A 222,072-nucleotide genomic window follows, 5' to 3' on the forward strand; every position below is an offset into this window, starting at 1 on the left:
CCATCATCGCCTCCTACGCATCGCCGACGAAGTGAATCAAATCCGCCGATCAAACGCCAGAGTTTTTCGAGGTGTCCAGCTTCCTCATTCCCGGGCCGGACCTTTCCCCAAAGGTCCGGCCTTTTTCTTTTGCGCTCTTGTATTCTATGTTTTGCGAACTCAAAGCGCCCTGATATGCCCGCACAATGAACAACGACATTCAACTACAGTGGAACGCAATTAAGGCTGCTCCGATTATATATCTAGCAGCCATAATAGTCGTTGCATGTGTCATCTGGCTTGTAGTTACCCATTTGAAATCTAATACAATAGAGTCATTAGAAGCACGGCTTAAGTTGCGAGATGATGAGATTTTGGATTATCGCCGCCAACTCGATGGAGCATCTCCAGATGAAGCTAAAGCACGAATAGAATTGCTCGAAGCCAAGATCGAAGAATTAATGCCTCGCCGCATTCTGGCAGACCAACGAACCAAGATCCAAACTGCCCTTGCGGGGACGAAGTGCTCGATAAGTATAGGTTCGGACATGGCCTGCGCTGATGCCCCAGCGTTGAACTCCGGAATCAGTGCCGCCTTTCGCAATGCAGGATGGCAAGTCCAGAATCCGTCGTTCATGGGGTTAAGCAATGCGCCCCTCAGTGGTATTGGCGTACGATGCCTCGATCCAACCAATCCGACAGATTGTGAGACTGCCGTAATAAATGCATTAAGGGCCGCCGATATAAAGTTTGACGTTCAAACCGGGCGCGACAGATCTCCGCACGAAGGGATGCCGAAAATCGACGTGGAAATAGTTATCACGCCACGAGTGTGTGATTAGCAACCTTTTCACTTCCAACTCACCACCATACCCACCATTGTGAATCCTGCGCCGCCCCGCTAAAGGCGCGCACATGTCCAGCACCGCTCCCCACATCACCCCGGAAATCGTCGCCGAACATGGCCTCAGCCCGGAAGAATATGACCGCGTCCTGAAAGCGATCGGCCGCGAACCGAACCTCACGGAACTGGGCATATTCTCGGTCATGTGGTCGGAACATTGCAGCTATAAAAGCTCCAAGATCCACCTGATGAAGCTGCCGACCACTGGCCCGCAGGTCATTTGCGGCCCCGGCGAGAATGCAGGCGTGGTCGATATTGGCGATGGTCAGGCGGCGATCTTCAAGATGGAGAGCCACAACCATCCCAGCTATATTGAACCCTATCAGGGTGCAGCGACCGGCGTTGGCGGCATTTTGCGCGACGTGTTCACCATGGGCGCGCGCCCGGTCGCCAATATGAACGCGCTGCGCTTCGGTCGGCCCGATCATCCCAAGATGCGCCACCTGATCAGCGGCGTCGTGCGCGGCATTGGCGGCTATGGCAATTGCGTCGGCGTGCCCACCGTGGGCGGCGAAGTCAATTTCCACCCCGCCTATGACGGCAATATCCTGGTCAACGCCATGACCGTGGGCATCGCGGACACCGACAAGATTTTCTATTCGGCAGCATCCGGCGTTGGCAACTCCATCGTCTATGTCGGCTCCAAGACCGGCCGCGACGGCATCCATGGCGCGACCATGGCCAGCGCCGATTTCGGCGACGATGCCGACGCCAAGCGCCCGACCGTGCAGGTCGGCGATCCCTTCACCGAAAAGCTGCTGATCGAAGCCTGCCTTGAACTGATGGCGTCCGACGCGATCGTCGCTATTCAGGATATGGGCGCGGCGGGCCTCACCTCCTCCAGCGTCGAAATGGCGTCGAAGGGCGGCGTCGGCCTGCTCCTCAACATGGATGCCGTGCCGCAGCGCGAAACCGGCATGACTGCCTATGAAATGATGCTCTCCGAAAGCCAGGAGCGCATGTTGATGGTCTTGAAGCCGGGCCGCGAAGCCTTTGCAGAGGCCATTTTCCACAAATGGGAGCTGGATTTCGCGGTGATCGGCGAAGTCACCGACACGGGTCGCATGGTCCTGGTCCATCATGGCGAAACCGTGTGCGACATTCCGCTGGCTCCGCTGGCGGACGACGCCCCGCTCTATGATCGCCCCTCCATGCCGGTGGACGACTATAAGGCCTGGTCGGGCGTCCAGCCGCTCGGCGACATCCCCGAATCCACCGACATCGGCGCGGACCTCATCACGCTGATGGGCAGCCCCGACATCGCCAGCCGCCGCTGGATCTGGGAACAATATGACCATATGGTCGGCGCGGACACAGTCCAGCGCCCCGGCGGCGATGCGGCCGTGGTTCGCGTCCACGGCTCCAGCAAAGGCATTGCGATCAGCACCGATTGCACCCCGCGCTATTGCTATGCAGACCCCTATGAAGGCGGCAAGCAGGCGATTGCCGAATGCTATCGCAACCTGAGCGCGGTCGGCGCAAAGCCGCTGGCCGTGACCAACTGCCTCAACTTCGCCAACCCCCAGCGCCCCGAAATCATGGCACAGCTGACCGGCTGCCTTGACGGGATGGGCGACGCCTGCCGCGCATTGGACTTCCCGATCGTGAGCGGCAACGTGTCGCTCTATAACGAAAGCAAGGCGACCGGCGGCGGCAGCGCGATTCTGCCTACGCCCGCAATTGGCGGGATCGGCTTGCTGGCGGACGTCGATGTGATGGCGACGGTCGCGTTCAAGAATGAAGGCGACGCCATCTGGCTGATCGGGGGGCCAGAAGGCGCTTTGGGCACGCATCTGGGCCAGTCGATCTGGCTGCGCGAAATCGCCGGTCGTGAAGCGGGTGAAGCACCCAAGGTCGATCTGGCTGCCGAGCGCGCCAATGCCGACATGATCCGCACCCTGGTCGCATCGGGTTCGGTCAATGCCGTTCATGATATTGCCGATGGCGGCCTGATCGTCACGATCGCCGAAATGGCGCTGGCGGGCAAAATCGGCGCGCAGCTCGACGACACGCTCTCCACCGCCGCCGCCTTTGGCGAAGATCAGGGCCGCTATGTCGTCACCGCATCACCAGGCATCGACATTCCGGGCGCAATCCGTATCGGCACCACCGGCGGATCGACCGTTGCCGGCGTCCCCCTCACCGACCTGCGCGCCGCGCATGAAGGCTTCTTCCCCAAGCTGATGGACAGCGAACTTTAATCCCAAACCCCCGTCGTCCCCGCGGACGCGGGGACCCAACGCCCGTTACGCACCTGGATACAATCGGCGCGCAACGCGCCCGCCCGTAGCGTACCCCCGCGCCTACCGTTCGGTGCAACATGGGTTCCCACTTCCGTGGGAACGACGGCTATTGTTAAAATCACGCCATGCGAATCCGCCAGCCTTGCGTCTATATCCTGGCCAGCCAACGCAACGGCACCCTCTATATCGGCGTTACATCAGACCTCATCGCCCGCCTCCACCAGCATCGCACCAGTGCAGTCCCCGGCTTCACCCGTGATTACGGCGTAAACCGCCTCATGTGGTTCGAGCAGCACGGCACGATGGATGAAGCTATCCTCCGCGAGAAACGCTTGAAAAAATGGAACCGCGCCTGGAAAATCAGCATGATTGAGGAATTGAACCCGCACTGGGACGATCTCGCTATCGGATTAGGTTTTGAACGCCTGCCGGATCACGCCACGCCTCGCGTCACCCGTCCAAACAGAACCTGATAGCTATCATTGCTGCCTTCAGCCTCGAATGCGGCCATCACCCGCCGCAAATCGCCCGGCGATAGCGGCGCGCGCCCTTCGCCCGGCACCACCGCGCCAATCCCGCGCAAATGGGCGATCAGCCCCCGCGCGCCGCCGCAATCCAGCGCATACTCCTCGTCAAAGGCGAAGGCGTCGCCAAAGCGCGCCAGCATAGCGCGCAAGTCGTCCAGCGTCGGATAATCCGGCACGCCAGCCACCAGTCCGCACCGCGCGTGCGCGGCCCGCCAGCGGGCAAAGCTGCCCTGCCCCATGGTCGAGAAAATCAGGCTCCCGCCCGGCCGCAACAGCTCCGCCAGCCGCGCAATGCCGCTCGCCAGATCATCGAACCATTGGAACGCCAGGCTGGACACGATCAGGTCGAACCATGGCCCGTCGAAGATCGGCGCTTCCCCGTCCATCGTCAGGAACCGCCCCGCGACATGGCCTGCGGACGCGGCCTGTTCCAGCATCCCTGGCGACAGGTCGGTCACGACCATCTCTGCGCCCGGCCAGCGCGCCTGAATGTCGCGCGTCAGGAACCCGGTGCCGCAACCAATTTCCAATATCCGCGTGATCCCATCGGGCTTTTGCCGCTGGGCCAACTCTGCCACCAGCGCCGCCGCCAGCCGCTGCGGCCCGGCATGGTCATCATAATGCGCCGCCGCCGCGCCGAAGGCGTCGCTGATCCGTTGCTTGCGCCATTGCCTGGAGCCATCAATCATGGCTACGCGCCTTGGCAGAGGCTTGCGCCGCTGACCAGTCCCCTTCAAGGAAGCGTCATGACATCCCCCCGTATCCCCGCCATGGACGTGCTGCGCGGTTGCGCGGTGATGGGCATCCTGTGGATGAACATCACGGCCTTCGCCCAGCCCCAATCCGCCTATTTCAACCCGGCGGCATCGGGGCCGCTCGGCATTGGCGACATCGCTTTCTGGATGAGCAGCCTGATTCTGTTCGACGGCAAGATGCGCGCGCTGTTCGCCATGCTGTTCGGCGCGTCGATGCTGTTGCTGATCGACCGGGAGGAAATGGCCGGGCGTGACGGCCGCCGCAGCCAGATGATCCGCGCAGGCTGGCTGTTCGTCATAGGCATGGCCCATTATCTGCTGCTCTGGTGGGGGACATATTGGCGATCTATGCGGTCGTCAGTCTGGTGGCGCTCGGCTTCGTGCGACAGGAACCCATGGCGCTCGTCAAAAGCGCTTTCCTGATCTTCCTTTTTCACTTCCTGATCTGTGCCGCCTTTCTCGCCACCCTCTATGCCTGGGGCCATGCCGCCGCCTTGCCCGGCGCGGGAACGGCCACGCGCAACGGCTTTGCGACCTTCATGGCATCGCTGGCGGACCCGGCCAGCCCCGGCGTCCGCGCGGACATCGCCACCTATCGCAGCGGCTTCGGTACGATCCTGTCGCACAAGCTCGCTTCTTTCCCCGGCGAATGGTTCTGGGGTTTCATGTTCACCGCCCTGGACGTGCTGGGCTTCATGCTGCTGGGCATGGCGATGCTCAAGGGCGGCTTTCTCACGGGCCGCTGGCCTGCCGATCAATATTGGCGCACCGCGCGCCATTGCTTTCTCATCGGCCTGCCACCGATGATCGGCCTTGCCATCTGGATCATCGCCAGTGGCTTTGCCCCGTTACCTGCTTTCGGCACCGTCCTGCTCTGGTCCTTCCCCTTCCGCATACCGCTTGCCGTGGGCTGGGCCGCGCTCATCCTGTGGCTGCTTGCCCGTCATCGCAATCACCCGCTGGTCGCCCGCCTGGCTGCCACCGGGCGAATGACGCTCAGCAATTATCTGGGATCCACCCTGCTCATGACCTCGCTCTTCTATGGCTGGGGGCTGGGCTTGTTCGGCCATGTCCGCCCCGCCCTGCTCCTGCCCTTCGTGCTGGGCGCCTGGGCGTTGATGCTGCTCTGGTCGCCGCTTTGGCTGTCGCGATTCGCCGTTGGCCCGGTGGAATGGCTCTGGCGCAGCCTGATCCGCGGCCAACCGCAAAAGATTCGCAAGAGCAGCTGATTACTATTGCGACCTATTATCATCTGCGCTATCTCTCTCCCTATCAGGAGAGTGTCTCGATGGTCGTCTGTGTTTGCAATGCCATTCGTGAAAAGGACTTGAAGGAAGCTGTGCGCGATGGCGCCGACACGCCCTGCAGCGCCTATGCGCGCTTTGGCCGTCGCCCCAAATGCGGCCAGTGCGTTCCCTTCGCCCGCACGATCATCGCCGCGGAACGCGCCTCGGCCTGATAGCATTGCAAATCATCCGCACTTGCCGATCGCGAAGCCGGCGCAATAGCGGACGATAAAATGGCGGAATATCAAGGTTTTTTGGCTTAACAGCAACGAACCCGACGCCTATAGTCCGGCCTTAATCCCCCCCAAGCCGGAGTATCCGCCATGAAAGGCGACCCGAAGGTCATCGACTATCTGAACGAGGTCCTCAAAAATGAGCTGACCGCGATCAATCAATATTTCCTGCACTATCGCATCCTCAATCACTGGGGCGTCGAAAAGCTCGCCAAGTTTGAATATGAGGAATCGATCGACGAGATGAAGCACGCCGACAAGCTGGCGGAGCGCATCCTCTTCCTCGACGGTCTGCCCAATTTTCAGCTGCTTGGCCGCCTCAAGATCGGCGAAACGGTCGAGGAAATATTGAAGGCCGACCTGGCGCTGGAATATGAAGCGCTGCCCCCGCTCAAGGATGGGATCGCCTATTGCGAATCGATTCGCGATTATGTGACCCGCGACCTGTTCCAATATATCCTCGAAAGCGAGGAGGAGCATATCGATACGCTGGAAACCCAGTTCGAAATGATCGAGCGCATGGGCATCCAGAATTACGTCCAGCTACAGAGCAAGCCGGCCGAGGGCTGACTTATGTCGCCGGGAGGGGGCGCCGTCCCCTCCCCCTTAGAGCAAAGCCTCCAATATCCCGATCAGCGGCAGGTCGGCGGGTGGCATATCCAGTCCGTACATCTGCGCGGGGCGCACCCATTGCAGCGCGGTGGCATGGCGCGCCTGCGCCACACCTTCCCATTTCCGGCAGACATAGAGCAGCAGCAGCAAATGCCTGTCGCCCAGCGGCTCGCTCGCAAAGGTTGCGGGCGCCAGGCAACTGGCATGGGTGCGGATACCCAGTTCCTCCTCCAACTCGCGGATCAGCGCCGCTTCGGGCGTTTCACCGGGTTCCAGCTTGCCGCCGGGAAACTCCCATAGCCCTGCCATCGCCCGACCAGGCGGTCTTTGCTGCACAAGAACGCGGCCGTCCGCGTCGATCAGGGCGGCGGCCACCACCCATAAAGGCGAAAAACTGTCCATAAAGGTCCGATGAAAGGGCTTTGTTAACCGCGCGTCTTTTACAGGTCTATGCGGGACTGTCTGTAGCGAACTGGAAGCCATATGCGCGGGTTCATCGAAATCATCGCCCGCTTGGGGCTCATACGATGCGAACGTGGGGCGACCGCGGTCGAATATGGCCTGATTATCGCCATGGTTGTGCTCGCCATGATCACTGCTCTGACGAACGTCGCAAATAAGACGACAGGCATGTGGAACAACGTGGCCCATGAAGTAACGTCCCGTTAACCATCAATATCTGACAGCCGTTCGATCCCCATTAACCGTTTTTCAACTGACCTTCTCTAATTCATTCCTTGCTGACCACATCAATTTGAGCGGGGCGGCCGGGTAGTTAAACGCAGTTTCAAGACAAGGAGACATCACATGCAGTTCATCCGTAAGATGCTGAAGAACGAAAAGGGCGCGACCGCCATTGAATATGGCCTGATCGCGGCTCTGATCGCCGTCGCTGCCATTGGCGCGATGACCAGCCTGGGCACGAAGCTCAGCGGCACCTTCAACAACGTTTCGGGCAACCTGAAGTAAGCCCGACACATTGTCGAAACAGGGGGCGGCGAAGGCAACTTCGCCGCCCCTTTTCGTTTGACTTTACCAGGTGACGATCTTCACGCGCTGCCCTGGTCGCAGCGATGCATTCGCTGCCAGCGCGTTGATCGTCAGAAAACGCTCCAGCTGATAATCGCTATAGGCCATGCGCCGGCTGAGCGACTGGACAGTATCGCCCGCCTTGACCGTCAAGACATCGACCCGGCGGGGCTTGATGGCAGCAGCTTCCTGCGGTGACAGGCGCTGGACCGACTGGACCATGGTGTTGAACGGGCCGATGCCCTGTCCCGCTGCTGTCAACAACAGAAAGTGGTAGGCCTTCCCATCGCCAAAATCATAAGCGAAAACAGTCGCATCGACTGCACCCGACTGGCTGTTGGCACGCACGGTGCGCCACGCGGCAGGCAGACCGTTGATCGTCGTGCGGCGCGCCTCACCTTCCGGCACGCTGCCATTGGCGCCGCCCAGTTTCGCAAAGACATTGTCGATATAGGCCGCCAGATTGCCGGAATAGGGCGCCGCGCCAAATTGCGCTTGCCCGCCAGATCCCGTCACCGAAACCGCATCCGCGCTATTTTCCATGCCAAATCCGGTCGGCGCGGTGAAGCTCAGGCGGAGGTCGGGATGGCGAAAGCGGTTACCCTCTATCACGCCCTGCCGGGGATCATCGCCATAGAGCAGGCCGTCAAGCGCATTGAGGAAGGCTTCCCGGTTACGCACCACGCTCTTCGATCCGCTGTTCGCTGCGCCTTTGGACGCGCGCGCGACGCGCGATGCGGGGTCGGGATGGGTGCTCGCCCATTCCGGCATGGTCCGCGCACTGCCCGTAACCCGCGCATCCAGATTGCTCTGCGCCGCCAGTGACGCCAGCATCCCCGATAAAGCGCGCGGATCATAGCCGCCCGACGCCAGGTAACGAATGCCCAGATCGTCGGCCTCATATTCCTGCGTGCGTGAAAATCGCAGCGTCAGCAACTGGCTGCCCGTGCCGATCCCTTTCTGAATCAGCCCGGCAAAGCCCGAATCGCCCAGCAACGCACCAGTCAGAACGCCCAGCAAGGCGCCGCCGATCGCATTGCGCTGCGCCGCCTGTTGCCGCCGCTGGCCATGGCGGGCCGCGACATGGCCGACTTCATGCCCCAGCACCCCGGCCAGTTCCGCCTCATCATTCATCAGCGCCATCAACTGGCGCGTGACATAGACATAGCCGCCAGGAATCGCGAAGGCGTTGTTGACCGGCGAATTGAGCAGCGTGACGGTAAAATCGCTCTGCGCGTTGGACAGGCCGGATTGCACCGCGATGCGACGCCCCACGCTCTCGACATAGCGCGCCTGCGGCCCTGCATAGGCGCCGCCAAATTCCTTGAGCAGTTCAGGATGCTGCTTGGCCCCGCTCGCCTTATCCTGCGCGCTGATCGACGACGTGGTGCGTATGGCACGCTGCTGGCCCACGACGGCAGGCGCAGCCGCCAGCGCGGCCATGCCCACTCCGGCGCATGCCAGAGACAACTTCCAGTTCATCCCCTGAATTCCTCCTCAATTACCGCATCGTAACGAGAAGAAAGGCCGGAGCGTTCCCCGTCAAGCGTCGTTCAAGCGCCGATGGCGAGAAATTTGTTCGCCCTGTCGGTGCGCAGCGCCGACGCATCCATCCCGTCGAGCGCCGCCAGTTCCGCCTCGATCGCCGCGCCCAGGCTGGCAATCGCCTCGACCGGATCGCGATGCGCGCCGCCCACTGGTTCGGGCACGATCGTGTCGATCACGCCCAGATTTTTCAGATGCTGCGCCGTCACCTGCATCGCCGTGGCCGCGTCGCTCGCCTTGTCGGCGGTGCGCCACAGGATCGACGCGCAGCCTTCGGGGGAAATCACGGAATAGACGGCATGTTCGAACATCAGCACGCGATTGGCCGCCGCCAGCGCGATCGCGCCGCCAGAACCGCCTTCGCCCACCACGGCCGACACCATCGGCACCCCCAGCTTCAGGCACGCCTCGGTCGACCGCGCAATCGCTTCGGCCTGCCCGCGCTCTTCCGCCTGCACGCCGGGGAAAGCGCCCGACGTATCCACCAGCGTGACCACCGGCAGGCCGAACCGATCCGCCAGTTCCATCAGGCGGATCGCCTTGCGATAGCCTTCGGGCTTGGCCATGCCGAAATTGTGCCGCACCCGGCTGGCGGTATCGTCGCCCTTCTCATGGCCGATCACCATCACCCGCCGCTCGCCCAGCGTGGCAAAGCCGCCCAGTATCGCCTGATCGTCGGCAAAGGCGCGATCGCCCGCCAACGGCAGGAAATTGTCGAACATGCCCGCGACATAATCCTTGAAATGCGGACGTTCGGGATGACGCGCCACCTGCGTCTTCTGCCAGGGCGTCAATTTGGCATAGGTATCGGCCAGCATTTTGGCCGCGCGCTGCTCCAGCGTCGCGATTTCGCCGTCGATATTGATGTCGCCGACGCTGGCAGTGGCGCGCAGTTCGACAATGCGCGCTTCCAGTTGGGCAACGGGCTTTTCAAATTCCAGAAAGCTGACCATGGCGCATGGCGTTAGGGCGATGAAGCGTCGTCGTCAACGCGCGGCTGCGGCATTTTCGGCACCATCTGCCCCAATGGGTGGCGGCTGTTGACCAGTTCGACGAGGCGGCGGCTGTCCACATGGGTATAGATTTGCGTCGTGCCGATGTCCGCATGGCCCAGCATCGACTGGAGCGCGCGCAAATCCGCCCCGCCCTCCAGCAAATGGGTGGCGAAAGCGTGGCGCAGCACATGCGGGCTGACCCGTTCGGGCGCTATCCCCGCCGCCGCCGCCAGCGCCTTGACGATCTGGTACAGGCGGATACGGCTCAAATAGCTTTTCCCCGACGGAAACAGCCAGGCGCTTTCGGACGGCACATGCGTCAGCCAGCTTGCAACCGCGGCCCGCGCCCGGTCGGAAATCGGCACCAGCCGCTCGCGCCCGCCCTTCCCCTTCAAAATCAGGAAGGGTCGATCCGCCGCCAGCGCCCGGCGCGACAGGGAGACGAGCTCGGTCGCGCGCAGCCCCGACCCGTACAGCAGCTCGATCAATGCCGACAGCCGCAGATCGCCCGGCGCCGGATGTGCCACCGCCAGCCGCTCGGCGATCAGCGCGAACAGCATATCGACTTCGGCCCCCGACAAAATCTTGGGCAATGGACGCCGCATCACCGGGCGCGGCAGCGCGCTGGCGGGATTATCCGCGCGCAGCCCTTCTTCTTCCAGAAACCCGTAAAAGGCCCGCAGCGCGGATGCCTTGCGCGCCACGGACGATGCCGCCAGCGTCGCCCATTCGCCCGCCAGCCTGCCCAGCGCCTCCTTGCTTGCCCCGGCCAGGCCGCCAATCAGTGCACCCGCGCCGTTCAGGTCGGCGCGATAGGCCAGCAAGGTGTTGCGCGACGCGCCCCGCTCCGCCGCCATCATTTCCAGAAAACGGTCGATCAGGGCATCATCGTCACCCATCAAAGCCGCGTGATCGCCTCCGCCGCGATCATCCGCGCTTCAGGGTCCAGCCCGACGCGATGAAGCGCGGCGACGATATGATAGAGATGCTCCGGCGACAGGCGGTTCCAGTCGCTCCCCTGCATCCCCACCGCCGCCAACAGCGCGACCGTACCCTTTTCGCCGCGCTGGGCCGCCGCGCCAATCGCGCGCGCCCAGCGGCTGTTGGCGGCCAGATTGACGCCATTATCACGCGCCAGGCTCGCCATGTCATTGGCCGACAGCCGCGCCAGACCCGCCAGCGCCGCGATCAGCATCCGGCCCTTCTGCGGCCCCGCTTCGCCAATATAGCCGGTTATCCGGCCTTCGTTGATGTCGACCACCGGGCTTGGCGCACCAACGGCGAGCAGCCCCCAGAATTGCGCCGCGCCATCGCCATTGATTTGGCCCAGCGCCCGCGCCCAGCGCGCCGCATTGCGATCATAGCCGGCGGTCATCATCGCCGCGACCAGATTGGCGGCATCGCGCGCGTCGGCCTGCGCGACCGGCAGGGCCGCCGCTGCCCGCGCCGTCGCGATCAGCCCGACATAGTCAGGCCGTGCGCCATCCTGCCACCAAGTCTGCATCGCGCCGATCCGCGCGCCCACCGTCGCACCGGTATAGGCGGTGCGCAGCGCGTCGATCCGGTCGGCAATCTCCGTCGGCGCATCGCCATCGGCCGCCAACTGACTGTAGAAATCAACCAGCGCCGCGTTGGAAAACACGCCAAGCCGCGCCGCGATGTCGACCGCCGGCTGGCGCTGCACCGGCGCCAGCGCGGGCGCACGCGCTTCCCACGCCCGCACATGCGTTCCGACCGTGCCATATAGCGCGTCGGGAATCTCGACATTCAGCGCAGTCGCCAGACCAAAGCGCCAGGCGGTCAGCCGATCGACCCCGTCCCATTCTATCTTCACCGAACGGCGCGCATTGAAGCCGGTGCCGACCAGCTTTTCCGCCAGCCGATAGTCGACGCCGCGCACCACGCCGCGCCGCTGCGCCTGGTTGAGCGCACCGCTGGCTGACCCCTGATCGCCCGACAAGGCCGGGCAGATCGCCCGCGTCATGTCCCAGCCCGGCTCCTTGCTGAAACGCAGCGCCCCTTCCGACAGCGGGCATAGACCGGCCGGGTCCGCGCTGGCCAGATAGGTCTGCATCGCGATGGCATAGAGGCGCGGGGAATAGCGGTCGGGATCGACGCTCTGCACCAACAGCCGGGCGCTGTCCGCCTCCCCCATGCGCAGCAGCAGCCAGGCGCGCTCGGCCACCCAGTCCGCCCCGTCAATATCGCGCGGCGTATCCACCGCCGACAACAGCGCCCGCCGCAGCAGGATCGCGGCCCAGCGCGACATGATCGGCGCATGGGTCTGCTGCATCAGCGTGGCGAGGAATTTGCCCGACTGGTTGCCAAAGGCGTTCGGCTCCATCCCGCGCGTCGCGGGCGTCAGCGGGCCGATGCGGTCCAGCGAGCGGCGCGCCGTTTCGGGCAGGTCATATTTGGCCTTCTGCGCCGCCAGTTCTTCCGGCGTCAGTTCCTCTTCGGCGGCATTGGCCGCCTCATCCGGCAGCAGCGCCAGGTCGGGCGGGGTCGCGGGATTGAGCGCGGGGGCTGGCACGCCGCCGGGCGTTGGCGCGGGCGCGGGGCGCGCGGGGGCTGGCGCTGGTGTTTCGGGCGCGTCGCCAAAACCGGGCGGCAACAGCGATTCGGGCGCCTGCTGCGCCACGACGGGCAGCGCCAATGCCAGCGCAAAGCTGCCGAACGCCCATTTCGCCTTACCCCCGGACCTGCGCATGGGCGTTACTGGCCCAGCTTCTCGGCGGGGATGACTTTCTCGACACGCTGCTGCGGCTGCTCGCCACCGCGCGACCACAGGAAGGCCAGCAGCGCGACGACCAGCACCACCAGGATGATGGGCAGGATCGGCAGGCGCGTACCACGACGGCGGCCAGCGCCCTCAAAACTGCTCAAATTGCGGTTGTTCTTCATGAGTCCTTGCTACGGCTGGTCCCGCCATCATGCGAAACGACAGGGAAAGATGCGATTTGCCTCTGTGACGGCTGGCTGTATAGCCCCGGTCGCCATGCAGCGAAACAGCAAATTCCCCGCTACTCACGCCAAGCGCGGTCCCATCGTCCTGGTAGGCATGATGGGCGTGGGCAAATCCACCGTCGGACGGCGGCTTGCCGCGCGGCTTGGCGTCGCTTTCGTCGATGCCGATGAAGAGATTGAAAAAGCCGCCGGGCTTTCCATTACGGAGATTTTCGCCCGCTATGGCGAACCCCATTTCCGCGACGGCGAACGCCGTGTGATAGCCCGGCTGATGGACGGCGCGCCCAAGGTGATCGCGACCGGCGGCGGCGCTTTCATGCAGGATGACACGCGCGCGCTGATCCTGGATCAGGCGACCGCGATATGGCTGGACGCCGACATCGACGTGCTGGTCGATCGCGTGTCGCGCCGCGAAGGCCGCCCCCTGCTCAAGGATCGCGATCCCCGCACGGTGCTGACGGATCTGGCAGCGGTCCGCAATCCGGTTTACGCGCTCGCCCCCATTCATGTGAAGAGTATCGCGGCACCCCACGACATCACGGTCGACCGCATCATGGAGCATCTGACGGCATGGCAATAGTCCCGGTCGCGCTCGGCGCGCGCAGCTATGACATCATCGTGGAACAGGGCGCGCTCGACCGCGCTGGCGCCATCCTGGCCCCTTATGCGCGCAAGGGGCGGATCGTCGTCGTCACTGACGCCCATGTCGCCGCCGCCCAGCTTCCCCGGCTTGACGCCAGCCTGCGCGCCGCAAATGTGACGCTGGAACCGATCATCCTGCCGCCGGGCGAACAGACGAAAAGCTGGCGGCATCTGGAACAATTGCTCGACGCGCTGCTGGCGCTGGAGATTGAGCGCGGCGATCATGTCGTGGCGCTTGGCGGCGGCGTGATCGGCGATCTCGTGGGCTTTGCCGCCTCCATCCTCAAGCGCGGCTGCCACTTCATCCAGGTGCCCACCACGCTGCTGGCTCAGGTCGATTCGTCGGTCGGCGGCAAGACCGCGATCAACACGGCGGCAGGCAAGAATCTGATCGGCAGCTTCTACCAGCCCGCCCTCGTCCTGATCGACCCGTCGACGCTCGACAGCCTGCCCCAACGCGAAACCCGCGCGGGCTATGCCGAAGTCGTCAAATATGGCCTGATCGACGATCCCGATTTCTTCGGCTGGTGCGAAGCCAATGCGCAGGCGCTGCTGGCCGGAGATCCCGAAGCCCGCACCATCGCGATCGAACGCAGCGTCCGCGCCAAAGCGGCGATCGTCGCCGATGACGAGCGCGAGACGTCTGGCCGCCGCGCCCTGCTCAACCTTGGCCACACATTCGGTCACGCGCTGGAGGCCGACACAGGCTTTTGCGACACGCTGCTGCATGGTGAGGGCGTAGCGGCCGGCATGGCGCTCGCCTTCCGCTATTCCGCGCATCTCGGCCTTTGCCCCCAATCCGATGCCGATCGCGTCACCGCGCATCTCAAAGCCGTCGGCCTGCCCCACAATCTCGCCACCGCCCACGTCACCGCCAACGGCGCGGCGCTGGTCGGCCATATGCTCCACGACAAGAAAATGGCGGCCGGCACCCTCCCCTTCCTCCTCGCCCGCGGCATCGGCCAGACCTTCCTGTCAAAAGATGTCGTGCTGGACGACGTGGCGGCGTTTCTGGACGCGGATCGATCAGCCTGAAAAAGCCGCGCTCTTAGAGGGCGCAGAGCGGATGGACAGGAGGCGACCAGAAGCGCCCGCACATTCCTCCCCTGCAAGGGGAGGGGGACCACGAAGTGGTGGAGGGGTGTCACCCTATCGAGAGGCGGATACCCCTCCGTCTGGCCTACGGCCATCCACCTCCCCTTGCAGGGGGGGATGATCGGGAGCGACCAGAAATTGCCGCCGGAATATGCTGCGCCGTGACTTGGAATCGGCCATTTCCTTGATCGTCACCCCAGCGAAGGCTGGGGTCTCAGGCGTCAGAAGATAACGTCTGACATATCACGCCAATCTGGATTGGCTTCTTCCTCAAAGCGGAGCCAGTGTCGTTTCGATTATATTCGGCGCGCGCTGCGTTGGCGGCTGGGAGGCCGATAGAGATAACGCCCTTGGCTTATTGCGTAGCCGCCCCGCGCCCTATCCGACTGTGGCGCATCTACGCCTGAGACCCCAGCCTTCGCTGGGGTGACGGTGAGATTCATGCCTCCTATACGGTGCTTGCACCTGTAAAGCCGCCCGTCCCCAACCCACCCATCTCCGCCACCAACAAAAAGGGCGCCTCGCGGGCGCCCTTTTCATTCCTGCCTTTGTAAGGCCGATTACTTCTTCAGCGTCAGGCCGCCAAAGCGCTTGTTGAAGCGCGCCACCTGGCCGCCCTGATCCAGCTGACGCTGGCCACCGATCCATGCCGGATGCGACTTGGGGTCGATGTCGAGCGCCATCTTGTCGCCTTCCTTGCCCCAGGTCGAACGGGTCTGGAACGTCGTACCGTCGGTCATCTGGACGGTGATCATGTGGTAGTCGGGGTGAATATCGGCCTTCATGGCGTCGTGCTCCGTAATGTGCCGGTTCCGACCGGCTGTGGATGCGGGAAAAGTGCGAAGGCGCGCCGTTAGCGGGTTTGACGCCTTGTGGCAATAGTCCGTCATCCCGGCGAAGCCGGGATCTCACTTTTCTTCGCATGCAACAGAGGAAGCGAGACCCCAGCTTTCGCTGGGGTGACAGGAATAGTTCAATCCTTGGGCGGGTCGCTGATCATCGCGACGAACTGTGCTTCTGCGGCCAGCTTGTCGCCCAGCATCGCCTTGCCCGCAAACTTGCAGATCGCGCCGCGATTCTGGGTCACTTCGACATGCAGGTCGAGCAGACAGCCCGGCTCCACCGGCGACCGGAATTTCGCGCCGTCGATGCTCATGAAATAGACGAGCTTGCCCGAATCGGCCAGGTTCATCGATTCCACCGCCAGCACGCCCGCCGCCTGCGCCATCGCTTCGACGATCAGCACGCCCGGCATGATCGGCCGGGTCGGGAAATGGCCCTGAAAAAAGGGTTCGTTCACCGACACCGCCTTGATCGCGTGGATCGACTGGTTGGGCACCAGCGACACCACGCGGTCGATCAGCAGCATCGGGTAACGATGCGGCAGCGCGGCCATGACCCGACGGACATCCATCGGGCCACGCGCGCTGATCGTTTCAACCTCTCCCGCCATTATCTATCAGCGCGACTTGGGGGCCTGCGCCGGGTTGGCAGGCGCGGCAGCCGGGGCTGCGGCCTGACCCTGACGGCCCGGCTGCCAGCCGGCCGGCGGCGTGATCGACACGCTGGGCACCAGCGCGTTGATTTCGGTCACGACGGCATCGGTAATGTCGACGGTCGGCTGATAGGACACGGTCGCATCGGGGGCCAGCACCAGATCGACCTTCGCCTTCGCCATCGCAGCCTTCAGCGCGTCGGACAGCTTGGCCGTGATCTGTTCTTCGACATAGGCATTGGCCAGCGCGATCGGCTGGCCCATGCGCTGCAGTTCGGCCTGGGCGCTCTGCTGCGACTGCTGGAACGCCTGATACTGGGTTTCGATCGCCGGGGTCGGCTTGTTGCCCGCTGCGGTCAGCGCCTTCTGGATCGCGTCGCCCTTCGTCTTGAGGTCGGCGTCGATCGCAGTCTTGCGCGCGTTGAACGCATCGATCTGCGGCTTGTAGGTCGTCTGCATCTGGGTGCGGGCGACGGTATAGGCGGCGCTGGTGCCGACCGCGCGCTGCAGGTCAGCGACGGCAATGCCCATCTTGGACTGGGCTGCGGCCGGAACGGCGGTCAGCGCAATGGCGGTCATCGGCGCGAAAACGAGCGCCGCAGCCTTGATAATGGTCTTCATCAGAATTGAGTCCCTACGTTGAAGGTGATGAGCTTGGTGTCGTCCCCTGGTTCTTTCAGCAGCGCCTTGGCGATGTCGATACGGAACGGGCCGAAGGGCGAGTTCCAGTTGACGCCAAAGCCGACCGACAGGCGCGGCTTGAGCGTGTCGCCGAGATATTCTTCCTCGAAATTGCCGCCCGAGAAGGTGAAATTGGTGCCGCAGACCGGCGACCGCGCCGTGCCGGTGGCGCGCACCCGCGTCGATCCGGTGGGTGCGCTGTCCGTTGGGTCGCAATAGCCGGCGAAGCTGCCATTGCCGTTGATCAGCACCGGATCCTTGATGCCGGCCACCGCGCCTGCGTCGACAAAGATCGACGGCCGCAGCCCCATTTCACGCGCGCCCGATCCCAGCGGTATCTCCACTTCGGCCCGCGCCTGGTAATAGATGCGACCTCCCAGCGCGTCGTCGGTGATGTTGTTCCGGCCAGTGACCCGGTCATAGCCGGTGATGTTGTTGTTCTCATCGGTCGTGGCCTGGAGGAAGTAACGCTTCACCCGCGGACCCACGCCGCGGATGTTGAAGCCGCGGAACTGTGGTTCGCCAAGGAAGAACCGATCAACCAGCCGGATGCGCTCGGTCGGGTTGCCGTCCGGGTCGAGCCGCTCACCTTCCAGCGAATGAATGTAGCCGCCCTCACCCGACAGGGAGAAGATGAAACCCGCACCCAGCGGCCAGAATTTGGAGGCGTTGACGCGCGTGCGAACATATTTCACGCTGCCGCCCAGGCCCGCGAAATCCTGGCTTAGCACCACGTTGTTGCCCCGCGTCGGGCGGATGCGGTTGTCGCGCGTGTCATAAATCAGCGAGTAGCCCAGCGACGATGTCGTGCGCTTGCCAATCGCATCGCACAGATAGCGACCGGCGAGCAGCGGATCGCAACGCTCCGCCAGCGGACCCGCGCCATCGGGATCGGAATAATAGGTCGCCCTGTCGAGCGTCACATCGTCGAAATTGAGGCTGTAACGCAGCGCCAGCGACATATATTCGGTGATCGGTACGCCGGCCCGGATCTGAAAGCCGGTGGTCGTCTGTTCATAGGTCGTATCGCGACTGTTGGTCCCGTTGCCCAGGAACCGGAAGCTGTTGAGATCGCGGCGATAGATGTCGCCGCCCAGCGCGATATTCTTGTCCATGAAATAGGGTTCGGTGAACCCGACTTCGACCGACTTGCTATAGGCCGAATAATTGACGGACGTGCGCAGTTCCTGGCCCTTGCCGCGGAAATTGCGCTGGGTGATCGATGCGGACACGATGAAGCGTTCCAGCGACGAGAAACCGGCCGACAGCGACAATTCGCCGGTCGATTTTTCCTGCACATTGGTTTCCAGGATGATCCGGTCAGGCGCGGAACCGGGCTTCTGCTCCACGTCCAGCTTCTCCTGGAAGAAGCCGAGCGAGTTGATCCGGTCCTTCGACCGCTTGACCAGGAAGCTGTTGAAGGCGTCCCCTTCGGCCAGACGGAATTCGCGGCGTACCACCTTGTCCTGCGTCAACGTATTACCGTTGATGTCGACCCGCTCGACATAGACGCGCGGCGCATTGGCGATGCGGAAATTGATCCCCATCGTCAGCGTATCCTTGTCGCGCTGGAAATCGGGCGACACATCGGCAAAGGCATAGCCGAACAGGCCGGCAGTCTCGCTTAGCGTATCGACCGTATCCTCGACCAGCTTGGCGTTATACCAGTCGCCCTTCTTCATCGGCAGGCGCTTGGTCAGCCCATCGCCCGACAGGTCGCGAATGTCGGATTCGACCTTCACATCGCCAAATTTGTAGCGATCACCTTCTTCCACCACATAGGTGATGATGAAGTCCTGCTTGTCCGGCGTCAGTTCCGCAACGGCCGAAATCACCCGGAAATCGGCATAGCCTTCGGTCAGGTAGAATTGGCGCAGCTTCTGCTGGTCATAGGCCAGGCGATCGGGATCATAGCTGGTGCCCGACGAAAAGATGCGGAACCAGCGTGACTGCTTGGTCACCATCTGGCTGCGCAGTTCGCCGTCCTTGAACTTGTCATTGCCGATGATGTTGATCTGGCGGACCTTGGACTTTGGCCCTTCGGTAATTTCAAAGACAATGTCGACGCGATTCTGGTCGAGCTGCACCATCTTGGGTTCGACGCTGGCGGCAAAGCGGCCCTGACGACGATAAAGTTCGATGATGCGGGCCACATCGGCGCGGACCTTGGAACGGGTATAGATCTGGCGCGGGGCCAGCTTGATTTCGGGCCGGATCTTGTCGTCCTTCAGCCGCTTGTTGCCTTCCAGCACGATGCGGTTGATGACCGGGTTTTCCTTCACCTCGACCGTCAGCGTGCCATTGTCGTTGCGGATCTGGACGTCGGCGAACAGTTCGGTCTCGTACAGGTCACGCAGACCCTGATCGAGCGTTTCCTGGGTGAAGGGCTGGCCGACGCGCAGCTTGGTGTAGGACAGGATCGTGTCCGGCTCCAGCCGCTGGGTGCCGGTGACATTGATTGCGCGGATCGTACCCACCGGTGCCGGGGCAACGGGCGGCGCCAGCGTCGGTGCGCCGGCCGGAGGAGCAGCCTGCTGCGCCTTTGCCGGAACCGCTGTCAGCCCGGCGATCATCGTCGTCGCCAACAGGGCCGTGACGACCGGGCGCTGCCTCTTGCTGCTCATCATCGCTGTCACCCGCATCACCTCAAACAGTATAAAATTGTTTCCGCCGACACAGACGACGCCAAACCGCGCCTCCCTGCCCCATGCGCGTCAGCCGATCAAGCCGGACAGGCTTTTCCAAAGCCCGAAAGACGACAAATCGTTGAAAGTCACCAGCACCATCATGGTCAGCAGCGCCGCCAGGCCAGATTTATAGGCCCATTCCTGCACCCGTTCGCTGACCGGCCGCCGCTGCACCGCCTCTATCCCGTAAAACAGCAGATGCCCGCCATCCAGCATCGGGATTGGCAACAAGTTGATGAACCCCAAGTTAATCGAGATAAGCGCGACGAAGAAGATGAAGCTTTCCAGCCCCATCGTCGCCGCCTGCCCGGAAACCTGCGCGATCTTCAACGGGCCGCCCAGTTCCTTGACCGATCGGCCACCGCTGATGATCTGCCCCATCGTCTCGACCATGGTGCGGACGATCTGCCCTGTCCGCTCCACCGCGACCACCGGTGCACGCAACAGGCTTACCGGCTCGACCACCGGATCGCCGGGGGCCAGCCCCAACCGGCCGATCTGGAACTTGTTCCCGAAGCCGTCATCCTCGGTCACGCTGCCGATCTTGCCGTCCTTGGCGAACGTCCTGCCATCGCGCTCGATCACCATGGCGACCGCTTCGCCGGGACGGATCTGGGCGTAGAGGCGAATATCGTCGAAGGTCGTCATCTCGCGCCCACCCAGCGACACGATCCGGTCGCCCGGCAATATTCCCGCCGCCGCCGCCGCGCTGCCCGGCTGCACCTGTCCCGCAACCGCCGGAGTCCGGCTTTCGCCATGCACGAAGGCGAACGTCGCCAATATCAGGATGGCGAACAGGAAATTGATCGCCGGTCCCGCCGCCACGATCGCCGCGCGCTGCCACAGCGGCTTGGCCGGAAAGCTCTGCGCCCGCTCGGCGGCGGGCAGTTCCAGCCAGGCCGGATCGGTCATGCTGGCCGCGTTCATGTCGCCCTTGAAGCGGACATAGCCGCCCAGCGGCAGAGCCGCGACGCGCCAGCGCGTGCCGCGCTTGTCGACCCAGGCAAACAGTTCCGGCCCGAAGCCGATCGAAAACGCCTCCGCCTTCACCCCGCACCAGCGCCCGACCAGATAATGGCCCAGTTCATGCACGAAAACGAGCGGCCCGATGACCGCCACAAATGCCAGAACAGTCAGCAGAAAACCGGGATTGTGGATCAAACCGTCAATCTTTCCATCACATCGCCCGCCACGGCACGCGCACCGGCGTCCGCCGCCAGCACGTCTTCAATCGTGGAGGGCGTCGGCGCGCTATAGCGGTTCAATACTTCCTCCACAATCATGGCGATATCAAGGAAGCCGATCCTGCCGCCCAGAAACGCCGCAACCGCCGCCTCATTGGCTGCGTTCAGGATCGCGGGCATCGCCCCGCCAGCCGCCGCCGCTTCGCGCGTCAGGCGCAAAGCGGGGAAGCGATCCTGATCGGGCGCTTCGAAATCCAGCCGGCCGATCCGGGCCAGGTCGAGCGGCTGGCACGGCGTCGCGATCCGCTGGGGCCAGGCGAGCGCATGGGCGATCGGTATCCGCATATCGGGCGATCCCAGCTGCGCCAGCGTCGATCGGTCGCGATATTCGACCATCGAATGGATCACCGATTGCGGGTGGACCAATATCTCGATCCGGTCGAGACCGACGGGGAACAGATGCGCCGCCTCGATCAGCTCCAGCCCCTTGTTCATCATCGTCGCGCTATCGACGCTGATCTTGGCGCCCATCGACCAGTTGGGATGCGCCACCGCCTGCGCGGGGGTGATGTCGGCCATCTCCGCCCGGCTGCGGGTGCGGAACGGCCCGCCGCTGGCGGTCAGCGTAATGCGCGCGACATCTTCTAAAGAACTACCGGCAAGGCATTGGAAAATCGCATTATGCTCACTGTCCACGGGCAATAATGTCGTGCCCGAAACGCCAGCCGCCGCCATCATCAACCCGCCCGCCGACACCAGCGATTCCTTGTTGGCCAGCGCCACCGTACCGCCCGCCTTCAGCGCCGCCATGGTCGGCCGCAACCCTGCGCACCCCACGATCGCCGCCATCGTCCAGTCCGCCCCGGCCCCAGCGGCATCGACCAGCGCCTGCTCGCCCGCCGCCGCCTCGATCCCCGTCCCGGCCAGCGCCTCCTTCAGCGCGCCGTACAGCCGCTCCTGACCGATGACAGCCACCTTGGCTCCCGCCTCCCGCGCCAGCGCCGCCAGACTGTCCAGGTCACTGTTCGCCGTCAGCGCCACCACGTCATAGGCGTCGCGATCCCGCCGGATCAGGTCCAGAGTCGATTGGCCCACCGACCCGGTCGCCCCGAAAATCGAAACCTTCCGCGTCATCGCAGCACCAGCATCAGATAGAGCAGGGCGGCCAGCGGCGCGGCGGTCACCACCCCGTCCAGCCGGTCCAGCACGCCGCCATGACCCGGCAGCAGCGATCCGCTATCCTTGACCCCCGCCCGCCGCTTCATCGCGCTTTCCAGCAGGTCGCCCGCCTGTGCCGCCACCGCCAGCAGGCCACTTGCCGCCGCCAGTTCGATCGGCAGCCCGGCAAAACGGTGCAACAGAAACCCGATCAGCAACGCCGCCACTACGCCGCCACCCAGCCCCGACCAGGTCTTGGACGGGCTGATCCGCGGCGCCAGCTTTGGCCCGCCAATCGACCGACCCGCAAAATAGGCGCCAATATCCGTCGCCCACACCAGGGCCAGCGCCCACAGCGCCAGCGTCAGGCCAAAGATGTTCGGCCCCTGCCCGCGCAGGAACAGCAGCGCCATGACCGGCAGGCAGACATACAGCACACCCAGCGCCAGCCGGACGGATCGGGTCGCCCCGATCACGAACAGGAAAGCCGCAACCAGCAGGCCGATCGCAAACCAGGACAGGCCAGCGGCCAGCGGGCATAATATCGCCAGCGGCACCGAAACGGCGTACATCGACAATTTCTTGTGATCGGCCGATGCGCCGCTCAAATCGGCCCATTCGGCCTGCATCAGCACGCCCGCCACCGACAGCAGCGCCCAGAACAGCAGTCCGCCAGACAGCAACGCACCCAGCGCCACCGCAATCAGCACGACGCCCACGACGGCGCGGGTGCGCAATTCACTGCCCATGCCGCTCACAGCCCGCCGAAACGGCGGTCCCTCAAACGGAAAGCATCCAGCGCCTGCGCCAGCGCCTGGGCGTCGAAATCGGGCCACAGCATGTCAGTGAAATACAACTCGGCATAGGCCGCCTGCCACAGCATGAAATTGCTCAGGCGCTGCTCACCCGACGTGCGGATCAGCAGGTCGAGCGGCGGCAGATCAGCCGTGTCGAGCGCCGCATCAATATCGCCCACGCCAATCGCGTCGGCGGCAATCTCGCCCGCCGAGACCCGCTGCGCCATAGTTTGGACCGCACGCACCATCTCATCCTGCGCGCCATAGTTGAGCGCGATCGCGATGATCGGCCCGCTATTGCCCGCGGTGCGCGCCACCGCCTCATCGATCAGCGCGACCAGCGAAGGCTCCAGCACCTTGTAATTGCCGATGATCCGCAACCGCACGCCATTGGCATGAAATTCGTCCAGATCCGCCTTGATGAAATGGCGCAGCAGCCCCATCAGGTCCGCGACTTCGCTGGCGGGCCGCTTCCAGTTTTCCGACGAGAAAGCGTAGAGCGTCAGACACTCCAGTCCCATCTCCCGCGCGGCGCGCGACACGCGCCGCACCGCTTCCACCCCGGCACGATGACCGGCGATCCGCGGCAGCAGCCGCTTCTTCGCCCAGCGACCATTGCCGTCCATGATGATGGCGACATGGCGCGCGCCATGGGCGGGCGCGGCCTGGGACAGATCGGGCCGGACTTGCGTCGCCATCAGTCGGTGGGGGTTGCGCGGATCATGGGCGGAACATCCCGGCTTACTGGCCGAGAATTTCCTTTTCCTTGGCCGCGAAGGTCGCATCCAGCTCGGCAATCACGCCGTCGGTCAGCTTCTGGACTTCAGCTTCCTTGCGCTTGCGTTCGTCCTCGCTGATTTCGCCCTTCTTCTCGTCGGCCTTCAGGCTGTCCATGCCGTCGCGCCGCACGTTGCGCACCGCGATGCGCGCGGCTTCGGCATATTTGCTCGCCAGCTTGGCCAGTTCCTTGCGGCGTTCCTCGGTCAGGTCGGGGATCGGCAGGCGCAGCGTCTGTCCATCGACGATGGGGTTCAGGCCCAGCCCCGCAGACCGGATCGCCTTGTCCACCGGCCCCACATTGGTCTTGTCCCACACCTGCACCGACAACATGCGCGGTTCGGGCGCGGATACGGTCGCCACCTGATTGAGCGGCATCGATGCGCCATAGACGGTGACGGTCACCGGATCGAGCAGCATCACGTTGGCACGCCCGGTGCGCAGGCCCGAAAGATCACCCTTGAGCGATTCGACCGCGCCGGCCATGCGGCGTTCCAGGTCCGATTTGTCATATTGCGCCATGTGATCAGCTCTCCTGATTTTGTACGATCGTCGCCACACCCTGCCCGGCCAGCACAGTCGCCAGATTGCCGGTTTCGCGGATGTTGAACACGACGATGGGAATATGATTGTCACGGCACAGCGCAATCGCGCTGGCGTCCATGACCTTGAGATTGTCGTTCAGCACCCGGTCGAAACTGATTTCGTCATATCGGGTGGCACTGGGCACCTTCTTGGGATCGGCATTATAGACGCCATCGACACTGGTGCCCTTGAAGATCGCGTCGCAATTCATTTCGGCCGCGCGCAGGGCGGCGGTCGTGTCGGTGGTGAAGAAGGGGTTGCCCGTGCCAGCCGCGAAGATGACGATCCGGCCCTTTTCCATATGCCGCACCGCCTTGCGCCGGATATAGGGTTCGCACACCGACGCCATCGGAATTGCCGACTGGACGCGCGTGTCGCACCCCATCTTCTCCAGGGCATTCTGTACCGCCAGCGCGTTCATGACGGTTGCCAGCATGCCCATATAGTCGGCGCTGGTGCGATCAAAGCCCTTGGCCGCTCCGGCAAGACCACGGAAGATATTGCCGCCGCCCACCACGACGCACAGCTCGAACCCGGCTTCCTTGGCCGCGGCGATCTCCCCTGCGACCCGATCGACGGTTTCGGGGTCTATCCCGAACTGGCCCGACCCCATCAGCACCTCGCCAGACAATTTCAGCAATATGCGCTTGAAGGATGGCCGGGTCATGCGGGGCAAATTCCATCTGGTCGGGGCCCAACTCTGGGCAAGGAAATGGCGCGCACCTTAGCAGTGCGCGCCAGTATGTGAAGCGGGGTTTTGGCGATTCACGCCACCCCCTTGTCCGTTCGCTGCGCGTCTGTCGAGCGAAGTTTCCCGACCGACGCGCCAAAGCGAACCGACTATGCGTCAGGCAACGCCAGCCGCTGCCGCGACTTCGGCGGCAAAGTCGCTGACTTCCTTCTCGATGCCTTCGCCCAGCTGGAAGCGGACATAGCTCGTCAGGGTGATCGACGCGCCCGCTTCCTTGGCGGCCTTGGCCACCACGTCGGCGATCGGGGTCTTGTTGTCCATCACGAACAGCTGCGACAGAAGCGCATTTTCCTTGGCATATTTGGCCACCGCGCCATCGACCATCTTGGCGATGATCTCGGCGGGCTTGCCCGATTCGGCGGCCTTCTCGGTCGCGATGGCGCGCTCACGCTCCAACTGGACAGGATCGATGTCGGCAGCCGACAGCGCCAGCGGGAAGGCAGCGGCGATGTGCATCGCGATCTGCTTGCCCAGCGTTTCCATCGTGTCGGCAGGCGCGTCGCCTTCCAGCGCGACGAGCACGCCGATCTTGCCCAGGCCCGGTGCGGCGGCGTTGTGAACATAGGGAACGACGACGCCCTGGTTCACCGACACATGCGCGACGCGACGGACATTCTGGTTTTCGCCGATGGTCGCGATGTTGGCGACCAGCTTTTCGGACACGGTGCCGCCCGACGGATAGGATGCCGCCAGCAGCGCTTCAGCATCGCTCACGCCGCTTTCCAGCGCGATGGTCGACACGGTGCGGACGAAATCCTGGAACTGCTCGTTCTTGGCGACGAAATCGGTTTCGCTGTTCACTTCGACGGCAACGCCCTTCGTCCCGGCAACGGCGACGCCGACCAGGCCTTCGGCCGCGGTGCGGCTCGACTTCTTCTGCGCAGCGGCCAGGCCCTTGGCGCGCAGCCAGTCGGTCGCTGCTTCGATGTCGCCGTTGGTTTCGGTCAGCGCCTTCTTGCAATCCATCATGCCGGCGCCCGAACGGTCGCGCAGTTCCTTGACGGTGGCGGCGGTAATATCGGCCATGTTTCGGCTCCTAATATATTTGTGGTTCAAACAAGCGGGTCTTGAACAAGCACTAGGGCGCGTCTCCAAAGAGCGCGCCCTAGCCTGTCAGTCTTACGGTTGTGCGACGCCTTCAGGCTTCGGCGACAACCTCTTCAGCCATCGGCTCGTCCATCGCGCCCAGGTCGACACCCGAAGCCTGCTGCGCACCACGGTTGCCCTTGGTGGCGGCGGCGGCAATGGCCTCGCAATACAGGCGGATGGCGCGGCTGGCGTCGTCGTTCGCGGGAACCGGGAAAGCGATGCCGTCGGGCGAAACGTTGGAATCGAGGATCGCAACGACCGGGATACCCAGCGTATTGGCTTCCTTGATCGCCAGTTCTTCCTTGTTGGCGTCGATCACGAACATGACGTCGGGAATGCCGTTCATGTCACGGATGCCGCCCAGCGACAGTTCCAGCTTCTCGCGCTCGCGAGTCATCTGGAGCACTTCCTTCTTGGTGAAGCCATGGGTGTCGCCCGACAGCTTTTCCTCAAGGGTCTTGAGACGCTTGATCGAACCCGAAATCGTCTTCCAGTTGGTGAGCATGCCGCCCAGCCAGCGATGGTTGACGAAATGCTGGCCGGACTTGCGCGCAGCGTCGGCGATCGGGTCCTGCGCCTGGCGCTTGGTGCCCACGAACAGCACCTTGCCGCCAGCAGCGACGGTCGACGACACGAAGTCGAGCGCACGGCCGAACAAAGGCACGGTCTGCGACAGGTCAAGAATGTGGATGCCGTTGCGCTCGCCGAAGATGTACGGCTTCATGCGCGGGTTCCAGCGATGCGTCTGGTGGCCGAAATGCGCGCCAGCGTCGATCAATTGGTGCATGGTGACGACAGGTGCCGCCATAAGATATTCTCCTTCCGGTTGTGCCTCTGGGAATCAGGAACCGGGAAGGAGCCTCAAAGACCCCGCCGGCACCGGATATGTCGATTCCCATGTGGAATAGGGCGCGCCTTTAACGGCAGGCGAAACATTGCGCAAGGGGTTGACTTGCCCCAAAGATAGGAACATAACGTGAACAAGCGGAACAAATAGGCTTAACCGCCGTTTGGACCGTCATTGTGGGACAAGCCGTGCAAATGGCAAGATAGAAAGTGATCTCCATGTTCACATTCGTTGCAGTGACCCTGTTTACCCTGGCCTTCATGATGGCCATCGGCACGATCGCGTGGATGCTGCTCCACTATCATGACAAAATGGTGGCGGCCTTGCTGTTCCAGCCCATTCCGCAGGACGCGCCCGTCTATCATGTCCGTATCCGCCGCCCGCGCGTCATCCCCTCCGCGCGCAGCGCCAACCGCGCCCTGCCAAACGGCATGCTCGCCGCTTGACGATATTCAGGCTGGGCCGGGATTGGCCTCGCGCTGACGGCGGACCTTGGCGTAGGACAGGATGCCGAACGGGATCAGCGCCACATATATGCCGCAGATCAGCAGCAGCGTCAGCCAGGGATCGGTCACCAGCGAGGCGGCCAGCAATCCGGCCAGGGCAATCGTTTCCAGCCTGATCCGCTTGCGCAACCGCAAGGCCGACCAGCTATAGGTCGCAATGTTGGAAATCATCAGGAAGGCGATGAACGCGGTCCAGGGCGCCACGACATACCAGGCCTGGAAAATCGGTTCCCCCGTCACGAGCCACAGATAGAGCGGCACGAAGGTCAACCCTGCGCCAGCGGGCGCAGGCACGCCGGTCAGGAAGCCAGCCGACTTGTGCGGCTGCACATCGACATCGATATTGGCGTTGAACCGCGCCAGCCGCAGGGCGCAGGACAGCGCATGGGCCAGAGCGAAAATCCAGCCGAATTTGGGCATCGCATAAAGCGACCATAGATACAGGATCAGCGAAGGCGCCACGCCGAACGCAATCGAATCGGACAGCGAATCCAGTTCCGCGCCAAAGCGGCTCTCGCCACGCAGCAACCGGGCGATTCGCCCGTCCAGGCCGTCCAGCACGCCTGCGAACAGGATGGACAGGACCGCCCGCTCCCATTCACCCGATATGCCATACCGCACGCCGGTCAGGCCAAAGCACAGCGCCATTGCCGTCACCGCATTGGGCGCAACCATCCGCAGGGTGATTCCCCGGCGCAACCCCCGTGGCACGGCGCGGCGCTGCCTCACTGTTGGATGCCCGCAATGACGCGGCGGTCGCCGACCTGACCCAATATGGTCTCGCCCGCCACCGTTCGTTGCCCCAATATCACGCGCGGCGCCGTCCCGGCGGGCAGGTAGACATCCACCCGGCTGCCAAAGCGGATCAGGCCGATGCGCTGCCCCGCCGCCACCATGTCGCCGGGTTTGACGAACGGCATGATCCGCCGCGCGACCAGACCCGCAATCTGAGTGAAGCCGATCCGCAGCCCGTCGTGCCGCTCGACCAATATATGCTGGCGTTCATTATCCTCGCTCGCCTTGTCCAGGTCAGCGTTCAGGAACTTGCCCGAAATATAGACCACCGACTTGATCGTCCCGCCGATCGGCGTGCGATTGATATGGACGTCGAACACGCTCATGAAGATGGACACGCGGATCAACGGCTGATCGCCAAGACCCGCCGCCCCGGCCATCTCGCGCGGCGGCGGCACTTTCTGGATCAGCGTCACCAGACCATCGGCGGGCGCAATGATCGCGCCTTCATCCTGCGGCACCGCCCGCACCGGATCGCGGAAGAAGGCCAGCACCCACATCGTCACGATCAGCATCAGCCAGCCGACCACTTCCCAACCCATCAGAAAGAAAACGCCCGTGATAGCCGCAGCGATCAGGCCGAATTTCACGCCTTCCGGATGAACCTGGGGAAGCGCCATTTTACATTGCCGCCGGCGGCAATCGTGATCTCGTTATTTTCCATAGCCACCGTCTTTAGGGAGAGACCCTCGCCCTGACAACGACCGATGCCGCGCTATGTATCCTTGCCTGCCCGGAACGCCAGAATCCCCGCCAGAACGGTTGAACATTGGCCGCGCTTTGCCTAGGGCGTTTTGCAAATCCACCCAGAATGAAGAAGGCGAACAGGCGCATGGCGAAGATCAAGGTGAAAAACCCGGTCGTGGAAATTGACGGCGACGAAATGACCAGGATCATCTGGCAATGGATTCGCGAACGCCTGATCCTCCCCTATCTCGACATCGACCTGAAATATTACGACCTGAGCGTCGAAAAGCGCGACGAGACCAATGATCAGATTACGGTCGATGCCGCCAATGCCATCAAGGAATATGGCGTCGGCGTGAAGTGCGCCACCATCACCCCTGACGAACAGCGGGTCGAGGAATTCAACCTCAAGCAGATGTGGAAGTCGCCCAACGGCACCATCCGCAACATCCTGGGCGGCGTCGTGTTCCGCGAACCCATCGTCATCAAGAATGTCCCCCGCCTCGTTCCCGGCTGGACCGACCCGATCGTCATCGGCCGTCACGCCTTTGGCGACCAGTATAAGGCGACCGACTTCCTGGTCCCCAGCGCCGGCAAGCTGACCATGGTGTGGGACGGCGACAATGGCGAAAAGATCGAAAAGGAAGTGTTCAACTTCCCGGCCGCCGGCGTTGCCATGGGCATGTATAATCTCGACCAGTCGATCATCGACTTTGCCAAGGCGAGCATGAACTACGCGCTCGACCGCAAATGGCCGCTCTACCTGTCGACCAAGAACACCATCCTGAAGGCCTATGACGGCCGCTTCAAGGATCTGTTCCAGCAGGTGTTCGACGAAGAATTTGCCGATCGGTTCAAGGCGGCGGGCATCGTGTACGAACATCGCCTGATCGACGACATGGTCGCCTCCGCGCTCAAGTGGAGCGGCAAGTTCGTCTGGGCCTGCAAAAATTATGACGGCGACGTCCAGTCGGACACGGTTGCGCAGGGCTTCGGCTCGCTCGGCCTGATGACCTCCGTGCTCCTCTCGCCCGATGGCAAGACGGTCGAGGCCGAAGCCGCCCACGGCACCGTCACCCGCCACTATCGCCAGCACCAGCAGGGCAAGGCGACCTCGACCAACCCGATCGCCTCGATCTTCGCCTGGACCCAGGGACTTGCTTTCCGCGGCAAGTTCGACGGCACGCCCGACGTCACCAAATTCGCCGAAACGCTGGAGCGCGTCTGCGTCAAGACTGTCGAGGATGGCGCGATGACCAAGGATCTGGCGCTGCTGATCGGCCCGGAACAGGCATGGATGACCACGGAACAGTTTTTCGAAACGATCCGCGTCAATCTGGAAGCCGAAATGGCGACATGGAACTGATAGCTGCTTGAGGCTTTCAATTCGCAAACGGAACGAGGCGGCGCCGTGCAACGGAGCCGCCTTTTTCACGACTGGCCAACCGACCGGAAGGAAACCTCTCTCCGTTCGGGACTGACCTTACAGGAGACGCGCAGATGACAACGACAGCCCGCAAACGCCTGGAAGTCCGCACCGCCGTGCCGTCCGACGTGCGCGCCATCCTGCGGCTGATAGCCCGCGTCTATCCGGGCCTGCCCAATTATTCCCCCGCGACAGTCCGGGGCCAGATCAACAATTTCCCCGATGGCTGTTTCGTCGCGCTCTACGACAATAAGGTCGTGGGCTATTGCGCGACCATGCGGGTCAGCAAGTCGATGGCCTTCTCCCCCCATGACTGGGACGAAATCACCGCCAACGGCTTTGGCACCCGCCACAGCGCGGCGGGCGAATGGCTCTATGGCTACGAAATGGCGGTTGATCCCAAGCTGCGCGGCCTGCGCATTGGCCAGCGCATCTATGACGAGCGCAAGGAACTGGTTGAACAACTCGACCTGCACGGCATCGTCATCGCCGGTCGCATGCCCGGCTATCTGCGCACCAAGCGCAAGGTGGACGGACCGAAAGATTATCTCGACAAGGTCGTGCAGGGCAAGATCCGCGACCAGGTGGTCAGCTTCCAGCTTAAAAACGGCTTCGAACCGCTCGGCGTCCTCGAAAATTACCTGCCGGAGGACAAGCAGTCGGACGGCCATGCTGCGCATCTGGTGTGGCGCAATCCCTATGTCGACCCGGACGAAGCGCCCGAAATGCGCGTCCCGCGCGGCGTCGAAAGCGTCCGCCTCGCCACTTGCCAGCTACAGGCGCGCGCCGTGCAGGATTTTGACGAGTTTATCCGCAACATCGAATATTTCGTCGATGTCGCCGCCGATTACCGCTCGGACTTCATCGTCTTTCCCGAACTCTTCACCCTGCCCCTCCTGTCGTTCGAGACGAAAAAGCTCAACCCGATGGAAGCGATCGACAAACTCACCAACTATACGCCCCGCCTGACCAAGGAATTGGGCCGCATGGCGCTGGAATATAATATCAACATCATCGGCGGTTCCCACCCGACCCGCGCCGATGATGGCGACATCCAGAATATCGCCTATGTCGCGCTCCGCGACGGATCGCTTCACACCCAGGAAAAAATCCACCCGACCCCCAACGAAGCCTTCTGGTGGAATATCAAGGGCGGTGACGCGCTGGACGTGATCCAGACCGACTGCGGGCCGATCGGCGTCCTCATCTGCTACGACAGCGAATTTCCCGAACTCGCCCGCCGCCTGGTGGATCAGGGCGCGCGCATCATCTTCGTCCCCTTTTGCACCGATTCCCGCGCCGGCTATATGCGCGTGCGCTATTGCGCGCAGGCCCGTGCGATCGAAAATCAATGCTATGTCGTCATGTCGGGCAATGTCGGCAACCTGCCCAATGTCGACAATATGGACATCCAATATGCCCAGAGCGCCATCCTGACTCCCTGCGACCTGCCCTTCGCGCGGGACGGGATTGCGGCGGAATCATCCGAAAATGTCGAAACCCTGACCATGGCCGACGTCAACCTGGCTGACCTCAGCTGGGCCCGCGCCGAAGGCACCGTCCGCAACCTGCGCGACCGGCGCTTCGATCTCTATCATATCGAATGGGACAACAACCCCGACCACGCCCACGCCCAAAGCGGCGGGCCGGTCCCAGCGGGCGGCCATAATTCGCCTGGGGGTGGGTGAGAAGGCACTATAAGGGTGGGTGGCGGCCTGTCGGCTTTCGGAGCATAAAGGAGGCGATTGGGCACGAGGAACCAACTCGATAATGTTCTGGGAATCAAACCCATGGAGGTCGGGCTTTTTGCGATCTCATTCCATGAAGAAGGGGTTTCGCGAACGCGCAAGCTGGCCGCTTGCTTGGCGGCGCGCGGGCTTAAACGACTGGCCCGCGGTATCTGCACTCGGAGACGACCACGATTGGGCGCGAAAGATGGGAATGGAGTTCGTTGCCGAATTCAGCAATGAAGTTTTGTTTTTGATTGATCGGGATTGGTTCGGCTGGCCTGATCCGCCCCGATGGGGACTGGCATCGTTTGATCCGGCCAATGGAAAGTGGAACCTGTGGGGCAACTTTTCAGATTTGCCTTCTGCGTGGACTGTTCCTGCCGCCCTAGATGGACCGGAACGAAACCCTACTTAGTCCGGCTCTGGGCCAGATTTATTTGCAATTGATTGACCGGCTTTTGGTCGTTCCCGGTCATCCTCCCCTGTAAGGGGAGGTGGATGGCCGTAGGCCAGACGGAGGGGTGCCCCCCTCGCGATAGGGTGAGACCCCTCCACCACTTCGTGGTCCCCCTCCCCTTGCAGGGGAGGAATTTGCGGGCGCTTCTGGGCAATTTCCACCCCCGCAACCCCGTTCGCCCTGAGCCTGTCGAAGGGCCGCACTTTCTCCGTGCATTCTTACCCACTGCAAGAAAGAACAGGGCTTCGACAAGCTCAGCCCGAACGCTAGTGGGTGGCACTCCCGATCGTAAACTGACCCGGACCCGCATCCCCCGCTCACTCCACCGTAACACTCTTCGCCAGATTCCGGGGCTGATCCACATCCGTCCCCTTGGCCACCGCGACATGATAGGCGAGCAATTGCACCGGCACCGCATAGACCAGCGGCGCGATCAGCGGGTGGACGTTGGGCATCTCGATCGTCGCCATGCAGCCCTCGCCTGCCAGTGCGATCCCTTCCGCGTCCGAAATCAGCACCACCTTGCCGCCGCGCGCCTGCACTTCCTGCATATTGCTCACGGTTTTCTCGAACAGCGGGCCTGACGGCGCGATCACGATCACCGGCACCGCTTCGTCGATCAGGGCGATCGGGCCATGCTTCATCTCGCCCGCCGCATAGCCCTCGGCATGGATATAGCTGATTTCCTTGAGCTTGAGCGCCCCTTCCAGCGCCATCGGATAATCCGGCCCGCGCCCCAGATACAGCACGTCACGCGCCGGGGCGATCAGGTGCGCCATCGCCTCTATGTCGCCATCATGGCCCAGCGCCTCGTTCATTGCGGCAGGGGCTTCGGACAGGTGCCAGACGATCTCGGCTTCTTCTGCCGGGGTCAGCAGCCCCTTGGCCCGCGCCAGATTGGCGGCCAGCGCAGCCAGCACCGCCAGCTGGCAGGTAAAGGCCTTTGTCGACGCCACGCCGATTTCCGGCCCGGCATGGGTCGGCAGCAACAGGTCAGCCTCGCGCGCCATCGAACTGGTCGGGACGTTCACCACCACAGCGATGATCTGGTCCGCCGCCCTGGCGTGGCGCAGCGCCGCCAGCGTATCGGCCGTCTCGCCCGACTGGCTGATGAACAGCGCCAGGCCGCCGGGTTCCAGCACCGGGTCGCGATAGCGGAACTCGCTCGCGACATCGATGTCGACAGGCACGCGGGCAAATTTCTCGAACCAATATTTGGCGACCATCCCGGCATAGAAGCTGGTGCCGCAGGCGACGATGGTGATGCGCTTCACCGCCCCCAGATCGAAATCCATGTCCGGCATGGCGACCTCATTCTCCATCCGGCGCAGATAGGCGCGCAGCGTCTGGGCGACGACGACCGGCTGCTCGTAAATCTCCTTCTGCATGAAGTGGCGATGATTGCCCTTGTCGATCATCGCCCCCGACACGCCGGAGACCGTCACGGCCCGCTCGACCGGCACATCATCCTTGTCGAAAATCTCGGCGCCATTTTTCGTGATGACGACCCAGTCGCCCTCTTCCAGATAGGCGATCTTCTGCGTCAGCGGCGCCAGCGCCAAGGCATCCGACCCCAGATAGGTCTCACCATCGCCATAGCCGACCACCAGAGGCGATCCCAGCCGCGCGCCGATCAGCATGTCGGGATGGCTGCGGAACAATATCGCCAACGCGAACGCCCCGTGCAGGCGCGGCAGCACCTGGGCCACGGCTTCCTTGGGCGACGCTCCCTGCTCCACCAGTTCGCTCACCAGATGGGCGACCACCTCGGTATCGGTCTGGCTGTCGAAGATGCGGCCCCGCGCCATCAGTTCCGCGCGCAGCGGCTTGAAATTCTCGATAATGCCATTGTGGACCAGCGCCACTTCGCGCGTCGCATGGGGGTGTGCGTTGCTGGTCGTCGGCGCGCCGTGCGTGGCCCATCGTGTATGCGCGATGCCGGTCGTGCCGGGCAGCGGCTCGTCGCGTAACTCGGTCACCAGATTGGCGAGCTTCCCCTCCGCCCGTCGCCGCTCGATCGCTCCGTCATGAATGGTGGCGACCCCCGCGCTGTCATAACCGCGATATTCCAGCCGCTTTAGCCCATCGACCAGCCGCTCCGCCACGTCGCTGTTGCTGATGATGCCAATGATGCCGCACATGAGCCGGGGGAGCCTTTCAGAGTTGATAAGGGACGCGGATGCCCGGCGTCTGTGCCGGATAATCGTTAGTATTGCGTGTCACGGCAATGGCCACTCCCGTCAAGGTGGGGGGCGTTCAGTTTAATATGTTCAGTTCGGTGTCGGCTTTATCGTGATCAGCCAGATGTCGGGCGGGGCGAGCAACCGGAACGGCAATCCGCTGGTGCCGATCCCGGCCGCGACGATCATCGTCTTGGCCCCGTCGCGATACAGGCCGCAGCCATAGCGCGTCCCATATTTCGACGGCACATAGACGATCCCGGCAAAGGGCAAAGCCACCTGCCCGCAATGGGTGTGCCCCACCAGTGTCAACGACGGCGTGTTCGGCAGAGCGGGAAACACATCCGGCCCGTGCGACAGGATCAGCCGCGCGCCACCCATTCGCGCCATCGCTGTCATCGTATCGGGCAGGTCGGGCTTTCGCGTATAAATATCCTTCAGCCCGCCGATCACCAGCGGCCCGCGCCGCACCACGCCATCCTGCAACAGGGTGATGCCGATCCGCGAGAAAGCCACCACCCAGTCCCGACTGCTCAACGCAACGCGGTTCAATGCGCTGCGGCTGTCATGATTGCCCAGCACCGCCACCACGCCCAGCGGCGCGCGCAGCCCGGCGAGTGGCGCGATGCTTGCCCGCGCGTCATAGGTCGCCCCGCCTTTGTCATCGCCAATATAGTCACCGCCCAGCAGGATAAGATCCGGGCGCAGCGCGTTGATCTGCGCCACGATCCGCGCCATCCGCGCCGGGCTGTTGTCCGGCCCGGACATATGCGTATCGGTCAGCAGCGCGACGGTAACAGGATCGCGCGCCGCGTCGGCCGGGAAGGGCAGCGCAATCTCGGCCAGCCGAACCTGTGGCATGGCGCTGGCGTTCCGGATCAGCCAGCTAGCCCCTGCCAGAATCAGGATCAGCGTACAGACCAGTCCCGCCAACCGGGGATGCCGCTGGACCAGCTTCATCCCACAACGTGCTCCCGCGCAGGCGGGAGCCCAGTCCCACGCTCCGATCTAGGCTCCCGCCTGCGCGGGAGCACGCAGCCTTTTCTCACTTCGCCGCCTTCTTTGCCATCATCCGCGCACGAAACCGCTTGGCCCAGCCCGGCTTTGCCTCCTGCGCGGGTCGGACCAGACACAGCGCGTCGGCCTCCACATTCCGCGTCACCACGCTTCCCGCCGCCACGATCGCGCCATCGCCGATCGTCACCGGCGCGACCAGCGCGCTGTTCGACCCGACAAAGGCGCCCGCGCCGATCTCGGTCTTATATTTGAAGAACCCATCATAGTTGCAGGTGATCGTCCCCGCGCCGATATTGGCCCCCGCACCCACGCTGGCATCGCCAATATAGGACAGGTGATTGACCTTGGCTCCTTCGCCCAGCACGGCCTTCTTGATCTCGACGAAATTGCCGACCTTGGCCTTGACGCCGATCTGCGCACCGGGCCGCAGCCGTGCATAGGGTCCGACAACCGCGCCGCTTTCAATGCTGGCCCCTTCCAGATGGGAAAAAGCGTGGATGACCACCCCGTCCGCCACCCGCACGCCCGGCCCGAACACGACGTTCGGTTCCACCACCACGTCGCGGCCCAATATCGTGTCATGGGCGAAGAACACTGTCTCCGGCGCCACCAGCGTCGCTCCTTCGCGCATCGCCTCTACCCGGCGGCGCGCCTGCCACATCGCCTCCACGCCCGCCAGTTCGACCCGGCTGTTGACGCCCGCCACTTCCCACGCGTCCGTCTCGATCACCGCACTGGGCGCACCGGGCAGCATGATGATGTCGGGCAGATAATATTCGCCAGCGGCATTATCGTTACCGATCTGGTCCAGCAGGACGAAGAGATCGGTCGATCGCACCGCCATCAGCCCGCTATTGCACAAAGTGACTGCCCGTTCGGCCTCACTGGCGTCCTTATATTCCACCATCTTCCCGATGATACCCTGCCCATCGGCAATGATCCGGCCATAGGCGGCAGCGTCGTCCGGTCGGAACCCCAGCACGACCGCGCGCGGATCGTCCCCCCGGTTCAACCGATCGAGCATCGCCCGCATCGTCGCTCCGCTCACGAGCGGTACGTCGCCATAGAGGATCAACACATCGCCCGCGAATCCGGCCAGCGCATCATGCGCCTGTGCAACGGCATGGCCGGTGCCCAGCTGCTGGTCCTGCACCGCAATCACCGCGCCGGTGCCCGCCACCGCTGCCTCGACCTGCTCCCGACCAGCGCCGACCACCACGACCTGCCGCTCCGGCTCCAGCGCCGCGACGCTCGCCAGCAGGTGCAGCAGCATCGGGCGTCCCGCAACCGGGTGCAACACCTTGTGCAACGACGATTTCATGCGTGTGCCCTGCCCGGCGGCCAGGATGATGACGGCCAATGGGCGGGCGACTGGACGGCTGGCGGTCACGATATCTCTGTCCCTCGAAAATGGGTCTGTGGCCTTCGGCTCTGCCATGTTTGGCTTGCCTTTGCCACCGCGCTCGCGGCATGGCGCGGCCATGGCAAACATAAATTTCGATATTGTTGGTTTCGACCTGGACGGCACGTTGATCGACACGAGCGGCGACCTTGCCGCCGCCGTCAACCACGCCATCGCGACGATCGACCGACCGCCTTTCCCGGTGGAGGCCATCCGCCCCTTTGTCGGCAAGGGCGCGAAGGTCATGCTCGAACGCGCGCTCGACGCTTCGGGCGGCTATGACGACGCGACGCTCGCCCGGCTGCTGCCCGTCCTGCTCGACTATTATCAGGATAATCTCAGCGCCCGTTCCGTCCCCTATCCCGGCCTGATCGCCGCGATGGACGCGCTGGCCGCGGCAGGCGTCAAGCTGGCCATCTGCACCAACAAGGCAGAGCGCTTCACCATCCCGTTGATCGATCAGCTTGGCCTGACGCCGCGTTTCGCCAGCATCGTGGGCGGCGACACGGTGGGCGTCGCCAAGCCCGATCCCGCCCCCATCCGCGCCATGATCGAGCGCGCGGGTGGTGGCCGGACAATCTTCATCGGCGACACGATCAACGACATAGCGGGCGCGCGCAATGCGGGCATCCCCAGCGTCGCGGTCAGCTTCGGTTTCCTCGACGGCCCGGTCGAGGATCTGGCGGCCGACGCCGTCATCGACCATTTCGACGATCTCGTTCCCCTCCTGCAAAGCTGGCCCACATGAGCTTGCGGCTGGAGCGGGACGGGACCATCGCCCGCCTGCTGATTGACCGCCCGGCGCGTCGTAACGCCATGACGCAGGCGATGTGGGAAGAGCTGCCCGTGCTGGTGGCGCAGGCGATGGCCGACGACGCCGTCCGCGTCCTGATCCTCGGCTCCGCCACGCCCGGCATTTTCTGCGCCGGGGCGGACATCGGCGAATTTGCCCGGCACAGCATCGACGAAGCCTGGCGCATAGCCAATCAGGCCGCCATCCGCGCCAGCCAATATGCGCTCGCCCATGCGCCAAAGCCGGTGATCGCGGCCATTGACGGCGATTGTGTTGGCGGCGGTTGTGGCCTCGCCATCGCCTGCGACCTGCGCATCGCCGCCCCTACCGCCCGGCTGGGCATCACGCCCGCGAAACTCGGCATCGTCTATTCGCTGTTCGACACCAAATTGCTGGTCGATCTGGTGGGACCGGCGCGTGCCAGACGCATCCTTTTCACCGGCGCGCTGCACGGCGCGAACGATGCCCTCGCCATCGGCCTGATCGACGAGATCGCCGTCGATCCCTTGGCCGCCGCAACGGCTTTGGCCCGCACCATCGCCGCCAATGCGCAGCACAGCGTGCGCGCGTCCAAGGCGATTATCCGTCGCATATTGGACGGTCAGGCCGATGATGACGAGGTGACGCTGGCGATGTTCCGCGACGCCTTCACCCTGCCCGATTTTGCCGAGGGCGTGGCTGCGTTTCAGGCGAAGAAGCGACCTGATTTCTGACCACGGCCGTCAAACATAAAATCCTCCCCTGCTAGGGGAGGTGGATGGCCGTAGGCCAGACGGAGGGGTGTCGCCCTCTCGATAGCATGACACCCCTCCACCGGCTTCGCCGGTCCCCCTCCCCTTAAAGGGGAGGATTTGGGTAGCGAGTTTGCAATGGGCATAATCACCAACAAAAAAGGCCCCCGAAACCGGAGGCCCTTCTTTGTCCTGATCTGCTGTGCAATCACATATGGATCGGCTTGCCGGTCACCGCCATCGCCGCTTCCTTGATCGCCTCGCTATGCGTCGGATGGGCGTGGCAGGTATAGGCGATATCCTCGCTCGATGCGCCAAATTCCATCGCCTGCACGACCTGCGCGATCATGGTGCCTGCCGGTACGGCGATGATCCACACGCCGAGCACCTTATCGGTCTCAGCGTCGGCAATGACCTTCACGAAGCCGTCCGGTTCATGATTGGTCTTGGCGCGGCTGTTGGCCATCATCGGGAATTTGCCGACCTTGATCGGGCCCTTTTCCTTGGCCTGTTCCTCGGTCAAGCCGACGCCTGCAATTTCAGGCTTGGTGTACACGACACCGGGGATCAGGTCATGGTTCACGATGCCGGTCAGGCCCGCGATATTCTCGGCAACGGCAATGCCCTCATCCTCGGCCTTGTGGGCCAGCATGGGGCCGGGGATCACGTCGCCGATCGCCCAGACGCCGGGCACCTTGGTGGCGAATTCATGATCGGTTTCGATCTGGCCGCGCTTGTTCAGTTCCAGCCCGATCTTGTCGAGGCCCAGTCCATCCGTATTGGGGCGACGGCCGATCGACACCAGAACCACATCCGCCTCGATCGTTTCGGCCGCGCCGCCCGCAGCAGGCTCGACGGTCAGGGTCACGCCCTTCTTGCCCGCCTTCGCGCCGGTCACCTTGGTGCCGAGCCGATATTCGAAGCCCTGCTTCTTGAAGATCTTGTTGGCTTCCTTGCGGATTTCGCCGTCCATGCCGGGCAGGATCTGGTCCAGATATTCCACGACCGTGACCTTGGACCCCAGCCGACGCCACACGCTGCCCAGTTCCAGGCCGATGACGCCGCCGCCGACAACGACCAGATGCCCCGGCACCTTGTCCAGTTCCAGCGCACCGGTCGAATCGACGATCTGGCCGCCGGCATTGTCCACCTCGACACCCGGCAGCGGCATGACCGACGATCCGGTGGCGATAACGATATTCTTCGCCGTCACCGTTTCGCCGCCCACTGTAACCGTGTTTGCGCCGGTGAAGCTCGCCAGCCCCTTGAGCCAGGTCACCTTGTTCTTCTTGAACAGAAATTCGATGCCGCCGGTCAGACCCTTGACCGCGTCGACCCGCTGCCCCTGCATGGTCGACAGGTCGAGGCTCATCTTGTCGATCTTGACGCCCAGCTTGGCGAGCGTGCCGTTGGCCGCTTCGTCATAGAGTTCCGACGCATGAAGCAATGCCTTGGACGGGATGCAGCCCACATTAAGGCAGGTGCCGCCCAGCGTCTCACGGCTTTCCGCGCACGCGACCTTCAGGCCCAGCTGCGCCGCCCGGATCGCGGCCACATAGCCGCCTGGGCCAGCGCCGATCACCAGAACGTCATAATCATACTCGGCCATCGTTCTTCTTCCTCATAGTGTTCCTGCGAACGCAGGAACCCAGGGCGTCGTCAGAACAGCGTCTCGAACAAATCCCGCCACTGCGGATTTTCCCGTTCGATCAACTCGATCTTCCAGGCGCGCTTCCATTTCTTCATCTGCAGTTCGCGAAGCCTCGCTTCCTGCAACTCATCATATGCCTCAAACCACACCAACATGGTGCAGCCATGTCGCTTCGTAAAGCCTTCAACCAAAGCGTTTCGATGCTGATATGCCCGGCCAGCCAAATCGCTTGTAACACCCAGATAGAGGGTGCCATTGCGTCGGCCGGCCATCAGATAGACATATCCCGCTTTCGTTGCATTTCTCCGCCCTGGGCTCCTGCGTTCGCAGGAGCACGTGGGAAATAAGCCTTACAGGTCGATCAGCAGACGGGTCGGATCTTCAATCGCATTCTTTACCGCGACCAGGAAGGTCACCGCCTCGCGACCGTCGATCAGACGATGGTCATAGGACAGCGCCAGATACATCATCGGACGCACCACGACCTGACCATCGCGCACCACTGGACGATCCTCGATGCGGTGGAGGCCAAGCACTGCCGACTGGGGCGGGTTGATGATCGGGGTGGACATCAGGCTGCCGAACACGCCGCCATTGGAGATGGTGAAGGTGCCGCCCTTCATATCTTCCATAGTCAGCTTGCCTTCCTTCGCCTTGCGGCCAAAGTCGCCAATCGTCTTTTCGATCGTCGCCACGCTCATGCTTTCGGCGTTGCGGATGACCGGAACGACCAGACCGGTCGGCGCCGACACCGCGACCGAAATGTCGCAGAAATCGTTATAGACGATCTCGTCGCCCTCGATCTGCGCGTTGACGCCCGGAATGTCCTTCAGCGCCATGCAGACGGCCTTGGTGAAGAAGCCCATGAAGCCCAGACGGACGCCATGCTTCTTTTCGAACAGGTCCTTATACTTGGCCCGCGCCTCGATCACCGCACTCATGTCGACATCGTTGAAAGTGGTCAGCAGCGCGGCATTATTCTGCGCTTCCTTCAGGCGCTTGGCGACGGTCTGGCGCAGGCGGGTCATCTTGACCCGTTCCTGCGCGCGACCGGGACCGGACGCCGGTGCCGCAGCCGCAGGGGCCGAATCCGCCGCCGTCGCGGCCGCCGCCTTCGCCGTGCCAGCCGCTACAGCCGCCGTCACATCATCCTTGGTCAGGCGGCCATCCTTGCCGGTGCCCTTGATCTTGCTGGGGTCCAGCCCATGCTCCAGCACCAGACGGCGCACGGCGGGCGACAGGGTCAGATTGCCGCCCTCCTCATCGTCCGATGCAGCAGGTGCAGGGGCCGAAGCGGCCGGTGCAGGCGCGGCGGCCTCCGCCTTGGCGGCGGGCGCAGCGGCAGGCGCGGCAGCAGCAGCCGCGCCTTCATTGATCAGCGCCAGCAATGCGCCGACATTCACCGTCTCGCCTTCCTTGGCGATGATGTCGCCCAGAGTGCCTGCGACCGGCGCGGGCACGTCGACCGCGACCTTGTCGGTTTCCAGGCTGACGATAGGCTCATCGAGCGCGACGGCTTCACCGGGCTTTTTGAGCCACTGGCCCACGGTTGCTTCGGTAACGGATTCGCCCAGAGTAGGGACTTTGACTTCGGTGGCCATGAGCTTGTTCAGCCTTTCTTCTGGCGACGGATTTCTTCACGAACGCTGTGACCCAGCGCATCGGCGACGAGGGCGCCCTGTTCGGCGACATGGCGCTTGGCGAGGCCCGTGGCGGGCGACGCCGATGCCTTGCGACCGGCATAGCGGGCGCGCATCGGCGCCTTGCCGGCACTCGCCAGCGCTTCCTCGATATAAGGCTCCACATGGAACCATGCACCATTGTTGCGCGGTTCTTCCTGGCACCAGATCACTTCCGTCAGATTGGTCATCCGCTTGATACGGATGGCCAGCGCATCGGTCGGGAAGGGATAGAGCTGTTCGATACGCACGATCTGGGTATTCTTGTCACCCGCCGCATCGCGCGCCTCAATCAGGTCATAGGCGACCTTGCCCGAACACAGGACCAGACGCTCCGTTTCCGCGTCCGGCGCCGGGTTGGTATCCGAAAGGATGCGCATGAAGTGCGTATCGCCCTGGAAGTCCTGCGCCTGACTTACCGCCAGCTTGTGCCGCAGCAGCGACTTGGGCGTCATGATGATCAACGGCTTGCGGAACGGGCGCAACATCTGGCGACGCAGGACATGGAAATAATTGGCTGGCGTCGTGATGTTGGCGACCTGGATATTGCCTTCCGCACACAGTTGCAGGAAGCGCTCCAGACGCGCCGAACTATGTTCCGGCCCCTGCCCTTCATAGCCATGCGGCAACAGGCAGACGAGCCCGTTGGAGCGCAGCCATTTGGTTTCCGACGATGCGATATACTGGTCGAAGATGATCTGCGCGCCATTGGCGAAGTCGCCAAACTGCGCTTCCCACAGCACCAGGCTCTTGGGGTCGGCCAGCGCATAGCCATATTCAAAGCCCAGCACGCCATATTCGGACAAGGGGCTATCCAGCACCTCGAACCGGCCATGGGGCACGGTCGACAGCGGGATATATTTCTTCTCGGTATTCTGGTCGACCCAGACCGAGTGGCGCTGGCTGAACGTGCCACGACCGGAATCCTGTCCCGACAATCGCACGCCATAGCCTTCCGACAGGAGCGAGCCGAAGGCCAGCGCCTCGCCCGTCGCCCAGTCGAAATTCGCGCCTGACTTGAACATCTCCGCCTTGGCATCCAGCACGCGCTGAAGCGTCTTGTGGACGGTGTGGCCCTGCGGCACGGTGGTCAGCGTCTTGCCCAGGCTGTCGAACAGCTTGGGGCTGATCGCCGATTCAACGCTCTGGCGCGCGGTTTCAGCATCGGCTGGCTTGTGCAGTCCCGACCAGCGACCCGCAAACCAGTCGGCCTTGTTGGCCTTATAGCTTTTGGACGCCTCGAACTCGTCTTCCAGATGGTTGACGAAGTCGCCCGTCGTCTTGGTGACATAATCATCGTCGACCACGCCCTGCGCCTTCAGGCGAGTGGCGTAGACTTCACTGACCGGCGGATGCTGGCGGATCTTCGCATACATCAGCGGCTGGGTGAACGAGGGTTCGTCGCCTTCATTATGGCCGAAGCGGCGATAGCACCACATGTCGATCACGATGTCGCGATGGAAGGTCTGGCGATATTCGACCGCCAGCTTGCAGGCGAAAGTCACCGCTTCGGGATCGTCGCCATTCACATGCAGGATCGGCGCCTGCACACCCTTCGCCACGTCGGACGGATAGGGCGAGCCGCGCGAAAATTGCGGGCTGGTGGTGAAACCGACCTGATTGTTGACGATGAAATGGATGCAGCCGCCGGTATTGTAACCCGCAACCCCGGAAAAGCCGAGACATTCCCAGACGATACCCTGACCCGCAAAGGCCGCGTCGCCATGGATGAGCACCGGCAAAACCTGCTCATGCTTGGCCAGATCGTCGCGGAACGTCTGCTGCGCACGCACCTTGCCGAGCACCACCGGATCGACGGTTTCCAGGTGCGAGGGGTTGGGGACCAGCGACATGTGGACCTTGACCCCGTCAAATTCGCGGTCGGTCGATGTGCCCAGATGATATTTGACGTCGCCCGAACCACCGACATCTTCCGGGTTCGCGGTGCCACCGGAAAATTCGTGGAAGATAACGCGAAAGCCCTTGGCCATCACATTGGCCAGCACGTTCAGGCGGCCACGATGGGCCATTCCATAGACGATTTCACGGATGCCCGACTGGCCGCCATATTTGATGACCGCTTCGAGCGCGGGAATCATCGATTCGCCGCCGTCCAGACCAAAGCGCTTGGTCCCGACATATTTGCGGCCCAGGAACTTTTCATATTGTTCGCCCTGGATGACCTTGGCCAGGATCGCCTTCTTGCCCTCTGGCGTGAAGATGATTTCCTTGTCCTTGCCTTCCATCCGCTCCTGAAGGAAACGGCGTTCCTCCACATCGGCGATGTGCATATATTCCAGGCCGACATTGCCGCAATAATTGGCGCGCAGGATCGCGACGATTTCGGTCACGGTCGCAAATTGCAGGCCCAGCGTGCCGCCCAGGAATATCTTTTTCGCCGGATCGGTCAGGCCATGATATTCCGGCGTCAGATCGGCCGGCAAGTCGCGCTGGGTCAGCCCAAGCGGATCGAGATTGGCGGCGAGATGACCGCGCACGCGATAGGTGCGGATCAACATCTGCGCGCGAATGGCGTCCTCTGCCGCCTGCGCTATGTCGGCGTCCGACACAGACTTGCCCGCAGACTTGGCGGCGGCCTTTACGGCCACCTGCATCTGGGTCGGGTCCATCGCCCCAGTCAGGTCGTCCGTATCCGCCAGCGGCCAGTTGGGTCGCGCCCAGCTTGGACCTTGCTCGACTTCAAAATCCTGGTTTTCGTAACCCATCATCATATCCCATCCGTGCCGCGTGCAGTCGCGGTCGGGCAAAGGACGGCCGGGGTGCAGCCCGACCGCCTTACAGGCCTGATCAGCCCTTCAGCACTTCCAGCAGGGTCGTGCCCAGTTCGGACGGGCTGGCCGCAACCTTGATGCCCGCCGCTTCCATCGCGGCGATCTTGCTTTCCGCGTCGCCCTTGCCACCCGACACGATCGCGCCAGCGTGGCCCATGCGACGGCCCGGAGGGGCCGTGCGACCGGCGATGAAGCCAGCCATCGGCTTCTTGCGGCCCTTCTTGGCTTCGTCGATCAGGAACTGCGCCGCCTGCTCTTCCGCGTCACCGCCGATTTCACCGATCATGATGATCGATTCGGTGGCGCCGTCGGCCAGGAACAGTTCCAGCACGTCGATGAAGTTGGTGCCATTGACCGGATCGCCGCCAATGCCGACCGCCGTGGTCTGACCCAGGCCAGCGTTCGACGTCTGGAACACCGCTTCATAGGTCAAGGTGCCCGAACGCGACACGACGCCGACGCTGCCCGCCTTGAAAATGCTGCCGGGCATGATGCCGATCTTGCATTCATTGGGGGTCAGCACGCCGGGGCAGTTCGGGCCGATCAGGCGCGACTTGCTGCCCGACAGTGCGCGCTTCACGCGGACCATGTCGAGGACGGGGATGCCTTCGGTGATGCAGATGATCAGCGGAATTTCCGCGTCGATCGCTTCCAGGATCGAATCGGCCGCAAATGGCGGCGGCACGTAAACGACCGACGCATCCGCGCCGGTCTTGGTCTTGGCTTCCAGCACCGTGTCGAACATGGGCAGGCCGATATGGGTCGAACCACCTTTGCCCGGCGTGACCCCGGCAACCATCTGGGTGCCATAGGCGAGCGCCTGTTCGGTGTGGAAGGTGCCGGTGGCACCGGTCATCCCCTGGGTGATGACCTTGGTGTTCTTGTTCACCAGAATGGACATGCGTGTCCCTTTACATTCTGTGGACGTGGCACTTGGTCGAATGCATCCCGTTCCAGGCTGCGCACTTACCTGAAACGGGATGGTGCAGCTCTGAAGTGTCAGGCGAGCGAGGGATCAATACCCTTGCACGCTTCCAGCAGTTCCTTGACGGCGTCGACCGAAACCTGAAGATTGGCTTTGGCTTCGTCGTTGAGTTCGATTTCGATGACCTGCTCGACACCATCCTTGCCGATGATGACAGGCACGCCGACATAGAGATTGTCGACGCCATATTGGCCGGTCAGGTTGGCCGCGCAGGGCAGCAGGCGCTTCTTGTCGCCCAGATAGGATTCCGCCATCGCGATCGCGCTGGTGGCGGGCGCGTAGAAGGCAGAGCCGGTCTTGAGCAGCGCGACGATTTCGCCGCCGCCCGAACGGGTGCGCTGAACGATGGCGTCGATACGCTCCTGGGTGGAGCGGCCCTGCTTGATGAGGTCAGGCACGGGGATGCCCGCAACGGTCGAATATTCGATCACCGGCACCATGGTATCGCCATGGCCGCCCAGCACGAAGCTGGTGACGTCCTTGGCCGACACGTTGAATTCTTCGGCCAGGAAGTGGTTGAAGCGCGAGCTGTCCAGCACGCCGGCCATGCCGACGACCTTGTTGTGCGGCAGGCCCGAAAATTCGCGCAGCGCCCAAACCATCGCGTCGAGCGGGTTGGTGATGCAGATGACGAAGGCGTCGGGCGCGTTGGCGGCAATGCCTTCGCCCACCGCCTTCATGACTTTCAGGTTGATGCCCAGCAGGTCGTCGCGGCTCATGCCCGGCTTGCGCGCGACACCGGCGGTCACGATGATGACATCGGCGCCAGCAATATCGGCATAATCGTTGCTGCCGGTGATCTTGGCGTCGAAGCCTTCGACCGATGCGCACTGGGACAGGTCGAGCGCCTTGCCCTGGGGCACGCCTTCCACGACGTCGAACAGGACGATATCGCCCAGCCCCTTCAGGGCCGCGAGATGCGCGAGCGTGCCGCCAATGTTACCAGCGCCGATGAGCGCGATCTTGTTACGGGCCATATGTCTGTCATCCTCCAAGACGTAAACTCTGGAATTGATGGCCCGCTTAAGCCGATAATGCAGGGGTTTCAACTAACAAAGGCCGTAAGCGCAAATTATCTTTGCAACTCATTCGCAATTGCGATAAGAGCAGCAACACCCTGTCGCTCCCGGCTCCCACCCTGGCCGTCGAGCTGTCCCTGCAGCGGTATCCTGCCGGATGCTTTCCCGACGGAGAGCATCCGGTCTGTTTTTCCCCGTTTTCAGCAAGAAGATTGCGTCATGATGACGGCAGCACACGGCGGGCCGTGCCCGCTGCGGTACCTATTTGGGACCGTGGCCCAGCGCCAGATAATCGTCCGACTGCATTTCCATCAGTCGCGATACCGTCCGTTCAAATTCGAACGCGCCGTCTCCCTCCGGGTAGAGCCGCGCCGGTTCCGCGTCCGCCGACGCCAGCAACTTCACCTTATACTCGTAGAGCGAGTCGATCAGCGTCACGAAGCGCGCGGCCTCATTGCGCTTCTCCGGCCCCAGGACCGGGATGCCGACGATGATCACCGTATGATATTTCCGGGCGATCGCCAGATAGTCGGGCGCGCCGCGCGCCTCCGCGCACAACCGCTTGAACGAAAAGACCGCCACGCCCTTCAGGCTCTTTGGCACATGGAGCGTCCGCCCGCCCTGCACCTTTATGTCCTCCGAGGGCACATGGGCGCGGTCTGACGGGGGATAATCGGTCAGGCGGAAAAATGCTGTGCTGAGCGCGACCGTCGCCGCATCGCCATTGGGGCAGTGCCATAAGGTCGCGTCGCCCAGCCGGTCGCGGCGATAGTCGGTCGGGCCGTTCAGCGTCAGGACGTCCAGACGATCCTTGATCAGGTCGATGAAGGGCAGGAAAAGCTGACGGTTAAGTCCATTTTTGTAAAGTTCATCGGGTTCGCGGTTGGACGTCGTGACGATCGTCACCCGCTTTTCCAGCAGTCCGGTAAACAGACGGGACATGATCGCGGCATCAGCCATATTATTGACGACCATTTCGTCAAAGCAGAGCAAGCGCGCTTCATCGGCCAGCGACTCCACGACCGGCGGGATCGGATCGCCCTTCTCCGACTTGCGGGCTTCCGCCAGCCGCGCATGGACGTCGAGCATGAATTCATGGAAATGCGCGCGCTTCTTGCGCTGGATCTTCACCGTGTCGAAGAACAGGTCCATCAGCATCGACTTGCCGCGACCGACCCCACCCCACATGTAGAGGCCGCGCGGCGGCTCAGGCATTTTGCGCAGCAGCTTCCACAGCGTCGAACCGCGTGCGGGAACCGCCTCCAATTGCTGCTGCAAAGTGTCGAGTCGCAACGCCGCCGCGCGCTGATCGGGATCGGCGCGCAATTCGCCAGCCGCGATCAGCGCCTCATATCGGGTAACCACACCTGTCACTTGGCCACAATGACCTTGCGCAATGTAGCGGTAGAGGCCGCGATCAGGCCATCGCCCTGCGCGATCGTCATGCGCAGGAACAGCATCTTGCCCGTTTCCTTGAGCAGTTCGACATCGGCGATCATCGTCAGACCGCGCTTGCCCAGGCCCAGATATTGCATCGACAGGTCAATGGTGAGCGCAGCCATCTGATCCTCACGCCCCATCGCCCAGAGCGCGATGAAATAGGCGTGATCGGCAAAGCCTGCGGCAAAACCGCCGTGCATATTGCCAAAGCGGTTCATGTGCTGCGGTCGCACCTCCAGCGCGACCCGCGCCTTGCCCGGCGCGTCGCTGCGCGCATAACCGCTGCCGATGACCGAGGGGAAATCGACGCTGTCCGAATCGCCCCAGCGCCGCCAACCGCTCCAATCCTCCGCCGGTGCGGCGGCAACCATCGCCTCGGTCTTACTCACGACAATCAGAGCTGCCGCTCGACCATCATCTTCTTGGTTTCGGCGATCGCCTTGGCCGGAGACAGACCCTTGGGGCAGACATTCGCGCAGTTCATGATGGTGTGGCAGCGATACAGGCGGAAGGGATCTTCCAGTTCGTCGAGACGATCGCCGGTATATTCATCGCGGCTGTCCGCCAGCCAGCGATAGGCCTGCAACAGGATGGCCGGGCCGAGGAACTTGTCCGAATTCCACCAGTAGGATGGGCAGCTGGTCGAGCAGCAGGCGCACAGGATGCATTCGTAAAGGCCGTCCAGCTTCTCGCGATCGGCGGGCGACTGGAGCCGCTCCTTGCCCGATGGCGGCGGCGACACGGTCTTGAGCCAGGGCTGGATCGAATTATACTGCGCGTAGAAATGGGTGAAATCAGGAACCAGATCCTTGATCACATCCATATGCGGCAGCGGCGTGATCCGCACGTCCTTGCCCGAACATTCCTCGATCGCGGTGGTGCAGGCCAGCCCGTTCTTGCCGTTCATGTTCATCGAACAGGAACCGCAAATCCCTTCACGGCAGGACCGGCGAAAGGTCAGCGTCGGATCATATTCATTCTTGATCTTGATCAGCGCGTCCAGAACCATCGGGCCGCAATTGTCGAGATCAATCTCATAGGTGTCGTAACGCGGGTTCTGCCCGGAGTCGGGATCGTAGCGATACACCTTGAAGCTGCGCACCTTCGTCGCGCCTGCGGGTGCGGGGTGGGTCACACCCTTGCCGCTGATCTTGCTGTTCTTGGGCAACGCAAATTCGGCCATCTGAATAAGTCCTGCTATCCCGTTTCCACGCCCCTGAACAATATAGGGACCGCTTAGTCAAGCTGCACCATTGTGTTTGCGCACGAGTTCGCACGCCAGGTTCGCTTGCATCTGGTCAATCCAGGCCGCCCGTGGCAAGAGGGCGCCACCCCCTGATACGGCCATTCATGCGCGTCCTTTTCCTGTTCATTGGCGAACCCCATCACCTGTTTCATGCCCTGCCGATTGCAGCAGAAATGGCAGCCGCGGGTCATCGCCCGACCATCGCGCTGGCCAGCGAAGCGCATGTGCGCGTCATGCAACGCCTGGCCGATATTTACCCGGCGTTCGCGCCGGATGTGCATTTGCTGGGTCGGGGCCGGATCACCCGTTTGCTGCGCGCGATCGGCATCGGCCGTCATTCGCGCTTGCTCACCCTGCTGAGCGCGCTTCCCTTTCTGCGCGGGTTCGATGCGATTGTCGTGCCGGAACGTACCACCACCTTGATCCGCCACCTGCTGCCGCGCCACACCAGCCTGATCTTCACGCCCCATGGCGCAGGCGACCGGGCCATCATGCTGGACCCGCGCGACCGGCATTTCGATTTCGTGCTGGTGTGCGGGGAAAAGAGCGAGCAGCGGTTGCTGGAGGCTGGGACGATCCGCCCCGGCCATTATGCGACCAACGGCTATGTCAAACTGGACCTGATGGCGCAGATGCAGCGACGGCGGGTGCCGCTGTTCGACAATGATCGACCAACTGTGGTCTACGCCCCGCATTTCCGTCGCTCCCTATCCTCCTGGGATCGGTTCGGGCAGGATGTCATCGCCTGGTTCAGCGCGCAGGATCGCTACAATCTGGTTGTCGCGCCGCATGTCCGCCTGTTTGCCGATGCGCCGCAATCGGCAAGGGACGCCATCACCGCGCTCGCTATCCCTGGCAAGGTCATGATCGATCTCGATTCGGATCGCCTGTTCGACATGAGCTATATGATCGGAGCGGACATTTATCTGGGTGACGTCAGCAGTCAGGTGTATGAATTTCTGGCCATACCGCGCCCCTGCCTGTTCCTGAATGCCCATGGCGTGCAGTGGCAGGGCGATGCGGATTATCTGTTTTGGACGCTGGGCGACGTGCTGGACGATCTGTCAGACCTGCAACAGGCGCTGGACCGGGCGGCAACGCGGCACCCCCACTATATCGATGCACAGCGCCAGCGCCTCGCGGAATCGGTTGGGGGCGATCCAACCGGTGCGGCACGACGCGGTGCAGACGCCATCGCCGCCTTCCTTGAAAATGACGGCCCAGCCGGTAAGAGCGAAATATGACCACCCCCCTTGCATCGTCGCCCCCCAGCCTGTCGCTGATCGGCGCCAATCCTGCCCTGTTGTGGGGTATGACCAATGCCGAACGGCTGGCAAGACTGGCGCGCGCAGAGGGCATGACGGCTGATCCCGAAGCGACCGACGCGCGCCTTCATGTCAATCTGGACTATGTGTTCGATCCGGTTTGGCTGCGCCATGTTCTGGCTTCGCCGGGGATGGTCGTCATGGACGGCGACGCGCTTGTCATGGCGCACCTCCACCGGTCGATTGCGCCATCCGCCGATCAGATCGCCGTGCACCGGGCCACGCTGACCATCATCGATTATCGGGACGGCCCGCTGATCTACAACCGTCAACTGCGCAAACTCGACTGCCCCTTCATCCAGCGGCTGACCCCGGCAACCCGGCGCGAGATTGAGCGGCGCAGCTATTTCGGCGCCTATAAGGGCGTGACCGACCTGCTGACCAAATATCTCTGGCCCGAACTGGCGCTGGTGCTGACCCGGATCGCGGCGCAGCTGCGCATGACCCCGAATATGGTTTCGGTCATCGGCGTGACCCTGTGCCTGCTTGCGACATGGTTGTTCGCGCAGGGCATGTACTGGACCGGCTTCCTGTCCGGCTCCATCTTCATGGTGCTAGACACGGTGGACGGCAAGCTTGCCCGCTGCACCATCACCTCGTCCAAATGGGGCAATGTGATCGACCATGGCGTCGATCTGGTCCACCCGCCCTTCTGGTGGTATTTCTGGGGGACGGGGCTGGCCTATTGGGGGCTGGCGCTGTCGACCCAGACCTTCGCGCTGGTGATGGCGGCGGTGATCGCAGGCTATGTGCTGCAACGGCTGATCGAGGGGATGTTCCTCAAGGATTTCGGCATGGACATCCATGTCTGGCAGCGCTTCGACAGCCAGTTCCGCCTCATCACCGCGCGGCGCAACCCCAATATGGTCATCCTGTTCGTGTCGCTGCTGTTCGGGCGGCCCGACATCGGCCTGATCGCACTGGCCTGGTGGACGGTCATTTCCCTGATCGTCCATGCCGTGCGGCTGGCGCAAGCCTATGCCGTCAAGCGGTCCGGGCAGCCAATTGTCAGCTGGATGGAGCAAGCCCGGCCATGAACCCCACGATCGAGAAATTCGGCTGGCCCGCCACGCTGATCGCGGAGTTCACCCACTGGGTCGTGCTGCTCCGCCCGGCCCAGCCGACGCTGGGGTCGCTGATCCTGGCGGCCAAAAGCGACGCGACGGCCTTTGGCGACCTGCCTGACGACACCCATGCCGAACTCAAGACCGTCACCGTAGCGATCGAGGCGGCGCTGACCAAGGCGGTGGGCTATGCGAAGATCAACTATCTGATGCTGATGATGGTTGACCCCCACGTCCATTTCCACGTCATCCCCCGCTATGAAGGGACACGCAGCGCGGCGGGTGTGCGTGTGGCGGATTCAGGCTGGCCGGGACAGCCGGACCTTGGGTCTGCGGTCAAGCTCGACAGTGAGCTGGACAAGGTAAAAACGTGGCTGCAAATTCATTTCGATACCGAAATGAAGTAACCGGCAGCCTCTTTGACGACTGCCGCTTCTATCGCCCGTAGCGCCCCTCGGCGACCCATTTCGCGGTCAATGCCGTCGCCGCCTCGACATCCTGATGGAAGTCGACCTCCTGCCATTCCAGCCCCTCGATCGAGACGGTGCCGACCCGGTTGCCCTTGGCGATGATGTCGATCGCGCGCAGATACCAGCGCTCGACGCCTTCGGGGGTACGCATCATCTGGTCGATCTGGTTGCGGAAGATTGCCGGGCCTTCGCCGGTGAAGGCCAGCATACCGATCGACTCGGCGTTGGTGTCGGGCGGCAGCAGCCGCTTGCCGATATGGTGCAGCCGACCACTCTCGTCGCGATTCACCTTCATATCGTCATCGTCATAGTCGGGCTTCACATCGACTGTCACGGTGATCGCATCCTGCGTCCCGGCTATGAGCTTCGCGACGATCTCGTCCGACACGATAGTATCGCCGTTCAGGATGATGAAGTCCCGGTCCATCTCCTCCCGCACGATCCAGCAGGTGCCAAGGTTATCGGCCACCTGAAAGAAGGGGTTGAACACGCAGCGGATGCGCGCGCCGGTCTCGCGATACAATTGCAGCGCATGATCCTCGACCCGTTCCGTGCGGAACCCCGTCACCACCACGATGTCGGTCACGCCATTGGCGACCAGCGCGGCGATCTGCCAGCTGATCAGGGTGCGGCCGTTAAAGTCGATCATGCATTTGGGCACGTCGCGGGTCAGCGGCAACAGGCGCGATCCTTGCCCGGCGGACAGGATGATGGCTTTGGTGATGGTCATGGGGCGGGTCTTTAGAAGGGAAATTGGCCGAAAAAAAGGCGGCGTTTGCACTCGGTTCAGTGGGCGCTTAAAGCGCAGCGTGCTCCTGCGCAGGCAGGAGCCCAGATCGGAGCGAGGAACTGGGCTCCTGCCTGCGCAGGAGCACGTCGCGGTCAGTTTGAAGGACCTGGTTGGTTGATGTTCAAGCCCGGCGCAGCACAGGACGGCTTTTCCCGCATATTGGCCAATACCGGCTGGCTGCTGGGGGGCAAGGGCGTGGGCGCGGTCTTGAGCCTGGCCTATCTCGCCATCGTCACTCGCACGCTGGGCGTGGCCGATTTCGGGCAGTTCGCGCTGGTGCTGAGTGCGGCCACCGTCATCAAGACGATCATCAGTTTCGACAGCTGGCAGATCGTCGTGCGCTATGGCCAGACCCATCTGGCAGCGGACAATGGCGACGCGCTCAACCGGGTGCTGCGTTTCTGCATTATGATCGACCTTGCCTCCGCCGCGGTCGGCGGGGCGATTGCCGCCGTCATCATCCTGGCCTTTGGCGGCCTGCTGGAACTGCCGCCGGGCATGGGGTGGCAGGCATGGCTGTTCTGCATGGTGATGATGATCACGATCCGGTCCAGCCCCACCGGCATATTGCGCCTGTTCGACCGGTTCGATTCCGCCGCGCTCGCCGAAACCATGATCCCGGTCGGACGGATGATCGGCGCCGTCGCCGCGCTTTGGCTGATGCCGACGATCACCGGCTTTCTGATCGCCTGGGGCGCGGCGGAACTATTATGTGCGCTCGCCTATTGGTGGCTCGCTTTGCGCGAAGGGCGCGGGCGGATCGGCGCGTGGCGCGCGGGACGGGCGCTGGATGCGCGGGTGGAGAATCCCGGCATTGTCGGCTTCCTGACCGCCACCAACCTCCAGACCAGCCTGTCGTCCATGGGACAGCAGGTCGCAGTGCTGGTGGTCGGGCTGTTCGTCGGGCCAGTCGGCGCGGGCCTGTATCGCCTCGCCAACCAGCTTGCCAATTCGCTGACGAAGATTTCCAGCCTGCTGTCGCGCAGCATCTTCGTCGAGCTGTCACGCAGCGGCAGTCAGGGGGGCGAGGCGCTGGGCGCGCTGTTCCGCCGTACCAACCGGCTGGCGCTGGTCGCTGGCGCGGTGATCATCGCGCTGATCCTGACCATCGGCCATCCGCTGCTGGGGCTGATCGCCGGGCGGGAATTTCTGCCCGCCTATCCGCTGCTGCTGCTGTTGGGCATCGCCGCCTGCATCGACCTGATCGGGGTCAGCTATCGCCCGCTGCTGATGGCGACCGACCGGGCGGGCCTGTCGCTGCGCATCACCTTCATCTCGACCGCGCTGTTGCTGGGGATGCAGGCCGCGCTGTTGCCGCTTTACGGCACGATGGGCGCAGCCAGCGCCAATATCGTCGCGGCCATCGCCGGCTTCGTGATGATGGGCCTGGCCAGCCGCAAGGCTGTTCGCGCGCAGGGGTGAGCGGGCGGCTGGGCGTAGCTTCACCTTCCGCCGTTCGTTTGGAGTGCAGTCGAGAAACGTGGCCCGCGGTTTCTCGACTGCGCTCGAAACGAACGGCGGGGGGAAGATGACACCCCGCTCCTGTTCCGTCCCCCCCGCTCACGACGCCCAACAAAAAAGGGGCCGGAAATCCGGCCCCTTCTCGATCGTCTGACAGTAGCTGAAACGCTTAGCGCTTCGAGAACTGGAAGCTCTTGCGGGCCTTCGCCTTGCCGTACTTCTTACGTTCGACAACGCGGCTGTCGCGAGTCAGGAAGCCTTCGGCCTTGACCGCGCTGCGCAGCGCCGGTTCGTACTTGGTCAGCGCCTGGGCGATGCCATGCTTGACCGCGCCGGCCTGACCCGAAAGGCCACCACCCTTGACGGTGCAGATCACGTCATACTGACCAGTGCGGTCGGTGACGCCGAACGGCTGGTTGATCACCAAACGCAGGGTCGGACGGGCGAAATAGATTTCCTGATCGCGGCCATTGACCGTGATCTTGCCGGTGCCGGGCTTTACCCAGACGCGGGCAACGGCGTCCTTACGACGGCCAGTCGCATAGGCGCGGCCAAGATTGTCGATTTCCTGCTGGCGCAGCGGCATGGTCGACACAGGCGGCGCGATGGGCGCGTCGGCGGCAACGTCCGCAGCAGGCGCTTGCGCAGCGGCAGGCGCGGCAGCCGGAGCCGCGGCGGCTTCGGCAGCGATCTGTGCGAGATCGGACAGGGACTGGCGGTTATCGGACATTATGCACCCACCTTGTTCTTGCGGTTGCGCGACGCGAAGTCGAGCACTTCGGGGTTCTGGGCTTCATGCGGATGCTCGGCGCCGCCGAACACGCGCAGGTTGCGCATCTGCTGGCGACCCAGCGGGCCACGCGGGATCATGCGTTCGATCGCCTTTTCCAGCACGCGCTCAGGGAAACGACCTTCCAGAATCTTGGCCGGGGTGGTTTCCTTGATGCCGCCGGCATAGCCGGTGTGCTTGTAATAAACCTTGTCGGTCAGCTTCTTGCCGGTGAACTTCACCTTGCCAGCATTGATGATGATGACATTGTCACCACAATCGACATGGGGCGTGAAGCTGGGCTTGTGCTTGCCGCGCAGGATATTCGCCACGGTCGAAGCGAGACGGCCGACCACAAGGCCTTCCGCGTCGATCAGGACCCATTTTTTTTCGACCGTCGCCGGCGTCGCCGACTTGGTGGTCTTCATCAGCGCCTTCATGGTGCCAATTCTCCAGAATGAAAAAGGAAACCGGACGCCGTTGCCGACGCCCGGAAGTGGGGCGCTAATGACGGGTGGCAGGCTGTAAGTCAAGAGATTCGGCGGCTTTGCTGACGGGTAAAATAATACCCGTTGCTAATCGGCAGGCGTTAAATCCCGCTTTTCGGTCACCGCGCGCGTTCCCAGCGCCAGATTGCGTTGCTGCTGCTCGATCAGGCCGGTGCGCCGCGACAGGTGGTAAGTAACGCCGACAACGATCCCCTGCCCAGCCAATTGTTCATCCAGATCGAGCGCGGCATCCGACCGCGCCGTCACCCGCAGCACGCCTTCGACCGGGACCGGACGGCCAAGCGGCGCGCCAGCGACCGTCCGCACGCCGCGCCCCGCGCCATCCTCCACCGTGTCGCCAGCAAACAGGAAGATCGGTCGCAACTCGCCCGCCAGCAACGCCAGCCGCCCTTCCGGCGACAGGCCCGACAGCAAGGCCTGTACGGACAGCACGGCCTTGTGCCGCGGGGTGTCTGGCGCAAAGCTCGCCTGCATCTTTGCCAACCCGGCCTCTACCGCGCCCCAGACCGCATCCATATTGTCGAGCGCTGTAATCTGTCCCCTGGCATCGACATGAAAGCGATGCTCCACCCCGATCAGCGGCGTCAGCGCGGCGGCATAGGGTTCAGCGCCCGAAGCAGGCGCATCGCTGTCGATAGTGCGCAAGGTGGCGTGGAGGATATAGCCGTCCGCAACCTTGTCGAACCGCAGGTCGCGGGTCGCGGTGAACCGGCTGACCTTGCCTTCGACGGGGCGGTGTTGCTCGATCCGATAGGTGAGATTGCGATCGACCGGCGGCGCGAAGGGGATGGCAATCGCTTCGGCCTGCGCCACCCCTGGCACCAGCAGCGCCAGCGAGAGCGCCGCTGCACGCATCGCCATCATATGCGTCGGGTGCCAATGGCATGCGCGCCCCAGGCTGCCGACGCCACGACCAGAGCGCCGACCGCCTGGTGCAGCACGGCGAGCGGCAGGGCGATGCCGCTCAGCACGGTCGCGATGCCCAGCACGATCTGCGTACCGACCGCCGCATTGATCGCGATCGAGGGTGCGCGCTGTCCGGCGCGCCTGGCCTGCCGGGCCAGCAGGATGAGCGCAACGGCAGCGCCCCAGGCCCACCAGCGATGGAGAAAATGGACGAGATAGGGATCACTGGAGACGGTGGCCCAAAGCGAACCCATCCAGCTGATCCCTTCCGGCACCAGATGATCGTTCATCAGCGGCCAAGTGCTGGATACATAGCCCGCATCCAGACCGGCCGTGAAAGCGCCCAACATGAGTTGCACGAACAGCGCCAGCAGCGCGACGAGCGCCAGCGGCCGCAATCGTGCCGGACGGGCGCCGCTGTTGCGCGACAATGCCAGCAGATCGAGCGCGGTCCAGATCAATCCGCCGATGATGAAAAGCGCCGTCAGCAAATGTACCGCCAGCCGGTAATGGCTGACATCGGTGCGCAACGTCAGGCCCGACTTGACCATCCACCAACCAATTGCCCCCTGCAATCCGCCGAGCGCCAGGAGCGCCACCAGCCGGGGGCCGTAACCCGCCGGAATGGCGCGTTTCCACGCAAACCATGCCAGCGGCAAGGCGAAGGCGATCCCGATCAGCCGCCCCAGCAGCCGGTGCAGCCATTCCCAGAAGAAGATGAACTGGAAATCGGACAGGCTCATGCCCCGGTTGATCTGCTGATATTCGGGGATTTGCTGATAGAGGCGGAAGGCCTCCATCCACTGGTCATGGGTCAGCGGCGGTATGGCGCCGGTGATCGGCTTCCACTGGGTGATCGACAGGCCCGATTCGGTCAGGCGGGTGATGCCGCCGACCACGACCATGAAGAACACCAGCGCAGCGACGAACAGCAACCAGCGGGCGATCGCCACCGGGCGGGGAGAGGGATTGGCCATAGCCGGTCCATGCCCCCAAGCCGATGGCGTTTCAAGCCGGACGATCGGGACAGATTGTCCCAGACGTCAAAGACAGGCTTTCCAGGCCGCGACCAGATCGCGCCCGCGCGCGCGAACCAGCGCCGCATCGTCGCCGGGGCGGTAGAGCGCACCACCCACGCCGATCCCTTCGCAGCCGCCCGTCAGCCACTCGCCGATCGTGTCCGCGCCGGTGCCGCCCACGGCCCAGACGCCGATATGTTTGGGGAGCACATCCTTGATCGCCTTCACATAGGCCGGGCCGAGCCGGGCGGCGGGGAAGAGTTTGATCCGGCGCGCGCCCGCGGCGATCGCGGCAAAGGCTTCGCTGGGGGTCATGAAGCCGGGCAGCAGGTCAAGGCCCAGTTCTGCACCGCGCGCAATGACGGCGGGGTTGGTGTTGGGCGTCACCATGATGCGCCCGCCCACACCATGCAGTTGTTCCAGCGCCTCGACGCTCAGCACCGTGCCCCCGCCAATGATCGCGCGGTCGCCAAAGGCCTGTTGCATTGCGCCGATGCTGACGAGGGGGTCGGGCGAGTTGAACGGGACTTCAAGGATGCGGATGCCCGCCTCCACCAGCGCCGCGGCTACGTCCAGCGCCTCGTCCGGGCGGATGCCGCGCAGGATGGCGGCGATCGGCGGGGCGCCATCGGCCAACAGATCGTCCATCGTCATACCAACATATCTCCAGCATAACCCAGTCCGGCCAGCGCGCAGGCGTCGCCATCCAGACGGTGCGATTCCACGCCCTGCACGGCCAGCGCGCGGGCATAGCGATCCGACAGGCGCGCATCGCCGATCAGCGTCACGCCATGGTCCGCGCGCAGCAATGCACGCGCTTCGGCTATTTCGCCCCCGATCAGCAGGCCCGACAAATAGCCCAGCGCCCAATCGGCGGATCGCCCGGCACGCAGCCGCATCGCCCGCGCGGCGAACAGTCCGGCCAGCACAGCCCCCTCCCCCGCCCGCGCCAGCCCTTCGGCAAAGCCCGCAGCCTCTTCGGCGGCATCGCCGACGCTATCCTTTGGCCCCAAAGTCGATCCGTCCCGCAGCAAGGCGAACAGTTCGCCGGTGGGCACGGTGCGGAACGCCAGCACCCGGCCATCCTCTACCAAGGCCCATTTGCTGTGGGTGCCCGGCAGCACGATCAGGCGACGGCCCTGCGCCAGTGCCGGATCACGCACGCAGGCGCCGAAAATCTGCGCTTCCTCGCCACGCATGACGTCGGGGACGCCATCCGCGCCGGTACAGGCCAGTCCCGCCATGATCGCGATCGGCACGCCACGCCAGTCAAAGCCTGTGGCGGCTGCGCGCCAGGCTTCCACATCGGACGGGCAATCAGCATAGGGAGCCTCTACCCAGCCATCGCGCGCGCCAACCATGCCGCACAGGGTGACGGAAAGCGGCATGGCATCGGCCAGCCAGGGGGCGACCGTATCGACAAAGGCGGCTTCCGCATTCCGCCCGGCGACAGCGATGCCCGGCCCGTCGCGGCGCGCGACGATCCGTCCGTCCTCGACCCGGAACAGGCGCAGATTGCTCGTTCCCCAATCGCCGATGACCCGATACGCGCTCATCGCGGACCGGCTTTCGTAAAAATCTCGATCCGCCTCACTTGTTCTCGACACAGCTTCTTGAATTCCTATTTGTCTGAGTATATCAGGAGGCCAAGCGCGTCAACGTGCCATAGTCCATCAAGTGTCAGGATGCCCAATGAGTGATTCGTCCAAGCCAGCCTTCAAATTGCGCAGTCGCGCCTGGTTCGACAACCCCGACAATATCGACATGACAGCGCTCTATCTGGAACGCTATCTGAATTTCGGGCTGAGCCTGGAGGAATTGCGCAGCGGCAAGCCGATCATCGGCATTGCCCAGACCGGCAGCGACCTTTCGCCCTGCAACCGCCATCATATGGTGCTGGCCGAACGCATGCGCGACGGTATTCGCGAAATGGGCGGGATCGCGCTGGAATTTCCGGTCCACCCGATTCAGGAAACCGGCAAGCGCCCGACGGCGGGCCTGGACCGCAACCTTGCCTATCTGGGGCTGGTCGAAGCGATGTACGGCTATCCGCTCGACGGGGTGATCCTGACCACCGGCTGCGACAAGACCACGCCTGCGCTGCTGATGGCGGCTGCGACCGTCAACATTCCCGCCATCGCCCTGTCCGTCGGCCCGATGCTGAATGGCTGGCACAAGGGCGAGCGCACCGGGTCCGGCACCATCGTATGGAAAGCGCGGCAATTGCTGGCGGCGGGCAAGATCGACGATGAAGGCTTTATCAAGCTCGTCGCGTCGTCCGCGCCATCGACCGGCTATTGCAACACCATGGGGACGGCATCGACCATGAACTCGCTTGCCGAGGCGCTGGGCATGATGCTGCCGGGTTCGGCCGCTATTCCCGCCCCTTATCGCGATCGCCAGGAAGCCGCCTATCTGACCGGCAAGCGCATCGTCGAGATGGTGCATGAGGATCTCAAGCCATCCGACATTCTGACCAGAGATGCGTTCCACAACGCCATCATGGTCAACAGCGCCATCGGCGGATCGACCAACGCGCCCATTCATCTGGCGGCGATTGCCCGCCATATCGGCGTCGACCTGCCGCTCAAGGATTGGGAGAGCGTCGGGCACAAGATTCCCTTGCTGGTCAATCTCCAGCCTGCAGGCGAATATCTGGGCGAGGATTATTATCGCGCCGGGGGCGTTCCCGCTGTGGTGGCGCAGTTGATCGCGCAAGGGCTGATCCATGAAGGCGCGATGACCGTCAACGGCAAGACCATGGGCGACAATTGCCGGGGCGTGGAAATAGAGGATGAGAAGGTCATCCGCCCTTATGACCAGCCGCTGGTCGAGGATGCAGGCTTCCTGGTGCTGTCGGGCAACCTGTTCGACGCAGCCGTCATGAAAACCAGCGTCATCAGCGCCGAATTCCGCGACCGTTATCTGTCCAACCCGGACGATCCCAACGCCTTTGAAGGGCTGGCAGTCGTGTTTGACGGGCCGGAGGATTATCATCGCCGCATCGACGATCCGTCGGTCGGCATCACCGACCAGACATTGTTGTTCATGCGCGGCGCGGGGCCGATCGGCTATCCCGGCGCAGCCGAAGTCGTCAACATGCGCCCGCCTGCCTATCTGATTACCGAGGGCGTATCGGCCCTGCCCTGCATCGGCGATGGGCGCCAGTCCGGCACGTCGGGCAGCCCGTCGATCCTGAACGCATCGCCCGAAGCGGCGGCTATGGGTGGCCTCGCGCTGCTGGAAACGGGGGACCGGGTGCGGATGGACCTGAACGCCGGTACCGTTAACGTGCTGATTTCCGAAGAGGAACTGGAAGCGCGGCGTGCAGCGCTGGTGGCCGCAGGCGGCTATAAATATCCCGCATCGCAAACCCCTTGGCAGGAAATCCAGCGCGCCGTCGTGGGGCAGATGAATACGGGTGCGATCCTTGAAGGGGCGGAGAAATATCAGCGCATTGCCCAGACCATGGGCCTGCCACGCGACAATCACTGACCCCCTATTTCATGAATATGGAGACTATTATGTTCAACGGAGCCATTCTCGTCGGTGCAGGCGAGCGTCAGGGCGGCGATCCATTCCATGCGATCCACCCGGCCACCGGCGAAAAGGGCAGCGTCGCCTTTTCCAGCGCCATGCCGGACGATGTCGCGGAAGCCGCCGCGCTTGCCGACGCGGCGTTTGACAGTTTTTCGACGCTGGCCCCCGACGCCCGCGCCACTTTCCTGGAAACCGTCGCTGACCAGATCGTCGCCATTGGCGACCTGCTGATCGAAACCGCGATGGCCGAATCCGGCCTGCCGCGGGCGCGGCTGGAAGGCGAGCGCGGCCGCACCGTAGGCCAGTTGCGCCTGTTCGCCAGCTATGTGCGGCTGGGTGACTGGCTTGACGCAACGATCGACCCCGCCATGCCCGACCGTGCGCCGCTGCCGCGTGCGGACCTGCGCCGCGTCAACCATTCGGTCGGCCCGGTCGCGGTGTTCGGCGCGTCCAACTTCCCGCTCGCCTTCTCGGTCGCGGGCGGTGACACCGCTTCGGCCTTCGCCGCAGGGTCGCCTGTCATCGTGAAGGGGCATAGCGCCCATCCCGGCACGGGCGAGCTGGTCGCCCGCGCCATCCAGGCGGCGGTCAAGGCGTGCGGCCTGCATGAAGGCGTGTTTTCCTACCTGCCCGGCAACAACCGGGCGCTGGGCGGCGCGCTGGTTGCCGATCCGCGCGTCAAGGCGGTGGGCTTCACCGGATCGCGCGGCGGCGGTGTCGCGCTGATGAAGATCGCGGCCGAACGGGCGGAGCCGATCCCGGTCTATGCCGAAATGTCCTCGATCAATCCCGTCGTCCTGCTGCCCGGTGCGCTGGCCGACCGGGCCGCGGCGATGGGGACGGCCTTTGTCGGGTCGCTGACCATGGGGTCGGGGCAGTTCTGCACCAACCCCGGACTGGTCATCGCGCTGGACGGGCCGGACCTCGACACATTCGTTGCGGCGGCGGCGGAAGCCTTGTCCGGTGCTGCGCCGCAGGTCATGCTGACCCCCGGCATCTACGACGCCTATGAAAAGGGCGTTGCAGCTCTGGAAAGCGCGGAGGGCGTCACCACCATCGCGCGCGGCACGGAAGCGGAAGGCTGCAATCGCGGCAAGGCCGCTTTCTTTGCAACCGATTCGGCGACCTTCGGCGCGAACCCGCTGCTGGCGGAAGAAGTGTTCGGGTCTTCGTCGGTGCTGATCCGGTGCAGCAGCATCGATGAAGTCATCGCCACGATCGCGGGCCTTGAAGGCCAGTTGACCGCAACGCTGCAACTGACGGACGCGGACAGCGCCGACGCAGCCCGGCTCCTGCCCGTGCTGTCGCGCAAGGTTGGGCGTATCCTGACCAATGGCTGGCCCACCGGCGTCGAAGTGACCCATGCCATGGTCCATGGCGGCCCCTTCCCATCGACCGCCGATGGCCGCTCCACATCGGTCGGCACGCTGGCGATGATGCGTTTCCTGCGGCCTGTCTGCTATCAGGACGTGCCGGACGCGCTGCTGCCCGCGGCCTTGCAGGCGTCCAATCCGCTCGGCCTCAATCGCCGGATCGACGGCAAGCTGGTGGTCGCGGCATGACTATCAGGGCAGGTCTGGTGGGGCTGGGCAAAATCGCGCGCGACCAGCACCTGCCCGCAATGGCCAGGACGGCTGGCATCGATCTGGTCGCCATCGCCAGCCGCAACGCGCAAGGGGACGGGGTGCATAATTATCCCGACCTCGGCGCGATGCTGGCGGGCGAGCCGGATCTGGACGCTGTCATCCTGTGCCAGCCGCCCCAGGCCCGCTATCATGCCGCGCGGCAGGCGCTGCTGGCGGGCAAGCATGTGTTTCTGGAAAAGCCACCGGGCGCGACCGTGTCCGAAGTGGAGGCGCTGATCGCGCTGGCCAAGGCGCAGAATGTCACCCTCTATGCCAGTTGGCACAGCCGCTATGCCGCCGCCGTGGCGCAGGCGAAGGCGTGGATAGCGCAGCGCAGGATAGAGCGCATTTCGATCCAGTGGCGCGAAGATGTCCGTCACTGGCATCCCGGCCAACCCTGGATATGGGAGGCCGGCGGCTTCGGCGTGTTCGATCCAAGCATCAATGCGCTGTCGATCCTGACCGAAATCGTGCCCGAACCCGTCACCCTGCTGTCAGCCAGCCTGGAAGTGCCATCCAACAAGGACGCTCCCATCGGCGCGACGCTGGCGATGGCGACCGCATCGGGCGCCCCGATCGACACTGTGTTCGACTGGCGGCAAACCGGGCCGCAGACATGGGACATTGCGGTCGATACCGATAATGGCAGCCTGCTTCTGTCCGAAGGCGGCAATATGCTGCGGTTGGACGGGGAAGTTCAGATGAAAGCCCCGGACGAGGAATATCCCGCCATCGCCGGTTCGTCGATTTGGTCGCCACGCGCACGATTGATGCTGACATCGTGCCGCTGCGGCTGGTAGCTGATGCCTTCCTTTGTGGACGGCATTGTCCTACGGCGATATTCGAGGACTGAAACGGGAGAGAATATAGTGGCTAGCGGGCGCAAGGTCGGATCGGAAGAGAGCGGGCTGCGTATCCACCAGACGATCGCGCGCGATCTGGGCACCGCTATCCTGACTGGCCGCTACCAGCCCGGCGAATTGTTCGAAGGCGAGATTGAGGCGTCCGACCGCCTGGGCGTTTCGCGCACCGCCTATCGCGAGGCGGTCCGCATCCTGATCGCCAAGGGAATGCTGGAAAGCCGCCCCAAGGCCGGTACCCGCGTCCTGCCGCGCAATCGCTGGAATGTGCTGGACCCCGAAATGCTCGCCTGGATGTTCGCGGGCGAACCGGATTCTCGGTTCATCCGCGACCTGTTCGAACTGCGCGGCGTGATCGAACCAGCCGCAGCGGAATTTGCCGCACGCCGCCGCACCGACGAGCAACTGGCGGTGATGGAAACGGCGCTCGACGATATGGGGCGCTATGGCCTTTCCACCCCGGAAGGCCGCGCTGCTGATCAGCGCTTCCACAATATGATCCTGGCCGCGACCCGCAATGACGCGCTGGAGGCGCTGGCCAGTTCCGTAGGCGCAGCGGTGAGCTGGACCACGACCTTCAAGCATCGCAAGAAATTGTTGCCGCGCGATCCCCTGCCCGATCACCGCGCCGTGTTTCAGGCGATCGCCGCGCGCGACACGGCAGCGGCGCGGGCGGGCATGGCCGAATTGCTGCGGCTGGCGCTCGCTGACATGGACATTGCGCTGGTGGAACCGAACGGCGAAGGCTAAGCAGTCCCCCGCCACTCACCATACATTTTGATACAAAATTCTTCCTGCGACTCATTTGCAATTGCGAATCGTTCGCGGTATGCGGTCGACATCCATCCTCGCAGGACCAGTCACCCATCCGATGCACGGAACCGCCCGCCTTAAGCAGCAGCAGAAGAAGAAGTCCGCCAAATCCTTCTGGCTCAAGCAGCTGCATAGCTGGCACTGGATCAGTTCGGCGATCAGCCTGATCGGGCTGCTGCTTTTCGCTTTCACCGGCATCACGCTCAACCATGCCGCCGATGTCGAAGGATCGCCCCAGACGATCGAGAAAAGTGCGACTTTGCCCACCGATCTGCGCAAGCTGATTGCGCCAGATGATGCGCCCGATGCCAAAAAGCCGCTGCCTGCGCCGGTCGCGGCCTGGGTTGAAAAGACGACCGGGCAGCGCGGCGGTGGCGAGGCGGAATGGTCTGCCGACGAAATCTATCTCGCGTTGCCCCGCCCCGGCGGCGATGGATGGGTCTCGATCGACCGGAACGACGGGACGGTGACCAGCGAAGCAACCAGCCGGGGCTGGGTCAGCTATCTCAATGATCTGCACAAGGGCCGCAATACCGGCACGGTGTGGAAATGGTTTATCGACATTTTCTCGGTCGCCTGTTTCCTGTTCGCGCTGACCGGACTGCTGCTGCTCCAGTTGCACGCGAAGAAGCGCCCCAGCACCTGGCCGCTCGTCGCCATCGGCCTGGCCCTGCCGGCAGTGCTGGCCATCATCTTCATCCATTAAGGGGAATTTTCATGCAGATCAGCCATCGCCTGCTGCTGACCGGCACCGCCGCGCTAGGCACGATTGCAGCGCCAGCCACCGCGCAGACGCTGAACCTCTCGGTCGGCATACCGCGCCTGTCGGTGGCTGAATATCACCGCCCCTATGTCGCGATCTGGATCGAAAAACAGGGGGCGACGCCGCGCACCCTGTCGGTCTGGTATGATTATGACATGAAAAAGGGGGAAGGCACCAAATGGCTGCGCGACGTGCGGCAATGGTGGCGCGCTTCGGGGCGGACGATGAGCTTTCCAGCCGATGGCGTGACGGGTGCAACCCGCGCACCCGGCGACAACAAGATCGCTTTTGTCGCGGGCAAGGGTCCGCTCGGCGCGCTCAGCCCCGGCAATTACACGCTGATCGTGGAAGCGGCACGCGAAGTGGGTGGTCGCGAAGTCGTCCGCCTGCCCTTCGCCTGGCCGGCAAAGCCCGGCAGCACCGTCAAGGCGCAGGGCAATGCGGAACTGGGCACCGTCGCCCTGAATTTCGGCAAATAGGGGATAAGATGATGAAAGCCAGACTGATGATCGCGGGCGCCTTGGCCGCCCTTATGCTCCCCGCCGCGGCGCAGGCGCACCGCCAGTGGATGATGCCATCCTCGACCACCCTGTCGGGCAGCGAAAGCTGGGTGACGGTCGATGCTGCCGTGTCCAACGATCTTTTCTATTTCGAGCATGTGCCGATGCGGACCGACGGCATCGTCGTAACCCAGCCGGACGGCAGCATCGGGAAGATCGAAAATGCCGCGACCGGCAAATATCGGTCGACCTTCGACGTGCATCTGACCCAGCCGGGCACCTACCGCATCGGCAGCGTGTCGACCAATATGATGGGCAGCTATAGGCTGAACGGCAAGCAGGAACGGCTGCCGCGCGGCACGACCAAGGACAAGCTGGCCAGTGTCATTCCGGCGGGCGCGACCGACGTGCAGGTCGCTGAAGCGTCCAATCGCAACGAGATTTTCGTGACGCTGGGCGCGCCCACCACCGGGGTGTTCAAGCCGACCGGATCGGGCATCGAACTGGTGCCCGTGACCCATCCCAACGATCTGGTGTCGGGCGAAACCGCCAGCTTCCAGTTTCTGCTCGACGGCAAGCCGGCGGCAGGCCTGAAGGTCACCGTTATCCCCGGCGGCATCCGTTATCGCGATGCGCTGGGCCAGATGGACCTGGTCGCCGATCAGGATGGCAAGGTCGCGATCACATGGCCGCAGCCGGGCATGTACTGGCTGAATGCCAGTGTCGGTGGCGGGCGCGAGGGTGATGGCCCCGGCGGCCCTGGTGCCGGCGCACCGGGCGCATCGCCTGCGCCTGCGCGCCCCGCCGGTCCGCCGCAGCGGCGGGCATCCTATGTCAGCACGCTGGAAGTGCTGGCGCCCTGACCCACGCAGTCCGAACCGCGATCCCGCCCGACCTGTCGCCCGACCAGCTTGCCGGGCGAGCGCGGGCGGGCCGTATCGTGACGTTGGGCGGACCGACCATGGGGACCAGCTGGTCCGCCATGCTGGTCGATCCGCCCGCCAATTGCCAGGCCGCGATCGAGGATGGTCTGGCCCGCATCATCGACCAGATGAGCAATTGGGAGGCAGACTCCGCGATCAGCCGGTTCAACCGAACGCCGGTGGGCGATTGGATGACCCTGCCGCCGGACATGCTGACGGTGCTGCGGGCCGGGCTGGGCATGGCGCGGCTGTCGAACGGCGCCTTCGATCCGGCGATCGGCGCGCTGGTTGATCAATGGGGCTTTGGTCCCGCCGCCCGTCCGCGCCCCGCCCCCTTGATCGATAGCGCGCCATGGCAGGCGATCGAACTGGATGGCGACGAGGCCCGCCGCATCGCCCATGTCGCGCTTGATTTTTCCGGCATTGCCAAGGGTTTTGCGGTCGATGCCATGGCGGCTGGGTTGCGGGCATTGGGGGTCGCCAATTTCCTCATCGAAATCGGCGGCGAGTTGCGCGGCGACGGCGTGAAGCCCGACATGCAGCCCTGGTGGGTCGATGTGGAGCCTCCGCCGGGTCTGGCGATACCCGTGCTGCGCATCGCGCTATGTGGCCTCTCGGTCGCGACATCGGGCGACTATCGCCGCTTCCGCATGGAAGGCGATGCGCGCCTGTCGCACAGTATCGACCCGGCGCGTGGCGCCCCGATCCCCCAGGGGGTGGCATCCGTTACGGTATTGCATGAACATGCGATGCTGGCGGACGCATGGGCCACTACGATCACCGTTATGGGCCCGGCGCAGGGCATGGCGTTGGCCACGCGCCACGCCCTGCCCGCCCGGCTGGTGCTGCGGACAGACGATGGCGCGCAGGAATATATGACCCCCGCGCTCACCAGGATGCTGGAATGAAGGGTGGTGCCTGACGCCAAGGCTGCTATGCGGACGCCCATGCACAATCTTTCCGGAACCGTCTCCGTCGATGGCGACATATATGAATGGGAACTCCGGCGCGAGCCGCAATGGAGCGATGCCGAGGGCTGGAAGGGCATGACCATCGCCCTGTCACAGCAGGATTGCCAGCGCGGCGCGGTGCTGGAATTTCCGCCGCCCAAACGCCTGCTCAAAGGCTTGCAGCGCGGCCGCCTCCAGATCAACGACGCCATTGTCACCAGGGGCATCCGCGCCGCCTTGCTGGCGGGATGGGAGCCTGCATCGCGCGGCAAGCCGATGATATTCACCGTCGACGCGGACGGCAATTAAGCGTCAGCTTTCGGCCCAGCGGCGCAGCAGATTGTGATAAACGCCGGTCAGGCGGATCACCTCCCCATGCTCCTGCCCAAGCGTCCCGCCCAGTTCCTGTACGCTGCGATCCAGATCGAACAGGATTTGCCGCGCGGCATCGTCACGGATCATCGACTGGAGCCAGAAGAAGCTGGCCACGCGCCGCCCGCGCGTGACCGGCTCGACCCGGTGCAGCGACGATGAAGGATAGAGGACGGCGTGGCCCGCAGGCAGCTTGACGCTCTGCACCCCGAAATTGGTTTCGATCGTCAGTTCGCCGCCATCATAGGCGTCCGGCTCTTCCAGAAAGACAGTCATCGACAGGTCGGACCGGACGCGAAAGCCGGTCCCGGCCTGAATGCGCACCGCATTGTCGACATGGACGCCGAACGCCTGCCCGCCCGCATAGCTGTTGAACAAGGGCGGGAAAATCTTGAGCGGCAGCGCGGCAGCTATGAACAGGGGCGATCGGCCCAGCGCATCGAGCACCATCTGCCCGGCCTGCTTGGCGGCGGGCGCGTCTTCCGGCAATTGCAGATTATGCTTGGCCAAAGCGGATTGCGGGCCGGACGTGACGTTACCGTCCACCCATTCCGCGCCGTCGATCAGGGCGCGGATCGCGGCGACACCAGCGGCGTCGATCAGGTCGGGAATGGCAATGAGCATGACTGGGGCCGCGTTTCAGGCTGCTTCGCTGCGCAGGACGAAGGGAATTTCGACCACGCCCTTGACCCGCATCGGTTGACCGTTGCGGACGACCGGCGACCAGCGCCATTTGCGCACCGCGTCGCGCGCCGCTTCGTCCAGCCGGGCAAAGCCGCTGCTCTGCGATATGGCGATGCTGTCGACCGCGCCGTCGATCCCAAGTGTCAGGGTCAGCACGACCGTCCCTTGCTCCCGCTTGCGACGGCTTTCGATGGGATAGCGCGGCGGCTTGCCCGCGATCATCTGGGCGCTCAGGTCACCGCCCTGGATCAGGCTGGGCGGGGCTGGCGAAACGGCAGCCGGTGATGGAGTGGGCACGGCCACGACAGCGCGTTGGGGCGTGGGCACCGGCACCGGATCGGGCGTGGTCTGCACAGTCTGGACCGGCGGCACCGGCGTCTGAACGATCGGCGGCGGCGTCACGATTTCCGGAGTCGACGGCGGCGGTGGCGGTGTTTCGGCGGACGGCGGTGGCGGGGGTGGCGAAAGATTGACCACCGTCAGCTTGGCTTCCTGCATCCGCTGGACATGGCTGCGGACCTGGACCAGCGCGGCGATCAGCAGGACATGGAAGATCAGGATGGCCGCGATGACCGGAATATTGGGGCGCGAGCCTGCGCCATAGCGACCGGGCGCTGGCCGTTCCTCCGGTTGCGATCGGGCAAGGCCGATGGCGGACGGGCGATCAAAATCATGCGACAGGTCGGTCGGGAAATCGTCGGCTGGCCGACTTGCAGCATGGAGCATGGCAGCGCCTTCCTTCCCTTGATCCGATGCCTATCTCGATAACGCGAACCATAATGCGAATCAATTGCGTTATTTACTTATTGGCGGACGGGCGGCGACCCGAGGAGGATGGAGTGTATCGCCGCCCGCCCGCTCGCCCCCGGCAAGGGACAAATGCCGGGGGAACGGAGTTTACAATTTATAACCCAGCGTCAGCACCCACGAACGGCCTTCGCCGGGATTGGCCCAGCCATTGTTGCGGATGCTGGTATAATATTTTTCGTTGGTGAAGTTCTGGACATTGAGCTGCGCGCTCAGCTTTTCCGTGATGGGGTAGGACAACATCGCGCGATGGACCAGATAATCGTCCGACTTGTACATCGTCGCGCCAGTGATGTTCGAGAGATACCAGCTGCCCTGATAGGTCAGGCCATAGCCAAGTTCGAGGCCGAAGGGCAGCGTATAGGTGGTGAACAGGCTGCCCGAATGTTTCGGATTGTTGGTCATCGGATTACCCGCCTGGGTATCCACCACGCCCTGCGATTTCTGATAGTCCGAAATGCTCTGGATCACCTTGGTGTCGAGATAGGTGTAGTTGGCGAAGATCGTCCAGGCGTCGGTGATGTTCCCGGTTGCGCCCAAGGTGATGCCGTTCACCCGGTTGCGGCCGTCGTTGACCGGCAGGTTCCCGATTAGCGGATCGTTGCTGGCGACGCGGTAATTGGTCCGTTCGTTGCGGAACACCGCGGCGGTCAGTTGCAGCTTTGCATCGAACAGGTCGATCTTGCCGCCAACCTCGTAATTGACGGCCTGTTCGGGCTTTGCCTCGCATGGGTCGTTGAACAGGTTGGCCTCCGCCGCCAGCCCGCAGCCAGCACGGACGGTCGTTGCCGTGGGGTTCTTGCTGTTCCCGTAAGCGACGTAAAGGCTGGCATTTTCCGCCGGTTTGTAGACCAGCCCGATACGGTAGGAGAAGAGGTTGTCGGTCGCGTTCTGCGACCGGCCAGTGGTATAGGCGCCACCTGCTGCCGGTGTGGCAATCGTATCCGCACGGAAGCGGGCGCGATTATGTTCGTAGCGGACGCCGCCGTTGATTTCGAGCTGATCGACGATCTTGACCGCGGCGAAAGCATAGGCCGCGATGTTGAACAGGTCGCCATCCTGATGACCGGAACGGATCGCGTTGACAGGGCCGGTATAGATGGCGTTTGGATTGCTGATGCTGATCGGATCGAGCACCGGGTTGGGCAGCGCGCCGCCAGCATTGCGCAGGACGTTGCCGTTATCCAGCGCATAGTCTTCCTGCAGCATCGACGTGCCGAGCACGAGCGAATGGCCGCCGGGAATGGTGAAGGTCAGATCGAGCTGGTTATAGAGCGTGTCGTTGACGGAGTTGCGGAATCCGCCGCGCGGGCCGCTGGGATAATAGGTGCCGGGCACCTGTCCCGCAGCGCAGGCCACGCCGGTCTGGGTCTGGCCGTTGGCAAGGCAATAGGTGCCCTGTGGCGGATTGACGATCAGCTTCTGTTCGACCCGCTGCCAGCGCGACAGGTTGCGAACGGCCAGGAGATCACTGAAACGATGGTCGAAGATGGCGGTCGCCTGATCAATCGTCTGATCCTGACGATCCAGATTCCTGTAGCCATAATAGCCGCTATAGCGCGCGCCGGGGAGGATGCCGTCATAGAGCGCGTTCTTGTAATAAGGCACGCCGTAGAGCGGCGTATTCTTGTCTTCCTGATGCGTGTAGAGCAATGTCAGCGAGGTCGGGCCATCGACGCCAAGCTTGACCGACGGCGCGACGCCCCAGCGCTTGTAGCGATCGACATTGCGGGCCGGCACGTCATTTTCATGATACATGGCGTTCAGGCGCACGGCGATGAAATCGGACGCGCGGACATTGCTGTCGATGGTCGCCCGATAATAGTCGGACGTGCCGACGCCTGCCTGAACCAGCGTTTCGTCATAGCCCTTGGGCCGCTTGGTCACGATGTTGATATTGCCGCCGATCGCACCGGAACCGCCAAATACGGAGTTGGAGCCGTTGGTGACTTCGATCTGTTCGACATTGAAGGGATCGGTGCGGCTATATTGCGCGCTGTCGCGGACGCCATCGATGCTGATGTCGGTATTGGCGCTCTGACCACGCAGGTTGATACTGTCGCCGTAGCCGCCGCCACCTTCGCCGGCGCCAAAGGTGATGCCCGGAATGGTGGACAGAACGTCGCGCAGCGTCAGCAGATTTTGCTTCTGAATTGTCTGGTTGCCGATCACCGTGATCGTCTGGGGCGTGTCTAGCAGCGGGCGGACATATTTGGGTGATTCCGCCTTCTCGACCTTGACCTGGGATTCATCGATCGCCGTGTCGGTGACGGTCATGCCGCCCAGCTTTGGGGCGGGCGCTTCCTGGGCGTGGGCGCCCGTCGCGAAGGCCATGGCGCTGACGCAGCCAAGGGCCAGGAAGGACGAGCGTGACAGTGAGTTGGACATATGCAGCAAATCCCCTTTGAAGTTGGGATGCTGCTATTGCGAACCTTTCTCAGAGTCAACGCTATTGCGAATAATTATTATCTTTGTCGCAAATCGCCCGCGCGAACAGCCAGCAACGGATCGCGCTCGCCAGATTGGGCGGATCAGGCGCGCCCATGCGGGCCAGGTCTATGCGGGCGATAAGGGCGTTGAGCGGTAGGCCGTCGCGCTGCGCATGATCGCGCAAGGCGTCCCAGAATATGGGTTCCAGACTGATCGCGGTCTGGTGCCCGGCAATGGTCACGCTGCGCTTGACCGGCGGGGCAAAGGGCGACGCCAAGGGACCATCATCCGGCCCATCCGAGGCGTCGCCCGTCATCATCAATACATGTGCTGGCCGCCATTGATCGACAGCGTGCTGCCGGTCACAAAGCCGCCATCCTCACTGCAGAAGAAGGCGACGCCGCGCGCGATTTCATGCGCCTGGCCCAGACGTCCGACCGGGATTTTCGCCACGATCTTTTCCAGCACGGCAGGCGGCACCGCGGCAACCATGTCCGTGTCGATATAGCCCGGCGCGATGGCGTTGACGGTCACGCCGACTTTCGCCCCTTCCTGCGCCAGCGCCTTGGTAAAGCCGTGGATGCCCGATTTGGCGGCGGCATAATTGACCTGGCCATATTGGCCCGCCTGCCCGTTGATCGACCCGATATTGACGATCCGGCCCCAGCCGCGCTCACGCATGCCGGCAAAGGTCGCCTTGGCCATGTTGAAGCAACCGCCCAGATTGATGCGCATGACTTCATTCCAGTCGTCAAAGCTCATCTTGGCCAGCACGCCGTCGCGGGTGATGCCTGCATTGTTGACGACGATATCGATCGGCCCAAGTGCATCAGTTACCGCCGCGCAGCCATCCAGGCAGGCCTGATGATCGCCGACGTCCCATTTGAAGGCTGCGATGCCGGTGGCTTCGGTAAAGGCCTGCGCCTTGGCTTCATTGCCGGCATAATTGGCGGCCACAGTATAGCCCATGTCACGCAGCGCCAGGCTGATCGCCTCGCCAATGCCGCGTGTCCCGCCCGTCACGATCGCTACTCTCGACATATGCGCATCCTTCCCTACTTAACCGGCCTGGTTTATCCAGCCCGAAAGCTCACGGCCCAACAGCCTCTGATACAAAGTGATAGCCGGGGCAGACGCGTTTAGACAGGGCAAATAGGCAAAATTTTCACCCCCTACGGACAAAAAAACCTCTTTCGCGCGCAGGGCGATTTCCTCTAGAGTTTCAAGGCAATCCGCCGAAAATCCCGGTGTTGCCACAGCAATGTTTCGGACACCGTCCTGTACCAATTTGGCGAGGGTGGATTCGGTCTCCGGCTCCAGCCATTTGGCCCGCCCGAAACGCGACTGAAAGCTCATATGCACGGGCAGCGAAAGGGCTTCGCGCAGCAGGCGGACGGTCTTGACCGACTGGCAATGATAGGGATCGCCCAGATGCAGGGTGCGTTCGGGCATGCCATGGAAGCTGGCGAGCAAGGCGTCGGGGGAGAAGTCGAGTTTTGCGATGCTGTCTTCGATCGAGATTTTGAGCGCGGCGATATAGGCCGGGTCGTCATGATAGGGCGGCAGGGTGCGGATGGCCGGTTGCCAGCGCATGGCCCGGAGCGCGGCAAAGGCGGCGTCGTTGGCGGTCGCGGTGGTCGCGCCGCTATATTGCGGATAGAGCGGGCCGAGCAGAATGCGATCGCATCCGGCCGATTTCATGGCGGCAAGACGCGAGGCGATCGACGGATTGCCGTAGCGCATCGCCCAGTCGACGACCACGCCCTCACCCATCGCCGCCTGCATCGCATGGGCGGTATCGCGGGTGTGGAAGGCGAGCGGCGATCCCTGATCGGTCCAGACCTGGCTGTAGGCATGGGCGGATTTTTTGGGCCGGGTCGTGAGGATGACGCCGCGCAGGATCGGTTGCCAGATCAAGGGCGGGATTTCCACCACGCGGCGGTCGGACAGGAATTGGGCGAGATAGCGCCGCACCGATTTCGCGTCGGGGGCGTCGGGCGTGCCGAGATTGATGAGGAGGACGCCGACTTTGGGCGCGGGGATGGCGGGATGGTCCGGTGGCAGGGTCATGTCGTTCCCAGTAGCGGCAGGCTGCGCAAACGCTGACCTGTCCATGTGTACAGGGCGTTGGCGATGGCAGGCGCGACCAGCGGCGCGGCAAGATCCGTCACGCCAGCGGGCGGCGCGGTGCTGCGGATCAGTTCCACCGTCACCTCGCCAATGTCGGAAAGGCGCGGCAGGTTCATGCGGCCCAGTATCGCGCGGGTCGGCAGGCCCCGTTCATAGGGGACGGATGCGCCCATGGCATAGGCAAGGCCATAGATCAGCCCGCCTTCTATCTGTTGCCGGGCAATGTCGGGATTGACCTGATCACCGACATCGACGGCGGCGATGATGCGGCCCACGCTCAGCCGGTTGCCGCGCACGGCGGCCTCCACCATCACGGCGGCATAGGCGCCGTTCATCATATGGGTGGCGATCCCCTGCCCGCTGCCCGCGATGCCGCCCTGCCATCCGCCCATGGCCGCAGCGGTGGAAAGGCAATGGGCGAGGCGCGGGTTGCCGCCCAGCATCTGGATGCGGAAGGACATGGCCTCCATCCCCGCCAGATGGGCGAGTTCGTCCACGAAGCTTTCGGTGAAGAAGGCGCTGTGCAGATGTGCGTTGCTGCGGGTGAAGCCGAGCGGAAGGCCGACATCGCAAGGATAATGATCCACCGCCCAGTTGGGGATGGCATAGGGCGGCACCATGCCCGCGACAGCCAGACGGCTGGCCTTGTCCGCCGATGCAGCGGCCGCTTCGTGCGGCGGCGCGCCATCGGCAATGCGCGCCCAAGTCTGCGTCATGGCGCAGGGGGCCGCAACCTTGGCCAGCCAGCCTTCTATCGCGCCGTTGCGGCCAAGCTTTGCCGCCATGCGGGCATGGGCTGGCGCAGCGGGGCGATCCTGAATCACATCTTCCAGCCGCGACCAGAGCAGTTGTACCGGGCGACCCAAATCGCGGGCGATCAGCGCGGCCTGAACCCCGGCGTCCCAATCCATCTTGCGCCCGAAGCTGCCGCCGGCATGGAGCGGATAGAGGGCGACGGCGGTTTCGGGCAGGCCCAGCGCATCGGCGATGGCGGCGCGGGCAAGGCCGGGCGCCTGGGTCGCCAGCCAGACTTCCGCGCCGTCATCGCTAACACGAGCGGTGGCGCAAAGCGGTTCGAGAGCGAGATGCAACCCGGCGTCGACCTGATATTCGCTGGCCAGGATCGTCGCGCCTTCGAACACCGGCAGCAGGTCGCCCTGCGCATAGAGGCGGCGGCCCGATGCGCCGGAAAAGGCGGCCTCCAGCGCGTCGTCGATGGTTGCGCTGCTGACCGGCGTGCCGCGCAGGGTGAATATGGGATCGGCCAGATCCAGCGCCTTGTTCGCCGCCCACCAGTTGGTGGCGACGGCGGCCAGCCAGCGATCCTGACGGATGAGCTTGATAAAGCCGGTGACGCCGCTGGCGGACCGTTCGTCCAGCCCGGCAAGGATCGCGTCGCCGATCGGCCCCTGCCGGATCGAGGCATAGACCATGTCGGGCAGGCGGATGTCGGCGGCGAAATTATGGCTGCCGTCAATCTTTGACGGGGTATCGAGCCGGGGCAGATCCTGTCCCGACAGGCGCCCGTCCTGCCCCTGCCGCAGCGGCAGGATGGCGGGCAGGTCGAAGCCGACCGCCTGTTCGACCACATCGCCGATCTTCATCCGCCGGTCGCCGCCATCGGATATGAGGCCGTTCTGGATGTCGCAGCTTTCCCAGGGGATGTCCCAGTTCGCCGCCGCCGCCTTGCACAACAGGATGCGGGCAGCGGCCCCGGCGTCGCGGCAGGCGTCGTGGAACATCGGGACGGAGGTGCCGCCGCCCGTCAGCATCAGCGCGTTGCGGGTGGCATATTGGCCCAGCGCCCAATCCCCCGCGTCGCCCAGCAACCGGGTCCAGTCATTCGCCAGCCATTCGCGGGCCAGCAGGCTGTTGGCGTAGAGAGGGCTGACCGGCGCGCTTTGCACCGCGACGGTGCGCCAGTCCGCGCCCAGTTCGTCCGCGACGATCTGGGGCAGGAGGGTGGTGACGCCCTGCCCCGTTTCGGTCTGCGGCACGATGACGATGATCTGGCCCGACCGATCGATCTTCAGGAAGGCATTGATGATCGTTTCGCCGGGCGCGGCATTGAGGTTAGGGGCATAGCGGCGCGGCCAGGCAGCCCAGGCGATGAGCAGCCCGGCCGCCGCGCCGCCGCCGACCAGCAGCGTGCGCCGGTCAATGCCCTTGATCGGGCCTGTTTTCTTTCGCGGGAAGCGCGCCATAGCCGCCTGATAGAGAGGGCAGCGCAGGCTGGAAAGCGTTATTCCGCCGCGATCGGCGCGATGCCCAGGCGCGGGATTTCGATCGCCGGGCAATGGTCCATCACGACCTTCAGCCCAGCGGCTTCGGCGCGGGCGGCGGCGGCTTCATTGATGACACCCAACTGCATCCAGACCGCTTTGGCCCCGGCGGCGAAGGCTTCGTCCACGACTTCGCCAGCAGCCGCGCTGTTGCGGAAGATGTCGACCATGTCGATCGGCACGCCAATGTCCGACAGGCGCGCCCAGACAAATTCGCCATGAACATGCTCGCCCGCAATCTGCGGGTTGACCGGCAGGACGCGATAGCCATGGTCCTGAAGGACTTGCATGACATGATTGCTGGCGCGGTCGGGCCGGTCGGATATGCCGACCAGGGCGATGGTGCGGGTTGCGTTGAGCAGGTCGGCAATATCCTGAGGGGCGGTCAGCGGCATGGCTATTCTCCTTTGCGGCTATGACGAAGCAGGCGGCAGGGGCGTTCCCGGGGACGGAGGATTATCGCTTAGCTTCGCATATTTCCCGGCAAATGCGACATAATGTTGCGCGCGCCTGATCCTATCGCAATGCCAGTCCGATCATACAGCCTGGCCCCGCTGTAGGACAGTCAAACCGTGCGGCCGAGCCAGTCGGCCACCCTCTGCGCAATGGTGCGGAAGGCGTCGGCATGAATGCCTTCGCCAGCGGCCGGGGGATCGCCCGCGTCCGACTGGCGGCGGATGTCGATGGCGAGCGGGACGCGGCCCAGAAAGGGCATGTCCATTTCGCTCGCCGCCGCTTCCGCCCCGCCCTGCCCGAACGGGTCGGAAATTTCGCCGCAATGGGGACAGGCATAGCCCGCCATATTTTCGACAAGGCCGATCATCGGCACCCCGACCTGCGCGAACAGGCTGACGGCGCGGGTCGCGTCGATCAGGGCCAGATCCTGCGGCGTGGACACGATGACCGCGCCCGCCGGCTTATGCTTTTGCACCATGGTCAATTGAATGTCGCCAGTGCCGGGCGGCATGTCCACCACCAGCAATTGCGTGTCGCCCCAGTCGGCGTCGATCAGTTGCGACAGGGCATTGCCCACCATCGGCCCGCGCCATGCCAGCGCCTTGCCCGGTTCGACCAGATGCGCCATCGACAGCATCGGAATACCCGCAACGCCGGTGACGGGGATCAGCTTTTTTTCGCGCGCCTGGGGCTTCTGGTCCTCGCTGCCCATCAGACGCGCCTGGGACGGGCCGTAAATGTCGGCGTCGACGAGACCGACCTTGTGGCCCAGCCGATGCAGCGCCACCGCCAGATTGGCCGACAGGGTGGATTTGCCCACCCCGCCCTTGCCCGATGCCACCGCGATGATACGCAGCGGGCGGCGCTCGGCGGTCTGGGCGATGCGGACGTCCGTGACGCCCGGCACGGTCAGCCCGCCCTCGCGGATCGCGGCAAGGATCGCGTCCCGCTGGTCGGGGCCAAGCCCGCCCACGTCGAGCGCAAGGGTCATGACGCCGTCCCTGACGCGCGGGGCGCTGGCGCGGCCATCGGTCAGGGCGGTCAGGCGGGCGGTAAAATCGGCGATATCGGTCATGGCGACGCCCTGTAGGAAATAATCGCAGCCATTGGCACTGTTTTTCGTGGATAAGCCTTCCTATAGAAGGGCCATGAAAAGAATTTTCGGGTGGATGCCCGGCATCATGAGCATGGCTCAAGGGCCTTGGGGCGGTAAGAGCGACGGGCCGGACGGCAATGACGGTAAGGGGTCGGGCGGCGACGGCGGCCCGCGCAACCCATGGACCCAGCCCAATCGACCCACCGGCCAGAAAGGCCCGTCGGCCATCGACGAATTGCTGCGCCGTGGTCGCGAAAGCTTTGGCCAGGGCGGCGGTGGCGGCGGCTTTGGCGGCCTGCCCCCGCGTGCCAATGGCAAGGCGTTGTGGCCCGCCGCGATCGCGCTGCTGGTGATATTATGGCTGGTGCTGACCAGCTTTCATCGCGTCGGCCCGCAGGAACGGGGCGTCGTCACCCTGCTTGGCAAATATAGCCGCACCCTGTCGCCGGGCATCAGCCTGACCCTGCCTGCGCCGTTCGAGACGGTGTCGATCGTGGATGTGGAGGAAATCCGCACCATCGACGTCGGATCGACCAGCGCGGAAAGCGAGAATCTGGTGCTGACGGGCGACCAGAATATCATCGATCTGGCCTATTCCGTGCGCTGGAACATCCGCAACCCCGAACTCTATCTGTTCCAGTTGTCGGACCCGGACGCAGCCGTGCGCGAAGTCGCCGAAAGCGCGATGCGGGCCGTGCTGGCGAGCGTCAGCCTGGACGATGCGCTGGGCGCTGGGCGCACCGCGATCGAGCAGCAGGTCGAGCAGCGGATGCAGGAAATATTGGACGGTTATCGTTCGGGCATCCGCATTCAGGGCGTCGCGATCAAGCAGGCCGATCCGCCAAGCGCGGTGAACGATGCGTTCAAGGCCGTGTCGGCAGCGCAGCAGACCGCGCAAACCTATCTGAACGAAGCGCGCGCCGCCGCCCAGCAGGTGACGGCCAAGGCGCAGGGCGAGGCCGCGTCGTTCGACAAGGTCTATGAACAATATCGCCTGTCGCCCGACGTGACCCGCCGCCGCATGTATTATGAAACCATGGAGGGCGTGTTGTCGAACGTCGACAAGACCATCGTCGAAGGCGGCAATGTGACTCCCTATCTGCCATTGCCTGAAATCAAGCGCCGCGCGCAGGCGACCCCGGCCACCGGCTCTGCCGCCAGCACGGGAGGCCAGTGATGCGGGGCATATTGCGCCAACCCATCGCGATTGCGCTGATCGCGCTGTTCCTGCTGATCCTGGTCGGCAGCACGGTGACGATCGTACCGGAAACCCGGCAGGGCGTGATCGTGCGCTTTGGCGATCCCAAGGACATCATCAACCGCTATCAGCCCAACGAGACGTTCGGGAATACCGGCGCTGGCATTATCTGGCGCTGGCCGTTCATCGACCAGATCGTGTGGATCGACAAGCGGGTGCTTTCGGTCGAGATGGAGCGACAGCAGGTGCTGTCCACCGACCAGCTGCGCTTGCAGGTGGATGCCTTTGCCCGGTATCGCATCGTCGATCCGCTGCGCATGTATATTGCCGCTGGCAATGAGGAACGGGTGTCGGACGCGCTGCGCCCGATCCTGGGTTCCGCGTTGCGCAACGAACTGGGCAAGCGGCCTTTCGCCGCGCTGCTCAGCCCCGAACGCGGCCAGGTGATGCAGAATATCGAGGCCGGGCTGGACCGGGTCGCGCGCCAATATGGGGCCGAGATTGTCGACGTGCGGATCAAGCGCGCCGACCTGCCCGACGGCACGCCGCTGGAAAGCGCCTTTACGCGGATGCGCACCGCGCGCGAGCAGGAAGCGCTGACGATCCGGGCGCAGGGTGCCAAGCAGGCGCAGATCATCCGCGCCGAGGCGGACGCCAATGCCGCGCGCATCTATGCCGAAAGTTTCGGCAAAGACCCGTCCTTCTATGATTTCTATCGGGCGATGCAGAGCTATCGCTATACTTTCTCACCCGACCGGACCGGACAGACCAATATCATCCTGTCGCCCAATAACGAGTTTCTGCAACAGTTTCAGGGACGCAAATAAGGGTTCACCGATGCTGCGGATCATTTCGGAACCAGCATCATTCAATGAGGGTTAAGGCAAGGCGGCGCATGACCGGCTCTCTGTTTGAGAGTCCCGCCTTCCATTTCCTGAAGATCATGAGAGGACCGTCACGAGTGCGTTACGCTTATGCCATTACCGGCGCCCTGTTGCTGGGCGGCACCGCCATTGCCATCACGTCCCCCAATGTCGGGGCGCAGACCGCGCAGAATGAAGGATTGCAGGCTGCTGCCCCGGCGGGCGCGCCCGCGAGCCTGGCTGATATGGTCGAAAAGCTGCAACCGGCGGTCGTCAATATTTCGACCAAGCAGCGGGTCGCGGTGCAAAATCCCTTTGCCGGCACCCCCTTTGGCGACCTGTTCGGCCAGGCGCCGGGCGGACGCCCCCAGACCCGGCAGGCCCAGTCGCTGGGTTCGGGTTTCCTGATTTCGGCTGATGGCTATATCGTCACCAACAACCACGTCGTGTCGGCAGGCGCGGAAGGCGCGACCGTCGATTCGATCACGGTCACGCTGACCAACAAGGAAGAATATACCGCCAAGCTGGTGGGCCGCGATCCCGCGACCGACCTGGCGGTGCTGAAGATCGACGCGAAAAAGCCCCTGCCCTTCGTCAAGTTCGGCGACAGCACCAAGGCGCGGGTCGGCGATTGGGTGGTTGCGATCGGCAACCCCTTCGCCCTGTCGGGCACGGTGACGGCTGGCATCATCTCCGCCGTGCATCGCAGCACGGGAGGCGGTTACGAGAAGTTCATCCAGACCGATGCGTCGATCAACCAGGGCAATAGCGGCGGCCCGATGTTCGACATGCGCGGCAATGTGATCGGCATCAACAGCCAGATCCTGTCGCCGTCGGGCGGCAATGTCGGCATCGGCTTTGCCATTCCGTCCGAACAGGCCGCGCCGATCGTCGCGACCCTGCGCCAGGGCCAGAGCGTCAAGCGCGGCTATCTGGGCGTCCAGATCAGCCCGCTGGGCGAGGATCTGGCCGATTCGCTGGGCCTGGCCAAGAATCGCGGCGAATTCGTCCAGGGCGTCGAGCCGGGCAAGGGCGCAGACAAGGCCGGGATCAAGGCGGGCGACGTCATCGTGTCGGTCAATGGTCAGGAAGTTAACCCGGACCAGAACCTGTCCTCCATCGTCGCCAACCAGCCGATCGGCAGCAAGGTGCCGATCGTCCTGATGCGCAATGGCCAGCGCCAGACGGTGACCGCCGTTGTGGGCGAACGTCCGTCGGAAGAGGAGCTGTCCAGCTTCGCCCCGCAGCAGGATGAGGATTTCAGCCAGCAGGATTCCAATCCGGGCCAGGCAGCGCAGCAGTCGCTGGGCATTTCGGCGATCCCGCTGACGCCCGGCATCATTCGTCAGCTGGGCGTGGCCGCCGATACGCGCGGCGTGGTGATTACTGCCGTTGACGGATCGACCGATGCCGGGGCCAAGGGGCTGCGGCGTGGCGACGTGATCATCAGCGCGAATAATCGCCCGATCACCAGCCAGGCCGAACTGGACGCGCAAGTGAAAGCGGTGGCGGCGCAGAACCGCAACGCCATCCTGCTCCAGGTGTTGCGCCGCGGCCAGCAGCCGATTTTCCTGCCGGTGCGTCTGCGCGATAAATAAGCGCCTTATGAACATTCCTCTTTCCTTGACGGCTGGAGGATAGTGAAAATGTTTCCGTCATTCCCGCGCAGGCGGGAATGACGGCTTTTTTATGGGGAAGGAACGGGGATGAGCGACGGCATTTTCATTGGTCTTGGCGCGCCGGACAAGGATGGCGGCGTCCGCCAGTTGCTCAACCTGCGCCGGGCCAATCGCCATGGCCTGATCGCCGGGGCGACGGGCACTGGCAAGACGGTGACGTTGCAGGGCATTGCCGAGAGTTTTTCCGCGCTGGGCGTGCCGGTGTTCCTGTCCGACGTGAAGGGCGACCTGTCAGGCATCGCCATGGCCGGTTCCCCGACGGCCAAAAATGCCGACAAGCTGGTCGCGCGGGCGGCCGAGATCGGCCTTTCCGATTATAGCTATGCCGACAATCCGGCGATCTTCTGGGATCTGTATGGCGAACAGGGCCATCCGATCCGCACGACCATCAGCGAAATGGGGCCGTTGCTGCTGGCGCGGCTGATGGGCCTTAATGAAACGCAAGAAGGCGTGCTGTCGATCGCGTTCAAATATGCCGACGAGGAAGGGCTGCTGCTGCTGGACCTGGGCGATTTGCAGGCGATGCTCAGCTTTTGCGCGGAAAATGCCGACACGCTGTCGGCGCGTTATGGCAATGTCACCAAGGCCAGCGTCGGCGCGATCCAGCGGCAATTGCTCCAGCTCGAAAGCCAGGGCGGCGCGCATTTCTTTGGCGAACCAGCGCTCGACATCCACGACATGATCAAGGTGGATGAGCAAGGGCGCGGTTATGTGAACATATTGGCCGCCGACAAGCTGATGCAGAGCCCGAAACTCTATGCGACGTTCCTGTTGTGGCTGCTGAGCGAATTGTTCGAGACGCTGCCCGAAGTGGGCGACCCGGACAAGCCGGTGCTGGTCTTCTTCTTCGACGAGGCGCATCTGCTGTTCGACGATGCGCCCAAGGCACTGACCGACAAGATCGAGCAGGTGGTGCGGCTGATCCGGTCCAAGGGCGTGGGCGTCTATTTCGTGACCCAGAACCCGATAGACATACCAGAGGATGTCGCCGGGCAATTGGGCAACCGGGTACAGCACGCGCTGCGCGCCTTCACGCCGCGCGACCAGCGCGCGATCAAGGCGGCGGCAGAGACGTTCCGCATCAATCCCGACCTGAATGTCGAGACGGCGATTACCGAATTGAAGGTCGGCGAGGCGCTGGTGTCGCTGTTGCAGGAGGATGGATCGCCCGGCATCGTTCAGCGCACGCTGATCGCGCCGCCGCGATCGCGGCTTGGCCCGGTAAGCCCCAAGGAGCGGGCGATCATCCAGTCGATTTCCCCGGTTGCGGGCAAATATGACGAGGCGATCGACCGCGAATCGGCGGAGGAGATACTGGCCGCGCGCGGCAATGCCGCCGCTGCCGCCGCCGCCGCGAAGAAGGCGCAGGACGAAGCCGAGCGGACCGCCGCCGTGCAGGCCAAGGCGGAGGCCAAGCAGCGCGAACAGGAGATCAAGGCGCAGGCCCGCGCCGACGCCGCTGCCGCGCGCGAGGCGGCCAAGCCGTCCGCGCTGGACAAGGCGATCCAGTCGGCGACGCGCGCGGCTGGCTCATCGGTCGGGCGGCAGGTCGCCAACGAACTGGGCCGCGCGGTGTTCGGCGGATCGAGCCGCAAATCGTCGAGCGGCGGGATTGCGGGTCGGCTGGTGCGCGGAATTTTGGGCAGCCTGTTCAAGTAAGGTCATTGACATAGCCTGCCAGCCGCCGTTCGGGCTGAGCCTGTCGAAGCCTTGTCCTTTTCAACCCTTCGGCAAGCTCAGGGCGAACGGACGATGGAGGGAGACGGCAAAAGCCATGGCATGGCGCGGCCAAGAAAAGCTGCGCCCATCGCCCCGCGCCATGGTTGCCTGTTTGCCCGCACAGCGGCTAAAGCCGGTGGCATGACAGCCCCCTCCCCGCATCGCCATCCGCTGCATTTCGGCGATTTCCGGGCCTATCTGATCGGTCGGATGACCGCGGTGCTGGCGCAATATAGCATGATGATCGTGCTGGGCTGGCAGGCCTATAATATCGCGCGCGAGACCATGACGACGGCGGGGGCTTCGGCGCAGTTGGGGCTGATCGGCCTGGCGCAATTTTTGCCGCTGTTTTTCCTGACGCCGCTGACCGGATGGGTCGCGGACCATTATGACCGGCGGATGATCACCCGGCTGACGCTGACGATGCTGACCGCAGCGGCCGGATTGCTGGCTTTCGCGACGTTCGAGGGATGGGTCGGGCTGCCGCTGATATTCGGCATCGCCGTCATCGTCGGCATCGCCCGCGCGTTCAACGGCCCGGCCTATGGCGCGCTGGCCCCCAATCTGGTGCCGCGCGAGGTGTTGCCCAACGCCATCGCCATATCGGGCGTGGTGTGGCGGGCCGGGTCGATCGTGGGGCCAGCGCTGGGCGGCTATGCCTATGCAGCGACGCCCTGGGGCGCCTATGCGCTGGCTGCGATACTCTATGGGGTGGCGCTCGGCGCGATGATGCTGATCGGCCCGGTGCCGCAGGCCGCGCGCGACGTCACCCGCCACCCGATCCGCCAGATGATCGACGGGCTGAGCTATGTGCGTTCCAACCGGCTGGTGCTGGCGACCATCACGCTGGACCTGTTCGCGGTGCTGCTGGCGGGGGCGACTGCGCTGTTGCCGGTCTATGCGCGCGACATATTGCATGTGGGATCGGCGGGCCTGGGCCATCTGGCCGCAGCGCCGGGGGTCGGCGCGGGGTTGATGGCGCTGTGGTTTTCGTTCCGGCCATTGAGGAATGAAGTCGGCATCAAGATGCTGGGCGCGGTCATCCTGTTCGGCATCGCCACGATCGCATTTGGCTGCACCGCCTTCCTGCCGCGCAGCATCGCGATGGAATTCGGCATCGGCGCGCTGGTGATATTGGGCGCGGCGGACATGATTTCGGTGTTCGTGCGGCAGTCGCTGGTCCAGCTTCACACGCCGGACGCGATGCGCGGGCGGGTATCGAGCCTGTCGCAACTGACCATTTCCGCCTCCAACGAACTGGGCGAGGCGGAAAGCGGATTTCTGGCCGCGCTGGTCGGGCCGGTTGCCGCTGTCATTGGTGGCGGTATCGGTGCTATCGTCATCACGCTGTTCTGGGCGCGTCTCTTTCCCGAATTGCGCCTTGCACGCACCTTCGACCCACCCGACATAAGGGCGGCGGACCTCAGCCAGGAGAAAGCCCCATGAAAGCTGCCACGATACTCGAAACCATCGGCAACACCCCGCATGTCCGGGTGAACCGGCTGTTTGGCGATGCGCCCGAAGGCACGGAAGTCTGGATCAAGTCGGAACGCTCCAATCCGGGCGGGTCGATCAAGGACCGGATCGCGCTGGCCATGATCGAGGCCGCCGAAGCGTCTGGCGAGTTGCAACCGGGCGGCACCATCATCGAACCGACATCGGGCAATACCGGCGTTGGCCTGGCCATGGTCGCGGCGGTCAAGGGCTACAAGCTGGTGCTCGTCATGCCCGAAAGCATGTCGATCGAGAGGCGGCGGCTGATGCTGGCCTATGGCGCCAGTTTCGACCTGACCCCGCGCGAAAAGGGGATGAAGGGCGCGATCGAGCGCGCGCTGGAACTGGTGGCGCAGACGCCCGGTAGCTGGATGCCGCAGCAGTTTGAAAACCCGGCCAATATCGCGGTCCACGCCCGCACTACGGCGCAGGAGATACTGGCCGATTTCGCCGACGCGCCGATCGACGTGCTGATCACCGGCGTCGGCACAGGCGGGCATATCACCGGCACGGCCGAAGTGCTGAAAAAGGCCTGGCCGGGGATCAAGATCTATGCGGTCGAGCCGACCCTGTCGCATGTCATCAGCGGCGGCCAGCCCGGCCCCCACCCCATTCAGGGCATTGGCGCGGGCTTCATTCCGGCGAACCTGCACACGCAATTGCTGGACGGGGTGATCCAGGTCGATCCCGCCGACGCCAAGGAATATGCGCGGCGGTCGGCCAGCGAGGAAGGCATATTGGTGGGCATTTCTTCGGGCGCGACGCTGGCGGCGATCGCGCAGAAGCTGAAGGATTTGCCAGCGGGCAGCCGGGTGCTGGGCTTCAACTACGACACCGGCGAACGCTATCTGTCGGTGCCCGATTTCCTGCCGGAATGATCATCACGCAATGACGGGTGACTCTGTTTCCAGCGAGCCGCGTCCTTGGATGTGGATCGTCTGGCTGGCGCTGTTCGCTGGCCTGCCTGCCGCTGTGGCGGGGTGGGAAGCGCGCGCGCCGCGCGAGGCGGGCGAAGCGCATTTTGCCCGGAGGGGTCTATCCCACGGGGTGCGGCCACCCAGCCCGCCGCCGCCGGTGGAGCCAGTGGCGGTCTATGCCCTGCCCGCCGACCGCGCGCGGGCGCTCAATGCCGCCATCCCCTTTTCCCGGCTGGCCAACCCGGCGGCGCGGCCATTCCGGTTCGAAGGGTCCGAGACGGATCTGGCCCGCGCCGTGGATTGCCTGGCCGCGGCGCAAATCTATGAAGCGGGCGACGATGCCGTGGGCGAGCGCGCCGTCGCGCAGGTCGTCCTCAATCGCGTGCGCCATCCCGCCTTTCCCAAGACGGTGTGCGGCGTCGTCTTTCAGGGGCAGGAACGCACCACGGGTTGCCAGTTCACCTTCAGCTGCGACGGCGCGCTGGCCCGCACCCCCTCCCCGGCCGCATGGGACAGGGCGCGCGCCATTGCGCGCGGCGCGCTGGCAGGCGACGTGTTCAAGCCGGTGGGCTATGCCACCCATTATCATACCGATTGGGTGGTGCCCTATTGGAGCGGCAGCCTGGACAAGCTGACGCGGGTGGGGACGCATCTTTTTTTCCGGTGGCGCGGCTGGTGGGGGACACCGCCAGCCTTTCGCACGCGCACCATCGATGGCGGTGAGCCGCTGATCGGCCGGATTGCGCGCCTGTCCCCTGCGCACAGCATGGCGACCCCGCTGCTGCCGGGCGCCATCACGCCGATGGCCGACAGCGCCGACGCGATCGCCGCGCAGGCACGGCAGGCGATCGGTCTTGATCAGATCGGCAAGAGCGTGGGCGGCGTCAGGCTGATCGCCCTGGCTGACATGCGGAGTTTCCTGGTGGAGTTACCACGCGGCAGCAAACCCGACAGCTGGCCCGAAAGCGCCCGCACCTTTTGCGCCGGGCGATCCCAATGCCGGATCATGGGGTGGACGGCAAATGACGCGCCGAAGGAGTTGCCGTTGACGCTGGCCAATCTGGCCGCGATGCGGTTTTCCTACATTCACGACACGCAGAGTGGGTTGCAGCGGGCCTTGTGGAATTGCGACCAGACCCCGCGCGCCGACAAGCGTGACTGTATGCGTCGGCGGGTGCCGGTCGCCATGCCTGCACCGCCAGCGCCGACCGGACTGGCCGGGGTGCGGCGCATGGACCGTTTTGAAACGGTGAAGATTGCGCCAGCGCCGGGAACGCCGCCAAGCGACGCCCAGCAACCCTGAAAACCGCCGATTATTTCGTCGCGAACTGACCGGCTTCTGCCCGGAACGCGTCGCGTGCAAAGGCGCGGACGGCGGCGGCAGTCTTGAACTTCTCGTCCTGAAGCAGCGACGAGGTCAGCGGATAGCCTTGCGAATTATAGCGGGTTTCGCGCACGGTGAGGCGGAAATGACCTTCTTCATCCTTGCTGATCAGGAAGGGACGGATTGCTGTACGGCTCATAGGGCCTCCTTTGTGAATGACAGAAAAAAGGGAGCGCCAATCGGCGCTCCCCCGACAATTCCAATATCAGCCCACCATATCCGCAACGATCTGCTTGAGCTGAACCGTGGACAGGGTGCCACCCGGCGTCAGGCCGGGATGAAAGGGCCGCTTCCTGTCGAACATCGAAAGGGTACGGCGTTGAGTCTTGTTTGAATGGGTATGCAAAATGATTCCTTGCGGCCAGTGCCGCGTAACATATGAGTTGGATCGCGCCCGGCACCATGCCGGACCAAGCGATCATATAGGGTGTCGGCCGCGCGAGGGGCGCGACCGGGCCAGGCCGTCACCGCGCGCCTTTACGGCTCTTGCGCGCCTGATAGCGCGCATCGCGCGCGGCCTTGCGCTCTTCGTCGGTCAATACCGGCTTGATCGCAGCAGCGGCAGCTTCCGCCTCCAGACGAGCGCGTTCCGCCTTGGCGGCGCGTTCTTCTTCGCGGGCGAGCTTGGCCTGCTGACGCTTTTCCAGTTCGGCAGCCGCCTTGGCTTGTGCCGCGGCAGCCCGCTGGGCCGCCAGCTCCGGATCAACCGGGGGCTTGGCCCGCAACTTGGCAAGTGCCTTGTCACGCGCCTGTGTGGCGAGTGCCCTGCGTTCCTGAAAATCGGGTTCCTTATATTTCAGCATTCGTTCCAGTCTGTCCTGCATTGCGCATGATTTGAGGGGGACGCGCGATTATTCGCACATCCCGGCTTTGTGAGGCGCGATAGGGGACAAGAGGAGAAGCCTGAAGGCAGTCCGATATCCGTCAAAAGGCGACGTAAGCAGGTTCCATATAGCAGCTGTTGCCGCAAAAGGGAAGGCGCAGGCGAAAATGGCGCCCTGGCGGCAAGGAAGCAGCGGTGCTTACCCCCTTCACAAAGGCGGAGGCCTGCCCTATATGCGACCTTCGAAATCCGGTTCAGGCAGCTTTACGGCACGGCAGGAACCGTCTCCCGAATCGTCCGGGGTACAGGGTCGCATTGCGCACGATCACTGGCAGTATGGGGCGAATTTGGCGGGTTACAAGACGCTGACAGTGCGGTTCGGACAGTCCCGACCCGCACTTTTTTGCGTGGATGCGGAAGGGCGAATCACCCCTTTTCATTCGCGTTCAGGCTGAATTTTCGCTGCGATGCGAAAAATACGCGACGAACGAAGGCAAGGACAACGCATGGCGACCAAGGCTCCCTCCATCAGCAACACCGGCGCGAAGAAGCGCATCAGAAAGGTGTTCGGCGACATCCACGAAGTGGTGCAGATGCCGAACCTGATTGAGGTTCAGCGCGAAAGCTATGAACAATTCCTGCGGTCGGACCCGTCGATCGGCTATGTGTCGGGGCTGGAAAAGACGCTGCGCAGCGTGTTCCCGATCCGCGATTTCGCCGGCACCGCCGAAATGGATTTCGTCCATTACGAGCTGGAAGACCCGAAATACGACACCGAGGAATGCCGTCAGCGCGGCATCACCTATGCAGCGCCGATGCGCGTTACCCTGCGCCTGATCGTGTTCGAAGTGGATCAGGACACCGAAACCCGTTCGGTGCTCGATATCAAGGAGCAGGACGTCTATATGGGCGACATGCCCCTGATGACGGGCAACGGCACCTTCATCGTCAACGGCACCGAGCGCGTCATCGTCAGCCAGATGCACCGGTCGCCGGGCGTGCTGTTCGATCATGACCGGGGCAAGACCCATTCGTCGGGCAAATATCTGTTCGCCGCGCGCGTCATCCCCTATCGCGGTTCGTGGCTGGACTTCGAGTTCGACGCCAAGGACATCGTCAACGTCCGCATCGACCGCAAGCGCAAGCTGCCGGTCACGGCGCTGCTCTATGCGCTGGGCCTGACCGCCGAGGAAATTCTGGGTCACTTCTACAACAAGGTGACCTTCGTGCGCAGCGAAGGCGGCTGGCAGATTCCCTATCTGGCCGAAGCCTGGCGCGGCCTGAAGCCGGCCTTTGACATTGTCGATGGCAATTCGGGCGAAGTCGTGTTCGCCGCCGGTCACAAGATCAGCCCCCGCGCCGCCAACAAGGCGGAAAAGGACGGCCTGACCACGCTGTTGATCCCGACCGAGGAAGTCTATGGCCGCTACAGCGCCTATGACCTGATCAACGAAAGCACCGGCGAAATCTACATCGAGGCCGGTGACGAAGTTACGCCCGAAAATCTGGAAAAGCTGGACAAGGCGGGCGTCGACCGCCTCGAACTGCTCGACATCGACCATGTCAGCACCGGCCCGTGGATCCGCAATACGCTCAAGGCCGACAAGGCCGAGGAACGCGATCAGGCGTTGAGCGACATTTATCGCGTCATGCGCCCCGGCGAGCCGCCGACGAAGGAAACGGCGGAATCGCTGTTCGCCGGCCTGTTCTTCGATCCTGAGCGCTACGACCTGTCGGCGGTCGGCCGCGTCAAGCTGAACATGCGTCTTGACCTGGACGCAGAGGACACCGTCACCACGCTGCGGACCGAGGACATTCTGGCCGTCGTCAAGGAACTGGTGAACCTGAAGGACGGCAAGGGCGAAATCGACGATATCGATAACCTGGGCAACCGTCGTGTCCGTTCGGTCGGCGAATTGCTGGAAAACCAGTATCGCGTCGGGCTGCTGCGCATGGAGCGCGCCGTCAAGGAGCGCATGTCGAGCGTCGACGTATCGACCGTGATGCCCAACGACCTGATCAACGCCAAGCCCGCCGTGGCCGCGGTGCGTGAATTCTTCGGCTCCAGCCAGCTGTCGCAGTTCATGGATCAGACCAATCCGCTGTCGGAAGTCACCCACAAGCGCCGCGTGTCGGCGCTTGGGCCGGGTGGTCTGACGCGCGAGCGTGCGGGCTTTGAAGTCCGCGACGTTCACCCGACCCATTATGGCCGTATCTGCCCGATCGAAACGCCCGAAGGCCCGAACATCGGCCTGATCAACTCGCTGGCGACTTTCAGCCGGGTGAACAAATATGGCTTCATCGAAACGCCTTATCGCAAGGTCATCGACCATAAGGTGACGGACGAGGTCGTGTACCTGTCCGCCATGGAAGAGGCCAAGCACACGATCGCGCAGGCCAACGCCGAAGTCGATGCCGACGGCCATTTCGTCGAGGATCTCATCTCCAGCCGCGAAGCTGGCGAGTTCCTGATGGCCCCACGCGACCATATCACCCTGATGGACGTCAGCCCCAAGCAGCTGGTGTCGGTCGCCGCATCGCTCATTCCGTTCCTGGAAAACGATGACGCCAACCGCGCGCTGATGGGATCGAACATGCAGCGTCAGGCCGTGCCGCTGGTACGGGCCGAAGCGCCGTTCGTAGGCACCGGCATGGAAGGCACGGTCGCCCGTGACTCCGGCGCGGCCGTCGCGTCCAAGCGGGCGGGCATCGTCGATCAGGTCGACGCGACCCGTATCGTCATCCGCGCAACCGGCGACATCGCGCCGGGCCAGTCGGGCGTCGACATCTACACGCTCCAGAAGTTCCAGCGTTCCAACCAGGACACCTGCATCAACCAGCGTCCGCTGGTGAAGGTCGGCGACCTGATCGAGGCTGGCGACGTCATCGCCGACGGTCCCTCGACCGAATTTGGCGAACTGGCGCTGGGCCGCAACACGCTCGTCGCGTTCATGCCCTGGAATGGCTACAACTATGAAGACTCCATCCTGATCTCCGAACGGATCGTGAAGGATGACGTCTTTACCTCGATCCATATCGAGGAGTTTGAGGTCATGGCCCGCGACACCAAGCTGGGGCCGGAAGACATCACCCGCGACATCCCCAATGTCGGCGAGGAAGCGCTGCGCAACCTCGACGAGGCGGGCATCGTCTATATCGGCGCCGAAGTGGAGCCGGGCGACATTCTGGTCGGCAAGATCACCCCCAAGGGTGAATCGCCGATGACCCCGGAAGAAAAGCTGCTCCGCGCGATCTTCGGTGAAAAGGCGTCCGACGTGCGCGACACCTCGCTGCGTCTGCCGCCGGGCGTTGCCGGGACGGTCGTTGAAGTGCGCGTGTTCAACCGCCACGGCATCGACAAGGACGAACGCGCCATGGCGATCGAGCGGGAGGAAATCGACCGCCTCGCCAAGGATCGCGAGGACGAACGGGCCATCCTCAACCGTGCGACCTTCAACCGGCTGCAGGAAATGCTGCTGGGCCAGACCGCCACGGCCGCGCCCAAGGGCGTACGCAAGGGCGTGGAGATCGACGAGGCTCTGCTGGGCGAAGTCGAGCGTCACGAATGGTGGAAGTTCGCGGTCGCGGACGATGTCCGTCAGGCCGGCATCGAAGCGGTCAAGGCGCAATATGACGAAGCAGTAAAGGTCATCGTCGACAAGTTCGAGGACCGGGTCGACAAGTTGCAGCGTGGCGACGAACTGCCGCCGGGCGTGCTGAAGATGGTCAAGGTGTTCGTCGCGGTGAAGCGCAAGCTGCAGCCGGGCGACAAGATGGCCGGCCGTCACGGGAACAAGGGTGTCATTTCGCGCATCCTGCCGATCGAGGACATGCCGTTCCTGGAGGATGGCACCCATGTTGACATCGTGCTCAATCCGTTGGGCGTGCCGTCACGCATGAATGTCGGGCAGATTTTCGAAACGCATCTGGGCTGGGCTGCCCGCGGCCTTGGCCAGCAGCTCAAGCATGCGCTGGAAGAATGGCGCGAGGCCAATCCCAACCCGTCGGCGGGCGAGATGCCCGACGCCGTCAAGGATCGGTTGCTGACCGCCTATGGCCCGCAATATGCCGCCGAGATCGAAGCGCGGACGCCCGAACAGATCGTCGATCTGGCCGAGCATCTGGAACGCGGCGTGCCGATGGCGACGCCGGTGTTCGACGGTGCGCGCGAAGCGGACGTGTCGACCATGCTGGAACTGGCGGGGCTGCATTCGTCGGGTCAGAGCGACCTGTTCGATGGCCGCACCGGCGACAAGTTCGACCGCAAGGTCACGGTCGGCATCATCTACATGCTCAAGCTGCATCACCTTGTCGACGACAAGATCCATGCCCGCTCGATCGGCCCCTACTCGCTCGTTACCCAGCAGCCGCTGGGTGGTAAGGCGCAGTTCGGTGGCCAGCGCTTCGGGGAAATGGAGGTCTGGGCGCTCCAGGCCTATGGCGCCGCCTATACGTTGCAGGAAATGCTGACGGTGAAGTCCGATGACGTGGTCGGCCGCACCAAGGTCTATGAAGCGATCGTCAAGGGCGACGATACGTTTGAAGCGGGCATCCCCGAAAGCTTCAACGTGCTCGTCAAGGAAATGCGCTCGCTGGGCCTCAACGTCGAACTCAATTCGCTGGATGAAATTCCAGAGGATGAAGGCGGCTTCGCGGCAGCGGCGGAATAAGGGATTTGCGGGCGTCGCTGCGATGCGGCGCCCCTGCCCCGTCCCGCACCAGAATTTTGCCCTCATGAGGGAATGAAAAATGAACGAACTGACCAACTTCGCCAACCCGGTCGCCAAGACCGAGACTTTCGACCAGATCCAGATCGGCCTTGCCTCGCCAGAGCGCATCCGCAGCTGGTCCTTCGGCGAGATCAAGAAGCCCGAAACCATCAACTATCGCACGTTCAAGCCCGAACGTGACGGCCTGTTCTGCGCGCGTATCTTTGGCCCGATCAAGGATTATGAATGCCTGTGCGGCAAGTATAAGCGCATGAAGTACAAGGGCATCGTCTGCGAGAAGTGCGGTGTCGAAGTCACGGTGAGCAAGGTGCGCCGCGAGCGCATGGGCCATATCGAACTGGCCGCTCCCGTTGCGCATATCTGGTTCCTGAAATCGCTGCCTTCGCGCATCGGCCTGCTGCTCGACATGCAGTTGAAGCAGCTGGAGCGCGTCCTCTATTTCGAAAGCTATATCGTCATCGAGCCGGGCCTGACCCCGCTGGAGAAATATCAGCTGCTCAATGAGGACGAACTGCTCGACGCGCAGGACGAATATGGCGAGGACGCCTTCTCCGCCGGGATCGGCGCCGAAGCGGTCAAGCAGATGCTGATGGACCTCGACCTGGAAGGCGAAAAGCAGGTTCTGCTGGAAGAGCTGGCGACGACCAAGTCGGAGCTGAAGCCCAAGAAGATCATCAAGCGTTTGAAGGTCGTCGAAAGCTTCATCGATTCGGGCAACCGCCCCGAATGGATGATCCTGGACGTCGTGCCCGTGATCCCGCCAGAACTGCGCCCGCTGGTGCCGCTGGACGGTGGCCGGTTCGCGACGTCGGACCTCAATGACCTGTATCGCCGCGTCATCAACCGCAACAACCGCTTGAAGCGGCTGATGGAACTGCGCGCGCCGGACATCATCGTCCGCAACGAAAAGCGCATGTTGCAGGAAGCGGTCGACGCCCTGTTCGACAATGGCCGTCGTGGCCGCGTCATCACCGGTGCGAACAAGCGTCCATTGAAGTCGCTGTCCGACATGCTCAAGGGCAAGCAGGGCCGCTTCCGCCAGAACCTGCTCGGCAAGCGCGTCGACTATTCGGGCCGTTCGGTCATCGTGACCGGGCCGGAACTCAAGCTGCACCAGTGCGGCCTGCCCAAGAAGATGGCGCTCGAACTGTTCAAGCCGTTCATCTACGCCCGCCTGGATGCCAAGGGTCTGTCCATGACCCTGAAGCAGGCCAAGAAGTGGGTCGAGAAGGAGCGCAAGGAAGTCTGGGACATTCTGGACGAGGTGATCCGCGAGCATCCGGTGATGCTGAACCGCGCACCGACGCTCCATCGCCTCGGCATCCAGGCGTTCGAACCCGTGCTGATCGAGGGCAAGGCGATCCAGCTTCACCCGCTGGTCTGCTCGGCCTTCAACGCCGACTTCGACGGTGACCAGATGGCCGTTCACGTTCCGCTGAGCCTGGAGGCCCAGCTGGAAGCGCGCGTGCTGATGATGTCGACCAACAACATCCTGTCGCCCGCCAACGGCAAGCCGATCATCGTGCCGTCGCAGGACATGGTGCTGGGCATCTATTATCTGTCGATGGAACGCGAAGGCGAGCCGGGCGAAGGCATGTTGCTGAGCGACATGCAGGAAGTGCATCAGGCGCTGTTCACCAAGTCGGTGACGCTGCACAGCAAGATCATCAGCCGCGTGCCGCAGACCGACGAGGCGGGCAACAGCTACCTCAAGCGTTATGAAACGACGCCGGGCCGCATGTTGCTGGGCGAATGCCTGCCCAAGAATCACAAGGTGCCCTTCGACGTCGTCAACCGCCTGCTGACCAAGAAGGACGTCGGCGACGTGATCGACGAGGTCTATCGTCACACCGGCCAGAAGGACACGGTGCTGTTCGCCGACGCCATCATGGCGCTGGGCTTCCGCCACGCGTTCCAGGCCGGCATTTCGTTCGGCAAGGACGACATGGTCATCCCCGACAGCAAGGTGACGTTGGTCGACGAGACCAAGGCGCTGGTTGCGGACTATGAGCAGCAATATCAGGACGGCCTGATCACCCAGCAGGAAAAATACAACAAGGTGATCGACGCCTGGTCGGGTTGCGGCGATCGCGTCGCGAACGCCATGATGGACGAAATCCGCGCCCAGCCCAAGGACCCGCAGACCGGTCGCCTGGCGCAGATCAACTCGATCTACATGATGGCGCATTCCGGTGCGCGTGGTAGCCAGGCGCAGATGAAGCAGCTCGCGGGGATGCGCGGCCTGATGGCCAAGCCTTCGGGCGAGATTATCGAAACGCCGATCATCTCCAACTTCAAGGAAGGCCTGACCGTCCTTGAATATTTCAACTCCACCCACGGCGCCCGCAAGGGTCTGGCCGACACCGCGCTCAAGACGGCGAATTCGGGTTACCTGACCCGCCGTCTGGTCGACGTTAGCCAGGACTGCACGATCGTCGAGGAAGATTGCGGCACCGACCGCGCGCTGGAGATGAAGGCGATCGTCCAGGGCGGTTCGACCATCGCGTCGCTTGGCGAACGTATCCTGGGCCGCACCACGGCGCAGGACATTATCGACAGCAAGGATGGCAGCATCGTCATCCCGATCGGCACGCTGCTGGACGAACCGATGATCGCCAAGATCGAAGCGATCGGCACGCAGTCGGTGAAGATCCGCAGCCCGCTGATCTGCGAAAGCAAGATGGGCGTTTGCGGCAAATGCTATGGTCGTGACCTTGCCCGCGGTACGCCGGTCAATATCGGTGAAGCGGTGGGCGTCATCGCGGCCCAGTCGATCGGTGAGCCTGGCACCCAGCTGACGATGCGGACCTTCCACATCGGCGGCGCGGCCCAGCTCAACGAAACGTCGAACCTGGAAGCGATTGCCGACGGGACGCTGGAACTGCGCGACATGCCGACGATCACGGACAGCCGTGGCCGCCGCCTGTCGCTCGCCCGCAACGGCGAACTGGCGATCATCGACAATGAAGGCCGCGAACGCGCCGTGCATCGCCTGCCTTATGGTGCGACCATCCTGTTCGAGAATAACGCACAGGTTAAGCAGGGCGACCGGATCGCCGAATGGGATCCGTTCACCATGCCGGTGATCACCGAGCGTCCGGGTATCGTCAAATATGTCGACCTGATCGACGGCAAGACGCTGACCGAACAGACCGACGAAGCGACCGGCATCGCCCAGCGCGTCGTCACCGAGCATCGCGGTTCGAGCCGTACCAAGGAGGATCTGCGTCCGCGCCTGACCCTGCTGGACGATGGTTCGGGCGAAGCGGCCCGCTACATGCTGGCCGTGGGTGCGACACTGTCGGTCGAGGATGGACAGACGGTTCAGGCCGGTGACGTGCTGGCGCGTGTCAGCCGCGAAGCCGCCAAGACCCGCGACATCACGGGCGGTCTGCCGCGCGTGGCCGAGCTGTTCGAAGCGCGCAAGCCCAAGGACAATGCCATCATCGCCAAGGTGTCGGGCCGCGTCCAGTTCCTCAAGGACTATAAGGCGAAGCGCAAGATCGCCATCAATCCTGAGGATGGCGGCGAGCCGGTCGAATATCTGATCCCCAAGAGCAAGGTGATCGACGTTCAGGAAGGCGACTATGTCAAGCGCGGCGACAATCTGATCGGCGGTTCGCCCGATCCGCATGACATTCTGGAAGTTCTGGGTATCGAGCCGCTGGCCGAATATCTGGTCGCGGAAATCCAGGAAGTCTATCGCTTGCAGGGCGTGAAGATCAACGACAAGCATATCGAAACGATCGTTCGTCAGATGTTGCAGAAGGTCGAGATCACCGAGTCCGGCGACACCACCTTGCTGGTGGGCGAGCAGGTCGATCGTGAGGAAATGGACGAAATCAACGCCAAGCTAGCGCCGGGCTTCCTGCCTGCTGCTGGCAAGCCGGTGTTGCTGGGCATCACCAAGGCCTCGCTCCAGACCCGCTCCTTCATCTCGGCAGCGTCCTTCCAGGAAACCACCCGCGTCCTCACGGAAGCGGCGGTTCAGGGCAAGAAGGACACGCTCGTCGGTCTGAAGGAAAATGTCATCGTCGGCCGCCTGATCCCGGCGGGTACCGGCGCGGGCATGAATCGTCTGCGCGTCGCCGCCTCCTCGCGGGATGCAGCCATGCGCGCCGCGCTGCGAGCGGCGAGCCAGGTCGACCTGATCGCACCAGCCAGCGCCGCGGCGGAACATGCCGCCGAGCTGCGCCAGGGGCCGGAAGCCGCGATCGGCAACGATCCGCTGGCGACCGTGCAGGGTGATGATTTCACCACGCAGGACATGGACTGACGCTTCGAGGGCGCGGGTGGCTGTTTCCTGTACGGGGAGCGGCCATCCCGCACCTTGCCTTTGACTGGCAACGCAAAAAGCCCGCCGGATGCGTGACGCGCACCGGCGGGCTTTTTTTTTCGCGCTCATATCGTTTTGCACATCCGATATTCGTGTGCGGGAAGAAACCATCCTCCCCTTGCAGGGGAGGTGGCTGGCCGGAGGCCAGACGGAAGGGTGTGGCGCTATCGATAGGGCGACACCCCTCCACCACCGCTACGCGGCGGTCCCCCTCCCCTTGCAGGGGAGGATTATTGCAGTGTTGGGTTTGCAAAGCGCATAGTCGCCTTCACGTTGCTATCCGCGTGAGGCCAAAAACCCTCTTGACCTGTCCCTGGCCGCCGCCTATCTGCGGCCTCCCAAGCGGGTCACGGCCCGCCCATGATGCCCGATCCTCTAATGGTAAGAGAGCGGACTCTGACTCCGTCAATCAAGGTTCGAATCCTTGTCGGGCATCCACTACCGCCCTCATAATGGCTCCTTTTCAGTGGTTTGCGACCGTTCTGTGGCTAACTTTTTAGCGCGGTTAGCCATCACCTTTGCCATTGCCGCATCAGCGCGCAGGCCCAGATTCGCGTCTCCGGCATAGCGCCGGTATTCCTTCACAGTCTTATGACCCGTGATCGCCATGCCTTCGTCGTCGCTGCATCCAGCTTCGCGACAGCGGCGTGCGGCCGATTTGCGCAGGCCGTGGGGTGAGCAATGCGGTAGCCCCGCCTGGATACACGCCCGCTTGAGCATGTTGTAAAATCCCTTGGGCGTGAACGGCTCGCCGGTCCTGTTCTCCAGCAGCGTCACCATGCCCATAGGACCAGCGCCCAGCGCCTCTTGCAGCGGCTCGACCATAGGCACATCGACGGCATTGCTCGTCTTGCTCTGGTCCAGAATGATGCGCCCGCCCTCGATCATGTCGTGGGTCATCAGTCGAACGTCGCCACTCCGCTGCGCTCCATAGAGCAGCAGAGCGAAGGCAAGCCGGGGCTTGGTCCCCAGGGGGTGCTTAGCCTCGAAGGCTGAAAGCTCGTCCTCAGTCCAGCGGTGATAGCCAGTGCTATTCTCGGCCTTTGGGGGGCGCGTGTCCTTCACCGGGTCGAAGCCCGGAGGCACCAGTTTGGCGCGGCGGGCGATGATGAACAGTTGCGTCAGCAGCTTGCGCAGACGTGCGGCCGCGTGGGGCTTATGGCGCATGGCGTTCATTAGACGCGCGATCCGTTCCGCATCAAAATGACGCATGGGGTCGTCGCCAAAAGCGGCGCGGAAACGCTCCAGCACGCCGCGATAGACAACCTTCGTGGCGTCTTTCAGGTCGAGGAATGAATTGTCACTGTAATAGCGCGCGATCACGTCTGAGACGCTGCCGTGCTTTAGACGCTCCGCACCCGCGCGGATCGGCTCAGCTTCCAGACAGGCGGCGTATTCGCGCTCAAAGTCCTTCGTCCCGTGCGGAGCCTTGAAATAATAGGTCGGATATCCCTTACGCCGGAAACGCCAGCGGCGCTTTTGATGGCGGTCAAGGAAGCTCGTCGCATATGGATAGCGGTTTTTCATAGTGCCGCGAACTTGCCCAGACGATCGTCCAAATCGCCAGCGTCATCGTCAGCAGCCTTAGCCGGGGACAGGGAAATGGTTATCGACCCGTCCATAGCCACGCGCCCACGGATCGACACGCCTTCTTCACGCGAGACGCGCGCCCACCGCCGCAGATCGGCTTCACGGATCAAAGCGCGTCGTGCTGTCATCCAGCCGCCACCGTCAGCAATTCGGTGCCCTCGCGCCGCCCAAGCTCTTTCACACCAATGATGTTGTGTGGTCGCCCGTCATAAGAAACGCGGTCGAGCACAGTCACGCCGTCGAGCCAGCGCATACGGAATAGCACCCGCTGTTCGGCCTGGACCGCAGCGGCGGCGAAGAACTCGCGCCCGCCTTCCTGCACAACCTGAGCAGGGACCGTCTGCCAATCGGCCCATGTCTCCACAGAGCTATAGCCGTCATCGACCAGCGTCATGCGCTGGATGGTCACGGTGCGGTCGAGCGTCCCGGCCCTCATAGGTCGAGCACCCGCAGCGACTGGATAAGAGCGCGTTCGCCCTTCCCTGCCTCCAAGCTGTCCCGCTGGTCGAACATGATAGCCACGCGGGTGAGCACCGCCATTTTGAGGCGCGGGGGCGCTTCCCCTATCGCGACATAGGCGTCGGCATATTCCGCGACAGCATCGGACGCCGCAGCGATCATCAAGCCAATGGTCGCGTCATCGCCGTCATGGGTGACGCGCAGGAACTGCTTTGCTTCCGTCAGGGTGACAATATCAGCCATCGGCCTGTTCTCCCTGATTCGAGGGGGCAGGACTACGGACGCCAGCGCCGCGCTTGTTCCAGCCTTCAATCTGGCGAACCTCGTCAGCATCGAGCACGCCCGCGTCGAGCGCGATCTTATGCGCTGCCCAGCGGGTTTCAGGATCGCCCCGAAGGAAGCCAGACAGATCCAGCTCCAGCTCATAGGGGCCATTGGTCGGGAACACAGAGCGAGCAAACTCTGCCTCGATCTTGCGCGCCCAGGGGGCCAGGCAGAAGGTGGCGAACCACCGGCCCGCCGTCTCGCTGTTCGTGAAAGTGTTGTGCGAATAATCCTGCACGATCGGCGGGGGCACCTGAAACAGGCGGCAGATTTCCTCCACGCCAAACTTGCGCGTCTCCAGCAACTCGGCATCCTCAGGGGATATCTGCGCCGCCTTCCACGTCAGCCCGCCATCCAGAATAAGCGTGCTGCCCGCGTTCGCCGCGCCTTGGTGACGGGATGCAAAGGCCGTGCGCAGCTCGGTGCGCTGCACTGGCGTCAAAGCCGCCGCGCTTTCAATGACGCCGCTGGGGGTCGCTGCATTGCCCAGGAAGGCGTTTGCATGGCTGTTCGCCGCCTGGACGCCCGCCACCGTCTCAGCCGCCCGCGACAGGCGCGAGCGCCCGATCAGGCCATCATCGGTGCGGTCGCGCAGGTGCAGCACCTCGCCCTCCAGCAAGCGCCGGGTGTTGCCCCTGCCATCCGACACGTCATAGGCGAGGCGTCCGCTTGTCAGCTCAGCGACCGTCACCATGCCCCAAGGGATATAGCGAAAGCCCATAAGCTGCCCGTTGCCGCTGCGCACGATCTCCGAAAGGCCGTTGCCGGTGAGCAGGGCCGATGCAATCCAGTGCTCCAGCCAATCGGGCCAGATCATGCCGGGATTGACGCCGCCGCGCACGATCTTCCGCAAGGGATGCGCCATCGCCTCCGTGCGGTTGCCGTCGCCGTCGATCCGGTAAACCAGGGCAGGGACATAGGCGAGGGCCGTGGCAATGGCGTTGGTGCAGGCCAGCACCGTGCTAAGATTTTCAGCGCAGCGCGCCGACACGCCAGCCATATAGCCGACGCCGGGCGCGAGAGCGGCCCATGACGGGTCTGCCGCATCATTGCGACGTTCAAAGCCAAAGCGGGAAAGGATGCGGTCAGCCAATGGCACGGGCCACCTCCGCCAGTATGAGAGCGCGGCGACGGCGCAAGGTGTGGCCATCATGGCCACGGCTCCGCAGCGCAATCTCTGTGTCGGGATAGGCAGGCCAGGACGAAACCACGCTGATCTCTTTCAGGTTGATCGTCCGCAGCGTCCGCTTTTCGCCGTGCCAGTCGTCCCCACCGCGCGGCACCTTGAAGCCGAAGGACATGCCGCCCAAGTCGTCGCGCTGCGCCAGCGCCAGCACGTCGCGCCCCGCCGCCGTGTCGGGAAGGTCGAGCGAGAAGGCCAGCCCCCGGCTATCCTCAGTCAACCGCAGCGTTCCCGAACGGGTGCGGCCCAGCACTTGCCCCTCGTTATGGTCGAGCAGCGCCAGCACGTCGCCAGCAAGGGCCGAACGGAAAGCACCAGGCGCGATCGTCTCCACGAAAGAGCCGATACGCGCTTCGCTGCCGAATAGGGCGGCATAGCCTTCCAGCCGACGCCCAGCGGCGCGCAGCTCCGTCACCGCGCGCCGTTCAAGGGATGCCGCCCCGTCCATCAATAGAGCGCCAGCAGGTTGGTAGCGGTCGTGCTAGTCGTGCGAACGTGCGTCACACGCAAAGGCAGGATGCCCACGGGCGCGGCCTTCACCAGCACGTCGGTATCGTCGCCCAGAAGACGGCAGGCAATGTCGCCGCTAACGCCGACATACAGGCCGCGTGTCGCGCCGTCCGCCAGGGGATTGGTGTTGTGGGTCGTAACCGCTTTGGCGCTCCGTGCCGGGGCGCTGGCTGCGTTGACGAAATGTGCATAGGGATCGGTCATGGCTCAGGCTCCTACCGTGATGCCGGTCGCGGCGATGAAGGACGCGGGGCGGCGGATACCAAAGTCAACCGTGGCCATCGCGCGGATAAGCAGGTTGCCCTTGCTGTACGCCGTCTCCGCATAGGGGTTCACCAGAATGTCCAGCTGGCTCCAGACGCCGACAAGGAAGTCCCGCCAGTCGCCATAGATCAGCGTGTGTTCGTCATCGCCCGTTCCCAGGTTCGACGGCGCCTGATTGCTGAACTGCACCGGCTCGCCATGGAACGTGACGCCCACCGCAATAGGGTTGCCGTCTGCATCACGGGTTTTCATCGCGTCCGACTTCACGCCGTTGGTGGCGAGGAAGCCGCGCGCGGTCGATACGTTGGCCAGGTCCGCCGCTCCGATCATGTTGGCGGTCGTCGTGAACAGGTCGGTGTCGAAGGCCAGTGTCGGCACATCGGTATCGTTAAGGATGCCCAGCGGCTCCGCGCCCACGCCGCTGCCATTGATCGCGGCCCGGTCGATCTCCAGCGCGATATTGCGCGCCAGCATGTTGCGCAGGAGCTGTTCCACGTTCGGGCTGGCCTGCATGACCATGTTGCGGCTGATCTCGCTGATAGCGCCGACATGGTGCGGGGAGAGGGTCAGGCTATCGAACGTCGCATTGCCCGTGCTCAGCGCCGCGTTTTCAGCGACCCAGCCCACGGCAGGCGATCCCGTCTCGCGAGGGATTTCCACATTGCCGGTCAGGCCGGTGAGGACGGTCGCGCCCAGCGTCGTGATGACAGCCGAAGCGGTCAGGGCGTTGACGAACAGGTCAGGGCGAAAGTCGGTCGGCAGGATCGCACCGCTGTTGCTGGTCGTCTGCACGGCGCGCGTCTCGAAAATCTCGGTAGGGACATAGAAGCCCTGCGCCGGTTTACCCGCACGCTTGGCAAGCTCGGCCTGCAACTCGATTTCGCGGCCAGCATCGACGCCCAGGCCCGCCTTGTGGGCAATGATCCGGGTGAGCGAGAAATTGCGCAACTCACGGTCCAGATGTTCGTCGGTCGTGCCCGTGAGGGGTTTGCCGGGTTCGGCGCGGTCGGCTGCGTCGATCTTGCGCTGGCGGTCCAGCTTGCCGTCGAGCGCGCGCAATTCGTTCTCCGCAGCTTCAAAACCGCCGTTGTCGTCTGCCTCATGGGCAGCGTTCATGCGGGTGACGATCGCCGCCCGCTGTTCGATCAAGTCACTCGTTTTCATGACATAGCACTTTCAATCTGGCGGGGAGCCGAAGCCCCCCGCGCGGTGAGAGCCGACGCTTCACAACGTGGGCAAAACGTCTCCATGGGGTGCACCCCTTCCGCAATGCCAGACGCGGCGGTGGACGCCTTGGAGAGAGGCGGTCTCGAATCGCTTAACCCAAATGGTTTGATGTAGGACAGCGAATAGGATTTGTGCGGTGACGCCCGATTGTGCCCCATGAAAGCATCAGCAGATGCCGCTCCCCAGGCATCGGGCTTTTCGCTTTTGGCCGCACCGCGTCGGCCGCAGGACTTGGAGAGCTTCCGAAGCATTATTCGTGCGCGTCGTTGATGCCGGTCAGGTCGATCGCGAGCTGGTGGAGGAAGCCCGCCGACAACACGCCCTCTGAGCGGAAAGCGGATGTGCCATACCCAGCGCCGTGCTCAACGAACTCCGGCGCAACAAACTTTTCGATTTGACCGTTGCGATAATGGATGCTGGCGATCGGCAGGTTCCGGCAGATTCGCACTTCCCAAACTTCCCAAGCCCAATCTGGGTTGCCTAAAACGACTTGGAGGGTGGCTAGAAAATCATTGCTGTGGCGAAACGCCGAAGCGGCTCCTACTCCGATCAATTCGGCCAGGCGGGCGAGAGTTTCGGAAGCGCGGGCGGCCACGTCAGATCCGGCGTAGGCAGCGATGATCCAGGCCACTTCATCGGTCGACAGACTGTGAGCGTTCATGCCGCGACCAGCGGTCGACACTTTAAATGATTCACGCAGCTTGCGCGTCACCACGTCCAGGGCAGATGCGTTAGCGCCAAAGACTGATAGGCGGCGTTCGAGTTGCTTCGCGTTCATCATGTTCTCCATTCGTAGAACCTACATAAGGCCATTTGTAGAATCTGCAAATAGAAAATGCCCCCGCCCGCTAATGCGGGGGCAGGGGTCAATGCGCCAGCACTTCGCCACCGGGATCGCTGAGCATACAGCCCGGCCCGCTGGCCCCGTAGGTGAAGCGCACATAGTCGAAGGCGGTATTCACGCCGTCCTCGTCGCACTGGCCTTCGTGGTCGTCCTGTTCTGCCGCGTCGTCGTCCTCGTCGTCCTCGTGCCCAGCAAGGATATTCGGCCCGCGCTTTTGGCTTCCGCGCATGGTGTGCCATTCGACATAGGCACCCGCGTCCTGATCGCTGATCGAGCAGCCGGGGCCGCTTCCGGCATAGTCGGTTGCCATGGCGGACAACGCAAAGTCGTCCTCCAGATCGGTAGCATCTTCGCGGTCAATGTCGCCGTCCACAAGGTCGAGCAAGTCTATTGCGACGGACAGGAACGCCTCCAGCGTTTCGCGATCGTGGCGCGCATAGCGCAACAGCACACGCTGCACGGCAGGCATGGGGGGCAGGCGATTCGGTATGGTGACAAGGGCGGAGTCCGCCCGTAGATCGGTGTTAGCCATGATGATCTCCGTAGGATCGTTTTGGTCAGTGGCGGGCTTGTGTTAGCGCACAGGTCCGTCACGCTTATTAGGGCACAAACAGGGAATTGGGTCAAATGCGGAATGCCGGTTCTTTTGCTATTATGGTCGGCTTGCTGTTCGCGCCGCCAGCTATCGCCCAACATAATCCCAGTTTTTACATAAATGGTCAGAAACTCCATGAATTCTGCGAAAAGAAAACGGCTTCCGATAATGCTTTTTGCATTGGTTACGTCACAGCAATAGCCGATAGTTTTGAACATGGACGAAGCAAAGACTGCATCCCGGATGGTGTGGGTAGCCTTATCGTTCGAGATGTTATTTCGAAGTTTTTAGTTGATCATCCGAACTTGCGACATTTACCGGCTAATACTCTCGCGCGCGCAGCACTGATAGAGGCATATTGTCCCTAAACCCACATAGGGCCGCTGCCTCGATACACCTGCGGCCCTTCGTCCCTGTCCGCCAGCCCGCAAGCCATGATGGCCGTCACGATGCCGTCGATCCGGTCCAGGCTTTTCGATTTCGTCGGCTTGCGGTTTCCAGCCGGGTCCGTTTCCACGATGCAATTGCCCGCCTGCCAGCGCATCAGCGGGTTGCCATTGTGCTGCATCCGGCCTGCCAGCACCGCGCGCTCGAACGCATCGACAGCGGGGGCATAACTTTTGAATCCCGGCACGAACTCGGCCATGGGCAGGTCTATCCCTTCGTCCGATAGCAGCTTGCCCAAGTCCTCGAAGCGCCAGCGATCGAAAGCAATGCCCTTCACGTCATAGGCTTGCCGCACGTCCGCCAGCCGCCGCGCTATCGCCACGCGATCGGTCGCCCGGCCCACGGTGCGCTCCATAAACCCATCATCGGCCCAGCGATCATAGGGCACCCGGTCGCGCTCCACCCGCTCGCCTATCGTGTCGTGCGGCACCCAATGCCAGGTGAGCAGCTTGCCATGATCGGGGAACCATAGCGAGAAGGCGCACAGATCGCGTGTGCTGGACAGGTCAAGTCCGCCATAGCAAGCCTGCCCCTCCAGCTCGATCGGATCGAAAGGATCGCCGTTCGCATCCCAATCCGCCTGTTCGATGAAACGGCCCTCTGCGGCAATCCGCTGGTTGAGGTTGAGCAGCCGGAACGATGGCGCGAAGGATGGCGAGCGCATCGCCCGCGCCGCCGCGTCGGCAAACTGTTCTTCGTTGAGGAACGCCCCCAGCGCCGGGTTCGCAGCCATCCACGCCCCGCGATCGTCCAGCGCGCAATCATCGGGGGCGCTGTGAAGCTGCACATAGGTCGTTGGGTTCGGTTCCGCGTCCAGCATCTCCGAAAAGAAATGCAGATCGTCCGCTGCCTGCGTGCTGATCGTCACGCCCAGCGCCGACGCCCGCTTGCCCATGCCGGTCGCCAGATTGTCCCACAGCTCGCGGGATCGCCATTGCGCCACTTCGTCGGCAATCCAGAATGACGGGGCCAAGCCGTGCGCCTTTCGGGCGTCGGACGTGAGCGCGCGCCAGATGGATTGCGATTCCTCGTCAATGATCTCCTTGTGCCAATCCTTGATATTCACGCGCGCCGCCATCCATGGCACCGCCTCGATATAGGCCCGGCACATGCGGAAAAGGACGCTGGCCTGTTCGCGGTCGAGCGCGGCGGCATAGCACTCGCCATAGGGTTCCTGCATCGGCCCTAGCAGGTGCGCCAGCGACAGGCCCGCCAGGATCGCGGATTTGCCGTTGCCGCGCGCTACGCTCAGCGCCGCCAGTCGCACCCGGCGCTTGCCCAGGTCATCAACGTCGCCATAGATGCCGCGCACGAACTGTTCCTGAAAGTCGAGCAGCTCCATGGTTTCGCCCGCCATCAAGCCCGACACGATCGGCAAGGTCCGCAGGAAGGCAAGCACCTGTTCGGCCTGCGGCATCCCGTCCTGTTCCCAAGGGTGCGATACGATGGCCGGTGCCGCCGCAGCCGCCGCTTTGAGCCTGCCCGCACCGGGACCGCGTTTACCCATTTCGGTTGTCCTTTGAAACTAATTGAGTCTGTGTGTTGGGCGTCGGTCCCTTGGCGTCAGCTCTGAGCGATTTTTTCGGTGTTTTCCAATTAATGCCGCCATGCCATGGATGCGCCGGATCAAGCGGCGTGCCATCCGGGTTGCACCCGCGCCTTGGCTTCGTGCTCTTGATCGCGCCCGCCTCAGTGCCCCGCGCCGTCTTCGCCCCGTGGCAGGGTGCGCAGTAGGAGGCGAGGCCATCATGCCCAGGGAAGGGATGCCCGCCGTCGCTGATAGCGACACGATGGTCCACCGTGTTAGCGAGGGTGAGCCTGCCCATGGCTTCGCATCCCTCGCATTGCGGGTGCATGGACAGGTGCGCTTCCCTCAGCCGCTTCCATGTCGTCGTGTTGTAGGGCCAATTAGCCATTGCCCATCCTTTCCAGTTGTCGGGCCAAGCGGCGCAGCTCGCGCTCGATCTCGTGCCGGTTCTCAAAGTAGCGTTCGGGGTTGCGCCAGTCGGGGGAGAGCCTGCCTATTTCCCTCGCAATCTGGCGTGCCGTGAAAGCGGGTGCGGTCATTGGTCCGCCCCAGGGCAGGGACGCTTGGGACGCTTAGGGACGGATAATCCCTATCTCCCCATACGTGCGCGCACGCGCATGAACGATCATCAGGAAGAAGCGCTTTAAGCGTCCCTATGCGTCCCTTATTCATGGAAGCCGCCTTTCGGCCTGAGTGCCAGGCCGCGATAGGACCGGACGCTGCCCGACTTGCGAAATTGGAAACCGTTCCGCTTTAGCTTGCTACTCATCGCCCTTTGCGTGCCAGGATCATCGCCAGCGGCACGGGCATATTCCGCCCAATCGTTATAGAGCGGTGTGGGCATTTCCCAATTACCGGGGGCACGGTCGCAACGGTCATTGATCCACTGCCCGAACAAGTCCTGATCCTCAAAATAGTCAGCCGTCGCCGCCGTGACGATCTCAGGCCGAACAAGCCCGTTTGCCTGCCAATCTTTGCAGCCAGCTATAGCCCAGGCGAGGATGCGGCCCGCTTCCGCTTTCAGCTTTTCTTCCAGCATCCGATCAGGCTGCACCGGCTTTTGCGTGAACGGCACGATATTGAAGCGCCGCCGCGCCGCATCGTCCACATTAGCCAGCACCGGGGCATGATTGCCCACGATCACAAGTTTGAACTGAGGAACGAACTCGAAAAAATCCTGCCGCATGAACCGCGCGCTGATCTTGTCGCCGCCCGTCAATTGCTTGATCCGGCTTTCGGCCCATGCTCGGCCTTCCTCCGTCTCACTGGCTGATACCATCCGCGCACCATTGAGCATGGCAAGGTCGGTCGGGTGCCGATCGCTCTTGCTGGCCGTGAAGGTGTCCATGCCCGCCGTGGTGGCATAGTCGCCCATGATATGATTAAGGACATTAAGGAATACGCTTTTGCCGTTCCCACCGGGGCCATAGATGAAGAACAGCGCGTGTTCGTTCGTCAGGCCAGTGAGGCAATAGCCCGCCATCTGTTGCAGGAAGCGCATAAGATCGCGGTCGCCCGCCGTGGCCTGGTCGAGAAAGCGAAGCCACAACGTCGGCTCGCCATGCTCAGGTTCAACGCCGGTCTGTTTCGTTATCATGTCGGCAGGTCGCGCCGGGAAATAGTCGCCGGTGCGCAGGTCCACCGTCCCGCCAGGCGTGCCCAGCAAATAGGGGTCACGATCCCACCCGTCCGCTGTTACCGCATGAACAGGATCGGCGCGCGCGAAGCGTTCAACGCCCCCGGCGAAATTCGCCTTGCCAGCCGCCCCGTGCCGCCGCGCCATCTCGCGCGCATAGGTAAAGGCGCGATGGCAATTGTCCGGTCGCCAGCGCGTGCTATCCCATTCAAACCATGATCCGGCATTATGATCGAAGCGCAGGGAATTGCCGTGCAGGGCCGTGAAGGCCAGCGCAATGTCATCCTCTGACGGGTCGAGCTTGGGCTTCTTCCGCCCAGCGGTGAGGCCGCTTGCAAGCGTGTCCCGTGTCTCATCGCCATCTAAGCCCGCATCGTTCGCTGCATCTCCAAGGGCGCGGCGTGCCTCCACGGTGTCGATATGACTTTGTGCCAGGCGGAACGCCGACTTATTCAGTTGAGCATTGCGGGTGCCAGCCGGGGCGTTGCGCACCTTGTCCGCTTCATATTCGACCAGCGTAGGCGTGCGCAGCATATCCGACAGCCAGGCCGGAACGGGAGCAAGGTTGAACAGGCCAGGGGGATTACCCCATTCATAGGTCGAGCCGGACGGGTGCAGGCTTCCGGGCGCGACCACATAGCCGCCGTCGCCGCGAATATCCACGCCGGGACGGATGCCCGCCCGATTGCCGATCGTGCCGCCCGGATGCTGGAAATAGACGTGAACGCCCTTGCCGGTTCGCACGGTGATGGTGTCGGGGATGCCAAGCGCCTCGGCTTGCTTCACCGCGTCGTCGCTGTCCAGGTCCAGCACAAGCAGGCCGGAGACTGCGCCCGTAGCAATCCCGATATTGGCGTCCGACTTCGCCCACTGGCGCACGGTCGCTAGGTCCGCTGGCTCAGTCTGATAGGATTTCCATTTGCCCAGCGGCTTCTTGTCTCCGCGCTGCACTGGAAAGACGGAAAAGCCCAGGTCCAGCAATTGCTGCCAGCGCGGGGGAAGGGCGAACTCGCGTTCGTTCGGCATCACGGTCATTGCGCGGCCCTTCCATCATCGGTAGGGTTCGCAAGCCAATCCGCGTCCATGGAAAGGTCCGCCCTCGATCCGGTTGCCGCCAGATCGGGGGCTTTTTCATGCCCAGGGGGTGCCGAAAGGTTAGCCAGCGCCTTCTTGTCAGCCGCAGAATTGCGTAGCGACAAAGTGCCGGTTAGCCTCCTTTTCCCATTGATATTACGTGATACTTCATGCCCTTGTCGGGCATCCATTTCCAAAAAATCGCGATTTCCAAGGCTGTTGGCCTGGCCGTTGACGTCAGGTGTCGTCGTGCGGGTGATGCTGTTCCATGCGGCGATGAGCTTCGGCCAGTTCGATCTCGCCGATCAGCAGGGCTGCGTCGCCGGTCGTGAAGCCGGTGACGGGATCGATCATGCCGCTGTGGCTGAACCGGCTAATGAAATTCTGGAACCGTTCGAGGGCTATGCGGACGTCGCTGGTCATGACTGTCTCTCCCGATATGCGATTTCGGGTAGAGCATATCGGGTGCGCCGGATTTTGCCAGCCTATCGCATCATTCCCCGCGCAACCGCCTCCGCCACCTTGATGCCGTCGATCGCGGCGGAAAGGATGCCCCCGGCATAGCCTGCGCCCTCGCCAGCGGGGTATAGGCCAGCGACATTGAGGCTCTGGAAATCCTTGCCGCGGGTGATGCGGATGGGCGAGGATGTGCGTGTTTCCACGCCGGTCATGACCGCGTCAGGATGGTCGTAATGGCTGATCTGGCGGCCAAAGGCAGGCAGCGCCTCCCGAATGGCGTCGACCACATAGTCGGGCAGGCAGCGCGCCAGATCGGTGGGGGTAACGCCCGGCTTGTAGGAGGGGACGACCTCTCCCAAGGCGGTGGACGGGCGAGCGGCCATGAAGTCGCCCACGGTCTGACCGGGCGCAAAGTAGGAGGAGCCGCCAGCGACGAAGGCCGCCGATTCCCAGCGACGTTGCAACGCGATGCCCGCCAACGGGCCTTCGGGATAGTCGCGCGCGGGATCGATGCCGACCACCAGTCCTGAATTGGCGTTGAATTCGGCGCGGCTATACTGGCTCATGCCGTTGGTGACGACGCGCCCTTCCTCCGACGTCGCGGCGACGACCCGGCCGCCGGGGCACATGCAGAAACTGTAGACGGTGCGGCCATTGGCGCAGTGATGGGCCAGGCTATAGGAGGCCGCGCCCAGATCCGGGTGGCCCGCGCAATTGCCGTAGCGGGCGCGATCGACCCAGCTTTGCGGATGTTCGATCCGCACCCCGATGGAGAAGGGCTTGGCCTCTATATGGACGCCGCGGCTGTGCAGCATTTCGAAGGTCGGGCGGGCGCTGTGCCCGACTGCGAGGACGACATGGTCGGCTTCGAGGAAACTGCCATCCTGCATATGGAGGCCACGCAGCCTATGGGCGCCCTCGCCCGCTGGCTCCAGCGCGAGATCGTCCACGCGGGTCTGCCAGCGATATTCGCCGCCCAGCGCCTCGATCTGGCGGCGCATGGATTCGACCATGGTGACGAGGCGGAAGGTGCCGATATGGGGATGGGCTTCCCACAATATGTCGTCAGGGGCGCCCGCCGCGACGAACTCCTCCAGCACCTTGCGGCCGAGGAAGCGCGGGTCCTTGACGCGGCAATAGAGTTTGCCGTCGGAGAATGTGCCCGCCCCGCCCTCGCCGAACTGCACGTTGGAATCCGGGTTCAGTTCGGCGCGACGCCACAGGCCCCATGTATCCTTCGTCCGTTCGCGCACTGGCTTGCCGCGATCCAGGATGATCGGGCGGAACCCCATTTGCGCGAGGATCAGGCCAGCGAACAGGCCGCATGGTCCCGCGCCGATGACGACCGGGCGCTGCGCCAGACCGCCTTCGGGGGCGTGGGTCACGAATCTGTAGCGTGTGTCGGGCGCGGGGCGCACATCCTTGTCACCAGCGAAACGGGCGAGGATGGCGGCTTCGTCGCTGGCGGCGATGTCGAATGTATAGACAAGCTGGATCGCGCTGCGGCGGCGCGCGTCATTGCCGCGCCGCACCAGACTGTGGGACAGCAGGTCGGAGGCAGGGATGCCCAGACGGGCGCAGATGGCGGCAGGGATCGCTTCGGCAGGATGGTCGAGCGGGAGTTGGAGGCCGGAGAGACGGATCATGGACGGGCTGTAGATGATGTGGCTGGATAAGAAAACCGTCCGCCTTGGACGGAAGCCTGCCCCCTCATTTAATCCGTTCGCCCTGAGCTTGTCGAAGGGGAGTCCTTTTCTTTCGAGCAGAAGGACGGGGCTTCGACAAGCTCAGCCCGAACGGGATTTAGGCCGTCCGGCGCTGGCCCATGATCCATTCGCCCAGCAAGGCGACGAGCATGCTGAGGCCGGTCAACGGGAACAACAGGCCGATGAACAGCATCAACCCCGCCACCATGCGCCGGGCGGCGGGGGTGGCGGCGGGCGGTGCGCTGAGCCGCCCCTGTTGCCGCCGCTTCCACCACAGGACCGGCGCGGTCAGGCACAGGAGGAGGAGGCACAGGCAAGCCGCGAGCATCAGCAGCCGGTTGACCTCTCCATATTGCTGGCCCTGATGGGTGGCGATGCCCCATTCGACCGCCTTTGCGCCCGGACCGAACATGCGCCAGTCCATATCCTGCACCACCGCGCCCGATGCCGCGTCGATGGTGATGGCGCGCGCGTCCTGCGCCTGGGTGACGATGGAGGCGGCGAGATAGGGCGCGCCGGGACTGGCGGGCAGGATGAGCTGCACGCCGCCCATGCCATGCGCGGTGGCGATGCGCAGAGCCTGATCAACGCCGATGTCGCCTGCATCGCCCGCGATCGCGCCGCCTTCGCGCAGCGTCCATGGCAGCGCATCCCTGGCCGGCGCGCTCCATGGGATGACCGCCATTTTGGGCCGTCCCCAGTCGTTGGCGGCCACGACGGCGCGCAGCCCGCCGCCCCAGACTTCCGTCCATGGCATCCCCGTCACCGCAAGGAAGAGGATGACGCCAGCCGACAGGAAACCCAGCGTGCCGTGCAGGTCGCGCCAGAAGAGGCGACCCGATGTCCTGCCCCGGATCGCCAGCGCGGGCTGGCCGCGCCGGGGCCAGCGCAGATAGAGGCCGGTGATGCAGAGCAGGATCGCCCAGCCCGCGACGACCTCCACCAGCCGGTTGCCGACCGGGCCGGTGAGCGCAAGGCTGTGCAAATCCTTGATGACCTTCATGAAGCCGCCGCCGCGCATCTGACCGAGTATCCGGCCATCGCGCGGATCGACGAAATGGACCGTTGGCGGGCCGCCCTCCACCTTGGTCATCACCCGCCAGTTTTCCGACATGGTGGCGGGACGAACGATTTGCGTTACCTGCGCGCCTGTCGTCCGTTCCACCACAGCGGCCAGGCGCGATGGCGGAAGCAACGCACCGGACGGCGTCGTCGCCATATGGACGGGATAGAGCGTCGCCTCTATCTCCGGCTTGTAGAGATAGAGCGCGCCCGTCACCGCCATGAGTGCCAGCACGGGCAGGACGATCAGGCCGGCATAGAAATGCCAGCGCCACATCGCCCGGTAGAAGCCTGTGTCATCCATCGTCCTGCCCCCCCGGTTCAGAAACGCGCGCGCACGCCGCCATAGATGGCGCGGCGTTCGAGCGGGTAGAAGGCGACGCTGCCTTCGTCGATCGCGGGTGTTCCCGCGTTGTCGGGCGTGTAGCGAACGAGCGCGCTGATGTCGCCGACTGCGCGCTTCTGCGTCAGGTTGCGCGCATCGAGGAACAGGGTGACGCCTTCGCGCACTTGCGCCTGTGCGCCCAGATTGAGCAGGGCATAGTTGCCGACCCGCTTGCTGTTGACATAGTCGACCCACGCCCCCTGCGGCAGCCATTCGACCGAGGGCGAGATGCTGAGCCTGTCGGTCCCCAGTTTGAGTTCGGCGCGGTAGAAATGGCGCGGCACCACCGGCAGGCGATTGTCACCATAGATGGCGTCGTTGCGGAAGCGGAAATCGCTATATTGATAGACCTGGCGGAGCGATGCCCATGGAGTGAAAGCGAGGTCCAGACCGGCCTCGACGCCCTGATGCCGGGTCTTGTCCGCGTTGAAGGTGGCGGCGGGGATGACGCCGGGCACGACATTGAATTGCAGCATCTCACCCTTTATGTCGGCGCGATAGAGGCTGACGTCCCAGGATGCGATGCCGATGCGGCCACGGGTGCCGATTTCCGCGGTCCACGCCTTTTGCGTGCCGACGGGCGTGAAGCCGGGCGCGCCGCCTGCGGGCGTTTGGCTGAGTTCGCTATAGCCGGGCAGTTCGACCGAGCGGTTATAATTGGCGTAGAATTGCAAGGCTTCGTCGGGCTTGTAGAGCAGGCCGATCTTGGGCGAAAAAGCGTCGAAGCTGGCGTCGCCGCTGCGTTGCGGGGCAAAGCGGTTGTCGATCCGCCGTTCGCCATGGGTGTAGAGCCCGCCCGCGATCAGCCACAGGCCGGGCGTGGGGGCGACGCGGACTTCGCCATAGCTGTTGATCGTCTGGGCGCGCTGCTGGACATTGGCGGTGGGCGCGCCGCGCTTGCCCGACAGGTTGATAAACTGGCGCGCGGTAACCTTGCCGAAACGCGCCTGCGTACCAAGCGTCAGTTCGACCGGCAGTCCACCCAGATCGCCCGCCAGATCTAGGCTGGCGAAAGCGCCGCGATCTTCCGATTTCTGGTCGATCACCTGAAAGATGGGATGGTAGAGATCCTTGGCATTGAGGAACAGGCCGAAGGCCAGCTGGCCGCCACCAAGCTGGATGGTCGTGCGGTTTTGCAGGCGGATCGAATCAATGTCGCGCGCCTGATCGCCAACGAAATTGCCCTTGGTCGGGTTGGTCAGCACCGATTTTTCGCTGAGCGAGCCGGACAATTTCTGACGGATGGTCTGGGCGCTGGCGTAGAAGCGGGATTCGATTGTCTCGCTGATCTTCACGCCGACATTGCCGTTGAAGCGATAGGATTTCCGCTTGCCATGATCGCGGTCGCCATCCGACCGATCGCTGGTGATCGCGGCGAAGGCATCGCCCCGGTCATCGGCATAGCCATAGGCGGCCTTGGTGCGGATCGTGTCGAAGCTGCCGCCATCGACGCGCAGTTCAACGCCCGGCGCGCTGCGTCCGGTCGGGGTGACGGCATTGATCGCGCCGCCCAGCGTCGATCCGCCCAGCCGCAGCGCATTGCCGCCACGATAGACCTCCAGATGCTGGAAAACCTGCGGGTCGAATTCCTGAAAGTCGCCATTATCGTCGGCCAGGTTGATCGGAATGCCATCCTGCAACAGGGTCAGGCCGCGCATGTGGAAGCCGCGCGACAGGCCCGAACCACGGATAGAGATGCGAACCTCCTGCCCGAAGCGCGGCTGGGTATAGACGCCGGGCGAGAAGGTGAGCGCGTCGCGCAGGGAGACGGCCAGCTTATTCTCAAAATCGTCGGCGGCCACGACATCGACGCCGCCCGGTGTGCGCTCGACGCGGGCGGCGGCTTCCTGGGCAAGCGCGCTGGCGGTGACGATGATGCGGCTCTGGTCGGGGGCTTCGTCGGCGAAGGCAGTGGTAGTCGACAGGGCAAAGGCGATGGCGCACAGCGAAACGCTGCGCGTGGCGTGGGTGATACGCATGAATTTTAACCTATTGATATAGTGTGGTTTCCTGACTTTCTTGTCAGGATTGGGGCCGGGCAAATTGCATCCTCCCTACAAGGGAAGGTGGCTGGCCAGAGGCCATACGGAGGGGTGTCAAGTTATCGAGAGGGTGACACCCCTCCGTCAGCACTTCGTGCTGCCACCTCCCCCTCAGGGGGAGGATGTCGTTAAGCGGTTGGCGGCCCGGATGAAGGCGGCGGGGGCGCGGCGAGGCGCGCGATCTGACCCGTCTTGAGCGCGAAGGCGATCGGGCCATAGGCCAGTTGCCAGGCAGGCAGCGGCAGGTCTGCAAGCAGCAGCGGCGGCACGGCGGGCTGGACCGAAGCGGCGAAGGCGCAGGGCATATGCCCGGCCATGCCATCGTCGGGCGCATGATCGCCCTTGCCCGGCGCCAAGTCGCGATCGACCCGCACGTTGATTGCGCCCTGCCCGGTACAGAGGGTTATGATGACGCCCCGATCCGTGCGGACAGGCATGAAACCCGACGGCACGAACAACTGGACGGCCAGGACGAGCAGCGCCAATGCGGCAAGGAGGCCGCGCGCGGTGCTGGAATGTCTGATCGCCCCCGTCATGTGGGGGCCGCCATAATGACGAGGCGCTGCCTTGTCACTAGGGCAATAGGTCCAGCGCGCGTTGCCCTGAACTCACCTTGACGTAAACGTAAAGCCGCGTTACATCATGCGTCATGGACAAGCGCAGCAGCATCGCCGGCATCGAGCTACCCGACCATCGGGACCAGCAGAGCTACAGCATTTCCGACCTTTCCGAAGAGTTTGGCGTCACGGCGCGCGCCTTGCGATTCTATGAGGATGAGGGGCTGATCGCGCCCGAACGGCAAGGTCTGGCCCGCATCTATTCGCGGCGCGACCGCGCGCGGCTGGCGTGGATTTTGCGCGGCAAGCGGGTCGGTTTCAGCCTGACCGAAATTCGCGAGATGATCGACCTGTATGACGCCGATGAAGAACATGAAGAGCAGCGCCGCGTCACGGCCGCCAAATGTCAGGCGCGGATCGAACTGCTGACCCGGCAAAAGGACGATATTGACGCGGCCATTGCCGAACTGGCCAATTTCGTTGCGGCCATCGCCAAAGACTGACGCCCTCCCCTACCCGCCCTTTCCCGATAAGAAAAACGCCCGGAGACGATCATGCCCACTTATACCCCCCCGTTCGCGACACACGGTTCGTACTGGATCATGTCGTCGGACTGGAACGCTATGCCAACCTGCCCGGCTTTGAAAATGCGACGCCCGACCTGGTCGAGGCGATCCTGACCGAAGGCGGCAAGATTGCTGCGGAAGTGCTGTTCCCGTTGAACGCGGTGGGCGACAAGGAAGGATGCACCCGTCACCCCGACGGCAGCGTGACCACGCCGACGGGCTTCAAGGACGCTTTCGACCAGTTTGTCGCGGGCGGTTGGACCACGCTGCATTCGCCGGCCGAATTTGGCGGACAGGGTCTGCCGTCCGTCCTGGCGACGGCGGTGGACGAATATGTGCTGTCGGCCAATCAGGCGTTTGAAATGTATCATGGCCTGACCGCCGGTGCGGTCGCGGCGCTGATCGCCAAGGGCAGCGATGAATTGCAGCAGCGCTATATCCCCAAGATGGTGTCGGGCCAGTGGACCGGCACGATGAACCTGACCGAGCCGCATTGCGGCACCGATCTGGGCCTGATCAAGACCAAGGCCGTGCCCAATGCCGATGGCAGCTATGCGATCACCGGGACCAAGATTTTCATTTCGGCGGGCGAGCATGACCTGTCGGAAAATATCATCCATCTGGTGCTGGCCAAGACGCCGGGCGCACCCGACAGCAGCAAGGGCATTTCGCTGTTCGTCGTTCCCAAGATCCTGCTGCACGACGACGGGTCGCTGGGCGAGCGCAACGCCGTGTCCTGTGGTTCGATCGAGCATAAGATGGGCATCCATGGCAACGCCACCTGCGTCATGAACTATGACGGGGCAACCGGATGGATGGTCGGCGAGGAGAATAAGGGGCTGGCCGCGATGTTCATCATGATGAACGCGGCTCGACTGGGCGTTGGCCTCCAGGGTCTGGCCCAGGGCGAAATCGCCCTGCAGAACGCGGTTCATTATGCCCGCGACCGGCGGCAGGGCCGCGCGCTGACCGGGCCGAAGGACCCGGAAGAAAAGGCCGATACGCTGTTCGTTCATCCCGATGTGCGCCGGATGCTGATGGAGGGCAAGGCCATCACCGAAGGGTTGCGCGCGCTGATCCTGTGGGGGGCTTTGCAGGTCGATCTGTCGCATTATGCCGCCACCGAAGAAGAGCGCCAGCAAGCCGACGATCTGATCGGGCTGCTGACCCCGGTCATCAAGGGCTATGGCACCGACAAGGGTTTCGATGTCGCGGTATCCAGCCAGCAGGTGTTTGGCGGCCATGGCTATATCTGGGAAAATGGCGTGGAGCAGTATGTCCGCGACGCGCGCATCGCCCAGATTTATGAAGGCACAAACGGCGTGCAGGCGATGGATCTGGTCGGCCGCAAACTGCCGATGAATGGTGGCCGCGCGTTGCAGGCGTTGCTGAAGATCATCGCGACCGAAGTGGCCGATGCCAAGGCCGAGCCCAAGCTCGGCGCCTTCGCCGAAGCGCTGGAAAAGGCGACCGGCCAGTTGCAGGCCGCGACCATGTGGCTGATGCAGAATGCGATGAAGAACCCCGACAATGCGGGCGCAGGCGCGCATCATTATATGCATATCCTGGGCATCGTTGCGACCGGCCTGATGTGGTTGCGCATGGCCAAGGCCGCGACCGGACTGCTGGCGGCGGGCGAAGGGGACGCGAAGTATCTGGAAGCCAAGCTGGTGACGGCGCGCTTCTTTGCCGAGCGGATCATGCCCGACGCGGGATCGCTGCGCCGCAAGATGGAAGGTGGCGCCGAAGCGCTGATGGCGCTGGACCCGGATATGTTCCTGGCGGCGTAACGCCAATGAAGGCGGGTCTGGCCACATGGGTGGCCAAGGCCCGCCACCCGCGATAGGCTGACCCCTTTCAAGGGGGACGCCAGCCATGACCATCACCGCCAGTCCGGCGCCTGCCCGCACGCTGGGCCTGGCTGCCTGCATCGCGCTGGTGATGGGGAATATGATCGGGTCGGGCGTGTTCCTGCTGCCCGCCGCGCTCGCGCCCTTCGGCTGGGATGCGGTGGCAGGCTGGGGGTTTACGATCGCCGGGTCGCTGGTGCTGGCCTTCGTCATAGCGCGGCTGACGGTGGCACTGCCGGGGACGAGCGCGTCGCAGATGATCGCGCGGGCCTATGGGCCGCTTGCCGGGTTTGCGATTGGCTGGATCTACTGGCTGTCGATCATCATCACCAATGTCACGATTGCAGTCGCGGCGACGGCCAATCTGTCCAGCGTCCTGCCGCTGCTGGCGCGGCCGGGCGTCGGGGCGATAATGTCGATCGGCTTGCTGTGGGCAATGACGGGCATCAACCTGATCGGCGCGCGGGCAGCGGGCATGACGCAGATCGTCACGACGGTCATCAAGCTGATCCCGATCGCGGTGGTGCTGGTCCTCCTGGTCATGACGGTGGGGAATGGCACGGCACAGGTCGCGCCCTTCCCGGCGCAGGGGCTGACGGGCGCGGGGATTACCGCATCGGCGGCACTGACGCTCTGGGCGCTGCTGGGCTTCGAGTCGGCCAGCGTCGCGGCGGACAAGGTGCGTGATCCGGCGCGAACGATCCCGCGCGCGACGCTGATCGGCACGGCGGTAACGGGGCTGATCTATCTGCTGGTCTGTTCAGGAATAGCGCTGACCCTGCCAGCGGCGGAGACGCAGACCGGATCGCCCTTTGGCGCATTTGTCAGCCATTATTGGTCGCCCGGCCCGGCGCGCTTCATCGCCTTGTTCGTGGCGATCAGTTGCCTGGGGGCGCTCAATGGCTGGACGCTGCTGATGGGCGAGGTGCCGCTGGCGATGGCGCGCGCGGGCGAACTGCCGCGCTGGCTGGCGGGAACCAATGCGAGGGGGACGCCGGTGCGCGGACTGATAGTGTCCACGCTGCTCGCCACCCTGTTACTGGTCGCCAATAGTTTGCAGGGGCTGGTGGCGCTGTTTACCGCCATGGCGCTGCTCGCGACATCGGCGACGCTGTGGCTCTATGTCGGTTGCGCGCTGGCGAGCATGCGGTTCAAAGTGGTGGTGCCCGCCGCGGTCGTGGGGCTGGGCTATGCGCTGTGGACGCTATGGGGCGCGGGAATTGTGGCGAGCGGGTCGAGCGTGCTGCTGATGGCGGCGGGGTTGCCCTTTTATTGGTGGGCGCGGCGAGAGCGTGCAGCCTGACGTGACGTACTCCCGCGAAGGCGGGAGTCCAGTTCAGAGGGTAGGACTGGGCTCCCGCCTTCGCGGGAGCACCATGATGCCAGCGATCAATCCCCCCACAAATCCTTGATCTTGCCGAAAAATCCGGTCGAGGCCGGGCATTCTTCGCCGGTTTCGGTTTCGCGGAAGGCTTCGAGCAGTTCCTTCTGCTTGGCCGTCAGCTTCGTGGGCGTTTCGACGTCGATCTGGACGACGAGATCGCCCTGCCCGCGTCCGTTGAGGACCGGCATGCCCGCGCCACGCTGGCGGATCTGCTTGCCCGACTGAATGCCGACCGGGATCTTGATGCTGTGGCGCACGCCGTCCAGACCCGGCACTTCGATCGTACCGCCGAGCGCGGCCGTCGTGAAGCTGACCGGGCAGCGACAGAAGAGCGTCGTGCCATCACGCTCGAACAGCGAGTGACGCTTGACGTGGAGGAAGATGTAGAGGTCGCCCGCAGGCGCGCCACGCGCGCCCGCCTCGCCCTCACCCGACAGACGGATGCGGGTGCCATCGTCCACGCCAGCGGGAACATTGACCGACAGAGTCTTGGGTTTGTCCACCCGGCCTTCGCCCCGGCAGGAGCGGCAGGGGCTTTCAATAACCTTGCCCGCGCCATGGCAGGACGGGCAGGTGCGTTCGACCACGAAAAAGCCCTGCTGCGCGCGGACCTGACCATGGCCCTTGCAAGTCGGGCAGGTCTTGACGCTGGTTCCCGGTTCCGCGCCGGAGCCGTCGCAACTGTCGCAGACGACCGAAACCTCGATCTGAATCTCGGTCTGCTTGCCATGATAGGCTTCGTCGAGGGTGATTTCGAGATCATAGCGCAGGTCCGCGCCGCGCCGCTGCTGCTGGCGACCGCCGCCGCCAAAGCCCCCGCCCTGGCCGAAAATCGTCTCGAATATGTCGCCAAGGTCGGAAAAGCCGCCGGCACCGGCATGGAATCCGCCACCGCCGCCCTGTTGCTGCTGCTTGAAGGCCGCGTGACCGAAACGATCATAGGCTGCGCGCTTTTGCGGGTCTTTCAGAACCTCATAGGCTTCCGACACGGCCTTGAACTTGGCTTCGCTATCGGTGCATCCCCCGGTCTTGTCCGGGTGATATTTCATCGCCATTTTGCGATAGGCGCTTTTCAGCACGCTCGCGTCGGCGGTGCGCTCGACTTCGAGCAATTCATAATAGTCGATTTCGGTCGTCATTCGGACCCCCGCCCGGCTGTCCCGTCACCCCGCCTGGCGGCGGGGTGACGGGTATAGGGCTTCAGCTTCAAGCCTTGTTGTCGTCCACTTCGGAGAATTCGGCGTCGACGACATCGTCGTCCGCCTTGGGTGCTTCAGCGCCCGGCGCAGCGGCCGCAGCCTGCTCCTTCTCGTAAATGGCCTGACCCAGCTTCATCGCGACCGTGGCGAGTTCCTGCGCCTTGGCCTTCATGGCTTCAGCGTCACCACTTTCGATCGCAGACTTGGTGTCGGCAATGGCGGTTTCGATCTCGCCCTTCAGGCTCGCATCGACCTTATCGCCATGTTCGGCCAGCTGCTGCTCGGTCGTGTGGACGAGGCTTTCGGCGTTATTCTTGGCTTCGGCCGCTTCACGACGCTTCTTGTCCTCTTCGGCGAAGCGTTCGGCGTCCTTGACCATCTGGTCGATGTCGGAGTCCGACAGACCGCCCGAAGCCTGGATGCGGATCTGCTGTTCCTTGCCGGTGCCCTTGTCCTTCGCGGACACATTGACCAGACCGTTGGCGTCGATGTCGAACGTCACCTCGATCTGCGGCACGCCACGCGGCGCCGGGGGGATGCCGACCAGGTCGAACTGGCCGAGGATCTTGTTGTCCGCCGCCATTTCGCGCTCGCCCTGGAACACGCGGATCGTCACCGCCTGCTGATTATCGTCGGCGGTCGAATAGACCTGCGACTTTTTCGCCGGGATGGTGGTGTTGCGGTCGATCATGCGGGTGAACACGCCACCCAGCGTTTCGATGCCGAGGCTGAGCGGTGTCACGTCGAGCAGCAGCACGTCCTTGACGTCGCCCTGCAACACGCCCGCCTGGATCGCCGCGCCCATGGCGACGACTTCGTCCGGGTTCACGCCGGTATGCGGTTCCTTGCCGAAAAATTCCTTCACGGCTTCGCGCACCTTGGGCATGCGGGTCATACCGCCGACCAAAACGACTTCGCTGATCTCGCTGGCCGAAACGCCTGCGTCGGCCATCGCCTTCTTGCAGGGTTCCATGGTGCGCTTGATGAGGTCGGCGACCAGACGCTCCAGATCGGCGCGGGTGATCGACTTCACCAGATGCTTGGGACCATTCTGGTCAGCGGTGATGAAGGGCAGGTTGACTTCGGTCGTCTGGGCCGAGGACAGCTCGATCTTGGCCTTTTCAGCCGCTTCCTTCAGACGCTGGAGCGCCAGCTTGTCCTTGGTGAGGTCAATGCCTTCGGACTTCTGGAAGTCGGCGGCCAGGAATTCGACCAGCTTGGCGTCGAAATCTTCGCCGCCCAGGAAAGTGTCGCCATTGGTCGACTTCACTTCGAACACGCCATCGCCGATTTCCAGAATGGAAATGTCGAACGTGCCGCCGCCAAGGTCGTAAACCGCGATCGTCTTGCCGTCCTGCTTGTCGAGACCATAAGCGAGCGCGGCCGCGGTCGGCTCGTTGATGATGCGCAGCACTTCCAGGCCCGCAATCTGGCCGGCATCCTTGGTCGCCTGACGCTGGGCGTCGTTAAAATAGGCAGGCACGGTGATGACCGCCTGGGTGACGGTTTCGCCCAGATAGGATTCGGCGGTTTCCTTCATCTTTTGCAGGATGAAGGCGCTGATCTGCGAGGGGCTGTAATCCTGGCCACCGGCCTTGACCCAGGCGTCGCCATTCGGACCCTTGGCAATCGAATAAGGGACGAGTTCCATGTCCTTCTTGGTCATGGGATCGTCGAAGCGGCGGCCGATCAGGCGCTTGACCGCGAAAATCGTGCTGTCCGGATTGGTGACCGCCTGGCGCTTGGCCGGCTGACCGATCAGGCGCTCGCCATCCTTGGCGAAGGCGACGATGGACGGCGTCGTGCGCGCGCCTTCCGCATTTTCGATTACCTTGGGCTTGCCACCGTCCATGACGGCGACGCAGCTGTTGGTGGTGCCAAGGTCGATACCGATAACTTTTGCCATTGTGTCCTCTTTGAACCCCAAATTCTATTCAGCGGTTGATGGCCCCATACCTCACGAAAGCGCCAAGGCAAGGCCGGTTTGCAAGGGCGATATAGGGGCGCTTTTGCTTGGCACAAGAAGCTGGGGCGATTACCTATGTACGCTGACCGGAAACGAGACAGTCAGGAATGAGTTGATGCGCGCCCCCTTTGCCCTTTTCGCCCTCTTGGCTCCGCTGGCGCTGGCCGCGTGCGGCGACCCGGCACCGACCTATATCGACCAGGCCTGGGTACGGTTGAGCCCCAATAAGGAAACGCCATCGGCCGGCTATTTCGTCGCGCATGGCGGCGATGCGGGCGGGCAGATACGCGGCGTGCTGACCGATTACGCGCTCAAGGTCGAGATGCATGAAAGCGTCGACAAGGACGGCATGATGACGATGGAGCGAATCGACAGTGTCGATATTCCGGCCAAGGGTGAGGTCGCCTTCGCCCCCGGCGGCAAGCATCTGATGCTGTGGGGCGTCAATGATACCGCGATCAGCCGGGGCAAGATGCAGCTGACCTTCCTGATGGCCAATGGCGACCGCTTGCTGGTCGATGCGGTGATCCGCAAGCCGGAGGCGGCGGGCGCAGGCACTGGCTCAGGGGCAGCCAAGCCTGCTGGCGAGCATGAGGGTCATTGAGCAGCCGTAGCCTGACGCCCGATGAAATTGCGCTGGCGCGGGGCGTGTTCGGCGCGGCGATCGATTATGGCCGGGTACGGGTGCATGCGCGCAAATGGTGGCCGTTCCAGCCCAGGGGCGTGACGATGGCGCCCGATGGCGACCTGTGGTTTCACCCGGAGGGCGGGCTGTTCTGCGCGGATTTCTGTGAAAGCCCGCTGCATATACAGGGGCATTTCATCCATGAGATGACCCATGTGTGGCAGGCGCAGCGGTCGGGGCGGTGGTGGTTGCCGCTGATGCGGCATCCCTTCTGCCGCTATGGCTATGATGTCGTGCCGGGCAAGCCGTTCGAGCGCTATGGCATCGAGCAGCAGGCGGAGATCGTGCGGCACCTGTTCCTGATGCGCAGCGGCCTGTCGGTAACAAACAAGCCACCGCTGGACGTTTACGAAGCGCTGGTGCGGTTCAGTTCAACGCCCGTTTGATGCCGTCATGCACCTCGCCAGGCCGTTCCGCTTGTGCGGCAGCAGCCAGCCCGTCCAGGATCGAGAGATGGGATTCGATCGCCGCCGCCATCCCATATTGGCGGGCAATGGCGCGCAGGCATGTCGGTCGTTCGCTATAATCAAGCCCCCGGTCGAGCGCGGCGGCCAGTGCATCGGCATCACCGCGCGGAACGACGGCGCAATGAGGCGCGGCACGCAACAGCAGGGCGGCGCCGTCGAAACAATCCGTCGTGACGACCGGACAATTGGTGGCAAGCGCCTCGATCACGGCGGCTGGCAGGCCTTCATAATGTGATGACAGGGCGAACAGATCAGCCTTGCGCAGCCAGGGGACCACGTCACTCACAAAGCCGGCCAGTTCGACCCGTTTGCTCAATCCCAATTGGGCGATGAGCCTTTCGATCGCGACCCGCTCCGGTCCTTCGCCGACGATGACCAGTCTATCCTGCCGTCGACGCATGCGCGCGAAGGCCGTGATCAAAAGGTCGAGCCGCTTTTGCGGCATCATGCGCGCGAGTGCGACAATGGTGCGAGGCGCATCGCAGGCAGGGGTCTGCGGCGCAAAATCAGCGAGCATGGCGTCACTGACATAGGGATTGAGCACCGTTTGCAGCTTGTGCGCATGCTGCGGATAGAGCGCCGTCAAGGTCCGCTGTTCTGCATGTGTCAGCGGCAAGATGCGATCGAAGCGGCTGAAAATGAAGGCGTAGAGCCTACGCCGATACCAGCGCGCAATTTTGCTGCTGTCGCGCGGGCGGATGACGGGATTGGTGGTCTTGAACGCAAACCGGATGCCGGAACGCGGCACAAGGAAAGTGGCGAGTGCGGTAACAAGGCCGATATTGTTACTTGTCGCCAGAACGACATGCGGACGCTCAGCCCAAATTCGACGGACAATCATTGGCAGGCCTCGCGCCAGTTCCAGCTTGCGAGAGCCCAGGGGCTCTCCCGCCGTCGCGAGCTTCACGGCCGGATTGCACAATGATCCAAGAGCAGCCTCACCCTCCCGGTCCGTCCGCATCCGCGCAATAACAACGTCCTTGCCAGCCTCCGCAAAGCCGCTGGCCAAATGCACGGCGACCCGGTCGGCCCCGCCTTGACCAAATTTATGCATGGTCAACAATAAACGGGCGCGGATCATCGATGCACGCCACGCGCCAGGTGTCGACTATCAGAGCGCATTTGTATCTTGGCCTCACCGTAACAGACAGTATCGGCCAAGGCGGTTGGAGCATCCCGTCACGCCCCCGCCGATACGTGCCATAGACGCCGCGATCACGCCTGTCCCATAGTCGATGAGATCAACCGCGCAGAAAAAAAGGCGAACCCTCAGGTCCGCCTTCTTTTCTACCGTCAGCCAGGAATGGCTGGATCAGTACACCCGTGCCTTGGGCTTCACATATTCCGCTTCGTCGGTCATCGTATAGTCGTGGACCGGACGGTAATCGAGCGTCACCTTGCCGCCCGAACCGCCCCAGCCTTCGAACCAGCTGATGGTGTGCTTCATCCAGTTTTCGTCGTCGCGGTTGGGGAAATCCTCATGCGCGTGGGCGCCGCGCGATTCCTTGCGTGCTTCGGCGCCTTCCATCGTGCAGATGGCCTGGCTCATGAGATTGTCGAGTTCGAGCGTTTCGACAAGGTCGGTGTTCCAGATCAGCGAGCGGTCGCTGACCTTGACGTCCTGAAGCCGCTTGTTGACCGCCTGCATCCGGGTGACGCCTTCGGACAGGAGTGCGCTGTCGCGGAACACGGCGGCGTGCTTCTGCATGGTGCGCTGCATGTCGAGGCGAATGTCCGCCGTCGGCGTGCCGCCCTTGGCATTGCGATAATGGTCGAGGCGACCGAGCGCGAGATCGGCGGCGTCCGACGGCAACGGCTTGTGCGGCGCGTTCGGCTTCAGATTGTCCTTGAGGAACAGGCCGGTAGCGCGACCGAACACGACAAGGTCGATGAGCGAGTTGGAGCCGAGGCGATTCGCGCCATGGACCGACACGCAGGCCGCTTCGCCGACCGCGAACAGGCCGGGCACGACCACTTCGGGATCATCGCCCTTCTTGGTCACGACCTGGCCATGATAGTTACAGGGGATGCCGCCCATATTGTAATGGACAGTCGGCGTCACCGGCAGCGGCTGGCGGGTCAGGTCAACGCCAGCGAAAATCTTGCCGCTTTCGGTAATGCCGGGCAGCCGTTCGGCCAGCACCTTGGGATCGATATGGTCGAGGTGCAGGAAGATATGATCCTTATGCTCGCCAACGCCGCGCCCTTCGCGCATTTCCATCGCCATCGAGCGGGACACGACGTCGCGCGACGCCAGATCCTTGGCCGAGGGCGCATAGCGTTCCATGAAACGCTCGCCTTCGGAGTTGGTGAGATACCCGCCCTCGCCGCGCGCGCCTTCGGTGATCAGCACGCCCGCGCCGTAGATGCCAGTCGGGTGGAACTGCACGAATTCCAGATCCTGGAGCGGAAGCCCTGCGCGCAGCACCATGCCGCCGCCGTCGCCGGTGCAGCTGTGCGCCGACGTGGCGGAGAAATAGGCGCGGCCATAGCCGCCGGTCGCCAGCACGACCGCATGGCTGCGGAAGCGGTGGATCGAGCCATCTTCCATGCACAGGGCGATCACGCCGCGGCATTCGCCATTTTCCATGATCAGGTCGATGGCGAAATATTCGATGTAGAAGTCCGCATCATATTTCAGCGATTGCTGATAGAGCGCGTGGAGCATGGCGTGGCCGGTGCGGTCGGCGGCGGCGCAGGTGCGCTGCACCGGCGGGCCGGCGCCCATATTCTGCATATGGCCGCCAAAGGGACGCTGGTAGATCGTCCCGTCGTCGTTCCGGCTGAACGGCACGCCCGCATGTTCCAGTTCGATGACGGCGGCGGGTGCTTCGCGCACCATATATTCGATCGCGTCCTGATCGCCCAGCCAGTCGGACCCCTTGACGGTGTCGTACATGTGCCAGGTCCAGTGATCGGGCGAGTTGTTGCCAAGGCTGGCGGCGATGCCGCCCTGCGCCGCAACGGTGTGGCTGCGGGTGGGGAACAGCTTGGTGATGCAGGCGGTCTTGAGGCCCGCTTCGGCGCTGCCCATGGTCGCGCGCAGGCCCGAACCGCCAGCGCCGACAACCACGGTGTCATACACATGGTCGATGATCTTATAGGCTTGCGTCATTATTCGACGACCCCCGTGAAGGCGATCTTGGCGATCGCAAAGACGCCCGCGGCCGCGCCGCCAAAGGCATAGAAATTGAGCAGCAGGATGGAGAAGAAGGCCAGTCCCTTGTCATGGACATAATCTTCCAGCATCACCTGCATCCCAAGGCGCAGATGCCAGAAAATGCTGACGATCATCAGCATCATCGGCACCGCGACCAGCGGGTTGGCGATCCACAGCACGACGCTTTCATAGTCGAGGCCAGGCAGGGTCAGGAGGCTGAAGATCAGCCAGAGCACCAGCAGCAGATTGCCGACGGCGGTGTAGCGCTGCGCCAGCCAGTGATGCGCGCCATGCCGCGCCGACCCAAGGCCACGGACGCGGCCTATACCAGTTCCGTTACCCATCAGAAGGCCTTTCCGAAAATATAGAGCCAGACAAGGGCGGTCACGAGCACCGAAGCGACCACCACCGCGATCGACCAGCTCTTGTTGGTGCGCAGTTCATAGCCCGCCCCCATATCCAGAACGAAATGGCGCAGCCCGGAAAAGAGATGCTGGAAAAAGGCCCAGGTAATGCCGATCATCACCAGATAGCCAAAGGGCGAGGTCGCGCATGTGATGAAGGTCGCATAGGCTTCAGGACCAATCGCGGCAGCCATCAGCCACCAGACGAGGCCCAGCGCGCCAACCGTCGCAAGGCCGTTGCCGGTCACGCGGTGCAGGATGGAAATGGCCATCGCGGGGCCCCATTTCCAGATCGTCAAATGCGGCGAGAGCGGCCGGCTGTTGGTTCGCGCCATGTCTACCCTTGTCCCTGAAATGTCCCTATAAGTGCGATCCCCTTAAGAGCGAACGCGCATGAGGGCAAGCGGTGCAAAGCATGGCTGCCCCAACGATCGTATCCCGCGATCATAAGAAGTGATTAACCAAAGCGCGCTAAGGTCGGCCTGCCAAATAGCATTGCACCAACAGGGGCTGTCCCATCATGTCGTCCTTCGCCGCATCACCAGACAATAGCCGGAACGGCACCGTGAGCCCGGAATTGATCTCGAAAATCGACCCGAATGACAAATTTTCCAAGGGTGCGCAGGAGATTGGCCTGCTGATCAAGGACAGCCTGGCGAGCGTGGGGGACGCCTTTTTCACGACCTATATGCAAAAGACCGGGCTGCGCGAGAAACTGAGTTCCGCAGCGATCAGTGCGATCGAGAGAGAAACGCACCGCTATGTCGAGCAGAAGCTATTGCACTTCAAGGATGCGCTCTGGGCCCAGTCGGCTGCGGATTGCGTGCGCAACGCCCGCAAACATGGCGTGTCGGTGCGGTCGGTGCTCACCGCCGTTGCCGCGGCAAACGAAAAGATCATCGCCCTGATATGGGAATATAGTCGCGATGACGCGGAGCGAAGCCAGCGCCTGACGCTCGTCATGCTCCACATCGCCATGATGGACGCAGGCTTGATGACCAATGTCCTGTCGAACGATCAGGCCGATGCGCAACGTGCCGAACGGCAGCGTTTCGGTTCCTTGTTCGAACAGCGAATCGTCGGTGAAATCGACGGCGCGACCCGATTGGGCGAATCGCTGCGCGAACAGGCCAAGGATGCTTCGGCTGCAACGCGCGGGATGCTGGGCAAGGCATCGGAAGTCGCGGCGGCGGCCGAACAATCCGCCCTGGCGATGCGGGAAGCGGCCCGCACGTCGGCCGGGCTGATCCGCGCCATCGAGGACGCCCGTACCGAGGTTGAGGGGGCAGCCGGAGTTGCCCTGCGCGCCGCGAAACAATCGGGCGATGCGGTCACCATGTCCTCCACCCTGTCCGAACATGCCAAATCGATCGAATCGATCCTGGGCCTGATTCGCGACATTGCCGGGCAGACCAATTTGCTGGCGCTCAACGCCACGATCGAGGCGGCGCGCGCAGGCGATGCCGGGCGCGGCTTTGCCGTGGTCGCGCAGGAGGTCAAAAGCCTGGCCAACCAGACGGCGCGCGCGACGGACGAGATTGCGGGCAAGATCGCCGACATCCAGGCATCGACTCGCCTGTCGGTGGAAACCAACGAACGCATCCGCGATACGGTGGGCGAAGTGCAGGCCAGTGCCGAGCGCATCCGTCATGCGATGGACGCGCAGGCGCAGACCGTCACCATGATCACCGCCGCCGTCGATGAAACAGCGCTCGCCGCCGATTCGATGTCGACCACCATTTCGGCCATCCGGCAGGATACCGAGGTCGTCGCGTCGGAAATCGACCAGCTCGAACGCGGCTTCGTCAGCGTCGAAGGCAAGCTTGCCAGCCTGCGTCACGCATCATCCGATTTCGGTCGACAAGTCGCCTGATAGCGGATCGGCCTGTTCCCGCGCAGGCGGGAACAGGCCGATCCAATCCTCCCGCGCTTCCCCTCTCCTCCATGGTCGGCTAAAGGCGGCGGCATGACCGCTGCCCAAAGTCCTGCACAAAGCTGGAAAGTCACCCTGCCCTGCACCCGTATCGAAGCCGAGGCGCTGGACGGGGAAATTGCCGCCTTTGCCCTGATGGAGCGGCCGCCGGTGCTGATGACCAGCGAGGCGGCGCCAGACGACGACAATGCCTGGCAGCTCGACGCCTATTTCGAGGGCAAGCCCAGCGCCGCCGCGATCAAGTTGCTGCGGTCGATGGTTCCCAGCGCCGCCGGAACCAAACCGCTGGTCGAGGCGCTGCCGGACGAGGATTGGGTGACGTTGAGCCAGCAGGGGCTGGAAGCGGTCACTGCCGGACGCTTCCATGTCCGCAACCTTGCCAGCGATCCGGAACAGCCGGGCCAGGTCAATATTCTGATTGCGGCCAGCCGCGCCTTTGGCACTGGCCAGCATGAAACAACGGCCGGATGCCTGACGATGCTGGACCGGATGCGCCAGGTGGGCATGCGGTTCAACAATATGGCCGACATCGGCACCGGCACCGGCCTGCTCGCCTTTGCGGCGATGAACCTGTGGCCGCGCGCCCATGCGATCGCGTCCGACATTGACCCGGTCGCAGTCGAAATCAGCGCGGAAAATGCCGCGACCAATGGCGTGCCGCTAGGGGCCGGGCCTGGACGACTGGCATTGGTGACCGCCGCCGGGGCCAATCATGCAGCGATTATCGGGCGTGCGCCCTATGATCTGCTGATCGCGAACATTTTGGCCGGACCGCTGATCGAACTGGCGCCGTCGCTCTGCGCGCTGGTCGAGGATGGCGGCACGATCCTGCTGGCGGGCCTGCTCGACACGCAGGTCGATGCCGTGCTGGCCGCCTATCGCGCGCAGGGCATGCGCCTGGCTGAACGGACCGACCGGGGCGACTGGCCGACGCTGCGGTTGCGCAAACGCCCCCGCATCGGATGGAAACGGCCCAAACGCCTGAACCCCGCCGCGCGTGGCGAAGCGCCCGGCTTTGGCAGTATCTAAGGGGAACCCCATGACCATTACCCGCAACAGCATCGTCCATGAAGGACCAGGCGGCCTGTTCGAAAGCATGGTCGTGACCGATAGCGCCGCCAGCGCGCCGTTGCCCGGCGTGCTTCTCTTCCCCAATGTGCTGGGGACCAAGGAAGCCGATTTCGCCTATGCCGAAAAGGTCGCGGCGCTGGGCTATGCCGTGCTGGTCGCCGATGTCTATGGCCAGGGCAAGCGCACCACCCGCGCCGATCCCGATGCCGCGCGCTATATGGCGGAACTGAACGCCGACCGCGCCCTGCTGCGCGACCGCCTCCTGGCCTCCCATGCGCTGCTCAAGGGGCTGGACGCGGTGAACGCAGCCCGCACCGCCACGATCGGCTTCTGCTTTGGCGGCAAATGCGTGCTGGATCTGGCGCGCGCTGGTGCGGACATAGCGGGCGGGGTCAGTTTCCATGGCGTCTATGATGCGCCGCCCTTCCCCAATGCCGCCATCCGCGCAAAACTGCTGATTTGCCATGGCTGGGACGATCCGATCGCACCGCCTGCGGCGACCGTGGCGCTGGCGCAGGAACTCACGGCGGCAGGGTGCGACTGGCAACTCCATGCCTATGGCCGCACCGGCCATGCCTTTACCGACGAGAGCGTCAACATGCCTGAAAAGGGGTTGGCGTATAACGCGGATGCCGATCGGCGCAGTTTCCGCGCGATGGTGGGTTTTTTGGAAGAAGCGTTGGGACGTTAAACACAACCGGCGTTCGTCTCGAAAAGATGATCGGATATTTAGGATTGGGTATTCCCGCGCAGGCGGGAACCCAGCCCCGCCGTTGAACTGGGTTCCCGCCTGCGCGGGAACACATGGCACTACCGCGTCGGAATGCGCCGCGCGCTGGCGAGATGATGGGCGTGGGTGATGGCGACGGCGAGCGCGTCCGCGGCGTCAGGCCCGACGATCTTCACGCCGGGCAACAGGCGTGACACCATGGCATGGACCTGATCCTTCGACGCATTGCCGACGCCGACCACGGATTTCTTGATCAGCCGCGCGGCATATTCGCCGACCTCCATGCCGGAGCGCGCGGCGTTGAGCAGGATCACGCCGCGCGCCTGTCCCAGTTTCAGGGTCGATTGCGGATTGACGTTGACGAACACCTCCTCGACCGCCGCGCCATCGGGCCGATGTTCGAGGATGAGGTCGGTCAGGGCAAGATCGAGCGCCAGCAGCCGCGTTGCCAGTGGCATCGCGCTATCCGTCTTGATCTGGCCATTGCCCAGATGCGTGAGGCGGTTGCCGTCAGCGGCGATCAGACCCCAGCCGGTGGTGCCAAGGCCGGGGTCGAGACCAAGGAGGATCATTGGGATTTCCTCGCCCCTTCAGGGGAGAGGATAGCAAGGCTTGCCGACATGTCGGCTAGCCGCGCTTGGAGAGGGGAGCGATAGTCGCGGATGGCAGCGCCCCCTCTCCCAGCTTCGCCCAGGCGGCAAAGCCGCCAAGGCTGCGCAACCCTCTCCCCAAGGGGAGAGGGAAAACACATCAACCCAGCTTCTCCATGACCGCGTCGGGCACTTCATAATTGCCCCACACCGTCTGGACGTCGTCATCATCTTCCAGCGTGTCGACCAGCTTCATCAGCGTGGCAGCGTTGGCCTCATCGACTTCGACGGTGGTCGTGGGTTTCCAGGCGAGCTTCGCGCCATCCGCCGGACCAAGGCTCGCTTCCAGTGCCTTGGCGACTTCGTGGAGCGCGTCCATCGCGGTCCAGATTTCATGCTCGTCCTCGTTGGACGACACGTCCTCCGCCCCCGCTTCGAGCGCGGCCTCGAAGATCGCGTCGGCATCGCCCGCGCTGGCGGGATAGGTGATCAGGCCGACGCGGTCGAAGCCATGGCTCACCGCGCCCGATGCACCCAGATTGCCGCCATTCTTGGAAAAGGCGGTACGAACATTGGTCGCGGTGCGGTTGCGATTGTCGGTCAGCGCTTCGACGATGATGGCGATGCCTGCGGGGCCATAGCCCTCATAGCGCACTTCTTCATAATTCTCGCCACCTGCGGCATTCGCCTTGTCGACGGCGCGCTGGATATTGTCCTTGGGCATGGACTGCGCCTTGGCTGCGTTGATCGCCAGCCGCAGGCGGGGATTCATGTCCGGGTCGGGCATCCCCATCTTGGCCGCGACAGTGATTTCGCGGCTCAGCTTGGAGAACATCGAGGAGCGCTTCTTGTCCTGCGCGCCCTTGCGATGCATGATATTCTTGAATTTGGAATGGCCGGCCACGGCCTTCTCCTGACATTATCTGATGAAACACGAGCGCGCTCTCTAGCGAGCGAGGGGCGCTCGCGCAATGTTACACAAGGATGGCGGTACCAGAGGCCGACACCATCAGCATCGATCCGTTGGAGCCTATCACTTCATAGTCCAGGTCGACGCCGACGACTGCGTTGCCGCCCAACGTTGCCGCGCGCATCCGCATTTCGCCGATCGCCTGTTCGCGCGCCCGCTGAAGCACATCTTCATAAGCGCCCGACCGGCCACCGACGATGTCCCGCACACTGGCGAACAGATCGCGGAACAGATTGGCGCCCACGATCACTTCGCCCGTGACGATGCCCAGATATTCCTTGGCGGGGCGCCCTTCCAGACGGCTGGTGGTGCTGACGATGACTTCGGACATTTCACTCTCCCTCTGATCCCGTTCGGGCCGAGCGCTTAGACCATCTGCCCTGAACGCAGTGAAGGCCCCTTGCTACGCCAGGCGCGAACGGCGGTGGAGTCCTATTCCATGCCCAGCGCGGACAGATAGGTCTGGAGGATCGCTTCCATTTCCTGCCGGTCGTGGGGCTGCATTTTCCGCAGGCGGACGATCTGGCGCATGATCTTGGGGTCATAGCCGGTCGCCTTGGCTTCCAGATAGACGTCCTTGATGTCGTCGCCGATGCCCTTCTTCTCTTCTTCCAGCCGCTCGATCCGTTCGATCAGCAGGCGGAGCTGGTCGGCGGCGACATTGGGTTCGGTCATGGGGGAGTTTCTCCGGTAGATGTGAATCGGTTGGAGGGCGTCCTAGTGGCTGTCGGCGTTCTTCGCCACACTCTCTTTCATTCGCGCGATCTGCTGCGGCGTCGCTTCGCCCTGATAGCGGGATTTCCATTCGGCAAAGGGCATGCCGTGGATGAGTTCGCGCGCCTGATGTTTCGTCAGGCCACCATCCGCCTCCGCCACCCAGTCGGCCAGGCAATTGCGGCAGAAACCCGCCAAACCCATAAGGTCGATATTTTCGACATCGGTGCGGTGCTGCAAATGCGTCACCAGACGGCGGAAGGCGGTTGCGGCGGCGGCGTCTGTGAGTATGGTGTCGCTCATCGGCGGACCCTTTCGCTGATACATCATCCTGTCGTGCAGCACGGATAACCCATAACGACGCGCTGGCAAGACCAAGGGGGGGAAGCCCAACGGTCGGGCCAGCGGCGATCACGACGGTCAGGAGAATATATGTCACGACTACCGCCCCGCTCACGCAAGGTCCGTATTCTTGCGACACTTGGGCCTGCGAGCGATACGCCCGAAATGATCCGGGCGCTGTTCATTGCCGGGGCCGACGCCTTTCGCATCAATATGAGCCACGGCGCGCATGAGGATCATGCCGCGCGCATCGCCACGATCCGCGCGCTGGAAAAGGAATTTCAGCGGCCGACCACGATCCTGGGCGACCTTCAGGGGCCAAAGCTGCGCGTCGGCACGTTCGAGAAGGGGCTGGCGCTGCTGGAAACCGGCGCGCCCTTCATTCTGGACCGCGACGAAACGCCGGGCGATTCGCGCCGCGTGAACCTGCCCCACCCCGAAATCTATGCCGCCCTGGTGCCGGAAACCCGGCTGTTGCTGGACGATGGCAAGATGGTGCTGCGCGTCAAGGCAATCAGCGAGGATCGTATCGATACGATCGTCGAGGTCGGCGGGACGCTGTCCAACCGCAAGGGCGTGAACGTCCCCGATGTCGTGGTGCCGGTGCCTGCGCTGACCGACAAGGACCGCCGCGACCTTAGCTTCGCGATGCAACAGGGGTGCGACTGGATCGCCTTGAGCTTCGTGCAGCGGCCGGAGGATCTGGCCGAAGCGCGCAAGCTGATGGGCGGATATGGATCGTTGATGGCCAAGATCGAAAAGCCGTCAGCCGTGCAGCGGCTGGAGGAGATTATCGAGATGGCCGATGGCGTGATGGTCGCACGCGGCGATCTGGGCGTCGAACTGCCGCCTTATGATGTGCCGCCGCTGCAAAAGCAGATCGTCGCCACGGCGCGCCGCATGGGTCGCCCGGTGGTGGTCGCGACCCAGATGCTGGAATCGATGATCAAGTCCCCCTCCCCCACGCGCGCGGAAGTGTCGGACGTGGCGACGGCGGTCTATGATGGTGCGGACGCCGTCATGCTGTCCGCCGAAACCGCAGCGGGCGACTGGCCGGTCGAGGCGGTCGCGATGATGGATTCGATCGCCCACAGCGTGGAGCGCGATCCGGGCTATCTGGCGCGACTGCATTTTACCGAGACGCTGCCCGATCCGACCACCGCCGACGCGCTGGCCGAGGCCACCGGCAATATCGTGAATGTCGTGGGCGCGAGCGCGATCACCTGCTTCACATCGTCGGGCAGCACGGTGCGGCGCGTGGCGCGCGAACGCCCCTCCGCGCCGATCCTGGCGCTGACGCCGCGCACCGACACGGCGCGCAAGCTGGGCCTGACCTGGGGCGTCCATGCCATCCGCACCAAGGATATCGGCAATTTCGAGGAGATGATCGGCAAGGCCCGGCGCATGGCGCTGCGTCATGACATGGCCGAAAAGGGCGGGAAGATCGTCGTACTGGCCGGCGTCCCGTTCGGCACGCCGGGATCGACCAATGTGCTGCACGTCGCGGCAGTACGGGGGGACGAACTGAAGGGCCGCGATTATTAGATCGCCACCACTTCCGGCAAGATCGCGTCGAGCAGCAGCATGCCGGCCGGCGCGACTTGCAGGCGGGTGCCGGTCAGGCGGATGAGGCCAAGGTCGGTCAACTGGTCGATGGCGCGTTCATCGACCAGATGGCCAAGGCCAACGCCCGACAGCGCCGCGATCCGGGCGAGATCAACCCCCTCGCCCAGCCGCAGCCCCATCAGCAGCGCTTCCCGCGCCCGCTCCTCGCCCGCCAGCGGTTGTTCCACCTGAAGCCCGTGACCATTGCGGCTGACGGCGCCGATCCAGTTTTCCGGCTTCTTGTGACGCTGCGTCGCCATGGCGCCGCGCCGCCCATGCGCGCCGGGACCAATGCCGACATAATCGCCGTAGCGCCAATAGGTAAGGTTGTGGCGGCTCTCCTGCCCGGCGCGGGCATGATTGCTGATTTCATAGGCCGGAATCCCCGCCGCGCCGGTCATCGCGGCGGTCAGTTCATAGAGAGTCGCGCCATGATCCGGGTCGGCGGGCGTCATCCTGCCCTGAGCAACCAAGGTGGCAAAGCGAGTGCCGGGTTCGATCGTCAGTTGATAGAGCGAGAGATGGCCGGTGCCGAACGACAGGGCGCGCGCCAGTTCCGCCTGCCATTGCGCTTCGCTCTGGTCGGGCCGGGCGTAGATCAGGTCGAAGCTCACCCGGTCGAACACCGACTGGGCGGTGTCGAGTGCGGCCAGCCCTTCGGCAACATCATGGGCGCGGCCCAGAAAATGGAGCGCATCGTTATCGAGCGCCTGCAGGCCCAGCGAGACGCGGTTGACCCCGGCGGCGGCGAGATCGGCAAAGCGCGCCGCCTCGACCGAGTTGGGATTGGCCTCCAGCGTGATCTCGACTTGCGGGGTAAAGCCCCAATGCCGCTGCGCCGCGGCAATGAGGTCCGCCACCAGCGCTGGCGGCATCAGCGAGGGCGTGCCGCCGCCAAAGAAGATCGAGGAAAGCGGTCGCCCGCCGGTCAACGCAGCTTCGTGCCCCATGTCAGCGAGCAGAGCGGCGCGCCAGGCATCCACATCTATGCCTTCGCGGACATGACTGTTAAAATCGCAATAGGGACATTTCGATACGCAAAAGGGCCAATGAATATATAAGGCCAGAGCGTCGGCGGGGGCCGGCGCCGATGGGGATGCAGAGTCGGGGGGAATGAGGGCCATGGCTGGGGGCAGCCCTAATCTGTTTTTGCGTGCCGGGCTATGGGCGGCGTTGCTGATTGCGACGGGTGCACAGGCAGCGTCCGACAGCGCGCCGGGGAGCAAGGCGGTGACCGCAGCGCCGGTCAATGTGCCGACCGGCGTAGTCATGCCGGCGGCCTATTATGGGATGGAGGAAGCGCCAAGAGGCGAGCCGCTGCTGCGGGCCGTGATGATCGACGCGCATAATGGCGAACGGGCGCTGGTTGGCGTTCCGCCGCTGGAATGGGACGAGGCGCTGGCCGTGGACGCGGCGCGCTATGCCGCCGACATGGCGCAGAGCGGGGCGTTTCGTCACAGCCCGCGTGGCAGCCGGGCGATACCGAGCGGCGAAAATCTGTGGATGGGACCACGCCGCCTTTATGGCTATGGCGTCATGGTCGGCGCTTTTCTGGATGAGAAAAAACTGTTCCGGACCGAAGGCAAATTGCCGGACCTGAGCACCAGCGGGCGCTGGCAGGATGTCGGCCATTATACGCAGATGATCTGGCGCGGCACGCGCAAGGTGGGCTGCGCGCTGGGCGAAGGGGCGAATTACGAATATCTGGTGTGCCGCTACTTCCCCGCCGGCAATGCGTTCGGGAAAGGCCCGCTGGACGAGGAAGCAGCCCCGGTGGAACTGGCCAGCGGTGGGCAGTGATCCTCCCCGGCGCGGGGAGGAACCGGGTCAGAACACTGCCGCCACCAGCTGTCTGAATGCGTCGGCGCGATGGCTCATGGCGTGCTTGGCGTCCGGGTCCATTTCGCCGAAGCTGATGTCGAAGCCGAGCGGCTGGAACATGGCGTCATAGCCAAAGCCATTGGCCCCACGCGGCGGCCAGACGAGCGTACCGTCGACCCGCCCCTCAAACGCTTCGACATGACCATCGGGCCAGGCAAGGGCCAGGGCGCAGATGAAATGGGCGTCATGCCCGGCGTCCGGGCCTTTGGCCTGCACGCCATCCCATACTTTCTGCATGGCAAGGGCGAAGTCCTTGTCCGGTCCGGCCCAGCGCGCCGAAAACAGCCCCGGATCGCCACCCAGCGCCTCGACGCACAGGCCGCTATCGTCGGCCAGCGCAGGCAGTCCGGACAGGTCGGCGGCCTGCAATGCCTTCAGTTCCGCATTGGCAATGAAGGTCGTGCCGGTTTCTTCCGGTTCGGGCAGGTCGAGCGAGGCGGCGGAGATCGGCTCGATACCATAGGGGCCGAGCAGCGCGGCGATTTCACGCACCTTGCCCGCATTGTGACTGGCGATCACCAGCTTGCCGGGGGCGAGCTTGCGGATTGCCTGTTCCTGTCCGAATTGGTCGGTCATTTTTCCACCTCTTTCCGTTCGTTTCGAGCGCATTCGATAAACGCAAAAGTCACGCCATCGGCTTCTCGACTTCGCTCGAAGCGAACGGATAATTGTGATTACCGCCCCGTCGCGGCGTCCTGCGCGGCGAAGATCTTGGCGCAGCCGATCCGGGCGAGGCGCAGCAGGCGCAGAAGTTCTTCCTCGTCATAGGCCGCGCCTTCGGCGGTCGCCTGCACTTCGGCGAACTTGCCGTCGCCGGTCAGGATCAGGTTCGCGTCCGTCTCGGCATTGCTGTCCTCGGCATAGTCGAGGTCGAGGACCGGCGTGCCTTCATAGATGCCGCAGCTGATGGCAGCGACCTTCTGAATGATCGGGTCTTCCTTGAGCGCGCCGGAGGCCAGCAACTTGTCCACCGCAATGCGCAGCGCGACCCAGGAACCGGAGATCGCCGCCGTGCGAGTGCCGCCATCGGCCTGGATCACGTCGCAATCGACCACGATCTGGCGTTCGCCCAGCTTCTTCATGTCCACGACGGTGCGCAGCGAGCGACCGATGAGGCGCTGGATTTCCTGCGTGCGGCCCGATTGCTTGCCTTTGGCCGCTTCGCGGCTGCCACGGGTATGGGTGGCGCGCGGCAACATGCCATATTCGGCCGTGACCCAGCCCGACCCCTTGCCCCGCAGGAAGGGCGGCACTTTTTCTTCCACCGACGCGGTGCACAGCACGCGGGTGTCGCCGAAACTGATGAGGCAGCTTCCTTCGGCATGGATGGTGAAGCCAGGCTCCATGATGATGTCGCGCATCTGGTCGGGCGCGCGGCCGGAAGGACGCATATTCTTTCTCCAAATCGATCAGGAGACGGCGCTTAGCGTCCGACAGCGTTTCTTGCCAGTGCCATGCGCGCAATTAGGCGATAAGAGGGGCCATGATGACCAGAATGATAATAGCCGCGACGGTGATGCTGCTGGCGGGATGCGCCACCGCCGACACTGAGCTGGACACACCGCGCGCCGCCGGAGACACGATCCGCTTTACCGCCGGGCGCTGCTTTGGTGCCTGCCCCGCCTATAGCGTGCAGGTGACGCCCGATGGATCGGGCCTGCTGGAGCCGGACAAGTTCACGGCCGTGCCGGGGCCGACGCGCTTCACCGTGACCCCGGCGCAATATCGGCAATTGCGCCTGGCGCTGGCCCCGTACAAGCCGCTGGTCGGCACCGAAAGGCGGATCGCCCATGGCGAGAATTGCGCCCGCTTTGCGACCGACATGCCCGGCTATCGCATCGAATGGACGCGCGGCGAGGCCAAGCCGACGCGGCTCGACTATCAGTCGGGATGCCTGGACGCGCGCTATGCGAAGCTGCGTACGACGATTGGCGGCATTCCCAAATTGCTGGGGATCGAACCGATGCTGAAGGCCAAAATTGCCCAATAGGGCTGGCCGCCACGCAGGCGTTGAGCCTGGAGGCAATCCATCCTACATTTTACCGATGACGCCAACGACACCCATTACCGAATTGAACGAGCGCGCCCGCGACGTTTTTCGCCTGGTGGTGGAAAGCTATCTGGGCACTGGCCTGCCAGTCGCATCGCGCACGCTCAGCAAGATCGCATCGCTCAGCCTGTCACCCGCCTCGATCCGCAACGTGATGCAGGATCTGGAGGAACTGGGGCTGCTGGCCGCGCCGCATACGTCGGCGGGGCGGATGCCGACCGAAACGGGGCTGCGATTGTTCGTCGACGGAATGATGCAGGCGGCGTTGCCGTCGGCAGAGGAACGGCGCGCGATCGAGGCGGGGCTGGCCGAGGGCGGGCCGATCGAGGAAGCGCTGTCCGCCGCCACCGCTGCGCTGTCGGGCCTGTCGGCCTGTGCGGGCATCGTCATGGTGCCCAAGCGCGAGCCTGTCTTGCGCCAGTTCGGCTTCGTGCCGCTGAACGACCGGCAGGCGCTGGCGGTGCTGGTCGGGCAGGATGGATCGGTTGAAAATCGCGTGCTGGACCTGCCGCCCGGCGTGTCCCCCTCCATGCTCAACGAAGCGGCCAATTTCATGTCGGCGCGCTTTGCCGGGCTGACGCTGCGGCAGGCGGGCGACAGGCTGGCGCTGGAAATGGAGAGCGAACGCAGCGCGCTCGACGGCGCGGCGCGGGAACTGGTGGAACGCGGCGTCGCCATCTGGTCGCATGACGCCGATGACAGGCCAGTGCTGATCGTGCGGGGGCAGGCCCATCTGATCGACGACGGCACGGCAGCCGACCTGGAAAGGGTGCGGCAATTGCTGGAGCAGCTGGAAGGCAAGCAGGAAATATCCCGCCTGCTGGAAAGCGCATTGGCGAGCAGCGCGACCAAAATCTTCATCGGATCGGAAAACAAGCTCTTTTCCCTGTCGGGTTCTTCGGTCATAGCCGCCCCCTATCGTGGCGCGGACGGCCGGGTGGTCGGCGTGGTCGGCGTGATCGGCCCCACGCGCTTGAACTATGCACGGGTGATCCCCATGGTGGATTTCACCGCACAAACGCTTTCGAGATTGATGAGATGAGCGAAGATAATCTGAACGTCGAAAATACCGAAGTCGTGGACCAGTTGCCGGAGGATGCACCCGTGGCAGATGCCAATGCAGAGCGTATCGCCGCGCTGGAAGCGGAACTGGCGACTGCGAAGCAGGACATTCTCTATGCCCATGCCGATACGCAGAATGTGCGCCGTCGGCTGGAAAAGGAACTGACCGACACCCGCGCCTATGCCGCGACCAATTTTGCCCGCGACATTTTGTCGGTCGCCGACAATCTGAGCCGCGCCCTTGCCGCCATTCCGGCGGAACTGCGCGAGGATGAGAAGTTCAAGGGGCTGGTCGTCGGGCTGGAAGCCACGGGCCGCGAACTGGAAGCGGTGTTCGGCCGCAACGGCATATCCAAGGTCGAGTCGGTCGGCCAGCCGCTCGACCCCAACAAGCATCAGGCGATGATGGAAGTCCCGTCCGCCGATGCCGCGCCCGGCACGATCCTGGTCGAAATGCAGGCGGGCTATATGATCAAGGACAGGCTGTTGCGCCCGGCCATGGTCAGCGTGGCGAAAGCGCCGGACTAAGATATGCACGCCCCTTCCGTTCGCGGGAGGGGCATGAAAAGTGGCCGGGGGGGCACAGACTAAAGGATACCCCGTTGCGCCACGACCTGAACCTCACCACCGATCGTCCCACCTTCGTCACCCATCTGGAATGTTCGCTGACGGGCGAACACTATCCGGCAGACAAGCTGCATGGCCTGTCCGCGGCGGGAAAGCCGCTGCTGGTCCGTTATGATCTGGACGGGGTGCGGGCAGCGCTGACCAAGGATGTCCTGGCGCAGCGGCCGATGGATTTGTGGCGCTGGCGCGAATTGCTGCCGGTGCGCAACACCGCCAACATCGTCAGCCTGGGCGAAAATGCCACGCCCCTGGTCGCCCTGCCGCGCACTGCCGCGCGATTGGGTGGCGCGCATCTGATCGCCAAGGATGAGGGCCGCCTGCCGACTGCATCGTTCAAGGCCCGCGGGCTGGTGATGGCGGTGTCGATGGCCAAGGAACTGGGCGTGACCCAGATCGCGATGCCCACCAACGGCAATGCCGGCGCAGCGCTGGCCGCCTATGCCGCTGTCGCCGGGATGGAAGCGATCATCTTTTGCCCGGATGACACGCCGGAAATCAATGTGCGCGAAATCGCGGCGCAGGGTGCGCGCGTCTATCGCGTCAACGGGCTGATCGACGATTGCGGCGCGATCGTCGGGCAAGGGTCGAAGGAGCGTGGCTGGTTCGATTTTTCGACGCTGAAGGAGCCCTACCGGATCGAGGGCAAGAAAACGATGGGGCTGGAGCTGGCCGAGCAGCTGGGCTGGGAATTGCCCGACGCAATCTTCTATCCCACTGGCGGCGGCACCGGGCTGATCGGCATGTGGAAGGCGTTTGATGAGCTGGAGCAGATTGGCTTTATCGGGTCTAAACGCCCCAAAATGTTCGCGGTGCAAGCGGAAGGCTGTGCGCCAATGGTCCGCGCTTTCGATGCGGGCGTGGAATTTGCCGAACGGTGGGAGGATGCCCACACCATCGCGATGGGCATTCGCGTGCCGCGCGCGGTCGGCGACTTCCTGATCCTGCGGGCCGTACGGGAAAGCGGTGGCGCGGCGCTGGCGGTGTCGGATGCCGCGATCATGGCAGCGGTGCGCGACGTGGCGCGGGACGATGGCCTGCTGCTTTGCCCGGAAGGCGGCGCGACGCTGGCCGCCTACAGCCGCGCATTGGACGAAGGGCTGATCGGACGCGAGGATCGCGCAGTGCTGTTCAATTGCGCCAGCGGGCTTAAATATCCGCTGGAGGATCATTCGCGTCGGCTCGACCGGCATATGGCCATCGACTTCGCTGCTCTCTGACAGTCATCCACAAAAGATATATCTTAACGCTTGACGCCAGATGTTTTTAAGATATATCTTAATGCATCTTGAAACGCACTGAAAGATGAATGATGCATTTTCATTACACATATGACGGCCGGGGCGGTCGTCACCATGAGCATGGCCAGCGCGGCCATCGGCGCTTTGCCGGCCCTGAAGGCTTTGGTCGGGGCGGTTTCGGGCGGGGCGACGGTCCCCGTGGGAGCGGGCCGTTGGGTGGCGGCGGACGCGGCGGTGGTCGGCGGCGCTTGTTCGACAATGACGCGCTCAAGCTGATCCTGCTCAAGCTGATCGCTGACATGCCGCGCCATGGCTATGACCTGATCCGGGAGATTGAAAGCCTGTCGGGCGAGGTCTATGCGCCCAGCCCCGGCGTCGTCTATCCCACGCTGACGCTGCTGGCCGATATGGGCCTGATCGCCGAGCAGCCGGGACAGGGCAGCCGCAAGCTGTTTGCGATTACCGACGAAGGCACGGCCTATCTGGACGAGCATAAGGCCGGGCTGACGCTGGTGATGGAGCGAATCGCGTCGCTGGCGCAAAAAGCCGAACGCACCGACAGCGCCCCCGTCCGCCGGGCGATGCACAATCTGCGCATGGCGATACAGGGTCGGCTGGAAAAGGAAGGGGCGGATGCCCAGACCATGTTCGACGTCGCGTCCCTGATCGACGAAGCCGCCACCAAAATCGAAAGGCTCTGACGCGATGACGCTGACCGCCCATATACCCACGGCCAATGCCAGCCGTTACCTTCAACAATTGTGCAAGCATTGGAGCCACAAGTTCGAGACGGAGTTCGACCCGCAATCGGGCATCATCGCCTTCCCGATGGGGCCGATCCGCATGGCCGCGCAGGACGACGCGCTGGTCGTGACGATTGATCCAACCCCGGACGCAGATGTGGCGGCTTTCAAGAAAGTCGTGGCGGACCATCTCGATCGCTTTGCGTTTCGGGAAGCGCCGCTGACCTTTGACTGGAAATAGGCTGCATGTTCCCGCCTGCGCGGGAACACTTCATTCCTAGATTTCCCCGATCATCTCCGCCAGCACGGCCAGGCAATCCTTGCCCAGTTGCGCGGAACGGGCAGGCGACCAGCCGAAATCGGCGTCGGGCAGGTCGTCATTATCCTTGAACGGCATTTCCAGCGTCATCGCCACCGCGCCAAAGCGTTCGGCAAGCTGATTGGTGGACATGGACAGGTTCGCCCGCCCCTCGCCCGCCACAGGATAGCCAAGCCGCGTCTGGAAATCCGGCGTGCGCGCCGCCAGCGTGTCGCGATAACGATGGTAGAGGGTCAGTTGCCGTTCCGTGATGGAAGGGATGCCTTCAAAGCCGGCGATGAATACGGCCGGGATCGCTTCGTCGCCATGCACGTCCAGGGCGAGGTCGACACCGGTTTGGTCCATCGCCGCGCGGACCAGAAACACCTCCGGGCTACGCTCCATCGACGGTTCGTGCCATTCGCGGTTCAGGTTCACGCCCGCCGCGTTGGTGCGCAAATGGCCGCGGCGGCTGCCGTCCGGGTTCATATTGGGCACCAGATGGATCGTCGCCTGTTGCCTGAGCAAACGCGCAACCGAATCCTCTTCGTCGCACAGCCGTTCCAGCGCGCCTTCCATCCACCATTGCGCCATGGTTTCGCCCGGATGCTGACGGGCATAAAGCCACACCTGTTTGGGACCGTCGCCTATGGTCAGCAGGTCGAGCGGCTGACCATCCAGCGTCAGCCCCAGTTCGCGGTGGGTGACGCCCGGCTGGCTAGCGGCAAAGGCGATCAGATCATGGTGGCGCTCCATCGAATAGGGCGCGAAATAGGCGACCCACAGCGCATTGCTGTCCGGTTCCAGCCGAATCGTGAGCGTGCCGTCGGCATAGCTGGTATCGGCCTGGGTCCAGCTTTCGCGATCTTCGCTGATCCGCGCCCTGTAGCCGGTCCAGCCGTCGGGATAGGCCGACCCGGCACAATTGACGATCGCCAGTTCCACCGATCGCCCGGCGGCGTTGGCGAGCCGAAAATGGAACCATTGATAGAAATCGCTCTGATGGTCGGTCACGATTTCCAGCTCGGCGCGAACATGCTCCGGCGTGTCGGTGATGGAAAGGACGCGGATATTGCCGCTGTCGAATGCGCTGGTGATGGATATGGTCATTTGACGGTTATAGTGCGGCCGGATTCGCCCGGATAGCCCTCGATCAGCGCGGCGCTCAGCTTTTGTGCGGCGAGGCCCGGCTGCGCGGCTGGCGTGCCTTCGCGCGCCTCCGTCAACGCACGCCCTTCCCAGATCATCGTCGAATCGGCGCGGCGGCGAAGCTGAACGTGCAGTTCGGTCGTCACAATATCCTTGGGCTTGCCCGACAGGTTGATGCCGACGCCCACGCCCATGCCGGAAAAGCCGCCGCTGCCGATTCCACCGCCCACGCCGACGCTGACTGGCCTGTCACTGCCACGGTCGACGCCCGACGGGCGAAAGCTGCGGCGGAAAGCGACGCTGGCGACATAGTCGCTGGTCTCCCCTGCCGATACGGGCGTGAAGCCGACACGCTGCCATTCCTGCGACACGGCGGCGGCATAGGTGCGGAATTCCAGGCTGACATCGGGATTGCCGCGCATTTCCTCCACCGCGATCGTGCCGCTGCGTGCGGGATTGCCGATATGGAAGCGCGTGACCTCCACCGGGGGAATCGCCGTGGCACATGCGCTGAGGGACAGGGCAAGGCTGGTGGCGAGGATCAGGCGCTTGGACATGGCATCTACTCCAACGGGGCATATCCGCTAAACGACGCGAACAGCATAATTCCTTCAACGCTCCAAGCCATCAACTTGCTGCATGAAGGATGAACGGGGGCAAAAGTCTTGCCAGTGGACTTGACTTAAGCCCTCTCCGCCCATAGGGGCAGCGCTTCGATTTTCCGCTAAAGCCAGATTCTAAGAAGGCAGACTTCCATGAAGATCCGCAACTCGCTCAAGTCGCTCAAGGACCGTCATCGCGATAACCGCGTGATCCGCCGTCGCGGCCGTACCTATGTGATCAACAAGACCAACCGCCGCTTCAAGGCCCGCCAGGGCTAAATGATGCGGTGAGGCCCGCCACCGTCGATCGCGACGGTGCGGCGGCGCCTTTCCAATGTCGGACCTGCGTGTCCTGCCCGAGCGCCTGATCGATGCCGATCAGGCGCTCGACGCATTTGTGCATTATTGTGCTGTCGCGCCGACGGCCTGAGCTTTCCGAGACGCAAAAAAGCCATCCACGGGCGGACCCATGGATGGCTTTCGCCTGCACAATCCGGGTGACCCGGTCGAACGGGCCGGGTCAGTCCCCCTGCCCGTCAATCTTGGCAATTTCGTCGTCCAGATCGCGCAGCACGTCGGCGCGGACGCGGTCGGTCATGTGCGCGGTCCTTGCGACCTGGGCGCGGGCCGCCACCAGTCCCGCGCGCGCCGCGCGATGGGCCTGCGCTTCGATCTGCGCCTGGCAGATGCGTACGCGGATGGTGCGGCGACCGTCACCATCCACGCTTTCACGCTGGCTGACGGTCTGGCTGCCCTCACAGCCGTTGCGGACGTCGACCCGCGGCACCATGCGGCGGATTTCGGCGTCGGTCGGGATATGGTGGCGCTCGACCCGGCCATCGGCATGGGTGACGACGATGGCGCCCTTTTCCTCCCGAACGGTTACGGGCGGCACATGGGGAACGGGCGGGACGGGCGCTACCGGCGCGACCATATCTGCGGCAGGGACGATCGGAGCGGGTGGCGCGGGCGGCGGTGCGACGGCCATTTCGGTGTCGATAGTCGCTGCTGCCGGGACGGCTGCAACGTCGGGAACGTCTGGCGTCTGCGGCACGCTGGCGGCGGCGGGTTTGGCGACCAGATCGGACAGGCGTGCAAAGTCTGCGGTTTCCACCGTGTCGCTGATGGCGGCCATCTGCTGCGCAGCGCGGCTGCCCGACGCCGTGAGCGCGAGGCCCGTAGCCGTCACCATCGCGACGGCGGCCATGCCCCAGCTGATCCGGTGGAGTGAAATTTCGTGACGCGAAAGCATGATGAGCCTCCCCTTCAATGTTGTAATACGAGTGAGATGACAGGCGGCGGCGAACTGACGGCCACCAGCGGCCTTCAGGATCGCGCGGCCATAAATATGGGCCTGATCCTGGCCATAAAGCGCCAGTACGCGGGCGTCGCAGGCCGTTTCCTGATCGGCGCGATAGGCGCGATAGGCGATCCAGGCGATGGGATTGCACCAGTGGATGGCGAGCAGCGCGAGCGCGATCATGTTCGCGGCCAGATCGCCATGGGCATGATGGGCGCGTTCATGCGCAATCGCCATTTCCTGTTCCAGCGCGTCATAGCGCAGCGCAAAATCGGCGGGCAGCACGATGAAGGGTTTGAGCACGCCGAAGGCAAGCGGACCACTGGCATGGGGGCTGGTGATCAGGCGGATACGGCCTTCCTCGCCAATCGGCGTGGCACCGGTGAGCATGTGCCGCCGGAACCGCGCATAGCCGACCGCCTGTATGACAAGGAAAGCCAGCATCCCGGCAAACCAGACGCCGATGCCGACCTCCAGCCAGGGAAAGCTCGCCTCCGCCGCCACTTGCGGCGCGGGCGCAACGGCCAGCAGATCGGGCAGGCCAGCCTGATCGACGGCGACATGCAAGGGAGAGGGGCTGGCGACGTCGCCGGGCAGCGCGGGCAGCAGCATTCGCGCGAACGGCACCGCCCAAAGGCAATAGGCGGCCCCCGCCCCCAACCAGCGCGCCACCGGCCGTCGCAACAGCATGACCAGCGCCATCAGCAGCGTCGTGGCAATCAGCGTTTCAACCATCCAGACGCTCATGATTTCAGCCCTTTCAGGATTGCCTCAAGCTCGGCAATGTCATCGTCGCTCAACTGATCCTGGCTCGCCAGTTGCGCGACCAGCGGCGACACCCGCCCGCCGAACAGCCGGTTGACCAGCCGCCCCGATTCGCTGGCGACATAATCCTCCCGCGCGACAAGGGGCCGATAGAGGAAGCGACGGCCATCCTGATCGGCGGCGATCACATCCTTGGCCATCAGCCGCGACAATAATGTCTTGACCGTCTGGGCGCTCCAGTCGCGCGCGGCGGTGACGCGATCGGCCACGTCATTGGCGGTCAGCGGCGACTGTTCCCACAGCGCCTCCATCACCACCAGTTCGGCTTCGCTGATCTTTTCACCCACTTGCGCCACGCGACTCTCGCTTCCTTTTCCAACTACAGATGTAGTCGCATTGATTACGACTGTAGTCAATAGCGTTAAGGCCGCCCCGTCAGAGGCGCTCTACGCATCGTGAAAATGTCGGGATTTTTGACAGAAGCCTGTCAGCGGTACGCGCCGTTAACCCTTGTAACCGCGGATTTGCGCGCTCCGATCGTTGTGGCACGGCGGTTGCAACTTTCATTGCATAACCCACCGTGTAACTACCCTGGGGGTGCTGCCAGGTCTCCGTCGGCACCCCCAACCCGGTGAATCCCCCAATAGTCGGCACAAAAAAAGGCGGCCCGATCAACGGACCGCCCTGCATGGCAGTATATTTCGGTCAGGATCAGCTGGCCGCAGCGACCCCCTGGTCCGTCATCAACTGGTGCAATTCGCCAGCTTCATACATTTCCATCATGATGTCGCTGCCGCCGATAAATTCGCCCTTCACATAAAGCTGGGGGATGGTCGGCCAGTCGGAAAAGGCCTTGATCCCCTGCCGCACGGCCTGGTCCTGCAAGACGTCGACCGTTTCATACGCGACGCCGAGATGTTCGAGGATCGCGATGGCGCGGCTGGAAAAGCCGCATTGGGGGAAGAGCGGCGTACCCTTCATGAAGAGCACCACGTCATTGGCGCCCACGATTTCGGCAATCCGCTGATGCACGGCGTCGGTCATGATCGAAAGTCCATTCCTGTCTGGCACCGCTTGTGGGCGCGAATCTGTGATGCGTGTCTAGTTGGGAACCGCGGTGGTCAGTTGCAAGGCGTGGAGTACGCCGCCCATCCGTCCACCAAGCGCCGCGTAAACGGCGCGCTGCTGCGCCACCCGGCTCATCCCGCGGAAACTTTCCGACACCACCCGCGCGGCATAATGGTCGCCATCCCCAGCGAGATCGGTAATTTCGACATCGGCATCGGGAATCGCCGCGCGGATCATGGCGGCAATGTCATCGGCGGCCATTGGCATCGGTCGTGCCTTACTGCGCTTCGATGAACATGCGGCGGGCGACCACCGCTTGTTCTTCCAGCGCGGCGCGCACGCCCGGCTCGTCAATGTCGATACCCGCCGACGTCATGTCGCCCACCAGCTTGCGGATGACGTCTTCGTCACCGGCTTCCTCGAAATCAGCCTGCACCACCGCCTTGGCATAGGCATCGGTTTCTTCCGGCGTCAGCCCCATCTTCGCCGCCGCCCATTCACCAAGCAGGCGGTTGCGGCGCGCCTGGATGCGGAACTGCATTTCCTGATCATGCGCGAACATATTTTCAAAGGCCCGTTCGCGATCGTCGAAAGTCGTCATGCCCAAAAGCCCCACTGAAACCTGATGGTAGAAAAAGAGATAGGAAGAAGCGCGTCGTTACGCAACGACGGGGATGGTCCAGGGGCGATCCTGCGCCATTTTTGCTTCATAGACGCCGATGCCATCGGCATCGCCCAGCGTCAGGCCGATTTCATCCAGTCCCCCCATCAGGCAATGTTTGCGGAACGGGTCAATATCGAAGCTGAAACGATCCTGAAACCGGGTCGTGACCGTCTGTTGTTCCAGATCGACATGGATTTCGTCGGGCGTCCCTGCCGGGCCTTGCGCGACTTCCATCAGCCGGTCGATCGCCTGCTGCGGCAGAACGACGGTCAATATGCCGTTCTTGAACGCATTGCTGGAGAAAATGTCGGAAAAGCTGGGCGCGATCACCACCCGGATGCCCAGATCGTCCAGCGCCCAGGCGGCATGTTCGCGGCTGGAGCCACAGCCGAAATTGTCGCCCGCAATCAGGATCGGGCTGCCGGCATAGGCCGGATCGTCAAAGACGTTGCCCGGCTCCTTGCGCAGCACTTCAAACGCGCCCTTGCCCATGCCGTTGCGCGAAATCGTCTTGAGCCAGTGCGACGGAATGATGATGTCGGTGTCGACATTCTTCATCCCGAACGGATAGGCCTTGCCCTCAACCGTCGTCAGCTTGTCCATCAGCGCGCCTGCTTTGCTTCCGTGGCGGGAATATCCTCGGCCCGACCCAGCGTCGCGGCCATCGCCGCGCTTGCCAGTGCGCCCAGTGTGAGCAGCCAGAAGATCTTTTCACAGTGCCATCCCCTCTTCTTTTTTCAACAGTTCGCGCACGTCGGTCAGCCGGCCGGTGATCGCCGCCGCCGCCGCCATTGCAGGCGATACCAGATGCGTGCGCGCGCCCGGTCCCTGACGGCCCATGAAATTGCGGTTGCTGGTCGATGCGCAGCGCTCGCCGGACGGTACCTTGTCCGGGTTCATGCCAAGGCAGGCCGAACAGCCCGGCTCGCGCCATTCAAAGCCCGCCTGGGTGAAGATGCGGTCCAGCCCCTCGGCTTCGGCCTGCCGCTTGACCAGCCCCGACCCCGGCACGACCATGGCATGCTTGATCCCGCTCGCGATGTGCCGCCCGTCGAGCAAAGCCGCAGCAGCGCGCAGATCCTCGATCCGGCTGTTGGTGCAACTGCCGATAAAGACATGCTCGATCGCCACGTCGGCCAGTTTCTGCCCCGCGGTCAGCCCCATATAGTCGAGCGACTTTTGCGCCGCCGCCCGCTTGGACGCATCCTCGAAACTGTCGGGGTTCGGCACCACGCCCGTCACCGCAACAACATCTTCAGGGCTGGTGCCCCAGGTGACGGTCGGCACGATGTCGGCGGCGTCGATCACCACCGTCTTGTCGAACACAGCCCCTTCATCGGTCGCCAGCGTGCGCCACCAGGCGACGGCAGCATCCCAGTCAGCCCCCTTGGGCGCCATCGGGCGGCCTTTCAGATAGGCGAAAGTCGTTTCGTCAGGCGCGAACAGGCCCGACCGTGCGCCTGCCTCGATCGACATATTGGCGACGGTCAGCCGCCCCTCGATCGACATATCGCGGAACACCGAGCCGCGATATTCCATGACATAGCCGGTGCCGCCAGCGGTGCCGATATGGCCGCAAATCGCCAGCGCGACATCCTTGGGGGTTACGCCAAAGCCCAGTTCGCCTTCGACCACGACCTGCATCGTCTTCGATTGCTTGAGCAGCAATGTCTGCGTCGCCAGCACATGCTCGACCTCCGACGTGCCAATGCCGAAGGCCAGTGCGCCCAGCGCGCCATGCGATGATGTATGACTGTCGCCGCATACCAGTGTCGTGCCCGGCAGGGTGAAGCCCTGTTCCGGCCCCACGACATGGACGATGCCCTGTTCCACATCGGCGTCGCCGATCAGGCGGATACCGAATTCGGGGGCATTGCGTTCCAGCGCGGCGAGTTGCTGCGCACTTTCCGGGTCGGCGATCGGGATGCGATTGCCATCGGCGTCGCGACGCGGCGTGGTGGGCAGATTATGATCCGGCACGGCCAGCGTCAGGTCCGGCCGCCGCACCGTTCGCCCAGCCAGGCGAAGCCCCTCAAACGCCTGTGGCGACGTCACCTCATGCACGAGGTGGCGATCAATATAGATCAGGCAGGTGCCATCCGGGCGGCGCTCGACGACATGCGCGTCCCAGATCTTCTCATAGAGGGTGCGGAGCTTAACCATAGTGGTTCCCCCCTAGACCCGGAAAGATCGGGGGAAAAGGGGGAAGCGGGCAGTAAACGACACTTTTGTCCATCTGGTCGGCAACAATGTTACACAGCGCGATAATCCGCGACGATCCGTCCGGCGGCGCCGATCTCGGCCTCATGGCTGTCTTCACGCCATGTCTCTGCCAAGGCGGCCTTTTCCCATGCCAGCATGGCGGGCAATGCGAGCATATGATCGACCCAGGCCTGCCCCACAGGGCCGACATCCAGACCATAGGTGCGCACGCGGAATGCGACCGGGGCGTAGAAGGCATCGACGGCGGTGAAGGCCGAACCGGCCAGGAACGGTCCGCCGAAGCGCGCCAGACCTTCGGACCAAAGCTCCGCCAGACGCGCAATGTCCCGGTTGAGCGCGGGCGAATGCATATGCGGTTCGACCCGTACCCCGACATTCATCGTGCAATCATTGCGCAGGGTCGCAAAGCCGCTGTGCATTTCCGCCGTCGCGCATTGCGCCCAGGCGCGCGCGGCGTCGTCCGTGGGCCAGACGGCCGGATGGCGATCGGCCAGATAGACGGTAATGCCCAGCGAATCCCAGACCGTGCGGTCGCCATCGATCAGCGCAGGCACCTGTCCCGTCGGCGAAAAACTGCGGAATGCGGCATAGTTGCTGGCCTGCGCAAAGGGCTCGATCCGGTCGATAAAGGGGATGTCCAGCGCGGTCATCAACAACCAGGGGCGCAGCGACCAGCTGCTGTAATTGCGGTTGGCGGTGATGAGTGTGTAGGGCATGGCATGGCTCCGCTGATACAGGCAGGTCCAGCCGTATCGCATGGGCATGGGGCCGTATAGCCGCAACCAGCGACGCAAAGCATAAGGCTGGCTTATCTGGTGCAAGACCTAGCCAAGCCTTTGGAAGGGCGGCACAAGGGGGCATCACGGGCGTTACATCATTATCGCCCTTCCCCAGACAGACGGAGTTTCCTGTCGTGAACCGACGCCAATTCCTTGCCACCAGCGGCGCGACCGCGCTGACGGCCGCCGCCACCCCCGCCTTTGCCCAGCCCGCTACGGCCGATGCCCGGCTGCGCGCCATGCTCGATGGTTTCTTCTACGAACGGCTGGCGGATTCGCCCGAGCAGGCCACCCGGCTTGGCCTCGACACCGGGGAGCGCGCGGCGCTGCGGGGCAAGCTGAGCGACACGTCCGCCGCCGGGGTCGCGCGCGATCTGGCGCGCAGCAAGGCGCAGGCGCGGCAACTCGCCAGCATCGACCGCGCGGCCTTGAGCGATGCGTCGAAGCTGGATTACGATGTCGTCACTTACCAGCTTGCGCGCTCTATTGGGGGCGAACGCTTCGGCTATGGCGAGACGGCGGGCCGCTATGCGCCCTATGTACTGAGCCAACTGACCGGCAGCTATCGCGAGACACCTGACTTTCTTGATTCGCAACATCGGGTCAGGGATGCGGCGGATGCCGATGCCTATCTGGCCCGGCTGGAAGCCTTCCCAGCGTCCATGGACGGCGAACTTGCGCGGCAGAAGGCGGATGCCGCCAAGGGCGTGTTCGCGCCCGACTATATTCTCGACACGACGCTCAAGATGCAGGCTGCGCTGCGCGATCAGCCGGCCGCGCAAACGGTCCTTGTCGCGTCCTTTGCAAAGAAACTTGCTGCCGCTGGCCTGCCGCCCGAACGTGCGGCACAGGCTGAAAAGATCGTGGCGGAAAAGATATTCCCAGCGCTCGACCGGCAGCGCGCGCTGGTACAGGCATTGCGGGCTAAGGCCAGCCATGACGCGGGCGTATGGCGCCTGCCCGACGGCGAAGCCTTTTACGCCGCCGCCGCCGAAGCCGCGACGACGACCGCGCTGACCGGCGATGAAATCCACCGGATCGGCCTGGATCAGGTGGCGCAGATCAGCGCACGCATCGACACGATCCTGAAGGGCGAAGGGATGAGCCAGGGGAGCGTCGGCGAGCGTCTGGTCGCGCTGAACCAGCGCCCCGACCAGTTGTTTCCCAATACCGATGCGGGCCGCGAGGCGCTGCTGGCGCAACTGAACCTTCAGATCATCGCCATGCAAAAGCGGCTGGGCGAAGCCTTCAACATCGTGCCCAAGGCGCCGGTCGAGGTCCGCCGCGTTCCCGTGACGATCCAGGCGGGGGCACCGGGGGGCTATTATCAGAACGCCTCGCTCGATGGGTCGCGCCCCGCCATCTATTATATCAACCTGCGCGACACGTTCGACAGACCCAAATTCGGGCTGGCGACGCTGACCCATCATGAGGCAGTGCCGGGTCATCATCTGCAAGTGTCGGTCGCGCTCGAATCGGACGCTATTCCGATGATCCGGCGACGCGGCGGCTATAGCGGCTATTCGGAAGGCTGGGCGCTCTATTCCGAGCAGTTGGCGGACGAAATGAGGATGTTCGACGGCGATCCGCTGGGGCAGGTCGGCTATCTCCAGTCGTTGCTGTTCCGCGCGACACGGCTGGTCGTGGACTCAGGGATGCACGTCAAACGGTGGAGCCGGGAAAAGGCGACCGACTATCTGATCGCCACCACCGGCATCGCAAGGGGTCGCAGCCAGGGCGAGATCGACCGCTACACCGTCTGGCCGGGACAGGCGTGCAGCTACAAGATCGGCCACACGGTCTGGGACGATTTGCGCGCCGAGGTGAAGAAGAAGCAGGGCACCGCTTTCGACATCAAGGCGTTTCATGACGTGCTGACGCTGGGCGCGATGCCGCTCGACATATTGAAGCAGACGGTGCGGCAGCGGGCAGGTATTGTTTGACGCCAAGAAGCGATTGAATGCAGCGTGTTCCCGCGCTGGCGGGAATCCAGTTCAGACGGCGGGACTGGGTTCCCGCCTGCGCGGGAATACCAACACCCACTAAAACGAAAGAACGACCCGACGGTGCGCCGCCGGGTCGTCAAGTCCTTCCACCCAAATCGCGGAGGAGTGTCGAGTACCCCGCGAACTGGCTAGTTCAGCAGCCGTCAGGCCGCAAACTGGTTCATCGTATTGTGGACGCCGCCCGCCTTGAGCGCGGCTTCACCGGCAAAATAATCCTTGTGATCGTCGCCAATGTCGCTGCCGCTCATATTCTGATGCTTCACGCAGGCGATGCCCTGACGGATTTCCTTGCGCTGGACGCCCTCGACATAGCCGAGCATCCCTTCTTCGCCGAAATAGGTCTTGGCCAGATTGTCGGTGCTGAGCGCCGCAGTGTGATAGGTCGGCAGGGTGATGAGGTGGTGGAAAATCCCCGCCCGCGCCGCTGCATCCTTCTGGAAGGTGCGGATCCTGTCATCCGCTTCCCGGCCCAGATCCGTGTCGTCATAATCGACGCTCATCAGGCGCGCCCGGTCATAGGCGCTGACATCCTTGCCCGCTTCAACCCATGCATCATAGACCTGCTGGCGGAAGTTCAGCGTCCAGTTGAAGCTGGGCGAATTGTTATAGACCAGCTTGGCGTTGGGGATGACTTCGCGGATGCGGTCGACCATCGAGGCGATCTGCTCGATATGCGGCTTTTCCGTTTCGATCCACAGCAGGTCCGCGCCATTCTGGAGCGAGGTGATGCAGTCGAGGACGCAGCGGTCTGCGCCAGTGCCTTCGCGGAACTGGAACAGGTTGCTGGGCAGGCGCTTGGGCCGCAGCAGCTTGCCATCGCGGTTCAGGATGACGTCGCCATTCTTCGCCGTCGCGGGGTCAATCTCCTCGCAATCGAGGAAGCTGTTATACTGGTCGCCAATGTCGCCCGGTTCCTTGCTGACCGCGATCTGCTTGGTGAGGCCGGCGCCCAGCGAGTCGGTGCGGGTGACGATGATGCCATCGTCGACGCCCAGTTCCAGAAAGGCGTAGCGGCAGGCGCGCACCTTGGCGAGGAAGTCCTCATGCGGCACCGTGACCTTGCCGTCCTGATGACCGCACTGCTTTTCGTCGCTGACCTGATTTTCGATCTGGAGCGCGCAGGCGCCCGCCTCGATCATCTTCTTGGCGAGCAGGTAGGTCGCTTCCGCGTTGCCGAAGCCCGCGTCGATATCCGCGATGATCGGAACGACATGGGTTTCATAATTGTCGATCGCGTGGGTCAGGCGCTGCGCCTCGACCGCGTTGCCGCTTTCGCGCGCCTTGTCGAGATCGCGGAACATCAGGCCCAGTTCGCGGGCGTCGGCCTGCTTGAGGAACGTGTATAGTTCCTCGATCAGCGCGGGAACGCTGGTCTTTTCATGCATCGACTGGTCAGGCAGCGGGCCAAAGTCGCTGCGCAGCGCCGCTACCATCCAGCCGGACAGGTACAGATATTTCTGCTTGGTCGTGCCGAAATGCTTCTTGATCGCGATCATCTTCTGCTGACCGATGAAGCCGTGCCAGCAGCCCAGCGACTGGGTGTAGTTGGCCGGGTCCAGATCATAGGCGGCCATATCGCGGCGCATGACGCCAGCGGTATATTTCGCAATGTCGAGGCCGGTGTTGAAACGGTTTTGCAGCTTCATGCGCGCGACGGATTCGGCATTGATGCCGTCCCAGGTGCCGGGATGGCTGCCGATGAGCTGCTGCGCCTTTGCGATATTGTCTTGATAGGTCATGAGCCGTCCTTGCGTGGGAAGTGAGCTGTTGCGGCATGCCCTAATCCCCTCTGTTGCAGTGCGGCAGTCCTGCTGAAGTTCAGTTGTCGATCTTTACAAATTTATGCTGTAAAGTTGTAAAGTCTGCACAGGAGTCGCTGCAATGCGCAAGGATAGCCCGGTTTATATGGGGCCGCGATTGCGGCGGTTGCGCCGCGACCTTGGCCTGACCCAGGCGGATATGGCCGCTGATCTCGATATTTCCGCCTCTTATGTCGCGCTGCTGGAGCGCAACCAGCGACCGCTGACGGCCGATATGCTGCTGCGACTCGCGCGGACCTACAAGCTGGATATGGCGGAGGTGGCGGGCGATGGCGGCGCGGAGCAGACCGCGCGGCTGCATGCGGTGCTGAAAGACCCGATGTTCGCCGATCTGGACCTGCCAACCCTCGCCACCGGGGATGTCGCGGTCAATTATCCCGGCATTACCGAAGCACTGCTGCGGCTCTACACCAGCTACAGGGAGGAGCATCTGGCGCTCGCCGACCGCGCTGTTGGGCAGGATGCGCCGGAGGAAGTTCCCGATCCGGTGGCCGAATCGCGCCGCTTCCTGGCCGCCCGCCGCAACAGTTTTCCGCTGCTCGACGATGCGGCGGAAAAGCTGGCGGCGGAAGCGGAGGCCGAGGGCGGGCTGACGGCATGGTTGCGCGTCAAACACAATCTGCGCGTCCGCCGCCTGCCGTCAGACGTCATGGCCGGATCATTGCGCCGCTATGACCGGCATCGCGATGCGGTGCTGCTGGACGATACGCTCGACACCGCCAGTTCGCAGTTTCAGTTGGCGCTCCAGATCGCCTATCTGGAGATGCGCAAAAGTTTCGACGCGATCCTGAAGGACGGCCAGTTCGCCGGGGAAAGCGGCCGCAGGCTCGCCCGGCGGGCGCTGGCCAGCTATGGAGCGGCGGCGATCCTGATGCCCTATTCCGCCTTCGCCAAGGCGGTCGAAACGCGGCGCTACGATGTCGAGGCGCTGGCGCGGCAGTTCGGCACCAGTTTCGAGCAGACCGCGCATCGGCTGACCACCTTGCAGAAACCGGGTCAGGAGCGGGTGCCCTTCTTCTTCCTGCGCGTCGATCCGGCAGGCAATGCGTCCAAGCGGCTCGACGGGGCAGGATTTCCCTTTGCCCGCCATGGTGGCTCCTGCCCGCTCTGGTCGGTGCATCGGGTGTTCGAGACGCCGCGGGAAGTCGTTACCCAATGGCTCGAACTGCCGGACGGGCAGCGCTTCTTCTCGATCGCCCGGACCGTCACGGCGGGCGGTGGCGGCTGGGGCGCGCCAAGGGTGGAGCGGGCGATTGCGCTCTGCTGCGCGGCCGAGCACGCCCATCGGCTGGTCTATACACAGGACCAGCCGACGCCGGACCCGACCCCGATCGGCGTCACCTGCCGCCTGTGCCATCGTCCCCAGTGCCTGGCCCGCTCCGCCCCGCCGATCGGGCGGGACATGCTGCCCGACGATTATCGCCGGACCCGCGCGCCCTTCGGCTTTGCCGACGGCTAGGTTTCGATCAGGTCGAGATAGGCGACCACGTCATTGTCGGTCGCCAGATACAGCCCGTCCTGCGTTTCCTGCGTCTGCTGTTCGGCCACGCGCAGCGCTTCGCTCAAAGGGCCGTACATCAATGTCGTCGCGCCGCCATCGTCACCCAGATGGTAAAGCCGGACGGTGGCACTGTCATAGGTGGTTCGCATGATTGCAGTATCCGACGACCCATTGTTCGACACAACCCCATATCCCGCCAATACTGAGCCTGTCGAATAGTCGTCCTCCGGCACGAGAAGGACATGGCTTCGGCAGGCTCAGCCCGGACGAGGGCTGGGACAATCCTCTATCGCCGCTCCTTGACCTTCATCGAGGGGGCAAGGTCATTCGCGCCGATCCGCACCGCGTCGTCGGTGAAGTTGGCGACGAAGGTGGAATTGCGCTCCAATCCCGGCACGAAGCCTGCCTTGTTACCTTCGATCACCAGCCCCGCGCTTCCATGTTCGCGGCCTTCGGGGGCGACGGTGATGAAGGCGGACCAATTATCCTTGTCCTTGCCCTGCACCATCTCATTGCCGCTGATGACGCCGCTCGCGCCGTTGGACAGGTCGATCATGTAATTGGTGAGCTTGCCGCCGCTATCGTCGAAGCTGTTGCCGGTGATGGTGACGCGGGCGGTGCGGGTCTTGAGATAATGGCCGCCATCGCCAAGGTCGAACCGGCTGTTGGTGACGGTCAGTGCCGCCAGACGCCCGATATAGACGCCATGGGCGCAATCCAGATCGCGGTCGCAACGACCCAGATGACGGAAGGTCGATTTGTCGATGCTGACCTGCCCGCCATCATAATCGCCGGTCAATATGCCTTCCTCGCTATTGCGGAACAGGCTGTTGCGGACGGTCAGGTTGCCGCTTTCCAGGCGGATGCCTGCGCCATTGCCGTCGGGCACGCGGATATTCTGAAAGATGATGCCGTCGACCGTGCTCGCCCGCCCGCGCAGCACCAGGGCCGCCTTGCCCTCGCACGGGACGCCGTCGAAAATCACCGTGCCGGGCGTCGCGGCGCGGATGGTGACATCGCCGCCCTGCTGGACGCCACATTGGTGATAGGTGCCCGGCGCGACGACCACCGTGCCGCGCCCATCGCCGATCGCGCCCAGCGCATCGGCCAGCGAGCCAAAGGCGCGGCCCGATTCGGCAAGCGTGAAAGGGGCGGGATTGCCCTGCGCCAGCGCGGTCGAGGCGATGGCGGCGGAGACGAGGAGACTGGTGGACAGGATGCGCATGGTGGCAAGGATAGGCGCGCGCGACGCAGCGACCAAGGGAGGAACGGAGTTAACGCCGCCCTGCCCCGCTATGGGACAGAGTAGCGGATAAAGGTTGCGATCTGCGGTGAGGCCGTAGCGACGTCAGCGAAGGGCGTTATCCCGCCGCGCCCTCGCACAAGGCCTTGAACTGCGCCATCATCTGATCCCAGCCGGGATGGAAGCCCATTGCCTCATGGCGGGCCTTGGCTTCTGCGTCCCAATGACGGGCGGTGGCGGTGAAGCGGGTGGCTTCGCCCTCGTCCGCGAAGGTCCAGATGGCGGTGATGAAGGGCGTTTGCGGAACCCAGCCTGCGGCATAGGCGTCAGTGGTGACAACCCGTTCGCCCGGCACCACCTCCAGAAAGACACCCTCCATCGGGCCGGTTTCCTCTCCATCGGGTCCGAACATCTGGACCGCGCTGCGGCCGCCGGGGCGCAAATCTTCCTCGATGACTTCGGCCCGCCACGGTTTGGGACAGAACCATTCCGCCTTGCGGTCGGTCCACACCGCCCAGCATGTCGCGCGCGGGGCTGCGATGGTGCAACTGACCGACAGTTCATGCGCGCCCTCGCTCATGCCGCGTCCCCATCGAAGGCCGCCTGCATGGCGGCAGTGTCGAGTTTCTGCATCGTCATCATCACCTTGATCATGCGGTCGATCCCGGCCTGATCGCCGCTGTGGTAATTGGCCATGATCCCTTCCGTCACCAGTTGCCAGGACAGGCCATATTTGTCCTTGAGCCAGCCACAGGGCGCAGGTGATCCGCCATCGGCGGTCAGCGCGTCATAATAGCGGTCCAGTTCTGCCTGATCTTGACACGCGACCGACAGCGACACCGCTTCGGTGAACGGGAATTGAGGCCCGCCGTTCAATGCCTGATAACGCAGACCCAACAGGGTGAATTCAACCAGCAGGACGCTGCCCCCGCCGCGGGCGATGGGGAAAGATTTTCCTGCGGATAGTAGCTGACATGATCGACCGATCCGCCAAAGACGGAGGCGTAGAAATGCGCCGCTTCCTCCGCCTGACCGTCGAACCAGAGGCAGGGCGCAATGTTCGTCATGCCGCTTCCGCCCCGCGCGCGCCTACCAGCGCGAACATCGCGCCCTGCGGGTCGCGCGCCTGGATGATCCAGCTGCCGCCGGGCACTTCCGACGGGCCATTGAGAATGGTGCCGCCGCCTGCGGTGACGCGCTGCGCCGCGGCGTCAATGTCGGCCACGACATAGTAGAAGAGCCAGAGCGGCACGGGCATTTCTTTGGGGAGAGGCATGATGCCGCCCGTCATGCTCGTAAAATCGCCACCGCCGGTCTGGGAGATGAGTTGATAGACGCCCATGTCGCCCATATCCATGGCGTCGCCTTTGGCCCAGCCGAACTGGCCGGTGTAGAAGGCCATGTCGGCGTCGAAATTGCCGCTGTAAAGTTCGTGCCAGCCGACATGGCCCAGCGCCATGGGCGACGACGCTTCCACGCCGTCGGGACTGGAGCCTTTGAGCAGCATGAAGGTCGCGCCGCCCGGATCGCCCATCACCGCGAAACGGCCAACGCCCGCAATATCTTCCGCCGGGCGCTTGATGCTGCCCCCGGCCGCGACCAGCCGCGCGGCATCCGCATCGACATCGGCCGAGGCGATATAGCCACCCCACCAAGGGGTCATGCCGCAATCCCTGGCCTCATCCGGAATGGCCATCACCCCGCCCAACGGCCCGGCGCTGCCGACGACCAGCGTATAGCCGCCATCCTCGCCGAACGGCATAGTGGTCCAGCCTATGACATCGCTGTAGAAAGCGAGCGCCGCCTGCGGGTCGCTGGTCATCAGCTCGACCCAGAAAAACTGTCCGTTGCGATCAGTCATTGTCCATCTCCCGCTCGGCGGCTCAGGCCTTTTCGTCGACCAGTACCGAAAAGCCGCCATAGATGAGGCGTGCGCCGCTGAACGGCATGTCCTGCCCATCCTCCGGCTTCATCCGCTCGTCGGCCATGACCTTGGCCGATCCGGCGTCGCGGGTTTCCTTGTCGGGCCATTCGATCCAGGAGAACACGACATCTTCCCCTTCCTCGGCAATCACGGCCGTGCGGAAGTCGTTGACCTTGCCCGGCTTTATATCGTCACCCCAGCATTCGACCACGCGGATCGCGCCATGTTCGATGAAGATCGGCGCGGCCATGGCGGCCAGATCGCGATAGGCTTGCCTGTTGCCCTTGGGCACCGGGATCACGAAACCGTCCATATAGGCCATCGTCTCTCTCCTCCTTGGCCCCGCGATGCGCCGGCATGGCGGGCTAACCGTCAAACGACTCGCCGGTCATGATGCGCCCGCCACTGCTCATGCGCAACGGCGGGGGACGCTCATTCGGTATTGGTCGGCAGCGGCTGAACCATCAGCTTTGGGCCCGACGTGGCGGGCTGGGTTGGCGCTGCGGCAGGCGGACGGGCCGGCTGTGCCGCAGGTGCCGCATCGGGCGGTGGCGGCAGGTTTTGCTGGATCGCGCTCGTCACGCTGGGGGCAAAGCCCTGGCGGGGCGCCTCGCCCGGCGGCACGGGTGGTGGCGGCAGCGGGCTGGGCACCGCCCATACGGTCACCGTTCCGCCAAAGCGCGATTGCCATTCGGCCAGCCGCCGCAGATAATCCGCATAGGCCGCGTAGAAATCCTGAAACGGTTTTTCGAGTTCGGCCAGTGCGGTCGGTGCATAGTCCAGCAGGGCGCTGGATGGCATCGCCAACAGCTTGGCCCCCACCGCTTCGGCCACCGGGCAAAAGCTTTTCATGACGGGCGGCAGCGAGAAGAAATTATAGACGGTGGTGTTGAGCCGTTCGCGCGCGCCGAACCCGGCGGCGCCATAGGCGACCTTGTAATTGCGATCGACCGCTTCGTTGGCCTGCGTCAATATGGGGCCGTGAACATGCAGCAGGCGATTATATTGCAGACGCGCAAGATCGGCAGAGCTGCGGCAGGACAGCGCCGCGACGTTGAGTGCCATGCGGACATGCCATAGCGCCGTGTTCGACGTGACCTTGCGATTGGGGGTCAGATATTTGCCATCCTGAATTTCCGGGATGCTCATATTTTCCACCGCGCCCATGGGCGGACGCGGCCTGACCGTTTCGACCAGCGGCGGCGGCGGCGTGGGTGGCGGGGGCGGCGCGACAGGGGTCGAACAGGCCGCCAGCACGGCCAGCGACACAAGCGAAAGACGGCCATAAAAACGGCGCAGGACGATCATCAATTTCTCCGATGGGCTGCGCACCGTCATGCCGGGCATTCCGGCCGGAGGAAATATGCTGGATTAACCGTTCATCGCGCGAATTCAGGCAGCCCGTCGCTCCAGCGCCACTGCGGCCTCCGCCATCAGTTGCGCGATGATGTCGGCTACGGGTTCTTCCTTGGTCACCATCCCGACCGACTGGCCCGCCATCAGCGACCCGCCATCGACATCGCCGTCGATCACCGCGCGGCGCAGTGCGCCAGCCCAGAAATGTTCGATCTGCAACTGTGCTTCGCCCATGTCGACCGCACCGGCATCGAGCAGGTTGGCGACTTCGCGCTGCTTGGCGGTGAAATTGTCCATGCCCGCATTTTTGAGCGCGCGCACGGGGATGACCGGCAGGCGCGGGTCGATCTGGACGCTGGCGACGGCATCGCGGGCCGACGCGCGGAAGAAGGCCTTTTTGAAGGCGGGATGGGCGATGCTTTCGGTGGCGCAGGCAAAGCGGGTGCCCAATTGCACGCCCGCAGCCCCCATTTCCAGATAGGCGGCGATCGCTTCGCCCCGGCCAATGCCGCCCGCGACGAACACCGGCAACTGGCCGCTCATTTCGGGCAGGATTTCCTGCGCCAGCACGCTGGTCGCAACCGGGCCGATATGGCCGCCCGCTTCATTGCCCTCCACCACCAGCGCATCGACGCCGGAGCGGGCCAGTTTCTTGGCCAGCGCCAGAGCGGGGGCGAAGCAGATCAGCTTCGCGCCCTTGGCCTTGATCGCCTCGATACTGCCCTTGGGCGGCAAGCCGCCCGCCAGCACGACATGGGTGACATCATGCCTGGCACAGACGTCGATCAGGTCGAACAGTTGCGGGTGCATGGTGATGAGGTTGACGCCGAAAGGCTTGGCGGTCAGCGCCTTGGTCGCGGCGATTTCCGCATCCAGCAGGGCGGGCGTCATCGCGCCGCAGGCAATCACGCCAAACCCCCCGGCATTGGATATGGCCGCCACCAGATGCCGTTCCGACACCCAGCTCATCGCCCCGCACAAAATGGCGGTGTCGCAGCCCAGAAACTGCGTGCCGCGGGCCATGAGGGCAGTGAGTTTGGCGTTGGTCATATGTCATTCTTTCCCCCCTCCCGCTTGCGGGAGGGGTCGGGGGAGGGCCTGTAAAGGAGACGGCGACACACGCCCTCCCCTAGCCCCTCCCGCAAGCGGGAGGGGAACAAATTTTACGCTGTCGGCGCGTCGAGACCATAAGCGGTGTGCAGCACGCGGACGGCCAGTTCGGTTTCATCCTCGTCGATCAGCACGCTGACCTTGATCTCGCTGGTGGAGATGGCTTCGATATTGATGCCGCGATCGGCCAGCGTCTTGAACATGGTGGCGGCGACACCGGCGTGGCTGCGCATGCCCACGCCCACGACGCTGATCTTGGCGACTTCGGTGTCGGTGATGATGCGGCGGAAGCCGATCGCGTCCTTGTTGGCTTCAAGGATGTCGACGCTGCGCGCCAGGTCAGCGCGCGGGACGGTGAAGGTGACGTCCGTCTCTTCATTATCCTTGGAGTCATTCTGGATGATCATGTCGACGTTGATCGCCGCGTCCGCCAGCGGCGTGAAGATGCTGGCGACCGCACCCGGCTTGTCAGGCACGCGGGTCACGATGATCTTCGCCTCATTCTTGTCATGGGCGATGCCGGTGATGAGCTGACGTTCCATCTTGTTTTCCTTGCGCTTGGCTTCCAGTTCCTCGTCGCTGACGATCAGCGTGCCGGGCAGGTCGGTCTGGGTGGGATCATCGAAGGAGGACAAGACCTGCACGACCACGCCTTCCTTCATGGCGAGGCCGACCGACCGGGTTTGCAGCACCTTCGCGCCGACCGAGGCCAGTTCCAGCATCTCCTCATAGGTGACGAGGTCAAGCTTGCGTGCGCGCGACACGATGCGCGGGTCGGTGGTATAGACGCCATCGACATCGGTATAGATGTCGCAACGATCCGCCTTGATCGCGGCGGCGACCGCGACGGCAGAGGTGTCCGAGCCGCCTCGGCCCAGCGTCGAGACGCGGCCATCGGCCATCATGCCCTGAAAGCCGGGGATCACGGCCACCTGGCCCGCGCCCATCGCGGCGAGCAGCGCGTCGGTATCGATGCTGCTGACCCGCGCCTTGGCATGGGCCTCGATCGTCTTGATCGGCAGCTGCCAGCCAAGCCAGCTGCGCGCGTCGACATCCATGGCTTTCAATGTCATCGCCAGCAGGCCGCTGGTGATCTGTTCACCGGCGGCGACGACGACATCATATTCGGCCGGGTCATAAAGAGCGGATGCTTCCTTGCAGAAGCCGACCAGCCGGTCCGTCTCGCCCGCCATGGCGGACACGACGACAGCGACTTCATGGCCCTGGGCCACGACATGTTTGACCCGCGCAGCCACGTTGCGAATTCGTTCCATCCCCGCCATGGAGGTGCCGCCGAATTTCATCACGATGCGCGCCATTTGCTTGTCGAACCTGCCTGTCAAAAGGAATAGGAGTGAGACAGAAAATGTCCCAGAAGGGCGAAACGGCGCTTCTTTAGCAGCGGATACGGATATGGCAAGCAACGCGACATCGACCATCGACCCCAAAGAGGCCGCCCATTTCGGCACGATGGCGGCCGATTGGTGGGACCCGCAGGGCAGCAGCGCGATGCTGCATAAGCTGAACCCGGTGCGGCTAGCCTATATTCGCGCCGCGATCGATGCGCATTGGCCTGGCAAAACGCATGATTTCGAGCCGCTTGCCGGCAAGCGTGCGCTGGATGTGGGGTGCGGTGCGGGGCTGCTGGCCGAACCGCTGGCGCGTCTGGGGGCAAGCGTGACCGGGCTGGACGCCGCGCCGGAGAATATCGCGGCGGCGCGCGCCCATGCCGCGCCGCAGGGTCTGGCGATCGATTATCGTGCGACGCCGGTGGAAGCGGTGGCGGACGGGGGATTTGATCTGGTGACGTCGATGGAGGTGATCGAGCATGTCGCCGATCCCGCCGCGTTCGTTCGCGCACTGGCGGACAAGCTGGCGCCCGATGGCCTCATGATCCTGTCCACGCCCAACCGTACCCCCCTCTCCCGCCTGGCCATGATCACGATCGGCGAGAGCATAGGCGGCATTCCCAAGGGAACGCATGACTGGGGCAAGTTCATCACGCCGGACGAACTGACCGCGTTGCTGGAGCAGGCCGGGCTGGAGGTGATCGACAGTAGCGGCCTGAGCTTCGATCCGGGGCGCGGCTTCACTTTGTCGGAGAACAAGGCGATCAACTATCTGCTGACCGTGCGGCACCAAAGATAAAGCTGTTGCAGGGAGCGACTGATACGCACCACCCGATGAAAAGGGTGGTGGACAGGGTTGGGTTCGAACCAACGTAGGGCGTAGCCCGGCAGATTTACAGTCTGCTGCCTTTAACCACTCGGCCACCTGTCCATACCCGTCGCGGTCAGGAAAAAGCTTCTTTCCCGCGCTGGAGGCGGCTCAATGGCGAAAGGAGGCTTGCCTGTCAATGGTCGGATGTGAAAAGAGCGCTTCCATGAAAAGAGGTCATCGTTCCGCCAAGCCCAAGGGCGCGTTCCCGCGCTTCTATGGTCGTCACGCCGTCACCGCGGCGCTGGCCAATCCCAACCGCGTCGTGCGCAAGATATGGGGCACCCGCGAAGCGCTGAGCGCGCTGGATCTGCCCCCGGTGCTGCCGATCGTCTATGCCGATGTGGCCGATATGGGCCGCATGGTCCCGTCCGACGCGCCCCATCAGGGCATCGTCGCGGAAGTCGAGCCGCTGGACGATGTCTGGCTGGGCGACGTGCTGGACGAAGGGCGCGACGACACGCGGCCCATATTGGTGCTGGATCAGGTGACGGACCCGCATAATGTTGGCGCCATCCTGCGCTCCGCCGCCGCGTTCGATGCGCTGTGCATCGTCACGCAGGACCGGCACGCACCGCCCGAATCGGGGGTGCTGGCGCGGGCGGCGTCCGGCGCGCTGGAAATCATGCCATGGGTGCGGGTGGTCAACCTGGCGCGCGCTTTGGACGAAATTGCCGAGGCGGGCTACTGGCGGATCGGGCTGGATGGCGAGGCCGATACCAATCTGGGCGACGCGATCGGCGAATCGCGGGTGGCGCTGGTGCTGGGCGCCGAAGGCGAAGGGCTGCGCCACAACAGCATGGCGCATTGCGACATTTTGGCTAAACTGCCGATCAGTCCGCGGATGGAGAGCCTGAACGTATCCAACGCCGCGGCCATCGCCCTGTACGCCGCCGCCAGCCGGTAGGCAGCCGACCGGGCGGCTCTGGGGGACGTCGCCATGAATCGTCTGTTGCGTTGGATGCTGGCATTGCCGGGGGTGATGGCGCTATCGGCGTGCCTGGTGACGCCGGGCAAGTTCGATTCCTCGCTCGATATTCGGGCCGACCGCAGTTTCAGCTTTGCCTATAAGGGCGAGATCATCGCGTCTGACAGCGGCAAGGGGGCGATGGGCATCCCTGAACCGGCGAGCGAGGATGAAGAGGCCGCGCCAGCGCAGCTGTTGCAAATTGCGGCGGAGAAGTTCGACAGTGAAGCCGACAATGGTGACGATGCGCAAATGCGCGCGATCGCCGACGCACTGACGAAAGAAAAAGGTTTTAAATCAGTACGTTATATGGGGAATCGCATATTCGACATCGATTATGCGATCAGCGGTCGGCTGACCCATGCCTTCCTGTTTCCCTTCAACATCGACGCGCAGATCGTGCTGCCCTTCGTCGCGGTGGAATTGCGCGGGGATGATCGGGTGCGGGTGAAGGCGCCGGGCTTTGCCAACGGATTTGACAAGAGCCAGGGTCCATCGCTGGGCGCTGGCGGGCCGGGCGAAGCGGCGGCCAAGGCACTGAACGGCAGCTTCACACTGACGAGCGATGCAGAGATTATCAGCCAGAATCAGGAAGATGGCGCGCAGACGTTGGCCAATGGCAAGCGTATCGTCTGGCGGGTTACCCCGCTGACCAGCGAGGCGCCCGCCGCCACGTTGCGGCTGCAACGGTAAGTTTTACGGAACGGAGCCGCACCGGCCCGCAGGTCTGCCCGACCTACCGCAATATATACTGAGCGGGAGGCCGGGTGGAGGCGTCAGCCGGTGCGGTCTAAAATCAATCTTCCGGCGCGATGGTGACGCGCAGGCCGTCCAGCGCGTCGGTCAAAACGACCTGGCAGGACAGACGGCTGGTGTCGTTGCGATGGTCCGAACTGTCGAGCAGGTCATTTTCATCCTCGCTCATCGCGGGAAGCGAATCGGCAAAGGCGGGGTCGACATAGACATGGCAGGTCGCGCAGGAGCAGCAGCCACCGCACAGGGCCAGCAGTTCATCAAAGCCGTTGTCGCGGATGACTTCCATCACCGACAGGCCATTGTCGCCATCGACAGCCTGTTCTTCGCCCGCACGGTTGACCACAATCAGTTTCGGCATCTATCCAGTCCCCAAGAATTTTCTTCGCCGCTCTGACGGACAGACGTCGGGAAATCAAGGGTGGAAGGAAACAACAGATGGTGACGACAGCAGAGACGTTGCGCGGCAGTCTGGACGCCATCGCCGCGATCGAGCCGGGATTTGTCGCGGCGCTGGCGCGGGTTGGCTATCCTGAGCCGCGCCAGCGGGAGCCGGGCTATGAGACGCTGCTGCGCACGATCGTCGGTCAGCAGGTCAGCGTGGCGGCGGCAGCGGCGGTGTGGCGCAAGCTGGAGGCGGACCTTGGCGCAGGCTGCGCGCCCGATGCGCTTCTGGCGCGCGATCATGACGCGCTGCGCGCCTGCGGCCTGTCGCGCCAAAAGCAGGGCTATGCCCGCAGCCTGGCGGAAATGGTGCTGAGCGGGGCGCTGGATCTGAACGCCCTGCCCGCCGACGATGAGGAAGCGATTGCGCAGCTTATCCAGATCAAGGGGATTGGCCGCTGGTCGGCGGAAATCTATCTGCTCTTTGCCGAAGGACGGCCCGACATCTGGCCTGCGGGTGATCTGGCAGTACAAATAGAGGTGGGCCGGATATTGGGCCTGCCCGAACGACCAAGCGAAAAGGCAACCCGCCAGCTTGCCGAAGCCTGGCGTCCGCATCGCGGCGCCGCCGCCATCATGGCGTGGCATCATTATAATACAGAGGTTTTGTAATCCATGTCCCCCACCCTGCCCCATGCCCGCTACATCGTCCTGACCCATGAGGGCGTTTGGAAAATCAACCTGAACAACACCTATTATGGCCCGTTCGACACGCAGGCAGCGGCGGTGGAGAGTGCGACGGATACCGCGCGCAAGGCCAGCGAGGGCGGCTATCCAGCCTCTGTCCTGTTGATGAAGGACGCCACCAATTTCGAGACCATCTGGAGCAGCGTGCAGGGATGATGCTGCCTGTCGGCCCATCGCCAAGGGATTCTTGTCGCCTGGGGGAACCGCGCGGGCAGCGGAGCATTTCTTGTCCTAAATCATACAGGCCCCAGGAATGAGCAAGAGAGTTTTGATAGTTGAGGACGAGATTTTCGTCGCTTTAGAGATTGAACAGATTGTCGAGGAGACGGGATTCGATGTCAGCGCGATTGCTGCCGATCGTCCGGCTGCGCTGGCCTGCGCGGAATCCTGCGACATAGCTTTGGTCGACCTCAATCTGCGCGATGGGCCAACCGGGCCGATCATCGGCATGGAGCTGGCGAGCCGCTATGGCATTCGTGTTATCTATGTGACCGCCAATCCGTCGCAAATCGGCGAGGCGTCGGTCGCAGCGCTCGGCGTCATCACGAAGCCGTTTCGTTCGCAAAGCATTTCCGCCGCGCTGCAACTGGCCGCGGCGGAAGAGCCCGAATTGCACGCCGCAGAGATTGCAGGCTTTATTCCGTTCCTACAGAGCGGCTCATCGAGCGGGTTGGTATCCAGAGGCTGAGTTTCAGCCCGTCAGCAGACCAGTCCCGCGCGATCCGCCCGCCCAGCTGCCGCTCCACGCTCAAGGTGATAAGGCGGCTGCCAAAACCGTCCGGCTGCATCGACTGAACCGCTGGCCCGCCCAATTCCTGCCAGTCGATACGCACATCCGCCCCTTCACGCGCAATATGCAGGGCTATCCGGCCATCCGGCACCGACAGCGCGCCATATTTGGCGGCATTGGTCGCCAGTTCATGGAACAGCAGCGCCAGAGGCGTTGCCGAGCGATCATCAATCGGCACATTGTCGCCCGACAGCGCGATACGCGAGCGATCCCGCGAATTATAGGGCGCGAAAATCTGGTCCAATATGCCCCAAAGCAGCCCCTGCCCCTGCCCGACCTGCGGCGCGGATTCAGCGCTGTGCGGGCGAACGAAATCATGGGCGCGGCCGAGCGCAAGAATGCGATCGCGCAAATCTTCGGCAACGGCGCCGATTTCCGGGTGCTGGCGCGCCGACAGACCAATCAGCCCGGCGATCACCGAAAAGATATTCTTGATCCGATGGGATAGCTCATGCGCGATCATCTCGCGCTCTTCCATCATCAATTTCTGTTCGTGGATGTCGGTGCAGGTGCCGATCCAGCGCAATATGGTGCCGGCCCCGTCGCGGATCGGCAGGGCGCGGCCCAGCGTCCAGCGATAGTCGCCGCTATGATGGCGCAGCCGATATTCGATTTCGTAAGGCTCGCCGGTTTCCAGCGATTTGCGCCAGCGGCCCCAGGCGCGTTCCTGATCGTCAGGATGGAACATGTCATTCCACCCTTCGCCATCGGTCGATCCGGCCAAGACGCCGGTATATTCATACCAGCGGGCATTATAATAATCATGATAGCCATCGGGCAGGGTCGACCAGACCATCTGCGGCATGGTGTCCGCCAAGGTACGGAACATGCGATCGCTGTCGGCAATGGCTGCTGCGTCCTGGCGTTGGCGCGCTATGACATCGCGGTCGCGACGACGCCCCTCCAGCTCGACCATCACCTGCCGCGCCAGCAGGGTCAGCCCCTGCCGCTGGATCGGGGTCAGATCAGCGCGGGGCTGCGTATCGATGACGCACAGGGCGCCCAACGGCACGCCAGCGCTGTCGATCAGCGGTGCGCCGGCGTAAAAGCGGATATGCGGTGGGCCGGTAACCAGGGCATTGTCCGCAAAACGCGGATCCCCGCAGGCATCGGGCACGACGAAAATATCGTCGCCGAGCATGGCCAGCGCGCAGAAGGACACGTCGCGCGGCGTTTCTTCCGCGTCGAGGCCGGTGCGCGCCAGAAAGCGCTGGCGCGCTTCCTCCACGATGCTGACCAGAGCGATGGGCGCATCGCAAAGCGTGGAGGCGAAGGCGGTAATCTCGTCCAGATGACGAAACCCGCCGGCATCCAGATCATAGAGCGCCAGGAGCGCCCCGCGATCGGTGCCCAGACCGCTATGGTCAGCCATCGCTGGCGCGTTCGATATCGGCGCCGACGGCGGAGAGCTTTTCCTCCAGCCGCTCATAACCGCGATCGAGATGATAGACGCGATTGACCTGGGTTTCGCCTTCCGCCGCAAGACCCGCCAGGATGAGGCTCATCGACGCGCGCAGATCGGTCGCCATCACCGGCGCGCCGACCAGCCTGTCGACACCACGCACGACCGCCGTGCGCCCGTTGACCGCGATGTCAGCACCCATGCGCGCCAGTTCAGGCACATGCATGTAACGATTTTCAAAGATGGTTTCGGTCAGCACCGATGCGCCATCCGCCATGGTCAGCATCGCCATGAACTGCGCCTGCATATCCGTGGGGAAGGCCGGGAACGGCGCGGTCGACAGGGTCAGCGGCTTGAGCTTGCCGTCGGAAGAGACGCGAATGCCATCCTTGTGAACGTCCACCTGCACGCCTGCGTCGCGCAGCGCGGCGATGATCGCGTGCATATCCTCGCCATTGGCGCCGATCAGGTCGAGCGACCCGCCGGTGATCGCTGCGGCGCAGGCATAGCTGCCCGCCTCGATCCGGTCGGGCATGACGCGGTAGGTCGCGCCATGGAGCCGCTCACGACCATGGATGACGAGCTTGTCGGTGCCGACGCCTTCGATATCCGCGCCCATGGCCAGCAACAGGCGGCACAGATCGACGATTTCAGGCTCTCGCGCCGCATTTTCCAGAATGCAGGTGCCCTTGGCCAAAACTGCGGCCATCAGGGCGTTTTCGGTCGCACCGACCGAGACCACCGGGAAAGTGTAGATGCCGCCGGGCAGGCCGCCGTCGGGCAGGCTGGCGCGGACATAGCCCGCCGCAATCTCGATAATCGCGCCAAAGGCTTCCAAAGCCTTGAGATGCAGGTCGATCGGCCGGTTGCCGATCGCGCAGCCGCCGGGCAGCGATACCCGCGCTTCGCCCGCGCGCGCCAGCAGGGGGCCAAGCACCAGGATCGAGGCGCGCATCTTGCGCACTATGTCATAGGGCGCTTCGGTCGATGTAACGCGCCCGGCCCGCATGGTCATGACCCGGCCGAAATCTTCCGGCCTGGCCCCTTCGATCATGGTCGAAACGCCCAACTGGTTGAGCAGATGACCAAAGCTGTCGACGTCGGCGAGGCGCGGCAGGTTGCGCAGCGTCACCGGCTCGTCAGTCAGCAAGGCGCAAGGCAGCAATGTCAACGCTGCGTTTTTCGCGCCAGAGATGGGAAGGCGGCCGTTGAGCACTTTGCCGCCGCGGATGATGATGCGGTCCATTAGGTCAGGGTTAATAGCGGCAAACGCGCGCCGTGCAAGGTAACCCGGCGCCGAATTATGGGGCCCTGCCGTAAACCGGAAACAATTAATCAGACCTTGATCGAGTTTAGTGCGGTTAACCAAAATGCAGCCAAAAGGCGCTTCGGGCGTTTTGCCATCGTAACGAGAATTTTTAAGAGGTTTATTGGTGGTAACGAGTTGTTTCGCAGAAAGGCTGGCCAAGCATGTGCCGCTGTCCGACGCGGAAAAGGCGGCCCTGGCCCGGCTGGAGGAAAATCCTCGCAAAATGAAGCGAGGCGGGATGATCCAGCGTGTCAATGATACGGTTACCGAATTGTTCGTGCTGCGCGAAGGACGGGTGATGAGTTTTGTCATCCTGCCCGACGGCAGCCGCCAGATATTGCGCGTCTATTTCCCCGGCGATTTCATCGGGTCGGCCAGCACCATTTACAGCAAGGCCCCCGAATCGCTGGTCGCGCTGACCGACGTGGTGGTGTGCCCGTTCGACAAGCATGCGCTGCGCCGGTTGCTGGAGGAATATCCGCGGGTTGCCGCGCTGTTGTTCCTGCTGTCCAATGCGGAGCGGGTGGCGATGACCGATCGGCTGGCGTCGCTGGGCCGCACATCGGCCAAGGCGCGGGTCGCTTCCTTCCTGCTCGACATGTTCGACCGGCTGCGGGTAACCGACGACAGCGTCAGCGACAGTTTCGACCTGAAGCTGACGCAGGAGGAGATTGGTGATTCGATCGGCCTGACATCGGTGCATGTGAACCGCATGATCCGCCAGATGGAACAGGAAGGGCTGATCAGCCGCTCCAACGGTCGCATCACGCTGCACCAGATGGGGCGGCTGGAGGAAATCGGCCATTATACCAACCGGCACAAGGATATGGACCTGGACTGGTTGCCGGTCTGATAAAAGCAGGCAGCGCGGCAAATGCCGTGCCGTTACGCCAGCAGCTCGACATCCCAATAGAGCCAGTCGTGCCAGCTTTCGTGCAGATAGCCGGGCGGGAAGGCGCGACCATGCTCCTGCAAATGCCAGCTGGTCGGGCGGATCGGCTGAACGTGGAGTTGCATCCCTGCCTCTTTGGGTGTGCGCCCGCCCTTTTTAAGGTTGCAGGGCGAACAGGCGGTCGCGACATTTTCCCATGTGGTGCGCCCACCGGCACGGCGCGGCACGACATGATCGAAGGTCAGATCGCTGGTGCTGCCGCAATATTGGCAGGCGAACTTGTCGCGCAGGAACAGGTTGAAGCGGGTGAAGGCGGGATGTTCGGACGGCTTCACATAATGTTTGAGCGCGATGACCGACGGGATTTTCATGTCCAGACTGGGGCTGTGCACCTGCCGCGCGTAGGAGGCGATGATGTCGACCCGGTCGAGAAAGACCGCCTTGATCGCGGTCTGCCACGGCCACAGGCTCAGCGGATAATAGCTGAGCGGCGTGTAATCTGCGTTCAAAACCAATGCCGGACAGTTTTCCGGATGCCGTATAAGGTCGGGATGGTACATAGAAAGCCTCTACCCCCTTGCCGACGTCGCTGATCAACCAGCAACATGACACCCGCATGACAGCATTAACCAATATCGCCCGTCAAGAGCCTGTATGACATCATCCGTCGCACCACAGCATGTTGTTACCCGCTTCGCGCCAAGCCCCACCGGGCGGCTGCATGTCGGCCATGCATGGTCGGCGCTGCTGGCGCATGACATGGCACGAGCGGCGGGCGGCACGTTCCGCCTGCGGATCGAGGATATTGATGGCACGCGCAGCCGGGCGGAGCATGTCGCGGGGATGATCGAGGATCTGACCTGGCTGGGAATAGGCTGGGATGGCGAGGTGGTTTTCCAGTCGCGGCGGCTGCCAACTTATGACGCGGCGCTGGAACGGCTGCGCGACATGGGGCTGCTCTATCCCTGTTTCTGTACGCGGGCGGACATTGCCGCCAGCACGAGCGCGCCGCACGGGCCGGAAGGGCCGGTTTATCCGGGGACGTGCCGGGGATTGAGCGAGGAGGAGCGGACGCGGCGGATTGGCGCGGGGGAGGCGCATGCGTGGCGGATCGATATGCAGGAAGCCGTGGCGCGGGCAGGCGCAGTGACATGGCAGGCGATGTCCTTTTCTCCGCTGTCATACCCGCAGATGGAGGCACAGGCGTTGCACAAGGCCGAGCCCCTCACCCATGGCGACGTGGTGCTGGCGCGCAAGGACGCGCCGGCAAGCTATCATCTGTCCTGCACGCTGGACGATGCCGCGATGGGGATCAGCCATGTGCTGCGCGGCGACGACCTGCTGGGGGCGACGGATGTGCATCGCCTGTTGCAGGCGCTGCTCGACCTGCCCTCTCCAGCCTATATCCATCATCCTTTGCTCGTGGATGCCGATGGCAGGCGCCTGGCCAAGCGAAGCGGGTCGATTGCGCTGGCGGACCTGCGCGCTCAGGGTATGGACGCCGCGGCACTGGTCGCTGACCTTAGGGGTGGACGCTTTCCGGTTGGCATCGGGCCTGCAAGCGCCTAGGTTACAGGCCATGAACACCGTCCTTGTCATCGCCCTCATCCTAGCCATGGGCGCAACGCTGTTTGCGCTGATCCGCGGCATCATCTCCTTCCTTCAGGTCACCAAGGAGGAATTGAACGCGCCCGAAGGCAGCGGGCCAAGCCCGTCGCGGCTCAAACAGAATAAGATGATGCTGAACCGCGTGCTGTTTCAGGCGGCGGCGATCATCATCGTCGCCATCCTGCTCTTGTCCAAGGGCAATTAGCCGATTCCATGGTCAAGCTGAACAAGATCTACACCCGTACCGGCGATGCGGGGACCACCGGGCTTGTCGATGGATCGCGACTGCCCAAGCATGCGCCGCGCATGCAGGCGGTGGGCGACGTTGATGAGGCCAACAGCGCGATCGGGCTGGCGATCATTGCGATGGCCGACAGGCCGGAAGCGGCTTGGCTGACGACGATCCAGAACGATCTGTTCGATCTGGGCGCGGATTTCGCGACGCCTGTCCCCGATGGTGCGGACGAACCATGGGCCTTGCGGATCATTGCCAGCCAGGTCGAGCGACTGGAAAAGCATATCGACGCGATGAATGCCGATCTGGCCCCGCTCGACAGCTTCATCCTGCCCGGCGGATCGCCTGCCGCCGCCGCCATCCACCTGGCCCGTGCGATCACGCGCCGGGCCGAACGCAGCGCAACCGCAGCCGCGACGGACGTGGCCCTGAACCCGCAGGCGCTGGCCTATCTCAACCGGCTGTCGGACCTGCTGTTCGTGCTGGCGCGCCGCGTGAATGATAATGGCGCTACCGATATCAAATGGGTGCCGGGCGGATCGCGCTGACAATCGCCCCCGTCTGACTCAGCTACGGCACGGTTCGTCCCACCTGGCCAAATTAACCCTGTTTGTTGGGAAAGCATTCAGTCGCCCCCCCCGACTTTGCGCACCATTCGCAATTACGGGGCCTTTCATGCATTTCTATCTCGCGACGTCATTCATTTTTCCGCGCTCGCTGCGCCTGCGCCTCTTCACCCTCTGTTTCATCGCCACCCATTTGCCGCTGCTGGGCTATTGTGGTTGGGGGCTAATGACCGGACGGATCGCGCTGACCGAATTTGTCCTGCTGACGCTGATGACGCTGTTTGGCACAGCGATCGCGCTGATTGGCATGGGGGCGTTGCTCAACCCCATTCATGCGCTGGCGGAGACGTTCAACGGCAAGGCGGATGCCGCGCTTCCGGAAGTCGGCGACGTGATCCAGACGCTCTATGCCGGGGTCCATCGCGCCGCCAGCACGACGCGGGCGCAGATCGACGACCTGCATGTCGCCGCGCATGAAGACCCGCTGACGGGGGTTGCCAACCGGCGCGGCTTTCTGGCGCAGCTCGACGCCCTGCCCCACGACCAGCGCCGCGGCTGTGTCGCGATCATCGACATTGATCATTTCAAGCAGGTCAACGACCAGCTGGGCCATGATGAGGGCGACCGGGTGCTGGCCGCCTTTGCCGACCGCCTGTCCGCGCTGTTGCGCCGCGTCGATCTGGTCGCGCGCTGGGGTGGCGAGGAATTTGTGGTTTTCTTTCATGGCGCGGCAGAGGATGAAGCCTGCTGGTCGCTGGCGCGTATCGCCAACCAGATGCGGCTGGACCCGATCGGCCGGATTCATGGCCGCCCGATCAGCTTTTCCGCCGGTCTGTCCCGCTGGGCCGGAGATGCCGTGGACGGCGCATTGAGCGCGGCGGACACGGCGCTCTATGACGCCAAACAGTCCGGGCGCGACCGCATCTGTCGCGCGGGGCCGGTCGTGCAGATGGTGTGACGCCGTCTATTCGACGACGCGCGCGGTCCAGGTCGTGATCCAGTGCCAGGCGCCGCGACATTCGCCCATGCTGGTCGCCTCGATCAGGCGGAAGCGCTGGCCGTCCCAGACATAGGCTTCGCTGCCGCCGCAATCGCCCAGGCCACGGCCCTTGGCGAAACTGTCCAGCCGGGACTTTTCCGGGCTCCAGCCGACATTGACCAGCATGGGATGGCCCGCCTCCTCGCTCCAGCCCGGCTTGAAATCGAAAGCGGCAAAGCGAAAGGATCGGCGGCCCGGAACGCCAGTGGCGATGACCGGCACGGACGAGAAATTATAGGCGCCCGATCCGCAGGGGACGAGGATGAGGGTTTCGGTTTTGGAGAGGCGTTGCAGATCCGGGGTCTGATCGCTGCGCATGTCATCGGTGCAGCCGGTATATTTGCCGAGCGCGGTCAGTTCCTCACGCCACAGGGCGGCGGGCGCTGGTCCGGCCGGGACGAGCGCGCGACGAATGGTGGGTGCTACGGGCGCGGGTTTTACAGCCGTCGGGCCAAGCGTGCCGGTCGCGACCAACGCGGTCGTGGTCCCTGCCCGGCCCTGCCGCGCGTCCATATAGCGCAGCGCCGCGCCTGATCCGGCGAGCGAGGGACGGCCAAGCAGCCTTGCGCCCGCGCGCACCTCCATGCTCGTGCCCCGCGCCATGGCGATGGCGAGCGCAGATGCCTGCGGCCCGCGGATCGTGGCTTCGCCATCGCGGGCAATGGCGCTGGCGATCTTGCGGCCATCGACGGACAGGGTGACGTCGGCCTGGCCCTTGCCCTCCCGGCTGATCCAGACTTCGGTCTGGGCATCGGGTCCAGCGGCGCGGACGATGCCGATCATCAACGGTATGTCGGGCAGATCGCTGCCTTCGGGCAACAGCGAGACCGCTTCGCATCGGTTGCGATTGTCGCAGCCGATCGTCCAGTCCTTATAGGTTTCCAACCGGCCCGGCTTTGGCGCTTGCGCCACGGCCATTGGCGATCCGAGCGAAACCGCCAGCGCGGCCGCGAAAACTGTCTTTGCCCCCATGGGGTTAACCATAAAAGATTTATGCGGGCAGCGATAGAGTCAAACGTTGCGGGTGGATAATGACCGATCAGCGTAGACTGAGCATCAGTCCCGCCAGCGCGGCGCTCATCAGGTTGGCAAGGCTGCCCGCGACCAGCGCCTTGAGGCCAAGCTTGGCGATCATCGGGCGCTGGTTGGGGGCGAGGTTGCCGGTCACCGCCATCTGGATCGCGATCGAGCTGAAATTGGCGAAGCCGCACAGGGCGAAGGTGACGATGGCGATGCTGGCCGGGGACAGCGCGCCCTGCACTTGGCCCAGATTGATATAGGCGACGAATTCGTTGAGCACGACCTTCGTGCCGAACAGGCCGCCTGCGACCTGCGCTTCCTCCCAAGGGATATTGAGCAGATACATGACCGGCGAAAAGACATAGCCCAGCAGTTGCTGGAAGCTGAGCGTCGGGTAGCCGAACATGCTGCCGATGCCGCCCAATATGCCGTTGGCCAGCGCCACCAGCGCGACGAAGGCCAGCACCATCGCGCCGACCGCGACGGCGAGTTTCACGCCGGTCTGCGCCCCTTGCGCGGCGGCCATGATGATGTTTGCGGGCTTTTCCTCGTCATGGCTGGCGACCGGCATGGGTTCGCCCGGCGTTCCTTCGGGCAGCAAGGCGGCGGGCCCTGCCCCGCTGATCCGGGTTTCGGGCAGATGAATGTCGGGATCGTCACCCAGCGGCAATTCGCCCTGCACGGGCAGTCGCACATCCGGCATCATGATCTTGGCCATCAGCAGTCCGCCGGGCGCGGCCATGAAGCTGGCGGCGAGGAGATAGTCGATCTTGATCCCCATGGATGCGTAAGCGGCGAGGATCGTGCCGGCAACGCCTGCCATGCCGCTGGTCATCACCGTGAACAATTGCGGCGGAGTGAGGCCCGCCAGATAGGGGCGGATGACGAGCGGGCTTTCGCTTTGCCCCACGAAGATATTGGCGGCGGCGCACAGGCTTTCCACCTTCGACACGCCGGTCACCGCCTCGATCGCGCCGCCGACCCAGCGGACGATGAACTGCATGACCCCCAGATAATAGAGGATCGACACGAGGCTGGCGAAGAAGATGATGACGGGCAGCGCAGCGATGGCGAAGCTGGCCCCGCCGATTTCGGGACTGGCAAGCGGGCCGAAGATGAAATTGGTGCCCGCCTGCGCATAGCCAAGAAGATTGGACACCCCCTTCGACATGCCCGCAATGACCGCGCGCCCGGCAGGAACATAGAGAACCATCAGGGCGATGCCCGCCTGCAACAGGAAGGCCGCGCCGACGACGCGGAGCCGGATGGCGCGACGGTCGGACGACAGGGCAATGGCGATGGCAAGGATGAGCAGGATGCCCGCAAGACCGATAAGAAGATGCATGAAAGGCTTTCGCGGGAAGGATGTTGCGCGCGACTATATGAGCGGAGCGCGGGCATGGCCAGCCTGAGTTGAGGGATAGCTGTTCTTCCCGATCGCCCCGGTGGCGGCGAACACCCTCGCAATGTCGGGCGAATGGCGCCGGTGGGCGCGTCAGCCGTTTGCGTCGAACGCGAGCGACGACCAGGAGGACATGGCATCTACCGCCAGCGGCGAAAGACGCACGGCGCGGCGTCGGCGGCTGTTGGGCGAGGTTTGATGTTCCTCCAGAAGACCGCGCCTTTCCAGAACGCCGACTTGCCCGACGATGACGCTCATCGACAGGCGCGATTGTTCGCTCAGTTGCTCCAGTGTCAGCGCGCGCCCGTTCAGCCCGGACTGATAGAGGAGGAGCAGTATGTCCCAGGCGGGGTCGCTGAACAGGTTCGGACCTAGCAGCGTGGCACGCGCGCGCCGAGCTTCGATATAGCGCGAAAGCGCGGCCAGATGACCCTCCCCAGTGCCATCCAGAACCGCTGCATCCTCCTGCCGGGCATGCACATTGGAGAGACAGCGTTGCAGCGCGACGATCAGGTCGGCCGCCTCCTGGCTGGGGACGATGCTCTCAGGCGGAATATGCGCGGTCATGGAGCGACTTTCGATCAAGTTCGATGCCGACGATGGCAAACAGCATGAGGGGAATGATCCAGACCGTACTCAGCCCTTCATAGATGCGGTCTGAAAAACTTTGCAGCAGCAGGGTCGCGACATGGGACAGCACCGTCATCAATTGACAGGCGGAGACCCATACCGGCCAGTAGCGCTGGCTTTGCAGCATCAGCCAGAGCAATGCGACAAAGGTGAACAGGTCGACCGTCATCAGCCAATATTGCGTCGCCTGCCACGACCCGGCGAGCTGGGCGGGAATGGTGAGCACCACCGCCGCCGCCGAAATGACAACGAAGCGCCGCCCGTCCCGCCCCCCAAAGGCCAGTGCGAAGGCGCAGGTTAAAAGCATCAAAAGCCAAAAAGAAGCCGCCAGCATTTGATCACCGTTGAGAGGGGGGAGAAATCAAACGTGTATCCAATGCCGACGGCTCCACCTGGTCAAGCGACCAGGGTCAGGTGGCGCTGCACATCGTCCTGAGCGGGCGCGTCCATTCCCAACGGGCATCCGAAGGCGGTGACTGCATGCTGGCTTTGTTCGATGCAACGGGTCAGCAGGGCCGTCGCGCGGATCATGTCGCTGCGCCCTTCGATAATCTTGGTCGCGCTTTCATGGATGCGCAGGATGATGCGCTGGCTTTCGGCGGCGGTAAGGCCGGAATCCTGAGCGGCAGCGAGAAAAGCGGTCGTGAGGTGCGCGGTATCGACCAGCGCGCCGTCCAGCGAGGCAAAAGCCTGCTTGGTCTGATCGGCGACGGCCTGGGTCTTTGCGGGATCAAGATTGAGCACAAGTCATCTCCTTCGCACGGCGCCATGCGAGGCGGTGCGTTTTCAGCGTGGCGATACAGGAAGGATCAGGCCAGTGCCTTGAAGGCCCCGGCAATGAGCAGCAGCAAAGTGACGACACCAACGCCGGTCAGTACGGCGGCGCGGATCATCGCCAATATGCGGCCATCGATACTCAGTTCATTGATCGATCCCCCTAGCGGTGGGCCGAAGGCGAGGATGCGTCGCAGGAACCCTTTTCGTTCCGTCTGCTCATCCGGCCTGTCCGGCTGAGCGATGGATGACGCAGGAGATGCATCGGAAGCAAGCCGCTGCGATTGATGTATCAAAGGCTGATATGTGCCAGTTTGGGGCTGTGGTTGCTCAATCGAAACAAACAGGCGGGCTGCTTCCTTGCGGGAAGGGACGCCGAGCTTGCGCAAACTGGTGCGGACGCGCTGATCTACCGTATGTTCCGACACATGCAGCTGTCGCGCGATTTCCTTGGAATTGAAGCCCTGCGACACCAGCCGCAGGCACTGCTTTTCACCCTCGCTCAAGGCTGGCAGGGTTTCGGCCACTCCTTCGTTCCTCCTGCGTGGACGCTTTTGCCCGTCAACAAGCTACAGGCATCACAAGGTCCAGCCAAAGCATATCACACCCGCAAGGTTGCGATTCGGTTTGCGCTAGTGGCTAAAGTGACATGAGAGGGTAGTGATATGCAATCTAGTTACGTACGTAGGTACGTGGTCCCGACGATCAGGCGCGCGGTTTGCCGTCCTGTTTCGCCTTGTGCGCGGCGAGCAGCGCATCGATCTCGACGATTCGCTGACGTTGGGGCGTGTCCTTGACCAATCCCTTGAGGCGGCATTCGGCCCACAGAGCGCGGCGCTCGGACGTCAGGGCTTTGAGATAGAGGTCGGCCATGTTCCGGCTCCTTCAAAAATATGGGGGCGGAGCGTTGCCGCCCGCCCCCGTGCCGGTCTGGCCGGTCGGTCCCCCGAAAAGGGGAAGGCTTGATCAGGCTGCCTTGGACCGGCTCATGCGCTTGCGCTCGTTCGGATCGAGGTAACGCTTGCGCAGGCGAATGGTCTTGGGCGTGACTTCGACCAGTTCATCGTCGTCGATATAGGCGATGGCCTGTTCCAGCGTCATCTTCCAGGGCGGCGTCAGGCGGACCGCGTCATCCTTGCCGCTGGCGCGGAAATTGGTGAGCGCCTTCGACTTCATCGGATTGACTTCCAGATCTTCGGTCTTGGCGTTCTGGCCGATGATCATGCCTTCATACAACGCTTCGCCAACGCCCACCATCAGGATGCCGCGTTCTTCGAGCGGGCCCAGGGCGTAGGCATTGGCCTCACCCGATCCGTTGGAGATCAAGACGCCATTCTTGCGGCCTTCGATCGGACCCTTGTGCGGACCATATTTTTCGAAGAGGCGGTTCATGATGCCGGTGCCGCGCGTGTCCGACAGAAATTCGCCATGATAGCCGATCAGGCCACGCGACGGGGCGGAGAAGGTGATGCGGGTCTTGCCGCCACCCGACGGGCGCATGTCGGTCATCTCCGCCTTGCGCAGGTTCATCTTCTCGACAACCGTGCCGGAAAATTCATCGTCCACGTCGATCATGACGGTTTCATAAGGCTCGGTCCTGTTGCCGTCCTCGTCCGTGTCGAACAGCACGCGCGGGCGGCTGATCGACAGTTCAAACCCTTCGCGGCGCATCGTTTCGATCAGCACGCCAAGCTGAAGTTCGCCGCGGCCAGCCACTTCGAAACTGTCCTTGTCTTCCGATTCCGTCACCTTGATCGCGACGTTGGATTCGGCTTCGCGCTCCAGACGATCGCGGATCATGCGGCTCGTCACCTTGGAGCCTTCGCGGCCGGCCATGGGCGAATCATTGACGGCGAAGCGCATCGACAGGGTCGGCGGATCGATCGGCTGGGCCTGGATCGGTTCGGTCACGGAAACGTCGGCAATCGTGTTCGCCACGGTTGCGACCGCCAGCCCGGCAAGGCTGATAATGTCACCGGCCTGCGCTTCTTCGACAGGCACGCGGTCGAGGCCGCGAAACGCCATGATCTTGGACGCGCGGCCGGTTTCGATGATCTTGCCGTCCATGTCGAGCGCGTGGATCGCCTGGTTGGCGCGCACCTTGCCGCTGGTGACGCGGCCGGTCAGCACGCGGCCAAGAAAATTGTCGCGATCGAGCAGGGTCACCAGGAAGGTGAAGGGCGCATCGACGTCGAGCGCTGGCGGCGGCACATGGTCGACGATCTTCTGGAACAGCGGGGTCAGCGTGCCTGAACGCATCGACGCATCTTCGTTGGCGTAGCCATTGCGGCCCGACGCATAGAGGACGGGGAAATCAAGCTGTTCATCGGTCGCGTCGAGCGACACGAACAGATCGAACACTTCGTCCAGCACTTCCTGAATCCGTTCGTCGGGGCGATCGACCTTGTTGACGACGACGATCGGCTTCAGGCCCAGCGCCAGCGCCTTGCCGGTGACGAACTTGGTCTGCGGCATCGCGCCTTCCGACGAATCGACCAGCAGGACGACGCCATCGACCATCGAGAGGATGCGTTCGACTTCGCCGCCAAAGTCCGCGTGGCCGGGCGTGTCGACGATGTTGATGCGGGTGCCTTCCCATTCGACCGAGGTCGGCTTGGCCAGGATGGTGATGCCGCGCTCTTTTTCGAGATCGTTGCTGTCCATCGCCCGCTCTTCAACGCGCTGATTGTCGCGGAACGTACCGGACTGGCGGAAAAGCTGATCGACGAGGGTGGTCTTGCCGTGATCGACGTGCGCGATGATCGCGATATTACGCAGGGACATGTCTTGCCTTTGGGATATGGGCTCCCCTGGCCGACACAAGGTCACACAGAGGCTTCGGGCGCGCCCCTACAGGAAATGATGCGTTGCGGCAAGGGCGCGTGGCAGGCGCGACATATGGCGCGCTTCCCACTGGACGGCACGGCCCCTATGTTTATCCTGTCGATTGCGCCTTGAAGCGCGGGTGTTCTATATCAATATGACACCAAGGGAGATATCATGGCCACGACCGCTACTGCGACAACGACATCCTCCAGCGATCCGTTCAACCTGACGCCGCCCGATCCGGTGCCTGTCGTGAGCGCGGAGCGGGCAGCGGGGCTGGTGCCGATCGATGCGGAGAAGAAATCCAAGCTGGACGAGAAGGTTGACGCCTTCATCGACGATCTTGTGGCGCAGGATTCCAATTCGCCCGCGTTCGGCGCGCGGGTCGACCAGTTGACCAATATGGGGCGCAAGGAAATTGCCGAGGCCGCGGGGCATAGCAACCGTTTCCTCGACCGGCCGGTGCGGGCGATGGACAGCGACAGCAAGGTCGGCGCGGACCTGGCCGAACTGCGCCGCACGGTCGAGGATCTGGACCCCGGCAAGCGCGGCAGCCTGACCAGCCGCAAAAAGCTGTTCGGCATCATCCCGTTCGGCAACAAGATGCGTGACTATTTCGACAGCTATAAAAGTGCGCAGAGCCACATCAATTCCATCCTGGGATCGCTGGCCAGCGGCAAGGACACGCTGATCAAGGATAATGCCGCGATCGATGTCGAGCGGCAGAATATGTGGGCGACGATGGGCCGTCTGGAACAGATGATCCACATCAGCAAGACGATGGACGCGCGGCTGGAAGCCAAGGCGCTGGAACTGGATTCGACCGACCCGACCAAGGCGAAGGCGATCCGCGAGAGCGCGCTGTTCTACATTCGCCAGCGCACGCAGGATCTGCTGACCCAGATGGCCGTGACGGTGCAAGGCTATCTGGCGCTCGATCTGGTGAAGAAGAATAATGTCGAACTGGTCAAGGGCGTCGACCGCGCGTCCACCACGACGGTCGCGGCGCTGCGCACCGCTGTGACGGTGGCGCAGGCGCTGGTGGGTCAGCGGCTGGTGCTGGAGCAGATCAGCGCGCTGAACACGACGACTGCGAACATGATCGATTCGACCGGCGAATTGCTCAAGAGCCAGACCGCCCAGATTCACGAGCAGGCCGCATCGAGCACGATCCCGATCGAGACGTTGCAGCGCGCGTTCCAGAATATCTACGACACGATGGACAATATCGACACGTTCAAGCTCAAGGCGCTGGAGAATATGAAAACGACGGTGACGACGCTGTCGAACGAGGTCGAAAAGTCCAAGGGCTATATCGCAAGGGCCGAGGGTCAGGCGCAGGCGTCGAAGGAAGCGCGGGCCGACAATCCCCTGCTGAGTGCGATCGAGGGATGAAGATGTTCACCAGCAACATCCGGTGGTCGTTATGAGCCGGTCCGATCGCGTGCTGGCCGATGCCGAAGCGGTGCTGCGGCGTCATAGCGAGCGCGGGCAGAGCCTGACCGCGCGGGCGCGGCAGCGGCGCAATGCGGGGCTGATCCGCAAGGTCAAATATGCCTTCTGGGCGGTGCTGGCGGTGATATTGGGCAGCGCGGTCGCGGGCTTTGTCGTGCCACTGGGGACGACCGGCGTGATGATCGCGCTGGGGGTGGTGATCGCTGCATTGTTGCTGATCGGCCTGCTGCCGACGGAAACCCGCGTGCGGACCGAGGCACTGGCGGAAACGCCGCTCACCGCCCTGCCGCTCCAGACCGAAATCTGGCTGGAAAATCAGCGCAAGGCGCTGCCGGCTCCGGCAGTAACACTGGTCGACAGTATCGGCACGAAGCTGGAGATATTGTCGCCACAACTGGAAAAGCTGGGACCGCAAGACCCCGCTGCGCTGGAAGTGCGCAGGCTGCTGGCGGATCATCTGCCCGAACTGGTGACAGGCTATCAGTCGATCCCGCAGCCGTTGCGGCGCGAGGAACGCAATGGCCGGGTGCCCGAAAAGCAGTTGGTCGAGGGGCTGGCGGTAATCGACGCGGAGATCGGGCGGATGAGCGAGAGCCTGGCCAGCGGCGATCTGGACAAGCTGGCGACGCAAAACCGCTTTCTGGAGTTGAAATATCAGGAGGCGAAGGAATTGGGGCAATAGCCCGATCCTTCCCCGGATGATCCACCTCACCCTTATCATCGTCGATTTCCTGACCGGGTTGCTGGCGGCAGGCGCGTGGGCGCTGGCGTCCGCAGGCGGTGCCATCGCGGCGGTGGTGGGCAGCGGGATATTGGGGGTTTCGCTATTCCGGCGCTGGCGGCGCAGGGACTAAAGGCCGTTTAAAAGGCCGGCCACCATGGCGTCGGACAAGGCGATGTCGAAATGCACGCCGAAACGCTTGGCGCGGACCCAGACGACATGGGCGACGACCATGATCCCTTTCGTCTCTATCATGACGCGATCGCCCGTGGACGGCGGACGATCGCAATGGGCAAGCGCGCCGGTTGTCGAGAGATCCAATATATGTGCGCGCAGCGGCATACCGCGCAGGTGCAGCACCACCGGCTCGAACATCTTGTGCCGCGCGGCGATGCGGGGTTTGGTCCCGGAGGGGGCGAGCGATGCATGGTCGGTCATGATTGGAATCTCCCCGACACCGTCATATTGCAGTTGCGAGCAACAGCCAATCACCAGAAAGGATCAGGGCGGCGTTAACCCTAATTTTCGCTGCGATAGGCGCATGTGACGATACTGGACGGGTCGGGCCGAGCTGCGATGCGGCGGAAACGGGCGAAATAGCCCCCTGCGCTCGGCTTGGGGATGACCTCCTCCAATCGGAAACCCATTGCCGTCAGTTCGCAGGCAAGCAGGCGCGGCGGCGTGCCATGCTGTTCGGTCGGCCTGTTGGAATCGACGACGATCAGTTCGCCATCCTTTTTCAGCGCCGGGCTGAGGTGCCAGAGAAAGGCATAAGGTTCGGCAATCTCATGATACATATGCACCATCAAGATGCGGTCGAAGCTGTTGACCGGCAGGCGGGGATCTTCGGGCGCGCCCAGCTTGACGCTGACATTGTCCAGCTTTTCGCGCGTGATGCGGCGCGACAGCGCCTCGATCACTTCCGGCATGATATCCTCTGCCAGCACCCGTCCGCTCTTGCCGACGCGGGCGGACAGCCGCACGGTATAATAGCCCTCGCCCGCGCCAATATCCGCGACGGTCATGCCGGGACGGATTCCGGCGCGGTCCATGATATCCTCCGCCTCATTCACCCGGTCGCGGGCCTCCTCGCTCGACCAGCGGGTCGACACGATCGGGGCCACCGGGCGGTCCGCGAGCGGGAAAGGCGCGGCAGCGGGGGAACGCTCCGTTTCGTTACCGGGCGACAGGCGGTCGCAGGCGGTGAGCAAGGCAAGCACGCCCGCCAGAACCGCCCGCATGCTCATGTCAGTCGACATCCTCGACATCGACCTTCTCGCCAGTCACCTTCTGGCTGAGCGCTGCGGCCATGAAGGGATCAAGCGCGCCGTCCAGCACGTCGTCGGGCGCGGTCGAGGTGACCCCGGTGCGCAGATCCTTCACCAGCTGATAGGGTTGCAGCACATAGGAACGGATCTGGTGCCCCCAGCCAATCTCCGTCTTGGCGGCATATTCGCCAGCCGTCACGGCTTCGCGCTTGGCCAGTTCCGCTTCGTAGAGGCGCGCCTTGAGCATGTTCATCGCGGTTGCGCGGTTCTTGTGCTGCGAACGGTCATTCTGCGACGCGACGATGATGCCGGACGGAATATGGGTGATGCGGACGGCCGAATCGGTCGTGTTGACATGCTGCCCGCCCGCGCCGGACGCGCGATAGGTGTCGATCTTGAGGTCGGATTCCTTGACTTCAATGTCGATATCATCGTCAATCACGGGATAGACCCATACCGACGAGAAGCTGGTATGGCGGCGCGCGGCGCTGTCATAGGGGCTGATGCGGACCAGGCGATGGACGCCGCTTTCGGTCTTGGCATAGCCATAGGCATTCTCGCCCTTGATCAGGAAGGTCGCGGACTTGATGCCCGCCTGATCGCCCGCCTGATAATCGACCAGTTCGACCTTGTAACCGCGCCGTTCGGCCCAGCGGCGATACATTCGGCTGAGGATTTCGGCCCAATCCTGGCTTTCGGTACCGCCAGCACCGGCATGGATTTCCAGATAGGTGTCGCTGCCATCGGCTTCGCCAGACAGCAGCGCCTTGATCTTGTCCTCGTCCGCGCGGTCGGCCAGCGCCTTCAGCGCCGCGATGGCTTCGGACACCATGTCCTCGTCACCTTCGGCTTCCGCCATTTCGATCAGTTCGGCAGTGTCGGACTTTTCCGATGCAATGGCACGGGTCGCGCCGATGGCGCTGTCCAGCCTGGTCCGCTCCCGCATGACCTCCTGCGCCAGCTTGGCATTGTCCCACAAGGTCGGATCCTCGACGCGCGCGTTCAACTCGTCAAGGCGGCGCAGCGCGCGGTCCCAGTCGAGCGACTGGCGCAGCAGGGCAAGCGCGGCGTCGATGCGGTCAATATATTGCAGCGCTTCGGCGCGCATGGGTGGTCTCCAAAAACTCGGCCCAAAAGGGAAGGCTCTCTAGCCGTTCGCCCTGAACTTGTCGAAGGGCCGTCCTTTCTTGCGTAAATCGCTGTTCGTCAAGAAGAACAGGGCTTCGACAGGCTCAGCCCGAACGGTTCCGATGCATTTCGTCGCAAGAGGGTCAAAAAGCGCTGCGGGCGGACGCATTAATGATGTTCCGCAAAAGGATAGCAATGCCTCAACGATAGTCGCTGCCGAATGCGCATTCTTCCCATGTTCGCCCTTCTGGCTTTGGCTCCGCAATCGGCATTGGCATCTGGCGGTGTACCGTTGTCGCCTATCGGATTTTCATTTTCTCCATCGGCTCCCGCACCATTGAAACCGGACCATCCGCTATATCGTCGCATAGCATTGGAGCAAGTGGCGGATATGCCCGGTGTCGTGGGCGGAAAAGCGACACTGGGCCTGGCAGGGGCAGCAAAGCGGTCCAGCTTTGAGAAAGCACTGCGCGAAACAATGAATAAGCTGAACATGCTGGCCACTACGGATGCCGAAGCCAAGGTTCGCTTGTCGCCACGCTGGATTGACATGGATGCGCCGTTCAAGATTTCCTTCTCCAGCCGTGCCAGCGTCACGATGGGATGGAGCTTAACCCGAATCGACAACGGCCAGCTTCTGTTCCAGCGAGATATAACGACCGCTGCTCAGTCCAAGGGCGGAAACGGCACCGACCGTATGGTCGGAGTCGGACGCGTCGCATTGATGACAAACATTGCCTCCGCCTTGAACTGCGTCGACAGGGCGGCCTATGGCGTGGCACCTCAAGATTGCGCGCTTTCCCCGAATTTTGAGTATAAAGCGCCGACTTACATCTTCATGTTCCTGCCCGGTTGATGGCAGATCATCATTGGGTACGGCTACGCCAGACCTTCTAATCTTTCCTCAATAAATCCCGCCCTGATCGGACAGGAATTCGCTGTCGGTGCGCGCTCTGGTGCGGCTGGCGGCGCGGGTGGCGGCGACCTTGGCTTGCTCTTCGGCCTCTTCCTTGCGGATCGTGCGGCGGGGTTCGGATTCGGGTTTGAAGGCTTCCCAGATGACCGCCGCCTTGGGTTCGCTGGTCGGCCAGGCGCCGTACACGCGCTTGCCCGACCGCCGGTCGATCGCGACCATGCGGATGCCCGCAGGGGCGATGAAGGGCGTCTTTGGCATGGTTTCCAGGATCGGAGCCATCGCCGCCTTCCAGATCGGCGCGGCGATGCGGCCGCCCTGCGCCCAGCCGCCAAGGCTGCGCGGCTGATCATAGCCGATATACACGCCAGCGACGAGATCGGGCGATCCGCCGACGAACCAGACATTGGTCGGGCCGTTGGTGGTGCCGGTCTTGCCGAAGAGCGGACGCTTAAGGTCGGCCAGTACGGTGGCGGTACCGCGCTGGACCACGCCTTCGGCGATGTGGACGACCTGATAGGCGGTCATCGGGTTCATCACCTGCTTGCCCTCAAAACCGAAGCGCGGCATCGGCTTGCCGTCCCAATTGGCCATGTTGCAGCCATCGCAGGCGCGCCAGCGTTCGGGCCAGATGACCTTGCCACGTCGGTCCTGCACATAATCCATCACGCGCGAGGGGAATTGCCGCCCCTGATTGGCGAGCGCCGCATAAGCATTGACCATGCGTTCGACCGTGGTTTCACCCGCGCCCAGCGCGAAGGACAGATAGGGCTGGTAGTCGCCAATCCCCATGCCCTTGATGGTGCGGACGACCCGCTCCATGCCCGTCTGGCTGGCGGCCCGCACGGTCATCAGGTTGCGCGACTGTTCGACGCCCCAGCGCATCGTCTGCGGTCCAGCGCTGCCGCCGGAGAAGTTGCGAAAGCATTTCTGGCCAAGGCCCGCGCCCTGATAGACGCACAGCGGCCCATCGACGATGATCGAGGCCGGGGTCATGCCGCTGTCGAGCGCGGCGGCATAGACGAAGGGCTTGATGGTCGAACCGGGCTGGCGCAGCGCCTGGGTGGCGCGGTTGTAGGAGGACAGGCGCGAATCAAAGCCGCCCTGCATCGCGCGGATACGGCCCGAATGAACCTCCTCCACCATCATGCCGCCCGACACTTCGGGGATGGAACGCAGCGCCCAGTTCGATCCATTGCGCGCAACGACGATCAGGTCGCCAGGCTTCATTGCAGAGAAGGCCGGACCACCTGTTTTGCGATAGGGGCTCTGCGCGGCGCTGGCGGGGAGAGTGCCCGTGCTGCCGTCGGCAAAGCCAAGCTGCGCGTCGGTCGATGTGCGGCTGACGATGACGGCGACGCGCCAATCTGCATAATCGACGTCGATATAGCTGGCGGCCAGTTCCCGCTCCCAGCCATTGTCTATCTTGATATGACCGACCGGGCCGGACCAGCCGCGCCCGGCGTCGAAACGCAACAGCCCGCCGCGCAGCGCATTCTTGGTGCTTTCCTGCACCACCGGATCATAGGGGCTGCGCACCCACAGGCCACCGGCATAGACGCTGTTGGGACCATCGCTCGCCTTTTCGCCGAACAGGCTGATCAGGCGGCGGCGCACTTCTTCCATATAATAGCCGCCTGCCCGCGCGTCGAAGCCGGAGCCGTGCGCGGCAACGGTGCCGAGCGGCTGGGCCACCGCCGCGTCGCGCTGTGCAGGGGTGATCCAATTATTCTTCACCATTTCGCCCAGCGCCCAGTTGCGCCGTTCGATCGCGCGGGCATGACCGGTCGGGCTTTCGGGGCGGTAATTGGCCGGCCCCTTGGGCAGGATCGACAAATAGGCCATTTCGTGGAGCTTGAGGTCGGCGACGTCCTTGTCGAAATAGGCGCGCGCGGCAGCCTGTACGCCATAGGCGTTTCGACCCAGAAATATCTGGTTGAGATAGAGTTCGAGGATTTGCTGCTTGGTCAGCACATTTTCCATGCGCCACGCCAGGATCATCTCCTTCACCTTGCGCGTGGGCGAATATTCGTCGCCGATCAGCAGATTCTTGGCCACCTGCTGCGTAATGGTCGATCCGCCGCGGGCGCGCTGGCCAGACCCCAATTTGCTGGCATAATCAAGCACGGCCCCAGCGAAACCGGGGAAGTCGACGCCATGATGGTCAAAGAATGTCTTATCCTCCGCCGCCAGATAGGCGTGGATCAGTTGCGGGGGATAGTCGCTGAATTGCAGCTGGACGCGCCGTTCGCGGGCATAGCTGTGAACCGGCTGGCCATTAATGTCGCGCACGATGGTAGGCAGCGGCGGCTCATATTCCAGCAGCGTCGCCGCGTCGGGCAAGCCGCGCGCGAAGATCAGCCAGAACAGCGCGCAAAAGAGCAGGAAGCCGCCCAGCAGGATCGCGCTCCAGCGAAACAGGCGGCGCTGCCAGAGCGGGCGCAGACGATCCAGCACGCCCCCTGCGTCGCGACGCAGGCGATAGGCAAAGGACGATGCGGGCGGATTGGAACGGGCCTCTTCCATGACGGATCAGGCTCTAAGGTCAAATTGCCGCCAAGGCCAGCGCAGATCGTCGAACCTGCCCCCCTTCCCCGCCAGCGACGCGTTTTGGCGCGATCAGCCCCCGGCCGCGCCGCCGTGCATCGCAAGCTTGCGGGCGAAGTGAACCTCGATCGCGCGGGCGACGCCGCGGGCGATTTTCTGCTGCCCCTCGCGCGAGGCGAGAAAGGCCGCATCCTCGGCATTGCTGATATAGCCGGTTTCAAACAGGACCGATGGCGTATCGGGCGCTTTTAGCACCATTAAGGAAGCAAAGCGGTGATAGGCGCTGCGGAAGGCCACATAGGGCGATGCTTCGCGCTGGAGCAGACGCGCGAAATTGGCCGAGATGTTCATCGATTCGCGCTGGGTCAGGTCGATGAGGATCGAGGAGACGTCGCCCGACTGGCCGCCAAGGTTCACGCCATTGATGATGTCCGCCTTATTCTCCCGCGCCGCCAGACGCGCCGCTTCGCGATCGGAAGCGGTTTCGGACAATGTATAGACGGTCGCCCCATGCGCGTCGGCATTTTCCGCTGCGTCGGCATGGATCGAAATGAACAGGTCTGCGCCCAGCTTGCGGGCGATGCCATAGCGTTCCTGAAGCACGAGATATTTGTCATCGTCGCGGGTCAGCGCCACGCGCACACGGCCCGACTTGACCAACTGGTCGCGGATCGCCTGGGCGATGGCCAGCGTCACATCCTTTTCGCGCTTGCCATTATCCTTGTTGATCGCGCCCGGATCATGGCCGCCATGGCCCGCATCGATCACGATCAGGGGACGGGTGCCGTCACGCGCGCCCTCGATCGGCGGCAGCGCGACGCCGCGCGCCATGGACGGGATCGGCACGGTGATCGAATGGAGTCGCTTTCGCGGTCGGGCGCTCATATTGGCGGGCGCGTCGAAATTGGTGCGGCCCCTGCCCACCGCCGTGCGAAAGACGCTGTCGGTCGCGCCCTTGAGCGAGAAGCTGAGCGATTTGCCGTCGGGCGCGATCTGCGCATCGCCCAGCGTCGCCGGGCTGGCGAGATCGAGAACGACGCGGGCGGTGCTTTCGCTCAACTGGCCCTGACGCACTGCGGCGATCGTGCCATTGCCGGGCGCGAACTGGCCGCGACTGATCTGCGCGCCGCTGATGTCGAGCGCGATACGGCGCGGCGTATCAAGCAGGAAGGCTGACGCGCCATCGACCCGATCGTCGAAACGAACAATGACGCGATCGTCGCGTACATCGACGGCATAAATGCCGCCGGCGCTGCCGGGCGCCGCCATCGTCAGAGTGCTTGCAAGGGCAAGGCTTTGTAACATGCGCCGCTTGTGCATCGCATGGATGCGGGCCGTCCAGCCAAATGTCATGCGCTTATCCGTTCAGCGTCCCCACGCTAAACCCCGGATTAAGCAAAGCCTGTTGTGGCTCCGTAAAATGAGACGGTTAACGGGATTTTCAGCACGAGCGGCGATACGGGTGCTGGTTTGGAACGGGCTTTGCTCCGCCCATTTTTGAACAGACGCGAACAAGACATAATATTTCAGGCAGCCGTTGCCCCGTGGGTCTTTGACTGCTACCCATTCATATTCCCGCAAGACTAGCCTGTTTCACGGTGGCGATGCGGGGAAACAAGAGCGGCATCGGCGCGCACCCTGCGCGCCACAGGATGCCAGTAACAGGTTGACGCTGCATGAGGCATGAATTCCATTCCACGCTTGCCCCGGTAACGGGCGATGCGGCGTGGATGGTCCGGCCCGGCGAATTGTCCGGCCCTGCCGACGCAGCAGACGCGCAATATTTCCTTCAAACCTGGACGATGTCGCAACCTGCGCCCCTTTCGGCGCGCACGCGGCCGTCCCTTCACTATCGCGTGGCGGCGCGGCCAAGTGCCGCAGCCCGTCCACGCCGGAGACTATTACATGACAATGCGTATGCTGATCGATGCGCGCCACCGGGAAGAAACCCGTGTCGCGGTCGTCAAGGGTAACCGGATCGAGGAATTCGACTTCGAGTCCGCTGAGCACAAGCAGCTCAAGGGCAATATCTATCTGGCCAAGGTAACGCGGGTCGAGCCTTCGTTGCAGGCCGCCTTCGTCGATTATGGCGGCAACCGTCACGGCTTCCTCGCTTTCAGCGAAATTCATCCCGACTATTATCAGATCCCGCGTGAGGACCGCGAAGCGCTGTTGCGCGAAGAACGCGCCCATGCCGAGGAAGAGGCTGCGCTGCGCGCCGATCTGGACGATGAGGATGACGAGGACGGCGAAGGCGGCAGCGTCGAAACCGTCGAGGCGACCCATCATCATGATGATGACGATGCGCATGACGAGCAGGAGAGCGGCGAACAGGCCGAAGGCGAAGGCGGGCGCGGCAATGGTCGCGGGCGTGGCCGTAGCCGGGGTGGCGACGATGCCGCCGACGAACTGCGCCGCAAGCGGATGGCGCTGCGCCGCCGCTACAAGATTCAGGACGTCATCAAGCGCCGCCAGGTGCTGCTGGTCCAGGTCGTCAAGGAAGAGCGCGGCAACAAGGGCGCGGCGCTGACCAGCTATTTGTCGCTGGCCGGTCGTTACTGCGTGCTGATGCCCAACACGTCGCACGGCGGCGGCATTTCGCGCAAGATCAGCAATGCGGCGGACCGCAAGCGGTTGAAGTCGATCATCGCCGACATGGCGCTGCCTTCGTCGATGGGCTGCATCGTGCGGACTGCCGGCCTTCAGCGCACCAAGGTCGAGATCAAGCGCGACTTCGACTATCTCGCCCGCCTGTGGGACGAAATTCGCGAAAATACGATGAAGTCGGCCGCCCCGGCGCTGATCCACAATGACAGCGACCTGATCAAGCGGGCGATCCGCGATATCTACAACAAGGATATTGAGGAAGTCATTGTCGAGGGCGAGCATGGTTACAAGGCCGCCAAGGACTTCATGCGCCTGCTGATGCCCAGCCATGCGCGCAAGGTGAAGGGCTATGCCGACCCGGTATCGCTGTTCCAGCGCGCCGGTGTCGAGGATCAGCTGGCCGCCATGTACAACCCGGTCGTGCAGCTGAAATCGGGCGGCTATCTGGTGATCAACCCGACGGAGGCTCTGGTGTCGATCGACATCAACTCCGGCCGGTCGACCCGCGAGCATGGCATCGAGCAGACCGCCGTTGCGACCAATCTGGAAGCGGCGCGCGAGATTGCGCGTCAGTTGCGCCTGCGGGACATGGCTGGTCTGGTCGTCATCGACTTCATCGACATGGAGATGAACTCCAACATCCGCAAGGTCGAGAAGGCGATGAAGGAAGCGCTGAAGGACGATCGCGCGCGCATTCAGGTCGGCCGGATTTCGGGCTTTGGCCTGATGGAAATGAGCCGCCAGCGCCTGCGCACCGGCGTGCTGGAAGCATCGACCCGCCAGTGCCCGCATTGCGAAGGCACCGGCCTGGTCCGCACCGCATCGTCGGCGGGCCTGTCTGCGCTGCGCATGCTGGAAGAGGAAGCGGCGCGGGGTCGCGGCAGCATCATCACGCTGCGCGCCAGCCAGGAAGCCGCCTTCTACGTCCTCAACAACAAACGTCGCGAACTGGACGAGATCGAGCAGCGCTACGGCGTCAGCATCATCGTCCTGCCCGATGGCGAGGTGGAGGGCGCACGCATGTCGGTCGAGCCGAGCGGCCCGCGCCCCGAACGCGTCGTGACCTATGCACCGATGGATCAGGATGACGACGAACTCGACCTGATCGAGGAAGAAGAGGAAGAAGAAGAGCCGCAAGCCGAGGAAGAGGAAGAGGCCGCCTCTGAGCGCGACCGTTCCGAGCGGGGTGACCGGGGCGAGGATCGCGATGGCAACCGCCGTCGCCGTCGCCGCCGTCGCCGCCGTGGCGGCCAGCGCGATGAAAATCGCGTCGAGGGCGAAGCTGCGGACGATGCCGGTGAGGCACAGGAGGCGGGCGCCGATGAAGCGGACGAGGATAGCGATGGCGAGGCGGAAGCCGCCGTCACTCCCGTCGAAGCCGAGGAAGAAGGCGCTGCCCGTCGTCGTGGCCGCCGTGGTCGCCGTGGCGGTCGCCGTCGTCGTGAAGGCGGTGAAGCTGCAACCGATGCGAACGCGGAAACTGCCGAGGCGGTGACCGAGGACGCGCCTGTCGCCGAAGACGCCGTGGCCCAAGAGGCTGCGGTCGAGGAAGCGCCCGCCGAGGAAGCGCCCAAGACCCGTCGTCGTCCCCGCGCCCGCAAGCCCAAGGCCGACAGCGCGCCCGCAACCGAAGCCGTCGCCGAGGAAGCGCCCGCCGAGGTTGCAGCCGAAGCCCCGGTAGAGGTCGTCGCCGAGAAGGCGCCAGCCAAGCCCCGCCGTGGTCGTCGCACCAAGGCGCAGATCGAGGCTGATGCCGCTGCGGCGGAAGCGGCCGCGGCCCAGGCGCCGGTTGCCGAAGAAGCCCCTGCCAAGCCCAAGCGCACCCGTCGCAAGAAGGCCGATGTCGCAGCGGAAGCCGAAGCAGCCGCGCCTGCCGTCGAGGCACCGGCTCCGGCCGAGGAAGCGCCTGCCGCCGAGCCTGTCGCGGCGGAGAGCGAATCCGAAGGCGTCAATGACGATGGCACGCCGCGTCGCGGCTGGTGGCAGCGTACGTTCGGCCAATAAAAGCCGGATCGCTCGCCCATGAACAAGCGCCGCTGCTTATCCGGTCATGCCCGGTCGGCAGCGGCGTTTTTCGTTTGGCGCGCCGCTTCACCGGCGGTTCATGGCCTGCATGGCATGGGCGGCGCGTGATGGTCCGATTGATCCGATGGCTTGCCCTTCTGCTGGGCGTGTTCATGCTGATGGCGCGCCCGGCGCTGGCGCAGAGCATCTTGCGCGATGCCGAGACCGAGGCGTTCATGGCCGACATGTCCGCGCCGCTCGTCAAGGCGGCGGGCATGGCCCCGCGCAATGTCCAGGTGCTGGTCATCAACGATCCCGAAATCAACGCCTTCGTCGCTGGCGGCCAATATGTGTGGGTGCATAGCGGGCTGATCGCGCAGGCCGACAATGTGAACCAGTTGCAGGGCGTGGTAGCGCATGAACTGGGCCATATAGAGGGCGGCCATATCGTCCGCTTTGGCGAAGGGATTCGCGAAGCGACCGGCGTGACTTTGCTCAGCCTGGTGCTGGGGCCGCCGCCATCGCGGCGGGCGGCGCGGAAGCGGGCATGGGGATTATGGGCCTCGGCCAGCAGGCGGCGATGTCCAAATTCCTGGCTTTTTCGCGCGGTCAGGAAAGCTCCGCCGATCTGGCGGGCGCGCGCTATCTGAGCACGGCGGGCATCAGTGGCCGGGGAAGCCTGGAATTTTTCAAGAAGCTGCAAAATCAGGAATATCGCCTCGCGATACCGCAGGATAACAGCTATGGCCGCACCCATCCTCTGTCAGGGGAACGCATCAATGTGCTGCGCGAGGTCTATACGGTCGATCCGGCGTGGGACAAGCCGGTCGACAAGGCGCTGGAGGCGCGGTTCGAGCGGATCAAGGCCAAGCTGGTCGGCTTCGTGTCGGAACCCGCCCAGACCCTGATCAAATATCCCGAAAGCGACCAGTCGATCCCGGCGCATTATGCCAGGGCCTATGCCTGGCACAAAAGCGCCTATCCGCAACGCGCGCTCCATGAAGCCGACGCACTGCTGGCGGCGATGCCGGACGATCCCTATTTTCTGGAGCTCAAAGGCCAGATATTGCTGGAAAGCGGCCGCCCCAAGGACGCGATTGCACCGCTGCGCGAAGCGGTGCGGCTGACCAACCAGCCGCTGATTTCCGTGCTGCTGGCCCATGCGCTGATCGCGACCGAGGATGAGGCGAATTTTGCCGAGGCCGAGCAGGTTTTGCGCCTGGCAGTGGCGCGCGACCGGGAAAATCCCTTCGCCTGGTATCAGTTGGGCGTCGTCTATGAACGGCGGGGCGATACGCCACGCGCGGCGCTGGCGACGGCGGAGCGATACGCGATGATGGGCCAGCATCCGATGGCGCTGCGCAGTGCGGACGCGGCGATGCAGGGGTTGAAGCCGGGCACAGTTGACTATCTGCGGGCGCAGGATATCGCGATGGTATCGCGCGCCGCGATCGAGCAGCAGCGGAAGAAACGATAAAATGACGCAGCACAACCGGCCGACATTCCGCGCGGCCCTTTCCAACAGGATGATCCAGATGACCCTTGGCGCTTTCGCCTTTATCGCGGCAGCCGCCGGGATCGCTCTGGCCGTGCAGGCCCCCGCCGCCGTGACCACCACGGACAAGAGCGCGATCGAAAAGATCGTTCATGACTATATATTGGAGCATCCCGAAATCATCCCGCAGGCAATCGAGAGATTGCAGGCGAAACGCATGTCCAGCACGATCGCGGACAATCGCATGGCGCTGGAAAAACCCTATGCCGGGGCGTGGGAAGGCGCGGCCAATGCCGATGTCACCGTGGTCGAATTTTTCGACTATGCCTGCGGCTATTGCCGCGCATCGCTGCCGGATCTTGCCAAGCTGGTGGGGTCGGACGCCAAGGTGAAGATCGTCTATCGCGAACTGCCGATCCTGTCGGAAGAAAGCAGCGACGCGGCCAAAGTATCGCTTCTGGCGGCCGAGCGCGGCCAATATATGGCCTATCACAAGGCGCTCTATGGCGCTGGCAAAGTGACGCGCGACACGATCGTCGCGGCGGCGGCGAAGGCCGGCATCAGCAAAGCGGACGCGGAAGCAGCGATGGCGTCGAACAAATATGACGCCGAAATCCAGTCCAACATCGCGCTCGCGCAGAAATTGCAGGCGAGCGGCACGCCGACCTTCGTCATCGGCGACCAGGTGTTGAATGGCGCGGTCGGCTTTGACGCGCTGAAGAGCGGCGTGGCGGCGGCGCGGGGGAAGTAATGGGCCATCCTCCCCTTTAAGGGGAGGTGGATGGCCGTAGGCCAGACGGATGGGTGTCGCGCTATCGAGAGGGTGATACCCCTCCACCACTGGCTACGCCAGCGGTCCCCCTCCCCTTGCAGGGGAGGATTTCGGTTCGGCAAGATCGGGCTTCGCCCCATTGACTTCCCACCCCCATTTGCCTATCGGACGCCCCCTGACCATGCGGCCGCTGCTTTGGCGGCCCTTTTTTGTCACGCCCGATTCTCTAGTTGTTTTTTGAGGAATGAACGATGAAGCGCACTTTTCAGCCGAGCAATCTAGTTCGGAAGCGCCGTCACGGTTATCGCGCCCGCATGGCGACCCCCGGCGGCCGCAACATCATCCGCGCCCGTCGTGCGCGCGGCCGCAAGAGCCTGAGCGCCTGATCGAAGGGCCGCCTTCGGCTGCGCCTGCCATCATGGGCAAGCGGGCCGATTTCCTGGCGGCCAATCGCGGCAAGCGCGCACCCATGCCGGGATTCGTCCTGCTGGTGCGCGACCGCGACGATGGCGATCCGGCGATGCGATTCGGCATCACGGTCACGAAAAAGATTGGCGGCGCCGTCATCCGTAACCGGATGAAGCGCCGCTTTCGCGTTCTCGCACGGGAATTGCTGCCGCTGCATGGCTATGCCGGTGCCGACCATGTGCTGATTGGCCGCGATGGCGGCAAGGAACGTGATTTCGCCTTGCTGCGCACCGAGCTGGAAAAGGCGCTGCGCAAGATTGCGCGCGCGCCGCAGGCCGGTGATGCGCCGTCGCGCCATGGCGTGGGGGCAGGTCATGGCCGGGGCAAAGGCAAGGTCGGCGCATGATGGCCCGCCTGCTCATCCTGATCGCGCGCTTCTGGCAGATCGGCCCTTCGCGCATCCTGCCCCCTTCCTGCCGCTATGCCCCATCCTGTTCGGAATATGCGATCCAGGCCGTGCGCAAATATGGCGCGATCAAGGGTAGCTGGCTGGCAGGGAAGCGGCTAATGCGATGCCACCCATGGGGCGGTTCGGGCTACGACCCGGTCCCCTGACACAGATATAAGACGGCGGAGCCGAACAACGTGGACGACAAGAAGAATATCATTCTGGCGGTGCTGCTGACCGCTGCGATCCTGTTCGGCTGGCCTTATGTGTCCACCTATTTCTTTCCAGCGGCCAATCCACCCGCAACGAAGATCGAAGGTGGCAAGACGACGCCTGTCGCCAACCCGGCAGCGGACCCGGCCGCAGACAGCGTGGCGGCGATTCGCGATCGCGCCGTGGTGCTGAAGGAAAGCCCGCGCATTCCCATCCGCACGCCCAAGCTGGACGGGTCGATCAACCTGAAAGGTGCGCGCATCGATGACATCGTGCTGCCGACCTACAAGGAAACCATCGCCAAGGATTCGCCCGACGTCCGCCTCTATTCGCCCGCCGGTACGCAGGACGCCTATTTCGCCGGCTTCGGATGGCAGGGCGAAGGGCTGAAAACGCCGAACAAGGATACGGTCTGGACCGCGCAGGGCAGCGAACTGACCCCGACCAGCCCCGTTACCCTGACCTGGAATAATGGCGTTGGCCAGACGTTCGAGATTCGCCTGAGCGTCGATGAAAATTACATGATCACCGCCGCGCAGAAAGTGTCGAACAGCGGCGCCGGTACGGTCGGCGTAAAGCCCTATGGCTATATCAGCCGCAGGAGCATTCCCAAGGACCCCGATACCTGGACCATCCATATCGGCCCGATGGGCGTGTTCAACGACGCGGCCAATTATGACGTGAATTACAAGGATCTCGACGAAGGTCCGTCCACCCGCGATTTCCAGTCCAAGGGCGGCTGGATCGGCTTTACCGACAAATATTGGCTGTCGGCGCTGGTGCCTGGCAAGGATGCCGATGTCGCAGCCCAGTTCCGCAAGGGTGCTGGCACCCAATATCAGGCCGACGTCGCGCTTGATTCGACCATGCTGGCGCCCGGCAAGTCGGTCACGCAGACGCTGCGCCTGTTCGTCGGGGCCAAGGAGGTCAAGACGCTCCAGGCCTATGAGCGTGGTGGCGTCAAGCTGTTCGACCGCGCGATCGACTGGGGCTGGTTCTATTGGTTCGAGCAGCCGATTTTTGCCCTGCTGCACTGGCTGTTCGAGACGCTGGGCAATTTCGGCGTGGCGATCATCTGCCTGACCTTCGTGGTCCGCGGCCTGATGTTCCCGGTCGCCCAGCGCCAGTTCGCCAGCATGGCGGCAATGCGCGCGGTGCAGCCCAAGATGAAGGCGCTGCAGGAGAAGTATAAGGACGACAAGCCGCGTCTCCAGCAGGAGATGATGGCGCTGTACAAGACGGAGAAGGTCAACCCGCTGGCCGGGTGCCTGCCCATCTTCATCCAGATTCCGATCTTCTTCGCGCTCTACAAGGTGTTGATGCTGACGATCGAAATGCGGCATCAGCCGTTCGTGCTGTGGATCAAGGATTTGTCCGCGCCCGATCCGCTACATATCCTGAACCTGTTCGGCCTGCTGCCCTTCACCCCGCCATCCTTCCTGGGGATCGGCGTGCTGGCGCTGCTGCTGGGCATCAGCATGTATTTCCAGTTCAAGCTGAACCCCGCGCAGATGGACCCGATGCAGCAGCAGATCTTTTCGATCATGCCGTGGATGATGATGTTCATCATGGCCCCGTTCGCGGCTGGCCTGCTGGTGTACTGGATCACCAACAACTGCCTGTCGATGGCCCAGCAATGGTGGCTGTACCGCCGCCACCCCGTGCTGAGCACGGCAGTCGCGAAGTAAGTATCATCCTCCCCTGCAAGGGGAGGTGGCTGGCCGCAGGCCGGACGGAGGGGTGTCCCCTATCGCGAGGGTGACACCCCTCCACCACGCCCTTCGGGCGCGGTCCCCCTCCCCCTGTGGGGGAGGATTTGAAAGGTGAACGACATGGAATCCCCTGACCTGATCGAGGAAGCGCGCAAGGTCTTTTCCGGGCCGATCACCTTCCTGAAGTCCGCGCCGACGCTGGAATTTCTGCCCGACATGGCGGTCAATGAGGTCGCCTTTGCCGGCCGGTCCAATGTCGGCAAATCATCGCTGCTCAACGCCCTCACTAACCGCAACAATCTGGCGCGGACATCCAATACGCCGGGGCGGACGCAGGAACTGAACTTCTTTGACGTGGGCGATCCGCTGCGCTTCCGCCTGGTCGACATGCCCGGCTATGGCTATGCGAAGGCACCCAAGGATGTGGTGCGCAAATGGAAGTTCCTGGTGAACGACTATCTGCGCGGGCGGGCCGCGCTCAAGCGCGCGCTCGTGCTGATCGACAGCCGCCATGGCATCAAGGAAGTCGATACCGACATGCTGGACATGCTGGACGGCGCGGCGGTGAGCTATCGCATCATCCTGACCAAGGCGGACAAGATCAAGGCGAGCGAACTGGCCGCCGTGACCGAGCAGACCGCGCAAGCGATCCGCAAGCGTCCCGCCGCCCATCCCGACATCATCGCCACGTCCAGCGAGAAGGGCATGGGCATTCCCGAACTGCGCGCGGCGGTGCTGGAAGCCGTGACGATCGGCTGATCGCTGGCGCTTGATGGCGCGAGCGCCTATGGACGGCGCAACGAACAGGAGCGCATGACCATGGCCGACGATGAATATGTCTATGACGAAGCGACCGGCGAATGGATCAGCGCCGCCGATGTGAAGCAGGCCGACAGTGAGCCGAACAGTGTCGAAGTGCGCGATTCGGTCGGCAATCTGCTGGCCGACGGCGATCAGGTGACGTTGATCAAGGATCTGACGGTCAAGGGCGCTGGCCAGACGCTGAAGCGCGGCACGCTGATCAAGTCGATCCGGCTGACGGGCGATGCGCAGGAAATCGACTGCAAGTTTGACGGGATCAAGGGCCTGGTGCTGCGCGCCGAATTTGTCCGCAAGCGGTGAGTGAAAGCCGCCCCCGGCGGATCGCGCGATGGGTGCTGGCGCTGGCCTATCTGGTCGCGGGGATCGCGCATTTGCGGTCGCCCGGCGGCTTCATCGCGATCACGCCGAGTTGGGTGCCCTTCCCCGCCACGGTGATTTTCCTGACGGGACTGGCTGAACTGGCGGGAGCCGCCGGATTGATGGTGCCGGCGTTGCGCAAGGCGGCGGGGATCGGCCTGGCGCTCTATGCGCTGTGCGTCTGGCCTGCCAATATCAACCATGCCGTCCATGATATAGCCATTGGCGGCGTGCATCTGGGCTGGGCCTATCATGCCCCGCGCCTGGCGTTGCAGCCGGTCATCATCTGGTGGGCGCTGTGGGCGGCCCATATCATCGACTGGCCCTTTGCCCGGCGGCATTAGCGAAAGATTGTCTTTCCGGTCCAGCGCCCTACTGTCGTCTTTTCCTGCAGACGAGCGTGAGAGAGCATGATGAACCGGCATCTTCCCTGGATAGCGATGGCCGTGATCGGCGCGGTAGCGCTGAGCGTCGTCGCGGTGTCGCGGGGCGAAGCCGTCAATGCGCTGTGGATCGTCGTCGCGGCGGTCAGCTGCTTTCTGGTCGCCTATCGCTATTATGCGCTGTTCATCGCCAGCAAGGTGATGCGGCTCGATCCTTCGCGCCCTACCCCGGCGCTGCGCCGCGCCGACGGGCTGGACTATGTCGCGACCGACCGCACGGTCCTGTTCGGTCATCATTTCGCAGCGATTGCGGGCGCGGGACCGCTGGTCGGGCCGGTGCTCGCGGCGCAGATGGGCTATCTGCCCGGCACATTATGGATCATCGTCGGCGTCGTGCTGGCAGGGGCTGTGCAGGATTTCATGATCCTGTTCGTGTCGATGCGCCGCGACGGCAAATCGCTGGGCGAGTTGATCCGCATGGAAATGGGGCAATGGGCCGGGACGATCGCGCTGTTCGGCGCGTTCATGATCATGGTCATCATCCTGGCGGTGCTGGCGCTGATCGTGGTCAAGGCGCTGGCGGAAAGTCCCTGGGGCATGTTCACGGTCGCGGCGACCGTGCCGCTGGCCATGATGATGGGCGCCTATACACGCTGGATCAGGCCGGGGCGGATCGGTGAAGTGTCGCTGCTGGGGCTGGTCGGGCTGCTGGCCGCGATCGTCTATGGCCAGTCGGTGGCAGCGTCGCCCTTCTGGGGGCCGATCTTCACCTTCACGCCGCTGACGCTCTGCTGGATATTGATCGGCTATGGTGCGGTAGCCTCCATATTGCCCGTATGGCTGTTGCTGGCGCCACGCGACTATCTGTCCACCTTCCTCAAGATCGGGGCGATCGCGGCGCTGGCGGTCGGCATCGTCATCATGGCGCCGCCGCTGAAGATGCCGGCGCTGACGCAGTTTGTGGAGGGCGGCGGGCCGGTCTGGTCAGGCGGCCTTTTCCCCTTCCTGTTCATCACCATCGCTTGCGGCGCGGTGTCGGGTTTCCATGCGCTGATTTCCAGCGGCACGACGCCCAAGCTGATCGCCAGCGAAGGGCATGCGCCGATGATCGGCTATGGCGCGATGCTGATGGAAGCCTTTGTGGCAATCATGGCGCTGGTGGGCGCGTCGATCCTGGACCCCGGCATCTATTTCACGATGAACAGCCCGGCCGCGCTGATCGGCACCGACGCCGCCAGCGCGTCCGCCGCCGTGACAGCGATGGGCTTTCCGATCTCGCCCGACCTGATCACCCAGACGGCCAAGGATGTCGGCGAACATAGCATCATCAGCCGCGCGGGCGGCGCGCCGACGCTGGCCGTCGCCATGGCGGAGATATTCAGCCATGTCGTCGGCGGTCCGGCGATGAAGGCCTTTTGGTATCATTTCGCGATATTGTTCGAGGCGCTGTTCATCCTGACCGCCGTGGACGCAGGCACCCGCGCCGGGCGCTTCATGTTGCAGGATCTGATCGCGCTGGCGGCACCGAGCTTCAAGGAAAGCAAGAGCATGGTCCCCGGCATCGTCGCCACCGCGCTGACGGTCGCTGCCTGGGGCTTCTTCCTGTATCAGGGGGTCACCGATCCGCTGGGCGGGGTGAATACGCTCTGGCCGGTGTTCGGCATTTCCAATCAGATGCTGGCCGCCATCGCGCTGATGCTGGGGACGGTGGTGCTGTTCCGCATGAAGCGCGACCGGTTCGCCTGGGTCACGATGATCCCGACCGCCTGGCTGCTGGTCTGCACCCTGTCGGCGGGGTGGCTGAAGCTATTTTCCGCTGACGCCAAGGTCGGCTTTCTGGCCCATGCCGCCAAGTTCAGCGCAGCGGTGCAGGCGGGCGAAGTGCTGGCCCCGGCCAAATCGATGCCGGAAATGCAGCGAATCATCTTCAATGACCGGGTCGATGCGGCGCTGGTCGCGCTGTTCCTGGCGGTGGTGCTGGCGCTGCTGTTCTTCACCATCCGCACCTGCATCGCCGCGCGGCGAATCGCGGCGCCGACGGCGCGCGAAATCCCGGCACAACTGGTGCCTGCGGAATGAGCGGGTTTTTGAGCCTGTTGCGACAGACCGCGCGGCTGATGGTCGGCATGCCCGACTATGACGCCTATCTGCGCCACATGCTGACCCACCATCCCGACCAGCCGGCGATGGACCGGACGCAGTTTTTTCGCGATCGGCAGGAAGCGCGATATGGCGGCAAAAATGGCGGAAAATGCTGCTAGGGCGAGTAATAATACTATTGTAAAATTTCAATATGGGACATAAAGTTACCGTTTGATTATATATTATGATTGATCTGTACGGTCAGCTTGCTAGGGCGCGACGTCCTTTGTGCCCGACAGCTTGAGGGATATGCCCCCTGCCCCATCCCTTGCGGCAGGGGGCATTCTGTTTTAGCGGCGCGCGTTAAAGCCCGCGACCATGCCAGCGGTAATCGACAGCGCGATTTCCGCCGCGCCGATGGCACCGATGTCCAGCCCCGCCGGACCGTCAATGCGCGCCAGATCGCCTGCATCAAAACCCTGCGCCGCCAACCGTTCCAGCCGCGCGGCGTGGCTCTTGCGCGATCCGAGCGCCGCGACATAGCCAGTTGATGCGCGGAGCGCCGCTTCCAGCGCCGGATCGTCAATCTTGATGTCGTGGCTGAGCGTCACAACGGCAGTCGATTCGCCGGGGAAGCGGGCGGTGATGGCTTCGTCGGGCCAGCGATCGTCCAGTTCGACGCCGGGGAAACGCTCGGCCGTCAGGAACCGCCCGCGCGGGTCGATCACCACCGGCGTCACGCCGATCGCCTGCGCCAGCGGCACCAGCGACTGGGCGATCTGGACCGCGCCGACGATCAGCAGGCGGCGGGGCGGGTCATAGCGGTTGAGGAAATCGCCCTCGCCTGCCTGTTCGCGGGTGACCCCGGTCGCAAGGTCGGTCGCCAAAGTCAGCGCCCGGCCCCGCGCGCTGGCGGCCTCGATCCGGTCGAACAGGTCGGGCGCAAAACCGTCTGCGCCCACCGGTTGGATCAGGACCGCGATCTCGCCGCCGCAGGGCAAACCGACGTCCCAGGCATCGCCATCGGCCACGCCATAGGTGGCGACATGGGCGGCGCGCCCGGCAATCACCTCGGCAGCGCGGTGCAGCACATCGCTTTCGACGCAGCCGCCGGAAATGCTGCCTTCAAAGCGGCCATCCTGATGCACGATCATATGGCTGCCGCGCGGGCGCGGCGCGGACCCCCAGGTCGATACCACCGTCGCCAGCGCCAGCTTTGCACCGCGCCATTCGACGCCCTTGCGGATCACCGCGCCATTGTCGTTCAAATCGGGACTCCTTTGGCGCCAAGATAGGTAGGCTGCCCGCGCTAGACCAGACGCCTGCCAGTCCAGACGACGCGACCGACAATATCCACCAGCGCCGGATCAATGTCAGTCCAGTCGGGATAATGGAGATTGTCGCTGACGACGCTGAAGCGGCCACGCAACGGCCCCATCGCGATCCGTTTGACCATCAGCACGCCGTCGAGCCGCAAGACGTACACGCCATCGCGCAACCGGGTGGCGTCATCGTCATGATCGACCATGATGTCATCGCCATCGCTAAGCGTGGGCGCCATCGATTCGCCATCGACCCGGATGATCGAAACGCGCTGCGGCCGCACCCCCAGATGACGCAGCCAATGCGCGTCGAACGCCATCACACCGGCTGTGCGCTCATCTTCGTCCAGCGTGCCGACGCCTGCCGACGCGCCCAGCGCCAGGCGCGGCACTGCCACGACGGCAGGCATGCCGCGCGTGCGGGCGGGGACCGTCACCGGCGCGGCGCTGCCACCCAACATCTGTTCAGCGACACCGAAATAGCGGGCCAGCACATGCCGGTCCGCCTCATCCAGTTTACGCGGTGTGCCACGTTTGATGAACTGCTGGATATAGGCGGGGTTGCGACCGATCAGCCGGGACAGATCGGCATAATTTTCCCCCCGTTCGGCAATCAGCCGATCCAGCGCAATCCGGGCGTTCTGCGATTCATCCATATCCAATCCATAATGATAGGAATTTTCCTAGACAAGTAGGAAAATGGCTTAGAGATAGGAATATGCCTATCGACTTGCAGCGGGTGAGTCGGACCGAAAGAGGAGAAAGAAGCCGATGCTGTTGCACGCGATCGAACGATTCCTTCGCCAACATGACATGCCGCCAACCACCTTTGGTCGCGCCAGCACGCGCGATCCACGGCTGGTTTTCGACCTGCGCCAGGGGCGCGAGCCGGGCGACCGCGTAAGGAGACGAGTAGAACATTTCATGAACACATATCGCAGGAGCATCAGCCAATGACAAGCGTCCATCATGGATTTGGCATCAAGAATCTGGTCCAAAACAAACCGATAGGAAAATCCCATCGCGATCCCCTACCCCGGCTGCTGGAGCAGCTGCTCCAGCGGGCGGGCGCGCCGACGGTGATCGAGCGTGCGGTGAGTCGCCCCTGGGCGAGCGCCCTGTTCGAAGGACGCCGCCACATCGTCACTCTACGCCTGTCCGGCGCCAGAGCGACGACGCGCTTCCGCGCCTTTGCCGAGGGGATAGAGAGCGCGGAATGGCAGGTACCGGGCCATTTCGTCGCCGACATCACGATCGACGATTCGCGACAGGAAGCAGATGAATGGTGGGTGGAACTGTCGGCGCTGACGATCGAGGACTGGTAGGGGCTTAACGCCCCTGGCCAGCCATGCTGCGCAACGCGCCCAGGGCCGCGCGCAGGGCATCGTCGGCATCCTGCGCCACCATGTCCCGCACCGGCACGGCGGGCGCAACCGGCATATCGGCGATAACCCGCACCGTGCCGGCATCCGCCGCCGGCGCGCGGCTGCGCAGGGCAAGGCCGCGCTCCAGCCGCTGGGTCAATTCGGTGATCGACAAGCCCTGGGTCGGGATGGGATCAAGCCGCGCGGGCATGACCGGCGCGGTGTCCTGCGATGCTTCCTTGGCGACATCCGGCTCGACGGCAGGGGCGGCCAGGCGCTGAAAGGTCGGCTGGGGCAAATCTTCATCGGCCATCGGCAAGGGCGCACTGGGCATGACCAGACCTTCGGACGGGACGACAGCATCCTGTTCAGGTTCGGAGCGCGTCGCCAATGGCCTGCGCAATGCATCGGTACGGCCGAAAATGTCGAGGCCGTTGAAATCGCGACTCGCAAAAATGGGCGCGCGGGCGGGTGCATCGGGATGGGCATCGGCGCGACGCAGCGACGGCGTGGCGTCATCGACTGGGGCAATACGTCCCCGCGCCAGCGCGGTCAGTTTTGAAAAAGCGAAACCCATTTTTCTTGCTCCCTGGACGCGCACCATGCGTCCTTCCTGTTCAGCCTGCCGGTCCTGCCGACGCATCATTCCCACAAAGCCCACGGCCATCAGCGCGGTAAAACCGGCCAGCAGCAGCCGGGCTTTGAGCCCCAGCGGCGGGGCGGCGGCGGGCAAGGTTTCCGACAGGCCGCTCGACGCCACGACCATTTCGATCAGCCCGACCGGAATCCACAACACCAGCAGCGCTGCGGCCAGGCCGACCAGCGCCATGATGGCGATCCCTCTTGTTCGTGCTGCCCTGATGGCCACTTCGATTGTCCAACCTTGCCTCAGGCGGCCGCGCGCGTCCGGGCGGGACGCGCCAGCAGCCGCTGGTAAACAGGTTCGTAACGCAAAATGTTTGACGACCAGTTACGCTCACGCTCGACAAAGGCGCGGGCAACCGCGCGCCGTTCTTCCCAGATGCCGCGATCGGCAAACAAGCCCGCGAGCGCGGCGGCCATGCCTGCCGGATCGTCGGGCGGGAACAAGGTTCCGGTGACGCTATCCTCTATCAGTTCACGATGGCCGCCCACGCTGGAGGCGGCGACCAGTTGACCTTGCGCCATGGCTTCGAGCGGCTTCAATGGCGTTACGAGATCCGTCAGCCGCATCGCCTTGCGCGGATAGGCCAATATGTCGATCTGGGCGTAATAATGTTCGACCTGATCGTGCGGCACCCGGCCCACAAAGACGATATGGTCGGCAAAGGGCGAAGCGAGCGCCTGATCGCGCAGCGCCTGTTCGCGCGGGCCGCCGCCAACCAGCAGCAGCTTGGCCCTGGGCCGGGCGCGGACGAGTCGCGGCATGGCTGCGATCAGATCGTCCAGCCCTTCATAATCGTAGAAGCTGCCGATGAAGCCGACGACATCGGCCCCTTCAAGACCGAGTTGCGCCGTGAGCGCGGGGTCGCGTGGCACGGGCGTACCGAACTGGTCCATATCGACGCCATTGGGCGACACGATGATCTTGGACGGATCAATCCCGCGCGTGGCCAGATCGGCGCGCAGACCTTCGCAGATGACCGCTACCGCATCGGCATTGCGCACGGCGTGGGTTTCGAGCTGGCGGGTGAGCCAATACCGCGGACTGCCCTCCGTCCCGGTGCCGTTGCCGACCGCTGCATCTTCCCAGAAGGCCCGGATTTCATAGACCAGGGGAATGGCGTGGCGTTTGGCCACGCGCTGCGCGGCGATGGCGTTGAGCACCGGCGAATGGGCGTGGATGATGTCTGGCCGCCATTGCTGCACCAGCGCCTCGATCGCGTCGGCATGGGCGGCAATGTCGCGCCACTCGCGCAGCACCGGATTACCCGTTGCGGGCTTGCCGGGGGTGCGGTGGAAGTGAAGGCCGTCGACCAGTTCCTCCAGCGGACCCGATGCGCTGTGGCGATGCCCGGTTATGCCGCGCACCTCCCAACCCCTGGCCATCTGCGCGCGCAGGATGGCGCGCGTGCGGAAGGTGTAGCCACTGTGCAGCGGCAGGCTGTGATCCAGCACATGAAGAATATGGGTCATAGCCCATAGACTTAGGCGCAAAAGGTTTAACGGCCCGTCAACTGTGTCGCGTTAGGGAGGAGCGGTAGCCAGTGGAACCACCAAGACCCAATGATCGACACCCTGTCCCTGCTGATCAGCCATGGCGTGATCCTGCTCGCCGCGTGGCGGCTGTTGCCGCGCGCGGATCTGGATCGCGATCCGCCAGCAGAGGAGCGCGCGCGCGATGCGTGACCTGTTCTTCGTCGCCTTTCTGGGCGTCTTTTTCCTGATGGGGCTGAAGCGCCCGTTTCTGCTGGTCGCCGTCTACGCCTATATCGACATCGTCTCGCCCCAGCGCCTGTCCTATTTCCTGCTCAATTCGATCCCGATCTCCGCCATTGCCTTCGCCGCGATGGTGGGCGCCTGGCTGGTCGTCGACGACAAGAAGGATTGCCGCTTTTCCGCGCGGCAGGCGCTGCTGCTGATCCTGCTGCTCTGGTGCGGCTATACCACCGCGACCGCCGATTTCCCGGTCGAGGCGATGACCAAATGGAACTGGGTGTGGAAGGCGATCATTGCGGGCATCTTCCTGCCGCTCACCCTGCGCACGCGCCTGCGAATCGAGGCGATGACCGTTTTCATGATCCTGTGCGCCAGCACGATCATCATCAATGGCGGCATGAAAACCGCCCTGTCGGGCGGTGGCTATGGCGTGCTGAACCTGATGGTCGAGAATAATAGCGGCCTGTATGAAGGATCGATCATCAGCTGCGTCGCCATTTCGCTGATCCCGCTGATCCTGTGGCTGTCCAGGCATGGCACCATATTCGCGCCGGACGACTGGCGGGTGAAAGCCTTTTGCTACTGCCTGTGCCTCGCCTGCATGCTGATGCCGATCGGCACCGAAGCGCGCACCGGCCTGGTCTGCATCGTCATCCTGGCGGGATTGATGCTGGTGCGTTCGCCGCGCCGCTTCGTCTATGGGCCGCTGATGCTGCTGGCGGCGCTCATATCCATCCCCTTCCTGCCCGCCAGTTTCACCCAGCGGATGCAGACGATCGAGAATCATCAGGGCGACGAGAGCGCATCGACCCGCGTGGCGGTGTGGATGTGGACGCTCGACTATGTGAAAACCCATCCGGGCGGCGGCGGCTTCGACAATTATCTGCAGAACAGCTTTACCTATTTCGCCCAGAGCGAAGTGGGTGACGGCGACACGAAGCGGATCGAGCGGCGATTGGTGACCGACAAGGGCCGCGCCTATCACAGCGCCTATTTCGAGATGCTGGGCGAGCAGGGCTATTTCGGATTCCTGCTCTGGGCGTTGATCCACGGCATCTGTTTCATCCGCACCGAAATGATCCGCCGCCTGTATCGCAAACGGGCGGGACCGGACGAAGCCTGGATCGCACCGTTCGCTCTGGCGCTGCAACAAGGGCATATCGTCTACATGGTCGGATCGCTGTTCGTGGGCATCGCTTATCAGCCCTTCATCTTCATGATGCTGGCGCTCCAGATCGGCCTCGACACCTATCTGAGCCGGAGGCGCAAGGCCGCGGCGCGAGCGGACCTGAACGCGGCGATGAACCGGCCGCGCGGGGCGCTGGCATGAGCGGCGAGCTGCGCGCATTGGGGCTGGTCCATGGGTTGTTGCTGGGCCTGCTGCTGGCGTCGCCACTGATTGCCCCCAGCCTTATGCCATGGGGGGTCGAAGCCCTGTTCATCCTCGGCGGTTTTCAGCTAAGGCTGGCGGACCGGCGATGGGCCATGCGCAACGGCTGGAGCAACTGGATAAGCCATATCCGCATGGCGCCGGCGCGGCTGATCCCATGGGCAGCGGCGGCGGCGGTGGCTCTGATCGCAGGCGATGGCGCGCGGGCGCAGGCGATCCTGGTCGCCGCGTCGCTGAGCGAATTGCTGATATATCCGGTTTGCACCCACATATTGGCGGGGCTGTCGCGGCGCTCGGCTGGCGCGGTGCTTGTGCTGCTGGTGATGCTCGGCCTTGGCGCTGCGGGGGAGGCGATCCGTTACATGATCGGCTTCATGACCGGCATCAGCGCGTGTCTATTCTGGTTGCGCGGTCCCGATGGGGAGGCACATGCGTTGGGACTGGCGCTGACCGGACTGGTCGCGGCGGCTGTCACGGCTGTTCTGCTACCTGCCGCTATGCCGGTAGCCTTGCCCGCCGCCATCGTCTGCGCGACGCTGGCGCTGGCGCACATTTCAACGCTTCGCCGCCGCCCGATCCCGTGGCGGGTGGGCGGCGGCTTGCGGGTCAGGCCGTAACGGCTTCGGTTTCCACAACGGCCTTGATCAAGGCTTCAACAAAGGCGGGAATGTCGTCGGGCTTGCGGCTGGTGATGATATTGCCGTCCACCACGACCGTATGATCGACGACCTCGGCACCCGCGTTGCGCAGGTCCGTACGTACCGATGGCCAGGACGTGACCGTCCGTCCGTTGACGACGTCGGCCTCCACCAGCAGCCATGGGCCGTGACAGATGGCCGCGACCGGCTTTCCCGCGGTCACGAAGGCGCGCACCGCCGACACCGCCGTCGCATTGGTGCGCAGCGTGTCGGGATTGGCGACGCCGCCGGGCAGTAGCAGAGCGTCATATTCCTCCATCCTGACGGCATCGAGGCGGATGTCGGGGGTTATGGTGTCGCCCTTTTCATCATGCTTCATGCCCTGGATCGGATTTAGATCGGGCGAAGCGAGGGTCACGCTGGCTCCCGCCTCGATCAGGGCGTCGCGAGGGTCGAACAATTCGGACTGCTCGAACCCGTCGGTCGCGATGATGAGGATGCGGCTGTTATTAATGGCGGGCATGGGGCTTCTCCTTGCACCTGTATGGAAACAGGCAAACGGACCACGGCCCGACACGTTGCGGAACGAAGCGATGAAAGGTGGGTTTTTGGCCATGAGAAGGAAAATATGGCCAGCCAACCCCTCATCCATGTGGATGACAGCATCCCCGGCATTTCGCGACGCGCTCTCAAAAATGGCTGGGGCTATTATCAGCCAGACGGATGCCGCATTGCCGATCGCGAAGAGATTGATCGGCTGAATGCCATCGCGCTACCGCCCGCCTATCGCGACTGCTGGTTCTGCCCGATGCCCCATGGCCATATATTGGCGACGGGGCATGACGAGCGGGGCCGCAAGCAATATCGCTATCACCCGGAATTCCGCGCCGGGCGGGACGCACAGAAATATGAAGGCTGCGCCGCGTTCGGTCGCGCCCTGCCGAAATTGCGGGCGCAAATGGAGGCGGACCTGTCGCGGCGTGGATTGCGCAAGGAGCGGACCATCGCCGCGGTCGTGCGGTTACTGGATCTCGGCCGGTTGCGCGTGGGTAATGAATATTATGCCACTACTAACAAGAGTTTCGGCGCGACGACGCTGCGCCGCCGTCATGTCGACCTGACCGGCAAGGCGCTGACGCTGCGCTATCGCGCCAAGTCGGGCAAGCAGCATCTGGTGACGCTGACCGACAGGCGGCTGGTGCGCTTCGTGCGGAATGTGCAGGATTTGCCCGGCCAGCATCTCTTCCAATATCTGGATGAGGATGGCGATGCCCGCCCGATCACGTCGAGCGATGTGAACGCCTATATTGCGCAGGCCATGGGCGGTGCCTTCACCGCCAAGCATTTCCGCACCTGGGGGGCATCGACCATCGCCTTTGCCACTTTGGCCGCTGGGCCGGTGTCGATGAAGGCCCTATTGGAGCCAGTGGCCGCCGCGCTCGGCAACACGCCGGCGATCAGCCGCAAAAGCTATGTCCACCCTGCGCTGCTGGAATTGTGCAAGGATGGACAGGATGAATGGCGCGCCGGGCTTCGCCTGCCGCGCCGTACACGCTATTTGTCTCGCGAAGAGCGCGGACTCATCGCATTTCTCGACACGCTTGCCGGATAAAGGCTAACAGGACCGACATGGCCAACACGACTGAACCCGCCGCCGTAAAAGTGCATACCCCCGATCTTGTCGAGATGTGGCGATCGACCAGCGAATGGCTGTCGGTCCATTATGTCCAGATCGCCATCGCCATTGGCGCAGGCATTCTCATCTATCTCGCGCTGACCGCCCTGCGCCAGTTCGGCAAAAGGTGGCGCGGCGACTTTGGCGACCCGCTTGGCTATACCAATGTGCTGGGCCGTGCTGTGGCGCGCACCACCCATTTCTTCATGCTGATGGTCGCGGCCAAGCTGGTCGCTGGCTATGCCGATCCGCCCGCCGCGCTGTTCAAGACCATCGCCTTCCTGTTCACCATCGCGGCCGTGTTGCAGGGCGCGATCTGGGCGCGGGAAATCATATTGGGGCTGATCGAGCGCAAGACGCTGGCAGAGGATGGTCAGGGCGAAACGCTGGCCAATGCGATGGGCCTGATCCGCGTTCTGGTGACATTCGCCCTGTTCGCGATCGCCACCATCGTCGTGCTGGACAATCTGGGTGTCAATGTGACCGGCCTGGTCGCGGGTCTGGGCATTGGCGGCATCGCCATTGGTCTGGCCGCGCAGGGGATTTTTTCCGACCTGTTCGCCGCGCTGTCGATCATTTTCGACAAGCCGTTCCGCCGGGGCGAGACGATCACCTATGACACCACAACCGCGACGGTCGAGAAGATCGGCCTGAAATCCACGCGGATGCGCGCCATCACGGGCGAAAAGAAAGTGATGTCCAACGCCAATCTGTTGCAGAAGGAAATCACCAGCTATTTCACGCTGGATCACCGCCGCATCAAATTTGCCATCGGCGTCATCTACCAGACCCCGCCTCAACTCGCTGCGCAGATCCCCGACATTCTCAAGGAGATCATCGAAGCCCATGGTGGTAATTTCGTCCGATCCGGCTTTGTCAATTTCGGCGCATCCAGCCTGGATTTCGAAGTCGAATTCGACGTGTATCTGCCGGACTGGGATTCGATATATCAGGTGCGGCACAAGGTTGGCCTCGCCATATTGCAGCGGTTCAACGACGCCGGGCTGGAATTTGCCTATCCGACCCAGACGACCTTCACCGCCGCGCCGGACGGGCAGATGATCATGCCCTATGCAGAAGTGCAGCCGGTACGTGGTGTCTGAACTGCGGCGTCAGCCTGCGCCCCACAGGCTGCCGGGCTGAAGCAGGCCATCGGCCAGCATCAGCGCCCCGTCGCGATCCCGCGCCAGAAGCAGCGCGCCATCAAGGTCGATCCAGTCCGCCCCCTGCGCCACCAGCGCAGCGGGCGCGATGCTAAGCGAGGTGCCAAGCATACAGCCGACCATGACGCGAAACCCCCGGTCCCGCGCCGCCTGACGCAGCGCCAGCGCTTCGGTCAGACCACCGGCCTTGTCCAGCTTGATGTTCACCGCGTCAAAGTCGCCAAGCCGGTCAAGGTCCGCGCTGGTATGGCAGCTTTCATCCGCGCACAGCGGTAAGGGCGCGCGGACTCCGGCCAGCGCCGCCTCTTGACCATGGATCACGGGCTGTTCGACCATTTCGACGCCCAGGTCGGCCAGCGCCTGCGCCTCCGCCGCAATATCGAGATCATGCCAGCTTTCATTGGCATCGACGATCAGTCGCGCGTCCGGTGCGCCCGCCCGCACGGCGGCGATGCGCGCCCGGTCGCCCTCGCCCGTCAGCTTGCATTTGAGCAGGGCAAAACCGCGCCCGGCCGCCGTCCTGGCGGCGGCTTCCATCGTTGCCGGATCGCCCAGGCTGATGGTGAAGGCGGTCGGCAGCGGCGCGGGCTGGCGAAGGCCGGCAAGTTGCCAGACCGGCGCACCCGCACGCTTTGCCTCCATATCCCATAGCGCGCAATCGAGCGCATTGCGCGCCGCGCCGCGTGGCATATGCGTCAGCAACGCCTGCCGGTCGAGCGGCCCGGCATAGGCGCGGATCGCCGCCGCACACCCTTCCGCCGTTTCGCCCTCATAATAGATTGCCGTTCCTTCGCCCCGGCCGACATAGGTGCCATCGCCAACGGTGCAGACGACCACGTCCACATCGGTCTTGGCCCCGCGGCTGATGATGAACGCGCCTGCGACCGGCCAGCGTTCGACGGTCGCGGACAATAGGTGGATCATTGGCGGCTCCAATGCGTGAACGGATCGCCCGCATATGCGCGAAAGTCGCGCGCGCCACCAGCCCCGCCCCATTGAGGCATTGCGGGCAGCCTGCTAAGCGCCGCGCATGGAGGACATACCCACCCCGTCGCCGCGCGCCAGCGCCCGTCCCGCGCTCGGCAGCCTGACAATGCTGTGGGGTTTCGCGAAGCGCTATCCGGGGCGCATTGCAGGCGCGTTGATCGCGCTGATCGTGTCGTCGGCGGCGACGCTGGGCATCCCCAGCGGCTTCCGGCTGGTGATCGACCGGGGGTTCATGGGCGGCGGCGACATCAGCCGCTGGTTCGAATATCTGCTGCTGATCGTCATCATATTGGCGGTGGCGAGCGCGCTGCGCTTTTACTTCGTGTCCTGGCTGGGCGAGCGGGTGGTCGCGGATATTCGCAGCGCGACACAGGCCAATCTGCTGCGACAGGCGCCGCGCTTCTTCGAGGAAAACCGCCCTTCCGAAATCGCATCGCGCATGACCGCCGATACGGCTGTCGTCGAACAGGTGGTCGGATCGACCGTGTCGATCGCGCTGCGCAACATGGTCACCGGCGTTGGCGGCCTCATCTATCTGTTCGCGCTTGCGCCCAAGCTGGCGGCGATGCTGCTGCTGGGCATCCCCGTCATCCTGCTGGTGCTGCTGAGCCTGGGCCGCAAGGTCCGGGCCCTGTCCCGCGCCAGCCAGGACCGGCTCGCCGACGTCGGCAGCGTGACCAATGAAGTGCTGGCGGCGATGAAAATCGTCCAGGCATTCGGGCAGGAACGGCGCGAGGCGGCGCGGTTTGACGCGACGGTCGAAAAGGGGTTCGACACCGCGCGTCGGCGCATCCGGTTGCGGGCGATCATGACGGCGGTGGTGATATCGCTGGTGTTCGGATCGATCACGGCGGTCATGTGGCAGGGCGCGCTGGATGTCGCCGCGGGGAAGCTTTCAGGGGGCAGCATCGCTGCGTTCGTCCTGACTGGCGGGCTGGTGGCGGGCGCCTTCGGCTCCTTGTCTGAAAGCTGGGGCGATCTGCTGCGGGGTGCTGGCGCGGCCAGCCGCTTGCATGAGCTGATGACGGCGACGCCCGACATTTTGCCCCCCGAAAGCCCGACGATCATTCCGACCGCCGTGTCCGGCGCGCGGCTGACATTTGATGATGTGCGTTTCCATTATCCCACCCGGCCCGACCAGGCGGCACTGAATGGCGTGTCGATCGACGTAGCGCCCGGCGAAACGGTGGCGGTGGTCGGGCCTTCAGGCGCTGGCAAATCGACGCTGATCCAGCTGGCTTTGCGATTCTACGATCCCACGTCCGGTACTGTCCGGCTGAATGATGTCCCCTTGCCGCAGGCCGACCCGGCCGCATTGCGCGCGATGATGGCGATGGTGCCGCAAGACAGCGTGATTTTTGCGGCATCGGCCCGCGACAATCTGCGTTACGGGCGGTGGGACGCGACCGACGATCAGATCTGGGACGCGGCGCGCGCCGCCAATGCGGAGGGATTCCTGCGCGCGCTGCCACAGGGACTGGACAGTCCGATGGGGGAAGCGGGTACGCGCCTGTCGGGCGGGCAGCGGCAACGACTGTCGATCGCGCGTGCGCTGCTGCGCGACGCGCCGATCCTGCTGCTGGACGAAGCCACGTCTGCGCTGGACGCCGAATCGGAACGGTTGGTGCAGGATGCGCTCGGCCGATTGATGGAGGGGCGCACGACTATCGTCATCGCCCATCGGCTGGCGACCGTGCGCGCCGCCGACCGGATCATCGTGCTGGACGAAGGGCGGATCGTGGAGCAGGGCGATCATGCCGCGCTGGTGGCGCAGGGCGGCCTATATGCGCGTCTGGCCAGTTTGCAGTTTCAGGATGCGCCCTCGGCCTGATCTGGGGCGCCCTGCTCAGGCGAGGGCGGAACCGCTGCTCAGCTTGACGATATGATCAAGGATTGCGGGATGCAGCGGGCGTTCGAAGGCGCAACCCGCTTCATGGCCGCGCGTCCACAAGACGCGGGCACGACGACCTTCGAAGCCCGGCAACATGACCCATAATTCACTGCCACAGGTGAGTTTCATGAAGCTTTGAAGGCGAAAGCCAGTGACGGATACGTCGGCTATGCGGCTGCTGAACCAGGTTTCGCCAGGACGACGAATACGCACACCGATCTGCACATAGCTGCGCTCTGCCAGCCGTGCCTTTCGGTCCACATCAGTCTGTCTGTCGGCGCTCATCGTTCGCTATCGCCTGCCCTTCGACCGCCATTATCGACGATCGGCGTAAGCAAAGCGTTAATAAGTCTGCCCTGAAGCGGGCGCGCTGTCCGGTCGGCCGGGCGGGGCCGAGCGCATAAAAAAGGGGCCACCCGAAGGCGACCCCTGAAACATGGGCAATATCAAAACCCGGATGCCGCCCTGCCCGCCCGGAAAAACGGGAAGTCTTAGTGCAAGCTGACAGACGCAGGCAATCAGCGTTTAGAAGTTGCCATATTGTTCGTTGCCGACAAAGCCCAGCTTCGTCACGCCCGCACGCTTGATCTCCGCCAGCACCTCATCAACGGTGACATAGCGGGTCTGCGCGTTCGGCTGGAACTGAAGTTCCGGCTCGACCGGCAGGCGCAGCGACTGCTGCAGATATTGACGCAGGGTCAGCAGATCGATCGCCGAACCGTTCCAGGTGATGACCCCGGCAGAATCGATGGCAACCTTGTTCTTCACCGGATCGATCGGGGTGTTCGTCGGCGGTGCGTTCTGCGGCAGGTCGATCTTGACCGCGTGGGTCTGGATCGGAATCGTGATGATGAACATGATGAGGAGAACGAGCATGACGTCGATCAACGGCGTCGTGTTCATTTCCATCATCGGTTCGCCTTCATCGGAACCCATGCTCATGGCCATAGCGAAATCTCCTTAATCAGCCGGTCAGAGGCGGGTCGTCGTCGTGCCGGGTTCCGGCTCGGAGATGAAGCCCACCTTGGGGAAACCGGCGCGCTGCATCGTATAGATCGTACCGCCGATGCACCGGTAGGGGGTGTTGATGTCGCCACGGATATGCACTTCGGGCATGTCTTCGGGCGTCATATTTTCGACGCCGCCTGCCTTCTTGATGTCCGCTTCGAGCTTCGCCACCGCGCGGTTGAGCAGATCGCTGGAATCAACCTTGGTCAAATTCCAATACACTGCGCAGCTGCCGTCCGAACCGGTCGTGACCGAGAGGGAGACATTTTCCGGCTTCGTCGTGGTCGGCTCGAACGCCACCTTGGGAAGTTGCAGTTCGACCGTCTGGACGACGACCGGAACCGCGATAAGAAAGATGATGAGCAACACCAGCATGACGTCGACGAGCGGCGTCGTGTTGATGTCGGACAACGGTTTGTCGTCACCGCCGCCGGGGCCAACACTCATTGCCATTGATAATATCCTAACATTGGTGTCGATGGCGCCTCACCATCGCGAGGGCCATGGTCGGCGGGGAACCGGGTAGTCGCAGCGGCCACCCGGTTCCCACGCCGGCATCTCAAGACAATCAGGCCTTGGTCGGCGCAGCAACCGGCTTGGCAGCAGGTGCGGCGGGAGCCGGAGCAACGCTGGGCTTAACCGCGCCGTTCGACACCAGATAGGCCAGCAGATCGACCGTGAAGCCGTTCAGCTGTTCGGCAATCGACTTGTTGCGGCGCTGCAGGAAGTTGTAGGCGAGCACCGCGGGAACGGCCACGGCCAGACCCAGGGCGGTCATGATGAGCGCTTCACCGACGGGACCGGCGACCGCGTCGATCGACGCCTGACCGGCTGCACCGATCTTGATCAGCGCGCGATAGATGCCGATAACCGTACCGAACAGACCGATGAACGGCGAGGTCGAACCAACGGTTGCGAGGAAGGCGAGACCGCCGCCCAGCGACGAGTTGATCGCGGCTTCCGAACGGCCGAGCGAACCGTGCAGCCAGTCATGGGCTTCGACCGGATCGGTCAGCTTGGTATGTTCTTCCTGCGCCTTGATGCCGTCATCGACGATCTGCTTGTAGGCAGAGTTCTTTTCCAGCTTGGCCGAACCTTCCTTGATGTTGGCGGCGCGCCAGAAGGTCGCGCGGACCTTCTTGCCCTGGTTGATCACCTTCTGCTGTTCGATCAGCTTGGTGAACAGAATGTAGAAAGTGCCGACCGACATGCCGCACAGAATGATGAACACGGTCCAGGCGATGGTACCGCCCTGTTCCAGGGCTTCCATCAGACCATAGGGGTTTTCCGGCTTCGGCGCCGCAGCTGCGAGATACATCAACATGTTCAAGACTTCCCTCTCAATGAGATCAAGCTAGAGCGAGGCGGCGCCGGGCGCACGCCTTGCCCGTTTGGATTATTCCGGCAGACGCCAGGTGATACGGCCATTGTACGTATCGGGCATTTCCGCACCATCAGACCCCTTGGCCGGCTTGAACCGCGCGCGACGCGGCAGCAGGCGGCAGGTCGCCTCATCGAGATCCGGGTGGCCGGTCGAGGAGGTGATGGTGCAGTCGGTTACCCGACCGTCCGCACCGATTTGCAAGCGGAAGCCGGCCGTACCCGAGCGTTCTTCGCGCTGGGCGCGGCTCGGATAGTCCGCATCGCTGAGCCAGCTGCCGGGCGAACTGCGCGGCGTTGCGCGGGTTGCGGCGACAGGCGGCGCCGCGGGCGGCGGCGGTGGCGGCGGGGCAGCGACCGGGACGGGGTTGAACACCGGAGGCGGCGTCCTAACTACAGTCATGGTCGGCGCAGGCGCCGGGGTCTGCACGATCGGCGGCGGGGCCACAACCGGCGGCGGCTCGACCGGCTGGTCTGGCGGCGGCGGTGGCGGCTCCTCGTCCGGTGGTGGCGGCTCTTCCTTCACGTCGATCACGTTCAGCTGTTCTGCCGCCTTTTTGACATATTTCATGCCAAGACCGGTGACGAAGGCATAGCCAAGAACAGCGTGAATCAGGGCGACGATGATGATCGAGACGGTCCGACTCGATCCTTGCGAGTGGTCAGCATAGGCCATTCGGCAACGACACTCCTTAACTCATCTTACCAGTGGTTTATACAAATCAGCCAAAAACGACCCAAGCCGACCGGGCTATCCCGGCCACCTTCGGCCACTGTCCGTCCAATTGCTACCGCACAAACTCCTATCGCGGCACATCGTGGCACGCAAACGCTTTATCGATATGTTCATTTGCGGTTACCATTTCATAGCGGAATGACTTGCCTGTGACATCCTTGCCACGAGCCAAAAATATAGGACGAAGCTGATCATGAAATCCTCCACCCTGCTTTACCGGCTCGCGCTGCCATGCCTCATTTCAGCCGTAAATCTCCCGGTTTTCCCTGTTTTAGCGCAACATCTTCCGATGACAACGCGCTCAGCGCCCGCCGCCACCGGCTTGTCCTACGCCGACATTGTCGACCTGGCGGACACCGCGCCGCTAGTGGCCCATGTGCGAATCCGCAACATCATTCCGTTGAAGCCCGAACAGGCCGGGGACGTCCCGGCGGGCCATAAACGGCTGTTCGTGGAAGGCGACGTCATGGGTTTGATTCGCGGCGAGGCGGGAATCGCCCCCCTTGTAAGCTGGCTCTACGATGCGCCTGTCGACGCCCGCGGCAAATTGCCGAAGCTGAAAAAGGCGCAGGTCATCCTGTTCGCGCGGCCCGGCGGGCGGCCCGGCCAGATCCAGTTGGTTGCCCGCGACGCGCAGATCCCGGCTACCCCCGCAGAGATCGAGCGGGTGAAAACCATATTGTCCGCGCTGGTCGCACGCGATGCGCCGCCCCGCATCCTGGGATTGGGCGATGCTTTCCATGTTGCCGGCACGGTGGCTGGCGAGGGCGAGACCCAGATTTTCCTGCGAACCGAAAATGGCGACCCCGTCTCGCTCTCGATCCTCCGTCGCCCCGGCGAGCAGCCCCGCTGGGCAGTGGCGCTGGGCGAGATTGTCGATGAAGCGGCGAAGGCGCCGGCGCCGGGCAGCCTGCTCTGGTATCGCCTGGCCTGCACGCTGCCCCCTGCCCTGCCCGCCCGCGCGGTGCGGACCCTGTCCGTGCAGGACGCCGAAGCGGCCCGCGCAGACTATCGCGTGGTGATCGACGCACTGGGCCCGTGCGGACGGACGCGGACGCCCGCCTGATACAGCTTTTGCTTGGACCCACGCGCACCTGTCGCTATCAGCGCGGGCTTCATCATCCGCGCTGATTATAGAGAAAGACGCCCCTATGACCAATCTGCACCGCCATGCCCCGCTGCGCGTTGCGCTCGTCGGCCTAGGCACGGTGGGCGGAGGCGTCATCCGGCTGCTCAACACCAATGCGGCTCTGATTGCCCGGCGCGCGGGTTGCCCGGTTCAGGTCGTCGCGATTTCGGCGCGTGACCGGAACAAGGATCGCGGCGTCGACCTGTCCCCCTATGAATGGGTGGACGATATGAACAGCCTGGCGACGCGCGACGATATCGACGTCGTGGTCGAACTGATCGGCGGGTCGGATGGTCCGGCGCTGACGCTGGCGCGCCACTGCCTGAATGCGGGCAAGCCGTTCGTCACCGCGAACAAGGCGATGCTGGCCCATCATGGGCTGGACCTTGCCCGGCTAGCCGAAAAGGGTGGCATTGCGCTCAAATATGAAGCTGCGGTTGCTGGCGGCATCCCGGTGATAAAGGGCATGCGCGAAGGCGCTGCCGCGAACGAAATATCGCGCGTCTACGGCATTCTCAACGGCACCTGCAATTACATCCTGACGACGATGGAAAAGGAAGGCCGGGGCTTTGACGAGGTACTGAAGGAAGCACAGGAACTGGGCTATGCCGAGGCCGACCCCAGTTTCGACATTGATGGCGTCGATGCGGCGCACAAGCTGACCATCCTCGCCAGCCTGGCCTTTGGCACCGAACTGGATTTCGCCGCTGTCGCCACGACCGGCATTCGTCATGTCATCGCCGCCGACATTGCCGAGGCCGCTGCGCTGGGTTTCCGCATCCGGCTGGTCGGCATGGCCCAAAACGGCGCGGACGGGCTGTTCCAGCGAGTCCACCCGATGCTCGTGCCGCTCGACCATCCGCTGGCCCATGTCGATGGATCGTTGAACGCCGTGGTGGCGGAGGGCAATTTTGTCGGCCGCCTCTTCTTCCAGGGCCGTGGCGCGGGCGATGGGCCGACAGCATCAGCCGTGGTCGCTGACCTCATCGATGTCGCGCGCGACGAATATGGCGATGCCTTCGCCATGCCGGTCGCCGCGCTGACGCCGCAAAATACCGCCGATGCTGGCGCAAGGGTGGGCCGCACCTATTTGCGCTTCATGGTACAGGACCGTCCCGGCGTGCTGGCGGAAATCGCAGCGGCCACCCGCGACGCAGGCGTGTCTATCGAAAGCATGATCCAGCGCGGCGCGCATCAGGATGATGGCGTGCTGGTCGCCATCGTGACCCATGCGGGCGAGGAACGCTGCATCCGCGACACGCTCGATCGCCTGGCCGGATCGGACAGCCTGATCGGCACGCCGATGGTGATGCATATTCTGGATTGAACGACGCTAATGCTGCCCGGCGCCCTCAAAGCGATCGGGCAGCGGCGGTGGCGGCGCGAGATCCGCATCGGGATCGATAATGGCGGTGACAGTCCTGGCCATGACATCCGCCACCTTGAACACCGACAGGCCGCCAACGCACCCTGTCCCCTGCCCGCCAACCACCCCGCAACTGCCCTGCCGCACGGCCGCCGCCGAAGCCCGCGGCGCATCCCCCCGCACGATGCCGCCATTTTGCGCCGGCTCGCGCGGCAAGGGCAGGCGTTCGCGGGCATTACGCTCGGCCCGGTTGCCGCACACGACGATCGCATCGCCGCTGCGGTCACAGGGTTTTATCACTTGGGTCTTGCTGCGATACGCGGCCATCAATTCGTCATCCGCCGCATGGGCGGTTACCGGTGCGGCGAGAATGAGGAGGCTGGCCAGAGCTTTCATCGCTCTGCCTGTTAATCATGCAATCATGGCCGCATGATGACCGGCCTCCTTCGTCGCTCGACAAGGACGGGGCAACGGCCTATCCGCTCTGGCCATAAGGATAGGCAGAGGGATGAAGATGGTACAGGCAAGTTCGACGCTGGATCGCGTTCTGGTGCTGGAAATGGTCCGCGTCATCGAAGCGGCGGCCATTGCCGCTTCCAAGCTGATCGGCCGGGGCGATGAAAAGGCAGCCGATGCTGCCGCCGTAGAAGCCATGCGCCTGGCCTTCAACGACCTCTATATGGACGGCACCGTCGTCATCGGCGAAGGTGAGCGCGACGAAGCGCCGATGCTCTATATCGGCGAGA

General features: G+C 63.6%; 227 protein-coding genes, 2 tRNA genes and 5 pseudogenes (2 of these 234 cut by a window edge). 97 read left to right on the forward strand and 137 right to left on the reverse strand.

Going from position 1 to position 222,072, the window contains the following annotated elements:
- Positions 1–4: the 5' portion of an IS5 family transposase gene (locus tag CJD35_RS01385; RefSeq protein WP_031309815.1), read on the reverse strand. It extends 1,079 nt beyond the left edge of the window; the window shows 4 of its 1,083 coding nt (coding positions 1–4); its start codon is at positions 2–4; its stop codon lies off the left edge, out of view.
- A gap of 181 nt (positions 5–185) precedes the next feature.
- Between CJD35_RS01385 and CJD35_RS22320 the strand changes: the two genes are divergently transcribed.
- The 3 genes from CJD35_RS22320 to CJD35_RS01395 all read left to right on the forward strand — a co-directional run bounded on the left by CJD35_RS22320 (position 186) and on the right by CJD35_RS01395 (position 3,599).
- Positions 186–821 carry a hypothetical protein gene (locus tag CJD35_RS22320; protein WP_140159584.1) on the forward strand — a complete coding sequence of 212 codons (636 nt, stop codon included), beginning with the start codon at positions 186–188 and terminating at the stop codon, positions 819–821.
- Positions 822–894: 73 nt separating this feature from the next.
- Complete coding sequence (gene purL / locus CJD35_RS01390) at positions 895–3,084, forward strand: phosphoribosylformylglycinamidine synthase subunit PurL (RefSeq protein ID WP_017182819.1); 2,190 nt, start codon at positions 895–897, stop codon at positions 3,082–3,084.
- Positions 3,085–3,251: 167 nt separating this feature from the next.
- Positions 3,252–3,599 (forward strand): GIY-YIG nuclease family protein, encoded by a 348-nt coding sequence (locus CJD35_RS01395; RefSeq protein ID WP_081490909.1) that lies wholly within the window; start codon positions 3,252–3,254, stop codon positions 3,597–3,599.
- Here CJD35_RS01395 and CJD35_RS01400 read toward each other — a convergent pair.
- Positions 3,560–4,342: a methyltransferase domain-containing protein gene (locus CJD35_RS01400; RefSeq protein WP_017182817.1), complete on the reverse strand. Its 783-nt coding sequence runs from the start codon at positions 4,340–4,342 to the stop codon at positions 3,560–3,562. The two genes, CJD35_RS01395 and CJD35_RS01400, sit on opposite strands and share 40 nt — an antisense overlap.
- 81 nt (positions 4,343–4,423) lie before the next feature.
- Here CJD35_RS01400 and CJD35_RS01405 point away from each other — a divergent pair.
- The 3 genes and pseudogenes from CJD35_RS01405 (at position 4,424) to bfr (ending at position 6,497) form a co-directional block, all read left to right on the forward strand.
- Positions 4,424–5,637 (forward strand): annotated as a pseudogene (locus tag CJD35_RS01405) (DUF418 domain-containing protein).
- A gap of 59 nt (positions 5,638–5,696) precedes the next feature.
- Positions 5,697–5,867 (forward strand): (2Fe-2S)-binding protein, encoded by a 171-nt coding sequence (locus CJD35_RS01410; protein WP_017182815.1) that lies wholly within the window; start codon positions 5,697–5,699, stop codon positions 5,865–5,867.
- A gap of 150 nt (positions 5,868–6,017) precedes the next feature.
- A complete protein-coding gene (bfr, locus tag CJD35_RS01415) occupies positions 6,018–6,497 on the forward strand; it encodes a bacterioferritin (RefSeq protein WP_017182814.1) in 480 nt (159 codons plus the stop codon).
- A 36-nt stretch (positions 6,498–6,533) separates the two neighbouring features.
- Here the strand turns inward: bfr and CJD35_RS01420 are convergent, their stop codons facing one another.
- Positions 6,534–6,941 carry a (deoxy)nucleoside triphosphate pyrophosphohydrolase gene (locus CJD35_RS01420; RefSeq protein ID WP_017182813.1) on the reverse strand — a complete coding sequence of 136 codons (408 nt, stop codon included), beginning with the start codon at positions 6,939–6,941 and terminating at the stop codon, positions 6,534–6,536.
- 81 nt (positions 6,942–7,022) lie between these two features.
- On the opposite strand from CJD35_RS01420, the gene CJD35_RS01425 reads away from it, so the two are divergent.
- Both CJD35_RS01425 and CJD35_RS01430 read left to right on the forward strand, forming a co-directional pair.
- Positions 7,023–7,208, forward strand: coding sequence for a Flp family type IVb pilin (locus tag CJD35_RS01425; RefSeq protein WP_017182812.1), 186 nt, complete (start codon positions 7,023–7,025; stop codon positions 7,206–7,208).
- 138 nt (positions 7,209–7,346) lie between these two features.
- Positions 7,347–7,508, forward strand: coding sequence for a Flp family type IVb pilin (locus CJD35_RS01430; protein WP_017182811.1), 162 nt, complete (start codon positions 7,347–7,349; stop codon positions 7,506–7,508).
- Between the two features lie 63 nt (positions 7,509–7,571).
- Here CJD35_RS01430 and CJD35_RS01435 read toward each other — a convergent pair whose 3' ends face one another.
- The 5 genes from CJD35_RS01435 to CJD35_RS01455 form a co-directional block, all read right to left on the reverse strand.
- Positions 7,572–9,050, reverse strand: coding sequence for a M48 family metalloprotease (locus CJD35_RS01435; RefSeq protein ID WP_026002327.1), 1,479 nt, complete (start codon positions 9,048–9,050; stop codon positions 7,572–7,574).
- Between the two features lie 71 nt (positions 9,051–9,121).
- Complete coding sequence (locus CJD35_RS01440; protein WP_095686742.1) at positions 9,122–10,066, reverse strand: acetyl-CoA carboxylase carboxyltransferase subunit alpha; 945 nt, start codon at positions 10,064–10,066, stop codon at positions 9,122–9,124.
- Positions 10,067–10,077: 11 nt separating this feature from the next.
- Entirely contained in the window at positions 10,078–11,007 is a 930-nt protein-coding gene (locus CJD35_RS01445) for a tyrosine recombinase (protein WP_017182808.1), read from the reverse strand.
- Positions 11,007–12,818 carry a hypothetical protein gene (locus CJD35_RS01450; RefSeq protein ID WP_017182807.1) on the reverse strand — a complete coding sequence of 604 codons (1,812 nt, stop codon included), beginning with the start codon at positions 12,816–12,818 and terminating at the stop codon, positions 11,007–11,009. Before CJD35_RS01450 ends, CJD35_RS01445 begins: the two co-directional genes overlap by 1 nt.
- 5 nt (positions 12,819–12,823) lie before the next feature.
- Positions 12,824–13,012 (reverse strand): hypothetical protein, encoded by a 189-nt coding sequence (locus CJD35_RS01455; protein ID WP_017182806.1) that lies wholly within the window; start codon positions 13,010–13,012, stop codon positions 12,824–12,826.
- Between the two features lie 94 nt (positions 13,013–13,106).
- On the opposite strand from CJD35_RS01455, the gene CJD35_RS01460 reads away from it, so the two are divergent.
- Both CJD35_RS01460 and aroB read left to right on the forward strand, forming a co-directional pair.
- Complete coding sequence (locus CJD35_RS01460; RefSeq protein ID WP_017182805.1) at positions 13,107–13,655, forward strand: shikimate kinase; 549 nt, start codon at positions 13,107–13,109, stop codon at positions 13,653–13,655.
- Positions 13,646–14,752 carry a 3-dehydroquinate synthase gene (aroB, locus tag CJD35_RS01465; RefSeq protein WP_017182804.1) on the forward strand — a complete coding sequence of 369 codons (1,107 nt, stop codon included), beginning with the start codon at positions 13,646–13,648 and terminating at the stop codon, positions 14,750–14,752. Before CJD35_RS01460 ends, aroB begins: the two co-directional genes overlap by 10 nt.
- A gap of 620 nt (positions 14,753–15,372) precedes the next feature.
- Here aroB and rpmE read toward each other — a convergent pair.
- The 12 genes from rpmE to rpsB form a co-directional block, all read right to left on the reverse strand.
- The gene (gene rpmE, locus CJD35_RS01475) at positions 15,373–15,597 is read right to left on the reverse strand and encodes a 50S ribosomal protein L31 (RefSeq protein WP_006954711.1); all 225 of its coding nucleotides are present in this window, start codon (positions 15,595–15,597) and stop codon (positions 15,373–15,375) included.
- A 188-nt stretch (positions 15,598–15,785) separates the two neighbouring features.
- Positions 15,786–16,265, reverse strand: a complete 480-nt coding sequence (gene fabZ / locus CJD35_RS01480) for a 3-hydroxyacyl-ACP dehydratase FabZ (protein ID WP_026002326.1) — start codon at positions 16,263–16,265, stop codon at positions 15,786–15,788.
- A 6-nt stretch (positions 16,266–16,271) separates the two neighbouring features.
- Positions 16,272–16,928 carry an OmpH family outer membrane protein gene (locus CJD35_RS01485; RefSeq protein ID WP_017182801.1) on the reverse strand — a complete coding sequence of 219 codons (657 nt, stop codon included), beginning with the start codon at positions 16,926–16,928 and terminating at the stop codon, positions 16,272–16,274.
- Complete coding sequence (gene bamA / locus CJD35_RS01490; RefSeq protein ID WP_026002325.1) at positions 16,928–19,615, reverse strand: outer membrane protein assembly factor BamA; 2,688 nt, start codon at positions 19,613–19,615, stop codon at positions 16,928–16,930. Before bamA ends, CJD35_RS01485 begins: the two co-directional genes overlap by 1 nt.
- An 87-nt stretch (positions 19,616–19,702) precedes the next feature.
- Positions 19,703–20,836: an RIP metalloprotease RseP gene (gene rseP, locus CJD35_RS01495; protein ID WP_017182799.1), complete on the reverse strand. Its 1,134-nt coding sequence runs from the start codon at positions 20,834–20,836 to the stop codon at positions 19,703–19,705.
- Entirely contained in the window at positions 20,833–21,993 is a 1,161-nt protein-coding gene (locus CJD35_RS01500; RefSeq protein WP_017182798.1) for a 1-deoxy-D-xylulose-5-phosphate reductoisomerase, read from the reverse strand. Before CJD35_RS01500 ends, rseP begins: the two co-directional genes overlap by 4 nt.
- Complete coding sequence (locus CJD35_RS01505) at positions 21,990–22,766, reverse strand: phosphatidate cytidylyltransferase (RefSeq protein WP_017182797.1); 777 nt, start codon at positions 22,764–22,766, stop codon at positions 21,990–21,992. The genes CJD35_RS01500 and CJD35_RS01505 overlap by 4 nt, the downstream gene beginning before the upstream one ends.
- A gap of 5 nt (positions 22,767–22,771) precedes the next feature.
- Positions 22,772–23,512 carry an isoprenyl transferase gene (locus tag CJD35_RS01510; protein WP_017182796.1) on the reverse strand — a complete coding sequence of 247 codons (741 nt, stop codon included), beginning with the start codon at positions 23,510–23,512 and terminating at the stop codon, positions 22,772–22,774.
- Between the two features lie 43 nt (positions 23,513–23,555).
- Positions 23,556–24,113 (reverse strand): ribosome recycling factor, encoded by a 558-nt coding sequence (gene frr, locus CJD35_RS01515; protein WP_017182795.1) that lies wholly within the window; start codon positions 24,111–24,113, stop codon positions 23,556–23,558.
- A gap of 4 nt (positions 24,114–24,117) precedes the next feature.
- Complete coding sequence (gene pyrH, locus CJD35_RS01520) at positions 24,118–24,843, reverse strand: UMP kinase (protein WP_017182794.1); 726 nt, start codon at positions 24,841–24,843, stop codon at positions 24,118–24,120.
- A 180-nt stretch (positions 24,844–25,023) separates the two neighbouring features.
- Positions 25,024–25,953, reverse strand: a complete 930-nt coding sequence (tsf, locus tag CJD35_RS01525; RefSeq protein WP_017182793.1) for a translation elongation factor Ts — start codon at positions 25,951–25,953, stop codon at positions 25,024–25,026.
- Positions 25,954–26,065: 112 nt separating this feature from the next.
- Entirely contained in the window at positions 26,066–26,824 is a 759-nt protein-coding gene (gene rpsB / locus CJD35_RS01530; RefSeq protein WP_017182792.1) for a 30S ribosomal protein S2, read from the reverse strand.
- A 257-nt stretch (positions 26,825–27,081) separates the two neighbouring features.
- Here rpsB and CJD35_RS01535 point away from each other — a divergent pair, with 257 nt between their 5' ends.
- The gene (locus tag CJD35_RS01535; RefSeq protein ID WP_017182791.1) at positions 27,082–27,309 is read left to right on the forward strand and encodes a hypothetical protein; all 228 of its coding nucleotides are present in this window, start codon (positions 27,082–27,084) and stop codon (positions 27,307–27,309) included.
- Between the two features lie 6 nt (positions 27,310–27,315).
- Here the strand turns inward: CJD35_RS01535 and CJD35_RS01540 are convergent, their stop codons facing one another.
- A complete protein-coding gene (locus CJD35_RS01540; RefSeq protein WP_017182790.1) occupies positions 27,316–28,044 on the reverse strand; it encodes a CDP-alcohol phosphatidyltransferase family protein in 729 nt (242 codons plus the stop codon).
- Between the two features lie 50 nt (positions 28,045–28,094).
- Positions 28,095–28,828 (reverse strand): annotated as a pseudogene (locus tag CJD35_RS01545) (phosphatidylserine decarboxylase).
- A 168-nt stretch (positions 28,829–28,996) separates the two neighbouring features.
- Between CJD35_RS01545 and CJD35_RS01550 the strand changes: the two are divergent.
- The 3 genes from CJD35_RS01550 to CJD35_RS22325 all read left to right on the forward strand — a co-directional run bounded on the left by CJD35_RS01550 (position 28,997) and on the right by CJD35_RS22325 (position 32,422).
- The gene (locus CJD35_RS01550; RefSeq protein ID WP_017182788.1) at positions 28,997–30,217 is read left to right on the forward strand and encodes an NADP-dependent isocitrate dehydrogenase; all 1,221 of its coding nucleotides are present in this window, start codon (positions 28,997–28,999) and stop codon (positions 30,215–30,217) included.
- A gap of 134 nt (positions 30,218–30,351) precedes the next feature.
- Positions 30,352–31,965 (forward strand): bifunctional GNAT family N-acetyltransferase/carbon-nitrogen hydrolase family protein, encoded by a 1,614-nt coding sequence (locus CJD35_RS01555; RefSeq protein ID WP_017182787.1) that lies wholly within the window; start codon positions 30,352–30,354, stop codon positions 31,963–31,965.
- Positions 31,966–32,098: 133 nt separating this feature from the next.
- Complete coding sequence (locus CJD35_RS22325; protein ID WP_140159585.1) at positions 32,099–32,422, forward strand: hypothetical protein; 324 nt, start codon at positions 32,099–32,101, stop codon at positions 32,420–32,422.
- A 359-nt stretch (positions 32,423–32,781) separates the two neighbouring features.
- On the opposite strand, the gene glmS is transcribed toward CJD35_RS22325, so the two are convergent.
- The 3 genes from glmS to glmU all read right to left on the reverse strand — a co-directional run bounded on the left by glmS (position 32,782) and on the right by glmU (position 36,982).
- Positions 32,782–34,605, reverse strand: coding sequence for a glutamine--fructose-6-phosphate transaminase (isomerizing) (glmS, locus tag CJD35_RS01560; protein WP_017182786.1), 1,824 nt, complete (start codon positions 34,603–34,605; stop codon positions 32,782–32,784).
- Between the two features lie 129 nt (positions 34,606–34,734).
- Entirely contained in the window at positions 34,735–35,604 is an 870-nt protein-coding gene (locus CJD35_RS01565; RefSeq protein WP_095686743.1) for a metallophosphoesterase, read from the reverse strand.
- A gap of 85 nt (positions 35,605–35,689) precedes the next feature.
- Positions 35,690–36,982 carry a bifunctional UDP-N-acetylglucosamine diphosphorylase/glucosamine-1-phosphate N-acetyltransferase GlmU gene (glmU, locus tag CJD35_RS01570; protein WP_026002323.1) on the reverse strand — a complete coding sequence of 431 codons (1,293 nt, stop codon included), beginning with the start codon at positions 36,980–36,982 and terminating at the stop codon, positions 35,690–35,692.
- A 160-nt stretch (positions 36,983–37,142) separates the two neighbouring features.
- Here glmU and gph point away from each other — a divergent pair, with 160 nt between their 5' ends.
- Complete coding sequence (gph, locus tag CJD35_RS01575) at positions 37,143–37,811, forward strand: phosphoglycolate phosphatase (RefSeq protein WP_017182783.1); 669 nt, start codon at positions 37,143–37,145, stop codon at positions 37,809–37,811.
- Positions 37,808–38,569 (forward strand): enoyl-CoA hydratase/isomerase family protein, encoded by a 762-nt coding sequence (locus CJD35_RS01580; RefSeq protein WP_017182782.1) that lies wholly within the window; start codon positions 37,808–37,810, stop codon positions 38,567–38,569. Before gph ends, CJD35_RS01580 begins: the two co-directional genes overlap by 4 nt.
- 226 nt (positions 38,570–38,795) lie before the next feature.
- On the opposite strand, the gene lpdA is transcribed toward CJD35_RS01580, so the two are convergent.
- The 9 genes from lpdA to CJD35_RS01625 form a co-directional block, all read right to left on the reverse strand.
- Entirely contained in the window at positions 38,796–40,196 is a 1,401-nt protein-coding gene (lpdA, locus tag CJD35_RS01585; RefSeq protein ID WP_017182658.1) for a dihydrolipoyl dehydrogenase, read from the reverse strand.
- Between the two features lie 50 nt (positions 40,197–40,246).
- Entirely contained in the window at positions 40,247–40,510 is a 264-nt protein-coding gene (locus CJD35_RS01590; protein WP_095686745.1) for a GIY-YIG nuclease family protein, read from the reverse strand.
- Positions 40,511–40,588: 78 nt separating this feature from the next.
- Complete coding sequence (gene odhB / locus CJD35_RS01595; RefSeq protein WP_017182656.1) at positions 40,589–41,839, reverse strand: 2-oxoglutarate dehydrogenase complex dihydrolipoyllysine-residue succinyltransferase; 1,251 nt, start codon at positions 41,837–41,839, stop codon at positions 40,589–40,591.
- Positions 41,840–41,847: 8 nt separating this feature from the next.
- Complete coding sequence (locus tag CJD35_RS01600; RefSeq protein WP_026002304.1) at positions 41,848–44,643, reverse strand: 2-oxoglutarate dehydrogenase E1 component; 2,796 nt, start codon at positions 44,641–44,643, stop codon at positions 41,848–41,850.
- Positions 44,644–44,725: 82 nt separating this feature from the next.
- Positions 44,726–45,610 (reverse strand): succinate--CoA ligase subunit alpha, encoded by an 885-nt coding sequence (sucD, locus tag CJD35_RS01605; protein WP_017182654.1) that lies wholly within the window; start codon positions 45,608–45,610, stop codon positions 44,726–44,728.
- A gap of 98 nt (positions 45,611–45,708) precedes the next feature.
- The gene (gene mdh, locus CJD35_RS01610; protein WP_017182653.1) at positions 45,709–46,671 is read right to left on the reverse strand and encodes a malate dehydrogenase; all 963 of its coding nucleotides are present in this window, start codon (positions 46,669–46,671) and stop codon (positions 45,709–45,711) included.
- Between the two features lie 303 nt (positions 46,672–46,974).
- The gene (gene zapE, locus CJD35_RS01615) at positions 46,975–48,087 is read right to left on the reverse strand and encodes a cell division protein ZapE (RefSeq protein WP_026002303.1); all 1,113 of its coding nucleotides are present in this window, start codon (positions 48,085–48,087) and stop codon (positions 46,975–46,977) included.
- On the reverse strand, positions 48,084–48,524 hold the full coding sequence (locus tag CJD35_RS01620; RefSeq protein ID WP_017182651.1) for a PaaI family thioesterase: 441 nt from the start codon (positions 48,522–48,524) through the stop codon (positions 48,084–48,086). Before CJD35_RS01620 ends, zapE begins: the two co-directional genes overlap by 4 nt.
- Positions 48,525–48,547: 23 nt before the next feature.
- On the reverse strand, positions 48,548–49,336 hold the full coding sequence (locus CJD35_RS01625) for a succinate dehydrogenase iron-sulfur subunit (RefSeq protein WP_017182650.1): 789 nt from the start codon (positions 49,334–49,336) through the stop codon (positions 48,548–48,550).
- A gap of 167 nt (positions 49,337–49,503) precedes the next feature.
- On the opposite strand from CJD35_RS01625, the gene CJD35_RS01630 reads away from it, so the two are divergent.
- The 3 genes from CJD35_RS01630 to CJD35_RS01640 are packed head-to-tail and all read left to right on the forward strand — an operon-like array spanning position 49,504 to position 52,195.
- Positions 49,504–50,643, forward strand: a complete 1,140-nt coding sequence (locus tag CJD35_RS01630) for a hypothetical protein (protein WP_017182649.1) — start codon at positions 49,504–49,506, stop codon at positions 50,641–50,643.
- Positions 50,640–51,761 carry a CDP-alcohol phosphatidyltransferase family protein gene (locus CJD35_RS01635; RefSeq protein ID WP_017182648.1) on the forward strand — a complete coding sequence of 374 codons (1,122 nt, stop codon included), beginning with the start codon at positions 50,640–50,642 and terminating at the stop codon, positions 51,759–51,761. Before CJD35_RS01630 ends, CJD35_RS01635 begins: the two co-directional genes overlap by 4 nt.
- The gene (locus CJD35_RS01640) at positions 51,758–52,195 is read left to right on the forward strand and encodes an HIT family protein (protein ID WP_017182647.1); all 438 of its coding nucleotides are present in this window, start codon (positions 51,758–51,760) and stop codon (positions 52,193–52,195) included. The genes CJD35_RS01635 and CJD35_RS01640 overlap by 4 nt, the downstream gene beginning before the upstream one ends.
- Positions 52,196–52,223: 28 nt before the next feature.
- On the opposite strand, the gene CJD35_RS01645 is transcribed toward CJD35_RS01640, so the two are convergent.
- Positions 52,224–52,988, reverse strand: a complete 765-nt coding sequence (locus tag CJD35_RS01645) for a phosphocholine cytidylyltransferase family protein (protein WP_017182646.1) — start codon at positions 52,986–52,988, stop codon at positions 52,224–52,226.
- Positions 52,989–53,165: 177 nt separating this feature from the next.
- Between CJD35_RS01645 and CJD35_RS01650 the strand changes: the two genes are divergently transcribed.
- Positions 53,166–54,470: a lipopolysaccharide biosynthesis protein gene (locus CJD35_RS01650; protein WP_017182645.1), complete on the forward strand. Its 1,305-nt coding sequence runs from the start codon at positions 53,166–53,168 to the stop codon at positions 54,468–54,470.
- Between the two features lie 208 nt (positions 54,471–54,678).
- On the opposite strand, the gene rpsI is transcribed toward CJD35_RS01650, so the two are convergent.
- The 6 genes from rpsI to CJD35_RS01680 form a co-directional block, all read right to left on the reverse strand.
- A complete protein-coding gene (rpsI, locus tag CJD35_RS01655) occupies positions 54,679–55,239 on the reverse strand; it encodes a 30S ribosomal protein S9 (protein ID WP_017182644.1) in 561 nt (186 codons plus the stop codon).
- A complete protein-coding gene (gene rplM / locus CJD35_RS01660; RefSeq protein ID WP_017182643.1) occupies positions 55,239–55,718 on the reverse strand; it encodes a 50S ribosomal protein L13 in 480 nt (159 codons plus the stop codon). Before rplM ends, rpsI begins: the two co-directional genes overlap by 1 nt.
- 135 nt (positions 55,719–55,853) lie before the next feature.
- A complete protein-coding gene (locus tag CJD35_RS01665; RefSeq protein WP_017182642.1) occupies positions 55,854–56,651 on the reverse strand; it encodes a hypothetical protein in 798 nt (265 codons plus the stop codon).
- Positions 56,648–57,670, reverse strand: coding sequence for a COX15/CtaA family protein (locus CJD35_RS01670; RefSeq protein ID WP_017182641.1), 1,023 nt, complete (start codon positions 57,668–57,670; stop codon positions 56,648–56,650). Before CJD35_RS01670 ends, CJD35_RS01665 begins: the two co-directional genes overlap by 4 nt.
- Before the next feature lie 66 nt (positions 57,671–57,736).
- Entirely contained in the window at positions 57,737–58,366 is a 630-nt protein-coding gene (locus tag CJD35_RS01675; protein ID WP_026002300.1) for a 2-dehydro-3-deoxy-6-phosphogalactonate aldolase, read from the reverse strand.
- Positions 58,363–59,268: a 2-dehydro-3-deoxygalactonokinase gene (locus CJD35_RS01680; protein WP_017182639.1), complete on the reverse strand. Its 906-nt coding sequence runs from the start codon at positions 59,266–59,268 to the stop codon at positions 58,363–58,365. The genes CJD35_RS01675 and CJD35_RS01680 overlap by 4 nt, the downstream gene beginning before the upstream one ends.
- A gap of 136 nt (positions 59,269–59,404) precedes the next feature.
- Between CJD35_RS01680 and CJD35_RS01685 the strand changes: the two genes are divergently transcribed.
- From CJD35_RS01685 to CJD35_RS01725, 9 genes and pseudogenes are all read left to right on the forward strand, one after another.
- Entirely contained in the window at positions 59,405–61,207 is a 1,803-nt protein-coding gene (locus CJD35_RS01685) for an IlvD/Edd family dehydratase (protein ID WP_017182638.1), read from the forward strand.
- A 29-nt stretch (positions 61,208–61,236) separates the two neighbouring features.
- A complete protein-coding gene (locus tag CJD35_RS01690) occupies positions 61,237–62,814 on the forward strand; it encodes an aldehyde dehydrogenase (NADP(+)) (RefSeq protein ID WP_017182637.1) in 1,578 nt (525 codons plus the stop codon).
- Positions 62,811–63,730: pseudogene (locus tag CJD35_RS01695) on the forward strand (Gfo/Idh/MocA family protein). The gene CJD35_RS01690 and the pseudogene CJD35_RS01695 overlap by 4 nt, the downstream one beginning before the upstream one ends.
- Before the next feature lie 16 nt (positions 63,731–63,746).
- Entirely contained in the window at positions 63,747–64,487 is a 741-nt protein-coding gene (locus CJD35_RS01700) for a FadR/GntR family transcriptional regulator (protein ID WP_017182635.1), read from the forward strand.
- Between the two features lie 121 nt (positions 64,488–64,608).
- Positions 64,609–65,256, forward strand: coding sequence for a PepSY-associated TM helix domain-containing protein (locus CJD35_RS01705; RefSeq protein WP_026002299.1), 648 nt, complete (start codon positions 64,609–64,611; stop codon positions 65,254–65,256).
- An 11-nt stretch (positions 65,257–65,267) separates the two neighbouring features.
- A complete protein-coding gene (locus tag CJD35_RS01710) occupies positions 65,268–65,792 on the forward strand; it encodes a DUF2271 domain-containing protein (RefSeq protein WP_017182633.1) in 525 nt (174 codons plus the stop codon).
- Between the two features lie 11 nt (positions 65,793–65,803).
- Positions 65,804–66,676: a DUF4198 domain-containing protein gene (locus tag CJD35_RS01715; protein ID WP_026002298.1), complete on the forward strand. Its 873-nt coding sequence runs from the start codon at positions 65,804–65,806 to the stop codon at positions 66,674–66,676.
- Positions 66,677–66,774: 98 nt separating this feature from the next.
- A complete protein-coding gene (locus CJD35_RS01720; protein ID WP_017182631.1) occupies positions 66,775–67,644 on the forward strand; it encodes an FAD:protein FMN transferase in 870 nt (289 codons plus the stop codon).
- 27 nt (positions 67,645–67,671) lie between these two features.
- On the forward strand, positions 67,672–67,995 hold the full coding sequence (locus CJD35_RS01725) for a hypothetical protein (RefSeq protein WP_017182630.1): 324 nt from the start codon (positions 67,672–67,674) through the stop codon (positions 67,993–67,995).
- Positions 67,996–67,998: 3 nt separating this feature from the next.
- Here the strand turns inward: CJD35_RS01725 and CJD35_RS01730 are convergent, their stop codons facing one another.
- The 9 genes from CJD35_RS01730 to CJD35_RS01770 all read right to left on the reverse strand — a co-directional run bounded on the left by CJD35_RS01730 (position 67,999) and on the right by CJD35_RS01770 (position 77,922).
- A complete protein-coding gene (locus tag CJD35_RS01730; RefSeq protein WP_017182629.1) occupies positions 67,999–68,682 on the reverse strand; it encodes a Fe2+-dependent dioxygenase in 684 nt (227 codons plus the stop codon).
- Positions 68,683–68,697: 15 nt separating this feature from the next.
- A complete protein-coding gene (locus tag CJD35_RS01735) occupies positions 68,698–69,468 on the reverse strand; it encodes an energy transducer TonB (RefSeq protein WP_017182628.1) in 771 nt (256 codons plus the stop codon).
- Between the two features lie 171 nt (positions 69,469–69,639).
- Positions 69,640–71,937 carry a TonB-dependent receptor gene (locus tag CJD35_RS01740; RefSeq protein WP_086485753.1) on the reverse strand — a complete coding sequence of 766 codons (2,298 nt, stop codon included), beginning with the start codon at positions 71,935–71,937 and terminating at the stop codon, positions 69,640–69,642.
- Between the two features lie 61 nt (positions 71,938–71,998).
- Positions 71,999–72,298 carry a ribbon-helix-helix domain-containing protein gene (locus tag CJD35_RS01745; protein ID WP_017182626.1) on the reverse strand — a complete coding sequence of 100 codons (300 nt, stop codon included), beginning with the start codon at positions 72,296–72,298 and terminating at the stop codon, positions 71,999–72,001.
- Entirely contained in the window at positions 72,298–73,020 is a 723-nt protein-coding gene (gene phbB, locus CJD35_RS01750; RefSeq protein ID WP_017182625.1) for an acetoacetyl-CoA reductase, read from the reverse strand. The genes CJD35_RS01745 and phbB overlap by 1 nt, the downstream gene beginning before the upstream one ends.
- A gap of 18 nt (positions 73,021–73,038) precedes the next feature.
- Complete coding sequence (hemH, locus tag CJD35_RS01755; protein ID WP_017182624.1) at positions 73,039–74,049, reverse strand: ferrochelatase; 1,011 nt, start codon at positions 74,047–74,049, stop codon at positions 73,039–73,041.
- Positions 74,046–76,313, reverse strand: a complete 2,268-nt coding sequence (locus CJD35_RS01760; RefSeq protein WP_086485754.1) for a molybdopterin cofactor-binding domain-containing protein — start codon at positions 76,311–76,313, stop codon at positions 74,046–74,048. Before CJD35_RS01760 ends, hemH begins: the two co-directional genes overlap by 4 nt.
- 38 nt (positions 76,314–76,351) lie before the next feature.
- Positions 76,352–76,786: a CoA-binding protein gene (locus CJD35_RS01765; protein WP_017182622.1), complete on the reverse strand. Its 435-nt coding sequence runs from the start codon at positions 76,784–76,786 to the stop codon at positions 76,352–76,354.
- Positions 76,787–76,956: 170 nt separating this feature from the next.
- Positions 76,957–77,922, reverse strand: coding sequence for an Mrp/NBP35 family ATP-binding protein (locus CJD35_RS01770; protein ID WP_017182621.1), 966 nt, complete (start codon positions 77,920–77,922; stop codon positions 76,957–76,959).
- Positions 77,923–77,995: 73 nt separating this feature from the next.
- Here CJD35_RS01770 and hflK point away from each other — a divergent pair, with 73 nt between their 5' ends.
- The 7 genes from hflK (at position 77,996) to CJD35_RS01805 (ending at position 87,116) form a co-directional block, all read left to right on the forward strand.
- Complete coding sequence (gene hflK, locus CJD35_RS01775; RefSeq protein WP_174302219.1) at positions 77,996–79,120, forward strand: FtsH protease activity modulator HflK; 1,125 nt, start codon at positions 77,996–77,998, stop codon at positions 79,118–79,120.
- Positions 79,120–79,968 carry a protease modulator HflC gene (gene hflC, locus CJD35_RS01780; protein ID WP_017182619.1) on the forward strand — a complete coding sequence of 283 codons (849 nt, stop codon included), beginning with the start codon at positions 79,120–79,122 and terminating at the stop codon, positions 79,966–79,968. Before hflK ends, hflC begins: the two co-directional genes overlap by 1 nt.
- Positions 79,969–80,102: 134 nt before the next feature.
- Positions 80,103–81,602 (forward strand): Do family serine endopeptidase, encoded by a 1,500-nt coding sequence (locus CJD35_RS01785; RefSeq protein ID WP_017182618.1) that lies wholly within the window; start codon positions 80,103–80,105, stop codon positions 81,600–81,602.
- A 108-nt stretch (positions 81,603–81,710) separates the two neighbouring features.
- Complete coding sequence (locus CJD35_RS01790; protein ID WP_017182617.1) at positions 81,711–83,342, forward strand: helicase HerA-like domain-containing protein; 1,632 nt, start codon at positions 81,711–81,713, stop codon at positions 83,340–83,342.
- A gap of 201 nt (positions 83,343–83,543) precedes the next feature.
- Positions 83,544–84,848, forward strand: coding sequence for an MFS transporter (locus CJD35_RS01795; protein ID WP_095687177.1), 1,305 nt, complete (start codon positions 83,544–83,546; stop codon positions 84,846–84,848).
- Entirely contained in the window at positions 84,845–85,774 is a 930-nt protein-coding gene (gene cysK, locus CJD35_RS01800; protein WP_086485755.1) for a cysteine synthase A, read from the forward strand. The genes CJD35_RS01795 and cysK overlap by 4 nt, the downstream gene beginning before the upstream one ends.
- A gap of 10 nt (positions 85,775–85,784) precedes the next feature.
- Entirely contained in the window at positions 85,785–87,116 is a 1,332-nt protein-coding gene (locus CJD35_RS01805; protein ID WP_380789834.1) for a cell wall hydrolase, read from the forward strand.
- Positions 87,117–87,126: 10 nt separating this feature from the next.
- Here the strand turns inward: CJD35_RS01805 and CJD35_RS01810 are convergent, their stop codons facing one another.
- From CJD35_RS01810 to CJD35_RS01815, 3 genes are all read right to left on the reverse strand, one after another.
- The gene (locus CJD35_RS01810) at positions 87,127–87,336 is read right to left on the reverse strand and encodes a hypothetical protein (RefSeq protein WP_017182613.1); all 210 of its coding nucleotides are present in this window, start codon (positions 87,334–87,336) and stop codon (positions 87,127–87,129) included.
- Between the two features lie 66 nt (positions 87,337–87,402).
- Positions 87,403–87,543 carry a hypothetical protein gene (locus tag CJD35_RS22330; RefSeq protein WP_157742265.1) on the reverse strand — a complete coding sequence of 47 codons (141 nt, stop codon included), beginning with the start codon at positions 87,541–87,543 and terminating at the stop codon, positions 87,403–87,405.
- Positions 87,544–87,661: 118 nt separating this feature from the next.
- Positions 87,662–88,000 carry a DUF6481 family protein gene (locus CJD35_RS01815; protein WP_026002296.1) on the reverse strand — a complete coding sequence of 113 codons (339 nt, stop codon included), beginning with the start codon at positions 87,998–88,000 and terminating at the stop codon, positions 87,662–87,664.
- Between the two features lie 526 nt (positions 88,001–88,526).
- Here CJD35_RS01815 and rpoB point away from each other — a divergent pair.
- From rpoB to CJD35_RS01835, 3 genes are all read left to right on the forward strand, one after another.
- Positions 88,527–92,690 carry a DNA-directed RNA polymerase subunit beta gene (gene rpoB / locus CJD35_RS01820; protein ID WP_017182610.1) on the forward strand — a complete coding sequence of 1,388 codons (4,164 nt, stop codon included), beginning with the start codon at positions 88,527–88,529 and terminating at the stop codon, positions 92,688–92,690.
- Positions 92,691–92,769: 79 nt separating this feature from the next.
- A complete protein-coding gene (rpoC, locus tag CJD35_RS01825; RefSeq protein ID WP_017182609.1) occupies positions 92,770–97,026 on the forward strand; it encodes a DNA-directed RNA polymerase subunit beta' in 4,257 nt (1,418 codons plus the stop codon).
- Positions 97,027–97,450: 424 nt separating this feature from the next.
- A tRNA-Gln gene (locus CJD35_RS01835) sits at positions 97,451–97,524 on the forward strand.
- A gap of 9 nt (positions 97,525–97,533) precedes the next feature.
- Here CJD35_RS01835 and CJD35_RS01840 read toward each other — a convergent pair.
- The 10 genes from CJD35_RS01840 to CJD35_RS01885 all read right to left on the reverse strand — a co-directional run bounded on the left by CJD35_RS01840 (position 97,534) and on the right by CJD35_RS01885 (position 104,019).
- A complete protein-coding gene (locus tag CJD35_RS01840) occupies positions 97,534–98,613 on the reverse strand; it encodes a tyrosine-type recombinase/integrase (RefSeq protein WP_095686747.1) in 1,080 nt (359 codons plus the stop codon).
- Entirely contained in the window at positions 98,610–98,804 is a 195-nt protein-coding gene (locus CJD35_RS01845; protein ID WP_095686748.1) for a hypothetical protein, read from the reverse strand. Before CJD35_RS01845 ends, CJD35_RS01840 begins: the two co-directional genes overlap by 4 nt.
- Complete coding sequence (locus CJD35_RS01850; RefSeq protein WP_095686749.1) at positions 98,801–99,112, reverse strand: phage head closure protein; 312 nt, start codon at positions 99,110–99,112, stop codon at positions 98,801–98,803. The genes CJD35_RS01845 and CJD35_RS01850 overlap by 4 nt, the downstream gene beginning before the upstream one ends.
- Positions 99,109–99,378: a head-tail connector protein gene (locus CJD35_RS01855; RefSeq protein WP_157742266.1), complete on the reverse strand. Its 270-nt coding sequence runs from the start codon at positions 99,376–99,378 to the stop codon at positions 99,109–99,111. Before CJD35_RS01855 ends, CJD35_RS01850 begins: the two co-directional genes overlap by 4 nt.
- The gene (locus CJD35_RS01860; RefSeq protein WP_095686751.1) at positions 99,371–100,558 is read right to left on the reverse strand and encodes a phage portal protein; all 1,188 of its coding nucleotides are present in this window, start codon (positions 100,556–100,558) and stop codon (positions 99,371–99,373) included. Before CJD35_RS01860 ends, CJD35_RS01855 begins: the two co-directional genes overlap by 8 nt.
- Positions 100,545–101,057, reverse strand: coding sequence for an HK97 family phage prohead protease (locus tag CJD35_RS01865; protein ID WP_244917198.1), 513 nt, complete (start codon positions 101,055–101,057; stop codon positions 100,545–100,547). Before CJD35_RS01865 ends, CJD35_RS01860 begins: the two co-directional genes overlap by 14 nt.
- 32 nt (positions 101,058–101,089) lie before the next feature.
- Positions 101,090–101,356: a spike base protein, RCAP_Rcc01079 family gene (locus CJD35_RS01870; protein ID WP_095686753.1), complete on the reverse strand. Its 267-nt coding sequence runs from the start codon at positions 101,354–101,356 to the stop codon at positions 101,090–101,092.
- Between the two features lie 3 nt (positions 101,357–101,359).
- Positions 101,360–102,580, reverse strand: coding sequence for a phage major capsid protein (locus CJD35_RS01875; protein ID WP_095686754.1), 1,221 nt, complete (start codon positions 102,578–102,580; stop codon positions 101,360–101,362).
- A 313-nt stretch (positions 102,581–102,893) separates the two neighbouring features.
- Positions 102,894–103,433: a hypothetical protein gene (locus tag CJD35_RS01880; protein WP_095686755.1), complete on the reverse strand. Its 540-nt coding sequence runs from the start codon at positions 103,431–103,433 to the stop codon at positions 102,894–102,896.
- A gap of 76 nt (positions 103,434–103,509) precedes the next feature.
- On the reverse strand, positions 103,510–104,019 hold the full coding sequence (locus CJD35_RS01885; RefSeq protein ID WP_157742267.1) for a hypothetical protein: 510 nt from the start codon (positions 104,017–104,019) through the stop codon (positions 103,510–103,512).
- A 95-nt stretch (positions 104,020–104,114) separates the two neighbouring features.
- Between CJD35_RS01885 and CJD35_RS22335 the strand changes: the two genes are divergently transcribed.
- Complete coding sequence (locus tag CJD35_RS22335; RefSeq protein WP_157742268.1) at positions 104,115–104,450, forward strand: Rap1a/Tai family immunity protein; 336 nt, start codon at positions 104,115–104,117, stop codon at positions 104,448–104,450.
- Here CJD35_RS22335 and CJD35_RS01890 read toward each other — a convergent pair.
- From CJD35_RS01890 to CJD35_RS01925, 9 genes are all read right to left on the reverse strand, one after another.
- The gene (locus CJD35_RS01890) at positions 104,447–106,036 is read right to left on the reverse strand and encodes a terminase large subunit (RefSeq protein WP_095686757.1); all 1,590 of its coding nucleotides are present in this window, start codon (positions 106,034–106,036) and stop codon (positions 104,447–104,449) included. The two genes, CJD35_RS22335 and CJD35_RS01890, sit on opposite strands and share 4 nt — an antisense overlap.
- Entirely contained in the window at positions 106,029–106,445 is a 417-nt protein-coding gene (locus tag CJD35_RS23545; protein WP_095686758.1) for an HNH endonuclease, read from the reverse strand. The genes CJD35_RS01890 and CJD35_RS23545 overlap by 8 nt, the downstream gene beginning before the upstream one ends.
- The gene (locus tag CJD35_RS22340; RefSeq protein WP_157742269.1) at positions 106,438–106,596 is read right to left on the reverse strand and encodes a hypothetical protein; all 159 of its coding nucleotides are present in this window, start codon (positions 106,594–106,596) and stop codon (positions 106,438–106,440) included. The genes CJD35_RS23545 and CJD35_RS22340 overlap by 8 nt, the downstream gene beginning before the upstream one ends.
- A 125-nt stretch (positions 106,597–106,721) precedes the next feature.
- Positions 106,722–108,728: a phage/plasmid primase, P4 family gene (locus tag CJD35_RS01900; RefSeq protein ID WP_095686759.1), complete on the reverse strand. Its 2,007-nt coding sequence runs from the start codon at positions 108,726–108,728 to the stop codon at positions 106,722–106,724.
- 276 nt (positions 108,729–109,004) lie between these two features.
- The gene (locus CJD35_RS01905; RefSeq protein ID WP_017180882.1) at positions 109,005–109,190 is read right to left on the reverse strand and encodes a hypothetical protein; all 186 of its coding nucleotides are present in this window, start codon (positions 109,188–109,190) and stop codon (positions 109,005–109,007) included.
- A gap of 62 nt (positions 109,191–109,252) precedes the next feature.
- On the reverse strand, positions 109,253–110,872 hold the full coding sequence (locus tag CJD35_RS01910; protein ID WP_017180883.1) for an NAD(P)/FAD-dependent oxidoreductase: 1,620 nt from the start codon (positions 110,870–110,872) through the stop codon (positions 109,253–109,255).
- A gap of 157 nt (positions 110,873–111,029) precedes the next feature.
- On the reverse strand, positions 111,030–112,298 hold the full coding sequence (locus CJD35_RS01915) for a PepSY-associated TM helix domain-containing protein (protein WP_244917199.1): 1,269 nt from the start codon (positions 112,296–112,298) through the stop codon (positions 111,030–111,032).
- 17 nt (positions 112,299–112,315) lie between these two features.
- Positions 112,316–114,358: a TonB-dependent receptor family protein gene (locus tag CJD35_RS01920; RefSeq protein ID WP_017180885.1), complete on the reverse strand. Its 2,043-nt coding sequence runs from the start codon at positions 114,356–114,358 to the stop codon at positions 112,316–112,318.
- 191 nt (positions 114,359–114,549) lie between these two features.
- On the reverse strand, positions 114,550–114,957 hold the full coding sequence (locus CJD35_RS01925) for a hypothetical protein (RefSeq protein WP_095686760.1): 408 nt from the start codon (positions 114,955–114,957) through the stop codon (positions 114,550–114,552).
- A gap of 113 nt (positions 114,958–115,070) precedes the next feature.
- On the opposite strand from CJD35_RS01925, the gene CJD35_RS01930 reads away from it, so the two are divergent.
- The 3 genes and pseudogenes from CJD35_RS01930 to CJD35_RS01940 all read left to right on the forward strand — a co-directional run bounded on the left by CJD35_RS01930 (position 115,071) and on the right by CJD35_RS01940 (position 118,697).
- Positions 115,071–115,481, forward strand: coding sequence for a MerR family transcriptional regulator (locus tag CJD35_RS01930; RefSeq protein WP_017180887.1), 411 nt, complete (start codon positions 115,071–115,073; stop codon positions 115,479–115,481).
- Between the two features lie 51 nt (positions 115,482–115,532).
- Positions 115,533–117,334 (forward strand): annotated as a pseudogene (locus tag CJD35_RS01935) (acyl-CoA dehydrogenase C-terminal domain-containing protein).
- Between the two features lie 85 nt (positions 117,335–117,419).
- Positions 117,420–118,697, forward strand: a complete 1,278-nt coding sequence (locus CJD35_RS01940; RefSeq protein ID WP_017180889.1) for an amino acid permease — start codon at positions 117,420–117,422, stop codon at positions 118,695–118,697.
- A gap of 86 nt (positions 118,698–118,783) precedes the next feature.
- Here the strand turns inward: CJD35_RS01940 and dnaJ are convergent, their stop codons facing one another.
- Together dnaJ and dnaK are read right to left on the reverse strand one after the other, a co-directional pair.
- Positions 118,784–119,917 (reverse strand): molecular chaperone DnaJ, encoded by a 1,134-nt coding sequence (gene dnaJ, locus CJD35_RS01945; RefSeq protein WP_017180890.1) that lies wholly within the window; start codon positions 119,915–119,917, stop codon positions 118,784–118,786.
- A gap of 67 nt (positions 119,918–119,984) precedes the next feature.
- On the reverse strand, positions 119,985–121,883 hold the full coding sequence (dnaK, locus tag CJD35_RS01950) for a molecular chaperone DnaK (RefSeq protein WP_017180891.1): 1,899 nt from the start codon (positions 121,881–121,883) through the stop codon (positions 119,985–119,987).
- 175 nt (positions 121,884–122,058) lie between these two features.
- Here dnaK and CJD35_RS01955 point away from each other — a divergent pair, with 175 nt between their 5' ends.
- Entirely contained in the window at positions 122,059–122,547 is a 489-nt protein-coding gene (locus CJD35_RS01955) for a copper chaperone PCu(A)C (RefSeq protein WP_017180892.1), read from the forward strand.
- Complete coding sequence (locus CJD35_RS01960; RefSeq protein WP_017180893.1) at positions 122,544–123,014, forward strand: hypothetical protein; 471 nt, start codon at positions 122,544–122,546, stop codon at positions 123,012–123,014. Before CJD35_RS01955 ends, CJD35_RS01960 begins: the two co-directional genes overlap by 4 nt.
- Here the strand turns inward: CJD35_RS01960 and CJD35_RS01965 are convergent.
- The 4 genes from CJD35_RS01965 to sdhC all read right to left on the reverse strand — a co-directional run bounded on the left by CJD35_RS01965 (position 122,995) and on the right by sdhC (position 126,994).
- Positions 122,995–124,149, reverse strand: coding sequence for a glycosyltransferase (locus tag CJD35_RS01965; protein ID WP_017180894.1), 1,155 nt, complete (start codon positions 124,147–124,149; stop codon positions 122,995–122,997). The two genes, CJD35_RS01960 and CJD35_RS01965, sit on opposite strands and share 20 nt — an antisense overlap.
- A gap of 258 nt (positions 124,150–124,407) precedes the next feature.
- On the reverse strand, positions 124,408–126,210 hold the full coding sequence (gene sdhA, locus CJD35_RS01970) for a succinate dehydrogenase flavoprotein subunit (RefSeq protein WP_017180895.1): 1,803 nt from the start codon (positions 126,208–126,210) through the stop codon (positions 124,408–124,410).
- Positions 126,210–126,599, reverse strand: coding sequence for a succinate dehydrogenase, hydrophobic membrane anchor protein (gene sdhD, locus CJD35_RS01975; RefSeq protein WP_017180896.1), 390 nt, complete (start codon positions 126,597–126,599; stop codon positions 126,210–126,212). The genes sdhA and sdhD overlap by 1 nt, the downstream gene beginning before the upstream one ends.
- Positions 126,599–126,994: a succinate dehydrogenase, cytochrome b556 subunit gene (gene sdhC / locus CJD35_RS01980; RefSeq protein WP_017180897.1), complete on the reverse strand. Its 396-nt coding sequence runs from the start codon at positions 126,992–126,994 to the stop codon at positions 126,599–126,601. Before sdhC ends, sdhD begins: the two co-directional genes overlap by 1 nt.
- Before the next feature lie 185 nt (positions 126,995–127,179).
- On the opposite strand from sdhC, the gene CJD35_RS01985 reads away from it, so the two are divergent.
- The 3 genes from CJD35_RS01985 (at position 127,180) to CJD35_RS01995 (ending at position 130,354) form a co-directional block, all read left to right on the forward strand.
- A complete protein-coding gene (locus tag CJD35_RS01985; protein WP_017180898.1) occupies positions 127,180–128,532 on the forward strand; it encodes a methyl-accepting chemotaxis protein in 1,353 nt (450 codons plus the stop codon).
- Between the two features lie 93 nt (positions 128,533–128,625).
- Positions 128,626–129,621 (forward strand): 50S ribosomal protein L11 methyltransferase, encoded by a 996-nt coding sequence (locus tag CJD35_RS01990; protein ID WP_017181381.1) that lies wholly within the window; start codon positions 128,626–128,628, stop codon positions 129,619–129,621.
- 10 nt (positions 129,622–129,631) lie between these two features.
- Positions 129,632–130,354: a dienelactone hydrolase family protein gene (locus tag CJD35_RS01995; RefSeq protein WP_017181382.1), complete on the forward strand. Its 723-nt coding sequence runs from the start codon at positions 129,632–129,634 to the stop codon at positions 130,352–130,354.
- Positions 130,355–130,473: 119 nt separating this feature from the next.
- Here CJD35_RS01995 and ruvC read toward each other — a convergent pair whose 3' ends face one another.
- The 5 genes from ruvC to CJD35_RS02020 all read right to left on the reverse strand — a co-directional run bounded on the left by ruvC (position 130,474) and on the right by CJD35_RS02020 (position 132,970).
- Positions 130,474–130,965: a crossover junction endodeoxyribonuclease RuvC gene (ruvC, locus tag CJD35_RS02000; protein ID WP_017181383.1), complete on the reverse strand. Its 492-nt coding sequence runs from the start codon at positions 130,963–130,965 to the stop codon at positions 130,474–130,476.
- A 178-nt stretch (positions 130,966–131,143) separates the two neighbouring features.
- Positions 131,144–131,887, reverse strand: coding sequence for a YebC/PmpR family DNA-binding transcriptional regulator (locus CJD35_RS02005; protein ID WP_017181384.1), 744 nt, complete (start codon positions 131,885–131,887; stop codon positions 131,144–131,146).
- Positions 131,888–131,957: 70 nt separating this feature from the next.
- Entirely contained in the window at positions 131,958–132,284 is a 327-nt protein-coding gene (locus CJD35_RS02010; protein ID WP_017181385.1) for a heavy metal-binding domain-containing protein, read from the reverse strand.
- Positions 132,285–132,385: 101 nt separating this feature from the next.
- Positions 132,386–132,628 (reverse strand): DUF2312 domain-containing protein, encoded by a 243-nt coding sequence (locus CJD35_RS02015; RefSeq protein ID WP_006956223.1) that lies wholly within the window; start codon positions 132,626–132,628, stop codon positions 132,386–132,388.
- Between the two features lie 42 nt (positions 132,629–132,670).
- Complete coding sequence (locus CJD35_RS02020) at positions 132,671–132,970, reverse strand: DUF1244 domain-containing protein (protein ID WP_017181386.1); 300 nt, start codon at positions 132,968–132,970, stop codon at positions 132,671–132,673.
- A gap of 129 nt (positions 132,971–133,099) precedes the next feature.
- On the opposite strand from CJD35_RS02020, the gene pyk reads away from it, so the two are divergent.
- Positions 133,100–134,554 carry a pyruvate kinase gene (pyk, locus tag CJD35_RS02025; RefSeq protein WP_026002091.1) on the forward strand — a complete coding sequence of 485 codons (1,455 nt, stop codon included), beginning with the start codon at positions 133,100–133,102 and terminating at the stop codon, positions 134,552–134,554.
- Here pyk and hemW read toward each other — a convergent pair.
- Positions 134,551–135,738, reverse strand: a complete 1,188-nt coding sequence (hemW, locus tag CJD35_RS02030; RefSeq protein WP_051034279.1) for a radical SAM family heme chaperone HemW — start codon at positions 135,736–135,738, stop codon at positions 134,551–134,553. The genes pyk and hemW overlap by 4 nt on opposite strands.
- On the opposite strand from hemW, the gene CJD35_RS02035 reads away from it, so the two are divergent.
- Positions 135,737–136,414, forward strand: coding sequence for a CAP domain-containing protein (locus CJD35_RS02035; RefSeq protein ID WP_017181389.1), 678 nt, complete (start codon positions 135,737–135,739; stop codon positions 136,412–136,414). The two genes, hemW and CJD35_RS02035, sit on opposite strands and share 2 nt — an antisense overlap.
- Before the next feature lie 27 nt (positions 136,415–136,441).
- On the opposite strand, the gene rdgB is transcribed toward CJD35_RS02035, so the two are convergent.
- Together rdgB and rph are read right to left on the reverse strand one after the other, a co-directional pair.
- Complete coding sequence (gene rdgB / locus CJD35_RS02040; RefSeq protein ID WP_017181390.1) at positions 136,442–137,071, reverse strand: RdgB/HAM1 family non-canonical purine NTP pyrophosphatase; 630 nt, start codon at positions 137,069–137,071, stop codon at positions 136,442–136,444.
- 98 nt (positions 137,072–137,169) lie between these two features.
- A complete protein-coding gene (rph, locus tag CJD35_RS02045; protein WP_017181391.1) occupies positions 137,170–137,886 on the reverse strand; it encodes a ribonuclease PH in 717 nt (238 codons plus the stop codon).
- A gap of 92 nt (positions 137,887–137,978) precedes the next feature.
- On the opposite strand from rph, the gene CJD35_RS02050 reads away from it, so the two are divergent.
- The 6 genes from CJD35_RS02050 (at position 137,979) to CJD35_RS02075 (ending at position 142,456) form a co-directional block, all read left to right on the forward strand.
- The gene (locus tag CJD35_RS02050) at positions 137,979–138,485 is read left to right on the forward strand and encodes a DUF6438 domain-containing protein (protein WP_017181392.1); all 507 of its coding nucleotides are present in this window, start codon (positions 137,979–137,981) and stop codon (positions 138,483–138,485) included.
- A gap of 55 nt (positions 138,486–138,540) precedes the next feature.
- On the forward strand, positions 138,541–139,587 hold the full coding sequence (gene hrcA, locus CJD35_RS02055; protein ID WP_026002093.1) for a heat-inducible transcriptional repressor HrcA: 1,047 nt from the start codon (positions 138,541–138,543) through the stop codon (positions 139,585–139,587).
- Positions 139,584–140,135: a nucleotide exchange factor GrpE gene (gene grpE / locus CJD35_RS02060; protein ID WP_017181394.1), complete on the forward strand. Its 552-nt coding sequence runs from the start codon at positions 139,584–139,586 to the stop codon at positions 140,133–140,135. Before hrcA ends, grpE begins: the two co-directional genes overlap by 4 nt.
- A 74-nt stretch (positions 140,136–140,209) precedes the next feature.
- Positions 140,210–141,451 (forward strand): threonine synthase, encoded by a 1,242-nt coding sequence (locus tag CJD35_RS02065; protein ID WP_017181395.1) that lies wholly within the window; start codon positions 140,210–140,212, stop codon positions 141,449–141,451.
- Positions 141,452–141,540: 89 nt separating this feature from the next.
- The gene (locus tag CJD35_RS02070) at positions 141,541–142,173 is read left to right on the forward strand and encodes a PadR family transcriptional regulator (protein WP_017181396.1); all 633 of its coding nucleotides are present in this window, start codon (positions 141,541–141,543) and stop codon (positions 142,171–142,173) included.
- A 4-nt stretch (positions 142,174–142,177) separates the two neighbouring features.
- A complete protein-coding gene (locus CJD35_RS02075; RefSeq protein ID WP_017181397.1) occupies positions 142,178–142,456 on the forward strand; it encodes a DUF2218 domain-containing protein in 279 nt (92 codons plus the stop codon).
- A 36-nt stretch (positions 142,457–142,492) separates the two neighbouring features.
- Here CJD35_RS02075 and CJD35_RS02080 read toward each other — a convergent pair whose 3' ends face one another.
- Together CJD35_RS02080 and CJD35_RS02085 are read right to left on the reverse strand one after the other, a co-directional pair.
- On the reverse strand, positions 142,493–143,623 hold the full coding sequence (locus CJD35_RS02080) for a M14 family metallopeptidase (protein ID WP_017181398.1): 1,131 nt from the start codon (positions 143,621–143,623) through the stop codon (positions 142,493–142,495).
- Complete coding sequence (locus tag CJD35_RS02085) at positions 143,620–144,219, reverse strand: hypothetical protein (protein WP_017181399.1); 600 nt, start codon at positions 144,217–144,219, stop codon at positions 143,620–143,622. Before CJD35_RS02085 ends, CJD35_RS02080 begins: the two co-directional genes overlap by 4 nt.
- A 198-nt stretch (positions 144,220–144,417) precedes the next feature.
- On the opposite strand from CJD35_RS02085, the gene ykgO reads away from it, so the two are divergent.
- Positions 144,418–144,543, forward strand: coding sequence for a type B 50S ribosomal protein L36 (gene ykgO / locus CJD35_RS02090; RefSeq protein WP_003046794.1), 126 nt, complete (start codon positions 144,418–144,420; stop codon positions 144,541–144,543).
- Between the two features lie 241 nt (positions 144,544–144,784).
- Here ykgO and CJD35_RS02095 read toward each other — a convergent pair whose 3' ends face one another.
- The 8 genes from CJD35_RS02095 to CJD35_RS02130 all read right to left on the reverse strand — a co-directional run bounded on the left by CJD35_RS02095 (position 144,785) and on the right by CJD35_RS02130 (position 151,000).
- Complete coding sequence (locus tag CJD35_RS02095) at positions 144,785–146,311, reverse strand: M56 family metallopeptidase (RefSeq protein ID WP_017181401.1); 1,527 nt, start codon at positions 146,309–146,311, stop codon at positions 144,785–144,787.
- A complete protein-coding gene (locus CJD35_RS02100) occupies positions 146,308–146,676 on the reverse strand; it encodes a BlaI/MecI/CopY family transcriptional regulator (protein WP_026002094.1) in 369 nt (122 codons plus the stop codon). The genes CJD35_RS02095 and CJD35_RS02100 overlap by 4 nt, the downstream gene beginning before the upstream one ends.
- 364 nt (positions 146,677–147,040) lie before the next feature.
- Positions 147,041–147,373: a Grx4 family monothiol glutaredoxin gene (gene grxD, locus CJD35_RS02105; protein ID WP_017181403.1), complete on the reverse strand. Its 333-nt coding sequence runs from the start codon at positions 147,371–147,373 to the stop codon at positions 147,041–147,043.
- Positions 147,374–147,430: 57 nt separating this feature from the next.
- Positions 147,431–147,664, reverse strand: a complete 234-nt coding sequence (locus tag CJD35_RS02110; RefSeq protein ID WP_026002095.1) for a BolA family protein — start codon at positions 147,662–147,664, stop codon at positions 147,431–147,433.
- 10 nt (positions 147,665–147,674) lie between these two features.
- A complete protein-coding gene (locus tag CJD35_RS02115; RefSeq protein WP_017181405.1) occupies positions 147,675–147,998 on the reverse strand; it encodes a DUF1476 domain-containing protein in 324 nt (107 codons plus the stop codon).
- A gap of 57 nt (positions 147,999–148,055) precedes the next feature.
- Positions 148,056–148,664: a 3-isopropylmalate dehydratase small subunit gene (gene leuD, locus CJD35_RS02120; protein WP_017181406.1), complete on the reverse strand. Its 609-nt coding sequence runs from the start codon at positions 148,662–148,664 to the stop codon at positions 148,056–148,058.
- A 108-nt stretch (positions 148,665–148,772) separates the two neighbouring features.
- Positions 148,773–150,224 carry a 3-isopropylmalate dehydratase large subunit gene (gene leuC / locus CJD35_RS02125; protein WP_017181408.1) on the reverse strand — a complete coding sequence of 484 codons (1,452 nt, stop codon included), beginning with the start codon at positions 150,222–150,224 and terminating at the stop codon, positions 148,773–148,775.
- Between the two features lie 89 nt (positions 150,225–150,313).
- Positions 150,314–151,000 (reverse strand): glutathione S-transferase family protein, encoded by a 687-nt coding sequence (locus CJD35_RS02130; RefSeq protein ID WP_017181409.1) that lies wholly within the window; start codon positions 150,998–151,000, stop codon positions 150,314–150,316.
- A gap of 197 nt (positions 151,001–151,197) precedes the next feature.
- On the opposite strand from CJD35_RS02130, the gene CJD35_RS02135 reads away from it, so the two are divergent.
- Entirely contained in the window at positions 151,198–153,006 is a 1,809-nt protein-coding gene (locus tag CJD35_RS02135; RefSeq protein WP_017181410.1) for a DUF885 domain-containing protein, read from the forward strand.
- 206 nt (positions 153,007–153,212) lie between these two features.
- Here CJD35_RS02135 and CJD35_RS02140 read toward each other — a convergent pair whose 3' ends face one another.
- On the reverse strand, positions 153,213–154,808 hold the full coding sequence (locus CJD35_RS02140; RefSeq protein ID WP_017181411.1) for an isocitrate lyase: 1,596 nt from the start codon (positions 154,806–154,808) through the stop codon (positions 153,213–153,215).
- Positions 154,809–154,950: 142 nt separating this feature from the next.
- On the opposite strand from CJD35_RS02140, the gene CJD35_RS02145 reads away from it, so the two are divergent.
- Positions 154,951–156,348 carry a helix-turn-helix domain-containing protein gene (locus CJD35_RS02145; protein ID WP_017181412.1) on the forward strand — a complete coding sequence of 466 codons (1,398 nt, stop codon included), beginning with the start codon at positions 154,951–154,953 and terminating at the stop codon, positions 156,346–156,348.
- Here the strand turns inward: CJD35_RS02145 and CJD35_RS02150 are convergent.
- The 10 genes from CJD35_RS02150 to CJD35_RS02190 all read right to left on the reverse strand — a co-directional run bounded on the left by CJD35_RS02150 (position 156,345) and on the right by CJD35_RS02190 (position 163,342).
- Positions 156,345–156,539, reverse strand: coding sequence for a hypothetical protein (locus CJD35_RS02150; protein ID WP_026002096.1), 195 nt, complete (start codon positions 156,537–156,539; stop codon positions 156,345–156,347). The two genes, CJD35_RS02145 and CJD35_RS02150, sit on opposite strands and share 4 nt — an antisense overlap.
- 137 nt (positions 156,540–156,676) lie before the next feature.
- A complete protein-coding gene (locus CJD35_RS02155; protein WP_026002097.1) occupies positions 156,677–157,615 on the reverse strand; it encodes a right-handed parallel beta-helix repeat-containing protein in 939 nt (312 codons plus the stop codon).
- A gap of 136 nt (positions 157,616–157,751) precedes the next feature.
- Positions 157,752–158,213, reverse strand: coding sequence for an SRPBCC domain-containing protein (locus tag CJD35_RS02160; RefSeq protein ID WP_017181415.1), 462 nt, complete (start codon positions 158,211–158,213; stop codon positions 157,752–157,754).
- Complete coding sequence (locus CJD35_RS23355; protein ID WP_276327782.1) at positions 158,210–158,509, reverse strand: VOC family protein; 300 nt, start codon at positions 158,507–158,509, stop codon at positions 158,210–158,212. The genes CJD35_RS02160 and CJD35_RS23355 overlap by 4 nt, the downstream gene beginning before the upstream one ends.
- Positions 158,506–158,700 carry a VOC family protein gene (locus tag CJD35_RS23360; RefSeq protein ID WP_276327783.1) on the reverse strand — a complete coding sequence of 65 codons (195 nt, stop codon included), beginning with the start codon at positions 158,698–158,700 and terminating at the stop codon, positions 158,506–158,508. The genes CJD35_RS23355 and CJD35_RS23360 overlap by 4 nt, the downstream gene beginning before the upstream one ends.
- Positions 158,697–159,494 (reverse strand): VOC family protein, encoded by a 798-nt coding sequence (locus CJD35_RS02170; protein WP_017181417.1) that lies wholly within the window; start codon positions 159,492–159,494, stop codon positions 158,697–158,699. Before CJD35_RS02170 ends, CJD35_RS23360 begins: the two co-directional genes overlap by 4 nt.
- A 22-nt stretch (positions 159,495–159,516) precedes the next feature.
- Complete coding sequence (locus tag CJD35_RS02175) at positions 159,517–159,879, reverse strand: DUF1428 domain-containing protein (protein ID WP_017181418.1); 363 nt, start codon at positions 159,877–159,879, stop codon at positions 159,517–159,519.
- Positions 159,880–159,989: 110 nt separating this feature from the next.
- Positions 159,990–160,904 (reverse strand): hypothetical protein, encoded by a 915-nt coding sequence (locus CJD35_RS02180; protein ID WP_017181419.1) that lies wholly within the window; start codon positions 160,902–160,904, stop codon positions 159,990–159,992.
- Positions 160,905–160,949: 45 nt separating this feature from the next.
- Positions 160,950–161,963 carry an NAD(P)H-dependent flavin oxidoreductase gene (locus CJD35_RS02185; RefSeq protein WP_017181420.1) on the reverse strand — a complete coding sequence of 338 codons (1,014 nt, stop codon included), beginning with the start codon at positions 161,961–161,963 and terminating at the stop codon, positions 160,950–160,952.
- A gap of 113 nt (positions 161,964–162,076) precedes the next feature.
- Positions 162,077–163,342, reverse strand: coding sequence for an aspartate kinase (locus CJD35_RS02190; protein WP_017181421.1), 1,266 nt, complete (start codon positions 163,340–163,342; stop codon positions 162,077–162,079).
- Positions 163,343–163,436: 94 nt separating this feature from the next.
- On the opposite strand from CJD35_RS02190, the gene ubiG reads away from it, so the two are divergent.
- The gene (gene ubiG, locus CJD35_RS02195) at positions 163,437–164,171 is read left to right on the forward strand and encodes a bifunctional 2-polyprenyl-6-hydroxyphenol methylase/3-demethylubiquinol 3-O-methyltransferase UbiG (protein ID WP_017181422.1); all 735 of its coding nucleotides are present in this window, start codon (positions 163,437–163,439) and stop codon (positions 164,169–164,171) included.
- Positions 164,172–164,216: 45 nt separating this feature from the next.
- Here ubiG and CJD35_RS02200 read toward each other — a convergent pair.
- Positions 164,217–164,303 (reverse strand) — tRNA-Tyr (locus tag CJD35_RS02200).
- 103 nt (positions 164,304–164,406) lie between these two features.
- Between CJD35_RS02200 and CJD35_RS02205 the strand changes: the two genes are divergently transcribed.
- Entirely contained in the window at positions 164,407–165,147 is a 741-nt protein-coding gene (locus CJD35_RS02205) for a TrmH family RNA methyltransferase (protein ID WP_017181423.1), read from the forward strand.
- Positions 165,148–165,180: 33 nt separating this feature from the next.
- Positions 165,181–165,900 (forward strand): hypothetical protein, encoded by a 720-nt coding sequence (locus CJD35_RS02210; protein ID WP_017181424.1) that lies wholly within the window; start codon positions 165,181–165,183, stop codon positions 165,898–165,900.
- A 103-nt stretch (positions 165,901–166,003) separates the two neighbouring features.
- Here the strand turns inward: CJD35_RS02210 and CJD35_RS02215 are convergent, their stop codons facing one another.
- A complete protein-coding gene (locus CJD35_RS02215) occupies positions 166,004–166,321 on the reverse strand; it encodes a 2Fe-2S iron-sulfur cluster-binding protein (RefSeq protein ID WP_017181425.1) in 318 nt (105 codons plus the stop codon).
- Between the two features lie 77 nt (positions 166,322–166,398).
- Here CJD35_RS02215 and CJD35_RS02220 point away from each other — a divergent pair, with 77 nt between their 5' ends.
- The 3 genes from CJD35_RS02220 to CJD35_RS02230 all read left to right on the forward strand — a co-directional run bounded on the left by CJD35_RS02220 (position 166,399) and on the right by CJD35_RS02230 (position 167,779).
- Positions 166,399–167,016 (forward strand): DNA-3-methyladenine glycosylase family protein, encoded by a 618-nt coding sequence (locus CJD35_RS02220; protein WP_017181426.1) that lies wholly within the window; start codon positions 166,399–166,401, stop codon positions 167,014–167,016.
- Between the two features lie 3 nt (positions 167,017–167,019).
- The gene (locus CJD35_RS02225) at positions 167,020–167,247 is read left to right on the forward strand and encodes a DUF2188 domain-containing protein (RefSeq protein ID WP_017181427.1); all 228 of its coding nucleotides are present in this window, start codon (positions 167,020–167,022) and stop codon (positions 167,245–167,247) included.
- A 97-nt stretch (positions 167,248–167,344) separates the two neighbouring features.
- On the forward strand, positions 167,345–167,779 hold the full coding sequence (locus tag CJD35_RS02230) for a response regulator (RefSeq protein ID WP_019053507.1): 435 nt from the start codon (positions 167,345–167,347) through the stop codon (positions 167,777–167,779).
- Here the strand turns inward: CJD35_RS02230 and CJD35_RS02235 are convergent.
- The gene (locus tag CJD35_RS02235; protein ID WP_017181429.1) at positions 167,727–169,253 is read right to left on the reverse strand and encodes a PAS domain-containing protein; all 1,527 of its coding nucleotides are present in this window, start codon (positions 169,251–169,253) and stop codon (positions 167,727–167,729) included. The two genes, CJD35_RS02230 and CJD35_RS02235, sit on opposite strands and share 53 nt — an antisense overlap.
- Positions 169,246–170,529 carry a UDP-N-acetylglucosamine 1-carboxyvinyltransferase gene (gene murA, locus CJD35_RS02240; protein WP_017181430.1) on the reverse strand — a complete coding sequence of 428 codons (1,284 nt, stop codon included), beginning with the start codon at positions 170,527–170,529 and terminating at the stop codon, positions 169,246–169,248. The genes CJD35_RS02235 and murA overlap by 8 nt, the downstream gene beginning before the upstream one ends.
- Before the next feature lie 184 nt (positions 170,530–170,713).
- Between murA and CJD35_RS02245 the strand changes: the two genes are divergently transcribed.
- Positions 170,714–171,445, forward strand: a complete 732-nt coding sequence (locus tag CJD35_RS02245; RefSeq protein ID WP_026002098.1) for a Crp/Fnr family transcriptional regulator — start codon at positions 170,714–170,716, stop codon at positions 171,443–171,445.
- A gap of 32 nt (positions 171,446–171,477) precedes the next feature.
- On the opposite strand, the gene CJD35_RS02250 is transcribed toward CJD35_RS02245, so the two are convergent.
- Positions 171,478–172,044, reverse strand: coding sequence for an HNH endonuclease (locus CJD35_RS02250; RefSeq protein ID WP_017181432.1), 567 nt, complete (start codon positions 172,042–172,044; stop codon positions 171,478–171,480).
- A 94-nt stretch (positions 172,045–172,138) separates the two neighbouring features.
- On the opposite strand from CJD35_RS02250, the gene gluQRS reads away from it, so the two are divergent.
- From gluQRS to CJD35_RS02270, 4 genes are all read left to right on the forward strand, one after another.
- A complete protein-coding gene (gene gluQRS / locus CJD35_RS02255; RefSeq protein WP_017181433.1) occupies positions 172,139–173,053 on the forward strand; it encodes a tRNA glutamyl-Q(34) synthetase GluQRS in 915 nt (304 codons plus the stop codon).
- A 10-nt stretch (positions 173,054–173,063) separates the two neighbouring features.
- Entirely contained in the window at positions 173,064–173,297 is a 234-nt protein-coding gene (locus CJD35_RS02260) for a twin transmembrane helix small protein (RefSeq protein ID WP_017181434.1), read from the forward strand.
- 8 nt (positions 173,298–173,305) lie between these two features.
- Positions 173,306–173,875 (forward strand): cob(I)yrinic acid a,c-diamide adenosyltransferase, encoded by a 570-nt coding sequence (locus tag CJD35_RS02265; RefSeq protein ID WP_017181435.1) that lies wholly within the window; start codon positions 173,306–173,308, stop codon positions 173,873–173,875.
- A gap of 127 nt (positions 173,876–174,002) precedes the next feature.
- Complete coding sequence (locus CJD35_RS02270) at positions 174,003–174,851, forward strand: GGDEF domain-containing protein (RefSeq protein ID WP_017181436.1); 849 nt, start codon at positions 174,003–174,005, stop codon at positions 174,849–174,851.
- Between the two features lie 6 nt (positions 174,852–174,857).
- On the opposite strand, the gene CJD35_RS02275 is transcribed toward CJD35_RS02270, so the two are convergent.
- The 8 genes from CJD35_RS02275 to typA form a co-directional block, all read right to left on the reverse strand.
- Complete coding sequence (locus CJD35_RS02275) at positions 174,858–175,904, reverse strand: DUF1176 domain-containing protein (protein WP_017181437.1); 1,047 nt, start codon at positions 175,902–175,904, stop codon at positions 174,858–174,860.
- A 67-nt stretch (positions 175,905–175,971) separates the two neighbouring features.
- Positions 175,972–177,297, reverse strand: a complete 1,326-nt coding sequence (locus CJD35_RS02280) for a NupC/NupG family nucleoside CNT transporter (protein ID WP_017181438.1) — start codon at positions 177,295–177,297, stop codon at positions 175,972–175,974.
- Between the two features lie 150 nt (positions 177,298–177,447).
- A complete protein-coding gene (locus tag CJD35_RS02285) occupies positions 177,448–177,921 on the reverse strand; it encodes a helix-turn-helix domain-containing protein (protein WP_017181439.1) in 474 nt (157 codons plus the stop codon).
- Positions 177,899–178,291 (reverse strand): hypothetical protein, encoded by a 393-nt coding sequence (locus CJD35_RS02290; RefSeq protein ID WP_017181440.1) that lies wholly within the window; start codon positions 178,289–178,291, stop codon positions 177,899–177,901. The genes CJD35_RS02285 and CJD35_RS02290 overlap by 23 nt, the downstream gene beginning before the upstream one ends.
- 89 nt (positions 178,292–178,380) lie before the next feature.
- Positions 178,381–178,728 (reverse strand): hypothetical protein, encoded by a 348-nt coding sequence (locus tag CJD35_RS02295; protein WP_017181441.1) that lies wholly within the window; start codon positions 178,726–178,728, stop codon positions 178,381–178,383.
- Between the two features lie 65 nt (positions 178,729–178,793).
- Positions 178,794–179,285: a helix-turn-helix domain-containing protein gene (locus CJD35_RS02300; RefSeq protein ID WP_095686762.1), complete on the reverse strand. Its 492-nt coding sequence runs from the start codon at positions 179,283–179,285 to the stop codon at positions 178,794–178,796.
- Between the two features lie 178 nt (positions 179,286–179,463).
- Positions 179,464–179,631, reverse strand: coding sequence for a hypothetical protein (locus tag CJD35_RS22660; protein ID WP_017181443.1), 168 nt, complete (start codon positions 179,629–179,631; stop codon positions 179,464–179,466).
- 93 nt (positions 179,632–179,724) lie between these two features.
- Positions 179,725–181,542: a translational GTPase TypA gene (typA, locus tag CJD35_RS02305; RefSeq protein WP_017181444.1), complete on the reverse strand. Its 1,818-nt coding sequence runs from the start codon at positions 181,540–181,542 to the stop codon at positions 179,725–179,727.
- A 216-nt stretch (positions 181,543–181,758) separates the two neighbouring features.
- Between typA and CJD35_RS02310 the strand changes: the two genes are divergently transcribed.
- Genes CJD35_RS02310 through CJD35_RS22665 form a run of 3 tightly spaced genes read left to right on the forward strand, consistent with a single transcriptional unit; the run spans position 181,759 to position 183,893 of the window.
- Positions 181,759–182,979 carry a toxic anion resistance protein gene (locus CJD35_RS02310; protein WP_017181445.1) on the forward strand — a complete coding sequence of 407 codons (1,221 nt, stop codon included), beginning with the start codon at positions 181,759–181,761 and terminating at the stop codon, positions 182,977–182,979.
- A 31-nt stretch (positions 182,980–183,010) separates the two neighbouring features.
- Positions 183,011–183,721 carry a hypothetical protein gene (locus tag CJD35_RS02315; protein ID WP_017181446.1) on the forward strand — a complete coding sequence of 237 codons (711 nt, stop codon included), beginning with the start codon at positions 183,011–183,013 and terminating at the stop codon, positions 183,719–183,721.
- A gap of 16 nt (positions 183,722–183,737) precedes the next feature.
- Positions 183,738–183,893 carry a hypothetical protein gene (locus tag CJD35_RS22665; protein ID WP_017181447.1) on the forward strand — a complete coding sequence of 52 codons (156 nt, stop codon included), beginning with the start codon at positions 183,738–183,740 and terminating at the stop codon, positions 183,891–183,893.
- On the opposite strand, the gene CJD35_RS02320 is transcribed toward CJD35_RS22665, so the two are convergent.
- The 3 genes from CJD35_RS02320 to prfB form a co-directional block, all read right to left on the reverse strand.
- Positions 183,890–184,198, reverse strand: a complete 309-nt coding sequence (locus tag CJD35_RS02320; protein ID WP_017181448.1) for a PilZ domain-containing protein — start codon at positions 184,196–184,198, stop codon at positions 183,890–183,892. The genes CJD35_RS22665 and CJD35_RS02320 overlap by 4 nt on opposite strands.
- 80 nt (positions 184,199–184,278) lie before the next feature.
- Positions 184,279–185,007, reverse strand: coding sequence for a class I SAM-dependent methyltransferase (locus CJD35_RS02325; RefSeq protein WP_037513978.1), 729 nt, complete (start codon positions 185,005–185,007; stop codon positions 184,279–184,281).
- A 1-nt stretch (position 185,008) separates the two neighbouring features.
- Positions 185,009–186,136, reverse strand: a complete 1,128-nt coding sequence (prfB, locus tag CJD35_RS02330; protein ID WP_017181450.1) for a peptide chain release factor 2 — start codon at positions 186,134–186,136, stop codon at positions 185,009–185,011.
- Between the two features lie 240 nt (positions 186,137–186,376).
- On the opposite strand from prfB, the gene CJD35_RS02335 reads away from it, so the two are divergent.
- The gene (locus CJD35_RS02335) at positions 186,377–187,012 is read left to right on the forward strand and encodes a hypothetical protein (RefSeq protein ID WP_140159586.1); all 636 of its coding nucleotides are present in this window, start codon (positions 186,377–186,379) and stop codon (positions 187,010–187,012) included.
- A 48-nt stretch (positions 187,013–187,060) separates the two neighbouring features.
- On the opposite strand, the gene CJD35_RS02340 is transcribed toward CJD35_RS02335, so the two are convergent.
- On the reverse strand, positions 187,061–189,595 hold the full coding sequence (locus tag CJD35_RS02340) for a penicillin-binding protein 1A (protein WP_017181452.1): 2,535 nt from the start codon (positions 189,593–189,595) through the stop codon (positions 187,061–187,063).
- Between the two features lie 93 nt (positions 189,596–189,688).
- Complete coding sequence (locus CJD35_RS02345; RefSeq protein ID WP_017181453.1) at positions 189,689–190,969, reverse strand: N-acetylmuramoyl-L-alanine amidase; 1,281 nt, start codon at positions 190,967–190,969, stop codon at positions 189,689–189,691.
- Positions 190,970–191,521: 552 nt separating this feature from the next.
- Here CJD35_RS02345 and CJD35_RS02350 point away from each other — a divergent pair.
- The 12 genes and pseudogenes from CJD35_RS02350 (at position 191,522) to CJD35_RS02405 (ending at position 203,098) form a co-directional block, all read left to right on the forward strand.
- A complete protein-coding gene (locus tag CJD35_RS02350; protein WP_037513987.1) occupies positions 191,522–194,227 on the forward strand; it encodes an Rne/Rng family ribonuclease in 2,706 nt (901 codons plus the stop codon).
- A gap of 128 nt (positions 194,228–194,355) precedes the next feature.
- Positions 194,356–195,704, forward strand: a pseudogene (locus CJD35_RS02355) (M48 family metalloprotease).
- A gap of 1 nt (position 195,705) precedes the next feature.
- Complete coding sequence (locus tag CJD35_RS02360) at positions 195,706–196,473, forward strand: DsbA family protein (RefSeq protein ID WP_017181457.1); 768 nt, start codon at positions 195,706–195,708, stop codon at positions 196,471–196,473.
- Between the two features lie 272 nt (positions 196,474–196,745).
- Positions 196,746–196,880, forward strand: a complete 135-nt coding sequence (gene rpmH, locus CJD35_RS02365) for a 50S ribosomal protein L34 (RefSeq protein ID WP_006959075.1) — start codon at positions 196,746–196,748, stop codon at positions 196,878–196,880.
- Positions 196,881–196,912: 32 nt separating this feature from the next.
- The gene (gene rnpA, locus CJD35_RS02370) at positions 196,913–197,308 is read left to right on the forward strand and encodes a ribonuclease P protein component (RefSeq protein ID WP_017181458.1); all 396 of its coding nucleotides are present in this window, start codon (positions 196,913–196,915) and stop codon (positions 197,306–197,308) included.
- Entirely contained in the window at positions 197,305–197,517 is a 213-nt protein-coding gene (yidD, locus tag CJD35_RS02375) for a membrane protein insertion efficiency factor YidD (RefSeq protein ID WP_017181459.1), read from the forward strand. Before rnpA ends, yidD begins: the two co-directional genes overlap by 4 nt.
- Positions 197,518–197,547: 30 nt before the next feature.
- The gene (yidC, locus tag CJD35_RS02380) at positions 197,548–199,251 is read left to right on the forward strand and encodes a membrane protein insertase YidC (protein ID WP_017181460.1); all 1,704 of its coding nucleotides are present in this window, start codon (positions 197,548–197,550) and stop codon (positions 199,249–199,251) included.
- A 144-nt stretch (positions 199,252–199,395) separates the two neighbouring features.
- Positions 199,396–200,034 carry a ribosome biogenesis GTP-binding protein YihA/YsxC gene (gene yihA / locus CJD35_RS02385; RefSeq protein ID WP_017181461.1) on the forward strand — a complete coding sequence of 213 codons (639 nt, stop codon included), beginning with the start codon at positions 199,396–199,398 and terminating at the stop codon, positions 200,032–200,034.
- Positions 200,035–200,094: 60 nt separating this feature from the next.
- Positions 200,095–200,397, forward strand: a complete 303-nt coding sequence (locus CJD35_RS02390) for an alkylphosphonate utilization protein (RefSeq protein ID WP_026002101.1) — start codon at positions 200,095–200,097, stop codon at positions 200,395–200,397.
- Entirely contained in the window at positions 200,394–200,798 is a 405-nt protein-coding gene (locus CJD35_RS02395; protein ID WP_017181463.1) for a DoxX family protein, read from the forward strand. The genes CJD35_RS02390 and CJD35_RS02395 overlap by 4 nt, the downstream gene beginning before the upstream one ends.
- Positions 200,799–200,867: 69 nt before the next feature.
- Entirely contained in the window at positions 200,868–202,916 is a 2,049-nt protein-coding gene (locus CJD35_RS02400) for a carbon starvation CstA family protein (protein WP_026002102.1), read from the forward strand.
- Positions 202,913–203,098 (forward strand): YbdD/YjiX family protein, encoded by a 186-nt coding sequence (locus CJD35_RS02405; RefSeq protein ID WP_017181465.1) that lies wholly within the window; start codon positions 202,913–202,915, stop codon positions 203,096–203,098. The genes CJD35_RS02400 and CJD35_RS02405 overlap by 4 nt, the downstream gene beginning before the upstream one ends.
- 171 nt (positions 203,099–203,269) lie before the next feature.
- Here the strand turns inward: CJD35_RS02405 and CJD35_RS02410 are convergent, their stop codons facing one another.
- Positions 203,270–204,187, reverse strand: a complete 918-nt coding sequence (locus CJD35_RS02410) for an XdhC family protein (RefSeq protein ID WP_017181466.1) — start codon at positions 204,185–204,187, stop codon at positions 203,270–203,272.
- Between the two features lie 41 nt (positions 204,188–204,228).
- Positions 204,229–204,897 (reverse strand): S24 family peptidase, encoded by a 669-nt coding sequence (locus tag CJD35_RS02415; RefSeq protein WP_017181467.1) that lies wholly within the window; start codon positions 204,895–204,897, stop codon positions 204,229–204,231.
- A 115-nt stretch (positions 204,898–205,012) separates the two neighbouring features.
- On the opposite strand from CJD35_RS02415, the gene CJD35_RS02420 reads away from it, so the two are divergent.
- Together CJD35_RS02420 and CJD35_RS02425 are read left to right on the forward strand one after the other, a co-directional pair.
- A complete protein-coding gene (locus CJD35_RS02420) occupies positions 205,013–205,198 on the forward strand; it encodes a hypothetical protein (protein ID WP_026002103.1) in 186 nt (61 codons plus the stop codon).
- A complete protein-coding gene (locus CJD35_RS02425; protein ID WP_017181468.1) occupies positions 205,195–205,566 on the forward strand; it encodes a hypothetical protein in 372 nt (123 codons plus the stop codon). Before CJD35_RS02420 ends, CJD35_RS02425 begins: the two co-directional genes overlap by 4 nt.
- A 4-nt stretch (positions 205,567–205,570) precedes the next feature.
- On the opposite strand, the gene CJD35_RS02430 is transcribed toward CJD35_RS02425, so the two are convergent.
- Positions 205,571–206,434, reverse strand: a complete 864-nt coding sequence (locus tag CJD35_RS02430; protein WP_017181469.1) for a hypothetical protein — start codon at positions 206,432–206,434, stop codon at positions 205,571–205,573.
- Positions 206,435–206,493: 59 nt separating this feature from the next.
- On the reverse strand, positions 206,494–207,720 hold the full coding sequence (locus CJD35_RS02435) for a TIGR04063 family PEP-CTERM/XrtA system glycosyltransferase (RefSeq protein ID WP_017181470.1): 1,227 nt from the start codon (positions 207,718–207,720) through the stop codon (positions 206,494–206,496).
- A 90-nt stretch (positions 207,721–207,810) separates the two neighbouring features.
- On the opposite strand from CJD35_RS02435, the gene CJD35_RS23365 reads away from it, so the two are divergent.
- The 3 genes from CJD35_RS23365 to CJD35_RS02445 are packed head-to-tail and all read left to right on the forward strand — an operon-like array spanning position 207,811 to position 209,970.
- Entirely contained in the window at positions 207,811–207,933 is a 123-nt protein-coding gene (locus CJD35_RS23365; RefSeq protein WP_017181471.1) for a hypothetical protein, read from the forward strand.
- Complete coding sequence (locus CJD35_RS02440) at positions 207,926–209,293, forward strand: putative O-glycosylation ligase, exosortase A system-associated (protein ID WP_086485760.1); 1,368 nt, start codon at positions 207,926–207,928, stop codon at positions 209,291–209,293. Before CJD35_RS23365 ends, CJD35_RS02440 begins: the two co-directional genes overlap by 8 nt.
- Complete coding sequence (locus tag CJD35_RS02445) at positions 209,290–209,970, forward strand: hypothetical protein (protein ID WP_017181473.1); 681 nt, start codon at positions 209,290–209,292, stop codon at positions 209,968–209,970. The genes CJD35_RS02440 and CJD35_RS02445 overlap by 4 nt, the downstream gene beginning before the upstream one ends.
- Here CJD35_RS02445 and CJD35_RS02450 read toward each other — a convergent pair.
- Positions 209,960–210,514 carry a type 1 glutamine amidotransferase domain-containing protein gene (locus CJD35_RS02450; protein WP_017181474.1) on the reverse strand — a complete coding sequence of 185 codons (555 nt, stop codon included), beginning with the start codon at positions 210,512–210,514 and terminating at the stop codon, positions 209,960–209,962. The two genes, CJD35_RS02445 and CJD35_RS02450, sit on opposite strands and share 11 nt — an antisense overlap.
- A 105-nt stretch (positions 210,515–210,619) precedes the next feature.
- Here CJD35_RS02450 and CJD35_RS02455 point away from each other — a divergent pair, with 105 nt between their 5' ends.
- Positions 210,620–211,603 (forward strand): DNA topoisomerase IB, encoded by a 984-nt coding sequence (locus CJD35_RS02455; RefSeq protein WP_026002104.1) that lies wholly within the window; start codon positions 210,620–210,622, stop codon positions 211,601–211,603.
- Between the two features lie 17 nt (positions 211,604–211,620).
- Complete coding sequence (locus CJD35_RS02460) at positions 211,621–212,769, forward strand: mechanosensitive ion channel family protein (protein WP_017181476.1); 1,149 nt, start codon at positions 211,621–211,623, stop codon at positions 212,767–212,769.
- 9 nt (positions 212,770–212,778) lie between these two features.
- Here CJD35_RS02460 and dgcA read toward each other — a convergent pair whose 3' ends face one another.
- Entirely contained in the window at positions 212,779–213,753 is a 975-nt protein-coding gene (gene dgcA, locus CJD35_RS02465) for an N-acetyl-D-Glu racemase DgcA (RefSeq protein WP_017181477.1), read from the reverse strand.
- Between the two features lie 106 nt (positions 213,754–213,859).
- Between dgcA and CJD35_RS02470 the strand changes: the two genes are divergently transcribed.
- Positions 213,860–215,647, forward strand: coding sequence for an ABC transporter transmembrane domain-containing protein (locus CJD35_RS02470; protein ID WP_017181478.1), 1,788 nt, complete (start codon positions 213,860–213,862; stop codon positions 215,645–215,647).
- A 15-nt stretch (positions 215,648–215,662) separates the two neighbouring features.
- Here CJD35_RS02470 and CJD35_RS02475 read toward each other — a convergent pair whose 3' ends face one another.
- The 5 genes from CJD35_RS02475 to CJD35_RS02495 form a co-directional block, all read right to left on the reverse strand.
- Complete coding sequence (locus CJD35_RS02475) at positions 215,663–215,992, reverse strand: PilZ domain-containing protein (protein ID WP_019053545.1); 330 nt, start codon at positions 215,990–215,992, stop codon at positions 215,663–215,665.
- A 240-nt stretch (positions 215,993–216,232) separates the two neighbouring features.
- Positions 216,233–216,655 (reverse strand): ExbD/TolR family protein, encoded by a 423-nt coding sequence (locus CJD35_RS02480; protein WP_017181480.1) that lies wholly within the window; start codon positions 216,653–216,655, stop codon positions 216,233–216,235.
- A gap of 24 nt (positions 216,656–216,679) precedes the next feature.
- Positions 216,680–217,168, reverse strand: coding sequence for an ExbD/TolR family protein (locus CJD35_RS02485; RefSeq protein ID WP_026002105.1), 489 nt, complete (start codon positions 217,166–217,168; stop codon positions 216,680–216,682).
- Positions 217,169–217,283: 115 nt separating this feature from the next.
- Positions 217,284–218,039 carry a MotA/TolQ/ExbB proton channel family protein gene (locus tag CJD35_RS02490; protein WP_174302239.1) on the reverse strand — a complete coding sequence of 252 codons (756 nt, stop codon included), beginning with the start codon at positions 218,037–218,039 and terminating at the stop codon, positions 217,284–217,286.
- Between the two features lie 72 nt (positions 218,040–218,111).
- Positions 218,112–218,771, reverse strand: a complete 660-nt coding sequence (locus tag CJD35_RS02495) for an energy transducer TonB (protein ID WP_017181483.1) — start codon at positions 218,769–218,771, stop codon at positions 218,112–218,114.
- Between the two features lie 349 nt (positions 218,772–219,120).
- On the opposite strand from CJD35_RS02495, the gene CJD35_RS02500 reads away from it, so the two are divergent.
- Positions 219,121–219,897 carry a hypothetical protein gene (locus tag CJD35_RS02500; RefSeq protein WP_017181484.1) on the forward strand — a complete coding sequence of 259 codons (777 nt, stop codon included), beginning with the start codon at positions 219,121–219,123 and terminating at the stop codon, positions 219,895–219,897.
- Between the two features lie 85 nt (positions 219,898–219,982).
- Complete coding sequence (locus tag CJD35_RS02505; RefSeq protein WP_017181485.1) at positions 219,983–221,287, forward strand: homoserine dehydrogenase; 1,305 nt, start codon at positions 219,983–219,985, stop codon at positions 221,285–221,287.
- Positions 221,288–221,293: 6 nt separating this feature from the next.
- Here CJD35_RS02505 and CJD35_RS02510 read toward each other — a convergent pair whose 3' ends face one another.
- The gene (locus tag CJD35_RS02510) at positions 221,294–221,722 is read right to left on the reverse strand and encodes a hypothetical protein (protein WP_017181486.1); all 429 of its coding nucleotides are present in this window, start codon (positions 221,720–221,722) and stop codon (positions 221,294–221,296) included.
- Positions 221,723–221,840: 118 nt separating this feature from the next.
- On the opposite strand from CJD35_RS02510, the gene glpX reads away from it, so the two are divergent.
- On the forward strand, positions 221,841–222,072 hold the 5' portion of the coding sequence (glpX, locus tag CJD35_RS02515) for a class II fructose-bisphosphatase (RefSeq protein WP_095687178.1). It continues 752 nt past the right edge of the window; 232 of the gene's 984 nt are visible here — the first part of the coding sequence; the start codon lies at positions 221,841–221,843; its stop codon lies beyond the right edge, outside the window.

Source organism: Sphingobium xenophagum (assembly GCF_002288285.1).
GTDB lineage: Bacteria > Pseudomonadota > Alphaproteobacteria > Sphingomonadales > Sphingomonadaceae > Sphingobium > Sphingobium xenophagum.

What these genes read in the sequence shown, in the direction of transcription:
- CJD35_RS22320 (WP_140159584.1), top strand. Translation starts at nt 186, where the DNA reads ATGAACAACGACATTCAACTACAGTGGAACGCAATTAAGGCTGCTCCG.
- purL (WP_017182819.1), top strand. Translation starts at nt 895, where the DNA reads ATGTCCAGCACCGCTCCCCACATCACCCCGGAAATCGTCGCCGAACAT.
- CJD35_RS01395 (WP_081490909.1), top strand. Translation starts at nt 3,252, where the DNA reads ATGCGAATCCGCCAGCCTTGCGTCTATATCCTGGCCAGCCAACGCAAC.
- CJD35_RS01400 (WP_017182817.1), bottom strand. Translation starts at nt 4,342, where the DNA reads ATGATTGATGGCTCCAGGCAATGGCGCAAGCAACGGATCAGCGACGCC.
- CJD35_RS01410 (WP_017182815.1), top strand. Translation starts at nt 5,697, where the DNA reads ATGGTCGTCTGTGTTTGCAATGCCATTCGTGAAAAGGACTTGAAGGAA.
- bfr (WP_017182814.1), top strand. Translation starts at nt 6,018, where the DNA reads ATGAAAGGCGACCCGAAGGTCATCGACTATCTGAACGAGGTCCTCAAA.
- CJD35_RS01420 (WP_017182813.1), bottom strand. Translation starts at nt 6,941, where the DNA reads ATGGACAGTTTTTCGCCTTTATGGGTGGTGGCCGCCGCCCTGATCGAC.
- CJD35_RS01425 (WP_017182812.1), top strand. Translation starts at nt 7,023, where the DNA reads ATGCGCGGGTTCATCGAAATCATCGCCCGCTTGGGGCTCATACGATGC.
- CJD35_RS01430 (WP_017182811.1), top strand. Translation starts at nt 7,347, where the DNA reads ATGCAGTTCATCCGTAAGATGCTGAAGAACGAAAAGGGCGCGACCGCC.
- CJD35_RS01435 (WP_026002327.1), bottom strand. Translation starts at nt 9,050, where the DNA reads ATGAACTGGAAGTTGTCTCTGGCATGCGCCGGAGTGGGCATGGCCGCG.
- CJD35_RS01440 (WP_095686742.1), bottom strand. Translation starts at nt 10,066, where the DNA reads ATGGTCAGCTTTCTGGAATTTGAAAAGCCCGTTGCCCAACTGGAAGCG.
- CJD35_RS01445 (WP_017182808.1), bottom strand. Translation starts at nt 11,007, where the DNA reads ATGGGTGACGATGATGCCCTGATCGACCGTTTTCTGGAAATGATGGCG.
- CJD35_RS01450 (WP_017182807.1), bottom strand. Translation starts at nt 12,818, where the DNA reads ATGCGCAGGTCCGGGGGTAAGGCGAAATGGGCGTTCGGCAGCTTTGCG.
- CJD35_RS01455 (WP_017182806.1), bottom strand. Translation starts at nt 13,012, where the DNA reads ATGAAGAACAACCGCAATTTGAGCAGTTTTGAGGGCGCTGGCCGCCGT.
- CJD35_RS01460 (WP_017182805.1), top strand. Translation starts at nt 13,107, where the DNA reads ATGCAGCGAAACAGCAAATTCCCCGCTACTCACGCCAAGCGCGGTCCC.
- aroB (WP_017182804.1), top strand. Translation starts at nt 13,646, where the DNA reads ATGGCAATAGTCCCGGTCGCGCTCGGCGCGCGCAGCTATGACATCATC.
- rpmE (WP_006954711.1), bottom strand. Translation starts at nt 15,597, where the DNA reads ATGAAGGCCGATATTCACCCCGACTACCACATGATCACCGTCCAGATG.
- fabZ (WP_026002326.1), bottom strand. Translation starts at nt 16,265, where the DNA reads ATGGCGGGAGAGGTTGAAACGATCAGCGCGCGTGGCCCGATGGATGTC.
- CJD35_RS01485 (WP_017182801.1), bottom strand. Translation starts at nt 16,928, where the DNA reads ATGAAGACCATTATCAAGGCTGCGGCGCTCGTTTTCGCGCCGATGACC.
- bamA (WP_026002325.1), bottom strand. Translation starts at nt 19,615, where the DNA reads ATGATGAGCAGCAAGAGGCAGCGCCCGGTCGTCACGGCCCTGTTGGCG.
- CJD35_RS01500 (WP_017182798.1), bottom strand. Translation starts at nt 21,993, where the DNA reads ATGACGCGGAAGGTTTCGATTTTCGGGGCGACCGGGTCGGTGGGCCAA.
- CJD35_RS01505 (WP_017182797.1), bottom strand. Translation starts at nt 22,766, where the DNA reads ATGGGCAGTGAATTGCGCACCCGCGCCGTCGTGGGCGTCGTGCTGATT.
- CJD35_RS01510 (WP_017182796.1), bottom strand. Translation starts at nt 23,512, where the DNA reads ATGGCGACGCAAGTCCGGCCCGATCTGTCCCAGGCCGCGCCCGCCCAT.
- frr (WP_017182795.1), bottom strand. Translation starts at nt 24,113, where the DNA reads ATGGCGCAATATGACAAATCGGACCTGGAACGCCGCATGGCCGGCGCG.
- pyrH (WP_017182794.1), bottom strand. Translation starts at nt 24,843, where the DNA reads ATGACCCGGCCATCCTTCAAGCGCATATTGCTGAAATTGTCTGGCGAG.
- tsf (WP_017182793.1), bottom strand. Translation starts at nt 25,953, where the DNA reads ATGGCCGATATTACCGCCGCCACCGTCAAGGAACTGCGCGACCGTTCG.
- rpsB (WP_017182792.1), bottom strand. Translation starts at nt 26,824, where the DNA reads ATGGCGGCACCTGTCGTCACCATGCACCAATTGATCGACGCTGGCGCG.
- CJD35_RS01535 (WP_017182791.1), top strand. Translation starts at nt 27,082, where the DNA reads ATGTTCACATTCGTTGCAGTGACCCTGTTTACCCTGGCCTTCATGATG.
- CJD35_RS01540 (WP_017182790.1), bottom strand. Translation starts at nt 28,044, where the DNA reads ATGGTTGCGCCCAATGCGGTGACGGCAATGGCGCTGTGCTTTGGCCTG.
- CJD35_RS01550 (WP_017182788.1), top strand. Translation starts at nt 28,997, where the DNA reads ATGGCGAAGATCAAGGTGAAAAACCCGGTCGTGGAAATTGACGGCGAC.
- CJD35_RS01555 (WP_017182787.1), top strand. Translation starts at nt 30,352, where the DNA reads ATGACAACGACAGCCCGCAAACGCCTGGAAGTCCGCACCGCCGTGCCG.
- CJD35_RS22325 (WP_140159585.1), top strand. Translation starts at nt 32,099, where the DNA reads ATGAAGAAGGGGTTTCGCGAACGCGCAAGCTGGCCGCTTGCTTGGCGG.
- glmS (WP_017182786.1), bottom strand. Translation starts at nt 34,605, where the DNA reads ATGTGCGGCATCATTGGCATCATCAGCAACAGCGACGTGGCGGAGCGG.
- CJD35_RS01565 (WP_095686743.1), bottom strand. Translation starts at nt 35,604, where the DNA reads ATGAAGCTGGTCCAGCGGCATCCCCGGTTGGCGGGACTGGTCTGTACG.
- glmU (WP_026002323.1), bottom strand. Translation starts at nt 36,982, where the DNA reads ATGAAATCGTCGTTGCACAAGGTGTTGCACCCGGTTGCGGGACGCCCG.
- gph (WP_017182783.1), top strand. Translation starts at nt 37,143, where the DNA reads ATGGCAAACATAAATTTCGATATTGTTGGTTTCGACCTGGACGGCACG.
- CJD35_RS01580 (WP_017182782.1), top strand. Translation starts at nt 37,808, where the DNA reads ATGAGCTTGCGGCTGGAGCGGGACGGGACCATCGCCCGCCTGCTGATT.
- lpdA (WP_017182658.1), bottom strand. Translation starts at nt 40,196, where the DNA reads ATGGCCGAGTATGATTATGACGTTCTGGTGATCGGCGCTGGCCCAGGC.
- CJD35_RS01590 (WP_095686745.1), bottom strand. Translation starts at nt 40,510, where the DNA reads ATGGCCGGCCGACGCAATGGCACCCTCTATCTGGGTGTTACAAGCGAT.
- odhB (WP_017182656.1), bottom strand. Translation starts at nt 41,839, where the DNA reads ATGGCCACCGAAGTCAAAGTCCCTACTCTGGGCGAATCCGTTACCGAA.
- CJD35_RS01600 (WP_026002304.1), bottom strand. Translation starts at nt 44,643, where the DNA reads ATGGGTTACGAAAACCAGGATTTTGAAGTCGAGCAAGGTCCAAGCTGG.
- sucD (WP_017182654.1), bottom strand. Translation starts at nt 45,610, where the DNA reads ATGTCCATTCTGGTGAACAAGAACACCAAGGTCATCACCCAGGGGATG.
- mdh (WP_017182653.1), bottom strand. Translation starts at nt 46,671, where the DNA reads ATGGCCCGTAACAAGATCGCGCTCATCGGCGCTGGTAACATTGGCGGC.
- CJD35_RS01620 (WP_017182651.1), bottom strand. Translation starts at nt 48,524, where the DNA reads ATGGTTGCCGCCGCACCGGCGGAGGATTGGAGCGGTTGGCGGCGCTGG.
- CJD35_RS01625 (WP_017182650.1), bottom strand. Translation starts at nt 49,336, where the DNA reads ATGGCCGAATTTGCGTTGCCCAAGAACAGCAAGATCAGCGGCAAGGGT.
- CJD35_RS01630 (WP_017182649.1), top strand. Translation starts at nt 49,504, where the DNA reads ATGCGCGTCCTTTTCCTGTTCATTGGCGAACCCCATCACCTGTTTCAT.
- CJD35_RS01635 (WP_017182648.1), top strand. Translation starts at nt 50,640, where the DNA reads ATGACCACCCCCCTTGCATCGTCGCCCCCCAGCCTGTCGCTGATCGGC.
- CJD35_RS01640 (WP_017182647.1), top strand. Translation starts at nt 51,758, where the DNA reads ATGAACCCCACGATCGAGAAATTCGGCTGGCCCGCCACGCTGATCGCG.
- CJD35_RS01645 (WP_017182646.1), bottom strand. Translation starts at nt 52,988, where the DNA reads ATGACCATCACCAAAGCCATCATCCTGTCCGCCGGGCAAGGATCGCGC.
- CJD35_RS01650 (WP_017182645.1), top strand. Translation starts at nt 53,166, where the DNA reads ATGTTCAAGCCCGGCGCAGCACAGGACGGCTTTTCCCGCATATTGGCC.
- rpsI (WP_017182644.1), bottom strand. Translation starts at nt 55,239, where the DNA reads ATGTCCGATAACCGCCAGTCCCTGTCCGATCTCGCACAGATCGCTGCC.
- rplM (WP_017182643.1), bottom strand. Translation starts at nt 55,718, where the DNA reads ATGAAGGCGCTGATGAAGACCACCAAGTCGGCGACGCCGGCGACGGTC.
- CJD35_RS01665 (WP_017182642.1), bottom strand. Translation starts at nt 56,651, where the DNA reads ATGATGGCGATGCGTGCAGCGGCGCTCTCGCTGGCGCTGCTGGTGCCA.
- CJD35_RS01670 (WP_017182641.1), bottom strand. Translation starts at nt 57,670, where the DNA reads ATGGCCAATCCCTCTCCCCGCCCGGTGGCGATCGCCCGCTGGTTGCTG.
- CJD35_RS01675 (WP_026002300.1), bottom strand. Translation starts at nt 58,366, where the DNA reads ATGACGATGGACGATCTGTTGGCCGATGGCGCCCCGCCGATCGCCGCC.
- CJD35_RS01680 (WP_017182639.1), bottom strand. Translation starts at nt 59,268, where the DNA reads ATGAGCGCGTATCGGGTCATCGGCGATTGGGGAACGAGCAATCTGCGC.
- CJD35_RS01685 (WP_017182638.1), top strand. Translation starts at nt 59,405, where the DNA reads ATGAGTGATTCGTCCAAGCCAGCCTTCAAATTGCGCAGTCGCGCCTGG.
- CJD35_RS01690 (WP_017182637.1), top strand. Translation starts at nt 61,237, where the DNA reads ATGTTCAACGGAGCCATTCTCGTCGGTGCAGGCGAGCGTCAGGGCGGC.
- CJD35_RS01705 (WP_026002299.1), top strand. Translation starts at nt 64,609, where the DNA reads ATGCACGGAACCGCCCGCCTTAAGCAGCAGCAGAAGAAGAAGTCCGCC.
- CJD35_RS01710 (WP_017182633.1), top strand. Translation starts at nt 65,268, where the DNA reads ATGCAGATCAGCCATCGCCTGCTGCTGACCGGCACCGCCGCGCTAGGC.
- CJD35_RS01715 (WP_026002298.1), top strand. Translation starts at nt 65,804, where the DNA reads ATGAAAGCCAGACTGATGATCGCGGGCGCCTTGGCCGCCCTTATGCTC.
- CJD35_RS01720 (WP_017182631.1), top strand. Translation starts at nt 66,775, where the DNA reads ATGGGGACCAGCTGGTCCGCCATGCTGGTCGATCCGCCCGCCAATTGC.
- CJD35_RS01725 (WP_017182630.1), top strand. Translation starts at nt 67,672, where the DNA reads ATGCGGACGCCCATGCACAATCTTTCCGGAACCGTCTCCGTCGATGGC.
- CJD35_RS01730 (WP_017182629.1), bottom strand. Translation starts at nt 68,682, where the DNA reads ATGCTCATTGCCATTCCCGACCTGATCGACGCCGCTGGTGTCGCCGCG.
- CJD35_RS01735 (WP_017182628.1), bottom strand. Translation starts at nt 69,468, where the DNA reads ATGCTCCATGCTGCAAGTCGGCCAGCCGACGATTTCCCGACCGACCTG.
- CJD35_RS01740 (WP_086485753.1), bottom strand. Translation starts at nt 71,937, where the DNA reads ATGTCCAACTCACTGTCACGCTCGTCCTTCCTGGCCCTTGGCTGCGTC.
- CJD35_RS01745 (WP_017182626.1), bottom strand. Translation starts at nt 72,298, where the DNA reads ATGATGACGGGCGACGCCTCGGATGGGCCGGATGATGGTCCCTTGGCG.
- phbB (WP_017182625.1), bottom strand. Translation starts at nt 73,020, where the DNA reads ATGTCGAGAGTAGCGATCGTGACGGGCGGGACACGCGGCATTGGCGAG.
- hemH (WP_017182624.1), bottom strand. Translation starts at nt 74,049, where the DNA reads ATGACCCTGCCACCGGACCATCCCGCCATCCCCGCGCCCAAAGTCGGC.
- CJD35_RS01760 (WP_086485754.1), bottom strand. Translation starts at nt 76,313, where the DNA reads ATGGCGCGCTTCCCGCGAAAGAAAACAGGCCCGATCAAGGGCATTGAC.
- CJD35_RS01765 (WP_017182622.1), bottom strand. Translation starts at nt 76,786, where the DNA reads ATGCCGCTGACCGCCCCTCAGGATATTGCCGACCTGCTCAACGCAACC.
- CJD35_RS01770 (WP_017182621.1), bottom strand. Translation starts at nt 77,922, where the DNA reads ATGACCGATATCGCCGATTTTACCGCCCGCCTGACCGCCCTGACCGAT.
- hflK (WP_174302219.1), top strand. Translation starts at nt 77,996, where the DNA reads ATGAAAAGAATTTTCGGGTGGATGCCCGGCATCATGAGCATGGCTCAA.
- hflC (WP_017182619.1), top strand. Translation starts at nt 79,120, where the DNA reads ATGCGGGGCATATTGCGCCAACCCATCGCGATTGCGCTGATCGCGCTG.
- CJD35_RS01790 (WP_017182617.1), top strand. Translation starts at nt 81,711, where the DNA reads ATGAGCGACGGCATTTTCATTGGTCTTGGCGCGCCGGACAAGGATGGC.
- CJD35_RS01795 (WP_095687177.1), top strand. Translation starts at nt 83,544, where the DNA reads ATGACAGCCCCCTCCCCGCATCGCCATCCGCTGCATTTCGGCGATTTC.
- cysK (WP_086485755.1), top strand. Translation starts at nt 84,845, where the DNA reads ATGAAAGCTGCCACGATACTCGAAACCATCGGCAACACCCCGCATGTC.
- CJD35_RS01805 (WP_380789834.1), top strand. Translation starts at nt 85,785, where the DNA reads ATGACGGGTGACTCTGTTTCCAGCGAGCCGCGTCCTTGGATGTGGATC.
- CJD35_RS01810 (WP_017182613.1), bottom strand. Translation starts at nt 87,336, where the DNA reads ATGAGCCGTACAGCAATCCGTCCCTTCCTGATCAGCAAGGATGAAGAA.
- CJD35_RS01815 (WP_026002296.1), bottom strand. Translation starts at nt 88,000, where the DNA reads ATGCTGAAATATAAGGAACCCGATTTTCAGGAACGCAGGGCACTCGCC.
- rpoB (WP_017182610.1), top strand. Translation starts at nt 88,527, where the DNA reads ATGGCGACCAAGGCTCCCTCCATCAGCAACACCGGCGCGAAGAAGCGC.
- rpoC (WP_017182609.1), top strand. Translation starts at nt 92,770, where the DNA reads ATGAACGAACTGACCAACTTCGCCAACCCGGTCGCCAAGACCGAGACT.
- CJD35_RS01840 (WP_095686747.1), bottom strand. Translation starts at nt 98,613, where the DNA reads ATGAAAAACCGCTATCCATATGCGACGAGCTTCCTTGACCGCCATCAA.
- CJD35_RS01845 (WP_095686748.1), bottom strand. Translation starts at nt 98,804, where the DNA reads ATGACAGCACGACGCGCTTTGATCCGTGAAGCCGATCTGCGGCGGTGG.
- CJD35_RS01850 (WP_095686749.1), bottom strand. Translation starts at nt 99,112, where the DNA reads ATGAGGGCCGGGACGCTCGACCGCACCGTGACCATCCAGCGCATGACG.
- CJD35_RS01855 (WP_157742266.1), bottom strand. Translation starts at nt 99,378, where the DNA reads ATGGCTGATATTGTCACCCTGACGGAAGCAAAGCAGTTCCTGCGCGTC.
- CJD35_RS01870 (WP_095686753.1), bottom strand. Translation starts at nt 101,356, where the DNA reads ATGACCGATCCCTATGCACATTTCGTCAACGCAGCCAGCGCCCCGGCA.
- CJD35_RS01875 (WP_095686754.1), bottom strand. Translation starts at nt 102,580, where the DNA reads ATGAAAACGAGTGACTTGATCGAACAGCGGGCGGCGATCGTCACCCGC.
- CJD35_RS01880 (WP_095686755.1), bottom strand. Translation starts at nt 103,433, where the DNA reads ATGGAGAACATGATGAACGCGAAGCAACTCGAACGCCGCCTATCAGTC.
- CJD35_RS01885 (WP_157742267.1), bottom strand. Translation starts at nt 104,019, where the DNA reads ATGGCTAACACCGATCTACGGGCGGACTCCGCCCTTGTCACCATACCG.
- CJD35_RS22335 (WP_157742268.1), top strand. Translation starts at nt 104,115, where the DNA reads ATGCGGAATGCCGGTTCTTTTGCTATTATGGTCGGCTTGCTGTTCGCG.
- CJD35_RS01890 (WP_095686757.1), bottom strand. Translation starts at nt 106,036, where the DNA reads ATGGGTAAACGCGGTCCCGGTGCGGGCAGGCTCAAAGCGGCGGCTGCG.
- CJD35_RS23545 (WP_095686758.1), bottom strand. Translation starts at nt 106,445, where the DNA reads ATGGCTAATTGGCCCTACAACACGACGACATGGAAGCGGCTGAGGGAA.
- CJD35_RS22340 (WP_157742269.1), bottom strand. Translation starts at nt 106,596, where the DNA reads ATGACCGCACCCGCTTTCACGGCACGCCAGATTGCGAGGGAAATAGGC.
- CJD35_RS01900 (WP_095686759.1), bottom strand. Translation starts at nt 108,728, where the DNA reads ATGACCGTGATGCCGAACGAACGCGAGTTCGCCCTTCCCCCGCGCTGG.
- CJD35_RS01905 (WP_017180882.1), bottom strand. Translation starts at nt 109,190, where the DNA reads ATGACCAGCGACGTCCGCATAGCCCTCGAACGGTTCCAGAATTTCATT.
- CJD35_RS01910 (WP_017180883.1), bottom strand. Translation starts at nt 110,872, where the DNA reads ATGATCCGTCTCTCCGGCCTCCAACTCCCGCTCGACCATCCTGCCGAA.
- CJD35_RS01915 (WP_244917199.1), bottom strand. Translation starts at nt 112,298, where the DNA reads ATGGATGACACAGGCTTCTACCGGGCGATGTGGCGCTGGCATTTCTAT.
- CJD35_RS01920 (WP_017180885.1), bottom strand. Translation starts at nt 114,358, where the DNA reads ATGCGTATCACCCACGCCACGCGCAGCGTTTCGCTGTGCGCCATCGCC.
- CJD35_RS01925 (WP_095686760.1), bottom strand. Translation starts at nt 114,957, where the DNA reads ATGACGGGGGCGATCAGACATTCCAGCACCGCGCGCGGCCTCCTTGCC.
- CJD35_RS01930 (WP_017180887.1), top strand. Translation starts at nt 115,071, where the DNA reads ATGGACAAGCGCAGCAGCATCGCCGGCATCGAGCTACCCGACCATCGG.
- CJD35_RS01940 (WP_017180889.1), top strand. Translation starts at nt 117,420, where the DNA reads ATGACCATCACCGCCAGTCCGGCGCCTGCCCGCACGCTGGGCCTGGCT.
- dnaJ (WP_017180890.1), bottom strand. Translation starts at nt 119,917, where the DNA reads ATGACGACCGAAATCGACTATTATGAATTGCTCGAAGTCGAGCGCACC.
- dnaK (WP_017180891.1), bottom strand. Translation starts at nt 121,883, where the DNA reads ATGGCAAAAGTTATCGGTATCGACCTTGGCACCACCAACAGCTGCGTC.
- CJD35_RS01955 (WP_017180892.1), top strand. Translation starts at nt 122,059, where the DNA reads ATGCGCGCCCCCTTTGCCCTTTTCGCCCTCTTGGCTCCGCTGGCGCTG.
- CJD35_RS01965 (WP_017180894.1), bottom strand. Translation starts at nt 124,149, where the DNA reads ATGCATAAATTTGGTCAAGGCGGGGCCGACCGGGTCGCCGTGCATTTG.
- sdhA (WP_017180895.1), bottom strand. Translation starts at nt 126,210, where the DNA reads ATGACGCAAGCCTATAAGATCATCGACCATGTGTATGACACCGTGGTT.
- sdhD (WP_017180896.1), bottom strand. Translation starts at nt 126,599, where the DNA reads ATGGGTAACGGAACTGGTATAGGCCGCGTCCGTGGCCTTGGGTCGGCG.
- sdhC (WP_017180897.1), bottom strand. Translation starts at nt 126,994, where the DNA reads ATGGCGCGAACCAACAGCCGGCCGCTCTCGCCGCATTTGACGATCTGG.
- CJD35_RS01985 (WP_017180898.1), top strand. Translation starts at nt 127,180, where the DNA reads ATGTCGTCCTTCGCCGCATCACCAGACAATAGCCGGAACGGCACCGTG.
- CJD35_RS01990 (WP_017181381.1), top strand. Translation starts at nt 128,626, where the DNA reads ATGACCGCTGCCCAAAGTCCTGCACAAAGCTGGAAAGTCACCCTGCCC.
- CJD35_RS01995 (WP_017181382.1), top strand. Translation starts at nt 129,632, where the DNA reads ATGACCATTACCCGCAACAGCATCGTCCATGAAGGACCAGGCGGCCTG.
- ruvC (WP_017181383.1), bottom strand. Translation starts at nt 130,965, where the DNA reads ATGATCCTCCTTGGTCTCGACCCCGGCCTTGGCACCACCGGCTGGGGT.
- CJD35_RS02010 (WP_017181385.1), bottom strand. Translation starts at nt 132,284, where the DNA reads ATGTCCGAAGTCATCGTCAGCACCACCAGCCGTCTGGAAGGGCGCCCC.
- CJD35_RS02015 (WP_006956223.1), bottom strand. Translation starts at nt 132,628, where the DNA reads ATGACCGAACCCAATGTCGCCGCCGACCAGCTCCGCCTGCTGATCGAA.
- CJD35_RS02020 (WP_017181386.1), bottom strand. Translation starts at nt 132,970, where the DNA reads ATGAGCGACACCATACTCACAGACGCCGCCGCCGCAACCGCCTTCCGC.
- pyk (WP_026002091.1), top strand. Translation starts at nt 133,100, where the DNA reads ATGTCACGACTACCGCCCCGCTCACGCAAGGTCCGTATTCTTGCGACA.
- CJD35_RS02035 (WP_017181389.1), top strand. Translation starts at nt 135,737, where the DNA reads ATGGCTGGGGGCAGCCCTAATCTGTTTTTGCGTGCCGGGCTATGGGCG.
- hemW (WP_051034279.1), bottom strand. Translation starts at nt 135,738, where the DNA reads ATGGCCCTCATTCCCCCCGACTCTGCATCCCCATCGGCGCCGGCCCCC.
- rdgB (WP_017181390.1), bottom strand. Translation starts at nt 137,071, where the DNA reads ATGACCGACCAATTCGGACAGGAACAGGCAATCCGCAAGCTCGCCCCC.
- rph (WP_017181391.1), bottom strand. Translation starts at nt 137,886, where the DNA reads ATGCGTCCTTCCGGCCGCGCGCCCGACCAGATGCGCGACATCATCATG.
- CJD35_RS02050 (WP_017181392.1), top strand. Translation starts at nt 137,979, where the DNA reads ATGATGACCAGAATGATAATAGCCGCGACGGTGATGCTGCTGGCGGGA.
- hrcA (WP_026002093.1), top strand. Translation starts at nt 138,541, where the DNA reads ATGACGCCAACGACACCCATTACCGAATTGAACGAGCGCGCCCGCGAC.
- grpE (WP_017181394.1), top strand. Translation starts at nt 139,584, where the DNA reads ATGAGCGAAGATAATCTGAACGTCGAAAATACCGAAGTCGTGGACCAG.
- CJD35_RS02070 (WP_017181396.1), top strand. Translation starts at nt 141,541, where the DNA reads ATGATGCATTTTCATTACACATATGACGGCCGGGGCGGTCGTCACCAT.
- CJD35_RS02075 (WP_017181397.1), top strand. Translation starts at nt 142,178, where the DNA reads ATGACGCTGACCGCCCATATACCCACGGCCAATGCCAGCCGTTACCTT.
- CJD35_RS02080 (WP_017181398.1), bottom strand. Translation starts at nt 143,623, where the DNA reads ATGACCATATCCATCACCAGCGCATTCGACAGCGGCAATATCCGCGTC.
- CJD35_RS02085 (WP_017181399.1), bottom strand. Translation starts at nt 144,219, where the DNA reads ATGTCCAAGCGCCTGATCCTCGCCACCAGCCTTGCCCTGTCCCTCAGC.
- ykgO (WP_003046794.1), top strand. Translation starts at nt 144,418, where the DNA reads ATGAAGATCCGCAACTCGCTCAAGTCGCTCAAGGACCGTCATCGCGAT.
- CJD35_RS02095 (WP_017181401.1), bottom strand. Translation starts at nt 146,311, where the DNA reads ATGAGCGTCTGGATGGTTGAAACGCTGATTGCCACGACGCTGCTGATG.
- grxD (WP_017181403.1), bottom strand. Translation starts at nt 147,373, where the DNA reads ATGACCGACGCCGTGCATCAGCGGATTGCCGAAATCGTGGGCGCCAAT.
- CJD35_RS02110 (WP_026002095.1), bottom strand. Translation starts at nt 147,664, where the DNA reads ATGCCAATGGCCGCCGATGACATTGCCGCCATGATCCGCGCGGCGATT.
- CJD35_RS02115 (WP_017181405.1), bottom strand. Translation starts at nt 147,998, where the DNA reads ATGACGACTTTCGACGATCGCGAACGGGCCTTTGAAAATATGTTCGCG.
- leuD (WP_017181406.1), bottom strand. Translation starts at nt 148,664, where the DNA reads ATGGACAAGCTGACGACGGTTGAGGGCAAGGCCTATCCGTTCGGGATG.
- leuC (WP_017181408.1), bottom strand. Translation starts at nt 150,224, where the DNA reads ATGGTTAAGCTCCGCACCCTCTATGAGAAGATCTGGGACGCGCATGTC.
- CJD35_RS02130 (WP_017181409.1), bottom strand. Translation starts at nt 151,000, where the DNA reads ATGCCCTACACACTCATCACCGCCAACCGCAATTACAGCAGCTGGTCG.
- CJD35_RS02140 (WP_017181411.1), bottom strand. Translation starts at nt 154,808, where the DNA reads ATGACCTATCAAGACAATATCGCAAAGGCGCAGCAGCTCATCGGCAGC.
- CJD35_RS02145 (WP_017181412.1), top strand. Translation starts at nt 154,951, where the DNA reads ATGCGCAAGGATAGCCCGGTTTATATGGGGCCGCGATTGCGGCGGTTG.
- CJD35_RS02150 (WP_026002096.1), bottom strand. Translation starts at nt 156,539, where the DNA reads ATGCGAACCACCTATGACAGTGCCACCGTCCGGCTTTACCATCTGGGT.
- CJD35_RS02155 (WP_026002097.1), bottom strand. Translation starts at nt 157,615, where the DNA reads ATGCGCATCCTGTCCACCAGTCTCCTCGTCTCCGCCGCCATCGCCTCG.
- CJD35_RS02160 (WP_017181415.1), bottom strand. Translation starts at nt 158,213, where the DNA reads ATGAGCGAGGGCGCGCATGAACTGTCGGTCAGTTGCACCATCGCAGCC.
- CJD35_RS23360 (WP_276327783.1), bottom strand. Translation starts at nt 158,700, where the DNA reads ATGACGAACATTGCGCCCTGCCTCTGGTTCGACGGTCAGGCGGAGGAA.
- CJD35_RS02170 (WP_017181417.1), bottom strand. Translation starts at nt 159,494, where the DNA reads ATGACTGATCGCAACGGACAGTTTTTCTGGGTCGAGCTGATGACCAGC.
- CJD35_RS02175 (WP_017181418.1), bottom strand. Translation starts at nt 159,879, where the DNA reads ATGGCCTATATGGACGGTTTCGTGATCCCGGTGCCCAAGGGCAACAGG.
- CJD35_RS02180 (WP_017181419.1), bottom strand. Translation starts at nt 160,904, where the DNA reads ATGCCCGGCATGACGGTGCGCAGCCCATCGGAGAAATTGATGATCGTC.
- CJD35_RS02185 (WP_017181420.1), bottom strand. Translation starts at nt 161,963, where the DNA reads ATGACCAACGCCAAACTCACTGCCCTCATGGCCCGCGGCACGCAGTTT.
- CJD35_RS02190 (WP_017181421.1), bottom strand. Translation starts at nt 163,342, where the DNA reads ATGGCGCGCATCGTGATGAAATTCGGCGGCACCTCCATGGCGGGGATG.
- ubiG (WP_017181422.1), top strand. Translation starts at nt 163,437, where the DNA reads ATGGCAAGCAACGCGACATCGACCATCGACCCCAAAGAGGCCGCCCAT.
- CJD35_RS02205 (WP_017181423.1), top strand. Translation starts at nt 164,407, where the DNA reads ATGAAAAGAGGTCATCGTTCCGCCAAGCCCAAGGGCGCGTTCCCGCGC.
- CJD35_RS02210 (WP_017181424.1), top strand. Translation starts at nt 165,181, where the DNA reads ATGAATCGTCTGTTGCGTTGGATGCTGGCATTGCCGGGGGTGATGGCG.
- CJD35_RS02215 (WP_017181425.1), bottom strand. Translation starts at nt 166,321, where the DNA reads ATGCCGAAACTGATTGTGGTCAACCGTGCGGGCGAAGAACAGGCTGTC.
- CJD35_RS02220 (WP_017181426.1), top strand. Translation starts at nt 166,399, where the DNA reads ATGGTGACGACAGCAGAGACGTTGCGCGGCAGTCTGGACGCCATCGCC.
- CJD35_RS02225 (WP_017181427.1), top strand. Translation starts at nt 167,020, where the DNA reads ATGTCCCCCACCCTGCCCCATGCCCGCTACATCGTCCTGACCCATGAG.
- CJD35_RS02230 (WP_019053507.1), top strand. Translation starts at nt 167,345, where the DNA reads ATGAGCAAGAGAGTTTTGATAGTTGAGGACGAGATTTTCGTCGCTTTA.
- CJD35_RS02235 (WP_017181429.1), bottom strand. Translation starts at nt 169,253, where the DNA reads ATGGCTGACCATAGCGGTCTGGGCACCGATCGCGGGGCGCTCCTGGCG.
- murA (WP_017181430.1), bottom strand. Translation starts at nt 170,529, where the DNA reads ATGGACCGCATCATCATCCGCGGCGGCAAAGTGCTCAACGGCCGCCTT.
- CJD35_RS02250 (WP_017181432.1), bottom strand. Translation starts at nt 172,044, where the DNA reads ATGTACCATCCCGACCTTATACGGCATCCGGAAAACTGTCCGGCATTG.
- gluQRS (WP_017181433.1), top strand. Translation starts at nt 172,139, where the DNA reads ATGACATCATCCGTCGCACCACAGCATGTTGTTACCCGCTTCGCGCCA.
- CJD35_RS02260 (WP_017181434.1), top strand. Translation starts at nt 173,064, where the DNA reads ATGAACACCGTCCTTGTCATCGCCCTCATCCTAGCCATGGGCGCAACG.
- CJD35_RS02265 (WP_017181435.1), top strand. Translation starts at nt 173,306, where the DNA reads ATGGTCAAGCTGAACAAGATCTACACCCGTACCGGCGATGCGGGGACC.
- CJD35_RS02270 (WP_017181436.1), top strand. Translation starts at nt 174,003, where the DNA reads ATGCATTTCTATCTCGCGACGTCATTCATTTTTCCGCGCTCGCTGCGC.
- CJD35_RS02275 (WP_017181437.1), bottom strand. Translation starts at nt 175,904, where the DNA reads ATGGGGGCAAAGACAGTTTTCGCGGCCGCGCTGGCGGTTTCGCTCGGA.
- CJD35_RS02280 (WP_017181438.1), bottom strand. Translation starts at nt 177,297, where the DNA reads ATGCATCTTCTTATCGGTCTTGCGGGCATCCTGCTCATCCTTGCCATC.
- CJD35_RS02285 (WP_017181439.1), bottom strand. Translation starts at nt 177,921, where the DNA reads ATGACCGCGCATATTCCGCCTGAGAGCATCGTCCCCAGCCAGGAGGCG.
- CJD35_RS02290 (WP_017181440.1), bottom strand. Translation starts at nt 178,291, where the DNA reads ATGCTTTTAACCTGCGCCTTCGCACTGGCCTTTGGGGGGCGGGACGGG.
- CJD35_RS22660 (WP_017181443.1), bottom strand. Translation starts at nt 179,631, where the DNA reads ATGGCCGACCTCTATCTCAAAGCCCTGACGTCCGAGCGCCGCGCTCTG.
- typA (WP_017181444.1), bottom strand. Translation starts at nt 181,542, where the DNA reads ATGTCCCTGCGTAATATCGCGATCATCGCGCACGTCGATCACGGCAAG.
- CJD35_RS02310 (WP_017181445.1), top strand. Translation starts at nt 181,759, where the DNA reads ATGGCCACGACCGCTACTGCGACAACGACATCCTCCAGCGATCCGTTC.
- CJD35_RS02315 (WP_017181446.1), top strand. Translation starts at nt 183,011, where the DNA reads ATGAGCCGGTCCGATCGCGTGCTGGCCGATGCCGAAGCGGTGCTGCGG.
- CJD35_RS22665 (WP_017181447.1), top strand. Translation starts at nt 183,738, where the DNA reads ATGATCCACCTCACCCTTATCATCGTCGATTTCCTGACCGGGTTGCTG.
- CJD35_RS02320 (WP_017181448.1), bottom strand. Translation starts at nt 184,198, where the DNA reads ATGACCGACCATGCATCGCTCGCCCCCTCCGGGACCAAACCCCGCATC.
- CJD35_RS02325 (WP_037513978.1), bottom strand. Translation starts at nt 185,007, where the DNA reads ATGAGCATGCGGGCGGTTCTGGCGGGCGTGCTTGCCTTGCTCACCGCC.
- prfB (WP_017181450.1), bottom strand. Translation starts at nt 186,136, where the DNA reads ATGCGCGCCGAAGCGCTGCAATATATTGACCGCATCGACGCCGCGCTT.
- CJD35_RS02335 (WP_140159586.1), top strand. Translation starts at nt 186,377, where the DNA reads ATGCGCATTCTTCCCATGTTCGCCCTTCTGGCTTTGGCTCCGCAATCG.
- CJD35_RS02340 (WP_017181452.1), bottom strand. Translation starts at nt 189,595, where the DNA reads ATGGAAGAGGCCCGTTCCAATCCGCCCGCATCGTCCTTTGCCTATCGC.
- CJD35_RS02345 (WP_017181453.1), bottom strand. Translation starts at nt 190,969, where the DNA reads ATGACATTTGGCTGGACGGCCCGCATCCATGCGATGCACAAGCGGCGC.
- CJD35_RS02350 (WP_037513987.1), top strand. Translation starts at nt 191,522, where the DNA reads ATGACAATGCGTATGCTGATCGATGCGCGCCACCGGGAAGAAACCCGT.
- CJD35_RS02360 (WP_017181457.1), top strand. Translation starts at nt 195,706, where the DNA reads ATGACGCAGCACAACCGGCCGACATTCCGCGCGGCCCTTTCCAACAGG.
- rpmH (WP_006959075.1), top strand. Translation starts at nt 196,746, where the DNA reads ATGAAGCGCACTTTTCAGCCGAGCAATCTAGTTCGGAAGCGCCGTCAC.
- rnpA (WP_017181458.1), top strand. Translation starts at nt 196,913, where the DNA reads ATGGGCAAGCGGGCCGATTTCCTGGCGGCCAATCGCGGCAAGCGCGCA.
- yidD (WP_017181459.1), top strand. Translation starts at nt 197,305, where the DNA reads ATGATGGCCCGCCTGCTCATCCTGATCGCGCGCTTCTGGCAGATCGGC.
- yihA (WP_017181461.1), top strand. Translation starts at nt 199,396, where the DNA reads ATGGAATCCCCTGACCTGATCGAGGAAGCGCGCAAGGTCTTTTCCGGG.
- CJD35_RS02390 (WP_026002101.1), top strand. Translation starts at nt 200,095, where the DNA reads ATGGCCGACGATGAATATGTCTATGACGAAGCGACCGGCGAATGGATC.
- CJD35_RS02400 (WP_026002102.1), top strand. Translation starts at nt 200,868, where the DNA reads ATGAACCGGCATCTTCCCTGGATAGCGATGGCCGTGATCGGCGCGGTA.
- CJD35_RS02405 (WP_017181465.1), top strand. Translation starts at nt 202,913, where the DNA reads ATGAGCGGGTTTTTGAGCCTGTTGCGACAGACCGCGCGGCTGATGGTC.
- CJD35_RS02415 (WP_017181467.1), bottom strand. Translation starts at nt 204,897, where the DNA reads ATGGATGAATCGCAGAACGCCCGGATTGCGCTGGATCGGCTGATTGCC.
- CJD35_RS02420 (WP_026002103.1), top strand. Translation starts at nt 205,013, where the DNA reads ATGCTGTTGCACGCGATCGAACGATTCCTTCGCCAACATGACATGCCG.
- CJD35_RS02425 (WP_017181468.1), top strand. Translation starts at nt 205,195, where the DNA reads ATGACAAGCGTCCATCATGGATTTGGCATCAAGAATCTGGTCCAAAAC.
- CJD35_RS02430 (WP_017181469.1), bottom strand. Translation starts at nt 206,434, where the DNA reads ATGGCGCTGGTCGGCCTGGCCGCAGCGCTGCTGGTGTTGTGGATTCCG.
- CJD35_RS02435 (WP_017181470.1), bottom strand. Translation starts at nt 207,720, where the DNA reads ATGACCCATATTCTTCATGTGCTGGATCACAGCCTGCCGCTGCACAGT.
- CJD35_RS23365 (WP_017181471.1), top strand. Translation starts at nt 207,811, where the DNA reads ATGATCGACACCCTGTCCCTGCTGATCAGCCATGGCGTGATCCTGCTC.
- CJD35_RS02440 (WP_086485760.1), top strand. Translation starts at nt 207,926, where the DNA reads ATGCGTGACCTGTTCTTCGTCGCCTTTCTGGGCGTCTTTTTCCTGATG.
- CJD35_RS02445 (WP_017181473.1), top strand. Translation starts at nt 209,290, where the DNA reads ATGAGCGGCGAGCTGCGCGCATTGGGGCTGGTCCATGGGTTGTTGCTG.
- CJD35_RS02450 (WP_017181474.1), bottom strand. Translation starts at nt 210,514, where the DNA reads ATGCCCGCCATTAATAACAGCCGCATCCTCATCATCGCGACCGACGGG.
- CJD35_RS02455 (WP_026002104.1), top strand. Translation starts at nt 210,620, where the DNA reads ATGGCCAGCCAACCCCTCATCCATGTGGATGACAGCATCCCCGGCATT.
- CJD35_RS02460 (WP_017181476.1), top strand. Translation starts at nt 211,621, where the DNA reads ATGGCCAACACGACTGAACCCGCCGCCGTAAAAGTGCATACCCCCGAT.
- dgcA (WP_017181477.1), bottom strand. Translation starts at nt 213,753, where the DNA reads ATGATCCACCTATTGTCCGCGACCGTCGAACGCTGGCCGGTCGCAGGC.
- CJD35_RS02470 (WP_017181478.1), top strand. Translation starts at nt 213,860, where the DNA reads ATGGAGGACATACCCACCCCGTCGCCGCGCGCCAGCGCCCGTCCCGCG.
- CJD35_RS02475 (WP_019053545.1), bottom strand. Translation starts at nt 215,992, where the DNA reads ATGAGCGCCGACAGACAGACTGATGTGGACCGAAAGGCACGGCTGGCA.
- CJD35_RS02480 (WP_017181480.1), bottom strand. Translation starts at nt 216,655, where the DNA reads ATGGCCATGAGCATGGGTTCCGATGAAGGCGAACCGATGATGGAAATG.
- CJD35_RS02485 (WP_026002105.1), bottom strand. Translation starts at nt 217,168, where the DNA reads ATGGCAATGAGTGTTGGCCCCGGCGGCGGTGACGACAAACCGTTGTCC.
- CJD35_RS02490 (WP_174302239.1), bottom strand. Translation starts at nt 218,039, where the DNA reads ATGTTGATGTATCTCGCAGCTGCGGCGCCGAAGCCGGAAAACCCCTAT.
- CJD35_RS02495 (WP_017181483.1), bottom strand. Translation starts at nt 218,771, where the DNA reads ATGGCCTATGCTGACCACTCGCAAGGATCGAGTCGGACCGTCTCGATC.
- CJD35_RS02500 (WP_017181484.1), top strand. Translation starts at nt 219,121, where the DNA reads ATGACAACGCGCTCAGCGCCCGCCGCCACCGGCTTGTCCTACGCCGAC.
- CJD35_RS02505 (WP_017181485.1), top strand. Translation starts at nt 219,983, where the DNA reads ATGACCAATCTGCACCGCCATGCCCCGCTGCGCGTTGCGCTCGTCGGC.
- CJD35_RS02510 (WP_017181486.1), bottom strand. Translation starts at nt 221,722, where the DNA reads ATGAAAGCTCTGGCCAGCCTCCTCATTCTCGCCGCACCGGTAACCGCC.